Origin of the sequence: Staphylococcus sp. HMSC065D05 (genome assembly GCF_001813195.1) — a bacterium.
Taxonomy (GTDB): domain Bacteria; phylum Bacillota; class Bacilli; order Staphylococcales; family Staphylococcaceae; genus Staphylococcus; species Staphylococcus epidermidis.
Genome location: NZ_KV811730.1, coordinates 99,101 through 282,222 on the forward strand (window position 1 = coordinate 99,101; position 183,122 = coordinate 282,222).

The 183,122-nt window shown below is 32.7% G+C and carries 143 protein-coding genes, 1 tRNA gene, 7 pseudogenes and 1 riboswitch; of the genes and pseudogenes, 43 read left to right on the top strand and 108 right to left on the bottom strand.

All coding sequences use genetic code 11. The features are described 5' to 3' along the window. From HMPREF2897_RS02130 to esxA, 11 genes are all read right to left on the bottom strand, one after another. Nucleotides 1-1,129 (bottom strand): pre-toxin TG domain-containing protein (locus HMPREF2897_RS02130; RefSeq protein ID WP_256276762.1); only part of this gene is annotated, 1,129 nt, incomplete at its 3' end. 9 nt (nt 1,130-1,138) lie between these two features. Continuing rightward, the gene (locus tag HMPREF2897_RS02135; protein ID WP_002486929.1) at nt 1,139-1,447 is read right to left on the bottom strand and encodes a hypothetical protein; all 309 of its coding nucleotides are present in this window, start codon (nt 1,445-1,447) and stop codon (nt 1,139-1,141) included. Continuing rightward, nucleotides 1,448-2,128: a DUF5081 family protein gene (locus tag HMPREF2897_RS02140; RefSeq protein WP_002446976.1), complete on the bottom strand. Its 681-nt coding sequence runs from the start codon at nt 2,126-2,128 to the stop codon at nt 1,448-1,450. Further along, entirely contained in the window at nt 2,125-2,439 is a 315-nt protein-coding gene (locus HMPREF2897_RS02145) for a WXG100 family type VII secretion target (protein ID WP_002446975.1), read from the bottom strand. Before HMPREF2897_RS02145 ends, HMPREF2897_RS02140 begins: the two co-directional genes overlap by 4 nt. A 20-nt stretch (nt 2,440-2,459) precedes the next feature. Further along, a complete protein-coding gene (locus HMPREF2897_RS02150) occupies nt 2,460-2,852 on the bottom strand; it encodes a hypothetical protein (protein ID WP_002446974.1) in 393 nt (130 codons plus the stop codon). Between the two features lie 13 nt (nt 2,853-2,865). Continuing rightward, entirely contained in the window at nt 2,866-7,305 is a 4,440-nt protein-coding gene (gene essC, locus HMPREF2897_RS02155) for a type VII secretion protein EssC (RefSeq protein WP_070592567.1), read from the bottom strand. 21 nt (nt 7,306-7,326) lie between these two features. Further along, the gene (essB, locus tag HMPREF2897_RS02160) at nt 7,327-8,652 is read right to left on the bottom strand and encodes a type VII secretion protein EssB (RefSeq protein ID WP_038813114.1); all 1,326 of its coding nucleotides are present in this window, start codon (nt 8,650-8,652) and stop codon (nt 7,327-7,329) included. Between the two features lie 13 nt (nt 8,653-8,665). Next, nucleotides 8,666-8,908: an EsaB/YukD family protein gene (locus HMPREF2897_RS02165; protein WP_002446971.1), complete on the bottom strand. Its 243-nt coding sequence runs from the start codon at nt 8,906-8,908 to the stop codon at nt 8,666-8,668. After that, complete coding sequence (gene essA, locus HMPREF2897_RS02170) at nt 8,905-9,336, bottom strand: type VII secretion protein EssA (protein ID WP_038813116.1); 432 nt, start codon at nt 9,334-9,336, stop codon at nt 8,905-8,907. Before essA ends, HMPREF2897_RS02165 begins: the two co-directional genes overlap by 4 nt. Further along, complete coding sequence (gene esaA / locus HMPREF2897_RS02175) at nt 9,337-12,387, bottom strand: type VII secretion protein EsaA (protein WP_002458325.1); 3,051 nt, start codon at nt 12,385-12,387, stop codon at nt 9,337-9,339. Nucleotides 12,388-12,522: 135 nt separating this feature from the next. Next, nucleotides 12,523-12,816, bottom strand: coding sequence for a WXG100 family type VII secretion effector EsxA (gene esxA, locus HMPREF2897_RS02180; RefSeq protein WP_002458326.1), 294 nt, complete (start codon nt 12,814-12,816; stop codon nt 12,523-12,525). 242 nt (nt 12,817-13,058) lie between these two features. Here esxA and HMPREF2897_RS02185 point away from each other — a divergent pair, with 242 nt between their 5' ends. Further along, nucleotides 13,059-14,018, top strand: coding sequence for a CHAP domain-containing protein (locus HMPREF2897_RS02185; RefSeq protein ID WP_002447841.1), 960 nt, complete (start codon nt 13,059-13,061; stop codon nt 14,016-14,018). 357 nt (nt 14,019-14,375) lie between these two features. Beyond that, nucleotides 14,376-14,595: pseudogene (locus tag HMPREF2897_RS12740) on the top strand (hypothetical protein); the annotation flags it as partial. Between the two features lie 147 nt (nt 14,596-14,742). On the opposite strand, the gene HMPREF2897_RS02190 reads toward HMPREF2897_RS12740, so the two are convergent. Continuing rightward, on the bottom strand, nt 14,743-15,189 hold the full coding sequence (locus HMPREF2897_RS02190; RefSeq protein ID WP_070592568.1) for a MarR family winged helix-turn-helix transcriptional regulator: 447 nt from the start codon (nt 15,187-15,189) through the stop codon (nt 14,743-14,745). 170 nt (nt 15,190-15,359) lie between these two features. Here HMPREF2897_RS02190 and HMPREF2897_RS02195 point away from each other — a divergent pair, with 170 nt between their 5' ends. Next, nucleotides 15,360-17,009, top strand: coding sequence for an alpha-keto acid decarboxylase family protein (locus HMPREF2897_RS02195; RefSeq protein WP_070592570.1), 1,650 nt, complete (start codon nt 15,360-15,362; stop codon nt 17,007-17,009). A gap of 346 nt (nt 17,010-17,355) precedes the next feature. On the opposite strand, the gene HMPREF2897_RS02200 is transcribed toward HMPREF2897_RS02195, so the two are convergent. From HMPREF2897_RS02200 to HMPREF2897_RS02240, 9 genes are all read right to left on the bottom strand, one after another. Beyond that, nucleotides 17,356-18,522 (bottom strand): CapA family protein, encoded by a 1,167-nt coding sequence (locus tag HMPREF2897_RS02200; protein ID WP_070592572.1) that lies wholly within the window; start codon nt 18,520-18,522, stop codon nt 17,356-17,358. A gap of 252 nt (nt 18,523-18,774) precedes the next feature. Further along, on the bottom strand, nt 18,775-19,533 hold the full coding sequence (locus HMPREF2897_RS02205) for an alpha/beta hydrolase (RefSeq protein ID WP_070592574.1): 759 nt from the start codon (nt 19,531-19,533) through the stop codon (nt 18,775-18,777). 291 nt (nt 19,534-19,824) lie between these two features. Further along, nucleotides 19,825-20,511, bottom strand: coding sequence for a Crp/Fnr family transcriptional regulator (locus tag HMPREF2897_RS02210; protein ID WP_001831835.1), 687 nt, complete (start codon nt 20,509-20,511; stop codon nt 19,825-19,827). Between the two features lie 244 nt (nt 20,512-20,755). After that, nucleotides 20,756-22,159: an arginine-ornithine antiporter gene (arcD, locus tag HMPREF2897_RS02215; RefSeq protein WP_070592575.1), complete on the bottom strand. Its 1,404-nt coding sequence runs from the start codon at nt 22,157-22,159 to the stop codon at nt 20,756-20,758. Nucleotides 22,160-22,419: 260 nt separating this feature from the next. After that, complete coding sequence (gene argF, locus HMPREF2897_RS02220) at nt 22,420-23,427, bottom strand: ornithine carbamoyltransferase (RefSeq protein WP_002458332.1); 1,008 nt, start codon at nt 23,425-23,427, stop codon at nt 22,420-22,422. Nucleotides 23,428-23,531: 104 nt separating this feature from the next. Next, nucleotides 23,532-24,767, bottom strand: coding sequence for an arginine deiminase (gene arcA / locus HMPREF2897_RS02225; protein WP_070592579.1), 1,236 nt, complete (start codon nt 24,765-24,767; stop codon nt 23,532-23,534). 337 nt (nt 24,768-25,104) lie between these two features. Then, a complete protein-coding gene (locus HMPREF2897_RS02230; protein ID WP_002486840.1) occupies nt 25,105-25,566 on the bottom strand; it encodes an arginine repressor in 462 nt (153 codons plus the stop codon). Nucleotides 25,567-26,077: 511 nt separating this feature from the next. Continuing rightward, nucleotides 26,078-27,601, bottom strand: coding sequence for a M4 family metallopeptidase (locus HMPREF2897_RS02235; RefSeq protein ID WP_070592580.1), 1,524 nt, complete (start codon nt 27,599-27,601; stop codon nt 26,078-26,080). 432 nt (nt 27,602-28,033) lie between these two features. After that, on the bottom strand, nt 28,034-29,278 hold the full coding sequence (locus HMPREF2897_RS02240) for an ArgE/DapE family deacylase (protein ID WP_002486866.1): 1,245 nt from the start codon (nt 29,276-29,278) through the stop codon (nt 28,034-28,036). Between the two features lie 305 nt (nt 29,279-29,583). On the opposite strand from HMPREF2897_RS02240, the gene HMPREF2897_RS02245 reads away from it, so the two are divergent. From HMPREF2897_RS02245 to HMPREF2897_RS12100, 4 genes are all read left to right on the top strand, one after another. After that, nucleotides 29,584-30,087 (top strand): hypothetical protein, encoded by a 504-nt coding sequence (locus tag HMPREF2897_RS02245; RefSeq protein WP_002486837.1) that lies wholly within the window; start codon nt 29,584-29,586, stop codon nt 30,085-30,087. 204 nt (nt 30,088-30,291) lie between these two features. Beyond that, nucleotides 30,292-31,206, top strand: a complete 915-nt coding sequence (locus HMPREF2897_RS02250; RefSeq protein WP_080352552.1) for a DUF1672 domain-containing protein — start codon at nt 30,292-30,294, stop codon at nt 31,204-31,206. A 103-nt stretch (nt 31,207-31,309) separates the two neighbouring features. Further along, a complete protein-coding gene (locus HMPREF2897_RS02255; protein WP_083303124.1) occupies nt 31,310-32,212 on the top strand; it encodes a DUF1672 domain-containing protein in 903 nt (300 codons plus the stop codon). Continuing rightward, on the top strand, nt 32,193-32,363 hold the full coding sequence (locus HMPREF2897_RS12100; protein ID WP_002456749.1) for a hypothetical protein: 171 nt from the start codon (nt 32,193-32,195) through the stop codon (nt 32,361-32,363). Before HMPREF2897_RS02255 ends, HMPREF2897_RS12100 begins: the two co-directional genes overlap by 20 nt. Before the next feature lie 463 nt (nt 32,364-32,826). Here the strand turns inward: HMPREF2897_RS12100 and HMPREF2897_RS02260 are convergent, their stop codons facing one another. Then, nucleotides 32,827-33,606 carry a (S)-acetoin forming diacetyl reductase gene (locus HMPREF2897_RS02260; RefSeq protein WP_001831826.1) on the bottom strand — a complete coding sequence of 260 codons (780 nt, stop codon included), beginning with the start codon at nt 33,604-33,606 and terminating at the stop codon, nt 32,827-32,829. A 298-nt stretch (nt 33,607-33,904) separates the two neighbouring features. On the opposite strand from HMPREF2897_RS02260, the gene HMPREF2897_RS02265 reads away from it, so the two are divergent. From HMPREF2897_RS02265 to manA, 4 genes are all read left to right on the top strand, one after another. Beyond that, a complete protein-coding gene (locus tag HMPREF2897_RS02265) occupies nt 33,905-34,039 on the top strand; it encodes a beta-class phenol-soluble modulin (protein ID WP_001831873.1) in 135 nt (44 codons plus the stop codon). 568 nt (nt 34,040-34,607) lie between these two features. Further along, nucleotides 34,608-36,479 (top strand): BglG family transcription antiterminator, encoded by a 1,872-nt coding sequence (locus HMPREF2897_RS02270; protein ID WP_070592583.1) that lies wholly within the window; start codon nt 34,608-34,610, stop codon nt 36,477-36,479. An 84-nt stretch (nt 36,480-36,563) separates the two neighbouring features. Then, the gene (locus HMPREF2897_RS02275; protein ID WP_070592585.1) at nt 36,564-38,504 is read left to right on the top strand and encodes a fructose-specific PTS transporter subunit EIIC; all 1,941 of its coding nucleotides are present in this window, start codon (nt 36,564-36,566) and stop codon (nt 38,502-38,504) included. A gap of 15 nt (nt 38,505-38,519) precedes the next feature. Further along, complete coding sequence (manA, locus tag HMPREF2897_RS02280; protein ID WP_002476080.1) at nt 38,520-39,470, top strand: mannose-6-phosphate isomerase, class I; 951 nt, start codon at nt 38,520-38,522, stop codon at nt 39,468-39,470. Nucleotides 39,471-39,780: 310 nt separating this feature from the next. On the opposite strand, the gene HMPREF2897_RS02285 is transcribed toward manA, so the two are convergent. Beyond that, on the bottom strand, nt 39,781-42,639 hold the full coding sequence (locus tag HMPREF2897_RS02285) for a YhgE/Pip domain-containing protein (RefSeq protein WP_002456326.1): 2,859 nt from the start codon (nt 42,637-42,639) through the stop codon (nt 39,781-39,783). A 287-nt stretch (nt 42,640-42,926) separates the two neighbouring features. On the opposite strand from HMPREF2897_RS02285, the gene HMPREF2897_RS02290 reads away from it, so the two are divergent. Next, nucleotides 42,927-44,894, top strand: coding sequence for an amidase domain-containing protein (locus tag HMPREF2897_RS02290; protein WP_001831881.1), 1,968 nt, complete (start codon nt 42,927-42,929; stop codon nt 44,892-44,894). A 367-nt stretch (nt 44,895-45,261) separates the two neighbouring features. On the opposite strand, the gene HMPREF2897_RS02295 is transcribed toward HMPREF2897_RS02290, so the two are convergent. Continuing rightward, nucleotides 45,262-47,292, bottom strand: coding sequence for an LPXTG cell wall anchor domain-containing protein (locus tag HMPREF2897_RS02295; protein WP_001831890.1), 2,031 nt, complete (start codon nt 47,290-47,292; stop codon nt 45,262-45,264). A 249-nt stretch (nt 47,293-47,541) separates the two neighbouring features. Between HMPREF2897_RS02295 and HMPREF2897_RS02300 the strand changes: the two genes are divergently transcribed. Next, the gene (locus tag HMPREF2897_RS02300; protein WP_001831844.1) at nt 47,542-47,970 is read left to right on the top strand and encodes an organic hydroperoxide resistance protein; all 429 of its coding nucleotides are present in this window, start codon (nt 47,542-47,544) and stop codon (nt 47,968-47,970) included. 313 nt (nt 47,971-48,283) lie between these two features. After that, nucleotides 48,284-48,460 carry a hypothetical protein gene (locus HMPREF2897_RS02305; RefSeq protein WP_001831885.1) on the top strand — a complete coding sequence of 59 codons (177 nt, stop codon included), beginning with the start codon at nt 48,284-48,286 and terminating at the stop codon, nt 48,458-48,460. 231 nt (nt 48,461-48,691) lie between these two features. Here the strand turns inward: HMPREF2897_RS02305 and HMPREF2897_RS02310 are convergent, their stop codons facing one another. Then, complete coding sequence (locus tag HMPREF2897_RS02310; protein ID WP_002446943.1) at nt 48,692-49,381, bottom strand: flavin reductase family protein; 690 nt, start codon at nt 49,379-49,381, stop codon at nt 48,692-48,694. A 161-nt stretch (nt 49,382-49,542) separates the two neighbouring features. Then, complete coding sequence (locus HMPREF2897_RS02315) at nt 49,543-50,715, bottom strand: MFS transporter (RefSeq protein ID WP_002446942.1); 1,173 nt, start codon at nt 50,713-50,715, stop codon at nt 49,543-49,545. Nucleotides 50,716-51,055: 340 nt separating this feature from the next. Between HMPREF2897_RS02315 and HMPREF2897_RS02320 the strand changes: the two genes are divergently transcribed. Then, nucleotides 51,056-51,412 carry a hypothetical protein gene (locus tag HMPREF2897_RS02320; protein WP_002446941.1) on the top strand — a complete coding sequence of 119 codons (357 nt, stop codon included), beginning with the start codon at nt 51,056-51,058 and terminating at the stop codon, nt 51,410-51,412. 146 nt (nt 51,413-51,558) lie between these two features. On the opposite strand, the gene HMPREF2897_RS02325 is transcribed toward HMPREF2897_RS02320, so the two are convergent. The 12 genes and pseudogenes from HMPREF2897_RS02325 to HMPREF2897_RS02380 all read right to left on the bottom strand — a co-directional run bounded on the left by HMPREF2897_RS02325 (nt 51,559) and on the right by HMPREF2897_RS02380 (nt 64,858). After that, nucleotides 51,559-52,038, bottom strand: coding sequence for a peptide-methionine (S)-S-oxide reductase (locus tag HMPREF2897_RS02325; RefSeq protein WP_002446940.1), 480 nt, complete (start codon nt 52,036-52,038; stop codon nt 51,559-51,561). A 168-nt stretch (nt 52,039-52,206) separates the two neighbouring features. After that, on the bottom strand, nt 52,207-52,554 hold the full coding sequence (locus HMPREF2897_RS02330) for a magnetosome magnetite crystal formation protein family (RefSeq protein WP_002446939.1): 348 nt from the start codon (nt 52,552-52,554) through the stop codon (nt 52,207-52,209). Between the two features lie 105 nt (nt 52,555-52,659). Beyond that, complete coding sequence (gtfB, locus tag HMPREF2897_RS02335; protein ID WP_002446938.1) at nt 52,660-54,000, bottom strand: accessory Sec system glycosylation chaperone GtfB; 1,341 nt, start codon at nt 53,998-54,000, stop codon at nt 52,660-52,662. Continuing rightward, nucleotides 53,993-55,501, bottom strand: coding sequence for an accessory Sec system glycosyltransferase GtfA (gene gtfA / locus HMPREF2897_RS02340; RefSeq protein ID WP_070592587.1), 1,509 nt, complete (start codon nt 55,499-55,501; stop codon nt 53,993-53,995). The genes gtfB and gtfA overlap by 8 nt, the downstream gene beginning before the upstream one ends. Nucleotides 55,502-55,518: 17 nt before the next feature. Then, nucleotides 55,519-57,909 carry an accessory Sec system translocase SecA2 gene (gene secA2, locus HMPREF2897_RS02345; RefSeq protein ID WP_070592588.1) on the bottom strand — a complete coding sequence of 797 codons (2,391 nt, stop codon included), beginning with the start codon at nt 57,907-57,909 and terminating at the stop codon, nt 55,519-55,521. Then, a pseudogene (gene asp3, locus HMPREF2897_RS02350) lies at nt 57,902-58,474 on the bottom strand (accessory Sec system protein Asp3). The gene secA2 and the pseudogene asp3 overlap by 8 nt, the downstream one beginning before the upstream one ends. Then, a pseudogene (asp2, locus tag HMPREF2897_RS02355) lies at nt 58,461-59,750 on the bottom strand (accessory Sec system protein Asp2); the annotation flags it as partial. The pseudogenes asp3 and asp2, both read right to left, overlap by 14 nt. A gap of 73 nt (nt 59,751-59,823) precedes the next feature. Continuing rightward, a complete protein-coding gene (locus HMPREF2897_RS02360) occupies nt 59,824-61,125 on the bottom strand; it encodes a hypothetical protein (RefSeq protein ID WP_002490865.1) in 1,302 nt (433 codons plus the stop codon). Nucleotides 61,126-61,400: 275 nt separating this feature from the next. After that, on the bottom strand, nt 61,401-62,216 hold the full coding sequence (gene phnE, locus HMPREF2897_RS02365; RefSeq protein WP_002476085.1) for a phosphonate ABC transporter, permease protein PhnE: 816 nt from the start codon (nt 62,214-62,216) through the stop codon (nt 61,401-61,403). Continuing rightward, nucleotides 62,213-62,965 carry a phosphonate ABC transporter, permease protein PhnE gene (gene phnE / locus HMPREF2897_RS02370; protein ID WP_162832815.1) on the bottom strand — a complete coding sequence of 251 codons (753 nt, stop codon included), beginning with the start codon at nt 62,963-62,965 and terminating at the stop codon, nt 62,213-62,215. The genes phnE (HMPREF2897_RS02365) and phnE (HMPREF2897_RS02370) overlap by 4 nt, the downstream gene beginning before the upstream one ends. Nucleotides 62,966-63,014: 49 nt before the next feature. After that, a complete protein-coding gene (phnC, locus tag HMPREF2897_RS02375; protein ID WP_002446931.1) occupies nt 63,015-63,788 on the bottom strand; it encodes a phosphonate ABC transporter ATP-binding protein in 774 nt (257 codons plus the stop codon). Nucleotides 63,789-63,901: 113 nt separating this feature from the next. Continuing rightward, nucleotides 63,902-64,858 carry a phosphate/phosphite/phosphonate ABC transporter substrate-binding protein gene (locus HMPREF2897_RS02380; RefSeq protein WP_002458058.1) on the bottom strand — a complete coding sequence of 319 codons (957 nt, stop codon included), beginning with the start codon at nt 64,856-64,858 and terminating at the stop codon, nt 63,902-63,904. A gap of 234 nt (nt 64,859-65,092) precedes the next feature. Between HMPREF2897_RS02380 and HMPREF2897_RS02385 the strand changes: the two genes are divergently transcribed. Together HMPREF2897_RS02385 and HMPREF2897_RS02390 are read left to right on the top strand one after the other, a co-directional pair. Further along, nucleotides 65,093-66,643: a motility-associated ABC transporter substrate-binding family protein gene (locus HMPREF2897_RS02385; protein WP_070592590.1), complete on the top strand. Its 1,551-nt coding sequence runs from the start codon at nt 65,093-65,095 to the stop codon at nt 66,641-66,643. 96 nt (nt 66,644-66,739) lie between these two features. Continuing rightward, on the top strand, nt 66,740-68,275 hold the full coding sequence (locus HMPREF2897_RS02390) for a bifunctional metallophosphatase/5'-nucleotidase (protein WP_070592592.1): 1,536 nt from the start codon (nt 66,740-66,742) through the stop codon (nt 68,273-68,275). A gap of 99 nt (nt 68,276-68,374) precedes the next feature. On the opposite strand, the gene HMPREF2897_RS02395 is transcribed toward HMPREF2897_RS02390, so the two are convergent. Beyond that, a complete protein-coding gene (locus HMPREF2897_RS02395; protein WP_002446927.1) occupies nt 68,375-69,550 on the bottom strand; it encodes an MFS transporter in 1,176 nt (391 codons plus the stop codon). Nucleotides 69,551-70,140: 590 nt separating this feature from the next. Between HMPREF2897_RS02395 and HMPREF2897_RS02400 the strand changes: the two genes are divergently transcribed. Beyond that, nucleotides 70,141-70,230 (top strand) — tRNA-Thr (locus tag HMPREF2897_RS02400). Nucleotides 70,231-70,502: 272 nt separating this feature from the next. Here HMPREF2897_RS02400 and gehC read toward each other — a convergent pair. Further along, on the bottom strand, nt 70,503-72,569 hold the full coding sequence (gehC, locus tag HMPREF2897_RS02405; protein ID WP_002487506.1) for a YSIRK domain-containing triacylglycerol lipase GehC: 2,067 nt from the start codon (nt 72,567-72,569) through the stop codon (nt 70,503-70,505). A gap of 405 nt (nt 72,570-72,974) precedes the next feature. Between gehC and HMPREF2897_RS02410 the strand changes: the two genes are divergently transcribed. After that, complete coding sequence (locus HMPREF2897_RS02410; protein WP_070592593.1) at nt 72,975-73,760, top strand: arylamine N-acetyltransferase family protein; 786 nt, start codon at nt 72,975-72,977, stop codon at nt 73,758-73,760. A 108-nt stretch (nt 73,761-73,868) separates the two neighbouring features. Here HMPREF2897_RS02410 and hisIE read toward each other — a convergent pair whose 3' ends face one another. From hisIE to HMPREF2897_RS02455, 9 genes are all read right to left on the bottom strand, one after another. Beyond that, a complete protein-coding gene (gene hisIE, locus HMPREF2897_RS02415; protein WP_002446921.1) occupies nt 73,869-74,504 on the bottom strand; it encodes a bifunctional phosphoribosyl-AMP cyclohydrolase/phosphoribosyl-ATP diphosphatase HisIE in 636 nt (211 codons plus the stop codon). After that, entirely contained in the window at nt 74,501-75,259 is a 759-nt protein-coding gene (gene hisF, locus HMPREF2897_RS02420; protein WP_002490899.1) for an imidazole glycerol phosphate synthase subunit HisF, read from the bottom strand. Before hisF ends, hisIE begins: the two co-directional genes overlap by 4 nt. Beyond that, complete coding sequence (gene hisA, locus HMPREF2897_RS02425) at nt 75,256-75,960, bottom strand: 1-(5-phosphoribosyl)-5-((5-phosphoribosylamino)methylideneamino)imidazole-4-carboxamide isomerase (protein ID WP_070592594.1); 705 nt, start codon at nt 75,958-75,960, stop codon at nt 75,256-75,258. Before hisA ends, hisF begins: the two co-directional genes overlap by 4 nt. Further along, a complete protein-coding gene (gene hisH / locus HMPREF2897_RS02430; protein ID WP_070592596.1) occupies nt 75,953-76,531 on the bottom strand; it encodes an imidazole glycerol phosphate synthase subunit HisH in 579 nt (192 codons plus the stop codon). The genes hisA and hisH overlap by 8 nt, the downstream gene beginning before the upstream one ends. Beyond that, nucleotides 76,528-77,106, bottom strand: coding sequence for an imidazoleglycerol-phosphate dehydratase HisB (hisB, locus tag HMPREF2897_RS02435; protein WP_002446917.1), 579 nt, complete (start codon nt 77,104-77,106; stop codon nt 76,528-76,530). Before hisB ends, hisH begins: the two co-directional genes overlap by 4 nt. A gap of 116 nt (nt 77,107-77,222) precedes the next feature. Further along, the gene (gene hisD / locus HMPREF2897_RS02440) at nt 77,223-78,467 is read right to left on the bottom strand and encodes a histidinol dehydrogenase (protein ID WP_070592598.1); all 1,245 of its coding nucleotides are present in this window, start codon (nt 78,465-78,467) and stop codon (nt 77,223-77,225) included. Next, the gene (gene hisG / locus HMPREF2897_RS02445) at nt 78,460-79,074 is read right to left on the bottom strand and encodes an ATP phosphoribosyltransferase (protein ID WP_002458067.1); all 615 of its coding nucleotides are present in this window, start codon (nt 79,072-79,074) and stop codon (nt 78,460-78,462) included. Before hisG ends, hisD begins: the two co-directional genes overlap by 8 nt. A gap of 24 nt (nt 79,075-79,098) precedes the next feature. Then, nucleotides 79,099-79,911, bottom strand: a complete 813-nt coding sequence (locus HMPREF2897_RS02450) for an ATP phosphoribosyltransferase regulatory subunit (protein WP_002487479.1) — start codon at nt 79,909-79,911, stop codon at nt 79,099-79,101. 236 nt (nt 79,912-80,147) lie between these two features. Further along, entirely contained in the window at nt 80,148-80,564 is a 417-nt protein-coding gene (locus tag HMPREF2897_RS02455) for a carboxymuconolactone decarboxylase family protein (protein ID WP_002458069.1), read from the bottom strand. Between the two features lie 102 nt (nt 80,565-80,666). Here HMPREF2897_RS02455 and HMPREF2897_RS02460 point away from each other — a divergent pair, with 102 nt between their 5' ends. Beyond that, on the top strand, nt 80,667-81,077 hold the full coding sequence (locus HMPREF2897_RS02460; RefSeq protein ID WP_001829421.1) for an Lrp/AsnC family transcriptional regulator: 411 nt from the start codon (nt 80,667-80,669) through the stop codon (nt 81,075-81,077). Between the two features lie 162 nt (nt 81,078-81,239). Then, nucleotides 81,240-81,647 (top strand): YjdF family protein, encoded by a 408-nt coding sequence (locus HMPREF2897_RS02465; RefSeq protein WP_002446910.1) that lies wholly within the window; start codon nt 81,240-81,242, stop codon nt 81,645-81,647. A 150-nt stretch (nt 81,648-81,797) separates the two neighbouring features. Here HMPREF2897_RS02465 and HMPREF2897_RS02470 read toward each other — a convergent pair whose 3' ends face one another. Then, entirely contained in the window at nt 81,798-82,316 is a 519-nt protein-coding gene (locus HMPREF2897_RS02470; RefSeq protein ID WP_002475428.1) for a GNAT family N-acetyltransferase, read from the bottom strand. A gap of 320 nt (nt 82,317-82,636) precedes the next feature. On the opposite strand from HMPREF2897_RS02470, the gene lqo reads away from it, so the two are divergent. Further along, a complete protein-coding gene (gene lqo, locus HMPREF2897_RS02475; protein ID WP_255296948.1) occupies nt 82,637-84,163 on the top strand; it encodes an L-lactate dehydrogenase (quinone) in 1,527 nt (508 codons plus the stop codon). A 1,225-nt stretch (nt 84,164-85,388) separates the two neighbouring features. After that, nucleotides 85,389-85,904, top strand: coding sequence for a YceI family protein (locus HMPREF2897_RS02480; RefSeq protein WP_002446907.1), 516 nt, complete (start codon nt 85,389-85,391; stop codon nt 85,902-85,904). A 261-nt stretch (nt 85,905-86,165) separates the two neighbouring features. Here the strand turns inward: HMPREF2897_RS02480 and HMPREF2897_RS02485 are convergent, their stop codons facing one another. Continuing rightward, the gene (locus HMPREF2897_RS02485; protein ID WP_070592600.1) at nt 86,166-87,143 is read right to left on the bottom strand and encodes an SMP-30/gluconolactonase/LRE family protein; all 978 of its coding nucleotides are present in this window, start codon (nt 87,141-87,143) and stop codon (nt 86,166-86,168) included. Nucleotides 87,144-87,426: 283 nt separating this feature from the next. Between HMPREF2897_RS02485 and HMPREF2897_RS02490 the strand changes: the two genes are divergently transcribed. Further along, complete coding sequence (locus tag HMPREF2897_RS02490; protein ID WP_070592601.1) at nt 87,427-88,389, top strand: oxygen-dependent tRNA uridine(34) hydroxylase TrhO; 963 nt, start codon at nt 87,427-87,429, stop codon at nt 88,387-88,389. A 190-nt stretch (nt 88,390-88,579) separates the two neighbouring features. Then, nucleotides 88,580-89,218 carry a pyroglutamyl-peptidase I gene (gene pcp, locus HMPREF2897_RS02495; RefSeq protein WP_002446904.1) on the top strand — a complete coding sequence of 213 codons (639 nt, stop codon included), beginning with the start codon at nt 88,580-88,582 and terminating at the stop codon, nt 89,216-89,218. A 32-nt stretch (nt 89,219-89,250) separates the two neighbouring features. Here the strand turns inward: pcp and HMPREF2897_RS02500 are convergent, their stop codons facing one another. After that, nucleotides 89,251-89,811: a tubby C-terminal domain-like protein gene (locus HMPREF2897_RS02500; protein ID WP_002458076.1), complete on the bottom strand. Its 561-nt coding sequence runs from the start codon at nt 89,809-89,811 to the stop codon at nt 89,251-89,253. A 180-nt stretch (nt 89,812-89,991) separates the two neighbouring features. Between HMPREF2897_RS02500 and HMPREF2897_RS02505 the strand changes: the two genes are divergently transcribed. After that, nucleotides 89,992-91,584: a BCCT family transporter gene (locus HMPREF2897_RS02505; RefSeq protein WP_002458077.1), complete on the top strand. Its 1,593-nt coding sequence runs from the start codon at nt 89,992-89,994 to the stop codon at nt 91,582-91,584. 163 nt (nt 91,585-91,747) lie between these two features. Here the strand turns inward: HMPREF2897_RS02505 and HMPREF2897_RS02510 are convergent, their stop codons facing one another. The 5 genes from HMPREF2897_RS02510 to lpdA all read right to left on the bottom strand — a co-directional run bounded on the left by HMPREF2897_RS02510 (nt 91,748) and on the right by lpdA (nt 97,212). Beyond that, on the bottom strand, nt 91,748-92,260 hold the full coding sequence (locus HMPREF2897_RS02510; protein WP_002446901.1) for an immunodominant staphylococcal antigen IsaB family protein: 513 nt from the start codon (nt 92,258-92,260) through the stop codon (nt 91,748-91,750). Between the two features lie 202 nt (nt 92,261-92,462). Then, complete coding sequence (locus HMPREF2897_RS02515; protein WP_070592602.1) at nt 92,463-93,740, bottom strand: dihydrolipoamide acetyltransferase family protein; 1,278 nt, start codon at nt 93,738-93,740, stop codon at nt 92,463-92,465. A gap of 13 nt (nt 93,741-93,753) precedes the next feature. Beyond that, the gene (locus HMPREF2897_RS02520; protein WP_070592604.1) at nt 93,754-94,794 is read right to left on the bottom strand and encodes an alpha-ketoacid dehydrogenase subunit beta; all 1,041 of its coding nucleotides are present in this window, start codon (nt 94,792-94,794) and stop codon (nt 93,754-93,756) included. A 70-nt stretch (nt 94,795-94,864) separates the two neighbouring features. Next, the gene (locus HMPREF2897_RS02525) at nt 94,865-95,818 is read right to left on the bottom strand and encodes a thiamine pyrophosphate-dependent dehydrogenase E1 component subunit alpha (protein ID WP_070592605.1); all 954 of its coding nucleotides are present in this window, start codon (nt 95,816-95,818) and stop codon (nt 94,865-94,867) included. A gap of 41 nt (nt 95,819-95,859) precedes the next feature. Beyond that, nucleotides 95,860-97,212, bottom strand: coding sequence for a dihydrolipoyl dehydrogenase (gene lpdA, locus HMPREF2897_RS02530; RefSeq protein ID WP_070592606.1), 1,353 nt, complete (start codon nt 97,210-97,212; stop codon nt 95,860-95,862). Nucleotides 97,213-97,537: 325 nt separating this feature from the next. On the opposite strand from lpdA, the gene HMPREF2897_RS02535 reads away from it, so the two are divergent. Beyond that, nucleotides 97,538-98,956, top strand: a complete 1,419-nt coding sequence (locus tag HMPREF2897_RS02535; RefSeq protein ID WP_070592608.1) for an anion permease — start codon at nt 97,538-97,540, stop codon at nt 98,954-98,956. Nucleotides 98,957-99,115: 159 nt separating this feature from the next. Then, nucleotides 99,116-99,217: riboswitch (TPP riboswitch) on the top strand. Between the two features lie 55 nt (nt 99,218-99,272). Beyond that, the gene (locus tag HMPREF2897_RS02540; protein WP_002475433.1) at nt 99,273-100,184 is read left to right on the top strand and encodes an ABC transporter substrate-binding protein; all 912 of its coding nucleotides are present in this window, start codon (nt 99,273-99,275) and stop codon (nt 100,182-100,184) included. Between the two features lie 99 nt (nt 100,185-100,283). Here HMPREF2897_RS02540 and rarD read toward each other — a convergent pair whose 3' ends face one another. The 11 genes and pseudogenes from rarD to HMPREF2897_RS02590 all read right to left on the bottom strand — a co-directional run bounded on the left by rarD (nt 100,284) and on the right by HMPREF2897_RS02590 (nt 119,925). After that, nucleotides 100,284-101,186 (bottom strand): EamA family transporter RarD, encoded by a 903-nt coding sequence (rarD, locus tag HMPREF2897_RS02545; RefSeq protein WP_002458084.1) that lies wholly within the window; start codon nt 101,184-101,186, stop codon nt 100,284-100,286. Nucleotides 101,187-101,320: 134 nt separating this feature from the next. Continuing rightward, complete coding sequence (locus HMPREF2897_RS02550) at nt 101,321-101,818, bottom strand: MepB family protein (protein ID WP_002458085.1); 498 nt, start codon at nt 101,816-101,818, stop codon at nt 101,321-101,323. Nucleotides 101,819-101,912: 94 nt separating this feature from the next. Beyond that, nucleotides 101,913-103,616, bottom strand: a complete 1,704-nt coding sequence (locus HMPREF2897_RS02555; protein ID WP_070592609.1) for an ABC-ATPase domain-containing protein — start codon at nt 103,614-103,616, stop codon at nt 101,913-101,915. Between the two features lie 154 nt (nt 103,617-103,770). Then, a complete protein-coding gene (locus HMPREF2897_RS02560) occupies nt 103,771-105,111 on the bottom strand; it encodes a glucose transporter GlcP (protein WP_070592611.1) in 1,341 nt (446 codons plus the stop codon). Between the two features lie 284 nt (nt 105,112-105,395). Further along, a complete protein-coding gene (gene lip, locus HMPREF2897_RS02565) occupies nt 105,396-107,579 on the bottom strand; it encodes a YSIRK-targeted triacylglycerol lipase (RefSeq protein WP_002475412.1) in 2,184 nt (727 codons plus the stop codon). 370 nt (nt 107,580-107,949) lie between these two features. After that, nucleotides 107,950-108,573 carry an aureusimine biosynthesis 4'-phosphopantetheinyl transferase AusB gene (gene ausB / locus HMPREF2897_RS02570; protein WP_002475407.1) on the bottom strand — a complete coding sequence of 208 codons (624 nt, stop codon included), beginning with the start codon at nt 108,571-108,573 and terminating at the stop codon, nt 107,950-107,952. Between the two features lie 9 nt (nt 108,574-108,582). After that, nucleotides 108,583-115,746 (bottom strand): aureusimine non-ribosomal peptide synthetase AusA, encoded by a 7,164-nt coding sequence (gene ausA / locus HMPREF2897_RS02575; protein WP_070592613.1) that lies wholly within the window; start codon nt 115,744-115,746, stop codon nt 108,583-108,585. A gap of 197 nt (nt 115,747-115,943) precedes the next feature. After that, nucleotides 115,944-117,185, bottom strand: a complete 1,242-nt coding sequence (locus tag HMPREF2897_RS02580) for an MDR family MFS transporter (RefSeq protein ID WP_070592614.1) — start codon at nt 117,183-117,185, stop codon at nt 115,944-115,946. A gap of 265 nt (nt 117,186-117,450) precedes the next feature. Next, nucleotides 117,451-117,657, bottom strand: a pseudogene (locus tag HMPREF2897_RS13105) (single-stranded DNA-binding protein). Between the two features lie 38 nt (nt 117,658-117,695). Further along, nucleotides 117,696-119,114: an MDR family MFS transporter gene (locus tag HMPREF2897_RS02585; protein ID WP_002475429.1), complete on the bottom strand. Its 1,419-nt coding sequence runs from the start codon at nt 119,112-119,114 to the stop codon at nt 117,696-117,698. A 562-nt stretch (nt 119,115-119,676) separates the two neighbouring features. After that, a complete protein-coding gene (locus tag HMPREF2897_RS02590) occupies nt 119,677-119,925 on the bottom strand; it encodes a hypothetical protein (RefSeq protein ID WP_002458092.1) in 249 nt (82 codons plus the stop codon). Between the two features lie 331 nt (nt 119,926-120,256). Here HMPREF2897_RS02590 and HMPREF2897_RS02595 point away from each other — a divergent pair, with 331 nt between their 5' ends. Further along, the gene (locus HMPREF2897_RS02595) at nt 120,257-121,705 is read left to right on the top strand and encodes an MFS transporter (protein ID WP_002458093.1); all 1,449 of its coding nucleotides are present in this window, start codon (nt 120,257-120,259) and stop codon (nt 121,703-121,705) included. Between the two features lie 79 nt (nt 121,706-121,784). Here the strand turns inward: HMPREF2897_RS02595 and dhaM are convergent, their stop codons facing one another. The 8 genes from dhaM to HMPREF2897_RS02635 form a co-directional block, all read right to left on the bottom strand. Next, nucleotides 121,785-122,159: a dihydroxyacetone kinase phosphoryl donor subunit DhaM gene (dhaM, locus tag HMPREF2897_RS02600; protein ID WP_001830585.1), complete on the bottom strand. Its 375-nt coding sequence runs from the start codon at nt 122,157-122,159 to the stop codon at nt 121,785-121,787. Between the two features lie 3 nt (nt 122,160-122,162). Then, nucleotides 122,163-122,738, bottom strand: a complete 576-nt coding sequence (dhaL, locus tag HMPREF2897_RS02605; RefSeq protein ID WP_002446881.1) for a dihydroxyacetone kinase subunit DhaL — start codon at nt 122,736-122,738, stop codon at nt 122,163-122,165. 54 nt (nt 122,739-122,792) lie between these two features. Beyond that, on the bottom strand, nt 122,793-123,755 hold the full coding sequence (dhaK, locus tag HMPREF2897_RS02610; RefSeq protein WP_002446880.1) for a dihydroxyacetone kinase subunit DhaK: 963 nt from the start codon (nt 123,753-123,755) through the stop codon (nt 122,793-122,795). Between the two features lie 15 nt (nt 123,756-123,770). Further along, a complete protein-coding gene (locus HMPREF2897_RS02615) occupies nt 123,771-124,874 on the bottom strand; it encodes a glycerol dehydrogenase (protein WP_002446879.1) in 1,104 nt (367 codons plus the stop codon). Nucleotides 124,875-125,178: 304 nt separating this feature from the next. Next, nucleotides 125,179-126,144, bottom strand: coding sequence for a biotin synthase BioB (bioB, locus tag HMPREF2897_RS02620; RefSeq protein ID WP_002458096.1), 966 nt, complete (start codon nt 126,142-126,144; stop codon nt 125,179-125,181). Nucleotides 126,145-126,444: 300 nt separating this feature from the next. Further along, complete coding sequence (locus tag HMPREF2897_RS02625) at nt 126,445-127,320, bottom strand: 5'-nucleotidase, lipoprotein e(P4) family (protein ID WP_002458097.1); 876 nt, start codon at nt 127,318-127,320, stop codon at nt 126,445-126,447. Nucleotides 127,321-127,430: 110 nt separating this feature from the next. Further along, on the bottom strand, nt 127,431-127,859 hold the full coding sequence (locus tag HMPREF2897_RS02630; RefSeq protein ID WP_070592616.1) for a FosB family fosfomycin resistance bacillithiol transferase: 429 nt from the start codon (nt 127,857-127,859) through the stop codon (nt 127,431-127,433). A gap of 102 nt (nt 127,860-127,961) precedes the next feature. After that, entirely contained in the window at nt 127,962-128,186 is a 225-nt protein-coding gene (locus tag HMPREF2897_RS02635; RefSeq protein ID WP_002458099.1) for a hypothetical protein, read from the bottom strand. Nucleotides 128,187-128,669: 483 nt separating this feature from the next. On the opposite strand from HMPREF2897_RS02635, the gene argF (HMPREF2897_RS02640) reads away from it, so the two are divergent. From argF (HMPREF2897_RS02640) to HMPREF2897_RS02650, 3 genes are all read left to right on the top strand, one after another. Further along, the gene (gene argF / locus HMPREF2897_RS02640; protein ID WP_002458100.1) at nt 128,670-129,671 is read left to right on the top strand and encodes an ornithine carbamoyltransferase; all 1,002 of its coding nucleotides are present in this window, start codon (nt 128,670-128,672) and stop codon (nt 129,669-129,671) included. A 22-nt stretch (nt 129,672-129,693) separates the two neighbouring features. After that, the gene (gene arcC / locus HMPREF2897_RS02645; RefSeq protein WP_002458101.1) at nt 129,694-130,626 is read left to right on the top strand and encodes a carbamate kinase; all 933 of its coding nucleotides are present in this window, start codon (nt 129,694-129,696) and stop codon (nt 130,624-130,626) included. A gap of 164 nt (nt 130,627-130,790) precedes the next feature. After that, the gene (locus tag HMPREF2897_RS02650) at nt 130,791-132,356 is read left to right on the top strand and encodes a YfcC family protein (RefSeq protein ID WP_002437775.1); all 1,566 of its coding nucleotides are present in this window, start codon (nt 130,791-130,793) and stop codon (nt 132,354-132,356) included. Between the two features lie 270 nt (nt 132,357-132,626). On the opposite strand, the gene HMPREF2897_RS02655 is transcribed toward HMPREF2897_RS02650, so the two are convergent. The 10 genes from HMPREF2897_RS02655 to brnQ form a co-directional block, all read right to left on the bottom strand. Beyond that, nucleotides 132,627-133,394 (bottom strand): alpha/beta hydrolase, encoded by a 768-nt coding sequence (locus HMPREF2897_RS02655; protein WP_038813018.1) that lies wholly within the window; start codon nt 133,392-133,394, stop codon nt 132,627-132,629. Between the two features lie 40 nt (nt 133,395-133,434). After that, nucleotides 133,435-134,082 carry an ABC transporter permease gene (locus tag HMPREF2897_RS02660; RefSeq protein WP_001830555.1) on the bottom strand — a complete coding sequence of 216 codons (648 nt, stop codon included), beginning with the start codon at nt 134,080-134,082 and terminating at the stop codon, nt 133,435-133,437. A gap of 2 nt (nt 134,083-134,084) precedes the next feature. Next, entirely contained in the window at nt 134,085-135,044 is a 960-nt protein-coding gene (locus HMPREF2897_RS02665) for an osmoprotectant ABC transporter substrate-binding protein (protein ID WP_002446869.1), read from the bottom strand. Between the two features lie 18 nt (nt 135,045-135,062). Next, nucleotides 135,063-135,698, bottom strand: coding sequence for an ABC transporter permease (locus HMPREF2897_RS02670; protein WP_002456313.1), 636 nt, complete (start codon nt 135,696-135,698; stop codon nt 135,063-135,065). Further along, on the bottom strand, nt 135,695-136,882 hold the full coding sequence (locus HMPREF2897_RS02675) for a betaine/proline/choline family ABC transporter ATP-binding protein (RefSeq protein ID WP_002446867.1): 1,188 nt from the start codon (nt 136,880-136,882) through the stop codon (nt 135,695-135,697). Before HMPREF2897_RS02675 ends, HMPREF2897_RS02670 begins: the two co-directional genes overlap by 4 nt. Nucleotides 136,883-137,016: 134 nt before the next feature. Next, complete coding sequence (locus tag HMPREF2897_RS02680) at nt 137,017-137,505, bottom strand: thioesterase family protein (RefSeq protein ID WP_070592617.1); 489 nt, start codon at nt 137,503-137,505, stop codon at nt 137,017-137,019. Further along, nucleotides 137,505-138,467: a 3-hydroxyacyl-CoA dehydrogenase NAD-binding domain-containing protein gene (locus HMPREF2897_RS02685; protein ID WP_002446865.1), complete on the bottom strand. Its 963-nt coding sequence runs from the start codon at nt 138,465-138,467 to the stop codon at nt 137,505-137,507. The genes HMPREF2897_RS02680 and HMPREF2897_RS02685 overlap by 1 nt, the downstream gene beginning before the upstream one ends. Continuing rightward, nucleotides 138,467-139,360, bottom strand: coding sequence for a beta-keto acid cleavage family enzyme (locus tag HMPREF2897_RS02690; RefSeq protein ID WP_032602688.1), 894 nt, complete (start codon nt 139,358-139,360; stop codon nt 138,467-138,469). The genes HMPREF2897_RS02685 and HMPREF2897_RS02690 overlap by 1 nt, the downstream gene beginning before the upstream one ends. A gap of 137 nt (nt 139,361-139,497) precedes the next feature. Further along, a complete protein-coding gene (locus tag HMPREF2897_RS02695; RefSeq protein WP_002446863.1) occupies nt 139,498-140,037 on the bottom strand; it encodes a TetR/AcrR family transcriptional regulator in 540 nt (179 codons plus the stop codon). Nucleotides 140,038-140,503: 466 nt separating this feature from the next. Next, nucleotides 140,504-141,865, bottom strand: coding sequence for a branched-chain amino acid transport system II carrier protein (gene brnQ / locus HMPREF2897_RS02700; RefSeq protein WP_002446862.1), 1,362 nt, complete (start codon nt 141,863-141,865; stop codon nt 140,504-140,506). 347 nt (nt 141,866-142,212) lie between these two features. On the opposite strand from brnQ, the gene HMPREF2897_RS02705 reads away from it, so the two are divergent. Continuing rightward, a complete protein-coding gene (locus HMPREF2897_RS02705; protein WP_032602686.1) occupies nt 142,213-143,430 on the top strand; it encodes an ArgE/DapE family deacylase in 1,218 nt (405 codons plus the stop codon). A gap of 141 nt (nt 143,431-143,571) precedes the next feature. Here the strand turns inward: HMPREF2897_RS02705 and pflA are convergent, their stop codons facing one another. The 11 genes and pseudogenes from pflA to cntK all read right to left on the bottom strand — a co-directional run bounded on the left by pflA (nt 143,572) and on the right by cntK (nt 156,493). After that, complete coding sequence (gene pflA, locus HMPREF2897_RS02710; RefSeq protein WP_002446860.1) at nt 143,572-144,327, bottom strand: pyruvate formate-lyase-activating protein; 756 nt, start codon at nt 144,325-144,327, stop codon at nt 143,572-143,574. A 21-nt stretch (nt 144,328-144,348) separates the two neighbouring features. Continuing rightward, entirely contained in the window at nt 144,349-146,595 is a 2,247-nt protein-coding gene (gene pflB, locus HMPREF2897_RS02715; protein WP_002491252.1) for a formate C-acetyltransferase, read from the bottom strand. A gap of 744 nt (nt 146,596-147,339) precedes the next feature. Beyond that, entirely contained in the window at nt 147,340-148,530 is a 1,191-nt protein-coding gene (locus tag HMPREF2897_RS02720; protein ID WP_070592619.1) for a staphylopine family metallophore export MFS transporter CntE, read from the bottom strand. An 11-nt stretch (nt 148,531-148,541) separates the two neighbouring features. Continuing rightward, nucleotides 148,542-149,291, bottom strand: coding sequence for an ABC transporter ATP-binding protein (locus HMPREF2897_RS02725; protein ID WP_002446857.1), 750 nt, complete (start codon nt 149,289-149,291; stop codon nt 148,542-148,544). Beyond that, on the bottom strand, nt 149,284-150,099 hold the full coding sequence (locus HMPREF2897_RS02730) for a staphylopine uptake ABC transporter ATP-binding protein CntD (protein WP_070592621.1): 816 nt from the start codon (nt 150,097-150,099) through the stop codon (nt 149,284-149,286). Before HMPREF2897_RS02730 ends, HMPREF2897_RS02725 begins: the two co-directional genes overlap by 8 nt. Beyond that, a complete protein-coding gene (opp1C, locus tag HMPREF2897_RS02735) occupies nt 150,086-150,964 on the bottom strand; it encodes a staphylopine uptake ABC transporter permease subunit CntC (RefSeq protein WP_070592622.1) in 879 nt (292 codons plus the stop codon). Before opp1C ends, HMPREF2897_RS02730 begins: the two co-directional genes overlap by 14 nt. Continuing rightward, complete coding sequence (gene opp1B, locus HMPREF2897_RS02740) at nt 150,961-151,896, bottom strand: nickel/cobalt ABC transporter permease (RefSeq protein ID WP_002446854.1); 936 nt, start codon at nt 151,894-151,896, stop codon at nt 150,961-150,963. Before opp1B ends, opp1C begins: the two co-directional genes overlap by 4 nt. A 12-nt stretch (nt 151,897-151,908) precedes the next feature. After that, nucleotides 151,909-153,507: a staphylopine-dependent metal ABC transporter substrate-binding lipoprotein CntA gene (gene cntA / locus HMPREF2897_RS02745; RefSeq protein WP_002446853.1), complete on the bottom strand. Its 1,599-nt coding sequence runs from the start codon at nt 153,505-153,507 to the stop codon at nt 151,909-151,911. A gap of 50 nt (nt 153,508-153,557) precedes the next feature. Continuing rightward, on the bottom strand, nt 153,558-154,850 hold the full coding sequence (gene cntM / locus HMPREF2897_RS02750; protein ID WP_070592624.1) for a staphylopine biosynthesis dehydrogenase: 1,293 nt from the start codon (nt 154,848-154,850) through the stop codon (nt 153,558-153,560). Further along, nucleotides 154,843-155,658: a staphylopine biosynthesis enzyme CntL gene (gene cntL / locus HMPREF2897_RS02755; RefSeq protein WP_002446851.1), complete on the bottom strand. Its 816-nt coding sequence runs from the start codon at nt 155,656-155,658 to the stop codon at nt 154,843-154,845. Before cntL ends, cntM begins: the two co-directional genes overlap by 8 nt. After that, nucleotides 155,655-156,493: pseudogene (gene cntK, locus HMPREF2897_RS02760) on the bottom strand (histidine racemase CntK). The gene cntL and the pseudogene cntK overlap by 4 nt, the downstream one beginning before the upstream one ends. 576 nt (nt 156,494-157,069) lie before the next feature. Here cntK and HMPREF2897_RS02765 point away from each other — a divergent pair. The 5 genes from HMPREF2897_RS02765 to HMPREF2897_RS02785 all read left to right on the top strand — a co-directional run bounded on the left by HMPREF2897_RS02765 (nt 157,070) and on the right by HMPREF2897_RS02785 (nt 162,117). Further along, nucleotides 157,070-157,642: a DUF5067 domain-containing protein gene (locus tag HMPREF2897_RS02765; RefSeq protein WP_070592626.1), complete on the top strand. Its 573-nt coding sequence runs from the start codon at nt 157,070-157,072 to the stop codon at nt 157,640-157,642. Between the two features lie 44 nt (nt 157,643-157,686). Further along, a complete protein-coding gene (locus tag HMPREF2897_RS02770) occupies nt 157,687-159,171 on the top strand; it encodes a DUF6583 family protein (protein WP_002446846.1) in 1,485 nt (494 codons plus the stop codon). A 158-nt stretch (nt 159,172-159,329) separates the two neighbouring features. Then, entirely contained in the window at nt 159,330-160,496 is a 1,167-nt protein-coding gene (locus HMPREF2897_RS02775; RefSeq protein WP_002446845.1) for an ABC transporter permease, read from the top strand. Next, nucleotides 160,493-161,413, top strand: coding sequence for an ABC transporter permease (locus HMPREF2897_RS12745; RefSeq protein ID WP_002446844.1), 921 nt, complete (start codon nt 160,493-160,495; stop codon nt 161,411-161,413). Before HMPREF2897_RS02775 ends, HMPREF2897_RS12745 begins: the two co-directional genes overlap by 4 nt. Before the next feature lie 14 nt (nt 161,414-161,427). Then, the gene (locus HMPREF2897_RS02785; RefSeq protein WP_002487502.1) at nt 161,428-162,117 is read left to right on the top strand and encodes an ABC transporter ATP-binding protein; all 690 of its coding nucleotides are present in this window, start codon (nt 161,428-161,430) and stop codon (nt 162,115-162,117) included. Nucleotides 162,118-162,244: 127 nt separating this feature from the next. Here the strand turns inward: HMPREF2897_RS02785 and HMPREF2897_RS02790 are convergent, their stop codons facing one another. The 5 genes and pseudogenes from HMPREF2897_RS02790 to HMPREF2897_RS02810 form a co-directional block, all read right to left on the bottom strand. Beyond that, a complete protein-coding gene (locus HMPREF2897_RS02790; RefSeq protein WP_002446842.1) occupies nt 162,245-163,018 on the bottom strand; it encodes an acetoin reductase in 774 nt (257 codons plus the stop codon). A 168-nt stretch (nt 163,019-163,186) separates the two neighbouring features. Next, nucleotides 163,187-164,563 (bottom strand): annotated as a pseudogene (locus HMPREF2897_RS02795) (MFS transporter). A gap of 28 nt (nt 164,564-164,591) precedes the next feature. Further along, on the bottom strand, nt 164,592-167,609 hold the full coding sequence (locus tag HMPREF2897_RS02800) for an NADH-dependent flavin oxidoreductase (protein ID WP_002499750.1): 3,018 nt from the start codon (nt 167,607-167,609) through the stop codon (nt 164,592-164,594). Between the two features lie 82 nt (nt 167,610-167,691). Continuing rightward, nucleotides 167,692-168,597 (bottom strand): FAD:protein FMN transferase, encoded by a 906-nt coding sequence (locus tag HMPREF2897_RS02805; RefSeq protein WP_070592639.1) that lies wholly within the window; start codon nt 168,595-168,597, stop codon nt 167,692-167,694. A gap of 412 nt (nt 168,598-169,009) precedes the next feature. Next, a complete protein-coding gene (locus tag HMPREF2897_RS02810) occupies nt 169,010-170,005 on the bottom strand; it encodes a metal ABC transporter solute-binding protein, Zn/Mn family (RefSeq protein WP_070592628.1) in 996 nt (331 codons plus the stop codon). Between the two features lie 258 nt (nt 170,006-170,263). Here HMPREF2897_RS02810 and HMPREF2897_RS02815 point away from each other — a divergent pair, with 258 nt between their 5' ends. The 3 genes from HMPREF2897_RS02815 to HMPREF2897_RS02825 are packed head-to-tail and all read left to right on the top strand — an operon-like array spanning nt 170,264 to nt 173,597. Further along, on the top strand, nt 170,264-171,370 hold the full coding sequence (locus tag HMPREF2897_RS02815) for an NAD(P)/FAD-dependent oxidoreductase (protein WP_070592629.1): 1,107 nt from the start codon (nt 170,264-170,266) through the stop codon (nt 171,368-171,370). Then, nucleotides 171,364-172,746, top strand: coding sequence for a nucleoside recognition domain-containing protein (locus tag HMPREF2897_RS02820; RefSeq protein WP_070592630.1), 1,383 nt, complete (start codon nt 171,364-171,366; stop codon nt 172,744-172,746). Before HMPREF2897_RS02815 ends, HMPREF2897_RS02820 begins: the two co-directional genes overlap by 7 nt. After that, a complete protein-coding gene (locus HMPREF2897_RS02825) occupies nt 172,716-173,597 on the top strand; it encodes a CobW family GTP-binding protein (RefSeq protein ID WP_070592632.1) in 882 nt (293 codons plus the stop codon). The genes HMPREF2897_RS02820 and HMPREF2897_RS02825 overlap by 31 nt, the downstream gene beginning before the upstream one ends. 151 nt (nt 173,598-173,748) lie before the next feature. Here the strand turns inward: HMPREF2897_RS02825 and HMPREF2897_RS02830 are convergent. Further along, a pseudogene (locus HMPREF2897_RS02830) lies at nt 173,749-174,527 on the bottom strand (tandem-type lipoprotein). A 215-nt stretch (nt 174,528-174,742) separates the two neighbouring features. Next, a complete protein-coding gene (gene gehD / locus HMPREF2897_RS02835; protein WP_049383085.1) occupies nt 174,743-176,674 on the bottom strand; it encodes a YSIRK domain-containing triacylglycerol lipase GehD in 1,932 nt (643 codons plus the stop codon). Nucleotides 176,675-177,166: 492 nt separating this feature from the next. Between gehD and HMPREF2897_RS02840 the strand changes: the two genes are divergently transcribed. Beyond that, entirely contained in the window at nt 177,167-178,354 is a 1,188-nt protein-coding gene (locus HMPREF2897_RS02840) for a cysteine protease staphopain (RefSeq protein WP_002487517.1), read from the top strand. Nucleotides 178,355-178,371: 17 nt separating this feature from the next. Then, nucleotides 178,372-178,689 carry a staphostatin A gene (locus HMPREF2897_RS02845; protein WP_002475884.1) on the top strand — a complete coding sequence of 106 codons (318 nt, stop codon included), beginning with the start codon at nt 178,372-178,374 and terminating at the stop codon, nt 178,687-178,689. A gap of 109 nt (nt 178,690-178,798) precedes the next feature. Here the strand turns inward: HMPREF2897_RS02845 and HMPREF2897_RS02850 are convergent, their stop codons facing one another. The 4 genes from HMPREF2897_RS02850 to bioD are packed head-to-tail and all read right to left on the bottom strand — an operon-like array spanning nt 178,799 to nt 182,641. Continuing rightward, the gene (locus tag HMPREF2897_RS02850) at nt 178,799-179,485 is read right to left on the bottom strand and encodes a 6-carboxyhexanoate--CoA ligase (RefSeq protein WP_002475883.1); all 687 of its coding nucleotides are present in this window, start codon (nt 179,483-179,485) and stop codon (nt 178,799-178,801) included. Next, nucleotides 179,478-180,611, bottom strand: a complete 1,134-nt coding sequence (locus HMPREF2897_RS02855) for an aminotransferase class I/II-fold pyridoxal phosphate-dependent enzyme (protein WP_002490407.1) — start codon at nt 180,609-180,611, stop codon at nt 179,478-179,480. The genes HMPREF2897_RS02850 and HMPREF2897_RS02855 overlap by 8 nt, the downstream gene beginning before the upstream one ends. Nucleotides 180,612-180,621: 10 nt before the next feature. Further along, entirely contained in the window at nt 180,622-181,977 is a 1,356-nt protein-coding gene (gene bioA / locus HMPREF2897_RS02860) for an adenosylmethionine--8-amino-7-oxononanoate transaminase (RefSeq protein ID WP_020368005.1), read from the bottom strand. Next, nucleotides 181,970-182,641: a dethiobiotin synthase gene (gene bioD / locus HMPREF2897_RS02865; protein ID WP_002496554.1), complete on the bottom strand. Its 672-nt coding sequence runs from the start codon at nt 182,639-182,641 to the stop codon at nt 181,970-181,972. Before bioD ends, bioA begins: the two co-directional genes overlap by 8 nt. Nucleotides 182,642-183,122 lie beyond the last annotated feature (481 nt).

A 183,122-nucleotide genomic window follows, 5' to 3' on the forward strand; every position in this document is an offset into this window, starting at 1 on the left:
TTTCTAATATATGATTCGTCGCTTGTTTCACTTGTTGGGCTTGATGGCCTATCCATTGCTTACCTTGTTGTACTGTATTAGACGCTTGGCCTCTCATATTACTCAACATTTGGCCGACTCGATTGTTCTGTGTAAAGTTCTTAGACTGGTTGAGAACACTATCTTTCATTGCTGTCATTTTAGGCGTCATACGACTTGCCATATTTTGCATACCTTCATGCATGCCTGTTTTCACTGCGAGGTTTTTAGAACCAGTGAATGCTAATTTGGACATGCTTTTACCTGTACTTTTCAAGAAAGAAGCTCCTGGTAAAGGAATGGCTAACAAACCTTCCATTAAGCGTTCATTTTTCGACATTTTTCTGCCAGTGATTACATTTTTTCCAGTAGCAGCGTTAGCTACGGAATAAGCTGTATAAGCACCTGCTGCTACGGCACCTGCCACTGGATTAACAATAGTCAATGCTACAATACCCACTGTTGCGGCTATATCTACTGCAGTTTCTGTTTTTTGTTGTTCTTTTATTTTAGCTTTCTCTTTGTTTGTAACATAATCAAACGAACTACCTTTTGTAACATAAGTTTCAAAATCACTTTTCTTTAACTCTTTATTTTCTTTATGCATCCGCTCATAGTTTTGATCAATCACTTTTTGAAATGACTTGTCTGATTTTAATATTTCATCAATACTATAAACATCGCTATCTCCTTTTTTTGCACCTTCTTTTGCTATTTTACCAGAAGCACCATAGGTATCATTTCCCTTTCCTCCACCATTTTTGATAAGAATATTTTTTAATTTGACATTGGACACACCGTCAATAGCCTTTTCTAGATCGTCAACAAAGGGTGTATCTATAATTTCTTTCATTTTAGCATCAAGATTTTTGGCGTACTCATACAACTCATCTTGATAATACCCCATCAGTTTAGCTCCTTTATGGCCAACAGGCGCATGCGTGAGGGAAATGACACCATCTTCGTCTAAACTATTGATATCATCTTGAGCATCTTCCATTATTTTATCTACATCTTTGAAATCTTTACCTTTTAAAATATTATTGATGGATTGGATAGTGGATGATTCTTGATTATAATCATTGGTTTTATAATGTATATCTTTAGACAAAGCACTCACCTATCCTTCTATATTATAGTAAAGTTTTGCAAATTCTGAACCCCAATGATCATCTGCTTCAAAGAATTTTTGTGCAGAATTCATTATAGCACCACCTAGTGTACTTAATGGACCTTCTAATGATTTTATAACAGCTGAACAATCTTCATAAGCACTCATTGCATCAGCTGACTTATTACTTGAGTAATAATTTAAACTAGCTATTTTATCAAATGTCTTAGACATCTCCTCATATTTTTGATTTATATTTTCTATTTCTTTAACAACATGTGCTATTGTCTCAGCCTTAACACTTATTTTATCAGCCATTTAATTCACTCCCCCTACATTAGTTTGTAATGAATCTTTATCTAAACCAAATAACTCCAGAATAAATGTATTGATAACTCCTACATGTACATTAAATATTTGTTCCTTAAGTGGATATCTAATAAATAACATTTCATTTTGTTCATAAATGTTGTAAATATAATGTTTTTGTGTAGTTTCATGATTGTAAATTTCTATTTCTAATAGTCGATTAATAGTATCGATACTTTGATTATTTAAGTATGCTAATGTTTCATCATCGACGCTTCTAAAGTCCCAATCATCAGAAGATTCTTCTCTCATCAAAATTGGATATTGATCAATTATGGACCACCATGCAATATCGTTAGCTATAATCCTGATTTGGAATCCATTGTTTTTAAAACGGCTAATTAGAATAAATTCATTTTCCTCTAATGAAAAAGGTGCGAAATACATATCATTTATACGTATATTGACAATTGCACTTATATATTCCCTGACTAATGTAGCTATTTTAAAGCCTGTGTCAGTTAATTCTCCATCCTTAGTTATCAATAATTTCTCTTCAAGGCTATCTTTTGCTTCTTTAAAGTCTGAGGGCTGAAACATTTCAAAATTGATTAACGGTAAGTCAGTACCACCTAACAATGACAATTCTTCATAAGAAAAGTAATCTATTCTATTATATTCAGTCATCATATTTCCACCTTTTCCAAGGCCTCTTTAATTGCTAATGTGTCATATTTATCTAGATTTTCACTTAAATTCTCCAAAGCTGTTTGATGATCACTCAATGGTTTATTTAATTTGTTTTGAAATTCTGCAATAATTTGTAATACATCTTTTACTTTATTAGCAAATTCACCATCCCAATCACTGCCACCTATATATTCAGCTAAGGCCTGTGTTTTCTTTTGACAATCTTCTAAATCATCAACTACTTGTTTTGCTAATTTTTTTGCTTGTTCAACTTTATCAGCATCAGCTTTTATACCATTAATACTTCCCATTTAATACACCTCTCATCATATTAGTGAAAAGCTTTGTTGTAATATTCTTTAGCCTTCTCTTCAGCTTTTTCTTTAGCTTTTTTCAAATTATCTTTATTGTCTTTTGTACTATCCGTTAGTATTTCTAATTGTTTTTTCATCTGATCACGTTTTTCTATATATAATGTATTAGGAGCTTTATTTTTTATTGAGACTCTGTCTTTTGTAGAGCTTGATTTTGCTGAATTCATAGCATCTAAATTTGCATCAACAGCTTTGACACATGCTTCAAGATTATTTGCTAATTTATTGTATTTATTTGCTTTGCGTAAATATACAGTTCGCTCTGCAATCTCACTTGCTATTTCTTCGGCATGCTTTTTTATGTCTTTGAATTTTGATTTTACAATAGACTCAATATCACCAAATTCCATAAGTCACTCTCCTTTATTTAAACCAACGCATTCTTTGATATGTTTGATTTTTAACAATGTAAGATTCATTTTCTTTCATTACAGGCTCTCTGTGAATAAAACTAAATTTGAAAAATTGTTGATCTGTGATTCTTATACCCATTGAAAATTGGTTAATAATCTTTCTAGCGATATCTAATTGTTTATCATATGCGTCTATTAATTCTTTATGCATTCCAACAAAAATAATATTGAATCCAAGTGCTGGTCCTCTTGTCAGCAATTTTTTCATAGTCTCTTCATCTATGAACGTATAATTAATAAAAGATTTTGCATCATTTATAATGTATAAGGAATCTTTTTCAAACTTACCTTCATCTTCCCTTTGTGATAAATCCTCTTTCATTAATTGGTATACTGCTTTAATATCCTCTTTCTCTGAAGCGTAGTTATCTGCCAAATGACTATAATTTGAGAACTCTCCACTAGGGTCTGAAATACATACAGCATAATTTTGTTTAATTGTCTCTATTTCTTTTAGCATTATTTTAGCTATATTTTCTATTTCTCTTGGATTTTCAGAAGACAACATTGCAGGCTCAGTTAAATCAATAGTTTGCACTTCAACTTTTTCATAATCTAGGCCAATAGGTAATACTTTATTGTTAATCATCGTTTCAAAGTCTAAGGAGTCTCTGTAATCTTCATATATAATAGTGTCTGGCATCATCGGAATGTGTGCAGGATATTCGCCTACGTAATGTTCGTTCATTTGTGCGATTTCATCTTTGATGCAGCTATTGTAGGTTTGCCCTTCTTTTACTTCAAATGGTTGTGCAATTTGGAATTGTGTGAAGTTGTCATCGTTGATGGCTGCACGTCCTTTAATATCTTTAACACCTTTTTTATATGAGCCAATAATGTTTGTTAGTTCATTATTTTCAAATAAGTATAGTGCAATACGCGTCTTAATATTAGTAAATATAGATGATTTAACGGCGCTTGATCTAGAACCAGTCAAGATAATGTAAACACCTAATGCTAGACCTTCTCTTGTCACTTTAGCCATCATTTCTTCATAGTCTTCGACGAAAGGTGATTCTTTCACTGTGTCATAGTTATCAATGATGATAAAGACGTTGGGCACTGTTTTTCCTGTTTCTTTATTATATTGATCAATGTTAATCACACGTTCTTGACTTAATAATTTTTTACGTTCTGCGATAATCTGATGGATTTGTTTAATGGCTTTAGCAATTTTATCCTCTTGATCCACTGTGAAATAATCTGCGACGTGTGGAACATCACTGACAGGCATTAAACCGTTTGTACCAAAATCGAATAAATACATATGTGCTTGATCTGGTCGATAGTGACGTGCCACATCAAAGATAACATTGTGCAGGAAGTTCGTCCGTCCATATCCAGGGCTACCAATCAATGCAATATGACCTGCTTGTTTTAACTTCAATGTCATCGGTCCTTGATATTGATCTTCTGGCACATCTTTCAACCCTAAAGTTAATTCGACTTCTTTAGGTTGATCTGTCCATAATTTGTTGAAATCTGTTTCAATTAATTCTGATTGATATACTATCTCAGGTAATGGTGGTAACCAAGGTCGTTTAATATCCGGTATATTTAAACGCTCTGTAATATCCTCAATATGATCAATCACTGCTTCGAGTTCTGTTTGAGTTTCAGTTGGTTCTTCATCGTCTAATCCACTTAAGTCTTTGTTGATAGGTTGTAATTGACCATAATCATTAATCATATAGATTGTTTTATCTTCTTTATCTAAAGATTCACCTTCGATATCGTACGTCGCACCACTCCAAGCAGACTGGAATAATTCATAAATTTCATTATTACCGACTTGTAAGTACGCACGTCCTGGTAATGTGATATCAGCTGCATCAGGTGTTTTTAAAATTTCGTTACTGTCCTGTCTATCTTGTACTTTCAAAGCAAGTTTGAATTTAGAGTTAGACCATATTTGGTCATCAACCACACCAGATGGTTTTTGTGTCGCTAAGATTAAATGAATACCTAAAGAACGACCAATACGTGCTGTTGAAACGAGTTCTTTCATAAAATCAGGTTGTTCTGATTTCAATTCAGCAAACTCATCGGAAATAATATATAAATGTGGCATAGGTTCAGTTGCTATACCTTCTTTAAATAACTTGTGATACTGATTGATGTGGTTGACATCATGTTCTCCAAATAATCTTTGACGCTTACGCAATTCTGCTTTTATAGATGTTAAAGCTCGCATGGCTTCATCACCGTCTAAGTTCGTAATAGTTCCTACTAGATGTTTTAGGTCTTTGAACAGATTCGCCATACCCCCACCTTTATAGTCAATTAATAGGAATGCGACTTCATGTGGATGGAAGTTCACTGCAAGAGACAAGATATAAGATTGTATAATTTCTGATTTACCAGAACCTGTTGTACCTGCAATTAAACCATGTGGGCCATGCGCTTTTTCATGTAAGTTAAGTGATAATACATCGTCTTTACCTCTTACACCTAAAGGTACTGCCATTGTTTTATATGTTTCATTCTGCTGCCAACGATTAACAACATCTAATTCATGAACTTCATTAACATCATACATTTGTAAAAATGTAATACTATCAGGAATTGCGTTCTTCATATGTTCAATATGATTAAGATTAGCAATTCGACGTGCAATATATTCTTTATCAATACCATCAATATTTTCCGGCGTGAATTTCAATTGCACTAATTCTTCTTCTTTCATAATAAGTTCGCCTTCAGTTCTAGATTTAATATCTATTATTGTTTCCACGTGTTCTGGCAAACTTTCAATAACGTCTTCCACAAATACTAATGAAATACCATATTCTGATAAATCTTGATTCACATATTCTAAAATAACGTGATCGATAATGAGTGACATATCAGTAATCACAAATACTAAATGTGGTGTGAATACGATTTTTTCATTACTTTTACTTTTTTCTCTTACCGTTTGAATACGCTCTTTAATCATACTGTATACAGAGGTCAAAATTTGATCACGTGTACGCTGATTATAGACGAACCCTCTTATGTTTAAAGCACTCAATGTCATATGAGGTAACCAACGCGCCCAGTTAAAGGTGTCACGTTCATCTTCTCTAATCACATATAGCATTTCCACATCATGATAACTGTGGAAAGTGGCAAGTTGAAGCGTCATCTTCTCTAACTCTTCAATAATCAAATGTCTGGCACCAATATAAGCAATTGGACCATGTGTTAAATCATTAATTAATGGCGCTTTTTCAACTTCTTGATAAAATTCATAAAGTTCTTTCGCATCGTCAAATAATTCATCTCTTCTTTGAACAAATTCATCTTCTTGATAATCGACTTTAAAAGATTTTTCAATATTAGCGATACCTAATTTATAATGTAGAAAGTCATGATGGTGTGATGTTTTCTCATAAATTCTAGGTGCCTTATTTTCAACAATATCTTTAATTTCAGATAATGTTGGATAATGGAAGTTCAAACTAAATCGTTGGTCTTTTATCGCGTTATTGATATCCGATGACTTATCACTAAGATACTTTTTATAATCCTTCTCCCGCTTTTCGACCTCTTCTTTATATTTCTTTTTCTCAGAGAAGTAAGTTGTAATACCAAAGATAACCGTTACGATGCTCATACCAATCATCATAATAATATAAACACCAATTGGTCTGACTAAAAAGATGACTACTGTCAATGCAATCATTACGAGTGGCGGAACGATGGAACGCCATATCGCAGTATTATTCTTTTGAATTGGTTGTGGCGGTTTTTCAATTTTAATTGTCTCAGTAGGTTCACGATGAATGATTCTTGGTGAACGATGGTAGTCGTTATAATCATCTGATTGTGCATCTGGTGTATCTTGATTGAGTCTGATTAAATCTGAAATCATCGTTTCGTGACTCATCATTTTCAAACCGTCGGACTGCACTTCAAACCAAATCCCATTGATAAAGACATGATCCCCGATGTACGCTCTGCTCCATTTGTCATTACTAAGTTCATAATTGATGTATAATTTTGAATCATCATTATGTACAAACTGAACATATCCAGTCTGTCCAATTTCAGCATAATTTTTAATCATAATGACATTCGAAAGTTCAGCAATTTTAATATCATCATAATCATTAGGACCTATGGTTATCACGTCTCGTGTATTTGGGTAAGCAAAGGATGCTATGTTTGAAGTATCAAATAGGTATAACGACACATTACCATCATTCGTCTTTCTTTCTTGTCCTTTAAATATAGAAGAGTGATTAGCTTGCCATGTACCTTGTTCATTCTGTTCTAAATGAATCACATCATTAAAATTGTCTAATGTAATGTCTGCTGACTTATCTCCACTAATGGTATATGTCTTTTGATTTCTTAAATTTAACATTTTCAATTGATTCTGGTATTCAATAATTAATCTATGCATAGTTAGTTACTCAGTCCTATACTATTTTTTACGTTCTGCTTCTTGACGTTTCTTTTTATCTTTTGCTGCCTGTTCTTTTTGTTTCTTCTCATTCTCTTCTTGCTGTTTTACTTTTTTGTCTTTTTCTTCAGCTTTTTCTTCTTTTTCTTTAGCTTCTTCATCTTTAACTTCTTTTTCTTTATCTAAGATGTCTTGTAATTTGTCGTTATATTTTTTCGTTTGTTCAGAACGTTTATCATTAGATAAATCTGAATTATTTTTAATTTCATTTAATTTATTTATTAAAGCTAATTTTGTAATATCGTTATCATCTAGGTAAGTAGCAATATTTAAAGCTTCATCTAAATGTCCTTGCCCCAATTGCATCCAATATAATAAGTAATCTTTATTGGCATCTGGTGTAACGCTATTAAGCAAGTTCTCTTTTTTATCTTTTTCTAATCCCTGCTTGTTTGTTTCAATATAACTTTTCGCATAGATATAGAGTGCCTCTTTATCAAGATTTTTACCATCTAAATCTTTGTAGTCATTAAGTACTTGTGTATAATCTGCTTTGACATAAGATTGATATCCTTTTTCAACTTGTTCTTCATTCTTCATAACAAAGAAATACAGATAAGCTAAACAAGCAATTAATAACACGCCAATAATACTCATTGCTATTCCTAACCATTTAAAAGTATTGTATTTTCGTTTTCGGACATATGAAAAGTTCTGTGTATAATCTGACTGTTGCTTATTATATTGTTCTGTTAAAAATTGCTTAAGTTCAGACAAGTTCTTAGATTGTATAATTTTATTTTCAAAAGGTGTTCCTTTATGTAGTTCTAAATTTCCTTCAACAAGCGCATCGAAATTCACTTTTTGATTAAAAGCTGTAATGATTAATGACTTGTATCGTAAAAGAAAATCATCATCAGACAACGGTAATGGTTCTACAATATTCTTTAATCCTCTTGTCTTCATAAGTGGAAGTCCATCTTTTGTAAAGTAAAGTTCGTCTGGAGATAAATTAAAGGTATAACGTGTTGCTCTAAGTTCTTCTAATTTTCCAATATTTAATAAATATCTCAGCTTTTCATTTTTTGAAAAACTTTTAATTTTTTCAAAAGGAATATTATGTTCTGTAATATGGTAATGCACTTGATAGTTATCACGTAGTTCTGTTAACTCTGCATCAAGGAAGTACGATGTATGTTGCTCTAATAAATACATTAGATGACTTTGTTCTTTCTTAATGGATGTCTTAGGTATTTCTCTCATGTCTCTTCTTTCATGCTTTTCATCATTAGTTTGACGATCTAGTGGTTCTAAATCCTTTAACTCACTTGTCTTTTTATTAGCCATTTATTTATCCACCCTATAGTAATTTTAATATGTCTCCATCGGTAATTTGATAATCTATCAGCCTATCATTTTCAACTAAAAGTTGATTTTTAGTTATTACTTTAATTTGGTTGCTTATGTCGCTCAAATGAATATCTAAACTTTCCAATACTAATGGTAACAATGCTTTCATTGACATGTGTATTGGTACTGCCAAATCATAAGTTCCGTAGTTATAATTCGTAAAATCGAATGTCACTTTTTTATGTTGTTTCATTTTTGCCTTCTCCCTCTTCTAATAGAAAATATGACAAACCCAACTGTTAAAAAAGCCCCTATACTCAATAAAATATAAGGAACTACATTTTTCTCCTGTTTATTTTGAATATAGGGACTTTTATCACTCTCCACAGCTTTTTCAGCATTCGTTGGGGAAAACAATACTTTTTTAGTTTCATCCAAGCGAGTATTTTTACTCGCTTGGTTCTGAAACATACCATTTTTTATTTTATTGTCTTTTTTCTCTCGTTGCTTTTTCAGTGCATCATTTACCTTTTTACTGTCTTTATCAAATAAAGTTGTATCATATCGATTTAAATCTTTGTTTACGTTTTCCTTTTCCTCTTGATCAACTTGAATATCGAGACTTCCTCTGGGACTATCTGCTGTTAATAATGTCATAGTTATTAAACCTTCTATTAACATTTAGATGAGCCTCTCTTTCTTAAAGTGCTTGATAAACATATTAAGTACAAATCCAATAATTACAATCACTGACATTATGAATAATGCCATTCCAACTGGATGTTCTGCATTCAGGAAGTTATATATCATAGTATCTACATAGGATAATGGTGAGAATTTGTTTAACGTATGATTTGTATTGAAGTAATTCATCGCAACAAAATAAATACCTAATGTAGTCATCATGATAAACATACCAATTGATTTAAGTTGTCTGAATAAGTATGTGTTGATTAATACAAATAGCATCATTGTCATGATAATCATAAACATAAACTTAACTTTATAACCTGGCATAATGTGATACTGATTCATAGCAATTAGACCAATGACAACACCCTCTATTAAACCAGTCAATGTGATGATTGAGGAAATAATCACGTTATTCCACATTCTATTATTTTTACTAAATTCATCTTTAATTAAGTTAAGGCTTCCTTTTGCTCTTTCGTAACTGTAAAATACATAAGCTGTCATCATTGCGATTAAATACATCAACAGTACTAAAATCGTAGGAGACATAGTATCTTTATCACCATTATTTGCTAATACATTTTCCAAATTTTTCTTTTGAATTGGATTACTCATAAAGTCTTTTAATGCGACATTTTGACGATCCCCATCTTTAGAATTTTTAAGTACTTTTTCAAAATCTTTAGCAAATAGTTGGTTCTTTTTGTCATTATTAGACATTTGTTCATTTAAATCATTTGCCCTTGTACCTAGCGCTCTACCGCTTGCATGTAAATTATTAACATTATCATCTAATTGGTTTAACTCTCCACTAATTTGATCTGCATTAGATTTAGAATTTTGTACATCAGATAGTAAGCTTGTACTTCTCTCTGATAATTTACTTACTTGATCGTCTAGATTCGTAGATAATGTTGTAAATTCTTCACCTTTATCTTTATCAATTTTTGGCGTCTTAGGTTCTTCATTAAGTGTCTTTTCAGCTTGACTCAGGTCACTAATAAGATTTGAAATATCTTTTTTGTTTTTCTTAATATCATCTTGATTGTTCATTACATCTTCAATCATTTTGTCTGAAGAATTATCTAATCCATCGATTTGTTTTAATAATTGTGACTTATCATTTTTAAAGTTTTTCATATCATCAATGACTTGATTTACCATCATATCTACAATGGCTTTATTATCAATCGTTGGTTTATCTGAATTTAAATTAAAATCTTTAAAGATATCGTAATGAGACTTGAACTTATCTAATGAACGTAACTGTTGATCTAAGTCTCCACTAATCAATTCACCTTCTAAGTTATGATTAATAGATAAGTCTACAACATTCACTCTATCTGGTTCTTCATTCGTATCGTTATTAGCGTTATCTTTCTTATCTGCTTGACCAAATAACACTTGTAATTTCATTGTTTTATCTTTTAAAAATTCAGATTGATATTTACTATCATTTTTTAATTTAGCTGTACCTTTGATTTCCACATCGTATGATTTCTTCGTTGTATCTAATTTAATATCCTGATTTTTAATGTCATATTTCTTGTCATTTACATATACATATCCGTCAAAGTCAAAATTAGGATCGGTCGCAATAGTTAATTGGTTGATATCGCGACTTTTAATCGTTTCATGACGTTCAAATTCCACACCTTCGTTAATCAACTTAGATGTATCGTCTGCCGTGATTTCACCGTTATAATCTTGTTGCTTAATAAGGTCTTGTGGATGAGCCTTATTATATTCATCTTTGAACTGTTGAACATCATTAAGTATAGATTTATATTCCCTCGTAGCTTTTAAGGATAGTCCTGCATTATCCAAGTCTTGTTCGGACATATTTAAGATATAGTTTTGATCTTGACCTATTTTGTCTTTTTCAATGTCATTTCTTAAATGATTAATCATCGTATCTTGCATTTTCTGTTTGTCGTCTTTAATTTGTTGTAAAGCATCTTTAAGATCTTGATTATCGTCTAGTTGTGCCCTCATTGATTTAGTCAATTCTTTTCTATAATCTTCAATCATCTCGTCAGTAAAAGGCGATTCTTGCTTTTTAACATCATCCTTGACTTTGCTTAAGCGATCTTTAAATGTTTTCTTGTATTCTTCTTTAGATTGATCTTTAGCATCTGCTTGTTTATCGAGTTGATTATCAACTTGTTTCAAATGATTGATATAGTCTTCTATATCGACATTGTCTCGTTGAGATTGATAATCTTCTAAAATTTGTTCCATTGCTGATAAGTTTCCTTCAAACCACTCATCTTGGTCTTGAACTATAGATGAAGCACTTAAATCATTACTAATATTAAATATATTTGAATTACTGCTTAATAGTGAATGATTATATTGTTGTATCCACGTTGTAATACCTTTATTTGCAGTTATAGAATTCACTAATGTATCTGTGAATAATTCTGGAAAATCATTTAATGGATTTAATAAATAATTTGCGAAGTTGTTATTAACACCTTGTTCACGCTTCATAATATCGCCTACATTTTCTTGGGCATTATGCAAATTATCTATAATACTTGTTAAGTAGATTTCAATTAAATGTTTATTAAAGTCATTAAGTACATTACTTACAACTTTTTCAGTTTCTTTAGCGATACTCTCTTTTTGACCAACTGCAGTTTTATATTGAATAGACATTTTTGACGGTGTCTTTTTGTCTAATTGCATAGCTAATTTTGTGAAATCTTTAGGAATCACAATCATGACTTGATATTTGCCATTTTTCAATCCTGAATCCGCAATGCTACGTGTTACAGTTTCAAATTTATAATTACTTTCTTTTGATAATTTTTTTATAAATGGTTCACCTAATTCAATCTTTTTTCCATTATACTTAGTTGGTTGGTCTTCGTTGACAATTGCAATATGTATATTTTCACTATTTTTAACTTCTTTTTGTGTATTATCTTCAGTCTGATTCCCATATTTAAAATGGACAAAGGCAATCATTCCTACTATAGCAACAATAATGATTAAGATTACGCTGGAAAGATAAATCCAATTTTTCTTTGTCATGTTTCTTTTCCCTTTCTAACCCAATACTAATAAAACGAAGAGGCGAGACCCCTTCTATATCAATGTATAAACTGATAATCCTTAACAAACACTGTTTGTTAATCCACTGTTAGGTTTTCCCGCCTCAACAAAATATTACTGTAAACCGAAGTTATTAGATAATTGTTGGTCTTGTTCTTGAACAGCATCTGCTGTGCTGTTTAATTGTTGTTTGATTTCTTCTAATAACTGAGCAAATTTTTCAACTTTAGGACTAAGTTGTTGGAATTGTTCTTCAAAACGGCTGAAAGCTTGTCCTTCCCAGTTTGCTGCGATTTCGCCTTGTGCACGAGTTAAATCAGCTAAAATTTGGTGTATTTGTTCAGAACCTTGTCCATAAGATTGTGATTTAGCTCTGATTTCCTCTGGACTCATCTTAATCATTGCCATAATTAGAAACCTCCTGAAAATTTGATTGTATTTTCTACAAGATACAGTAAAATTTAAATTTAAAGTATCTTATGTAAATAATATACAAATTACTAGTATATGTATATACTTTTTACCAAATTTAAGTGATTTGTTTTATTCAACACATTAATTTTATTTGATTTTTAACTTTTTATTCATTTTTTTACTATTGAAGTTTATACTAATAATAAATCATTTAAAGTAAAGGATTATTGATTAACATGAAAAAAATATTATTAACCAGTATATCGTCTATAACATTATTAAGCGGCCTTACTTTAACTACTAATACTTATGCTGCTAACTACAGTAATATTGATGAAGCTAGAAAAGAACATCCCAATGCAGATTTTAAAGTAAATAAAAAGGATGGTACGTTTTCCTATACATATGACAATAGAAACACACAATCATCATTAAATAAGAAGAAACAAGAATATCAGCCATCAAATAACCAAATAAATCATTACCCATCCCAAAATAATTCAGTTCAGTTATCACCTTATAACAATCAAGTATCTAACTTATCTCAAAATCATCAAAGTAATAATCAATTATCTGAAACACCTGATCCTCAAAATAACAGAAATGACCAAGGTGACATATTAAATGAAACTGATACACCACAACCTGTAATACCACCAACGTCTGATGATATGAAAGATAACTATCAATCTGATACTAAAAAAAATGCTTATCAAAAAGATAAGCATGGAATGATTACTACCATTGATATGGATGAGTTATATGATGAGTTGCAAATTGCTGAATTCAATGATAAAGCTAAGACAAATGATGGAAAACCATTAGCTATTGGTAATGGAAAAATCGTTGATCAACCCATATTCACAGACAAGAATAATTTATATACTGCAGGTCAATGTACTTGGTACGTCTTTGATAAACGTGCACAAGATGGACATACAATAAGTACTTTCTGGGGTGACGCAAGAAACTGGGCAGGACAAGCATCAAGTGCTGGTTTTAAAGTCGATCATTCACCAAAAGAAGGTTCAATCATGCAAACGACCAATGGACCATACGGTCACGTTGCATATGTTGAACGTGTTAATAAGGATGGAAGCATATTTATTTCTGAAATGAACTGGATAGCACCATATATCGTTTCAACACGTACAATATCTGCTTCCGAGGTTGATTCTTATACTTTCATACATTAAAAATTGAAAGACCTTGTAATGACTTAGCTTAATATAATTTGTCCTTTTGAAATAAACTAAAATACTATCAAATAGATTCATCCTAATACTTTATGTATTGTTCAATTTGAGAGGTATTCTAATCAAAGCTAAATGAGTTTTTAAGAATCATATAAAGAAATGAAAGTAAGCATAAGAGGTTTGAGTTGCAAAAGAAAAAGAGATTCTGTTGCAAAGTTAATTTTATAGAGTAATTTAAACAAAAAAGAAAAGATTTCTGTGAATTTTTTAGATATAAACAATTTATAAGGCCGTAATTATTGTAGCTGTTGGCTAATATCTAAGATACGCACTTGGTTATTGTAATATATCTAAAATATTAATATCCTCATTGAGCAAGATTACCGCCATATTAAAGTGAGAGAGACAAGGCATCCAAACATCAATACATCAAACTTTAAAAAGTATTGAATATATTTACGGTCTTTTAAAAAATATCAGGTCTCTTCAGATCTATGGATTTCCCACAGTGCTACGACATTCGTTACATGTTGGTCAATTAAGAGAATACCACCATTTAAAAGTGATAATTAGTTAGATTTTTTGCTTGTGCAATAGAACCCAAGAGATAGTAACTCAACGAACTAAATTTAGTTTGAGTAATTATAAAAAAGACAATTTCTATTGAATAAATATAGAAATTGTCTTTTTCTTCGTCTAAGACCTTTATGTTCCAACATCCTTGTCAATCTTCTTTCAAATGTTTAATTGTTTTGAAGCCTTCACGATAATTAGCTAGTTCTTCCATCATCGCGTACCAATCATGGCCTACTTTTTGTAGTGTCTGTTGAATTAATTCATCTTGTGCTTGGTTTAACTTACCTATTAAATCATCACCCGCTTCAGTGGTAAAAAGTTTTTTTACTCGTCTATCCTGCTTAGATGTTTGTTCAATAATTAAACCTTCTTCTTTTAATTTACGTAACGTTGCATGCGATCCTTGCTTAGATATTTCAAGCGTAATCAAAAGTTCTTTAATTGTTATACCGGGTAATTTATTAATGAAAAATAAGAATCGATGATGTTGGCGACTCATGCCATATTGCTCAATAATTTCATCCGCTGTAGTAATAAAAGTCTTATACGCGAAGTAAAACAGCATATGTTCGTAATCATTTTTATTTTTAGACATTTAACACTATCCTTTTTTATTCAATATCGTTATTATAATAAACTTTTGACTGATAGTCATATATTTCAGAAACTGTTCAAACTTTTAATAGGTCAACTTAGTTGACTTTATTTCAGATTGACGTTACTATGATACTTGTAAGATAAAAGAAATCAAAGGTGGAATTATATATGAAACAACGCGTAGGACAATATTTAATGGACGCGGTTTATTCAGCAGGTGCTGACAAAGTTTTTGGTGTCCCAGGAGATTTTAATCTTGCCTTTTTAGATGATATTATTGCACATAATCATATTAAATGGATTGGTAATACAAATGAACTTAATGCAAGTTATGCCGCTGACGGATATGCACGTATTAATGGCATCGGTGCAATGGTAACAACATTTGGAGTGGGTGAATTAAGTGCTGTCAACGGAATCGCTGGATCTTATGCTGAGCGTGTGCCAGTTATTGCCATCACTGGGGCACCTACTCGAGCTGTAGAACAAGAAGGCAAATACGTTCACCATTCCCTTGGCGAAGGAACTTTTGATGATTATAGAAAAATGTTTGAGCCTATTACAACAGCGCAAGCTTATATTACACCTGATAATGCTACCACAGAAATTCCAAGAGTAATCAACGCGGCGATTCAACAACGTCGTCCAGTTCACATTCATTTACCTATTGATGTCGCACTCACAGAGATTGAAGTTTCAACGCCATTCAAAGCAGAAGTCGAACCACAAAAAGACGTTCAAACTTATATCGATATGGTTCAAGACAAACTTGAATCGGCAACACAACCTGTCATTATTACAGGCCATGAAATAAATAGTTTCCATCTGCATAAAGAACTCGAACAATTCGTTAATCAAACTCAAATTCCAGTTGTTCAGTTATCTTTAGGTAAAGGTGCATTTAATGAAGAAAATCCTTATTATATGGGTATCTTTGATGGTTCAATAGCAGAACAAGAAATTCAAGATTATGTCAATCAAAGTGATGCTATTTTGAATATTGGTGCTAAATTAACAGATTCTGCAACAGCTGGGTTCTCATATCAATTTGATATTAATGATGTGATTATGCTAAATCATAATGAATTTAAAATTAATGACACATGCATCGAAGCATTTTCATTACCAAATATATTAAATGGTTTAAATAAGTATATTCACTACAAAAATACTAATGATTTCCCACAATATGAGAGACCACAAGCACATAATTATGAACTTAGTGATCAGCCATTAACTCAAGAGACTTATTTCAATATGATGCAAGATTTTTTACAACAAGATGATATTTTAATCGCTGAACAAGGTACATCATTCTTTGGTGCTTATGACTTAGCCTTGTACAAAGATAATACTTTTATCGGGCAACCATTATGGGGTTCTATCGGCTATACACTACCAGCAACGTTAGGAACACAAATTGCAAATCCATATCGTCGAAACATTCTATTAATTGGTGATGGCTCACTACAATTAACTGTTCAATCATTATCTACAATGATTCGTCAACATTTAAACCCTGTGATATTTGTAATTAATAACGATGGTTATACAGTTGAGAGAATGATTCATGGTATGAAAGAACCTTACAATGACATTCGCATGTGGGATTACAAATCATTACCTTCTGTATTTGGTGGTGACAATGTTTTAGTTCATGATGTAAATACTTCAGAAGAACTCATGCTCACCTTCGAAAACATTAAATCTAATAGTGATCGCATGCACTTTGTAGAAGTGAAAATGGCTGTTGAAGATGCACCAGCTAAATTAAGTAATATAGCTAAAGCATTCGCATCACAAAACAAATCATCTTAATATCTTTTTAAAATTCTATAATATAAGCAATTCAAACACCCGTATGATTCTCTAGTTATACGGGTGTTAAATATATCTTTATAGAAGTTGAAACTTAAAAAATGACGTTTCCCGTGAAACAACATTCATTTAACGTTATATTTTATATCAATTAAAAGTAAAATGTATAAATAATCACAAACATTGATGACTCTAATAAATCATTCTTAAGACGCCTTTTTTAATGAACTCAATCATATCTTTAGCCATTGCTATAGTTTTAGAATTTGTTTTAACTTCCGAGTTAAAAATTCCAAATATACAAATAAGCCTGCACATTCTTTAATGTGAGGCTTACTTGAATTCTCTATAAACTCCGATTATCTAAATATTGTTTATCAATAACTGAACGTGTGATATCTCGTAAGTGTGCTGGGCTCATCGAAGAACTATCCATTTGATTGCGACCATGATGAGAGGCATCTTTGTCATTATAGTCATCTAGCATCATCACTTTAAAGTTCGACTTAAGGAACCGGTTTTGGTGTTGAGTTAATTCGTAATAATTCACCATACTTCTCCACTTCACATCTTGAACTTGAAACTGTTTATCTTTCTTACTAATTTTAAAATCTATTCGTCCTAATAAATCATTACTTTCACTACCTGTTGACTGACCGTTCAAGAAATTCCCTAGAGAATATGCTACGAGTGTACGATTCCCTTCTCTACCGTCAACCCATTTTACTGGTTGAATCACATGAGAATGTGTACCTAAAACTACATCAACACCTGCATCAGCAAAAATTTGTGCATATTTTTTTTGAGTGGCGTTAGGCTGATGCTTACCTTCATTACCCCAATGTGCTGAAACAAGTACTACATCACTTTGTTGTTTGGCTTTCTTAACATCTTGCTTAATTTTATTTTCATCAAACGTATCTACCGTATAATCATGAGTTGGTTGATGATCGTTTGTACCAAATGTGTAACTTAATAAAGCAACTTTCACACCTTTAATTGTTTTAATAGGAATTTGACGGTGTGCTTGTTCTGATTCATATACACCCGTGAACAAAACTTGATCTTTAAATTTGTTCCAAGTATGAATATGATTTCTTACACCTTGCTCTCCTTGATCTAAGGCATGATTGTTTGCACCGTTTATAAAATTAAAGCCAGTATCTACTAAATCCTGAGCAATACTACTCGGTGTATTAAAGTTTTTAAATCCTGAATAAGGCCTATCATCCCCACCTAATGGTGATTCTTGATTAACAAAAGAAATATCTGCGTTTTGAATGTCTTTTCTTACTGGCTGATACATGGGTTTAAAATCAAAACTATTCCCCGTAATTTGTGCATCTTTATATACAACTGGGTGAATTAAATTATCACCTACAGCAACCACACGTATTGTTTTATTTGTATTTTGTTTATCGCTAAAAGATTGATTAATCGAACACCCACTAACAACTATGAAAAACGTAAATAATATCATGGTATACACTAAATATTTATATACTGTTTTCATTTTTTAATACTTTATCCCCTTTTATAAACTTTTGTATTTATTTTCATCATATCTCTATTAACTTTAATAAACAATATATGATATGTGAACATAATGATTTTAATAAATAACTATAGTTGTCTTACCTGTCATCTGGATTAACTGTAACACCGAACAAAATCAATAAGAGAAGAATACTAAGGCGAGTAACAATTTTTTATATTCGTTTAATAAGATGTCAGCCTAAATATCCAAATTCAACCCTTTGTATCATTACTGGACAAACCACTCAATCGCACGTTTAATAGCTCTATCCCAATAAGCATAATCATGATCTCCTGGACCATCTTCAAACTTATAAGAAACCCCTTTTTTATTTAATGTCTCAATAAATTGAAGGTTATCATGATATAAAAAGTCTTCTTTACCACACATGATAAACAATTCAGGAATATCTACATTAGCATCGATGGCTTGATCAAGTAAGTAGTACGTATCGAGTTCTGTACCTTTAATTTGAGTATCTCTTCCGGTGATAGCTTGTGGAGAGAAATCAATCCAATCCAAATCAATGAGTCGCTGTGCTTCAAAAACTGCTGAAAGTGGTGCAACTTTAGCAAATTTATCACTTTGAGTTAGCGCAAATTTAATCGTTCCATAACCGCCCATTGAATGTCCTGCAATAAAATTATCTTCTCTTTTTCTAGAAAGTGGTAAAATTTGATGTACGTATTCGTAAATTTCTAATATGTAATCATAGTAACTATGTCCATATACCATATTTGCATAGCCACTATGATCGACGTTAGGCATTATAATTGCAAGTTGATGTTCATTTGCATAACGCTCGATACTTGTATATCTTATGTAAGTTGTTTCATCGCTAGACAATCCATGTAATAACAACATTGATTTCAAATGTTTCGCTGTTCTTGAACTATCAAAGAATGTTACATCCTCTGGTAAAATAATCGTTAAATTTTGATGCATTCCTATCGTTGGTGAATTGTAATTCATTGTTATTAAAGCCATATGTGTCACTCCTCTACTGTATTATCTATTATTTTACTTATTCTTTTTATCAATTTATAGAAAAAACGCAACTTTGACTATAGATTATATAAATTTCTATACTTCTCAATGCAGAACTAAAATTTTATTCTCTATATTAAACAAGTTGATTTACTATAGATTGTCTAACCTTTAAATATGATATATTTCTAAAGCAATAAATGATGAAATAAAAAAACGATAGTGAATGATTTCATAGAAACCTATTCGACCATCGTTTGTCTTCAATTATGTATGAGTGATACGCACTCATTATAAGTCTTTACTAACCAACCAATTTTTACTGTTTTTAAAGAGTATTTTTTCTTCTCTAAGTTCATTTATGATATGACTCGTCGTTTCTCTAGATATTCCTGCCATATCACTCAATAACTGTATTGTCATAAAATGCTTAATTTCATAAAACTCATCATGATCATAACCTACTGTTTGACATAGGTAACGTAAAATCTTAGTCACGCGTTCTTTAGCTAATTTACTCGTTAAAGCCATATTGTATTCAATATGTTGACATTGTGTTTCGCTTAATAAGGAGAATAATTTCACAAAAATCTCTTCGTGATTTTTACATAAATATTCTATTAAATCTCTTGGAATTCCAATCATTTCGCAATCTGTTAGGGCTGTACACATTTCATTAGGAACTTTATCTTGAAATAAGTTATTTAAAGGAAAGAGCACTTTTTCTCTATTCAAATATCGATATACATCACCATTCAAATTAAAATTTTCTCTCATAATATTACCTTTTAAGAGTAAGTAGATATGCGTGGTTTCATCAGACGAATAGTAGACAATTTGTCCTTTGTTGTAATGTCTCACAAAACATTGACTTTTAAATGGCAGTAATACGCCTACAGGAATATTGATATAAGATGCTAATTGTTTAAAACTTTCATCAAGTTCATTTTCTCTACAAAACATTTGATTTCCAGTCATAAAAATAACTCCTTATTGCCTTAGACTATGGTCAAAGGGGACGCTATAATTTCTCCGATTTAAAATTTATTAGAATTCTGTATATACTACAGACAATATTTACTATGGACCACTGTTCTTATTATACCAATAGTTTAAATATCAAATATTTTATATACTTTTCTTTGTTTGATTTTTATCGATTAAACTCCCTTTATAACTCATGATTGATCAATATCTATAACATTTAAAAATATAAATTACATCATCGTAATAACCCTATCAATGCTAAAATAACGATAAGACTGAAGAAAATATAGTCAAATTGTGTAAGTCGCTTTTGATTATTTTTTTGAACAACTACATAGATGATAATCCCCGGAATATAGAGCAACATGGTAAGTAACAAATAATCTATACCTGACGCGTAAACCAGCCAAATTGCATAAATAGATGCTAGAATTCCTATAATCCATTGTTTAGGCGTTGCAGTTAACTTGTGTTCTATTGTATATTTCACCTGATAAAACGCACTGAACATGTATGGATAAAGTATAGCACTTGCCGCGAGAGAAAATGCAAAATGATAAGCACTTTTGGTAAACAGCATGCTAATAAGGAATATTTGAACTAATACATTAGTAATGAATAAGGCGTTCATAGGTGCCCCATTTTTATTTTCTTTTGCAAACCACTTAGGAAACAAACCATCTTTAGCTACAATAAAAGGCAACTCTCCGGCAAGCAATGTCCAACCTAGCCATGCACCTAATACTGAAATAATAAGACCAATATTGACAAATGTTGCTCCCCAATCACCAACAATATAAGCTAAAATTTGTGCCATTGATGGTGCCTCAAGTTTAGAAATATGATTTTGAATTACAATACCTTGTGCTAATACAGTCAGCAAAAAGTAAATGAGCAATACTGAAATAAGTCCGATAACAGTGGCAATTCCAACATCTTTTTTATTTTTAGCTCTTCCGGAAAATACAACAGCACCTTCAATACCAATAAATACCCAAACTGTCACTAACATCGTACTTTTAACTTGTGACATCGTATTAGCGAAATGAAATGATAATGAGCCATATCCATCCATTCCAAAGAAACCTATCCTGAATGTATTAAAATTAAAGGCTACAATCATACATATAATCACTAATAAGATAGGAATTAATTTTGTAATAGTAACAATACTATTGATTAAAGCAGCCGTCTCAACTCCTTTTAATATTAAAAAGTGCACACTCCACAATAATATTGATGCCACTATGATACTAGGAAATGTGTTGCCCCCTTTAAATATTGGAAAGAAGTTCCCTATAGAAGACATTAATAACGTTGCATATGCGACATTACCTAAAAAAGCTGAGAACCAATATCCCCAAGCACTTGCAAACCCTATAAAATCACCAAAACCCGCTTGAGCATAACTATAAATACCACCATCTAAATCAGATCGTTCATTAGTTAAGTTTTGAAAGACAAGTGCTAAAGAAATCATTCCAATAGCAGTAATCAACCATCCAATTATAATTGCTAATCCTCCAGCGTGGCCTCCCATATCAGATTGAATATTGAAAGCACCGCCACCAATCATCGAACCTATAACAAGACCGATTAATGATGTTCGACTTAATCTTTTATCTCCTGTGTCATTCATATTCATTTCTCCTTTAGAAGGAGGGATTGAAAACGTATATGCTTTTTAAAATACACATGCATATATATAGATGTATAGCGGAAAGATATAGATGAGTAACGACACATCTTTGATAGTCATTGACCGAAGTTCTATATCATCCTCTCAACATGATTTTGAAAAAAATTATTTTTTTATGTGACACAATTTGAAAAAAATATTCGTTTATTTAATAAAGCATACACGTGATCTTATCCCTATTTATTTTTCTTGTAGTAAATCTAGCCTAAAGTTGCTGCCATCACGGCTTTAATCGTATGCATTCGATTTTCAGCTTGGTCAAACACTCTAGAATGCTCACTTCTAAATATTTCGTCTGTCACTTCCATTTCAGTTAAGCCATATTTTTCAAAAATATCCTGACCATATTCTGTTTGTGTATCGTGAAAAGCTGGTAAGCAATGTAAAAATATCGTATTTACTTTCCCGGTTAAATTAAACATTTTTCTATTAACTTGATAGTCTTTCAATAAATGAATACGTGTTTCGAATTCACTTTCTTCACCCATTGATACCCAAACATCAGTATAAATAACATCTGCATCTTTGACGGCAGTATGAATGTTATCAGTCATCTTAACTGAACCTCCATAATTAGACGCTTGATCTTTAGCAATATTAAAATATACATCTCTTGGTGTTAATGATGAGGGTGTACAAATACGTACATTTACGCCAAGCATCGCACCCGCCACCATAAGCGAATGTGCAACATTATTACGTCCGTTTCCTACATAAGTTAGGTTGATGCCTTTTAAATATCCAAAATTTTCTTTAATTGTCATATAATCAGCTAACATTTGTGTAGGATGCCAATCATCAGTTAACCCATTCCATACCGGTACTCCAGAGAATTCGGCCAATTGTTCAACAGTTTTTTGGGAAAAACCTCTAAATTCAATTCCATCAAACATTCTTCCTAAAACTTTGGCAGTATCCTCAACAGATTCTTTTTTACCTAATTGAATATCATTTTTCCCTAAGAATTCAGGGTGTGCACCTAGATCAATAGATGCGACTGTAAATGCGGCACGCGTGCGAGTAGACGTCTTTTCAAAGAGTAAAGCAATGTTCTTACCCTCTAAATATCGATGTGGTGTGCCTTGTTGTTTATATTTTTTTAACGTCATAGCAAAATCGATTAGACCTTCAAATTCTTCACCTGTGAGATCATACTCTTTTAGCAGTGACTTACCTTTTAAATCGAAGGGTTTCTTGATGTTTTTCATGGGATGTGCCCCTTTCATTTTATAAGTCGCTATCAAATTTAATAGCATAAGTGAATGTATTTCGTGATGCTCAAGCTATATCTATTCAACACCCTATCTTATATCTATAGATCTTCTCTTATTAAAGGTTGACTCATACAACGAGGGCCTCCTCGACCACGTACAAGTTCACTTCCAGGAATTTCAATAACTTTGATACCATGCTCACGTAACAATTGATTAGAAACATAATTACGATCATAAGTTACAACCACACCGGGACGGATGCATAAAGTATTCGAACCATCATTCCATTGTTCACGAGCTCCGTCGATGATATCACCATTTCCAGTTGGTATTAATGTAATTTCATCAACATTGAGCACTTCTTCTAATGTTTGTTTAAGATGACTAGAATGTTGGATTTTGATATCTTCAGCTTTATCATCGTATTCGATGATAAAGATATTCATGTTTCCTTCTGATTTAAGAATTGCTGAATGTGTAGTGAATTTGTCGTAATCAATCATTGTACAAACAGTATCTAGATGCATAAATGTTCGACTAGTTGGAATCTCAATCGCCACCACCTTTTTAAAAGTAGATAACGGATCTTTAAAAATACGTCGTGCTAAACGTTCAATTGCTTGTGCAGAAGTACGTTCAGATATCCCTATTGCAAGTACATCTTTAGATAACACCAGTTCGTCTCCGCCTTCGATATTGAATGGGCAGTCACGATCCAACCATAAAGGAACATTCTCATCTTTAAATCTAGGATGATGTTTTAAAATATATGAAATGAAAATCGATTCTCTGCGTCTTGCTCTCCAAAACATGCGATTTACTGTCATACCTTTACCAATTGAAGCTTGAGGATCACGTGTGAAATATAGATTAGGCATTGGGTCAAGATAAAACGGATATTTATCATCCATGCACTCTACAAGGTGTGTCGATTCAAGTTGTATTTCTTCTTTGCGTACGCCAGCCATAATCTTATTAATTAATGCTTGATTTGACAAAGTTGAAAAGAGTTTTTTTATTTCTGTTTCATGCCCTAGGATAGTTTTTCTAGATTCTGCTAAAACGTCATCTATAAATTGCTCTCTGACATTTGAATCTTCTATACTTTGTGCTGCTAATTTTTCTAAATAAAGCACTTCTATTCCTTCATCTTGAAGAACTTGAGCAAAACGATCGTGCTCTTGTTGAGCTACCTTTAAAAATGGAATATCATCAAACAATAATCCATCTAAGTAATCAGGCACTAAGTTTTCTAATTCTTTCCCTGGTCTTTTAAGTAATACCGTCTTTAGTTTCCCGATTTCACTGTTAACTTGAATAGGTCCATTTGTCATACTCATTTCCTCCTTTTCTTCGCTACATTATCAGTATAAAACTGATTAATAACTAAGTTCGTGATGATTATCACATACTAAATGTAAAAAGTTTCGCAACATTTGGTTATTCAATACATAATTATGTTTGAATATACATTACTATTGCATACTTTCGTTAAAAAAATGAATATTTGAGTAATATGAACATTTACATCTTTATGGATAAAAGTTTTTTATTCATAAATTTGAATACTTAATCAAATAACAACACTCATATTTATTGAAATAAAAAACACCTGATAAACGATGTATGCGCTTACCAGGTTATATTTATAATAAACAACTTTATAAATTTTTATGAATAATTATGATTAAATATTTTGTAATAGACATATTCAGCTATAGACTGGGAATGTGTAAGAATCATAATCGTATCATTACCACTTATAGTTCCTATAATCTCTTTCAATTGTAACTGATCAATATAATAATTTATGCTTTGTGCAAATCCTGGTGTCGTCTTTATTAGTATATACGATTCTTTAATCATAGTGTTAATAATTTCTGTTTTTATGTAATCATTAAGTTTTACTCTTGAGTCTAATTGAGACTGCTGCGTAAGTAATTTATATTCATATTGATTTGCCTTCACAGGCAGGCGATAAATATGGAGTTCTCTTAAATCTCTTGCAATAGTAGTCATGCTATAACGTACACCAAAGTGATCATCAATGTAATCAATAATATCTGCTTTTTTATAAATGTGATTTTGCTTAACAATCATAGTTACTAAATCTTGTCGTTTACTCTTTTTCATTGAATGATCAACTCCTATAGATAACTAATTTATTTTAATTTATAAATTAAAATTTCTTTTTATTTAATTATACTTTATCATTTTATTGTTGATAATAATAAGAATTTTTATGTCGTTTGTGACAAAGTACGTAAACATACATTCAAATTTAAAATTAATTTGTTTATTTAACTATCATTTTATCTATATTTCCCCTTTTATTCTTATTAGGTTTTTTATACTCATTACTATGCAGTCACACTTACGCTAGACAAACCGTAGTCTTACCTCAAGGTAAAGTAAGCGGCTTTGTATTAGTTTAAAAATTCCTGAAGATTTTAGTTCACTCTTATGATGAAATAAAAAACCTGAGACAGTTAAGTTTGTCTCAGGCTGAGTCGAAATTAAGTCAACACTCATTTCGATTAAGGCTTTAAAGATTGTAAATATTTAACATTACTTCTTCTTTGTTAAGGTTCTTTAAAATTCATTTTTAGATACTTGTTAACATATTTTTTTTAAAACGGTTCGCCTACACGCCAACACTGTCCCATGCTTGACCTACTTGTTGAGCAATACCGTCGCCATATAAATCAAATGCTGCTTGTTGTAATGATGCTTTGGCATCTTGGAAATTAGAATTTGAAGTTAAATAAACAGTTAACGCTCTATAGTAAATTTGTTCAGAACGTTGTTTACCAATACTACGAATTGTGTTGTAAGCTGCTTTGTTCGGAATACCTGAATTCGTATGTACGCCTCCATTGTCAGAATTTGTATAAACAAAATCATTCATATGAGATGGTTGTCCAAAACGCTCTGGATTAGATAAACTTCTTAAGGCATCTCCGCCTACGCCAGGTGTATAAACATCTTCACCCATTAAGAAATCTTCATCATCAACGAAGTAACCAAATACATCTGAAAAACTTTCATTTAATGCACCTGATTGAGAACGGTAAACAAGATTAGCAGTTTGCTGTGTTACACCATGTGTAATTTCATGTGCAACAACATCATTTGCACCAGACAGCGCTGTAAATGTACGTCCATCTCCGTCACCATAAATCATTTTATCACCAATCCAAGCCGCATTGTTTCTGTTATCTTGACCTTGGAAGTTATTTACATGTGCGAGTGAAATAATTGGGCTACCTTGATTATCATATGATTCTCGGCCGAAAGTATCTTTATAATAGTCATACGTTTCTTTAGCGTAATAATTTGCATCTACACCTGCACGTTGTTCATCATCAACAAAATTTCTGTCTTTATCTTGCATTAAGTAAGCTTGGCCAGTATTCGCATCGTAATTGTAAGCTGAAAGTGTACCTTGTTGAGTTAAATCTTGTAGTGCATAGCCACCGCTGACACTATTAATATTAATTTGTTTCATGTCACCTAGTACACCTTTACCTGTACCTGTAGTAGCTGCTTCTTTGATCATATTTAATTTATCAACCACTTGACCCGTTTCAGCGTCAATTTTCACATTCCAATGAGAAATTTTTGGTGAAGTTGTAATAATTTCTATGTTATAAACATATTTATTTTTTTCTCCATCAATCTCAACTTTATTGGTTTTGATGACATCACTTTTTAAGTTTTTAGCTTTTTGACGGTCAATTTTTATTGCTTCGAAAGCTTTATCTGTGGCATTTTCTTTACTTATCGATACTTTATTCGTAGGTTGAACTTTCTTAGCATCAGTATCACCATTGACAAGAACTACCTTACCCTCTTTATTCGTATGAACTTTTACTTCTTTGTCGGGTGCATACGTGTTGCCCACTTTCGGTTGCAATGTGTAATGCGTAAATCCTTTGTTATCTTTTTCAGTATCAGTGACCTTATAATCTTTGTAATGATTTTTTATATTTTCAGATTTTGGTAACTCTTTCAATGCGTTAGTTGCTTGAGATTCTTGGGTTACTTTCGCATCGATGTTTTGAGTTGCTGATACTTTATCCTTAGCGTCAACCTCCGTATTGACTAAAGGACTTGCCACAGTTAATGCGGCAATACTTGTAAGTGCGAATTTAGAAAAATTCTTCATTTTATTACCTCCTATAAATTAATGAAAAACAACTTACTATATAATAGTAATTAAAATTTTCTGAAAAGTAAATGAAAATTTCATTTAATTCACATAATCATCACTTATAATTTTTTTGTATAAATAATTTGTACAATACTTAAAAAACTTATGTTAAAATTTTAATTTAGAATTAATGTTATAATACACATCAGTTAATTAAAATGAAATAAAATTAATTATTATAACAAATAGTTAAAACGTTTCACTTCAAATGCTATATTTTGAGAAATAGATCTAAAAAGTCGTCACTTTCTGAAGAATCAACAATTCTAGAACAATATGGTACGGCGTATTTTTTAAATACTGTTTAGTTTTACGATGTTATATTAAAAACACCCTCCAAGTTGAATATTTTAAATTCTACTTGGAGAGTGTAACGTCACATCTTTATTACTCATTCTCTTCATTTAAATATGAAGTGATAAACTCTATATAGTATTCCACAAATTCTAAATAATTGGCTTTTTCTACGCACTCATTTATTTGATGAGGTCCATTTCCCGGACCAAACATTAAAAATGGAAAGTTTTCATCTTTTCCTTTTAATAAGTTGGAAGCATCAGTAACTGCTACAGTAGGAGTAACGATTAAATCTCTTTCGTTAGAAAAATGGCTTTTTGCAATATCAAACCCTAGCTCTACCAAGCGATTTTGACCTGTTGTTACTACAGGTTCTAAATCAAGATAAAGTTCTTGAGTCAAACTAGCACCATTTTGATTTGCTTGCTCTATATATTCATTAAATAGCGCTTTAACTTTGTTATTATTATATTCTGGTATTGTGCGTACATTAAATTCAGCTGTAGCAAAATCAGGTACTGAATTAACTTGTGTTCCCCCTTGAACAATACTATTAGTCATAACAAGTCCTTGAATAAGTTCTTGTGCCTTTTCCTTTGTTATATGGTTAGGTAGTTGACTTCCTAAATTATTTATCATGTTTGAAAAATCTAAGGATTCACCTTTTACTGATTGTGTTATTTTTTCATATTCTTGATTTATATTTTGAATAAATTCTAATAATGGCTTAATAGCATTTTGACCTAAAAATGGTAATGAACTATGTGAAGCACGTCCTTTAGATTTTATTCTAAAGTCCATTGAACCTTTATGTGCATACACCAAACTAGGAAATGATGGTTCCGCAATAAGTAATGCATCTAAATCATCAGCATATCCTTTTTCAAACAACTGTTGCGAACCAGATTGTTCCATTTCTTCACCCACTGTTGCCATGAATTTAATAGTTCCCTGAGTTAACTTACCACTTTCTTTAATTTCAATAAGAGCAATGGCTAAAGCTGCTAATCCAGATTTCATATCTGCAGCTCCCCTACCGTATAAATAGCCTTGATCCTCTGTGAGTGTGAAAGGATCATACGTCCAATGATCATGATTTCCCTCAGATACTACATCCATATGACCAGATATTCCTATAACTGGTTGACTTGAACCAACGGTTGCAATTAAATTTGCTCGACCATCTGTAACTGTATCAATATGTGAACGAATTCCATACCGATTAAATAGTTTTTCTAAGTACTGTGCAACCTCTAATTCATTACTATTTACAGTTTTTATTGACACTATATCGGATAAGATTTTAATTCTTTCCTCATCAGATAATACCCGCATCGTTATTCCACCTTTCTTAATTTGTAAAACTTTTAATTTAACAATGTAAGTATAACTTTTATTCTATAATGTATCTCATTTATCTATATTGTTTACCTTACAATACTTATATTAATTGATTATAACAAGCATAATGGTTCAGTCATGACATCATGCTTAGACGTTAAACGATAATTCTAGTTTGTAATATATTACTAGAAAATTAAATCTGGAATTTTTAATGTACTTTATAGAATAATTCTACTTACAATAAAAAAAGGATTATAATAAAATATAGTTGATAAAAAGGATGGAGGATATACGCTTTGAAAAAATTTTTAGCTACAATAGTGGTAATCATTCTTATATGTGCATTGGGCTTTTCATTATATGCAGCTATTAACCACCATACGACTTCTAATAAGAACGATCAAAAAATAGAACACAATCGCAAAAACAAACAAAATAATACTTCAAATCAGAATCGTGATACTCATCAACAACAAGATCAAACGCAACCAACAAATAGTGACTATAACAACGATAATCAATCAGGTACTGAACAACCAGCGCAACAACCTAATTACCATCAATACCCAAATAATAATCAACAGTCTGGTTCAAATAAAAATAACTCTTCAGAAAATAACAAACAGAAACCGAATCAGAACAAAACTAATCAATCAGATCATCAACCATCACAATCAACACCACAACAGTCGTCACAACCTAATCATAATCAATCTGATTCACAACAAAATGGCAACTCAAATAATAATTCCAACAATCAAAATCATGGAACAAATGATAATCAGAATAAAAATCGTTAATCATATGACAAAGCTTATGCATGTATCAAATTATATTGTATAAGCTTTTTATTTTTTTATTCGAATATGTTTGAAATTGCTATAAAATCAATATAACTAATATGTGAAAAATGTTATATTTGTTCAATACTTTTATAAATTCTTTTTATATAATTTATAAATTAAGTTAAAATTAAAGTAACTAATCTTATATTGAGGTGTATCATGAGAAAACTGATATCTACCATTATCGTTTCAACATTATTAATTGGAGGATGTTCCACAGTGCATAAAGAAGCAAAACATTCATCACAATCAATTCCTGAAGAAGTTCCTGCAAGTCAATACAAAGGTCAAGGTTTCCAACCAGTAGCTGAAAAAAGTGCTATCGCACATGCGAAAAAATATCGTGAAGAATACGAAAAACTTGGCGAACAATTTTTTAAAGATAATTTTAGCCTTAATGTTAAAGCCACAAATGTTGTAGGAAGTGGTGATGGCGCCGAAGTTTACGTTCATTGCGATGATCATGACATTGTGTTTAATGCAAGCATCCCTTTTGATAAGGAAGCAATACATGAAGAAGGCTCCATGCGAAGCAATGATAACGGAGATACCATGAGTAATATGGTTGGAACGGTGTTAAGTGGTTTTGAATATAAAGCACAAAAAGAAAAATATGATAACTTAACAAAGTTCTTTAAAGACAATGAAGAAAAATATCAATATACCGGTTTTACTAAAGAAGCAATACATAAGACACAGAATGTTGGATATCAAAATGAGTATTATTATTTAGCAGGTAACGTTACTAATATTAATAATTATAGAAAATATTATGAACCTTTAATAAAAAAAGATTCTAAGAATTTCAAAGAAGGCATGAAAAAAGCAAATGAAGCAACAAATTTCAAAGCCAAAATTGAAGTTGTTTCAACATTATTCAGTACTAAATCTGATTTCACTAAAAATAACTCTAAGAAAGATTTATTATTCTTAAGTGATGATTTATATCATTACAAAGAAAAACCTGAAAACACAAACATAACTTTACAATTAAGTGAGCCAAAAATTAATTCTACACGCGCATTTTATGATGCTAACAACCCATTAGAATATGGAGTGCATAAACATGAGTAAAATCAATGATAGAGATATTGCTGAATTAAATAGCTTTTGGGCTTGATTTAAATAATGTATTTCATATTAATTAAGATGTAATATTAGTAAAGAAAGGTGTATCATGATAAAATTAATCGCCACAATTATCGTTTCAACACTAATATTAGGAAGTTGTTCGACAATGAAAGACGAAATAGAAAAAGTTCCTGCAAGTCAATACAAAGGTCAAGATTTCCAACCATTAGCTGAAAAAAGTGCTATCGCACATGCGAAAAAATATCGTGAAGAATACGAAAAACTTGGCGAACAATTTTTTAAAGATAATTTTAGCCTTAATGTTAAAGCCACAAATGTTGTAGGAAGTGGTGATGGCGCCGAAGTTTACGTTCATTGCGATGATCATGACATTGTGTTTAATGCAAGCATCCCTTTTGATAAGGAAGCAATACATGAAGAAGGCTCCATGCGAAGCAATGATAACGGAGATACTATGAGTATGATGGTAGGAACTGTGTTAAGCGGTTTTGAGTATAGAGCAAATAAGGAAAAAATGGATAACTTAGAAAAATACCTCAAAGATAAAGAAGATAAATATCACTATACTGGATTCACCGATGAAGCAATAACTAAAACTCAAAATATAGGTTATCAAAATAATTACTTTTACATTACTACTAGTTCCACGAAATTACGAGATTATAGAAAACATTTTGAACCTTTAATTAAAGAAAGTGACGATGATTTTAAAAAGCATATGAAACAATTAAAGTCTAAAAAAGATACGTATATTAATACAGAAATAACGACTACACTTTTCAGTACTCTGGACGAATATGACGAAAAAATCATTAGAAAAAATACTTTATCCATGGCTAAAGAAATGAGAAAAGAGCCATCTATTCCACATAATTTCACATTCCACTTATTATTTAGCAATAACAAATTAAAAATCAACGATCCAAACATAAGTAACAATCAAATTAATGAGTATAGGGTGTTCGACCATGACGGATTTAAAAATTAATGATAGGGATATAGCTGAAATAAATGGCTTTTGGGTATATCACAATACTAAAAACAAACAATTTACAGTTAACGGTAAAAAATTCAAAGTAATTGATTCTTACGATGATGCATCCACATCAAATTCTATAGTAGCAGTTGGTGCTAACTAAGATGTATATTAATAAAAAGATGTATGTGAGCACACTTTTCACATACATCTTTTTTATCTTCATTCTTTTATATGATAAAAATTAAAATCACTATGTTTGTTTAAATGATAAAGCAATGAACAAATCAAAGTATCAATCATTGTTTACCTAAAGATTATCCAATATTTGCAATTGCTAGATTTCATGTCATTTCTGGATTTGAGAGTGAATATTTTTCTAAGCGCATACCTTTTGTAAAAGATATGCCACAATATATCACGCCATCAATTTTAAATTTAATTGATAATTATAAATATTGACCATTTACTAAGCAGTTAACATACCTTAATACCTTAAATAGCTTAAGTTATTTTTACAGAATAGAAGAATGTTAATGTTTGATAATTAAAAAGTTAATTCTAGAAATTTTAAAATCTCTAGAATTAACTTTACTCAACTTTTTTATATCTCATTGATATTTATCTTAGTGGAATCTCATACCACCGTCAACGATGATTGTTTGGCCAGTAATATAATCTGAATCGCTACCTGCTAAGAAGCTTACTACATTAGCTACATCTTCAGGTTTAGATAAGCGTTTTAAGGCAATTTGATCTGTAAATTGTTTCCAACCCCATTCCATTGGTTGGTTATTTTCCTCAGCAAGCTTTTCAGCGATACCTTTCATCATTGGTGTTTCAACAATACCAGGTGCGAATGCGTTGACTGTAATATTTTTCTCAGCTAAATCACGTGCTGCTACTTGAGTCAATCCTCTAACAGCAAACTTAGTACTACTGTATAGAGATAAGCCTGCATTACCTTCAACACCTGCTTGAGATGTGGCATTGATAATTTTACCGCCATGTCCTAATTTATCAAATTGTTCAATTGCAGCTTGGATGCCCCAGAATACACCACCTACGTTAACACCTACAACTTGATTAAATTGTTCAGGTGTTACTGATTCAATTGGTGTCATTGGACCAAGACCAGCATTATTAACTAGGACATTTAAATCGCCAAAGTGTTCAACGACTTGATTTAATACACTAAATACTTGATCACGATTTGAAACGTCTGCTTTAAAAGCAACTGCTTCTTGCCCTTCTTTTGATAATTTTTCAGCTGACTCTTTAGCTACCGCTTCATTAAAGTCTACAAGCGCGATGCTATATCCATCTTCAAATAGACGCTCAGCAATTTTCAAGCCAATACCTTGTGCTGCACCTGTGACAACGGCTACTTTTTTTGAGTTACTCAACAAAACCACTCCTCAATATTTCTTAAGATTATATATTTAAATTATCATAATTTGTGCAATTTGATGTGAAGATATTGTGAATAAATGCACAATTTTATTAACATTTAATTTTCAATGTTCATCTATTGCAATTAATTAAATTACAAGAAGTCACAATATTCCAAATTCCTAGTTCTCAATTTTATTTTGTTTTTAAAGAATTTGTTAAAATTTCTCAACCCCCTTTACATGTATCTATATGTATGTTAGAAATAGTTATGTAAGCGTATCACAAACAACAAGGGAGGATTATATTATTATGTCAGGTATCGTTGAATCATTACATAACGCTGTAAACGCTGGTTTACACGTAAAACAAGATTGGGTAGACATGGGATTCGGTATTGCAGATACAGTTGCAAAAATCGTTGACCAAGTTTTAAAATTTGTTTAATTCAAAATAGCATATGAAACCTCATTGTTTCTAAATACCATAAAACAAGGCTAGGATACATATCGTGTCCTAGCCTTGTTAACATATTAGTAGTTGTAGATGCTAATTAAGTTGAACAAGTGACTATACTGTACTATTCATCTTAAAATATTAATTCTATAACCTTTTTAGAATTTATCATTTTAGCCCTCTATTTCTCTGACAAAATGATTTATTCTAATGCTCCACCATCATACTGGACCATTAACTTTCACTCTTAAGCGAACTGATTTCCACATGTTTTAAAGTGAAGCAATTTTTATTAGAGATATTAATTTCATCTCTTTACCACTTAATATATATCGAACTCAAATCTAATTTAATTCAAATTTTACTTTTTTAATAATTGATGTCTACTATTCTAAAAATATAACTTAATTATAAATAACGACTTCTTATAATTGTAATTAAGATGATGGTAATATTTTTCACGTTTTCCCCATATTGATTGTGTTCAATTTTAATAATAGAATTAAAGTAAATCATTGAAGCGTTTTCTCAAAGTTTATATAGAGAAGAGTGATTAATCGTGATTGATAGACAAATCAAACTCATCAAATTGTTATTAAATTATACAGATACGTATATAAGTGGCCATGATATTGCCAAACAGTTAAATGTATCTAATAGAACTATTCGTAATGATATTAAAACTATACATACTACATTTCTAAATGAATTAATTTTAAGTGTACAATCTAAAGGTTATCTGCTAAATACATGGCTTTATACACCTGATGAGATACAATCTGCTTTAGAGTCAGTTATTGTAAAAGAAAATAAATTACTTATCACAATTGCTTATAGGTTATTTATGGAAAAGCATACATTCACTATCAAAGAGCTATCTTCAACTTACCATTTAACAAAATCAAAAGTGATTGATTATATAACACGTATACAAACGTGGGCTATAAAATTTGATATTTATTTATCAATTAAAAAGAAGCAAGGTATCATGATCGATGCGAGTACAACGAGTATCAGTAATGCTGTACTTCATATCAACCAACTTACAGACGATGACTTTAAAGTTGAAAACCTTATTTTACAAGAGTTACCTCAAGCCCATACTAGAAAAATAAAACAAATTATCTCAAAGCATATAGATAATCATCAATTATCAACTTCTGAAAATAAAATACAACAATTACTTGTGCATCTAATTTTAATTATCAAACATTCTCAACCAGAGGAAGAAGATTGGAGCACTGATTCAGAATCTTTAACTATTGCGAAAAAGTGTATAAAAGATATCAACGAAACGCTTGGATATCAACTTAACAATAAAACAAGCGAATGCTTTTCCTTTTTTATTAGCTACCATTACAATAAGTTTGATTTAGGGGTCCAACAACTATTTATCCAAAGTTATATCGATTGCCTCATTGAATTAATGGAGCAACATATTGGTTTTCCCTTTTCACAAGATACAATTTTAAAAGATAATATGAACGTCCACTTTAGTCGTACATATTTGCGATTAATGCGTCATGTGTATCTAAATAATCCATTAACAAGTCAAATTAAACGACTATATCCCTTTGTCTTTAATACACTATATGATAGTATTCGACAATTATCACAAGATACAAATATCCAATTAAGTGAAGACGAGATTGCCTTTTTAACTATACATTTTCAGTCTTCTATCGAACGTCATAAGTCATCACATATTCATGTTGTAATTGCTTGTTATTATGGTTTAGGCATCTCAACGTTACTCGCTGAGAAAATCAAACAACTTAATCATGCAATACAAATCGTAGATACATTAAAACTTGAAGATATTAACGACTATCATTTTGAAGGGATTGACTTATTAATTACTACTCAAGACTTTGATACAAGTCAACTTTTACAAACACCTAAAGTCATACAAGTATCACCTTTATTTTCAGATGACGATGCTAAAAAAATCAAATTCTTTATAAAAGCCATGCAAAACCCATTATCAAAAGATGATATATTATCAAAAATTCAGTTGAGTGTTGAGTCCAATTTCAAACTGAATCATTCAACTCACATTCTTCCAATTTTTGAGAAATCCAAAGAAATTTTAGATTATCATCATGCAACTCTAGATGGCTATATAGAAAGTGCAATAGATCGCGAAAAACAATCCTCAACATATATAGGTAAAGGGATAGCACTCCCGCACGGCAACCCTGAAAAAGTACTAAAATCACACATGATTATATTTAAACCTTCTCAACCTATAACATGGAAACAACATAAAGTTAAACTTGTTTTCTTTTTAGCAATGAGTAAAAAAGATTTAAATATTAACCGTAAAATTATACAAACAATTGCTCAATTAGAAGAAGATGACATCCATCAATTATGTCTTTTAGATGATTTACAACTAAAAAACACTTTGTATGCACGTTTTAAAGAATAATTGCCACTATTGACGGCAATTATTCTTTTTTACACTTAAATGTATGCGTTTACAATTATTGTTAGGAAAAGGAGCGTGCATACTATGAAAATACTTGCAATTACATCATGTCCAAATGGAATTGCTCATACATATATGGCTCAAGAAAAATTAGAACAAGCAGCAAAAGATATGGGCGTTGATATTAAGGTTGAAACTCAAGGAGGCGTCGGAGCAGAAAATGTGCTCACTTCTAAAGAAATCAAAGAAGCTGATGGAATCATCATTGCTGCCGATAGACAGGTAGATTTATCAAGATTTAATGGTAAACCTCTCATCAATGAAAGTGTACGTGAAGGTATTCATAGACCCAAGGAATTAATACAGCGTGTGATTGACCAAGATGCACAAATTTACCATGATCAAAATATTTCTACAAATATGTCTAGAGATCAGGAAGAATCTCATAAAAGTAATATTCAAATGGTGTATCAGCATTTAATGAATGGTGTATCCTTCATGGTGCCATTTATCGTCGTTGGCGGTTTACTCATAGCTATTGCCTTAACTCTTGGAGGACACACCACTCCAAAAGGATTAGTTATCCCCGAAGATTCATTTTGGAAATCTATTGAAAATATTGGTAGTTTATCGTTTAAATTTATGGTTCCCATCCTTGCAGGTTATATCGCGGTGAGTATTGCTGATAAACCTGGTCTTGTTCCAGGTATGATTGGTGGTGCCATTGCTGCAGATGGTAGTTTATATGGAAGTGAAGCAGGAGCCGGTTTCCTTGGTGGTATCGTCGCAGGTTTCTTAGCGGGCTATATTGCAAAATGGATTAAACAGATTAAAGTTCCTAAAGCTATGGCCCCTATTATGCCTATCATCATTATACCTATTCTATCTTCATTAATAGTTGGTCTCATTTTTATATTTGTAATAGGCGCACCAATTTCGAATATTTTTGGTGCATTAACATCATGGTTAAAAGGAATGCAAGGGGCTAACATCATTATTCTTGCTCTTATTATTGGCGCGATGATTGCTTTTGATATGGGAGGTCCAGTTAACAAAGTAGCATTCTTATTCGGTTCTGCATTAATTGCTGAAGGCAACTACACTGTGATGGGAATGGTTGCTGTTGCAGTATGTACACCACCGATTGGTTTAGGTTTAGCAACGTTTGTTCGTAAACACCAATTTAATAAAGCAGAACAAGAAATGGGTAAGGCATCATTTACGATGGGATTATTTGGTATCACTGAGGGAGCAATCCCTTTTGCTGCACAAGATCCTCTAAGAATCATTCCAGCTAATATGATTGGCGCGATGTTCGCTTCAGTGATAGCGGCCATTGGTGGTGTCGGTGATAAAGTTGCTCACGGAGGTCCTATTGTCGCTGTACTAGGTGGAATCAGTAATATTTTATGGTTCTTTGTAGCTGTTATTGTCGGAAGTCTAGCAACCATGTTGACAGTCTTGTTATTTAAACGTCACACCCCTGCTACAGCAAAAAGCAGTAGTGGAAATGATACTTCTGTTGGAACTGACAATGTATTTTCTGATGATCAATCTACTAATCACACTACACAATCCTCACATCATATGGTGTTCGATAAATCACTCATTGAAATTACCAAGGAACCAATGACAAGAGATCAAGCGATTGATAGATTACTTACAAAGTTATGCCATCGTCATTACATTACGAATATAGAAGAGGTAAGAACCGCAATCCTTAAACGAGAGGCTGAGTCAACAACTGCTATCGGAATGAACGTTGCAATACCACATGCTAAATCTTATGCAGTTAAACGTCCTATCGTCGCTGTATTAAATCATAAAGCAGGTGTAGAGTGGGAAAGTCTAGATGAATCAAATCCTCAGCTCATTTTCCTTATAGCAGTTCCCAATGACAATAACGATACACATTTAAAACTGCTACAACGTTTATCACGAACACTCATGAAAGATAATACGCGTGATGAGTTAATTCATGCTCAAAGTCGTGATGAAATATTTAATATTTTAAAAGAGATATAAAGGAGCGTATGACAAATGGTACTTTTTCTTCAACCCGTATTTCAAGAACGTTTATGGGGTGGCACCAATCTCACTCAATTTGGTTACGATATTCCGAATAATTCTACGGGTGAATGCTGGGCAATTTCCGCACATAAAAACGGTCCCAACACAATTCTTAACGGAAAACATAAGGGGAAATCTTTAAAACAAGTTTGGGACGAGGATAAAGCACTTTTCGGAAATGACTCACGTAAAGATTTTCCACTCCTCACTAAAATTCTAGATGCACATGATCGTTTGTCAGTACAAGTACATCCTGATGATGAATATGCACTTAAACATGAAGGCGAATACGGTAAAACTGAATGTTGGTATATTTTAGACGCTCAACCTGGTGCTGAAATTATCTATGGTGTTAATGCTACAAGTAAAAATGAACTTGAACATATGATTGATCATCATGAATTCGACTATTTATTTAAACATGTACCTGTTAAGCCGGGTGACTTCTTTTATGTACCAGCCGGTACAGTTCATGCTATTGGTTCCGGAATACTCATTTTGGAAACCCAACAATCCTCAGATACAACATATCGTATATACGATTATGACCGAAAAGATAAAAATGGTCATACGCGTGAATTACATTTAAACCAAAGTAAAGATGTTATTGATATCACTACAACTGAACCTAATACAACACCTAAGACTGAAATGATAAATGGCAATCAATACACTCAATTTGTTGCTAATCATTTCTTTACGGTTGAAGAATGGTCTATCAAAGACATATTAGATTTTCAAAAACCACACACTTATTGCTTAGTGTCAATGATTAACGGCCACGGGCAAGTTTCAATCAATAACGAAGTATATAAAATCGATAAGGGTGATCATTTTATTTTAACTTCTGAAGATCAATATATTAACTTTGTTGGTAATATGGATATAATAGTCAGTTTTAGTAAAGATGAGGCATCTTAAATAAACGTGTTGCATCAATTTTTAATTTAAATCAATTGAATAAAACATCATGTTACTTGAACTGACTTAATCATAGATTTTTCTTTCATATAAGAGAAGCATCGATAATTACAACTGTGCCTGTTTCTATAGCAATAAAATCTGTCACTGTTAAACTTAGGATAAACAAAAACGGTTATCCACCTTCTGTTAAGGTGAATAACCGTTTTTTAACTTATCTTTCTAAGATAAGAACAATACAACATGTTTTCCTGTAAGTATCATTTTAAATCATACTGTTCTAACATTAATTAAGTAAAATCGTTGATCTTTATTCAGTTACTTTACTTTCGTCAGCTTTTTCAGCAATTTTACGGATAATAGGGTCAGTCACAGGTTTCAAGCAATAACCTACAACCATGAATCCGATTCCGAATAAACCTAAAATGATCACTTTCGTAATCAGTATCTCTGGAACTATACCTCCAACTGTTTCACGTAATGCGTCGATAGAATACGTGAATGGTAAATATGGAGATATCGCTTGGAAGAATTCTGGCGTTGTTTGAATTGGGAATGTACCTCCTCCACCAGCAATTTGTAACACAAGTAAGATAATAGCAACAGCCTTACCAGGGTTACCTAACAATGATACAGATGTGTAAATAATCGAATTAAATACGAGAGAACTAAACACGGCAATAGAGACAAATAATATCGGTGATTCTATCGATGCTTTAAGGATAACTAAATCACCGATAGATACTATTAATGCCTGTATGATACCTAATAAGAAAAAGAAACCAGATTTACCAAGATACACTTGTCTCTTCGTCATAATAGGTTGTAAGTGTTCATGTTTGTTATCTACAGATAATAAGCTGACCATTAATAATCCTCCAACCCAAATAGACAATGCAGTATAGAACGGCGTCATACCAGAACCATAGTCTTTTACTGGGAACACATCTGTCGTTTTTTTATTAATAGGGTTAGCAACAATATCTGCCTGTTTCTTCAAATCATTTTTCAATGTATCTATTAGCTTATCTACAGCATCATCTTTATCTAACTTTTTGAAGATTTTATTTGCTTTTTTCAAGTCTTTCTCAACATCTGGCAATTTATTTTCTGAGAAATCGGCAAGCGAAGCAAGTGCTTCTTTTGCTTGAGGCTGTTTCTCGTTTAATAAATCTACAGCATTATCATAACGACTAAATAAAGATGGTATTTTTTGGTTTACAGACTGTGTTACATTAGCTAATTCTCTCTCTAATCCAGGCAAGTCATTACGTACAAAGTCTGCAGCTTTCGCGACATCTTTTTTAGCTGTTGGGAAGTAAGCTTGTGCAGTTCGCATTGCATTTATATATGCGTTTTCGATTGCTGGCAATGCAGTTTGAATCGTATCAATTCTCTTTTTACCGCTATTTAAAATATCTTGACCAGCGTTAATCACTCGGTTAATAGTATTTAATTTAGATTGGATTGTCGATAATGTATTTTGACCTTTATTAAGTTGATCAGTAATCTCATTAGAAACAGCTAGTAAATTACGATTAAGTTCTTTTTTAATGTAATTTCGTAATGTATCTAACCTTTTATTTAAGTTAGGTAAGTCACGTAATACATTGACTGCTTCTAATTGTCCGGAGCTACCATTTGACAATGCATCTATTAATTGATTAGTACTTTTTAAATTATCATTAATGCTATTGTTTGCTTCTTTCACTTGCTTAATTTCATTAGATAGATCAACATGTTCACTTTTTTCCAACTCTGACAAGATATCTATAAATTGTTGATTATACTTAGATGCGTTTTCTAAGCGTGATTTTATATTTTTTAATGGTTCTTTAAACTCTGATGGTTTATCTGAAGCGATAACACCATATGCTATATTTTTTAATGACTTAATGTCTTGTTGGGTAGCTTGTGCTTGTTGATCTGTTTGATTAGATAATGATAATAAAGCTTCTGTTAAAGCTGTATTCATTGATTTTACATCACTGTTAGATAAAATGTTATCACCATAAACGGGTTGATTCTCACCTGATTGACTCACAGGTACTGTTTTAATGCTTGAATGACTCTTCCCTTCCGAATGCGATGATTTTATAGCGCTTTGGGGTGTAGTTGATGTTTGATTTCTTAGATTTTGATTTGCTTGGTTGTTCACATCTTGAGCGCGGCCAGCTGCTTCTTGATAGTCTCCCACTCTCGCTTTAGCTTGAGTCAAATAACCTTTTGCATCATTTAACTGACCACTCGCTGCATCAATACCTTCACTTGCAATATCGACACCCCTATTAATTCTAGGAAATTGTGCTGGAACATCATTAGCAGCAACATTTAAAATTCTTTCAATATTAGGCATGTAGCTATCAAGTGCAAGTATCAATTTAGCCCTTTCATTAAGCGCCGGAATAGACGAATTAACAGCATTAAGTTTTTCTTGAGCGTCTAATACATTCCCTTTATACTTTCCTAAACTTCTAAATTGATTAGCATAAGCATCCAAATCGTCTTGATGTTTATTTAGTTCAATAATCTTGTCTGCAAATTGATTAATTTTAGGCAATGAATTATTAGCTTGATATACAGCACTCTTAATTTTATTGATTGTAGGTACATTATCTTCAATTGATAGTCCGACTTTATTAGCTTCAGAAAGTAAAGCGGTTGCTACGGTTTTGTTAAATTGTTTATTTGCTTTATCAATCACAAACGACGATCCCGTATCGGTTAACTTAGCTGCTACAGCATTAATCTTCTGATTTACTTTAAAATCTATATCCGCCTTTTGAGGATGTTTTCTTAAAGTACCAGTGATTTCATGTGTGAATTTCTTCGGTATATAAATACCTGCATAATATTTTCCCATCTTAATTTCATGGTCGGCTTTTTCTCTACTCACAAATTGCCAGTCAAAACTATCATTCTTTTTTAAAGTTTTGACCATTTTATTTCCTACATTAATATTCTTACCACGAACTTTTTCACCTTGGTCTTCATTCACTACGGCAACTTTGATATGTCCTGTATGACCATACGGATCCCACATAGCCCAGAGGTTAAACCATGCATAGAATGAAGGAAGAATTGCTAAACCAGCTAAGATGACCCATACACCTGGTGTTTTAGCAACTCTTTTTAAATCCGTGATAAAAAGTTTTAGTGCGTTTTTCATTTTCACACTCCTAATTATCATTATTCTTTTTTATTGTAATACATTTCCGTACAGATGATTACTTAAATGTGCATATTTTTTTGCTTACGTAAAGATGATACACATATTATATTAAAATTTGATTAAATGGATTTATTTTTCTAATGTTGATTAGTATAATATTTGTATTAAGGCGTAATTCATTTTTGTTGATGCTTGTCAACTTTATAAACCATAAGATAAATTATATCAAATTCTCATTTGTTATGACAATAACTAAAAATAATTTTTAAGGGAGCACACATAAGATGAAGAAAAATAAATTTTTAGTATATTTACTATCGACGGCGCTTATCACGCCAACCTTCGCTACACAAACAGCTTTTGCTGAAGATTCATCTAATAAAAATACAAATTCAGATAAAATGGAACAACATCAATCACAAAAAGAAACATCAAAACAATCTGAAAAAGATGAATTTAACAACGATGATTCTAAACACGATTCTGATGATAAAAAAAGCACTTCTGACAGCAAGGACAAAGACTCTAATAAACCATTATCAGCTGACTCAACACATCGTAACTATAAAATGAAAGATGATAATTTAGTTGATCAACTTTATGATAATTTTAAGTCTCAGTCAGTAGATTTTTCTAAATACTGGGAACCGAATAAATACGAAGACAGTTTTAGTTTAACGTCACTCATACAAAATTTATTTGATTTTGATTCTGATATAACAGATTACGAACAGCCACAAAAGACAAGCCATTCTTCTAATGACGAAAAAGATCAAGTAGACCAAGCAGATCAGGCAAAACAACCATCACAACATCAAGAACAATCACAGTCGTCTGCTAAACAAGATCAAGAATCATCAAACGATGAAAAAGAAAAGACAACTAACCATCAAGCCGATTCTGACGTCAGTGATTTACTTGGAGAAATGGATAAAGAAGATCAAGAAGGCGAAAACGTAGATACAAACAAAAATCAATCTTCTTCTGAGCAACAACAAACTCAAGCGAATGATGATAGCTCAGAACGTAACAAGAAATATTCTAGTATTACAGATTCAGCATTAGACTCTATATTAGATGAATATAGTCAGGACGCTAAGAAAACAGAAAAAGATTACAATAAGAGCAAGAATACAAGTCACACTAAAACATCTCAAAGTGATAATGCCGACAAGAATCCACAATTACCAACAGATGATGAATTAAAACATCAATCAAAACCTGCACAATCATTTGAGGATGACATTAAACGCTCAAATACACGTTCAACAAGTCTTTTCCAACAACTACCTGAATTAGACAATGGTGACTTATCTTCTGATTCATTTAATGTTGTTGACAGTCAAGACACACGTGATTTCATTCAATCAATTGCTAAAGATGCGCATCAGATTGGAAAAGACCAAGATATATATGCATCAGTTATGATTGCTCAAGCTATTTTAGAATCTGACTCTGGAAAAAGTTCACTTGCACAATCACCAAATCATAACTTGTTTGGAATCAAAGGTGACTACAAAGGACAATCTGTAACTTTTAATACTTTAGAAGCTGATAGCAGTAATCATATGTTCAGTATCCAAGCAGGTTTCCGTAAATACCCAAGTACTAAACAATCTCTTGAAGATTATGCAGATTTAATCAAACATGGTATCGATGGTAATCCGTCAATTTATAAACCAACTTGGAAGAGTGAAGCTCTATCATATAAAGATGCTACTTCACATCTGTCACGCTCATACGCCACAGATCCTAATTATTCTAAAAAATTAAATAGTATTATTAAACATTATCATTTAACATCTTTTGACAAAGAAAAAATGCCTAACATGAAGAAATACAACAAATCAATAGGTACGGATGTCTCTGGTAATGACTTCAAACCATTTACTGAAACTTCCGGTACATCACCTTACCCACATGGCCAATGTACTTGGTATGTGTACCACCGTATGAATCAATTTGATGCATCCATTTCTGGTGACTTAGGTGATGCTCATAATTGGAATAATCGTGCTGAAAGTGAAGGCTATACGGTAACGCACACACCTAAAAATCATACTGCAGTTGTGTTTGAAGCTGGACAATTAGGTGCTGATACACAGTATGGTCATGTTGCTTTCGTTGAAAAAGTTAATGACGACGGTTCAATTGTTATTTCTGAATCAAATGTTAAAGGATTAGGTGTCATTTCATTCAGAACTATTGATGCAGAAGATGCTCAAGATTTAGATTACATTAAAGGTAAATAGTAAAAATTTAAAATTATTTGAGGTACCATCCACAAAATAATAGCACAAAGATGTATTCAAATTTATAATACATCTTTGTGCTTATTTATATTCAATAACTATATTAGAGTAACTTTACATTGAAAAGTCCATTTTTATAATTTACTCAAGTGATTTCTAAAAGTATATTATTCATTATATATAACAATCATTATTGCATGTCAAAAAAGAGTAGGACAGAATTGATTTTAAATTCTTAGTCCTACTCTTTTATACTGACTCTTGTTATAAACTTTGAGTAAGCGTTGCACCACCTCAATCACTAACTGTGAAATAGTTTAACTACACATAAGATTGATGATGCCTATTACTATATATAATTTTTAAATTAATTTTGGTGTTTTTTTCTACGCGCCATAAAGATGAGCGCTCCACCTAATGACATGAGTACAACAGCCACTGGTATCCAATGTTGTTTGATGACTTCACCTGTCGCTGGTAATGAGATATTACCATCGTCGTCAAATAGATCACTTAAAAGGCCACCTTTATTATCTAAAGATAATCCATTCTCCGGTGCCGAATGATCTAATTTATCAAGAATAGATCCTCTTGAGTGAAGTTTATCAAGTAAACTTGGTCTATCAAATATTGAATTAGAATCACCGACACCTTTGTTAATACGATCTAACAAGGATGGTCTATTCTTTATAGGATCTAAAATATATTCTAAATCTTTCTTAGCTTGTTTTGCTCGTTTTTCTATATCTAATAAATCATTTGCCTTGCCTTCAATCGCAGAGTGAATGAGATCCATGATATCTGATTTGTCCTTTTGTACACGCGCAATAACATCAGCGATAATTTTAGCTTTGTCTTTATTGATACGGGTTTGTAATATTGTTTCAATCGCTTGTCTTTTGTCTTTAGCATCATTAATCACACCATTCAATATATCATCAGCTGTAGCTGTTCCTTGACTATTGAAATGACGTTTTAATTGTTCTACGATTTGAGAATTCGACAAGTTTTGGCTTAACAATTTTTTAGCAATACGATCTGCTTCATCATTACCAAGTCGTGTCGTCAACAATTGTTTAATTAAACTTTCTTTATCTTTAGATTGATCTAACATTGATTTTAAAATATCATCACTAGAAGTTAATGCAAGACCATCAATTTGCTTGGCAATTTGATTAGCAATATCTTCATTACTTCGGCCATTTGTTTTAATACGTTTCATTATGTCTTCTACTTCATTTTTGCTGAAAACACTATTTAAGATATCTTCGGTTGCTTGTTTTTTATTACTAGCACCATTGAGTTGATCTATAATAATATTTCTTTGTCGGTCAATACTTTGCTTAGTCTTATCAATTTCTTGTTTAAGCGCTTGTTTCTTATCATCAGATAAAGTGTTATTATCCTCTACTTTTGTATCTAGTGATCTTAAATTCATTAATTTATTATTTATATAATTAGAATCTAGTGATTGATTGTCAGATTGTACCTTAGCAAGTGCTTTTTCAATCTTATCACTACCTTGTAGTGAACGTGTAATTGCTTGTATATCTTGTTTTTCATCTGTGACATGTTGATCTTTTGAATCCCTAATTTGATCAGTATCTGATGCTATACGTTCTAATGTTGAGCGACGACCATCATTACTTTTATCGTCTTTACTATCACTATCGGATTGATTTGTTGTCGTACTAGATTCTTCTTTGTTATTTTCGTTTTTATTAGATGGTGATGCTTGCTGATCGCTTTGTTCAGAAAGCTTATTATTAGAGTCAGACTTAAAATCTTGTTGGATTTTATCTAATTTATCAATAACCGACTCTTCAGAATCATCAGTAGTTGCATTGCGTGTACTAGCATTTGTATCGTGTACTTTATTATTTGAATCATCTTTTTCATCGGTTGTTGAGTCACTAGGTTTAGAAGCACTATTTTCACCTTGTTGACGGTTATCAACATTTTTAGCAATTGAATCTAAATCCGACAGTATTTTATCTAAGTCTTTAGTCATATCATCATTATCTTTTTCAGATGTATCGTCATCTTCAGTTTTTGATGATGTGGCACTAGAGTCTGTCGATTTTAAATGATTATTTTTATCTTTTGCATCATTTATAATACGGTCAATACTTGATTGATTATCGACTTTATCTAAACGTTCTTCAAAACTTTTGATATCTGCGTCAGAAAGTTCTTTCAAATCTTTAATATCATCTTTAGCTTGTTGGATTTTGTCAGCGATGGAGTTACTATTAGAAGTATTTTCAACATTTGATGATGTACTTTCTGAATCTGCAAAAGCATCTTTTGTGAAGCCATAACCAACCAGCGAACCACTAAGTAACAACGCAGAACATGACAGCTTGAGGTAGACACCAATTTTATCTGTTCTCTTCATTTACACATACTCCTTTAATAAAGTTACCTGTATTATTCTTTAAATAGATTTATATGATTTAATCAAAAATATACATATCACATTATAATACATAATTTCATAGATTTGTAGATAATGAACCTAAAATAACAAATTTAAAAAACAAATTTCTTGTAATTATTAGTAATTTGGTATTACACTTCTTTACACACTTAATTATTTAATTAATATATTAAGTTAAGTGTAATTCAAAAACAAGGAGTTTTTATAATGGCAAATTCTATTTACTCAACTACAATGATTTCAAATGGTGGACGTGATGGTCGCGTTTTTAGTCCAGATAATACATTTGTTCAAAACCTTGCAACACCTAAGGAAATGGGTGGTCAAGGAGGCAACGATACTAATCCTGAACAATTATTTGCTGCTGGATATAGTGCATGCTTTAATAGCGCGCTATCATTAATCTTATCTCAAAATAAAATAAGTGATGCCAACCCAGAAGTTGAAATCACTATTGAATTACTTAAAGATGATACTGACAATGGTTTTAAACTTGGCGCAGATATTAAAGTCACACTTGAAAATATGTCCCAACAAGATGCTGAGAAATTTGTGGAGCAAGCACATCAATTCTGTCCATACTCAAAAGCGACACGTGGTAACATTGACGTTCAGTTAGATGTTACAGCGCAATAAAACTTGTAATCGTACAACTAATTCTTAGCAAATGTTTCTATACAAGATTAAAGAGTAGAATAATGAATTCAAATTGAATTCTGTTCTACTCTTTTTATATACTTTCATACTTCCACAGTCTCTGTTTTTCATTTCCAATCTCTCATTCAATTTACTTTTCATAAACAAAATATCTTTTTTTAAATAAATTTCATACTTTTTAAAAAATTTCACTTTAAAATAACTATAAAAAGGTTAAAATGGGAATAGTATAAGTAAGTAGATTTTTTCTTCATAAAATGTAAAGTTGCTCATCACCGAAGGAGGACTATTTATGTTTACCATATCAATCATCGCTATGATTATTGGTGTTGTGCTTATTGTTTTAAGTCAAATTATCTATCATTCAAAACCGATAGATGCTAAGGAAAAAATGTTTATACCCGGTGTATGCCTTTTTTTAGTAGGACTCTTAAGTTTAATCGGTCACTTTGTTAATGGCTACGTATGATCTTTTTTCAAAGCTGTAAAACATACCAACATCTCTATAACAAAACATAGTATTTAAAAATTTTGTAATTATTAAAAGAGCCTAGGACATCAATGTCCTAGGCATATTTAGCTATTGGCTTTTGTCAGTTAAATTTAAAATACTCTTTTTCAAGTTTTTAAATTTCTAGTTCTCATTAATGAATCTGAACGACGAATTTAATATGAATATGATTTCATTCTTTTTGATGTATCATGATTCTTTATTAGTGTTGTCAAAATTTCGACCTTCAAGTCCAGCCAATTCTTCTTTCGACGCTGCAGGTGCTTTCATTTCAAATATTTCATCGACAACCGTGTAATCATAATAACCGAGACGTGCTATAGGTCTGATTGACTTAATGTCTAATTTTCCGTTGTCCATAATTACTTTATCGTCAATATGCACTTGTGCTACACGACCGATGACTATATCCACAGTTGAAACAGGGTCTCCAGTGGGAATTCTTACTGTTTGAACGTATTCACATTCAAAATGAACAGGTGATTCCTTTACTCTACTTCCAGGAGCTTCGATACACGATTCTTTCGTCACACCAGCAAAATCAAATTCATCATCTTCTGGAGGTAATGCTTTGGATGATAAATTCACTGCTTCACGCAAATCATATGTTGCCATATTCCATACAAACCAACCAGTTTCTTCCGCATTTTTAACTGTATCTTTTCTTTCATGATCGCCAAGCACTGACTGATTAGCCGCAAACATTACCATTGGGGGATCCCATGTAAGATTTTGATATTGACTGTACGGCGCCAAGTTATCTTTACCTTTTTTAGATACTGTAGAAATCCAACCTATAGGTCTAGGTACGGTGCTACTTTTGAACGGATCATGTGGCAATCCATGACTTTTAACACCTTGTTTTGGTGAATAATTCATTTTATATCCACTCCTATCGTTAATCGTTCTATCAACTTAAGGTTACATAACTTGACTTAGCATTGTCTAATATTTATCAATCATTTCAATATAGTTAAAAGTTAAAAATAATATTTATAACTTTTAACAACCAATATTGCTTTTATCATTTGAAGCTATTTTCAAGAACGTTGGTCACCTGGCATAAATATTGATACAACTAAAGCAATCAGTCCGACAATAGCAATCATTAAAAACTGTAAGAAAAAGTTAGACAGTTCGCCTACAAATAACATTAAAATAGGTGCAATCGCTGTTCCTAAGAATAATACAAATGTATTAACAGATAAAAAGAAACCTTGATTGTTTTTAACAACTACACCTACTTTTGAAATAACAGTAGGAATCGCAAATGCGATGCCTGCAACAAACAACACACTAAATGTTGTAATAAGTATAATATTCGTAGTCACACCCATGAGTATGATCGACACAATACATGTTGTTAATGCGATAGTTATCAAGCGCTTCATACCTATACGACTGCTTAAACGCCCTGCAAATAGAGATAATAGCATGCCTATCACACCGAACAATTTCATCATTGAGGACACAGACATGTCTCCCCCAACTTGGTGTGATGTGACATATTCATTTAAAATATCATACATACTTATAAACATAATCAATAATGTTAGTGAAATAAATAAACAATAGAAAACTTTAAGATTGTCTTTGAAATCTTTAAAGTTATTGAAAAACTTAAAGAGTTGTATATCAGGATTTTTATGTGGACTCTCAGGTACATTTTTATAAATAACTAATACGAGAATTAAATATAGGATTGTTAAAATAAAATATACCCACTGCCAATTCAAATAACTTACCACTAATTCACTCATATTTTGCCCTAACACACCTGATAACATAAAACTTGTACTGATAAAACTAATTGCTGTTACACGTTTCACACGTGGATAAGTTTCAGTTGTATAAGTCATGACTACAGGAGAAAATGATGCAGCAAATACGCCTTGTAGTGCTCTTAATATTAATAACACTGTAAATGAATGAACAATACCTATCATCAGACAGATGATAACTAATGCACTCATACCTACTAAAATAGTTTTAATTCTGCCATACTTTTCAGAAATCGTTCCATAAAATAGACAACTGATTGAATATGTTAATGAGAATAAAACACCGTTTAAAGTTGCTATAGATTCAGGAACATGAAAGTCTTCTGCGAAAGTTGCTGTAAGAGGTAGAGCCGTATATAAACTTGCCATTACAATGATACCTGAAATAAACATGATTGTCGTAATGAGATTATAGTTTTTACTTTCTTCCATCGATTTCCATACTCCTTTCTAAATTTTAATCAATACGATTATTATGACAGGTTGTTTCAAATACCTAAAGAGATATTTAAATTGACGAAAAATTAAAACATTATAAATACACTTGTATACATTTAATTTCTTTATAGACACATGAGAGCTGAAAAATTGACATACAGATTACTTCAATTTAAGATTACCATTACCTTTTATTATCTATATTTCACAAACCTATGATTAAATCGTTAGTATATTACAACATTTCTGTTAAATTGTGCATTTAATTTTTATTTTAGGGAAAAGAGATGTCTAGAAGGAATTCATATTTACAGATAAATAGGAGGAATCTTTAATGATTTTACGTTATGCTACAAATTTAAAACTAGCTAAAGAATTATATGATGCAAGTAAACCTAAATTAAAAGGCGATCAAGGTATGATTGATACGTTCACTAATACATTTGGTTTACCGGAAAACTCAGTTAAATTAGCAGGTGGCGTTGAAGCTGCAGCTGCTGGTTTATTTGCTGCAAGTTTTTTAAATAAAAATATTTCACGCTTAGGCTCACTTGCAGCAATTTCAGTACTTGGTGTTGCAGCTTACAAACATTTTGAAGCAGGGCATGGTAAAAAAGGTGCACAACATGCTTTAGACTTATTAGGTTTATCAACACTTAGCTTATTAGATACTTTTTCTTGTAAAAAATAAGTACTTCAACATATAAATATATATTAAATAAAATAACAGCGGTAATTTCCTTATTAATCTTATCAAGGAATTACCGCTTCTTTTATGTTATCTATCAACGAAAAAAAATGCATTCAATTCATCAGTCTAGATGAATACGACAATGATTATTTCTTGTATTTATTAAGCAATGCTGGAGGAACATGACATAAATAATAATCCTCCGGAAATTTCTCAAGATGATTCTGATGTTCTTCTGCACTCTTCACATAATTACTTAGAGGTTGTACTTCGACCATTACTTGTTTCGCGTCTTCCCTGCGCTTAATGTAGTCTTTTGCTTCATTTAAATGCTTCGAACTTTCACTATACACGCCTGTTCGATATTTTTGACCCTTGTCTTGACCTTGTTGATTTAAACTATAAGGATTTATCATTTCAAACAAATAATCCAGCAGCATATGTATTGAAGTTTTTGCAGGATCAAAGTGTATCTTCACACATTCGGCATAGCCATCATAAGGAGCATCTAAACATTTCGACGTTCCATTTGCCCTTCCAGCTTCTGTTTGAATAACTCCTGGAATCGTATTAAAAAAAGCTTGAGTTCCCCAGAGACATCCACCAGCAAAATATACCGTTTCCATATCCTCACTCCCTAAAACAAATGTGTTAACTCCCTTTTCAATAATAAAGAATTCAAAATAAGTCTCTCAGTTCATTCAATTACAATCAAATAAGAAAAGAACCTGTACATATGATTGATGTATCAGGTTCCATATTATTAACTTGATTACTCTGTTCATTCTGTCTTACTAAGGCATCAATAATTTGATACCCTTCACAATATTAATAATAAATAATACAAGCGAAGCGATAAGTAGAATACCTCCAATAATTACTCCTATCACTAGTACAGCAACTCCATTTGTCGAATCAATCAAGGATAGTCCAGCAGCAAATGATATAAGTCCTAATGCCAAACACACCCAACTCAATATATGGTTAAATAATGCATTTCTTGAATACGTAGATGCTGGTGGTTGTCCAACAATCCATACGATTAATGGAAACAATACAGGTGCAAAAAATACACTTAGATAACTTAAAGCCCCTAACATATCATCCGTTTTATCATGATAGCTTTTATCAAAATTTTCCATACAATCAATCACCTCAATTTAAATATAAACACATTCTGAGAATTCATTTAAGTGATATGGAATACAATTACAATATTGTAAGTTTCGATACAAAAATACTAATGATTAACCACTTAATGCTTGTACTAATGCATATTTAAATGTTGATACCGGCACAGCATTAGCATGACGTTGTTGTAGTGCTAAACGTGTTTCAAATTGACCACGATGATTTCCTATCTCTTTCAAAGCGTTACTCAACTGACTTATATCATTTACAAGAAACTGATTTTCTATTGCAACGAAATCTTGGTTATGAACAACCTCTTTATATCCCATAATTAACAATTGATGATTATATGCGCTTCTTACAGCATTCCCTATTTCGTTCCCCTCATTAATGTCTAAATAGATATCACATTGTTGATATAAGGTTTGAACTGTTTGATCTTTAATTATTGGATATAATTTAACATTTTCATATTGCGATAAACTTAATAATTTTGAAGACATCTCAGTTTTAGCGCCTATGTGAAATTGATAATCTTTATGCAAACGTATCAACGTTTCAACATGTGGTATTTGATCTGAATTTGTTAATGTTAATACATTCTTAGAATATTGATTCCGTTTATACATGTCATATAAGTAACCAGATGCATATACTTTCTGTTGTTCCTCTCTAGATAGTTGTTCTTTGATCAATTTATATTCATTTTGATTAGGAACAATAACGGCAAAGCGACTTTGAAGGTTTTGTGATAACATGACTTTCATATTTCCTGGGATATAACCATGAGATTGCTCTTGCCAAAATAAAATACCTTTTTTCAATGTCGGTAAATGATAAATTGCTAAAAATGGTGTTGATAAAGTATTAAATATAACTTCTTTTATCTCAACGCCCATTTCACTCAAGTAAAATTTAATCCACTCTGTATATGACTCAAAAAAATAAGATTTCCCTTCATATTCTACAACTACATCGTTAGTTACATAATTCTCATAAATCACTTCTTTACCTTCACGTGTCATATACTTTTTTAATATTGCATTACCTAACAAATCATAAACTGTTTCAGCAAATTTAAATCCTTCTTTTGTATAATAATCAACCGAACGCAAACGCTGTTTTGAATCAAGCCACTCTACATGGCTAACTACCCGTGTCTTATAATGTTCCTTATAAAAGATTTTACCTCTAAGCTCACCCATATCTGTAATGGTAGCCATTGTCGCATCTCCTTTAATTTCCCAAAAAGGAGGCGTATCAATATCATTAAAAAAAGCAGGGGTATCATCTTCATAAATTTGATATGCTGCGAAAAAACGATACGGCGATGTCACATCATCAGGTAAAAAACCATCATCATTAATTACAATCGTAAAATGATTGTAACCAGCATGCTTAAGAGAGTGATGTAATTCCTGTGTTTCTTGATTATAATTTTCGAATAAATTAATCATATAGCACCTCTTCAATGAGTTGTCTCCATAGATCAACAATATGCGATGTTTTAAATGATTCTGCAATGTTATACGATACCTCATGTGCCCTTATGGGACCATCTTTAAAATATCGAATAATCATATGAGCGATTTGCGTTGTGATATCATCAGTAGACGCTTGTTCAAAATCTATCGATATCAAATAGCCATTTTGATGATGTCGAATAAATGTCGGACTGCCATAATTCACATCAAATCCAATCATACCTAAACCTGAGCCAACCGCTTCCATTAATGTCATGCCGAATCCTTCACTTTGTGAGGCAGCTATGAATAATTCATATTGCTGATATATTGTACGAAGATTTCTATGTCCTTTAATTTGTATGTAATCCTCAGCACGATGTTTGATAATAATATTTTTAATTTTTTCTTGTTCTTCTCCTTGTCCGTAGATATCAAAACTCAATTGAGGTAACTGATGTTTAGCTTTAATCACAGCTTCCACTATCCAATCAACATGTTTTTCGGTAGCAAGACGTGATGCGGTTATGATGGAATATGGTTTTCTTTCTTTTTCAGGATATTGTAACGATTCTATACTACCTACTGGAATTGTACGTATACGTGGGCAATCATTCTTATATTGTTTAAATTGTTCACTTAGTGTATGCCTTTGCAAATCTGTCGCTGTGATAAAGAAATCAATATACTGTGCATTTTCGAATTGATACTCATAATAATTATTCCATAAAATGTGAGTCCCATCAGTCGCCCCTTCACTGAAATGTTCAGCGTGAACGACTACGCCAACTTTACTGGATCCCTTGTTTTCTAATATGGCTTGTCCCACATCAGTTGCTCGATCAATAATAATGATATCATCTGAATCCAATCGCAATTGGCGTATAAAGTATGCGACGAGTGCTTGTTTACTGTATAAACGTGCATCATCAAACACAAAAACATGTTCATCTTCATCTATATATTCGCGGTATGCAATTGATCCATCTTCATTATAAAATTGACGCATATATATTTTAGCTTTATTGTCAAAAGGAGCATAATACTCCGAGAATGTTCTTACATAGCTATAAAAATCTTTCCTAATTAACATTCCATTCACTACAAACTCCGCACGATCAACGTAATGTTCGTTAGCATTTTTTAAATAGCAGGTTACGAATGTTTGCTGATTATTTAAATAGAGTCGTAATACTTTACCGTTTTGTTCTTTTCGAGTAACCTCATTACCTAACTCTGAAATTAAATCATCAACTGTGTACGTTGTAGGAGCGATTTTTACGTCTGTGAAGTATTGATATAGCCAAATAACTTCATCATCTTTAAAACCTATGTTGCTTGTTAGTGTTTGAATATTTTCTGATTGAATAAAATCTAAAAATATAAATTTTGTTGGATAAGGTAATTGCCTTAATAGTTTTGCTCGATACACTTGTGCATATTCAACACCACTACTGGCCCAACCGATTCCAAAATTGATATTATAAATCGTCATGTCTAACACCTCTTTGTTTATGGGAAATGAATGACCATATCTCCGTCCTTATCAAAGGTTAGAATACTTAAACATAAATTTCTAACCATCTTCCTTTTTATATCTTCAGACATATATTCATACGTTTCAAGAGCAACTTTGTGATATTCAAAAATGACATTACGCTGTCCATTTTGTCGATTGTTTACACTGGCTTTAAGTTGTTGTAAGTTATCTACTTGCTCAATCCATTCGCTATCTATCGCTTTCAAGATTGATTTTTGAATGAAACGAAGTTTTAAATATGAATCCGTCGCAATTTCTAAACGATTGTTAAATTGTTGAGTAAATTGTTGTATTAAGAATTGTATGATTTCTTCATCATTTTGCATATTAATATTTGATACATCTTCATCAAAGATAAAACTTAAGTTTTCGTATATATAATTCACAAGTGCACGTTCACTACTTAAGCCAAGATTTTTAACGTCTTTTGTAAACACATCTCGTGCAAGCTGTTCAAAATTAAAATCATCAAAATCGCTTGCTTCAAGTATGTGATTACGTTCAGCATAAATTTTATCTCGTTGAACACTAATACTTTTTTCGAATTCATTTGCCATTTCTCTATTTTTCATAACAGTCTCTTCAGATACACGTTGCGCTTTATTAACAATTGACTTTACACGTTTTTTAAAGAGTGCACTACTTTCTAGTTTAGATGCATCCATCGTTTGGAGATTTTTATTTTCTGCCAAGTTAGAGTTACTCCAACGTTTTACTAAATCATCATCAAGTGATACAAAAATCTGTGAATATCCAGGATCTCCTTGGCGACCTGAGCGTCCTCTTAATTGACGGTCAACACGACTGTTATCCATATATTCATTAATTATCACTGCTAAGCCACCGATATCATGAACCTCTTTTGATAACTTTATATCAGTTCCACGCCCTGCCATACTTGTAGCAACAGTAACTGCAGATAATTGTCCCGCCTCAGCAATCATTTGTGCCTCTTTAGCTACATTTTGAGCGATTAATAAATTGTTAGGTATATCACGTTTAAATAACTCAGCTGAAAAATATTCTGCCGCTTCTGCAGTACGTGTAATTAGTAACACAGGTTGTTGAGATTCATGTATATCAATCACTGTCTTTAAAATTGCATCGTTCTTTTTGTCACCATTAGCAAATACTCTATCAGGTCTATCATCCCGTTCAATCGGACTGTGCGTCGGAATCTCTATAACAACTTTTGAATATAAATCAAAGAATTCTTTTTCCCCTAATTTACCTGTTCCAGTCATACCTGAAAATTCATCAAATTGTTTAAATAAATTTTGGAATGTTATGGTTGCCATCACACTCATATCTTGAGAAATTTCAACATTTTCCAGAGCCTCTATAGCTTGATGTAAACCAGACTGAAGCTTCGTTCCAGGTAGCATACGACCAGTGATTCTATCTATAAGCACAATCTCACCATCAAAAATAAAATAGTCTAAATTATATTTGAATAAATACTTAGCTCTAAGCGATAAATGAATCATCCTCACTAAATCAAAATATTGCTGTTGGTATATATTATTCACTTTGAAATAATGGTTTGCTTTTTCCGAGCCCTCATCAGTGAGCCACACTTCTTTTTTATTAAAATTAACTATGAAGTCTTTATCTTTCTCAAGTGTTTCAACAAACGTTTTAACGATGTGAAATAAATTAGATTGTTCACGTGGCGCACCAGAAATAACTAAAGGCGTTTGGGCAGCATCTAATATAATAGAATCGACTTCATCAATAATAGCAAAGTTTAATTTCGGTAAAAATTTGGCACGAATATCATCAGCTAAATTATCAATTAAATAATCAAACCCTAGTCGCCCATTAGTCGTGTAAACAATGTCATGGTGGTACAGTTCATATTTTTCATTTTCAGCGTATTCGTATTCTGGAATGTCCACAAATCCTAATGATACAGACAAGCCTAGCCATTCATATAGTGGTTTCATTTCTAAAAAATCGCGTTTTGCTAAGTAATCATTTGTTGTGATTAGATAAGCACCTTTACCTGTAAGTGCATTTAAGTACAGAGGCATGGTAGCTGTAAGCGTCTTACCTTCTCCTGTTTGCATTTCTGCAATATTCCCCTGATGCATAGCGATTGCTCCTAAAATCTGCACATCTTTTGGATACATACCTAAAACTCGCTTAGAAGCCTCTCTAACTGTGGCATAAACTTGTGGCAGAATGTGATTGAGTGAAGATTTATTATCATTTAAATAAACTTTAAATTCTTTTGTCTTCGCTTGAAGTGTTTCATCACTAAAATTTGAGAATTCCTCACTCAACGCATTAATTTGATTTAATATTTTGCGCAATTTTCTTAACCTAATATTATTAATAATTTGGTTGACACCTTTAGCCATTCATATCACTCCTGTGATAGTTTGATGAGTCTAGATGATGTGTCCTTATATTGGTTATGATTTGATTAATTACTTTAAGTTTTTTCTTAGGATCTATATATTGCGTTGCCTCGTAAGCTTGATTACTATCTTCTCTTAATTCTTGCACAATTATATTGCGAAAAGATAAATGATTCATGCCAGCATTAATAAGTTCTAAATCATATGAATATGCTTCTCTAGGATAGACAATATTTTCTTTTTTATTTTTTAAAATTTGGTGACTAAGAATTTCTTTATTCTTACGATAAAATTTCATTTTAAAATAAGCCGCACCCTCAGGTTCAACTTCAAAATTAAATTGAAATTGATATTGGTGCCCTTTTTTTTAAATGGGTAGCTTAGGGCTTACACGGTCTTCTGCAAAATCAGTTAACATATACCAACTGTGAATGATTGTACCGGATGGCATCAAAGGGTTCTCAAAATAGATATTATCTTGATTAAAACGTAATTTTGTACCATACATAAACGTTGATGAATTAACTAGTCGCCATTTGACTTCAAATTTCCTATTTTCTTGCATGTGTCACCCTCCCAAATCGCTCTTCCATGATTAAATGATAAAAATTAATAAACCAATGAGTAACAGTAGCAGAATCATCGTTATGTCTACCAGGAATTCTTTTACTTATCACACGTGCATGTTGTTTTGTAAGAACAGGCAATAAATCTTGAAATGCATATTTGTCATAATCATCATGCTCCATGTAAGCAATCGCAAATGTTGTCATTGACAAATCACTATGCTGAATTTGCTTCCAAAAATGATTATCTAACTGAACAACATCTTTGTTAGTTATGTCATTTTGATTCAATCGCAAAATATCAAGTGACGTTCCAAAATCGTCTGGACGAACGAGTTTCATATTATTAGCAATAGTACCGAGATTTATCAAAGGTTTTCCTACAATAACAGCCGCTGGATTTAATTTTGTAGCGTAATAAAGTGCGCCAAATGATCCCATTGATAACCCTGAAAGAATTAATTGGTTGTTCGCAAATCCCAAATAATCCAAAGCATTTTGGATGACCTTACGGATTGCCTGTTCATAATTCTCTGACCCTAGGTAAAAGGCACCACCTTCGATTCTAGGATCCACTATTAAAATAAATGGAGCATTCATGCGTTTCATCATAAAGTACCCTTCAAAGCCCTCAGCAGTACGATACCCACTAAAATATACATTGAGTGGTGGTTTTAAATCTCCAGGATGAAAGTAATGTATAAATTCTTGCTTATTTTCATCACTATATCGTTTTCCGCCTAATATGAACTGCCCTAATTCCAAGCGTGACCAACGTTTATGAATAGCACCTATAAATAATGTTCCTTTACCTTTAGCTTTGATTGATACACTCACATATGTTTGATAAGGACGAGCAGGTAGTTCTATGGGAGCGTCTAAATCGTCTTGTTCATATATTAGCTTTTCTACTGGTTGATCAGTTGAATAAACAGGCGTCAATCTCAATGTATATTGGATTTTAGCATCACCTTCAACTTTAAATTCTGGCCATATTTGATTCACCTTATTGGCATCAGCGATGATATTTTGACTCCATGTAATGAGGGGTTGGTATGATTCCCCAAATCGTCCTGATACTTCAATAGATTCATTTCCATTAAATTGATAAGAACCATCAAAATGAATACTAACGCGACAATGAATAGGTTTTACTTTATCTCCATATTGCCCAGGAAATGTAACTGCTTCTAATTTTTGTTGTAATTGTTCTTCATTTTCATAAATGAGTGGTTTTATAAAATTACGTTGTATTGTCTTATCTTGTTGGTAACGAATAAAAAACTAACTTTAAATAAAGTTAGTTTTAAAATTATTGATTAATGAATTTCTTTAGACAAAATATTATTTACCATTGTCCGTTGTTGTATTGATACATCCCTTCTTTTAAATATATTCCCCAAAATATATAACACAATATGCCTAGCCCCATGGAATCAAATAAAATAATATGATTCATATTAACAAAGATAGTGATTAAAAATAATAAAATAGTTATACTCATTGGAAAAGTAACTAAAAGTACCATATGAAGCATGTATATCGTACATAAAGTAAGTCCTATTATTCCAGTAAAGATAATCATACCGAAAATGATATTACTCGTTTCTACATTAAAGTATTGTATTTCTGAACTCGCTTTTATCATCGGTATACCAAAACCGCTTCCTAAAAAAGGATGCTCAGTTAGCGCATAATCAATAGCTTTAATATTCATATCACTCGGCATAAAGACTTCCTGGCTATTCTTCCCTTTTAAGATTAGTTTAATAAAAAGGTGATAAATGTATGGTTGATTTATTATAGCAATTGTCATTAGTATCATAGCACCAATTATGGGATGTTTAATTCTCTTTTTCATGTGAGATAACGGTAATAGAAGCATTAGACATAAAATAACAGATATAAAAATATGACGAGAATTTGATAAATAGAGCTCTATCATTCCAATATTTAACAATAATAAATTGAATACATCATAATCTTGTTGTTTGATTTTTGTTACCATATATAAAACTAGTCCCATAGCAAGAATAATTGCGAATGAATGTTCATCTTTGAAAACACTTCGAAGTGATTCCCCATCAATTAAATATGATTTTGGCGCTATAACTATAAGTAAAAAAGTAAAGGCAATCATTAGCGTGATAAATTGATTAATCCAGTTAATAAGATTTTTTATCTTTTTTATTAAACTAACATACATAACAATCAAAATTAGCGGTATAAAGAAGTTAAGCAATTTAAGAATAGATTCTATCGGATCGTTAGATACAACTAAACTCATTATGATATAAAGTAGCATAATAATCATAGTAGATTTGATAAACCTTAATATCATTTCATTTCTTATCCAATTTTTTACATATTTAAATAGAAAAAATACCCCAATGACATAAGTCAAGATATATTTCATACTTACTATGTAATACGTCATCTCTAGTGTGTCAAAGGGAGTATATATCTGCGATCTGAGCATATAGAGTATGATTAATTGAACGACACCTAGTGCCCCTCTTTTAAGAAGTAATAAAGATAAAGCGATAGATATCATTAATGTCCATTTATTAGGAATGCTAACCATAAAAATGGATAAGATAATCAACCATTCGATAAATTTACGTTGAGTGATGTTTAAAAATTGTTTCATGATATAAGCCTCAAGTTGTCTAATTCGTGATGTAAGTGTTTAATCAATTTTTAATTATGAACATGTTATTATATTTCTATTATAAATAATTAAACGCTATCAACAAAATATTTTTCTAAATATTTTTATTATATTTTAGAATTATAACATGAATACATTCCTACCGAAAATTAAAATGATGAATATGCCGTATGTCTTAAATTAAAATTTTTATTCCAATAAATGAAAACAATTAATGCTTTAGACAATGAACATATCCTTTCACCATAAATGCACTAAACGATACGTTTACGAACCGCGCCAGATATTAAATCAACTAAAGCGACCATCGCAATCAAACCAATTAGAATCATGCCCACTCGGTCCCAAGATCGTGTTTGTAAAGCAAAAATTAATGGTGTACCTATGCCACCTGCGCCGATTAATCCTAAAATGGAGGCTGAACGTAAATTCAATTCAAATCGATATAAAATAAGTGAAATAAACGATGGTAAAATTTGTGGTATTACAGCAAACATTAACGTCTTCATTTTATTTGCTCCACTCGCTTTTAAAGATTCTACAGCGCTAAAATCTAAACTTTCAATATCTTCAACAAAAAGTTTCCCTAACATACCGACTGAATGAATCCCCAGTGCAAGTACACCTGAAAACGAACCCGGTCCAACAGCTTTAATAAATATTAACGCCATTACAATTTCAGGAAACACACGTATAATGCTTAATATGAATTTACTTATACCCGTAACTGGTCGTAATTTCATCATATTTTTAGCGCCTAAAAATGCAAAAGGAATACATATAATTGATGCAATGAACGTGCCAATTACTGCAATAGCAAAAGTTTCCAGCAAACCTCTAAGTAAATCTTCACCATCAGGTATATATATGTAACTTAAATCTGGATGAAATAATCCGTAAAAGATAGACTTTAATATTTCAATAGACTTACTTTTAAGTTCAAGGCCTGGAATCCCTGCAAACGCCCATATAATTATAGCTGCAACAACAATGACTATAATCCAATTTTTAATTATTCGTTGACGATGTTTTTTTGATTTTAATTCATATTTACTATCCAACGTATTCATGCTAATCTTTCCCTCACTTTCGAACTCACATAGTCAATAATCACTACAATGATTAGAGTGAACAGGATAATCATTGCTGTCTTCTTATATTGAAATAATCCTAACGTTTGATCGTAGAACAACCCAATACCACCTGCGCCAACAAGACCTAAAACTGCTGATGCCCGAATGTTAATTTCAAAAGCAAATAGCACATATGACATAAATGATGAAAGTGCTTGAGGAACAACGCCAAATGCAATCCATTTCACTTTATTAGCCCCTACAGCTGTCATAGCTTCCATAGGTCCTGGATCAATTGTTTCTAATGATTCATATAATAATTTACCAATGATACATATTGTTAGAACAAAAAGTGCTAATACACCCGGAATTTGTCCAATACCAAATATGGCTACAAATACGGCAGCTAATAATAAATCAGGTATTGTGCGTACAATATTAAGAACAAAACGTGATGGTATCGCAATCCATTTAGTTTGAACAATATTACTCGCACATAGTAGCGCTATTGGAATGGAGACAATACTTCCTAGAAAAGTACCGACAATTGCCATACGAATCGTGTCTAGCATTGGTTGTGTAATATGATCTAGATAACCCCAATCTGGTGGTATCATTTGTTTGAAGAATACGCCAATTTGTGGAAGACCTATCATTAAATCTCCAATGCTAAAACCAGTATAAATAAAACTCCAAATAATCAAACCCGTGATTAAAATAATTGAAAAGCTAGTTTTAAGAGACATCCGTTTATTTAAATAGCGATTATATTTATGCGTTGTTGGTGTCGTCACTTTATTCCACCCCTAATTTTTCATCGTCCTTAATAGAGCGACCGTATATATGATTAAATACTTCATCATTTGCCTCAGACGCGGGACCATCATAAACGAGCTCTCCCGCTCTTAAACCAATTATTCTCGAGCCGTATTCCTTTGCCAAATCTACAAAGTGTAAATTAATCAAAATAGTAATACCTAGTTCTTCATTGATTTTCTTTAAGTCATCCATCACTTGTTTTGTAGTTAATGGATCTAATGAAGCAACTGGTTCGTCTGCTAATATAATGGTTGGTTCCTGACATAACGCTCTAGCTATTGATATACGTTGTTGTTGACCACCTGACAACTGGTCAGAGCGTTGGTCATATTTATCTAAAATGTTGACACGTTCTAAAGCATTCATTGCCTTGACTTTATCTTCCTTAGGAAAAAGACCAAGTATCATTTTCCAAGTAGGGTGGTATCCTACCCTACCACTCAAAACATTTCTAAGCACTGTTGAACGCTTAACTAAGTTAAAATGTTGAAAAATCATCCCTATACTTCGACGCATTTCTAATAATTTTTTACCGCGTGCTTTAGTTATTGATTGACCTTCGATAGTAATTTCACCTTTGGAAATATCATGTAGCCGATTAACCGATCGTAGTAATGTTGATTTACCTGCTCCAGACAATCCAACAATAACTGCAAAATCACCTTTTTCTATATTTAAGTTAATATCTTTTAATCCCACATGGCCATTTGGATACACTTTACTAACATCCTTAAATTCGATTTGACTCATCAACAAACACCCTTCTTTTATAAAGAAAAGCTATGAGACTCAAACCGCAAGAGGTCTACAAACCTTCACGTTTAATCCCTTAGCTTTTCTTTTTATAATTCATTCAATTTATTTTATTTCATATCATGAACAGCTTTTTCATATTGTCTAACGATATCAAAGTCTGAATCTTTAGTATCAACATAACCTTCATGAGAGTATACCTCGCTAATGATTTTATGACCTTTTTTAGTTTTAGAAATTTCTTTAAAAGCTTTTTTCAATTTATCTTGGAATTTTTTATCCATATCAGGACGTACTGAAATCGTATCATTAGGAATAGGTTTAGTGAGTTTTAATATTTTAGTATCTTTAAATACATTTGGTTGATCTTTTTTTACAACTGTACGTGCATCATTAAATACAGCTGCTGCATCCACATCTCCATTTAACAATGAAATAACTGCTTGGTCGTGTCCTTTAACATTGACTATCTTCATATCTTTTGTTGCATCAATACCAGCTTCTTTTTTTAATGTTACTAGAGGGAATGTATATCCTGCTGTAGAAGTTACATCTTGTAATGCTATTTTTTTACCTTTTAAATCTTTGAGACTATTAATACCAGAGTCCTTTTTAACAAGGATTTCTGATTTATAATCATCAACTAACTTTTTACTTGGAGATCCATCTTCATTAACGTCGTAACGTTCTGCCTTTAATAATAAATCCGCTGCCTTTTGATCGTGTGCTAAAGTATATGCAGTTGGTGGCAAGAAACCAACATCCACTTTCTTAGATTTCATCGCTTCAACTATCGTGTTGTAGTTTGTTGAAACTGATACTTTAACCGGAATCCCTAATTTATCTGACAACAATTTTTCTAACGGTTTTGCCTTAGCTTCAAGTGTATCAGCATTTTGAGATGGTACAAATTGTACTGTTAATTCTTTAGGTGTATAACTACCTGATTTTGAATCTGATCCGCTATCAGAACTTTTATTATTATTCAAAGAACTTGAATTCCCACAGGCTGCTGCAAAAATAACCACCGATAAAACAAGCACCACTAAAAACTTAAGATTTTTCATTCTACTTACTGTCCCCTTCATATCAATATTGGTGTAATATGTATATTTTTGAAACTATATTTATAGATTAGCATATCTTATAAGTGATGGGTATTTAATTTTAATTAAAATTATAAATTTTTTATAATAAATCGTAAGAAATTGTAAAAAATCTGTTAAGCAAGCACAATACGCTATACTTTTATACTATACTTTTTAAAAATTCCATCTTTTATATAAGGAGTAATCATAGAGATGAAAATATTTAAAACTTTAAGTTCTATACTAGTTACATCTGTTCTTTCTGTGACTGTGATTCCATCAACATTTGCATCAACAGAATCTACTGCTACAAATCAGACACAACAAACAGTACTTTTTGATAATTCTCACGCTCAAACTGCGGGCGCTGCCGATTGGGTGATTGATGGCGCTTTCTCAGATTATGCAGATTCAATGAGAAAGCAAGGTTACCAAGTTAAAGAACTAGAAGGAGAATCAAACATTTCTGATCAATCTTTACAGCAGGCGCATGTATTAGTTATTCCCGAAGCTAACAATCCATTTAAAGAAAATGAGCAGAAAGCAATCATTAATTTTGTTAAAAATGGTGGTAGCGTCATTTTCATCTCAGACCACTATAATGCCGATCGTAATTTAAACCGTATTGATTCTTCAGAATCAATGAATGGTTATCGACGTGGCGCATACCAAAATATGACTAAAGATATGAATAATGAAGAAAAAAATTCTAACGTTATGCATAACGTTAAGAGTTCTGATTGGCTCTCACAAAACTTCGGTGTTCGTTTTAGATATAATGCACTTGGAGATATCAATACTCAAAATATCGTTTCAAGCAAAGATAGTTTTGGTATTACTAAAGGTGTACACTCAGTTTCAATGCACTCAGGTTCAACATTAGCAATAACTAATCCTAATAAAGCTAAAGGCATTATTTATATGCCCGAACATTTAACACATAGTCAAAAATGGTCTCACGCAGTTGATCAAGGTATTTACAATGGTGGTGGCATCAACGAAGGACCTTATGTAGCCATTTCAAAAATTGGTAAAGGAAAAGCTGCATTTATTGGTGATAGCTCTCTCGTAGAAGATCGTTCACCTAAATATCTTCGTGAAGATAATGGGAAACCTAAAAAAACGTACGATGGTTTTAAAGAACAAGATAATGGAAAGTTATTAAATAATTTAACAACATGGCTAGGCAAAAAAGAATCTCAATCTTCTATGAAAGACATGCGTATTAAACTTGATCATAAAACACCGTTACTTAACTTTGAGCAACCTGAGAATTCAATTGAACCTCAAAAAGAACCGTGGACTAACCCAATAGAAGGTTACAAATGGTATGATCGTTCAACATTTAAAAAAGGGAGTTATGGAAGTGATCAACAGGGGGGAGACGATGGAGTAGATGACAATAGCTCTTCTCATCAAAAACAAAATGGCAAAGTTGAATTAACTTTACCTCAAAATATCCAACCGCATCATCCATTTCAATTTACAATCAAACTCACGGGATATGAGCCTAATAGCACAATTAACGATGTAAGAGTTGGACTTTATAAAGATGGAGGTAAGCAAATCGGTAGCTTTTCTTCTAACCGTAACCAATTCAATACTCCCGGCTATAGTCCTAGCCAATCAATTAAAACAACTGGAGCGGGTGAAGCCTCAATCACACTCACAGCTAGAGTGACAGATGAAATTAAAGATGCTAATATTCGTGTTAAACAAGGGAAAAAAATTCTATTAACTCAAAAAATGAATGAAAATTTTTAACACCGATAATAACTTAGTGTTGAAAAGTGAGACATTGTTTTTAATTTATATATCACATAACTATGTCTCTTCCCCGTACTTGAGGAGGTTAATTCAATGTCTCAAATTGCTTTCTATATCCTTAGTGATGTCCACGGTTTTATATTCCCAACAGATTTTTCATCAAGAGGAAAAGATTTACCCATGGGGTTGTTAAAAGCCAATCATCTTATCGAGCAAGACTGCGTGCACTATGACGACAGTGTAAAGATTGATAATGGAGACTTCTTACAAGGTTCTCCATTATGTAACTACTTAGTATCTAAATTAAAGAGTAGTCTCCCATTAACATCAATATATAATCGTTTAGGGTTTGATTTTGGAACTGTTGGCAATCATGAATTTAATTATGATTTACCTTATCTAAAACAGGCCATCAATCAACTTCATTACCCAGTTTTGTGTGCAAATATAATTGAAAATACACAGCCATTCACTGGCCAAGGTATTCATTATTTTAAAGTAAATGGTTTAACTATAGGAACTATTGGTTTAACCACTCAGTATATCCCTCATTGGGAACAACCTGAATACATTAAGACACTCACTTTTAACAGTGCTGTCCAAACATTAAAATCTGAGTTACCTACACTTAGGGAAAAGAGTGATATTGTAGTAGTAAGTTATCATGGTGGCTTTGAACGTGATTTAGATAGTGGCATCCCGACTGAGGCGCTTACTGGGGAAAACGAAGGATATGATATTCTAAGTCAGTTTAGCGATAATATCGATGTGTTGATAACCGGCCATCAACATCGTGATATTGCGACAATCAAGAACCAAACAGCCATCATTCAACCAGGTTCAAAAGGTACAAAAGTTGGAAAAATAGTTATTGAATATACGCATGATAAAAAAGTATTAATTAAAGAATGTAACTTAATGAATGTTCATAACAATACCTCCTTTAAGCCGAATGACGAAGATATCGTTTTACGTAATCAATTAGAAGATTGGCTTGATACTCAAATCGCAGAACTCCCCTACGCTATGAGAATAAACAATTCATTTGAGGCAAGAAAATCACCGCATGCATTTGTTAACATTCTTAATTATATTTTACTAGAAAAAAGTGGTGCAGATATTGCATGTACAGCACTATTTGATTCCGCAAATGGCTTTGATGAGAAAGTAACCATGCGTGATATCATCAATAATTATCCTTTTCCTAATACTTTTAAAGTGATAGAACTTAGTGGAAAAGATATTAAACTTGCAATTGAACGAAGCGCAAGTTATTTTGACATTGTTAACCATAAAATCACAGTTAATAAAGAGTTTCTAGAACCTAAACCTCAGCATTTCAACTATGACATATTTGCAGGTATCCAATATACAATTCATGTTGGTCATCCTTACGGTGAACGTGTTAGTGATTTGCAAATTAATGATGCACCACTACAAAGTGATCAAATATATACAATATGCGTAAATAATTATAGAGCTGTTGGTGGTGGGAATTATGATATGTATGTTAACAAACCTGTGATAAAAGATATTCAAATCGAAGGTGCTCAATTGTTAATAGATTACTTATCTCACAATGATTTATCTCAAATCCCACAAGTGATCGATTTCAATGTTGTTAAGTAATCCCTCTTTCTATTAAAGTATCATTGCTGAAAAGTTTGATTGTATAAAGAAAAATCCTTATAGAGGTGTCGCCACACTTCTATGAGGATTTTTTAATAATCATGAATATTCATTAAAAGTGACATGTTTCTTTTCATAAAGTTGATTAACAAGATTAAGAAGCATACCCAACACTATAATCCCACCAGATATCATAGTAATTTGAATGTAAGGTAATCCTACTGATAATAATATAGATCCAATAATTGCACCAAGAAAATTAGCAACATTGAAAATAGAAGCTGCTAACGTGCTTGCAAGAAGTGGTGCTTCTTTTGCACTTAAGATAATTTTGCTATTAAGTAACGGTGTTGTACCAAATGTACCAAAACCGAATAAGAAGCAAATGATTAATGCTAATATTGAATTTTGAATAACAGTAACAAATAGTACGATTGTTAAAAATAGTAAAAGAAATGTAAGGTATAAATTTTTTGTTAATTTATTTTCCGGTACATTACCAGTAATTAAATTCCCTATTACACCGCCTAAACCAAACATAAATAAACAAACAGTTAAACCTACAATTTTAAATGGAGAAAAATCTCGTATCATTGGCTCCATAAATGTATAAGTAGTAAACACACCAGAGTAACCAAACACAATAATGGCAATCACAATTAAAATGTGTGGATTCTTAAACACTGTTAATTCTTTGCTAATATTTGCTTCTGCACTTAAAGAAACGTTGGGAACAAATTTAATCATTCCTAACATAGTAATGATTGCCAACACAATCATGAATCCAAAAACAACTCTCCAATTTGCAAAGCCACCTAAAAATGATCCGAATGGTACACCTAACATTACAGCAATAGTTAAACCTGCCTGAACAAGTGCAATGGCCTGTGTTTTTTTAGCAGGAGGTGCGACTGTCGCAGCAACACTCATACACACACCGAAGAATGGCGCATGCATTGCCGCAGACATGAGTCTTGATAATAACAATACATTAAAATTCGGTGCAAGCATCCCCACTATATTACTTATTATAAAAATCGCAACTAATATTGGTAACAGACGATGGGCGTGAACTTTCAATGTAATGATTCGCATTAAAGGACCTATCAATGCAACACTAATAGCATAAACACTAATTAATAAGCCAGCACTCGAAACAGAAACCTTCATATCGTCAGCGATTTGTGTAAGTAAGCCTGTCACTACATATTCAGCCATTCCTACTGTAAATGTTCCTATCATAAATATAATGAACAACATTTTATTATCTTTCATGAGCGTTTCCTCCCTTTTCTTAATATCAAAAAATCAATATGAGTGGTATATTATAAAAAATTCGTCTCAATGTGAAGAGTATGTTTTCAAATTTTCATCTTCCTCAAATATTAATCTCATAAGTTTTCATATTGTTTTCATGTAATAATATTAAGACAATTTATGATGACTTGATATAAAGCATACGTTTAAATATGTCTGATTGAATTGATTTAATTTTGATAAATAAAATTGAATATTCATGAAATAATGTCGATTTTTTGACGAACCCTCTTATAATACGTTTTCTTTTCCCTGTTTGATTATAATTAAATGATTTTTTAAATAACTCGACAGTAAATATCTTTAAATTCATTTTAATATTTGAAGGTGATTGGGTGATCTGAAATTAAAACAGTTACCTAAAAATTAATTGTAGTATGGACAATGTAGTAGTATGTGATTAATGTCGATTGAATGATAATCACAGTCCGAATTGTATATATATTTTAAGTAGCTTAATGAAGTCGATTTACATGTTTATAATGAAAAACTAATTGCTACTTTACAAAACCTTCTATATATTATATGATATTAATTGTTGAAATTTTGGAGGGATACTCAAGTCTGGTTTAAGAGGCTAATCATTCGTGATTAGTAGGAGCTTTTTGCTCGCGTTGGTTCAAATCCTTCTCCCTCCGCTATATATAAAAGAGCCTGAGGCATTTATTTGTCTCAGGCTCTTTTGCATATTGGCTATGATGATTAAATTGAACATCATAAATATCCCTTATTCAAGCTACGATATATGTAAACACTTGAATAAGGGATTTTTATCTTACTATAGTTTTACATTATGAAAATAAATTTTTTAATACTCTGTATAAAGAGCCTAATAATTGAAAGAAATCACCTGTCATTTATTTCACTCCTATCTATATAAGATTACGTTAGGTTTATACCCTATATCATTTTATTTATTTGTTGATGTTAATTGTTCACTTTGTACTAAATCATCAGCAAGACCGTGCCAGAACTGTTGTAACTCATCTCTAGTACGTTTAGTATCTGTACTGTCTTGTCCTACAAAGTCCACATGATCCCAGTCATGTTTTGTTGGAGTTACTTGCCATACACCTTTTTGATTTTTATCTGTAGCTTCAACATATTTTTGATTAAATGGATGTTGTGAAGAAATGACTGAAACAAGTCCATCATTTTCTCTCCATTCTTTCTCTTTAGCTTTTCCAATTAAGTTACCAGTAATTGTAAATGGTAAGAACATGTTAAGATCAGCTTTTTGTTTTCCTGCCAATGTTTTATGTGTTGATTCGCCCGTATAAGTTTTATATACAATATTAGGATTTAATGATGTTTTTCGGTTTAAATCTGTTGCGCCATCGCGTGTTAAATCGTGTAAACCACTATCTTCTGATTTCCACAGTTTTGAATTTTGAACACGTTTAACATATTGAATATAAGATTCATTTGGTTTTTGTTTTAATCCCCAATGTTCTAATCCAAAGTCTACACGTGAATCTTTATTACCATACATTTTACCTACGTCATATACAAGTTGGCGTACAATCGCTTCGTTACCTAATAAGTCTGACGCATGTGTACCATTATGTGGTGTACCGAGTGTTGTAATAGATGACACCATATTGTCGTGGCCACCTTGGAATAATGGAGAAATTTCCCCACCATGTTGTTTTTGATATTCAACTTCTTCTGGATTACCATGTCTCAATAACTCTTCTAATTGACGAATTGTTTGACCACCCATACTATGACCAACTAAATGTATTTTTTGACCTGGTTTCCAATCTTTATACACACCTTCATAAGTTTTACCGTAACGTTCATGACCATATTTAGCTGCGTGTGCTGCACCATAGTCAACACGTCCACCTTTGATGTAGTAGTATAACTCAACAGCACGGTCATAGTTACTACCAAATGCACTTATACTTGCTTCATAAGCCTCATATCCATTTTCTTCTAAGTCTTGGCGAATATTCATTTTATCGCCACCCCAATAATGCGTTAGCACTGATGGGTTGATATCGTCTGTAAATCCATTGAAACCATGTACTAAAATAATTGGATCATTGTTTTTATATTGTTTTTGTTTTGCTGATTTATTTGTTTGATCCTCGTTTTTTTCACTCACTTGTTGCTTAGACTGTTTATTAGTTGTAGCAACAGCATTACTTTCTAAATTAGCGAGGCCATCTTGAGACCCTTTATCATTTTTAGAAGATTTATCTTTATCTGTAGTTGGATTCGCTTGCTTGTCAACTTTAAGAGGTTCCTCTTTACTATTTAAATTAAATGTTTCAACTTTGTCGTCATCTTTCTTAGCAGTCACTTGTTGAGTGTCGTTATTTACTTCTTTGTTTACCTCTTCTGTTGATTGACTATCTTTTGATTGATTTTGACCTGTTGTTCGTAGTAAATCAGTATTTTTAGATGATTGTGTATCTTGTTTACTCAAATTCTCTTTTTGAGAGTCTTCTTGTTGGGCAGTTGTATTATCGAGTTGTGAAGGTTTAGTTTTCACATCTTCATTGGACTGTGCTGCATTTGAGTGTAAAGTTTGATTGTTTTCACTAGCATGCTTTTCCAGTTCAACTTGTTCTTGTTGTGGTTTCTCTTCAGAATGATTTTGAACAAATGCTTCATTCTTTTTATTTTGTTCAACTACAGATTCAGATTTATTGTCATTTTGAGAATCTTTTTGTTGCTGAATCAAATCCTCATTTTTTGGTGTTTCGTTATGTAAGTTTTCATTTTCAGTAATAGAATTAACATTACTTTTCTCATTAACATTCTTATTTTGCGTTGATTGTTGTTCACTTAACTTTTCATTTTTATCCCCAATAGATTGTGTTGTGCTATTTTCAACAGTTCCTTTATCCTGTTGTTGCTCAGCTGCCTGAGCCGATCCTCCACCCATAAATAATAATGCTGCAATCAGAATGGATGATGCACCTACGCTAAATTTACGAATACTGTATTTATTTTGTCTTGTCTTCACAATTAGCACCTCTATCTATTTGTTTATTTTAAAATGAAATTTTTGTCGGTAATTTGTTAGATGAAAATATTAATAATCATACGTGGTATAAATCCGAAAATTTTACTAAAAATGGGTTTGATTGCTTCCATAACTATCTCCTTCCCACCAAAGGTAAGCGCTTCCATTTTTGTTCAAAAAAATAAAAATTATAAAAATAATTTTAATAGGCCATAAAAGAATAATTCACTTATCTACTTTGGTTTGATTTGATTAATATATTACATCGATGTTCACAATTTGTCAACAATTACATGCAATTTAATTATTTATCATACTAATATTAAATCTAAAGAAATGATGGTAATCTATATATACTATAAAATAAAAAATATCGATTTATATAAAAATAAAGGATGATTAGTAATGGATATACAAAAGTTTGAATCTTATCTAAAAATTAAGAATTCATATTATTCAAACCCTTCTCTTGAAGCATTGAATTACTATGTAAGACGCTTTATGATAACTGTGCCGTTTGAAAATATTAATGTTCAAAACAAAATCCCTATCTCAGTTGATATCAACGATTTATACAATAAAATTGTTATTCAACGGCGTGGCGGATTTTGCTATGAATTAAATCATTTGTTTGCTACGTATTTAGAACATAAAGGCTTCCACGTCACTCGTGCTGCGGCAACAGTTTACACACCAAATGGTGGACGCAGTCCTGAAGGTTCGCATATGTCACTTTACGTTAATATCGAAGGAACACTTTATATTACTGATGTTGGATTTGGTGATTTACCTACAAGTATTATCGAGATAGGTTCTAAAACACAATTCATTCCAACATATGATAAAAATGGAGTTTACCGTGCTGTTTGGATTAATGACAATCAATATGCCTTACAGAAGCTTAGACAAAATAAATGGATGACACTCTATGAAGCACATTTAAAATCTCAAAGCATTAAAGACTTTGAAGATAAAATAAGCTACAATGAGCATCATCCTCATTCTATTTTTGTACGACATTTGCTTATTACACAACCACAATCGTTTGGACGTGCAACAATGACTTATCATTCTTTAACTTTAAGCAATGATAGTACTAAACATAAATATGACGTTACTACCAATAACTACAAATATTTTTTAAAAAAATATTTTAATTTAAACGTATCAATTATCCCATTTGAACCATAAATAGGATGAATCGTCATTCACTTTCATCCTATTTTTAATCATTGATTTATAAGATTCATGGAATAAATCCCCCATATTAAATTAATTAAAATTCTAAATTATACTACCTTACCATTCTCGAACCTCTTTGCGCTCGCCTTTAAAATTATTTCTTTTTTGATGGCGATGTGCTAGTACCTGTTCTACTTCTGAAAATGGAATATCTAAACTATGTAGTAACACAAAAAGGTGATACATGACATCTGCTGTTTCATTAATAACTTCTTCACGATTATGTTTTATCGCACCTATCACAACTTCAAATGCCTCTTCACCAAATTTCTTGGATATTTTCTCGATGCCTTCCTTTAACAAATATTGAGTGTAAGAGTTAGATTGATTGGCTTTAGCACTTTGATGAATCGTTTGTGCTAAAGCTTGAATTTTAAAGCGTGATGCAATTTCAGTATTAAAACAACTCAGACTTCCAGTGTGACATGTAGGACCTTGTGGCATCACTTTGATTAATATTGTATCTTGATCACAATCTATATGAATACTCTCAACGTGTTGGAAATGACCAGAAGTTTCACCTTTAGTCCACAAACGTTGTTTAGATCTAGAGAAGAAAGTTACTTTCTTTTCTTTCAGAGTTTTTTGATAAGCTTCTTCATTCATATATCCCAACATTAATACGCTATCCGTTTGTGCATGTTGCAAAATTACTGGTACTAATCCTTTAGAAAAGTCTATAGGTTTATTCATCTCACAAGGATACCTCCTTCACGCATTTTATCTTTAATTTCTGCTACTGTAGTTTCTTGATCATGTAAAATACTTGCCGCTAAACCTGCAGAAACATCTGTGTGTTGAAACAGTTCAACAAAATGTTGTGCATTTCCTCCACCCCCAGAGGCGATAATCGGAATATTAACTAATTGTTTAATTTTTGCTAAATGTTCAATATCAAAACCTTGTTTCATTCCATCATGATGCATGCTAGTTATAAGTAATTCCCCGGCACCTAAATGCTCTACTTCTTGTACCCAATCATATACTCTGACATCAGTTAATTTTTTACCACCGTGCGTAGTACAGAAATAATCCTTTCTGTCTTTATCATAAAAGCTATCAATAGCAATACAAATACATTGACGACCAAATTTCTCACTTGCTTGTCGAATTAATTCTGGATGTTTTAAAGCGCTTGAATTGAGTGATACTTTATCTGCTCCGTGATTTAATAGTTGTGTAATATCATCTAAATTTTGAATACCTCCTCCTACTGTTAAAGGGATAAATAATTGTTTTGCCGTTGCTTCTATCACTTCTATCATAAGATCATGTCCTGCTTCCGTCTTCGAAATATCAAGAAAGACTAGTTCATCTGCACCGGCTTCATTATAAAAAAGAGCCAAATCAACTGGATTACCGATATCTCTTAATGACTGGAACTGGATACCCTTTACGACGCGTCCATCTTTAACATCTAAACATGGAATTACTCTTTTTTTAATCAAGATAATCCCTCCCAGAATTCATCCCGATGTGATGCTTTTCCTACAATAGCAGCATGAACATTTAACGATTCTAATCGAAACAAGTCCTCTTGATGTCTAATACCTCCTGAAGCAATCACAGGCAACGATGTATAAAGTGCGAGACGACCTGTCAAATCAAAATTAGGCCCAGAAAGTTTACCATCTTTCGAAATATCGGTATAAATTACACCACCCAAAGGTAAATGCTCAATTTGGGCAACATAATCAAATAAATTGAGTTTGGCATCCTCTTTCCATCCATTAATCTTTATTTTCTCTCCAAAAGCATCTACGGATAAGTAGAGTTTATTGGGAAATTGATGTGTCATATGTGTTAACCACTCTATGTCTTGGATACCTTTTGTACCTACGATACAATAGTCTATTCCTGAATGAATATAATTTTCAATTGTTTGTTTTGAACGAATGCCGCCACCCACTTCTATAGGCTTAGTGGTCAACTTTCGTAAGGAACGAATGTAGTCGAATTCTTTTACTTCTTTTGCTTTAGCCCCAATTAAATCTACAATATGTATACGTTTCACACATTTAAATTGACTATAAAATCGGATACTGTCTTCTACAGATTTTTCCATTTTTTCTTTTGAATCATATTTGCCTTCTGTTAATCGAACACTTGTTGAATTAATCAAATCAATAGCAGGCCATAAATCAATCATTAATAAACCCTCCTTTAAGCGCTTGATTTAGAATCTCTAATCCATACGTTCCACTTTTTTCTGGATGAAACTGGATACCGATATAATTTCGGTATTGAATGACTCCCGGAATCTTCGTACCATAGTCAGCATAAGCCACTACATATTCTGACATTTCTGCTTGATATGAATGAACAAAATACACATCACTTTGCAGTAAAGGATGTGTACTCTTTAATTCATTCCATCCCAAATGAGGAATAGGATGAGATGATTGGATTGGCACTATATTTCCTGGGACAAGTTCCAATCCACTAATGTCACCTTCTGCGCTATGTTGAAAGAGTAATTGCATACCTAAACATATTCCAATTATCGGTTTATCATGTATATTTTTAAGCATATCTTTGATGCTTTTTTCTTCTATAGAATGCATCGCATCTCGAAAATGTCCAACACCTGGAAGTACGATAGCTTCAGCTTTTTGTACATCTTTATCATCACATGTCAAAATCACATCATATCCTAAATGTTGAATCGCTCGAGTGATGTTACTTATGTTTCCCAATCCATAATCAATAATCGCAATCATTCAATTACTCCTTTAGACGATGGAATACGTCCATCTTCATTTTGTGCAAGAGAAATCTTTAATGCTCTTGCAAAAGATTTAAATATTGCTTCAATCTCATGATGTGTATTTCCACCTCTTAATAAGTCAATGTGAACGGTTAATCGCGCATTAATTACTAGTGCTCTAAAAAATTCTTCAACTAGTTCAGTGTCAAAAGTTCCTACCTTTTGAGCGCTCAACTTGCTATTAAATGAGAAATATGGACGACCACTAATGTCCACTACTGTTCGAGCAAGCGCTTCATCCATGGGTACATATGAGCAACCATATCTTGTAAAACTTTGTTGAGTCTTAACTAATTCAAGAAGTAATTGTCCAATAACTATTCCTATATCTTCAGTTATATGATGATCATCAACATACGTATCACCAGTGGCCTCAATAGATAAAGTTAATCCACTATGAAAAGTAAATAGCGTTAACATATGATCCAAAAATCCTACACCAGTATTAATATGAGATTGTGTTCCGTTATTAGCCAGCGAAATATTAAGCTGAGTTTCTTCAGTGTTTCTTTTGATTTGATAGTTCATAACATACGCTCCATTTCTTCACTATTTTTTCCAGTAGAAGAAGCTGTTCTTCTGTAGCAATAGAGTAACGAACATACGCATTCATTTTTATTAACAGATATCGTAATAACCTATCCTTATCGGCGTACGTGAATCGATTTTTCATGATTAAATAAAGATTCTATATGTGCAATATGCTCAGCTGATTCTGCCACTTCGTTAAATGTTTTTTGTGATAAATGAATGACTGAATGTCGTGTCATAAAGTCATTCACAGAAAGCCCATTTGTAAATCTAGCTGTTTGATTAGTAGGAAGTACATGACTTGGACCTGCCACATAGTCCCCAATAACTTCAGGAGAAAAGTGTCCTAAAAAAAGTGCGCCAACATATTTAACTTTATTTATATACATTTCAGGTGCCCGAGTTTGAATAGATGCATGTTCAGGTGCAATCGTGTTCATAATTAAACATGCTTCTTCAGTATCTTGAGCTAATATTAGATAATGATGATTAGTAATACTTTGTGATATGATATCTTGCCGTTCAACATATTGAAGCTTCTCTTGTATTATAGTGTTCAATTGATTAAGTACCTTTTCATTTTCACTAATCACATAAGTACAAGCCATTTCATCATGCTCTGCTTGTGCAAATACGTCATAAGCGATTGCGTCTAAGTCAGCACTTTCGTCTATAATCAAGGCTATTTCTGTCGGTCCTGCGATTTGGTCTATGCCTACTTGACCGAATACAAACTTTTTGGCATAAGCAACATATTGATTTCCTGGACCTACAATTTTGTCAACTTTTTTTATAGTTTCCGTGCCATAAGTTAGTGCTGCAATACTTTGTGCTCCACCGACTTGATAAACATGATGAACGCCTGTAATGTAACAAGCGGCTAACACCTCTTGACATATACCGTTATTTTGAGGTGGGGTAACAACAGTAATCTCATTAACACCTGCTACTTGAGCAAGTGTTGCAGTCATTAATACCGTAGACGGATAGCTAGCCTTACCTCCCGGCACGTAAATACCTACTCGTTCGATAGGATGGTATCGTTCATAACATTCAGTTTGTTGAGATGGTTCCTGTTTCACCTTAATATTTTCTTGATACACTTTAATTCTCTGATAGCTTTGCTCTAATGCATCTCGTGTTTTATTATCTAGCATGTCATATGCATTTTTTAGTTGGCTTTGCTCTAATTCAAGATTCTCAGTTTCCACTTGATCAAATTGTAAATTATAATTTTTTAAAGCTTTATCTCCCTGTAATTTAACTTCTTCACAAATCTGACTCACTATCTCGTACAAAGATTCATCTAGAGATTCAACATTATTAAATTCTTTTAAAAATTGTTGTGCGCTAAGCATAGCTAATAGACACTCCCAACTGCTTGATTAGTCTCTCTATTTCAGATGATTGCTTAAAATATGATTCTTTATTTGTAATTAACTTAGCGTTAATTTCACTGATATACTTTTTCTCAACGAGCCCGTTAGCTGTAAGCGTAGAACCAGTTTGTACAATATCTACAATAGCATCAACCATATCCACTACACATGACAATTCAACTGAACCGTTAAGGTGAATCACTTCTACATCCATACCTTCTTTATTGAAGAATTGAGTAGCTGTATGTACATAGCTCGTTGCTACTTTTTTATAGCAAGATGTTTCTGGTTTTGCCGCCAACGCAAAATGACATTTACCAAATGGCAAATCGAGTAATTTATTAATATTATATTTTTGACCATTCAGAATATCACTTCCCACAATTCCTACATCAGCAATACCTTGTTCTACATAAGTGGGAACATCGCTTCCTTTAACTAAAATCATTTCAATGTTGTCGACTGTAAGCAATAACTGTCGTTGTCTATTTAAAAGTACAGTTGCAATATCTATCTGATTAACTTGTTGTAAATATTCGATAAAACTCTCTAATAAACGACCCTTTGCTAATGCAACTCGTAACATGGCGTTCCACCTCACCTTTTATAATTAAAGTGTTAATCCTAAACCAAAACCTTCTAGTGAACCGTGATAATAACCACCTGTCAAAACGCTATGAGTAGTATTTTTAAGATGACATTTTATAAAAATACCTTTGTAATAAGATCTAGGCGCTTGTGCAGTTACGTCAAGGTGGATTTCAGTAATCCCATGATCAGTAAACCATTGTGCCCAAGATTGAATTGCCCCCATTGCAGGATGTTGCTCAGGTAAATAATGAGATAATATTTTAAGTTGGTTTAATGTGTTCTCTTTAAGAATTTGAATGATGGGATGATTGAAAGTTAGTGTTTGAATAAGCCCTGATAAATTGCGTTCTTCTATCATCTCCATAACTTCTCTAGTTTGATGATTTTTCTCTAAAAGTGCATCAATCAATTGATAGTGACCTAAAATGACAAATTGAATATCATCATGAAGTACGTTTTGAATAAAATATTGGAAATCTAAGAAATTTTGAGTGATTTTATCAAATTGTGGCTCGTAGTTCTCGATGCCGACTTGCTTTATAACTCTGTTATCTCTGATAATATCCCCTGCATAAGCTACTTTTTTAAAATGTGTTGGATAGTTCGAATAATATCTGAATAATTGATCAGTAAAATCATTTCTTAATGCATAGATAGATTTATTTTGTTGCCAAAAGCTTCTTTCATCCATTTGTTGCAAATCCTCGTGAGTCAATCGTCGCCAATCCAATTCTTCAATTAAGTTAAAATCTACAACATTATACTTTTGTTGATGAAAAAACTTTAAAAAACGTAATTCCTTTTCTTTCATTGAAATAATGGTATTGTTCATACTTACGCCACCCCTCCCTCACGCTGCATTCTTTAGTTCGATAATACACTAAAGTAAAAATGTAGTAATACACTAACATGTTACAAGTTATCTGACAAGTATTTTTCTGAAAATTCTTTCTTTTCTAATGAAATATATCTAAGTCTTTAATTATCAATTTTTAATTAAAATAAAAACCTCTTGTGAAGTAAATAATACTTTACAAGAGGCATATATTATTGATCAGTATTAAATTTTTAATTATTGCTAGGTTGTAAATTCATCATGGCACCAAATTCTTGTTGACAGTGGGTAAATGATACGAATGCTAACAATTCTACAATCTCTAAATCAGTCAGTGTCTTTGTTAAAACCTGTATTGTAGATTGTGGAACCTGTCCCTTTTGTGACACATAAACATCAACAAAACCTATGCAAACTAAAGATTTTTCATCGGTAAATTTCTTATTGGGTTTTCCTTTAGATTTGCAGTATAGACAACCACTGTTTTGAGCTAATATTTTCCTGATTTCTTCTTTTAAATCAACAGATAATTGACCCTCATTTTTTAATATATCTTCCAAAGCATTCCATTTTTCTTGAACACTAGGGAGATGTCCGAGAAGTTTGTCAAAAGAAGTATCACCACGATGAGATAAGTTAATTATAGCCATCTAATCACCTCTTATTTATTTTAATTAATCAAACATCAATGATGAATGTTATAATTAAAGTAAATTTATAGTTTACTTATTAATAATAAGGAGATTTTCCCATTGGACCTAACAAATCAAAAAATTCTACACTTACTTGAGCAAAATAGTAAGCTATCGCTTTCTGAAATTGGAAAGGAAGTAAATTTATCTACACCTTCTGTTCGAGAACGAATCTATAAACTTATTGATTCGAAAATCATTGAGCGATATACAATCGATATTAATTACGATGCATTAGGTTTCGATATTAATGTTTTAATAGAAGTAACTATAAAAAATAACCTATATAAAGATTTCAAAGCATTTATTTCAGTTCAAAACAATGTTGATTTTTGCTATAGAATTTCTGGAGATAGTTGTTTTATATTTAAAGCGCATTTTAAAAAGATGAGCGAAGTCGAAACACTCATCAACGAAATCCAGTATTATGGTCATACAAAAACACATTTTATATTTTCAGAAACAAAATAGTATTTTATGATTTATCAATATTGTCGTTTATGTAATACTATATAAAGAAATGTAAAAACACAATTGGGTTGGTAGTCCCAATGCAAATCACTTATATTTGTCAGTAACCTTCCTCCTCAGGTCGTCCATCATTTCAATTTTAAATTGAGGAGGGACTTATCTATGAAATTATCTATTTTTCATGATGGTCAATTTTTTGTAGGTGTCGTTGAATACCAAGAAGGCTGCATTCATAAATATCTAAAAGTTACATTTGGTAATGAACCTAGCGATGAAACAGTGTTACGATTGATAACTTTTAAACTTATTCCTTTATTAAATCAAACACAGGGCAAGAAGAAACCTATTCAAAAGCATAAAAAAATTAATCCAAAACGTTTACAACGTAAAATCGCTAAAGAACAAAAAGAGACCAATTTAACTACATTTGCCCAACAAGCGATTAAAGAAGAACAAGAATTGAATAAGCTAAAAAGTAAAAAGCTTCAGCGATTAGAAAAAGAACGACACAGACAATACAAAAGAATGTTAAAAAGAAAAAAGGCGCATGAAAAGCACAAAGGTCACTAATTTAATTGAGTCTGCCACATATATTAAATGTGCTGCAGACTCTAAACTTTTTCAAATTAATATAGATAACTTAAATCTACCAATTTGAAGTTAATCATTGCTTCATTTTTAATTACTCATAAAAACTACGAATTCATCATGCTTATAGTTTTAGTTATTATCCAACGCTTGTACGTTAAAAAAACAACGATCTCCTTTATTAATTACATCGTCCCAGTTAGCATCATAATTATATCCGAGTCTTTGTGCTAATTTAATAGAATTTGTATTATATTGATTTGTTCGAATTATTTTTGGTGTTATAGTATCATGCTTTTTTAAATGACGAGCAATCTCCTCCATCGACTCAAAAGCTAAACCAACACCAGTATACGATGGAAAGATTCTATAATATGCATTAAGAAACTGTTGTTGATGAATTGTACGATACTCAAATCCTGCTATTCCCATTACTTCTTGATTATCTCTCATAATTAAAATGAAGTAACCAAATTGATATTCATCCCAATGCCTCATCCATCCTTTAATAAAATCTCGGGTTGCTACTTTATTCTGATGAATACCTTTAGGTGTATACTTTGTAGCTACCTTATTTGTATGCAATTGATAAAGTTCATCTGTATAACTCAAATTGGGCTTCACTAGCTTTAATCTATGTGTTTTTAACATCTACATCACCTTTTCCAATAAATTATTCAATTGTAGATAACTTAATATTGTTTACGCACTCTTTTCACTATTGAGAAGAGTATATATTATATTTAGACTTACGTCAGTCTCACCTAAAAATTTCACATAACATCCAATTTTGACAATATAGTTCACCTTATATTTATACTTGTTCACTAGTAAATGTGTCTAATCAATGATCATATTGTGTCCAAAATATTACAAAATGGAATAGGTAGTATTATAAATATGTATTTTTGTTATATGGACTATCGTCTTATAATAGGAATCAGCGCAATAATTTAATTATTTTTGCACGAATTCTTAAACCAAAGAAAGGTGAGCAAAAAATGGCTAATAAAGAGTCAAAAAATGTTGTTATTATTGGCGCTGGTGTCTTAAGTACGACATTTGGTTCTATGATTAAAGAATTAGAACCTAATTGGAACATCAAACTCTATGAACGCTTAGATCGTCCAGGTATTGAAAGTTCTAACGAAAGAAACAATGCCGGTACAGGACATGCGGCGTTATGTGAATTGAACTATACAGTACAACAACCTGATGGTTCAATTGATATAGAAAAAGCCAAAGAAATCAACGAACAATTCGAGATTTCAAAACAATTCTGGGGTCACTTAGTAAAAAGTGGTAACATCAGTAACCCTAGAGATTTCATTAATCCACTTCCTCACATTAGTTTCGTAAGAGGTAAAAATAACGTTAAATTCTTAAAAAACCGTTACGAAGCAATGCGTAACTTCCCTATGTTCGATAACATCGAATATACAGAAGATATCGAAGAAATGAGAAAATGGATGCCATTAATGATGACAGGTCGTACTGGTAACGAAATCATGGCGGCTAGTAAAATCGACGAAGGTACAGATGTTAACTACGGTGAATTGACTCGTAAAATGGCAAAAAGTATTGAAAAACATCCAAATGCTGATGTTCAATACAACCACGAAGTAATTAATTTCAATCGTCGTAAAGACGGTATTTGGGAAGTTAAAGTTAAAAACCGTAATTCTGGAGACGTTGAAACTGTTCTAGCTGATTATGTATTTATCGGTGCAGGCGGTGGCGCTATTCCACTATTACAAAAAACTGGTATCCCAGAAAGTAAACATCTTGGTGGATTCCCTATCAGTGGTCAGTTCTTAATTTGTACAAACCCTGATGTCATTAATGAACATGACGTCAAAGTATATGGTAAAGAACCACCAGGCACACCTCCAATGACTGTACCACACTTAGATACACGTTATATCGATGGTGAAAGAACATTATTATTTGGACCATTTGCAAATATTGGCCCTAAATTCTTAAGAAACGGTTCTAACTTAGACTTATTCAAATCAGTTAAACCTTATAACATCACAACATTACTTGCATCTGCAGTTAAAAACTTACCTTTAATCAAATACTCTATCGACCAAGTATTAATGACTAAAGAAGGTTGTATGAACCATCTACGCACGTTCTACCCTGAAGCTCGTGACGAAGATTGGCAATTATACACTGCAGGCAAACGTGTTCAAGTTATCAAAGATACTAAAGAACACGGTAAAGGATTCATTCAATTTGGTACAGAAGTTGTTAACTCTAAAGACCACTCTGTTATCGCATTATTAGGTGAATCACCTGGAGCATCAACTTCAGTATCAGTAGCCCTAGAAGTTTTAGAGAAAAACTTTGCTGAGTATGAAAAAGATTGGACTCCAAAATTACAAAAAATGATCCCATCATATGGTAAATCTCTTATCGATGATGTTAAGTTAATGAGAGCAACTCGTAAACAAACATCTAAAGATTTAGAATTAAATTATTACGAATCTAAATAAAATACTTTCCCTGTAAAATATAAAAATGATGAAGAGAAAATAAATAAATATAAAATATTTCTCCCCTATCCTCAAAACCTTAATTAATATTAAATTAGAGTAAATAAATTTAGAAACAAAATTAACCCCTACCCCTGATACCTCCAACGAAGTCGAGCCAACTTCGTTGGAGGATTTTTTATTTTTTTCTTAGCGACTTAAGTATCTACCACAGTAGATATCTAACAAATCAGCGATACAACAAAATTTATGAATTGTCCATGTTTTAAAACTCAATGAGTTAAAATAACTATTCACACGATTTCTTCTCAATTCACTTTTTATAAACACTGTTTCTATATAAAAAATAAGCTTGTCTCTCTTTTTATAAAAACAAACTCAAATATCATCTCATTATACATTTTTAAAGACGTCGTTTAACCCATGCACTCTTTATATAAATATATCCATTGTACTAAAGGTTATTTAAAATTCCATGTTGCAAGTCATCATAGATACGAGAAAGCCTGTGAGTTGATTTAATTTCAGAATATAATTGAATAGAATCTTCAACAATTTCATCACTCTACTATAAAAAAACACCCGTCCTAAGACGAGTGAAAATAAAAAGAGTTAGAAATAAAAGGAAACTAAACATAAAAAGAACAATATAATAGATGATGGTCAATTGATGTGTTATATGAGGTATTGAAGAATTTTCACTTTGTTTGCACTTCAAATAAAATAGACAGGGACGGATGTGTCCATCTTATATTCATCCAACCATCATCTCTATATCATTCTTAAATCGTAAAAATTACGATTTAATGTCATGTTACTTTCTTCTAATAGCAATGTCAAATGAAAATATATGTGTTTAATTATTTTTTGAGATATACGTTGTCTTACTTCAGTATTAAATGAAATATTCTTAATTTATACTTCAATAATTCTCTCTATGAGCAACCTCAAATTAACAATCACATGTTCTTTTTTATTTTAAAATAAAATTTTACAACATTTTTTCTGGAGGATAAATTTACTGTTGATTGCAAAATATCATCATTTTTTTATGTATACTTCATTTCTTTTTAACGAATCTAGTATTATAAACACACTAAAAAAAGGGGTTAAAAATCCGTAAATTTAATGAGAGCAAAAAAAATTGATAAGTCATCTTACTATATCTAGAATAACAAATATAAGAAACATAACTATTGTAATAAAGAGAGAAGGGGTTATAATAATGACAAAATTTAACTTTGATCAAGTTCACAGTGATATTCAGTTTAAAATTAAACATCTTATGGTGTCTCAAGTAAAAGGAACATTTAAACAATTTGATGTTCAATTAGATGGAGATATTAATGATTTAACTTCACTAAAAGCAACAGCTACTATTATTCCAAGTTCAATTGACACTCAAAATGAAGACAGAGACAATCATTTAAGATCAAACGATTTCTTCGGTACAGAAGACAACGATAAAATGACATTTGTAACTAAAGAAATCAACGAAGATCAAGTAGTTGGAGATTTGACAATTAAAGGTGAAACTCATGAAGAGACATTTGATGTTGAATTTAATGGTGTAAGTAAGAATCCAATGAATGGACAACAAGTCACTGGTTTTATCGTTAGTGGAACAATTAACCGCGAAAAATATGGTATTAATTTCAACCAAGCTTTAGAAACTGGTGGCGTGATGTTAGGTAAAAACGTGAAATTTGAAGCATCAGCAGAATTTAGTATCGAGAATTAAACGATTTGTTATAGAAAAATTTCTTAAACTTTTTATCTTTAACAGTAAATTACAACAACACATATAATAAATGCCTGGGACACATTCAATGTCTCAGGCATATTTATTTATGGACAATCGTTTTATTAATAGAAAATACAATGAGTTGTATCAAATTTTCAAATTGAGCTATGCGAGTGAAGAACATAAAGTTTTATTCGACCTTTGTGCTACTTCCTTTATTTATACAAAACAACTTATTCCATACGCTTTTTTAAGAATTTATTGAAATTGATAACTCTCATATCCTTTAGCAAAGCCATTAACTGTATAAAGCATAGCCCCACCTTCTGAATGGTTTTCAATATCATTAGTACAAATTATAAGTTGATTTGTACCAGGTATGAATTGTGGATGTGTTGTACGTAACATCTTCCCATCATCACGTCCCGGCATTAAAATTTGACCTATAGGATAACCTCTCTTATTGAAAACTAATACACATCCTTGTCCATACATAGCCACATATAAATTATCATCACTATCAATACAACAAGAATCCGGTCCTTCATGACCTGTAAAATAATATGGTACTGTTGCTCCAAATGGTGCAATAGTCACACCATCATCCTCTAATGTGATTCGGTGAAGTCGATTAGTTGTAGTTTCGGTTACCCATAGTACTTTTTCATCCGTACTTAAAGCAATACCATTAGCCACAGAAATATTTTGAATAATTGGCGTAACCTTCTTAAAGTCTGGATCTACATAGTAAACACCGCCCAAAGGTTGTGTAGAATACCCTCTAAAATCAGTGAAATAAAACCCGCCTTTACTGTCAAAAACCATGTCATCAATACAATATTCTGTATTTAAATCAGAAATAATTTCTTCTATTTGTTCACCATTTTCTGTTGTCGCAAATATGCCTCCAGTTGTCTTAAAATCACCTAGATAACAGATAAATAAACGGCCATCTTTATGTACTTTAATCGCTGCCGGATTATCTTTAACAGACTGAAATTCTGTTGTAACCTCCTTGGTCGCGGGATTAACTTTAAAAATATTCCCTTCAAACACGTCTAATAAGAATAACTGACCTTCGCGATTAAAATTAAGTCCTTCTAGTTGTAACCCTTTATCTGAAATTTTCACCCACGGCTCTGCTGTTACCGTTTGTAATTCACTTTCTGACACAATTGGCACTGCACTTTCTGATTTACCAGTATATTTTAATGTTGGTAATTTTTGATTTGCCATCAATTGGATCCCTCTCTTTATTCAGTGACTTTATTCTCATTTTACAAAAAATTTATATTAAATGTCATTATAACTACACAACTACACTTTTATTCATATATGAAAACAATCACATCTTATATCGGTCAAATGACGGATTTATAAGCTACCTTATTGAAAGTAATTCTCATTTTGATACAATATTAAAATGTCTAATTTTTAAACTTCAATCACTATCAATTTTTTTATATAACTTCAAATACTTTTAAATTAACTAAAATTGACTAAAGAGGAGCACAGATTTATGGATTATAGAGTACTACTTTATTATAAATATGTAAATATAGATGACCCTGAAACTTTTGCAGCCGAACATTTGAAATTTTGTAAGGAACATCATTTAAAAGGAAGAATACTAGTTTCAACGGAAGGCATTAATGGAACATTATCTGGAACTAAAGAAGATACTGATAAATATATAGACCATATGCATGCAGATAGTCGTTTTGCTGATTTAACTTTTAAAATTGATGAAGCTGAAAGTCATGCGTTTAAAAAGATGCACGTGCGTCCAAGACGTGAAATTGTTGCACTCGACTTAGAAGAAGATATTAATCCACGTGAAATTACCGGTAAATACTATTCTCCTAAAGAATTTAAAGCTGCACTAGAAGATGAAAATACTGTTATATTAGACGCTCGAAATGATTATGAATACGATTTAGGACATTTCCGTGGAGCTATTCGTCCTGATATAACACGATTCCGTGACTTACCTGAATGGGTGCGTAATAATAAAAAACAACTCGACGGAAAAAATATTGTCACATATTGTACAGGTGGCATTCGTTGTGAAAAATTTTCTGGTTGGTTAGTAAAAGAAGGATTTGAAAACGTAGGTCAGTTGCATGGTGGTATTGCTACATACGGTAAAGACCCTGAAACTAAAGGGCAATATTGGGATGGTAAGATGTATGTATTTGATGAACGTATAAGTGTCGATGTGAATCAAATTGATAAAACAGTCATCGGCAAAGAGCATTTTGATGGAACACCTTGTGAACGTTACATTAATTGTGCAAACCCTGAATGTAATAAACAAATTCTTGTTTCTGAAGAAAATGAAGAAAAATATTTAGGTGCATGTTCGTATGATTGTGCAAAACATGAGCGCAATCGCTACGTTGCCCGTCATCATATTAGCAATGAAGAATGGCAACGTCGTTTAAACAATTTCAAAGATGTGCCAGAACACACACATGCATAATTCAAACACGCCTTTATTGTGAGTTTAACATTTCACATATAAAGGCGTATTTTTATATGCTTTAAATATCTACAATAACTTTTAACCCTGTTTTTTGACATAAAGAATACGTAAAATGGCAAATATTGATATCATTTATGTCACTGATAGTTTTAAAATAATATAATAAGTCTACTTAAGGAGTGTTTGCATGGAAATATTAGTCACAGCATTTGAACCATTTGGAGATGAAAAAATTAATTCTGCACTTGAGGCTGTTAGCCATCTGGAAACTAAAATTGGCTGTCATAAAATTGATCGATTGATACTTCCTACAGTATTTCATGACTCTGCGAATGTGATTGCTAAAGTGTTAAAATCTAAAAATTATGATGTTGCTCTAGCTATCGGACAAGCAGGTGGTCGTAGTGAAATCACTCCTGAGCGTGTAGGTATAAATATAGATGACGCACGTATTAAAGATAATCAAGGACACCAACCTATTGATCAAGTTATACGTCACGATGGCGCACCCGCTTATTTTTCTAATTTACCTATCAAAAGAATGACAATGGCAATTCAAAAGGCTGGTCTCCCTAGCAGACTATCTAATTCCGCTGGAACATTTGTATGTAATCATATCTTATATCAACTTGGATATATGGCAGACCATTTTTACCCTGACTTATTATTTGGATTTATACACGTGCCTTTGATTCCTGAGCAAACAATTAATCATTCTCAACAACCTTCATTGTCCGTTGAAGATATCGTAAAAGGATTAACTGAAGCAATCAAAGCTATCGACTTCGTTGAAGATAACAAGATTGCATTAGGAGAAATCCAATAGTCTCTTAGTTCACTAATCATTCTGTATGTACTTTAAACAGGTGGCCCTGGGAACATCAAGCTCGTTTGACGTTTGCTCACATATGTATTAGCAAAAGCGTGCATGATAAGAATATAGAGTAATTGATGTTCTTTAAATAGCCTATCATTCCCTTCTGCATAAGCATAATCACCAATTTGTTTCCAACTCGCAATTTGTGTATCTCGCTTTATATCTTTGATAGTAGTATGATGTTTCTCATTAGCATGAATATTTAATATTATACCGTCAATTTTTAATATTCCATACGTCTCCTCATAACCATTACTTTGCTTATCAAATAACGCTTCACACTGCCTACCTTTTGAATCACGATATTCTACTTTAAAATGTTTTTTCTCCATATATCGCGATACCTTAATATAAGCTACACTATTATTATTCACATCACATATCTCATATTGATTTAATTTTAAACCTAAGGTCAAATAACCAATACATTTTTGAATAAAATTTTTATACACTTTCGATATCATACCAACAGGTTGCTGAGCATCATTTTTTATAATTGAAGTCTGCGTTGAGAATCGATTTCTTTTTAAATATTTATACATTTTGTCACCCATCTCTCTAATATCATACTTTTATCATATACAACAGACTTCTCTAAATCAAAATCTCTTTTTTATCAAATCATTTTAAATACAAAAAGTATTTTTGAAAATATTTCCAATTATCTGTATACTTTAAACAAATACTTTGCAAGTTAAAAAGGGATGAATAAAAATATTAAAATGAAAAACAAACGAAAAATAAACAATACGCTTGTTTATACTATCTCTGTTTTAATTATTGTTGTTATTACACTTATTGCGGGTATCTTTCCTAAAGCATTTGGGATGTATGCGCAAAGCATTTATGATTGGATTACAAATTGGTTTGGTTGGCTATTCCTTATCATTGTCTTTGTTTTGGATGTATTTTTAATATTCTTAGCTTTTTCTAGATATGGTCGATTTAAACTTGGATCGGATGAAGAAGAACCAGAATTTTCCATGCTATCTTGGATTGGCATGTTATTTTCAGCAGGCCTTGGCGTTGGTATAGTCTTTTGGGGTGTTGCCGAACCTTTAACGCATTATCTCCATTCACCCTTCCCAGGAAAAATTGCAGATCACTCTGAAGAATCAGCACGTGTCGCGATGGGATATACATTCTTCCATTGGGGTATTTCACAATGGTCAATTTTTGCTATTTCAGGATTAATCGTTGCATACTTTCAATTTAGAAAACAACGTAACGGACTTATTTCAACAGCTATGGAACCCGTTTTTGGTGAAGCTTATAAGCGTCCGTTCAGGAATATTATTGATATATTAGCAATTATTGCAACCGTCATGGGAATTGCTACGTCGATTGGTTTGGGAATTATGCAAATTGGTGGTGGATTAAACCATCTCTTTGATGTTCCTAATAATAATTTCACTAAAATCTTAATTACTATTTTAATGGTAGCCATATTTTTAGGCTCTTCATTAACTGGCTTAAATCACGGTGTAAAATGGTTAAGTAATTTAAATATTTTATTAGGTGCTATTTTACTTATATTTATTTTGATTTTTGGAGATTTAAAATTTATTTTAGAATCATACACACTAGCAATTTCTGATTATTTGCAGCATTTTATAGAATATAGTTTACGCGTAAATCCATACTCAGGAGATGATAGTTGGATTCAACAGTGGACTGTTTTCTATTGGGCTTGGGTAATTTCGTGGTCACCTTTTATTGGTGGCTTTGTAGCAAGAGTATCTCGAGGACGTACAATTAGAGAATTTGTCGTAGGTGTACTCATTATCCCTCCTCTAATTTCGTTTACATGGATTGCAGGTTTTGGCGGTACAGCTATTAAGCTTGCTTTAAATCATAACGACAAGCTTGTTCATATTGTCGATAAAGATTATTCTGTTGCCTTGTTTGAATTATTATCACATTTTCCATTGTCGGAAGTCACTAGTTCCTTAGCCATTGTACTTATTTTCATCTTTATTGTAACAAGTGCTGATTCAACTACGCATATTGTTGCAGGGATGGCTACAGGTGGTGCTATCAATCCATCTTTAAAACATAAAGTCTTATGGGGTCTGCTTATTGGGGCGATTTCAGTTGCTATGACAATTGCAGGTGGTCTTAAAAGTTTACAAACTGCATCAGTCATTACAGGTCTACCATTCTCTATCATTTTATTACTAATGATATTCTCACTCATGAGGGCTTTAAAAAGAGAACCCATCCATCATTTTAAAATGACATCAATTGATGATGAAAAAGATTACTCTATTTCATTAGAAGAGCGTGAAAAACAGGATGAACAAGAAAATCAGTAAAGCAGCTTTAATTGAGTAGCGCTATTATTCATTTTCTTGATTATTCTTTTGAACTATGACACAACGGGAGCGGGACAGAATTCATATTGAATTCGTTGTCCCACTCCCGTTTATCTATGTTTTAAAATAATATTCTCTTTTTTAATTTGCTATATATAATCATTTATGACAATGTAGCACTTGTAACATACCCATCTTTAACGTGAAAAACGATGTTTCCTTTTCCAACTTGATAACCGTACAAGCCATCTGTCTTACTTGTTTTGTTTTTAGATAATGGCGGCTGATAATTATAATTTTTTCCATACTTTTGTTTAATTTGATCTAAAGTAACAGTTCTGGAAGCAATTTTAAATTGTACGTTGTTTGCTTTATTTCCGTTAATTTGTTGAAATGTCTGATCGTATATTTTTTTAGTAGCAGTCTTAGATTCATATTTTTGATTTACCTTAATACCATTAAATGTAACGTTTCCAGCTTTTAAACCTTGATAAAATGAATTGCTAAGTACAAAGTCGCCACCCGATGCAGTATAACCATTATATTTATACCAGTAACTGTGTGCTGTTTGTGCCTTTGCTTCATTAGATACACCATTATGCTCTGTTACATTTAAACCTAAAATTGCACCTAAAGTAATACCACTTACGACAAATGCTTTTGCAAACCCTTTCATAATGTATCACACTCCTAATATAAAATAATAATGTGTTGCTACACTCAACATATAATATTTCATTAAATATTACAACTATCTATTAATAGGTAAAAAATCTCTTAATGATTTTTATCAGTGCTCTATCAATCTTTATTTTGAAATTAAATGAAAGCGGGCTAACAAAATTGTTCAATGTTGTTAGCCCATTCATTGTCACTACCTATAACATCAATAAATAAGGGTTTTCGATATATTTAGCTAGTACTTTAAGAAAATCGGCCGCACCTGCACCATCTAAAATTTGATGATCAAATGTCAGACTTAAAGGAATTTTTGAAACTTGTTTAATGTTATCCGCTTCTAGCACGACTTCTTTAGTTAAAGCACCAACGCCTAGAATACCTGTTTCACCTAAATTTATAATTGGTGTAAAGTATTCTATACCACTAGCACCCATATTAGTGATTGTAAATGTTGCTCCCTCTAATTGCACTGCTCCTGTGTTTCCTTCACGAATAGCTTCAGCCGATGATTTAATTTCATGGGCTAAAGTACCAATACTTTTTGTATCTGCATGATTAATCACTGGCACCATAAGGCCTTCGTCTAGAGACGTTGCGATTCCTAAATGGACATCTTCATACTCAGTTAATTCGCCTTGTTCATAACGTGCATTCATTGCTCCATATTCTTTAAGTGCAAGGACTACTGCTTTAGCTAATAATGCAGTAACAGTTAATTTAACATCTTGATCTGCTTGTTTAAGTTCCGTAGCTAATCTGTCTTTGAAATCTAGCAAGCGATCCGCATCAACCTTACGATGTAATGTTAATTGAGCAGTATTATTAAGACTTTGTCTCATATTTTGAGCAATACGTTGACGCATAGGATTTAATCCTTCACCAATCGCACTTGTATCCACAGTCTGTGTTGGAACATGACTTGTATCTTCATTAGATGTCGTATCACTAGCATAGTCGTATCCATTTGCTTCAACACGTTGAATATCTAGTTTTGTAATACGATGATTACCGCCTGTGCCTTTTATCTTGTTAATGTCTAATCCTTTATCCTCAGCCATATTACGTGCGAGCGGTGAGATAAAAATTCTTTCTCGTGATGCGCTTTTAGGCGAATTATCTTTATTATCGGAAGATTGTTGTGATGTATCTTTAACTTCTTGCGTTTCTTTTTCATGCTCGTTGTCTTCTTTTACTTTTTCTGATGCTAAATCATCTTCATCTTTATCAATAGCTTCCCCTTCTTCTCCAATTACACCTAATACCGCTTTAACCTCTGCATCTTCTCCGGCTTGCACTTTAATTTCTAACAATGTCCCACTCGCCGGCGCTTCAACATCGTTGGTTAATTTTTCAGAGCTTATTGTAACAATACTCTCTCCTTGTTTTACGGTGTCACCCTCTGATTTAAACCACTCTTCAACTGTTCCCTCTTTCATTGTCATTCCAAGCTTTGGCATAATAATATTTTCACTCATTGTGATACACCTCCTATGCGTTAGCCTTTTTTAAATCATCAATTAATTCAGATGCAATGTCTAATATCTTATCAGCATTCGGCATATATGCCGCCTCTAAGTTCGCTGCAAATGGTACAGGAGTATCTGGTGCAGTCACTTTCTTAATTGGACCATCTAAGTAATCAAATCCTACATCTCCAATCACTGAAGCAACATCTCCAGCAATGTTACACTGTGGATTAGATTCGTCAATAACAATTAGGCGACCCGTTTTCTTTACAGAATCTAAAACGGTTTCTTGATCCCATGGTGACACTGAGCGTAAATCGATGACCTCAACTGATACTTGATCTTCTGCAAGTTTTTCAGCAGTTTCTTCCGCTACAGCTACCATTTTGCCAATAGCCACAATTGTTAAATCGTCACCTTCACGCGTCACATTGGCTTTACCAATTTCTATAGTATACGGTTCTTCAGGAACATTACCTTTTTGTCCTAATAATGTTTTATCTTCTGAAAAGACAACAAGATTGTCCTCTTGAATAGCTGACATCAGTAGACCCTTCGCATCATATGGATTAGATGGAACAACAACTTTAACTCCTGGAATTGCTGCAAACATATTATATAAAGACTGAGAGTGCTGTGCAGCAGCGCTTGCCCCTGCTCCATGAACAGTACGTACAACTAGTGGAATTTTGGCTTTTCCACCAAACATATATCTCATTTTTGCACCTTGATTTAAAATGGGATCTAAACCAAATCCGATAAAGTCGTTGAACATGAGTTCAGCAATTGGACGTAGCCCCGTCGCAGCAGCTCCTACTGCCGTGCTCAATGTAATGTGCTCAGCAATCGGTGTATCGATTACACGTTTACGACTATATTTTTTTGCGAGTCCTTTTGTTACACCAAATACACCACCGAATGTATCGTCATCTTTGATGTGGTCTACCTTTGCACCACCTGAGACATCAGTACCAATTAAAATGACATCCTCATCTTTTTCCATAGATTGGTCAATGGCTTCATTAATAGCACCCATAAATGTTAACTTGCGTTCTTCACTCATCGTAAAAACCTCCTTATGTGGTTAGGTCATTTGTTCTTATATCTTTTAATAAATATTCCAACCTTCTGATTTAAGCAAAAACATCTTTGTATAAAGAATCCTCATCTGGTAATTCGCTTTCTTCAGCAAATTTCACAGCATCTTCTACCGCTTGCTCAGCTGCTTTTTCTATTTCATCTGCTTCTTTTTCAGTGAGCCAATTTTCTTCAATTGCTCTTTTTCTAAATTCAACTGTCGCATTTTTATCTGCATTACGATCATCTGGTGATTTTACTTTTTGCTCATCACCTTCAAAATGTCCATATTTACGATACGTATCACATTCAATTAACGTTGGTCCTTCACCTTTTTTAGCGCGTTCTACAGCCTCTTGTGTTGCTTTATATACTTCCACAACATCCATGCCATCAACACGTACACCCGGCATATTATAAGCCGCAGCACGCTCTGCAATTGTTTCAGAAGCACTTGCGTAGTCATGTGTTGTTCCTTCAGCAAATTGGTTATTTTCACATATAAAAAGAACAGGTAAATCTAAAATTGAAGCAAAATTAAGACCTTCATGGAAATTACCTTCATTTGCAGCACCATCACCAAAGAAACATACCGCAACATTATCTTTACCTTGATTGATGATAGAAATACTTGCGCCAATTGCTAACCCAAAACCACCACTGACAATACCATTCGCACCGAGCATTCCTTTGTCAATTTCTGCAACATGCATTGAGCCACCTTTACCGTGACCTAATCCGTCACGTTTGCCCATAATTTCTGCCATCATACCATTTAAATCGCATCCTTTTGCAATCGCATGACCATGACCACGGTGTGTACTTGTAATATAGTCATCATCACTTAATTGAGACATAACACCTGTTGCAACGGCTTCTTCACCTACATATAAGTGTACGAATCCTGGGATTCTACCATCACTAAAAATTTTGTGTACCTTTTCTTCAAAAGATCGAATTTCGTTCATCGTTTTATAAATCCAACGTGCTTGTTCTTTTTCCATTTTCATTGTCAATTCCTCCTATCTTTCATAGGTCATAAAGTTTAAAACTACATATGAATTGCAGAATCAAAAAATGCATCTGCACTCTCACCTATTGCTTCTAATAAAGCCGGGTGTGGTTGAATAATTTGAGAAAGTTCATGAATCGTACCCTCTGATGCTTTGACACTTAAAAGTTCTCCAATGATATCTGTAGCATGTGGTCCTACAATAAAAGCACCAAGAACCTCTCCATACTTTTTATCAACGACAAGTTTAATAAATCCTTCATTTTCTCCTTTGATTAACGCCTTTGCATTCCCTTGAAATGCTGATTGAGTCACTTTCACATCATAACCAGCCTCTTTAGCTTGCGCTTCTGATAACCCAACTGATGCTGCTTCAAGTCTTGTGTATATACAACGCGTAATATCTTCTTGACGCACAAGTGACGGCTGTTTGTTCATTATTGTTTCGACAACATGAATGCCATGCGCACTTGCTGCATGTGCAAGTTGATATCCTTTAATTAAATCTCCTATAGCATAGACATGTTTTTGACTCGTTTCATAATGTTCATTGACTTTAAAGAATTTACCATCCATTTCCAAATTTAAATCCTTTGCAACTTGCGTATTCGGTTGTCTACCTGTTGCAACAAGAAGGGTATCAAAGCTAACATCATCTTGCCCATCTAATATTATTTTCGATTCCTTAACTTGTTTTATCTTTGCTTTCGTCAGTATCTTAATACCTTGATTATCTAAATGTGCTTTTAACATTTCTCTAGTTTCGTTGATTTCAGTTAATAAAATGTCATCTGCAACTTCTATTATCGTAACTCTAACTCCAAGATCAGCCATTGAGGATGCGAGTTCTGTTGCAATCACACCCCCACCGATAACCGCTAACTGTTTTGGTAGCTTCTCTAAATCGAAAAATGTATCGGTTGTTTCATAATTGACTTGATCTAACCCATCAATTGGTGGAATGAACGGCTGACTGCCAGTTGCTAAAATGATATCTTTCGCTTGATACGTTTCATTGTTAACGTCCACTTTTAAGTTTTTAGAAATTCGTGCTTCCCCTTCAATATAAGCAACTTTATTTTTCTTTAACAACTGCTTCACGCCACCCGTAAGTGTTTGTACAACTTTCTTTTTTCGTTGAACAAATTGAGTAAAATCAATTTTAAAGTCTTTCGTTGTGATTCCCCAATCGTTTGCAACTCGTATGTTGTGTGCTTTCTCGCCGTGTTCTAACAACGTTTTAGAGGGGATGCAACCTACATTTAAGCACGTGCCTCCAGCATTATTTTTTTCAATGACTGCAACATTTTTACCAAGTTGCGCACCACGTATTGCAGCTACATAGCCACCAGGTCCAGCTCCTATTACGATTAAGTCATATGATTTACTCATATAATAAATGCCTCCTTTCACCAATAGTACGTTGTGCCATCCCAATTTCATTTGCATGAGGAATAAGAAATTTTACATTTGTAAGCGCTTTCTTATTCCTTCAATTCCATTCTACTTCAAGTATTTTGAGTTTTCAAACAATTGTATGTTATTAATTATTAATACTTTATAAACTTTATAAATTACTGTTTATCTAACTCTTAAACTGATTTAAAAAAGTAATGATGTTTAAAGATTGTATAATTATAAAAAGACCTGTACATCAGCGTGTGATAAGACTATGATTAAAATGTAAAAAAAATTTTAGATAAAGGAAGATGGTGTCGTGGGAAGTACTGTTAAATATCGTAAGTTTATTCTACCTATTGTCGTTGGTTTAATTATCTGGGCATTGACACCTATTAAACCAGATGCCTTAAATGATCAAGCCTGGTATATGTTTGCTATTTTTGTGTCAACCATCATTGCTTGTATTACTCAACCTATGACTATAGGTGCCGTATCAATCATTGGGTTTACAATCATGATTTTGGTTGGAATTGTTGATACAAAAACTGCCGTTCAAGGCTTCGGTAATAGTAGTATTTGGCTTATTGCAATGGCCTTTTTCATTTCAAGAGGATTTGTAAAAACAGGGCTAGGTCGACGTATTGCTCTACAATTCGTTAAATTATTTGGAAAGAAAACGCTTGGTTTGGCTTATTCACTTGTTGGTGTTGATCTTATCTTAGCTCCTGCTACTCCAAGTAATACAGCACGTGCTGGTGGTATTATGTTTCCAATCATTAAGTCTTTGTCAGAGTCTTTTGGTTCATCGCCGAAAGATGGCTCTGAGAGAAAAATGGGTGCGTTTTTAATCTTTACTGAGTTCCAAGGTAATTTAATTACTTCGGCTATGTTTTTAACAGCTATGGCCGGTAACCCAATAGCGCAAAGTTTGGCTGAAAAAACGGCACACGTTCAAATTACATGGATGAATTGGTTTGTTGCTGCTATTATACCCGGATTAATTTCTCTCATCGTTGTCCCTTTCATTATTTATAAATTATACCCACCAACTGTTAAAGAAACGCCTAACGCTAAAAAATGGGCTACTGAACAACTAGAAGAAATGGGACATATGTCTATAGCCGAAAAAGTGATGGTTGGTATCTTTATCATTGCATTGGCTTTGTGGGTATTAGGAAGCTTCATTAATGTTGATGCCACGCTCACCGCATTTATTGCTTTAGCATTGTTATTATTAACAGGTGTATTAGCATGGTCAGATATTTTAAATGAAACAGGCGCATGGAATACACTCGTTTGGTTCTCAGTTCTTGTATTAATGGCAGAACAATTAAACAAGTTAGGCTTTATCCCTTGGTTAAGCAAACTCATTGCTCAAGGTTTGAATGGCTTTAGTTGGCCTATCGTTTTAGTTTTACTCATCTTGTTTTATTTCTACTCACATTATTTATTCGCAAGTGCAACAGCACATGTCAGCGCCATGTACGCCGCGTTACTTGGTGTTGCAGTCGCTTCGGGTGCACCGCCATTATTCAGTGCATTAATGTTAGGGTTCTTTGGTAACTTACTGGCATCAACAACACACTATAGTAGTGGACCAGCGCCTATATTATACGCAGCTGGCTATGTTACACAAAAGCGCTGGTGGACTATGAATATTGTACTTGGTATAGTCTATTTTATTATTTGGATTGGTGTAGGTTCACTATGGATGAAACTCATTGGTATGATGTAAAGTTAGAATTTTAATTAAACTTTCGTTCATCAAACATATTGTAAGCTAACGTTTGAAACGTTAGCTTATTTTTTTGCATCATACTCCCATGATTAATATTTGCTATATTCATTTTACTTTTTACTCAATTCAACTATGTTATTCTGTACATAGATTAACCAGTATCACTAGGGGTGCAATTCAATTTGCTGAGAGAAAGTCTACTTTCAACCCTTGAACCTGTTGGTTAGCACCAGCGTAGGAAAGTGAGCAATATTGATAACTGTTTCTTCATTCACTTTTTTACGCAATAATTAAATGGATGGAGGAATTTTTTATGGACAAATTAACAGTAGGTTTAGAATGGTTTTTAAATCCTGATCATATGCCATTAATCATAGGTATTGAAAAAGGATGGTTTAAAGAAGAATCATTAGAAATTGAGATGATTGAACCAAAAGAGCACTTTGATGCATTAGACGAGATTGAAAATGGTTCAATGGATATCGCGATTACTGAACCTATTCATCTGGTTCAAGATAGAGCTAAAGAACAAAACGTCATCGGGTTTGCGAGATATCTTCACACTAACGGCGGTATTATGTATAACAAAGATAAAAATATCGCTCGCCCCAAAGATTTAATCGGTAAGCGACTTCAATATCCTGGCGCTCCCGGTCCAGGTGGTATTGCCATGGCTAAAACGATGATTGAAGCAGATGGCTGCACATATAAAGAGGGTGACATCACACCAGTTAATCATAGCTTTTATCATACTGATGCACTTTTAACTGATAAAGCTGATGCTGCTACACTTATTTTCGAAAATTTTGAAATTCTTGAAGCTAAAAATCAAGGACTAAATGTAGATTATTTTCCACTAAAAAATTATAATGTACCTGATTTTTGTCAACTCATTTTCATTACTACGCCTGAAGTATTAAATACGAGTGAGATCAAACTTAGAAAGTTTCTGAAAGTCATTCAAAAGGCCATTCATTACATCAATCATCATTTAGCAAGTGCAATTGAAATTTACTCAATGTATACTCGAACTGATATCTCTAACCAATTAAACAAAGATACAATTGAAGCAACAGCTAAATGTTTTACAAACGATTTGTCTATGAGTTCCGACTACTACAATGATTTACAGTTGTGGCTTAAAGAAGTCAATGATATTAAAGACACGATTAACCCAACTTTATATTTTACAAATCAACTACTATTCAGTCGATATACAAAATAAAAAATACACCTTCACTCTATTTAAACGTTGATGTACACATCAATAGTTAGAATCAATATCTAATTTAGAGAATGCACATTAAATAAAGTGAAGGTATATTTATTTTACAACTGGGTTTTTCTTAATTTGAACATATTGAGAAATACTATATAACACAATACCTATCCATATAAAAATAAAGGTAATCAATTGATCAGTGTTAAATGGCTCTTTAAAGACAAAGATACCTAAGATAAACATGATTGTCGGCCCTACATATTGAATGAAGCCAGTTAACGATAATGGAATTCGCTTAGCACCTGCTGAGAACAGAATCAATGGTATTGCTGTAATTGCACCTGAAAATAGTAGCCAAAATGATGATATATTTAATCCAAATGTTATGTGTTGTTGCTGCCATAGGTAAATAACATAGATTAAACCTGCTGGTGCAGTAACAATACATTCAATAGTGATGCTACTTATCGCATCGATATGCACAATCTTTTTTAGTAAACCATAAATACCAAAAGAAAATGCTAACAGAAGTGAAATAAATGGAAATTCACCGATTTTTATTGTCATATAAAGTACGCCTACTAATGCAAAGATGATGGCTAACCATTCGAATTTATTAAATCTCTCTTTTAAAAATATAAGCGCCAATACGATACTCACTAGTGGGTTAATGTAGTAACCTAGGCTAGATTGTAGCACGTGACCATTAGATACTGCCCAAATAAATGTCCCCCAATTCACTGTAATAACATACCCTGCAACTATGATGGCAATAAGTTGTACGGGATGCGATACCAACTGATTAACATCTCTAAAAAAAGCGTTCCGTTGATTTTTTCCTATAATGAGCACAAAAATCATAAATATCACTGAAAAAATAATGCGGAATGCCAAAATTTCAAAAGCGCCTATTTCATCAATTAAACGCCAATAAATGGGTAAAATCCCCCATAAAATATAAGCACCTAAAGCTAAAAATATTCCTTTTTTATACTCCGAAGACACCATTAACCCTCCCTCAATATAAGTGATTAGAAAATGAGACTCATTCCAACTCATTGACAGTTATGTAATCAAGTTTACTAATAAAACAGTAATATTTACACATATCTGTTTGCGCACAGCTTTTGATTTTATAATCAATCTTCATTAAAATAAGCACGTTTAATACTTGGTACATCAATTGTTTGAGACATATCTATAAAGTATTGTTTTTGCCACGCTTGTGTCTTTTGAGCGACACGATTTAAATCTTTCTCCCAAGTAGGATACACTCGAAAAGCCATTTTCCCTTTAGATTCATGATGTCTTAAAATACCTTTATGGAAAAGTACATGTTTTGGAAAAATAAACTGACCTACTTGAGAATCATCTATCACATGTACAATTAATTTCCCAGGAAATGACTCGTAGTCAAATGCACGATTTTTCTTTGTTTTATCTTTTTCCCAAAGCGATAAAAAATATCCTTTTTTCTTTGTTGTTTTTTTAGCTAACCTACTTTTAAATACGTAGTCGTTAATATTAAAATTGTATGCCTCATAAGACTGATTCCATTGTTCATCTCTTATAATTAATGATTGTTGTAAATTCATTATCTTTATGATGTGATTTAACAATCGAACTGAAGACTTCATCTTCATACTCCCCTTTATTTTCAGTCTCAAAGTTCAACACATCGACGCAAACTCTGAGATACTTTTATAATAAATATTTAAAATGGGCATATATTTATTCCCTTTGCTTTATTTTTAATCTACGATATCGATTAAGTGTCGCAATAAACTCCTGCTTTCTAGGTAGCGCTAAATGACCAGGATGACCATGATGATTTGATATAACATCTAATCCGTGTTTCTCAATCCGTTGATACAAACAATTGGTCAATTCTACAATCGTACTTTTGTCATCTAGCAATTCATTTTTTACATAACTTAACATCATCGCTAAACCTTGTGTTTGACTGTCATCGACAAGTTGTTCTAAGCCAGAAATATGAATAGTTTCCTTACCATACGTTACTACATTCAATCCTTTAGCTTTAAAGCGATCACGTTTCCCTTTTTGATTAAAACTCGCTCTCAACGGAATTCTTGATGGAATGTGACCGAACTGATTGTGAGAAGAAACCTTTCTTTGATAACCGTCTGACTGCGCAATGTCTTTAGCTTGTTGCGTAACATCTTTCAATACATATTCATCCATCATCAATACTTGATCTGCCACGTCAAAATAATCTCCCGAACCTCCAACGATTAGAATAGTCGACACGTTATGGTCGTCATATAATGCTTTTACCTTATTAGAAAAGGGTGTAATCGGCTCTTTTTCGGGAGCAATTAAACGTTGCATACGACCATCACGAATCATGAAATTCGTTGCAGATGTATCTTCATCAATGAGTAACAATGACGCTTGTGATTCTAAAGCTTCCATGACATTTGCAGCTTGAGACGTACTACCACTCGCATTTTCAGTTGAAAAATGTATAGTATCTTTTTCACCTGGCAAATGATCAATAAATGGCTGGATATTAACATTTTGAATACTTCTTCCGTCTTCAGCACGAATTTTCATTGCATCTTGATTTGTAATCACATATTCTCTACCATCACCAGCAATATGATTATATACACCTCGTTCTAACGCTTCAAGTAATGTTGATTTACCATGATAACCGCCTCCAACTATTAGTGTAATGCCTTTGGGAATACCCATACCCTTAATAACTTTGCCACTCGATAGTTTCATTACAATCTCATATTGTTTGGGACTTTTAAATTCAATAGCGTTATTCATAGGTAGATCTGAAACACCACTTTTTCTTGGTAAAATAGCACCATTTGCTACAAATGCAACAAGGTCACGTTTTACTAACTGTTGTCTAATCTCCTCTTGATCCATCACTAATTCAACTTGTTGTTGCAATTGTGAACCATTAATGTTGCGATAACATAAGGCATGTTCTACTATTTGAGGCAATACATTAATAAGTGTATGTCTTGCTATTCTACCTAATATGGTACGTCCTCGTGCTGGTAATCCAACTTCAATACGTGCCTCAATTTGATGATTCTTAATTACTACTGCGGTACGCTCTAAGATTTCTTGGCCACAACTATCAATTTGAATTTTACTTACTTTTTTATCTTGGGCTACTATTGATTGAATCTGCTTATGAAACACGCGCGTTAAGTAATCACTCACAGCTCGTTGTTTCAGTTCAGAATTTAATAAAGAATCAGGAAATTTTGCTTGTTGGCGATCTATAACGACACTCATCTTAGATGGTGGCGCAAATGAATCAGCTTGAATATGATCAATACGTAGTTTAAATAAATTAAATTTGTATAGGTCTTTTATTTGCTTATACGCACCGTACTTTTGACCGTCTAACGATGTTAAAATCTGTTCAAGTGCTTGGGCACTTTTCATATTTTCAACCTCCAACGTTCATATATTATTACTTTTATTCTTGTACTTATTATCAAGTGTACTAAACGTTGACATTCCTACAAAAATATTTGAACTAAAAAATACTCCAAATTTTCAACTATACATTGAAAATTTGAAGTACTTCTCATTGTAATTATTCAGTTCTTGCGCCTGTACGCTCACGTAATTCATATTCTATTTCTTCTAAACTACGTCCGCGTGTTTCTGGTAAGAATTTAATTACGAACATCATCGCTAACACGCCTATGAACGCAAAAATTAAGAATACCCATTCTGTACTTAATGCATCACTTAATATTGGGAAGAATAATGACACGATAAGCGTTCCGATATTTAGCACAAGCGCTGAAATACCAGTAGCAGCGCCACGTGCGCGCATCGGGAATAATTCAGGTAGCATAACCCATAGAACAGGTCCCCAAGAAATCCCGAAGAATACGATAAATAATGATAAACAAACAATAATAATCCACGCTGATGAAGCGATTCCAATTGTCCAAATTAAGATTGCCATAATTAATAATGAGGCAATCATACCAATATTACCACCAACAAGTAATTTTTTACGATCAATCTTATCTACTACAAAAATGGCAACTATTGTTACAAGAACATTAATAGTTCCTATACCAACTGAACCTAATATAGACGCCGCTTCACCCAGTCCAGCCTTAGCAAAGATTGAAGATGAATAGAAAATGACCGCATTGATACCAATAAATTGTTGGAAAATAGCAAATATACAACCTACAATTAATATTCTACCTAACCATGGTGATTTAATGACTGTCCATGTTGATTCAGAGATAGCGTTAATTTCTTTCATTTCTTTAAGTTCTTTATCAATTTCGCTATCGTCATAGGTAATTTTCATCACTTGACGAGCAGCTTCTTCGTTTCTATTTTCAAGTAACCATCTTGGACTCTCAGGCATAAAATAAATACCCACGAGTAAAATAACCGATGGAACAACTGCTAATCCAAGCATCCAACGCCAACCCTCAATATCCGCAAATGCATAGTTGACTAAATATGCTGCTAAAATACCAATTGTAATCATTAGTTGATTAAGTGAACCTAGTGAACCACGATATTCTGTCGGCGCCATTTCACTTAAATAAACAGGTACTGTAGACATCGAACCACCCACTGCTAAACCAATAATTAAACGTCCAATAATTAATAATGCTAAATTGGTTGATGCAGCAAGAATCAGTGCCCCAATAATAAATACAATAGCGATGAGCATTACTAGACGTCGACGACCTAATTTATCGGCAAGTGGGCCACTGCTTCCTGCACCGACTATTGCGCCAATTAACATTGAAGACACAACGATACCCTCAGTTGTACTATTGAGAGGTATGTCTTTATGTATAAATAATAAAGCACCGGAAATCACACCATTATCATAACCATATAATAAGCCACCAAGTGCTCCCAAAATAAAGATTAAATACTTATTTGCTTTCATTCGTATCATTCCTTTTTCTATAGCTAGACTAATTATAATGCCTATATGAAAGCGTTTCAACATAATTTTATTAACATTTACTTATGAATGGTTATGATTTGATATTCAAGTCAAGTATAAATAAATATCATCATATTGCTTAAATTATCTATATCAATAACTTCACTAATCATAGCAATTTAAATATAATCATTGATTCTAGAAATACATATATAAATAAAACACCCTATCCGCTCACAATTTCTATCGACCGGATAAGGTGCCTTTGATTTTTCTTTATTTAATTATTGTTTATCTGTCACTTTTTCATTACGTACCATATCTTCAAACATGTTGTCCCAGAAATCTTCTAATTCTTCTTTAGAGATACGAACTTCTGATGTATCTGTACCAACAAAGTCACCATGGTCCCAATTATGTTTAACTGGTGTCACTTGCCATACTCCTTTTTGAACTTGATCTGTCGCAGACGTATGCGCTTGGTTCAATGGATATTGCCCAGAGATGACAGACACAAGTCCATCGTTTTCTCTCCACGCTTTGTCTTTTACTTTACCAATCGTATTTGCAGTTAATGTATAGCCTATGTTCATATTGACATCTGCTTTTTGAGTACCATTTGGACCTGGTCTTGTAGATTCACCCTGATATGTTTTGTAAACAATATTGGGGTTTAAAGATGTTTTTTGATTTAAGATATCTGTACCCTCAGTAGTTAAATCATAGAATCCATTATCTTTTGTTGTCCATAATTTACTTTGTTTCACACGTTGAATATATTGAACTAATGTTTCGTCTTCTCTTTGTTTAAGTCCCCATTGACTTAAACCAACATCAACATGAGATAATTTATTACCTTTTGACCTTGCATAGTCATATGCTACTTGTCTAATGATTTCTTCATTACCTAATAAATCTGCAGCATGAGTGCCATTATGTGGTGTGGCAATAGTAGTAATAGACGATATCATATTATCTTGCCCACCTTTATATAACGGAGAAATGTCACCACCATGTTGTTTTTGGTATTCTACCTCTTCTGGACTACCATGACGTAATAACTCTTCAAGATAACGAATTGTTTGACCACCCATACTATGGCCAATGAGATGAATTTTTTGACCAGGCTTCCAATCCTTATAAGCACCGGCGTATGTTTTTCCGTAACGCTCGTGTCCATATTTTGCAGCATGTGCCGCACCATAGTCTACACGTCCACCTTTAATGTAATAGTACAATTCTACAGCTCTATCATAATTACTGCCAAATGCACTTACACTTGCTTCCATCACATTATAACCTTTAGCTCTATAATCTTGAATAATTTTGAGACGGTCACCACCCCAATAGTTACCTTTTCCTGTAATGGGACCAGTTCCTGATGCATAACCATTAAATCCATGTACAAGAATAATAGGATCGTGATTTTTATATTCTTTTTGTGATGCTACTTTATTTGTTTGATCCTTCAATTCTTTGGATGCCTCTGTTGTCGCAGTATTTCTTGTTGTTGCCTGAGAATTTTTAGTGAGTGCCTTGATCCCTTTTCTAGAATCATCTTTTTCATTTTCAGGAGATTCTTTTGTGGAAAGATCTTTGTCTATGTCATCCACTTTAAGTTCTTTATCTGATGTTGTTGACTTTTCTTGATTTAAACGTTCATCTCCACGATTATTTCGAGTAACACCTTCATCTTTTGCTGTTATATGTTGCTCTGAAACATTCTCAGATGCAGTATCCTCATTCGATTGCGTTGCATCTTTATTGTATTGATGATCTAATTTTCCATCTATTCTTGAAGATTTTTGAACCTTTTCGATGCTCGATTGTTGGAGGTTAATTTTTTCTTGAGATTTTTCTTGTTCTATATTTTGATTTTCCTGTTGAGCATTTTTTACATCTTTACTTTGTAACTGCTTTTGCTTGTTTGTAATCTCCTGTTCACGTGATTCTTTCATTTTTGTTTGTTCAGATGTTGTTTTATCATCTTGTTGGGGTTTTACTAGGCTTTTTGCATTTTCATTCTTTCTAGTTTCTTCTTTTTTTGCATTTATGCCATTCGTTGCATGTTCCCCAATCTTTTTAGGATTTTGTTGGTCATTCTTTGTCATGGATGTCTGAGGTTGATTGGATTGACTATCAATTTGTTTGCCTTCATTAGATTTAACGTCAGTACTAGGTGTCTCATGATATGAGTAGTCATTGTTATGTATTGTTGGATTTTTATCAATTGTTTCTGAATGGTAATTTTTATTATCTTTATTCTCAGGTTGTTGAATTTCTTGATCTTTGTGTTGCAGCTCAATAGAATGTGATGCACTTACTTCTGATTGTTCTTGATTTTCAAGATGATTGGATTCAGCAGCATGTACTGAGCCTCCGCCAATAAATAACATCGATGCAACAATGATTGAAGACGCACCAACACTTAACTTTCGAATGCTATATGAATTCTTTTTATTTTTCATGTTTAAAGCACCTCTATCTTTTTTATATCATTTATAACCGTGACTTAAATGAAAAGATTAATAATTTCGCGCGGGATAATTTCTAAAATTCTTTGAATCCAGGCCTTCATCAATAAACTCCTCTCTCTTAGCTGAATGATTTAACAATTTATGAGAACAACACCAATTTTACACAATGAATATTAATCTATTATTAATTTCTTTTTACAACTATATAAACAACAATAAAATATGTACTTAAATTTAAACTTTTAAATACACACATATGCATTATCTGGATAGCAATTAGTCAATCGAACAACCTTTAAAGTTTAAAAAGACACTCAAACGATTTTCATATCGCTTAAGCGCCTTTTGTAAATTTACACCATTATAATAATTGTGTGAGCGGCACCACTTCAAAGTTTAAACTATGTTTACTCATATGACATATTTGAATGAGCCTTTTAAAATAATCCACTGAGGTAAATTGGACATGTTTTTTTAAAAATCTTAAATTTTGTGTCACATCATAGCGGTCTAAACCATTCACTAATCCCTCACCAATGAGTTTTGTATAACTTTCTTTCTTAGTCCAAATTTCATAAAAATCTTTAAGTGTAGTCACTTGGTTAAATTCATTTGTTGTAAAATTCTTCGCCAAATATTTATAATCTAAGTCTTTCATTTCTTCGATATCAATGCCAATAGGCTGATTATCTATTATACAAACGAGATAAGGATAACTATACGAAAGACTCACGTATATATGACAAGAACTTCGTATCTCAACTTTACCCATAGTTGTGATGTGATACCTCCATTCTTTAGGAGTTAATCCAGCACATTGTTCAATAGCATACTGAATCAATACATCACCTAATTGGTGCATAAGTCGATCCTTTAAAAATTTATAGTGCATTCGTTCTGGCTTTTTCAACTGACGAGAACTTCTATTCAAAAGCAATTCTACTTCCTCTAAAGTTTCTGTCATCTTAGTCACATACAAATACATGATTCACCTCTAGTTGGCATCAAATTTTTCAAACAATAAGTGGTACCATTGTTGCAACCATTGGCAAGAAAGATGTGGCCATTCACCTTGTAATTCTTTCATTACTGTTTGAGTCATATTTGAATCTGTCACACCTGAAATTTGATTATCTCCATTACTATTAAGACCAATCAATTCATGCATACCTAATTCATGTAATTTCTGTTCAAACTCACTATCACTTACTACAGTCATTTCTGACCCTTTGGCATTGTCACTTACTTGTTTCATAGTTATTGAACGTGGTGCGTATACATGATAAATAATAGGTATTGCATTGGATCTTGCCAATTTAATAATATGGCGCGCTGTGACATCTATAAATGAAAATTCAACTTTAGCTTTCGATATACTTTCTCCTATAAACGGCATTTTTAATAAATCATGCATGACAATACTAAAACGATTAGTTGTTAAATTTTTCATATTTAATGGTCCGGTAGAAGCACTTGTCAGATTTCCTAATCTTATAATCTGAGCTGCTAGACCTTCATTAACCGCTTCTAACACTTTCATCTCGCTATAAAACTTACTTTTAGTGTATGGTGATGTAAATAACTGGCCTTTATATAAATCTTTTTCAGAAAATGAAATATCGTCTTGATGTGCTTTAAACACCGTACCTACACTTATCGTTGATATATAGATTAATTTCGCTTTTTTATCCTTAGCTAAATCAATTAATGCTTGTGTACTTCTTACATTGACATCAAAAAATGTTTCATCATCACCAAAGTGATCTGTACGTGCTCCGGCATGAATAATTGTATCAATGGCTGAATCGATAATGAGATGATCAAGTTCTGATAAATCAGCTAAAACAATATCAATATGCTTCATTAATTTATCCACATGAGCCATATCAAAATAACAATTTAAATTATTTTCCAAGTTAGTCTTAGCTTGATTGATATCATGACCTCTGACAATACATGTAATTTGATCAGCATTATCTTGCATTTCATCAATTAAATATGCGCCTAGGAACCCCGTTGCACCAGTTAGCAATACATGACCTAAAGAAGATTGCGCTAGGTGTTGTGGTTTTAGTTGATATCGTCGTTCAACTAATGATTGTAATTGTGGTAGATGATCTGGTAATACTACTTCTGGTAGTGCTTGGCGTGTTTTTGTGTGATTAGCTATATAACGAACAGTTTTAAATTGATATACATCTTGCATTGTAATGTGTATGCCATTTGATTTTAGTTTTGATACTACCACCATTGCATCTAGTGATGTACCACCCATTTCAAAGAAGTCATCATCTATACTCATAGATGATACGTCCAACACTCCGCTAACGATTTGTGCTATTTCTCGTTCGATATTATTACGTGGTGCAACAAATTTATTTTTGTGTACATTAGGTACAGGTAATTTTGACTCATCCACCTTATCATTTCCTGTTAATGGTATTTCGCTAATAGCTGTTAATGTATTAGGAATCATGTATTTAGGCAAATATTGATTTAAATGTTGTGAAATATGATTTTCGTCTTCTTGACTTCCAACATAATAAGCATGCAGCACTTCATGCTCACTTTGTTTAGCTAAAATAACAACGCTATCTGTCACAGTATCCACTGAATTAATGATATTTTCAATTTCACCTAGTTCAATGCGATAGCCATGTACTTTAACTTGCTTGTCTATTCTACCAAGAAATTCAATTTGCCCATCTGGCATCAATCGTGCTAAATCACCACTTCGATAAAGTTGTCCTGGACCAAACGGGTTTTCAATAAATTTTTCCGCCGATAGTTCGGGTCTGTTTAAATATCCTGAAGTTAAACTTTCTCCTGCAATACATAATTCACCTGGAATACCAACGCCACATAGTTTACCGCCTGACATAATAAAAATATCAACATTAGCTAACGGTTTCCCAATCGGAATAGTCGATGGTATGGCGTCACCTTTTTTGTATATCCAACAAGATGCGATAACCGTATTTTCAGAAGGACCATAGGCATTAACATACATATCACAATGCTTAGAGATATGCTGCACAAATGCTGGCGTACTTGTCGCACCTCCTGTAATTACTTTAGGAATGTAAAAATGATGCATCACATTATATACCTGTAGTGGAATAGATGCGATGGTGATATTTTCTTGTGAAATTAACTTTTCTAATAAATCTGTATTGGTCCGCTCAACTGATGTTGCAATGACAAGTGGATATCCATTTAATAAACTACAGTAGAAATCAGTTGCCGAAGCATCGAACACATAATTAGCGTACTGCAGATAGACTTCATCATCGGATAAATTGAGTCTTTTTGTCCAAGCACACACTAAATTTAATATATTACGTTGTTTCACTGATACTGCTTTAGGCTTTCCTGTTGTTCCAGATGTATAAATATGATACAAATCATCTTCCAAATTCCCTGCATATTCTATATTTAAACTTTTATTATTTTCAGTGTTATCAATATCTTCGATTTTAATTACTGGTATATGTGAGGATATTGTTTTTCCATATGTGAGAACTGCTGCGACTTCAGCGTCTTTAATAATAAATTCAATGCGCTTATCGGGATAAGTGACGTCAATAGGTACATAAGAACCTCCAACTTTTAATACAGCAATCATACTAGCAACCATTTCAAAACTTCGTTCAGTTAAAAGGGCTACACGTTCCCCTTTTTGAATGCCATTATGTATCAATGTTTGAGCTATACTATTAGAATAATCATCAAGTTCTTGATACGTCATCGATTGTCCATTCATTTTAAGTGCTACATCATCTGCTTTCGCTTTCATGACATCATGTAAAAGTTGCTGTATTGACTTATTTTTTGGCAAGTCTAAAGAACAATCATTCACATACTTGTCCAACCAAATTAATAAGTCATCATTTTCATCAATATCTTGAATTTTTAGGTTTTCGGTAGATATTACATGTTTAATAATCATTTGAAGTTGTTCAGCAATATGATGAATGGTTTCTTGTTTATATAAATCTGTATTATATTCAATATTAACGACATAGCCATCTTGATCTTCTTCAATAATAAATGACATATCAAATTTAGCTGTTGTTGACTGAGGTGGGATATGTGTCAGTTGACTATGTCCAAAATTCGCATGATTTGTTTCATTATTTTGAAGTACGAGCATCACATCAAATAACGGATTATGTGAAGCATCTCTTTCATCAACAAGATCATTGACTAAGCTTTCAAAAGGATATTCTTGATGTTCATATGCCCCTAGACACATCTCTTTCATCTCAGCCATCAATTGATCCCATGTCTTTTGATCATGTGGTCGACCACGATATACAAGTGTATTAGCAAACATACCTAACATATTTTCAGTATCGCGATGCGTACGCGCACTGATTACACTACCAATAGCGATATCGTCCTGACGTGTATATTTGTGCAATAATACCATGATTGCACTAGCAAAGAACATAAAGTCTGTCACTTGATGTTGTTCTACATAAGATTTCAATTGCTGTTTGATTTGATGATTGTAATGAAACGACAACATATTACCGTTGGTTGTTTTAATACTTGGTCTAGGATAATCCGTAGGCATGTTTAATATTGGAACCTGATTTTCAAATTGTTGTAACCAAAAGTGACGTTGTTTAGATAAATCTCTATGCACCATCCACTCACTATAATCTTTATACTGAAGCTTAAGTTCAGGTAATGATTTATCTTGATATAAAGCGTTCATATCAGATAGTAAAATCGTGTTACTCATACCATCATTAATACTATGATGAGTATCCATAAATAAATAATCTTGTTGTGGTCCATGTATATATTTAACTCGCATCTGACTTGGTTGTTCTAAATCAAACGGTTCCATAAATGATTGAATAATATCTTGCTCGTTCGTTAGAGATGTCGTTACCTCTTCAAAATCAGGTAAAACGTGTGTTGCAATACGTTGTTTAACTTCATTGTCATCAATTACATATTGTGTTCGTAATATTTCATGACGTTCAATTAACTTAGATAATGCACGTTGCAATTGCATAACATTGAGTTCAGAAGATAATCTCCATAAGAATGGAATGTTATACACTGTGTCTTTAGGATTGACCTTCCATAATAGATACATACTTTTTTGAGACGCACTTAAATCATATTGATACGATTCATTTGCTTTGGGAATCACATCATAGACATCATTTTGCAGTTCTTCAATTTGTTGTCCTAGTTGCTCTACAGTAGGAGATTTCATTAAATCACCTACTTTAAGACGTTTTTTCAACCTTTCTTCAATACGGTTTACAACTAATGTTGCTCTAAGAGAGTGTCCACCTAGTTCAAAGAAATTATCTTTAATACCTACCTGATCAATATGTAAAATCTCTTCGAAAATACGGCAAACAGTGCGTTCAATATCGTTACGAGGTTCTACATAATTTCTATTATTCTTTAGATTAATTTCAGGTAATGCACGCACATCTAATTTCCCATTCATCGTGATGGGTATACGATCCACCTTCATAAAATGCACAGGTATCATATATTCAGGTAATGTTCCACTTAAAATATCTTTTAATTGACCTGTTGATTTTAATTGCGATGCTTCATAATATGCCACTATTTGTTTATCTTGGTCTTGTTCCCGAACGATGACTACAGCTTTATTAATATCACGTATAGCTTCTAATGCTTTTTCAATTTCTGATAATTCTATTCTAAATCCACGTATTTTAACTTGCTTATCGATACGACTAATATAATCAATATTGCCATCTTCTTGAAGACGAACTAAATCACCGCTACGATAAAGCATTTCATTATTAAAAGGTGACTGAATAAAACGTTCAGCAGTAAGTTTAGGTTGATTTAAATAACCTTTTGCTAAACCTGCACCACCAATGCACAATTCACCTGGAACACCTACACCACAAATACGTTCACCTTGCATGACATAAACTGTCGTTCCACTAATAGGTAAACCAATAGGTATACGTGAAGGCATCTCTTGTGGAATCGCAAAAGTTGTAGTAAATGTTGTATTCTCTGTCGGTCCATAACCATTGATTATTTGAGGATGACACTCACGTGAATTTAATAAGTGAACCCACTTAGCATTTAACACTTCCCCACCGATAAACAAATAAGTTAAAGATTCTAATGCTTCGATACGTTCGCTGGCAATTTGATTAAATAAAGATGACGTTAACCACATCGTGTTGACTTTATTTTCAGTAATAGCTTGATCTAACAATTGAGGATTTAACAATGTATCTTTAGATGTAATGACTAACCGTCCACCATTCAATAATGGACCATATATTTCAAAGGTTGCTGCATCAAAAGCTACTGTTCCTGATAATAAGACGGCTGTATTTTCATTCAATTCGACATAATTTGGATTGTGTACTAAGCGATTAATACCTCTATGTGGCACCAGTGTCCCTTTAGGTTTACCAGTCGTTCCTGATGTATAGATGACATAAGCGATATCTTCTGAACAATTAATGCCTCTAGGGTTATCAATCTCTTGTTCTCTTGAACCAACTATAAATTCTATATCCATTTGAGGTAAATCTGATTGAAATGATGTACGATATGTTAAAACCGCTTTAGGTTTTGCGTCCTCAATAATATAATTTATTCTTTCTTCAGGATAATCTGGATCAATTGGTATATAACCTGCACCAGCTTTCAAGATGCCTAACATTCCAATAATCATCTCTAAGCTGCGTTCTGCTATTAACGCCACCATATCATTAGGTTCAATCTGATTATTTAAACGCAATTTATATGCTAAAAGATTCGCACATTGATTTAATTGATGATATGTCATCGATTGTTGTTCATATTGCAACGCAATACTATCTGGATGTTGGTGCACTTGACGTTCGAATCTTTCAACCACGCTTTTATAAGTGACCTCACTATAATTGATGTCATTGTTTTGAAAATTGATGTTGTTATATTTAGCTAAATCTGATCGATCACTGAGTTTTATATCTTTAATTAATAATGATGGATTTTGTGTAATTTGCATATAAATCCCATTAATTAATTTGACTAACGTATGTACAGTTAAATCATCATAAACATTGTCATTATAAACTATCTCAAAACCACCCTGTACGTGAGGATAAAACTCTAAATCCGCTAATGATGATGCTTCATTGTATAGACGATGTATATGATGACATATATGATTAAGCTCAAATTGTTCTTGTACTTTTTCAATATGAATCATCGTTTCTACATCTGTTTGTACTGCTTTAGGTTGAACAACAAAAGACGTACCACACATTTGAAGCTCTTCAAGTAGTGCGGAACACTCATCCACCATATCTTTTACGGCGTCACTTTGACTAACACTTAAATTAAGTGGGGCAATGTCTGTGTTTAAAACCATCATATTCTCAGTATTTTTATTATCTATCGAAAAATGGATGCCTAACGTCACATCAGAAGACTGACTTATAAAATGATGCGCTAAGTAAATACTTACAATCCACACATCAATGTCTAAAGATGGTAGTTCTGTATGCAAAGAACACATTTTTTTCTTTTCACATGTATTCTTAACAGGTATGTAAGCGTAATTATCACCGTCTGCATTCAATACGTTGAAGTGCTTTAATGGACATTCAGCTTGATTTTGATCCATCTTTTGGTTCATTTCTTTGATCCAATTATAAAAATCCGAGATACTATATTCACTTTTTAAAGAGTGGGTATAAGCGATATTTAATTGTTGCAAAAATGGAGTTAATTGACTTTCATTAAAAATAGTAGCGTGGAAATCTAAAAGTAGATAGGCTTCATCTAGAAATTGATAAATCTTAAAATTAAACAGAGGTAATTGATTGAAATGGTAGGAATTTAAATTACGTGTAAAGAATGCTTCTAAATCTATGCTTTGCGACATTTCATTAACTTCTTGAATTTCAATAAATGGAAAAAAATCTCTTAAATTTATCTTGAGTTGATTAAAATCATCTGTCACAAACTGTGTGCGCAACACAGGTTGATTTTGAACGACATCTAATAATGCATACATTAATCTATGTAACTCAATGTCGCGACTTAACTTTACCCAATATGTCACCCTGTGTTCTGAACTTGATTGATTTAAATGTTTAAAATAAAAATACTTTTGAAAATATAGTGCTTCAATATTCATTAGAGTCCTTCTTTCATATTCATTCCCAAAATAACTCATAAACAACATACATCATATTTTCTAGCCATGATTTATATTAGTATACTCTCACTATAGAAAACAATTAGGAATATGAAAATTAACAAAATCTTAATAAATATAGTTTTTTTAAAATTACGAGCAATTTGGTACGAATTATACATTTCTAATTTAAAAAATTATTGTGAATTTGCATTATTAAAACGACTCACTGCAATGTAAAGTGACATGCCACCTAGCAGTAATAAAACAAACATATAAATCCCCATCTCCATTGAAGTTAAAAACACACCTAATATAATTCCAAATCTTGCAAGTAATTCAGCTAGGTTAAATCCTAAAGCATGCACTGCTGAATATGTCCCTCTCTTATGAGAAGGAACCATTTTAAAACGATTTTCTTCAAGAATTGGAGAATATACCATTTCACCTATCGTCGCTATAATCATAAATATGATAAGTAACGTAAAATCATTAAGATAAGTGAGGTTCGAATATCCAATGACATAAAAAATAATTCCAATCAATAATGCTGTTTTAACATCCATTTTCATAACAATTTTTGAAATAAAATAGGTAAAAATGATAACAATGATTGTATTCGTCATTAATAGAAGTGAATACATTTTAACGCCATCGATATGTAACGAAAACAATATCATCGGATCAAACTCTTGTTTTAAACGCACTGAAATGTATGATGATACAGATAACTCACCCATCGTTAAAATACTAAATCCTATAATTAGAAGTAGATATGTTGTATCTTTAAATACTGGTTTATAACTTTTTAATATTTGACCCACGGAGAATTGTTGCTCATTAGCATGATGTGTGTACGACTGATTCACTTGATTTAAATCTTTAGGCAACCATATGAAAAGTGCTATAAAAACCATAATGTAAATAGCAAATGCGATTAAAAACAACATAGATTTATGTGCCCCATACATCAATCCACCTATGAGCGCACCAAAGGCTACAGCAATATTCGTCAGCCAATAACTTACCTTATAAATATATTGCTCAACTTCAGGCGTAATCGCATCCATAATAATCGTGTCCATAATAGGTTGCTGCATGCCTATTGTGATACTAAATATTGCGTAAGCGATACAAAATAAAATGATCATATATACTTGTTCCGAGATTGTAATCGCCATAATTACGAGCATTAAACTTAATATCAATTGATAACTTAGTGTCAATGTCTTTTTAGGTAATCGTTCAATAATATGACCTGATATTATTGATATGGGAAAATTTATCATGACTAGCGCGAATAAAAAGAGTCCTGAAAAATGTTGATTGACCATATCTGTTAAATACAATGCCATAAATGGTAAAAATGCTGTAACGATCATATTTTGGAAGAAATCACATATCAGTCGTATCTTTAAAGTCAAACTCAATTGTTTCAAATTCATCCTTCTCTCTATGTTAGAATATAAACTTTTAAATCAAATGGATTGTTCTGAAAAAGAATTAAGAACAATTTAATTTTACATCATATATACTATATATAGTCTTTCTTATATTTAAATGCAAGTTTCATATTAAGTAAATTGATTAAAAAATTGTTTCAATTTCTCATTAATCGATTTCATTTTAAATAAAAATATTTCATCGGTATATTTAAGTGGTGGATGGGGGCTTGAATTTAGAAATTATGATGGAATTCATTTTTTATTTAACAACCGTTAGTCCGTTTGAATTTCCACTAAAAAGCTGAATAATAAGACATATATTCATAATGTCTTCATTGTCTCACTCTCTAAGCGTCGATACCCAAATTGCTTTGTCTATTGAAATACACTCTGTTAATGCCCAGAAGTTCACCGCTGTCTTTACATTATAAAAAACCTGGAACATCAATTTGTGTCCCAGGTTCATCCCATAATTCAGTCTCTCTTATACAGTTTTTTGAATAATTAATGATTTTTTTCTTCTTTTATGAATAACGCTAAGATAAATCCAACAATAATTAATACTGTAGTAAAAATAAATGCAACATCTATACCATGTACGGTTGCTTCTTGTGTTAATTTCATTTTTGACATTGTCGCGTGTGAAGCTGTATACTGTTTTGCCACTATTGATAAAATTGTCACACTAATCGCTGTACCCATAGCACCTGCAATGATGCGTAAAGAATTCATAATTGCTGTACCATGTGAGACATCATCTGATTCAAGTGCATTCAGTCCAACTGTATTAAGAGGCATCACTAATAATCCTAATGCGATCATCCGTATAGTATAAACGAGAATCACAAACCAGTATGGCGTTCCTGTAGTAAGGAACGAATATAAAAATGTCATACTAATGAGTAAGATAAAACCAGGTATCACAAGCACTTTAATACCATGTTTATCAAAAATTTTTCCTGTATAAACCATCGTTAAGCCATTAATGACCGCGCCTGGAAGTACGACAACCCCCGATAATAATGCGGATTGACCTAAACCTGTTTGAATATAAATAGGTATGAGTAACGCAGGACTTACCATTGTAATATATACTAGCATTGAAGAAACAGCTGAAAGTGTGAACACTTTATTTTTAAACACACGCATATTTAACAATGGATGTTTTAATTTAAGCTGACGCGTTGTAAAAATTATGATAATGGCTATACCAAGTACAAATGTCACAATGACAGGTAGAGAGGTGATACCAAATGTACTCACGCTACTAAATGCGAATAATATTAAACCAAAGCCGAAAGTAGAATAAACTACAGAAATTTTATCAAGAACAATGTCTTTTGTTTTTGTATTATTTTCAACAAAGAAAAATCCTAAAATAAAAGCCACAGCAGCAATTGCTGAAACAAGATAAAAAGGCATTCTCCAACTAAATAAATCTACGAATAATCCAGTTAACGTTGGACCAATTGCAGGCGCACTTTGTACAACCACACCTGCCAATCCCATCGCAAACCCACGTTGTTCAGCAGGAAACAGTGTAAATACTGTAAACTGCATCAAAGGCAAAAGAATGCCGGCACCAATCGCTTGGATAATACGAGATATCATTAAAATTGTAAACGTAGGTGAAAATGCCGCTACAATAGATCCTATAAGAAAAATAGCCATTGAGAAAATATATAAATGACGTGTCGAATATTTATCCATTAAAAAGGCAGTAAGAGGAATCATAATACCGTTAACAAGCATAAATCCAGTAATTAACCATTGCGCTGTTGTTTCTGTGATGTTCAGTCCTTTAATAATTGCTGGAAGTGCTGTGTTTAAAATAGTTTGGTTGAGCATTGACACAAAAGCACTAATAAGCATTACCGTAACGATAGCGTTACGTTTTGAGGTAGTCATTGAAATATTAGACATCGAATGGTACTCCTTTCAAAAATGAAGTTGCAGACACCAAACTTAAGATTGTGTAGAAGACTATTAAAGAAACAAGTTGGTGGGTATAACATGAATGGTAGTCTTACTTGCACATTAACAAGAATTATTACTACATTGTGAAATATATCCTAGAAGTCTTATATAAGTACTTAACTGTATAAAATGATTAAAAATTAACAGAAGTAAAATAAAATTCGTATCGAATACGATGAACTACGCTTTTCAATAGATTGAGTTAAACCTTGTTATAATCACATTTTAGTTCTATCCTCATATGTGAATACATAAAAATACCCGAGACGTTTGATGATGTCTCGGATATTAATCATATATTACTATTTTATATATCTACATTCCTTTTCAATTCCCAACTTACTAGCGTCATCATTTACACAACACTACTTAATAACAAAACGCTTTTCGTTAAACTTAATCCTCTCGTTGTTGTTCATGATATTCAACTTTATTTATATGATATAAAACCTGAAAATTTCTCAACAACTGCTATGTCATAATCATCTTGAGGGATGACTAACTTCCTTTATTTATCCTTTTGTGCTCTCTGCCATTCCTCTGCCAAGAATAATAGAGCCACAATACCTATAATCATAACGCCAATCAGTTTCATATGTATAATATCGGCTTGATACATATATATAAGACTTGCAATCACACCAACAGGCACAATAAGGCCTAATATTTTATTTCCCGTACGCGATAAAAAGTAATGAATAGCAAGCAAAACAGCGTATATAATGACTGGCGGTATGTAATGTAAAAAATCCATCATAACGTATTATCCTCCATTCGAATTCATTAATAACCTTCTATGTAAGGATAACGTACTTATGGTTATTGGTCATTGATTCCAAAGTTTAGTTATTATATTTTTAATGAAATACCATGCCATTTTCATATCTTTAACAGTATAAATAATTACATTATCTTTTTAAAAATAAAATATATTAAGATTTTCTTTTTCATTTTTAATAACATCATATCAGTTTATTTACCCACCTTACCATTAGCGTTATAATGATTAAGTTGCTTTTTTTATCAACAAAAATTTAAAGATGTGAGATGAATAAATGATGGAATTTTGGTCTTCAAAACGAGACAAGATGTTAGAAATCACTGTCCTCGTGTTTATTACAATTTTTGGTGTAGGCTCTCAATTTTTTTCAAATTTAGCCTATAGTTTAAATCAAGGTATCCTTCAAACATCCTTTGGTATTGGCTCTCAATATCTGATTATCCCCTCTGTATTAGCTAATTTCACTTTTGCTTTAGGTATACCGTTGGGGCATACACTCACACATAAATATGGATTCAAGCGTAATTACTTATGCTTTGTGTTTATATTTCTCATTGGTTCAATCTTAGGACTTTTATCTTTTAACTTAATCATTTTGTCTATTGCTAAAATGATTCAAAGTTTCAGTTCAGGTGTATTATTCTTTACCTTGTTACCTAAACTTTTCTTGAACTTTCCAAAACAATATAGAAATGTATTTTTATTGATGGTTATTGTAGGTTTATTTGGTTCAAATGCGCTTGGAGGATTATCTGGTAGTTTATCATTAGAATTAGATCGTTGGCATTGGATTTTTGTAGTAAATATCATCTCCGCGATATTATGCTTAATTCTAGGCAACGTCATATTAAGAAAAGATGAATATCATCAAACGTCAGATATTCATATTAGTCGATCAATGATGATTACTTTAGTATTAAGTACCATTTCTTTAATGATTCCTATGTCACTTCTTACTCAAAAAGGCTACCATTCATTATGGGTGTGGCCGATACTCTTAATTGCAATATTTTTTATTGTAAATTTTATCATTACAAATCGGCAAGCTACACATCCTATTGTTCACTTTCATACACTATTCAGTAAAAAGCCTTTCGTCGGTGCAACAATGGCAATTTCATCACATTTAACTTTATTAACAGGCATTGCTGGTATCAATGTCTATATCGTAAGAATATTAAAGTTGCCTTTTGATATTTCATTACATTTCTATTTCTTTTTCTTTGTTGGAGTCATTATAACGGGTATCTTAAAAATGTTCTTTTATAGCTCTGTCGGTGCAGGTTTTTTAGGTACATTGGGATCGTCAGCCTTGCTATATGTAAGCATCCATTGGATTATTCTGGGAAATACGATTAACATTCCATTACTTTATATTCAAGGTCTTCTGCTCGGCTTCGGTGCAAGCATGACCTTAGTTAGTGGCTCGATGGCTACATTATTGGACGGAGATTTAAAAGAAGCAGCACAACGTTCTCAAACCATGCATACAATGAGAAATTTCTCTGCTGCTATGTTGATACCGATTATTGCTTATACGATTAAGAATCATATCCAAAAAGGAACACAGTCTATATATGCCGAAAACATTACTGATAAAATGATTTACCTTAAAAAGTTGCAAGATGTTGCGATTGATGCTGATCATCAAATATTCTTATTAATGATTATTTTCAATATGGTCATGTTCGTTTCTTCAATTATACAAATGATTTTAGGTAAAGGTAGACGTATTACACCACCTCGGGAATCATAAAAAGATGTTAAATCAAAAGCTAGGCACATTACAATGTATCACTTGTAATGTGCCTAGCTCTATATATAAAGATTTAGTATTATTCTTCAGGATATTTAGCTCTTACTTCAGAGATAACACTATCCATACTCATATTTGATTTAATTCCTACACTTGCAATAAAACTTCCTTCAACGATTGGCGCTTCCATTTTAACAATTTTGTGGTCACCTTCGTACATTTCTAAAGCTGTGTCTAAATTCATGCCTGCTGAACCGATGTCATAGAAACAAAGCGCATCATTTTCAAGTCCATTAATTACAGAGACGATTTGATCAAATGATGTACCGATTTCATCGTCACTTAAACCACCAACGGCAATAAGGTCAACACCACCGTCAGTCATTTGATTGATTAATTGTTTAACACCTTCTGCGATTTTATGACTATGACTTACTACTACTATAGATGTCATGACTTACTCTCCTCCTATAATTGCATTAAGAATATAAACACTACTTTGTGCACCAGGATCAATATAACCTTTTGAAGCTTCGTTAAAATATGATGCACGGCCTTTAGTAGCTACCATATCTTTGGTTTCATTAGCAAATGATTGTAGTTTATCAAGATCTACTGTTTCATCATTTTCAACAGCTTTTCTCGCACGTTCGATAACATCATACATCGTTTTTTCATTTAATTCGACTTTACCACGTTGTTGAATGCCATCAGCAAACGCTTTAAGTACGTCTTTAAGATTATCATGATCAATTTCATCATTCACTGCACTCGCCATTTTGATAAAACCAAACCCGTATAATGGTCCAGAAGCACCACCTACGTTAGACATTAACGTCATACCTGTTGATTTAAATAGCGCTTGCATACTTTGATCATCTATTTTTTCTTTTAAGTGTTCGAAACCTCTGACCATATTTACGCCATGATCTCCATCACCAATAGCTCTGTCTAAATCAGTCAGTTCACTTTCTTTTTCTTTAAAAGTATTTTCTAAATCTAATAAGCGTGCTTTGATATCTGCTACATTCATTCTCTAAGTCACCTCAAAATTTAATATATATTTATTACTTATTGAATTTTAAAATTAAAAATATTTACTTGCTGTAGGTGCAGCTAAAGCTTCACTCACTTCTTCACTGAAGGGGAGTACAGTAATAGAGAAGCCTTGCATGTCTAACGCTGTCATATAGTCACCTACGAACCATTGTTTAACATCAATATCATTCTGATTGAATTGTTCATCTAGATATTTAGTAACTATATTTAATTCTGATAGTGGTGTACCACCCATACCGTTAACCATTACGATTAAAGGTTTTTTCTCAATTTCTTTGTACAACTGATCGAGTAAACGTTCAACAATCACGTTGATGGGTTGTACGTCTTCACGATGTAAACCTTTTTCACCGTGAATACCGATACCAATTTCCATTTGATTGTCTTCAATATCGAAACCATTTTTACCAGTTGTGGGCACCATTGGAGGCGTTAATGCCATACCAATACTTTTAATATCTGGTAAAAGTGCCTCAACTTTAGATTTGATTTCATCAAGTGCAACACCTTTTTCAGCTAGGTATCCAGCATATTTATGCACAAACACTGTACCTGCTACTCCACGGCGTTTTTCCGGGTCAGAAATTGCAATATCATCTCTAACAATGACACTTTCAACTTTAATATCTTCCATTTGAGCCATTTCTTGAGCCATTTCAAAGTTCATAACGTCTCCTGCATAGTTTTTAATGACAAGTAGAACGCCGTCACCATTGTCCACAGCTTTAATGGCATCTAATATTTTATCAGGTGTAGGTGAAGTGAAGATTTCTCCACATACAGCTGCATCGAGCATGCCTTCTGCTACAAATCCTGCATGTGCAGGTTCATGACCACTACCGCCACCAGAAACGAGTGCAACACCTGATTGTTTTTTATGCTTTCTAACAACAATAGTGTCAGATACAACTTCAACATCGTTGTTTGAAACTGTAATTCCATCAAGCATATCTTTTAAAATTGTGTTTTTATCTTGAATTAACTTTTTCATTCAAAGCGACTCCTTTTAGTTGAACTGACTTTTAGATAAATCGTTAACAGTTAAAATTGCGTCTGCGATTTCATCAGCAGTGATTTTATCACTTAAGTTAGCAAACGTATCATTTGGTGTTAATGCACGTTCACCTACTTGAACTAATTCTTCATAACTTGTGTTTTCAATGTGAAGACCTTCTAATGTTGTTGGCATATTGATATTATCGAAGAATGTTTTGTATTTCATGAATTTTTCAGTTGGCGCATTTTCAAGTACTAATTGTACTAAAATACCGTATGCCACTTTTTCACCATGAGTTAAGTGGTGGATGTCTCCTTCTAAAGCTGTGAATCCATTATGAATTGCGTGCGCACCTGCTAATCCGCCGTTTTCAAATCCTAAACCTGAAAGTAATGTATTGGCTTCAATCACAGCATCTACTTGTGGTGTCACGATATGTTTTTCTACAGAAGTATAAGCACTATAACCATATTCAAAAATAACTTCTTCACATTTTTGAGCGATTGCTAAACTTGCTAATGTAGGTTTGCCATGGAACATGTTTTGTCCTTGTCTACGAAGTGTAGATTCAACTTCGATTAATGTTGCTAAACCATCACTCATACCTGATGCAAATAAACGTACAGGTGCTTGTGCAACAATTTCAGAATCTACGATAACTGTATCAGGGTTTTTAGGGTAGAATTCATAACCACTAAATGATCCATCTTCGTTATAAATAACAGATACTGCTGCTGTTGGTGCATCCATTGATGCTGTAGACGCAAAATCGATGACGCTTGCTTTAAGTTCAAATGCCACAGCTTTACCTGTATCTAACGCTTTACCTCCACCTAAACCAATAACAACGTCAATATTTTTTTCTTTATATTGTTTAGCTATACGTTGAATTTCTTCTTCAGAAGATTCTCCTTTAAATACTTCATATTCAAAATCAACGTTGTTATTTGCTGAGAAACTTTCTTTTATTTTTTCTTCAGTAATATTCCAAACTACTTCGTCTGCAATAATCAACGCATGACTACCAAGACGTTCTGTTTCTTCAGCGATAGAGCTAACAATACCTTTCCCTTGTACATATCTTCCAGGTGATTGATAAATAAATTTAGACATAAGTATTCCTCCAAAACATCTTTTATATTTATATTAAAAAATAAGATTTAAAATGAAATAATGTAATCTCATTCCCCTAATCTTAATTTTTAATAAGCATGGATCATACTGTCTCTCATCTCTCAATTCCTAGTATACGCTTTCAAAAAATTTTTTAAAGGATTATCCATCGAAAATTTAATAGTATTTGATTAAATTGTTGTTAATTCTTTTAAAAATTCATTAAAACAGCGCATGGTTAGTGCATTATGACAATTTATTTAAAACTATATTTACATTGAATGAAAATATTTTTAATTATAATTTAACTGTCAATTTCAAACCCTAAATCTTCAATCATACGATAATCTTCCTCATTCGGTTGACCACCAGTAATTAAGTAATCTCCTACAAAAATTGAATTGGCCGCTTTCAATGCGAGTGGTTGTAATGAACGTAGATTTACCTCCCGTCCACCTGCAATTCTAATTTCTTTTGTTGGATTGATTAACCTAAACATCGCTATAATTCTTAAACATTTCATTGGTGACAATAAATCTAATCCACCGAATTTAGTTCCTTTAATAGGATGTAAAAAATTAATAGGAATGCTATCAGCATCTATGGCTCTTAAAGCAAATGCCATATCAATAATGTCCTCATTTGACTCTCCCATACCACATATCACGCCTGAACAAGGAGAAATATGATTATCTTTCATCATTTCAACCGTATTCACTCTATCCTCATATGTATGTGTAGTTACTACTTCATCGTGATAACGCTCACTCGTATTTAAATTATGATTATAGCGATCGACACCAGCAGTCTTTAATTTTTTAGCTTGTTCTTCTTTCGTTAATCCTAAGCATGCACAAATCTTTAGTTGTGGGTGTACCTTTTTAATATCTTCTACTGTTTCACAAATATGATCGACTTCTCTGTTACTAGGTCCTCTACCACTCATAACGATACAATATGTACCGATTTGATTTTCAGTTGCTACTTGAGCACCTTTTTTAATTTGGTCCTGTTCAACAAGTGCATAACGTTGCTTTTCTTTCATTTTTACAGATTGCCCACAGTACCCACAATCTTCTGCACAGATACCACTTTTAGCATTTAATATCATATTAAGCTTAACTTTTTTACCGTAGTAATGTTTTCTCACTGTATAGGCTTCATTTAATAAATCAAATGTATCAATTTCAGCATTTTCGAAAATAGATATTGCTTCATCTTTTGTTAATGACTCTTGATTTAACACACGTTGGGCTAGGTTTAATGTCATAATCTTTAACTCCTTTTTCTTAAAAATTAGCATTTCAAATCATCCGATTGCACATTGTAAACTTTTTCCTATTATAAGTTTACATTAATCTAGATATGATTGAAAATATTTATAAAAAAGGTTTATAAAAAAAGGATGGAACAACGCGTACATTGTTTCATCCTCGCAATGGTATAACACGGAATTAAAGTACTCCATGTAAATATAACTTTATTAATTATTAAAGTGTCTGCACACAATACGATCATTATGCGCAAAACTTTCTTTTACTAATAGAAATTTAGTATTTAATGTCAGGAATTATTTTACTTCACCCGTTTTAGGATTAAATTGTTTAATTGATGCCTTTCGTAATGTATCTTTTTCATTCTTACTTATTTGGTAATTGTTATGATAAAGTGTAGATTCCCAACTTCCATACATTGGATTAGGGAAAATAATATACTTTGTGCCAAAATCTTTTTCATGTTTCTGCACGAGTTTCTCACGTTCTTTAGCAGTAGACTTTTTAGGATCTGTAAAATCTAACAAATTGTCACCAAATAACATCACTAACTTATGATTTTTTTCGACTTGTTGGCGTCGTGATGCTTTACTTTTATCGTTTTTCCCTTTTAGTAAAATATGATTATCTTTCGCTTGCGGTAGTCCAATATTTTTTAAATTTTCCTTTGTAGCTTTAAAATCTTTTTCTTTATCACGGTCAGAAATATAGTAAATATCGATACCTTTTTTGTCAGCATATTTTAAGAATGATTTGGCACCATACACAGGTTTTGCCTTCGCTGCTGCAACCCATTCATGCCATCCTTCTGGAAAAGATGTATCGTGCATAGAAGCATATCCTTGATATGGTGAATTATCAAGCACTGTTTCATCTAAGTCTAAAGCTATAGCAAGTTTTTTCTTACCTTTATGCTTTTTGATATTTTCATCTAACTGATATTTCGCAGTATTGTATCCCTGTAGATAAAGTGCCTTCGCTTCGGCAGAATTTTGATACCATGAGACAGCCATTACATTTTGTTCACCAAGGTTGGGATCATTTTGATGTTGTGTCGTATGATTATGGTTATCTTTAGTATGAGATTCACATGCATATGTATGAATTGGTGCCGAAATTGTCACTGTCGATGCTAATGTAGCTATTGCAATGTACTTTGATAATTTATTCATTGATTCACCTCATTAAAATAATTGAAAATTACAAATTTTAGTATATAGTAATTTTATTCCAAAATGAATCATAAAATTTTTTTACAAAAAATTACATATCAATTAAAATATCAAAACTCACCGTAAAATTGCATATGCGTCTTCTCACTTTTATAATATTCCATTCTATCTTTTAATGTCCCAGTATGTAATTCAATTTTATGCCCATCCGGATCTGTAAAATATATCGACTTTTTGTCTTTAATATCTCTTGGTCGCCCTTTTAAAATATTTACTTGATTCTCTTTAAGCCATTGAATCCATTTTTGAAAATCTTCTTCATCTATGGAGAAAGCAACGTGTGTATAGGAATGGTTTATTTCATTCCTTGGTATATTTTTTTCTTGATTCAGTGCAATCCAAGTATGACCAATAGTTAAATATGCTGTCGTTCTCCCTGATACTAATAAGTCACCTTGTAAAATATCTTTATAAAATTGTATAGAGGTATTTAAATCACTTACTGAAAAACAAATATGATTAACACTTGTTATTTCCATTTATACACTCCTTGTATTAGTGAAGCTAAAATTTAATATCATGCGTAAAAAAACTGTAACCAAACGAATGATTACAGGATGTACTGATATATGATTGAATAATTAATTTAAATAGTGATCCACGTGTTCAAGTCTATAGTGTGAATCTTTCGCTTTCTCTTCTTCAAATTCCTTTTTAGTTAATGGAGATAAATGTTCAATCTTGTAATGTAATTTTTTCGCAAACGCTTCAACTTCATCTTGATTGTCAGCTGTTACAAACATCGTTAATACATTATCATCAACAATATCTTTATGGTGTTGATAATTCAACTTATACACTTTCATCTTACTGTTCCTCCTATAATACTAATATGCCCTTTTTACTTTGAATAACCTTCAATTTAACTAAAATAATCCACTGATAACTTAAATTTCATGTAAGTTGTGGTTTATTGTAAGAGATGTTTTTAAATATAATAAAGAACAAGTGATTAATCAATATAATTTTACAATTATTTTGAGAATTCACTAATAATATAAAGAAGTTACTACGCTTTATTCAACTAACATACCTCTTACATTTCGAGTCTGACCTACCGTCATTATTTAAAATGTGTTAAATTCATTTTAATTGAATTTTCTAAATTCTTTAAAGTTGGTTTTAACTTAAACATAAACCTTTTTGACAAATTTCACACTATTCAAATCCAATGTTAATAAAAAGTTCATTGATTTATTAATAAAAAATTACAATTTTTGAGATAAGTTGAAAACTTCAAGGAAACGCTTACAATAAAATTGTAATTCATTCACAAGGAGTTGTTATTGATGAAAAATTTACGTAACAGAAGCTTTTTAACTTTATTAGACTTTTCACGACAAGAGGTAGAATTTTTATTAACACTCTCCGAAGATTTGAAGCGTGCCAAATATATCGGCACTGAAAAGCCTATGCTAAAAAATAAAAATATCGCACTTCTTTTTGAAAAAGATTCCACTAGAACACGTTGCGCATTCGAAGTTGCCGCACATGATCAAGGTGCACACGTCACTTATCTTGGACCTACAGGTTCTCAAATGGGTAAAAAAGAGACTGCTAAAGATACAGCACGTGTGCTTGGTGGTATGTATGATGGTATTGAGTACAGAGGGTTCTCTCAACGTACTGTAGAAACATTAGCACAATATTCAGGTGTTCCGGTATGGAATGGATTAACCGATGAAGATCACCCTACACAAGTGCTTGCTGATTTTTTAACTGCTAAAGAAGTATTGAAAAAAGAGTATGCAGATATCAACTTCACTTATGTTGGCGATGGACGTAACAATGTTGCTAACGCATTAATGCAAGGTGCTGCCATTATGGGTATGAATTTCCATCTTGTTTGTCCTAAAGAACTCAATCCGACAGAGGAATTATTAAATCGTTGCGAACGTATTGCGGCGGAAAATGGTGGTAACATTTTAATAACAGATGATATTGATAAAGGCGTGAAAGATTCTGATGTTATTTATACAGATGTTTGGGTATCAATGGGCGAACCTGATGAAGTATGGCAAGAACGCCTTAAACTTTTAAAACCATATCAAGTTAACCAAACACTATTAGAAAAAACAGGCAATCCAAATGTTATTTTTGAACATTGTTTACCTTCTTTCCACAATGCAGAAACTAAAATTGGTCAACAAATTTATGAAAAATATGGCATTAGTGAAATGGAAGTCACTGATGATGTCTTCGAAAGCAAAGCTTCTGTAGTATTCCAAGAAGCTGAGAATAGAATGCATACAATTAAAGCAGTCATGGTAGCAACTTTAGGAGAATTCTAAATTATAGAAGGAAGTGAGTGAAATGGCTAAAATTGTAGTAGCTTTAGGTGGAAACGCTTTAGGAAAATCACCACAAGAACAACTTGAATTAGTAAAAAATACAGCTAAATCCCTAGTAGGATTAATTACTAAAGGTCACGAAATTGTGATTAGTCACGGTAATGGACCACAAGTAGGAAGTATTAACCTTGGTCTGAATTATGCAGCTGAACACGATCAAGGTCCTGCTTTTCCATTTGCTGAATGTGGCGCTATGAGTCAAGCCTACATCGGCTATCAACTTCAAGAAAGTTTACAAAATGAACTTCATTCAATGGGCATAGATAAGCAAGTTGTCACACTAGTTACCCAAGTAGAAGTTGATGAAGGCGACCCAGCTTTTAATAGTCCTAGTAAACCCATCGGTCTGTTCTACACTAAAGAAGAAGCACATCGTATTCAACAGGAAAAAGGTTATCAATTTGTAGAAGATGCTGGTCGAGGTTACCGTCGCGTCGTACCATCACCACAACCAATATCTATTATCGAACTGAAAAGTATTAAAACTCTAATAGAAAATGACACACTTGTCATCGCTGCAGGTGGAGGTGGTATACCAGTCATTCGTGAGCAGCACGATAGCTTTAAAGGTATAGATGCCGTCATTGATAAAGACAAAACAAGTGCATTATTAGGTGCTGATATTCATTGTGATCAACTCATTATTTTAACAGCGATTGATTATGTTTATATCAACTATCATACTGACCAACAGCAAGCACTTAAAACAACAAATATAGATACGCTTAAAACATATATTGAAGAAGAACAATTCGCCAAAGGCAGCATGCTACCTAAAATTGAATCTGCCATCTCCTTTATTGAAAATAATCCTAACGGTAGCGTGCTCATCACATCATTAAGCCAATTAGATGCAGCACTAGAAGGTAAAATTGGCACACTCATTACAAAATAGCATTTTAACGCATAAGTAGAAATTAATTTAAACATATTCATACAGTGCATCCTGTTATTCCACTCCTCTCCATTTCAAGCAGGGTGCACTTCCTTAATCAATCATGTAAAATACTAATCAAATTCAATTGATAGGCTTTTATTTTAGGTTAACTGTCGAAGGAGATGAAACCGTTGGAACAAGCGATCAATGATAATAAAAAGAAAAAACGTTTTAACTTTAGAATGCCAGGTGCATTTATGATTCTCTTTATCCTAACAGTTGTCGCAGTTATAGCAACTTGGATAATCCCCGCGGGTGCATACTCAAAACTTTCATATGAACCTTCATCCCAAGAATTAAAAATTGTCAATCCTCATCATCAGGTAAAAAAAGTTCCTGGAACACAAAAAGAGCTTGATCGATTAGGCGTTAAAATCAAAATAGAACAATTTAAATCTGGTGCAATTAATAAACCCGTTTCAATTCCTAATACTTACGAACGTTTAAAACAACATCCAGCTGGTCTTGATCAAATTACCAGTAGCATGGTTAAAGGAACCATCGAAGCCGTCGATATTATGGTCTTTATACTTGTTCTAGGTGGATTGATTGGCGTTGTTCAAGCGAGTGGGTCCTTTGAATCAGGATTGTTAGCACTTACTCAAAAGACGAAAGGCCACGAATTTATGCTTATCGCCTTTGTCTCTATACTTATGATTATAGGCGGAACGCTATGTGGTATTGAAGAGGAAGCTGTAGCGTTCTATCCTGTACTCGTTCCAATATTTATTGCGCTCGGATATGATTCTATTGTCTCAGTCGGTGCAATTTTCTTAGCAAGCTCTGTGGGTAGTACATTCTCAACAATCAACCCATTCTCAGTCGTCATTGCTTCTAATGCAGCAGGAACAACTTTTACTGATGGTCTTTATTGGAGAATAGGCGCTTGTATCATCGGTGCCATATTTGTTATTAGTTATTTATTCTGGTATTGTAAAAAAATTAAAAAAGATCCTAAATCCTCTTATTCTTATGAAGACAAAGCAGCATTTGAAAAACAGTGGTCTGTGCTTCATGATGACGGTTCTTCTGAATTTACATTACGTAAAAAGATTATTCTTACGCTTTTCGTCCTACCATTCCCTATTATGGTTTGGGGCGTCATGACACAAGGATGGTGGTTCCCAGTCATGGCATCTGCATTCTTGATCTTTACCATTGTCATCATGTTTATTGCTGGAACAGGACAATATGGTTTAGGCGAAAAAGGCACTGTAGATGCATTCGTTAATGGTGCTTCAAGTTTAGTAGGTGTATCTTTAATCATTGGTTTAGCTCGAGGAATCAACTTAGTATTGAATAAAGGAATGATTTCTGACACAATCTTGCACTTTTCATCATCTATCGTGCAACATATGAGTGGGCCTTTATTTATCATTGTTCTGCTCTTTATCTTTTTCTGTTTAGGATTTATCGTGCCGTCCTCATCAGGATTAGCAGTACTATCTATGCCTATCTTTGCGCCATTAGCTGATACAGTAGGTATACCAAGATTTGTTATTGTTACAACATATCAATTCGGTCAGTATGCAATGTTGTTCTTAGCGCCTACTGGACTTGTAATGGCAACACTTCAAATGTTAAACATGCGCTACTCACACTGGTTACGTTTCGTATGGCCTGTTGTTGCGTTTGTTTTAATATTTGGTGGAGGCTTACTTATTACACAAGTTTTAATATACTCATAATCTTTTAACAGTGGAAAAAGATTTACCTATTCATAGTTATATCTTTTAGAAATGACGAAAAAAAGAACGCCTAGGACATTAATAGTCGTCCTAGGCGTTCTTAGCATATGAGCAGTCGATGCTTAAATAAAAAAGTTCTATATTCAAATTTCACATGCATGGGACGCTTCATTGTTGAAATAATCTAACTCATTCAATAAGTACGCTCTCCCACTTCTTTATTAACCTTAACAAAAACCGTACGGGTTGAACTATATTCTAACATTCATTTTAAATATGTGATGATGTAAAACGGTCAATGACATCTTCTATTGCTTTATCCCAAAATGCATAATCGTGATGACCTGTCGCTTTTTTAAATTGATATGGAATACCTTTTTCATCTAAATAGTTCACAAAATCAATATTACATTGATATAGTTCATCTTCAGTTCCACAAGTAATATATAATTGTGGTAACGTTTGTCCATTGTCTATTGCTTGTTCAACTAAATAGTATGGATCAAAAGATGTCCCCGCGATATGTTGCGTATTACCTACAATTGCTTCTGGAGTAAAATCATACCATTGATATTGACCAATCATAGAAACATCATATGGCGCTGAAAGCATGGCGGCTTTTGAGAAACGATAACTTTGCGTTAATGCAAATTTGATTGCACCATAACCTCCCATAGAGTGACCTGCTATAAAATTATCTTCTCTCTTTTTAGACAATGGAAATATTTGATGAACATAATCATAAACTTCTAGTATATAGTCATAATAACTATGTCCATAAGCCATATTTGAATAGAAACTATGATCAGCATTAGGCATCACCACTGCTAGTTGGTGGGTATTCGCATAGCGTTCTATACTCGTATATCTCATATAAGAGGAAGTATCACTTGATAAACCATGTAGCAATAACATAGTTTTTAATGGTTTCGCATTTTCATTTGTATCAAAGTAACTTTTATCTTCTGGAAGAATGACATTAATCGTTTGATGCATTCCTAAAGTTTTAGATAAATAATTTAATGTAATATGAGCCATAATGTTGGATCACTCCTCCCTGTGTAAAAAATTAAATTACTTACGTAGCTGGATCTAGCTTTTTCTCTAATAAACGTAATAAAACATCTATAAGTATGACAATGATAACGATAGGTATGGCACCTGCTAGAATAAATAGTGTTCCATCAGTTGCATTTGTACCTCTAATCACAATATCACCTAATGTTGGTGCACCAATAAATGAACCTACAGCTACGACACCAATAGCTACAACAAGGGCAATCCGAATACCACCTATAATAACTGAAAGTGACAGAGGTAACTCAATCATAGTTAATACTTGGTTACGCGTCATACCCATCCCTTTTCCAGCATCTTTAATATTTGGGTCAACTTCATTAATTCCTGTATACGTATTTTTAATAATAGGAAGCAAGGCATATAAGAACACAGTAAAAATGACTGTATTCATACCGAGTCCCATGCTAAGCATTAATATCGCTAACATAGCAATAACCGGAACAGTTTGAATAATATTCGCAATAGTGATAATGACACCTGATAATTTACCAAATCGTGCAATGATGATACCAAGAGGTATGCCCACTAAACATGCTAGTAAAACACCGTAAACAGACATTAACAAATGATTAACAAACAATTCCCATAGGTAGCCAAAGTTCATTTGGTAGTAGTGAACGAGTTGTTGTATTAAATTCCCTTCCATGTTTATTGACCACCTTTCTGTTTACCTTTTTTATTGTCATCGTCTTCAAAATAATGATGTTTTTTCAAGAAGTCCTCTGCAACTGTTGCAGGCTCTTTCCCTTTACCATCAGCTTGATAATTTAATTCTTGCATTTGTTCTGTTGATATCTTACCTTCTAATTTTTTAACAATCGGTTTGAGCTCTGGCTTCTCTTTTAACAATTGATCTGATGCAAGTGGACTGGCATCGTATGGTGGGAAGAATCGACGATCATCTTTCAACACTTTTAAATCATATGCTGAAATACGTCCATCTGTAGAATAACCTACGGCAACGTCTAATTTGCCAGAACTAAGTGCATCGTAAACCAGACCAATTTGCATAGGTCTTACCGTACCGAAACTATAGCCATATTCTTTTTTAAATGCTGGATAACCGTCACCTTTACGGTCCATCCATGAACTATCCATACCTACTCTTAAATCTTTAGCATGCTTTTCCAAGTCTGAAACAGTTTCTAAATGATATTTCTTAGCTGTCTCTTTTGTTACTATCAATGCATATGTGTTTTCAAAACCATATGAATTGAAGAAGGTTTGATTGTATTTCTTTTTAAACCCTTCTTGAGTCGCTTTCATGGCCTTTTTAGGATCTTTAATCGGATCTTCTTTCAACGCCCCTGTTAAGTCAGTGCCTGTATAACGCGTACCTGACATATTAGCTTGGCCACTTGTGACAGCATTATGTTGAATCGTACTTGAACCTAAATTATTAATTAAGGTAGGTTTAATTTCACCTTTTGTATCATGTTCAATAAGTAATCTCAGCATGTGCGATATAATTTGTGATTCACTTGTTCCTAAACTTGTGATTCTAACATCGTCATCTGAATGACTATTTTTTAAACCGGGTAAGTTACATCCAGATAACACTGTTAGACATAATACTAAAACAATTAGATATTTTTTATAATTCTTCATATTATCCTCCTTCAATGATTATCTGGAAACTTTTAATCCTTTAGGTACAACCCATTTTTCAATCAGTGATAAAACATAATCTACAATAAGTGCAATAGCAGTGACAAGAATAGTTGCAGTAATAATCATACTCGGTTCAAATAGTGCTAATCCGTTAAAGATAAAATCACCTAAACCACCAGCACCAACATAACTTGCCAATGTTGCCCAACTAATAACGTAGACAGAAGACAGTCTAATTCCACTAAGTATTAATGGTAATGCGAGTGGCAACTCCACATCTTTCATCAATTGAAAATTAGTCATTCCCATACTACGTCCTGCTTCTCTAAGGTTGGAATCTATATTTTGAATGCCTATAATCGTATTATTTAAAATTGGTAATAATACATATAAAAATAACGCTATAATTGCAGGTGTTTTTCCTACACCAAATAATGGAATCATTAAAGCTAATACCGCTAATGTAGGTATCGTTTGTAAAACGCCAGCTATCGTCAATGACACTTTCGAAAGCTTTTCCTTTTTAGATAATAAAATGCCTAAAGGAACCGCTACGATTATTGCAATAACCAATGCCACTATCGATATGTACAAATGTTCGAATGTCTTTGCAAATAACATACCACTATGTTCCGAAATAAACTTTATCATGGTGTCTCAACTCCTGTGGATTCGGGTTCAACAATCCCAGAATGATTATCATTGTTATCCGATTCTAACTCTCCCCAAATACTGTCATAAACAATGTCTACAAGGTTAGCTCGAGTGACAAGGCCTAATAATGTTTTATTATCACTGTCAACAACGGGTACATTACGTACATTACGTTTAAGAATTGTACGAACAGAATCTTGTAACTTACTATCAATACGTACTCTATAAATATCTCGTTGCATCGTATCTATAAGTTCTTTATGATGTCTTAATCCTTCGTTAATATCTTCAATATCTAAATAACCCAATAAATGCTCATCATTGCCGACAACAAATATCGTATCGACTCTTTTCTCTCTCATAATATTCACCGCATCATTAAGAGAACGGTCAACATGTACTGTCACGGGTTTAATCATCGCATCTTTAACTGTACGGATATTAGGTCTATCTTGAATTAAGCGATTCTGACCAATAAAGTCTCTAACGAAATCATTCGCTGGACTACGTAAAATATTATCTGGCGTGTCATATTGAACCACCTGTCCATTTGTCATAATACATATTTTATCTGCAAGTTTGATCGCTTCATCCATATCATGTGTAACAAAAATGAATGTCTTTCCTAATTGTTGTTGTAATTTTTTGACTAAGTCTTGTAATGTATCTCTTGTGATTGGATCGAGTGCACCAAACGGTTCATCCATTAAAATAATATCTTGTTCAGCTGCGAGTGCTCTTACAACACCAATACGTTGTTGTTGACCACCTGATAATTCTGAAGGATATCGATCTAAATATTCTTCTGGTAAATCTACTAAGCGTATAAGTTCTTTCGCTTTCTCATCCTTTTTCTCTTGTGACCATTTTAATAACTTTGGTACGAGAACAATATTCTCTTTCACTGTCATATGTGGCATTAAGCCGATTTGTTGTATGACATAACCGATACTGCGACGAAGCTCAACCGGATTAAGCTCTTTGATATTTTTACCGTCAATGGTAATTTCTCCCTCTGTAGATTCAATCATACGATTAATCATTCTAAGGGCAGTTGTTTTACCGCTACCGCTTGTCCCAATAAATGCAATAAAGTCTCCTGATTCAATGTCTATGGTCATATTATCTACAGCTTTTTTACCACCTGCATAGACCTTTGATAAGTTTTTAATACTTAACATATGTCCATTCCTTTCTATAGGTAATTCAATTTGTTAAAAAATAAGGACTCATTGTGATGTTATACAAAGTAAACTAAGTAAGAACAAGGCACAAAAGAGTCCTTAAATCATATTCATCTAAATTCTAAGTTGTATTACTCTTTGCTTTTTGGCTTTTTCTTGATGCCGATACGATGACCTATATATTGAGATGTCGTCTCCACATTTTCTATATTATAATAGCGTTCGATGTTATTCAAAATGTCGTTCGGAAATACTGAAGGTCTTCCTGAAGTCGTATCAATGCCCATCAGCATCACTTCATATGTTGCACATAAATCATCATCTGCATTAAACATTTCCATTAGGACATGTAATCGTTTGCTATCATAATCGTGAAGATGTACTTTAACAATGACATCTTCATTTTCTTTCATTTCATTAAGAAACATGACATGATTTTCTAAGGTGAATACGGTATATTGATAAGATTGAATGGCATCAATAGTTAATCCTAAATGACCTAACCAATCATCTGTTGTATCACTGAAAATTCGGTTATACATTGCATCATTTAGGTGCCCGTTATGGTCTACCCAATCACGATGCACTTTTGTGTGAAACACATACTGTTGATTCATCATTATAACTCCGCTCCGTTAGACTTTTTCATCGCTTTACTATCACTTGGCCAATATTGTTCGGCTAATTCTTTCACTTTAATTAGAAATTCGTTTCTTTTTTGATCAAGTTCAGACATTGTATATCCTTGAGAAGATGCTTCACTACCATTTACTACTTTATGATATAAGTCATCTGTCAGTTCAGGCGCGATGAGTTTTGTCCAAGGTTTTTTTAAAGCTGGCCCAAATTGTTTTAACATATGACGCATACCACCTTCACCACCTGCCAAGTGGAACGTCATAAATGGACCATATTGTGCATAACGTAAACCTGCTGCATGAGTAAACGCCTTATCAACTTCCTCTGTTGTTGCAATACCATCATTAACTATGTGCAATGATTCACGCCATAATGCTTCCATAAGACGATCTGCAATATGTCCTTCTATTTCATGACGCACATGTAAAACATCCATACCAATACTTTCATAAATCTGTTCGGCTTTAACTGTGGTTTCTTCAGATGTTTGTTTACCTGGCACAATTTCGACTAATGGCAAAATATATACCGGGTGAAATGGATGGGCAACAACTAATCGTTCAGGATGTGATAAGTTAGCTTGTAATTCTGAAGGCATAATTCCTGATGTACTTGAACCAATTGTTGCTTCGGGTTTCGCATAAAAATCAATCTCTTTTAATACAGCATCTTTAATTTCTTCTACTTCTGGTACATTTTCTTGAATATGATCCGCATCTTTGACCGCTTCTTCTAAATGTGGTGTAAATGTTAAGTTTTGAATTGATGCATTTTCAGCAAGGCCCATTTGCTCTGCGTAAGGCCAATTTTGTTTAACTTGTGTCAACATGCGTTCATATGCACCTTCACTTGGATCAGTAGCAATCACTTCATGACCATGCGCAAGCATTCTAGTAATCCATCCACTACCAATTACACCTGTTCCAACAACTGCGAATTTCATTATTTGTCTCCTTTACCATGAGGATTTCTAAGATTAAATTTTTCTCTTGCTTCAGCAGGTGTAAGTGGCTCAATGTCGAGCCCTGCTAAAATTCTTTTTGCCTCTTCTACCAATGCTTCATTCGTTGCTTTTACACCTTTTCTTAAATAAATATTATCTTCTAATCCAACACGAACATTTCCTCCACGTTGCGCAACTTCTCTTACAGTTGGGAGTTGCATCTTACCAATGCCAAATGCTGACCAATGTGCATTTTCTGGTATACGTGATTTAAGATATTCTATTGTTTCAGGATCATTTTCTGCACCCCAAGGAATACCTAAACAAAATTGGAACATAGGGTCTCCATCAATTAATCCTTCTTCTATCATTTGTTTGGCAAAACTCACATGACCTGTATCAAAACATTCAAGCTCAGGCTTGACTCCCGCATCTTTAACCATTTGTGCTTGTTTACGTAACCACGATGCAGGGCTTAAGTATATTGCATCTCCCATATTGACACTGCCACAATCTAATGTACACATTTCTGGTAATAAGTCACCAATAGGTTTAAAACGTTCTTCTGGTGTTTGAATCCAAGTTCCTTCTCCACCTGTCTCTGGATGTTCTAGACTTGGAATGAAGTCTCCACCGCCACCAGATGTCACATTAATGACGATATCTTCATCAGCTTCTCTGATTAATCTAACTGTTTCAGCATACAGTTCTGGATCATGACTTACTCCTCCAGTTTCAGGATCTCTTACATGAATATGTGCGACAGTTGCTCCTGCTCGTGCACATTTAATTGCTGAATCTGCAAGTTCTTGTGGTGTAACTGGTACGTTCTCATTTTTTTGTATTGTATCTCCAGCGCCAGTAATAGCTGCTGTTAAAACAACTTTTTGCATCATTAACACCTCTAAAAGTTTTATTTTTTATGACATTGATTACTATACCAACTAGTCGGTTTAGTTTCAACTGACTTTACACAAAAAAGAACAGCGCGATGTACGAGACATCACCCTGCTCTATGGATATAGCTTATTTAATTTTTTTCTATTTGCATCTTTAAACGTTCAATAACTTTCTCTCTCATTTCTTCATCTATAGCACTAATTCCGAATATTTCCGACAACCATAAACCATCGACAGCTAAGCGAATAATGGTAGCATCTACCTCATCTAACCCGTCGTGTGTAATTTGATATTGCCATTCTTGATATGAGGTCTTTAATGGTGATAATAAACTTCTATTAGTCCCTTGCGCCGCTAACATTCCAGAAGTAATAGGCGCATTATCCGTACGATGTGCTCTTGTCGCTTCTATAAATGCGTTGAGCCATTGCCCTTTTTTGTTCTTTTCATTATCGATATGTTGGTTCACGTTATCTCTGTACAAATTATTGGCATAGTTAACCAGCTCTTTGATGAGTTCATCTTTACTTTTAAAATGATAAAATAAACCACCTTTACTTATTCCAGCCCTTTGAGCTACAGCATCCAACGTGAGATAATCAGCACCTTTTTCATTAATAATAGCTGCGGCCGATTCTAATATTAATTGTCTTTTGGAAGTTCTAGGCATTTCGTCACCTTCTTTATCGAATTCTAAATAATATATAATTGTAATTATTTAACACTTTTTCAACACCCATACTTATCGAGTGTATTTATTTTATAAACAACTTTTCTTAAATTCAACTTTATTAACATGAATTGTATTTATTAATAACGATTTACTTATTACTATATGTCACAAACATATAAAAAGTAAACTTATCATATAATATATGTTCCTCTGTCAACGTCGGTTAATTATGAAAAAATATTAAGTAGCTCCATTCCGTTGCTTAATACTTTTTTATTCACTTATAAAAATCCAAGAAAAGAGAGAGCGATTTCGCCCTCTCTTTTTTGTGTAGTAGTACTATTAAATTTTATCTCACTAACAATTAATATACTTATTAATAAAATGATGTATTTAAAAATTATAATAATCTTGAAATATAATTATTAAGAAATTCGCAGTTATATCATTTATTAACTCAGCCTTATTGTACGTGGGACGATTTTTTAGCAGTCATAAAGTATACAATAATACCAATAATGAAACCAATAAGTGCTGGAACAATCCATCCCATACCAATGTTAAAGAATGGGAGATAATTTTCACCAAATCCAATGATTGTTTGTGCAAATTTTGTATTAACAAAGAACTCTGGACTTGCTTTCACACCATCTACAAATGCCGCCACCATTGTAAATAATGTTGTAAATCGATAGACAATTTTAGAATGTTTAAATAATGGACTAAGTAATGCTAATAAAATTAAAGTAATCGCTAAAGGATAAATGAACATCAACACTGGTGTTGAATACATAATAATTTTTGTTAAACCTACATTAGCAAATATACAAGCTAATATACTCACCCCAGTAGCTAACCAAAGATAGTTAGATTTAGGGAATAACTCTGTAAATGTTTCCGAAAAGGCTGTGATCAATCCTATTGCTGTTTTCAGACATGCCACAATGATGATTAGTGACAAAATAATAATTCCGTAATCCCCTAAATAATGTTGTGCAATCTGAGCAAGCGCAATACCACCATTTTCACTTACTTTAAAACGACCTAAACTCATCGTACCCATTAAAGCTAATAAAGTATAAATAACGCCCATAGCTATAATACTAATCGTACCTGATTTTAAAGTTTCTTTAGCGATTGTATTCGGATTAGTAATCCCCAACTTTTTAATTGTAGTAACAATGATAATACCAAATGCTAATGATGCCAAAGCGTCTAATGTATTATATCCATCGATAAACCCTTTGAGTAACACGCTATTGCTATAATCAGCACTTACTGGCGCATGACTAATTCCACCCATAGGACGGATAAATGCAAGCACAACAACAATTCCAAGCAAGATGAGAAAGACCGGATTTAAGAATTTTCCAATATAGTCTAATATTTTAGAAGGTTTACGCGAAAATAACCACGCTACTCCGAAGAATAAAATACTAAAAATAGGCAACAACGCTTGGGCCGTACCAGATGAAATAAATGGTGAAAATGCTATTTCAAATGACGTCGTCGCAAGTCTTGGCAACGCAAAAAACGGACCTATAACAAGATACAAGCCAATTGTGAACAAATAACCATATATTTTACTTATCCTTGAGGAAATTTCAAAGACCCCGTTTGTTTTAGATACACCTATCGCTATAATTCCTAAAAAAGGTAGTCCGATAGCCGTGATAAGAAATCCTAAATTGGCGGTCCATACATTTGCCCCCGCAGTTTGACCTAAGTGAATTGGAAAAATGAGATTTCCAGCACCAAAAAATAGACCAAACAGCATTGAGCCGATAAATAGATTCTCTTTTAATGTTAATTTATTTTTCATCATTAATTATGTATCTCCTAATATGTATTATTAGCTATTATACATGATTTTAACCGTCTGCGTGGCACGAAGTTATATTTATATATGTGTGTATTATTACACCTTAATCTCATCGCTTTTCATTTTATAACACGATTCAAACTATAAATAATGAAAAATTTTTAATATTTCTATACATTGTTGTTTTTTTATAAGAAATATTAAGTCAATATTTATTTTTTATTAAAAATCCATTTATTTTAGCATATAAATTTTAATTAATAAAAGTTTTTGATAATATTAAGTGTACAAGGATTTTTATTTTTTATTAAAAAGTGAAAATCATTACTAAAAATGAGGAGGACTGTGAAATGACTGTATTGAGTGAGCAAGACAAAATAAGATTATTAGCTGATATCGTCAAGATTCAAACTGAGAATGATCATGAAATTAAAGTATGTGAGTACTTAAAAGACCTGTTAAGTCAATATGATATTGATTCTAAGATTGTTAAAGTTAATGATTCACGCGCTAATTTAGTTGCTGAAATTGGTAGTGGCGCTCCAGTCTTAGCAATCAGTGGACACATGGATGTTGTAGATGCTGGTGACCATGATGATTGGACTTTTCCTCCATTTGAACTCACAGATAAAGATGGCAAGTTATTCGGCAGAGGTACCACTGACATGAAAGGTGGTCTTATGGCGATGGTCATCGCGATGATTGAATTAAAACAATCAAACGCATTAAAGCAAGGTACGATACGTTTATTAGCTACTACAGGAGAAGAGACGGAACAATATGGTGCACAATTACTAGCTGATGAAGGTTACTTAGATGATGTGAGTGGTTTAATTATTGGCGAACCAACTAGTAATATCGCTTACTATGCTCATAAAGGTTCTATGAGTTGTGTAGTCACAGCGAAAGGTAAGGCTGCACATAGTTCTATGCCACACCTAGGTACAAATGCTGTTGATATTTTAGTTGATTTTGTAAATGAAATGAAACAAGAATATAAAAATATTAAAGAACATGATAAAGTACACGAGTTAGACGCTGTTCCAATGATTGAGAAACATCTCCACAGAAAAATTGGTGAAGAAGAATCACATATCTACTCTGGATTTGTAATGTTAAACTCTGTATTCAATGGTGGTAAACAAGTTAATTCTGTTCCTCATAAAGCGACAGCTAAATATAATGTAAGAACTGTTCCAGAATATGACAGCACTTTCGTGAAGGATTTATTTGAAAAAGTCATTCGTCATGTGGGTGAAGATTATTTAACTGTAGATATACCTAGCAGTCACGATCCAGTGGCAAGTGATCGTGATAGTCCTCTTATTCAAAATATTACACGTATTGCACCGAATTATGTACATGAAGACATTGTTGTGAGTGCATTGATTGGTACAACTGATGCATCTAGTTTCCTAGGAACAAATGAAAATAACGTGGATTTTGCTGTCTTTGGACCTGGAGAATCTATTATGGCGCATCAAGTTGATGAATTTATTAGAAAAGATATGTATTTAAGTTACATTGATGTTTATAAAGATGTATTTAAAGCATATCTAGAAAAGTAAACTATTTAAACTTATGATCATATTTTTATTAAATAAAGTTAATTGAGATATATTTTAAACTCAGTTTATCGACTGATTAAACGTAAAGAAGCCTGAGACAACGATTGATGTCTCAGGCTATTACTATATATATTTATCTTTCTATAATGTTACAGGTATTTTGCCATTAAAGTTAACATAACGATAAGCTTCTTTAACCGCTTCATCGTCAGGCGGTTCAACATTTTCGAGTTGATAAGGAATGCCTAAATTTTTCCACTTATGCACACCGAGTTGATGATATGGTAAGATTTCAAACTTTTCAACGTTATCTAAAGAATTAATAAATTCTCCTAGTTTTATCAAATCTTCTTTATCATCCGAAATACCAGGTACTAAAACATGTCTAATCCAAACAGGTTGTTTCATATCAGATAATTTACGTGCAAACTTTAAAATATGTGTGTTAGGTTTGCCTGTTAATTTGATGTGCTTATCATTATCAATATGTTTAATATCTAATAAGATTAAATCTGTATGCTTTTGCAATTCATCAAAATGACGATTAAATGCTGGTGTATCATTCACACATCCCGCAGAAGTATCAATGCATGTGTGAACACCATTCGCTTTTAATTCCTTGAATAATTGCTCCAAGAAAGGCATTTGTAGTAATGGTTCGCCACCACTGACTGTTACCCCACCACCTGAAGCTTCAAAGTAAGGTTTGTACGGTAAGATTTCATTTACCATTTCATCAACCGTCACTTCTCTTGATGGTTCGTTAATCTTCCAAGTGTCTGGATTATGACAATATAAACATCTTAACAAACAACCTTGAGTAAATAATATATATCTAAGTCCTGGCCCGTCGACAGTGCCCATACTTTCAACGGAGTGTAAGTGTCCTTTAAGCATTTTGCTCCCACCTTAAATTTATTACATAGATTCGTGGAATGTACGTGAAATAACATCTAATTGTTGTTCACGTGTTAATTTAATGAAGTTTACAGCGTATCCAGATACACGAATCGTTAATTGTGGATACTCTTCTGGGTGTTCCATTGCATCAATTAATGTTTCTCTATTAAATACGTTAATGTTGAGGTGATGACCATGTTGCATTGCATAACCATCTAACATACTAGTTAAGTTTTTATTTTGATCTGCTTCTTCTTTACCTAGTGATTTCGGTACGATACTAAATGTATTTGAGATACCATCTTTACAGCAATCGTAAGGTATTTTAGCTACTGAACTTAGTGAAGATAATGCACCTTTTTGGTCACGACCATGCATTGGGTTTGCGCCAGGTGCAAATGGTTCGCCAGCTTTACGTCCATCTGGTGTGTTACCAGTTTTCTTACCATAAACAACGTTTGAAGTAATTGTTAATACACTCATTGTGTGTTCAGAATTACGGTATGTTTTATGGCTACGTAATTTAGTCATGAAACGTTCAACTAAATCTACTGCAATTTCATCAACACGACTGTCATTATTACCATATTTAGGGAAGTCGCCTTCGATTTTAAAGTCAGTTACAAGACCTTCTTCGTTACGGATAGGTTTAACTTGTGCATATTTAATCGCTGATAAAGAGTCAGCTGCTACAGACAATCCGGCAATACCAGTTGCCATTGTGCGAATAATTTCTGTATCATGTAAAGCCATTTCAAGACGTTCATAGCTATATTTATCATGCATATAGTGAATGATATTTAATGAGTTGATATATACGCCAGCTAACCAGTCCATCATTTTTTCATATCTTTCGAAGACTTCATCATAATCTAGTACGTCTGATTTAATACCTTCATAACTTGGCCCAACTTGTTTACCAGATTTTTCATCTTTACCACCATTGATAGCGTAAAGTAATGCTTTAGCTAAGTTAGCACGTGCACCGAAGAATTGCATTTGTTTACCAATCTTCATGGCAGATACACAGCAAGCGATACCATAATCATCGCCATAGCTTTCACGCATTAAGTCATCATTTTCATATTGGATTGAGCTCGTTTTAATACTCATTTTAGCACAATAGATTTTGAAGTTTTCAGGTAAGCGAGTAGACCATAACACTGTTAAGTTTGGTTCTGGTGCTGGACCTAAATTATCTAATGAGTGTAAGAAACGGAATGAGTTTTTAGTTACCATTGGACGTCCGTCAATACCTACACCACCGATAGATTCAGTTACCCAAGTTGGATCTCCAGAGAATAATTCATTATATTCAGGCGTACGCGCGAATTTAACGATACGCAATTTCATAATGAAGTGGTCAATGATTTCTTGAACTTCTTGTTCAGTGATGTCACCATTTTGTAAATCACGTTCAGCATAAATATCTAAGAATGTTGAAGTACGTCCTAAACTCATTGCTGCACCATTTTGTTCTTTGATAGCAGCTAAATATGCTAAGTATAACCATTGCACAGCTTCTTTGAAGTTAGTAGCAGGACGGCTAATATCAAATCCATATTTTTGACCTAATTCTTTTAAATCTTGAAGTGAACGATATTGCTCTGATAATTCTTCACGTAAACGAATTACATCTTCAGACATTTCAGTAGACATTGTGTTAAAGTCTTTAAGTTTTTGTTCCATTAAGAAATCTACACCGTATAAAGCAACACGACGATAGTCTCCGATAATACGTCCACGTCCGTAAGCATCTGGCAAACCAGTAATAATACCAGCTTTACGACAGTTTAACATTTCTCTTGAATATGCATCGAATACACCTTGGTTGTGTGTTTTACGATATTCAGTGAAGATTTTTTCTGTTTCTGGATCTAATTCGTAACCATACGCTTCACATGCTGCTTTTGCCATACGAATACCACCGAATGGTTGCATAGAACGTTTGAATGGTTTTTCAGTTTGAACACCAACAACTTTTTCTAAATCTTTGTCTAAGTAACCAGCGTCATGAGAAGTGATTGTCGATGCCACTTTAGTATCCATGTCCCACATGCCACCGCGCTCACGTTCTTCTTTTGATAATTGCATTACTTGATCCCATAAAGTTTCAGTTGCTTTTGTAGGACCTTCTAAAAATTCATCGTCACCTTCATATAATGAATAGTTCAATTGTATGAATTCTCTCACGTCTATATTTTTATTCCAACGACCTGTTTTAAATCCTTGCCAAGCATTAGTATGATTATTTGTTTCTAACATACTCTCCGCCTCCATTTCGTATTGTTAACGTTTTCAACGGCAGTATACCATGAACCATGTGATTAATTTCACATAATTTGTGGCATATTTTCTACTAAAGTTTGTATAAATTACGAACCTGTGACAGAAGTTATAACAGTTTGTGAATAAATTATCCTGTTACATAACAGTTTTCTGAAAAATTCCTTCTATAATGAAACCTCATAGCAAGAAAAATTCACTATCTTATAACGAAAAGTAAAACAAAACCTGAGACAATTGTTGTCTCAGGTTTTGTTTATCTATCATTAAATTAGAAACTGGCTTAGTCTTTTTATCTCTGTTACTAATAAGGCTAAATTGAAAAACATATCATAGATATTACAGATGTGCGTTTGAGTGTCCTAACACATAAATTTTATAGACAGTTCAACTTAGAGCTCATAAGCTATATGGGGATTGTACTCAAAATAAATTCTACTCTACCTCATTTTTCACACTCTTAATTTACCTCTTTATTATTATTGATTTAGCTTCTTTCTTTTTAAAAATCCATAAAACTAGAATTAAAAAGATATGAATGTAAAAATTTCTTCTATTGTAATCAAAAAGCGTGAATATTCTAATGCAATAAAATTTTGATACAATTTCATTTCTTTCGTTTTAACAAAGTAAATAAATCGATTATTTTTACATGTACGGGAGTGTAACCTCAGACAAACTGGAGGCTCCCTTAAAATTTTTCGTTATTTTTATGTAGTTCTGCTATGAAGCTTTAGAAACACTTTGTCCTTGTCTAATTTTACTTAGTATCATTGCAATAGTAACCAATAAAGCGCATAAAATATACATCCATTTAAATCCTACCGTATCTGATATTGGCCCCATTAGCACACCTCCTAGTGAAATCCCTAAATCTGCACATGCTATAAACAATCCTAATAACATATTACGTCCTATCTTTGGTAAGACAAAACTTAAATACGTTGTCAATGTAGGATAAACGAGCGCTTGTGTTATTCCAATAAAGATTGCACTTATATATACAAATATACTCAATATTTGTGGTCCAAAAGCTACAATGATTGAAGCAATCATCAGTAACGTTAAGACAATCATCATAAACCGGTGATGCCATAAACCATCAGATGGTACATACTTACGTAAATAAAATCTAGCTATCACTACTGTAATGGCTTGAATTGTAAGGAAAATACCTGCATTCGCGAAACCTTCCCTAACTGTATATAATGGTATAAAAGTACTCATCGCACCAAACACGATAGATGACAAAATCATAATCATACCACTGCAGAAGAGTGCTTTATTTTTAAAAAATTGAACATATACAGTCATTGCATTAAAAGGTAAGACTTCTTCTTTTGGTGATACCTCTTTTTGTGTATTTGCAAAAGTAGTTCTATAACCAAATAAGGTTGTTGTTACTGCAATAAAAATCATAACAATAGCAAATATGGTCATATTTTCCACGTGCCAAATCCCAACTGCAATTAATGGTCCTAATAAATTGGGAATTGTTGAAAACAATGAATAGAGAGATACACCTTCTGAACGATATTTTTCAGGTAAAGCATCTATAATACCCAATTGTAAAGACATTGAGAAGAATGCCGTACATACACCTTGCATGATACGTGCAACCAAATAACCTTCAAGTCCTGTAAACCCATATAATACCAGTGCCATAGCATTAATCAATAATATAATACGCAATACTTTAATCGGTCCTACACGTGCAATAATTTGACCAGCCCAAGGGCGAAATAGCATTGCCGTTAGCATGTAAGCTCCCATTACAATTCCAATTACGGTATTCGTCGCCTCCAAGTCATGTCCTCTTAGAGGTATGAAAACATTGAGTATGGCATTCGCACTAAAAAACATCAATGTTAAAATATATAATCTTAAAAATGGCCAAGACATGGCACCTTTCATATTGTCACTCCTTAGATTGATAGTTGTTTATCAATCAGTTCTCTTGTATAACCATTTTGTTGCCTATGCAATTCATTTATAGATGTCCTAGCTTCGATACAGCCATTTTTAAAAATAAGCAAGTCATCACATATATACGTGGCAGCTTGTATATCATGAGTAATAAAAATATAACTCAGCTGATGTGAGTGACGTAACCTTTTCAATAAATCTAATATTTGTGTTTGCATAGACATATCTAATGAACTAATCGCCTCATCAAATAATATATAATCTGGTTGCATACATATCGCACGTGCAATAGCTACACGCTGTGCTTCTCCACCTGAAAGCATATGTGGATAACAATACAAACAATCAGATTTTAACCCTACTTCACGTAGTAACGCTGTTACATACTCTTCCATATTCTCCTTCGAAGTACATCGACACTGATTCATTACTTCAAACAAAATATCTTTGACAGTATGAAAAGGATGCAAAGAAGAAGTATAGTCTTGAAAAACCGCAGCAATTCGATGACGTCTCACTTTTTTAAAATGAACAGGCTGACCGTCCAACGTCACTTGTCCTTGATCTGGTTTTTCTAGTCCTAAAATCATACGACTCAACGTAGACTTTCCACTTCCACTTTCTCCAATAATTGCTATTGATGCACCAGTGGGGCAATCAAATGACACGCCTTTAACTACAGGAATACGTTTATCACGAAATATTGATTTTTTTCCATAAAATTTAATAACATTTTGAACCTTAAGCATTGAAATCACCCCTCAGCACTAACTGAAAATAATCATGAATTGTCTTTTTAGTAGATAATAAATAAGCTGTATAGTGATGACGAGGTTGTTGTAATACCATATTTGTTCGACCTTCTTCTATCACGCGACCTTCTTTCATAACTACAACACGATCTGCAATTTTATTAATCACTGTGAGGTCATGAGATATAAAAATCATGGCGCAATCAAAATGTTGTTTTATATCTTTAAAAGAATTGATAACTTCATATTGTGTAATGGTATCTAATGCTGTGGTCGGCTCATCAGCAATAATCAATTTAGGTTTCAATGCCAATGCTAGTGCAATCATCATACGTTGAAGCATCCCACCTGACAACATGTAGGGATATGCTTTTAATAACGAACGGGGATCTTTCAACTTCATATACGTCATATAATGAATGAGTTCTTGTTTTATTTGTTGCTTTGATAATGTCGTATGTGCACGCAAAGTTTCAATCATTTGCTTCCCCACTTTAGTTGAAGGATCAAATGCTCGTGTTCCTTGTTGCATAATCATAGCAATATCTTTACCACGAATTTTGCGTAGTTGCTTTTCAGTTATTGTATTTAAATTTTGATGTTTAAAAAAGATATCTCCGCTTACAGATAAACGTTGAGCATTTAAACCTATTAATGCTTTACAAGTAATCGATTTTCCGCTTCCACTTTCTCCAATAATACCTAATGTTTCACCACATTGAACTGTGAAATTCACGTTATCAACGAGTGTCTCATCTGACCATGTGTCCTTAATTCTTAAATGCGCTACTTTAAGCAATGTCATGTGCTTTCACACCTTTCTTCAATGCCAGTCGTTTCTCTTTAGAGGACATACGAGGATCAATCGCCATTTGTAAAGCATCTGATAAAAAGTTAAACGCCATTACAATTATGACGATAGCCACACCTGTTGTCATCATCATTCCAGGATGTGTGAACATTACTTTTCGTGCTTCATTAAGCATCATCCCCCATTCGGCTGTAGGTGCCTTAACACCTAATCCAAGGAACGAGAATCCTGACATTTGTAATATCATTGAGCACATCGAACTACTAGCAATAATCGCTATGTCAGTAAAGGTTAGTGGCAAAATATGTTTGCGAATGATTGTTAAATCATTCATACCAATTACTTTGGCAAATTTTACATGATCAGCTTCAATATATTGCATTACACTGGTTCGAATCACGCGACAAAACCACGCCCATCGAGTCAATATAAACGCAATAATAATATTTTCTACACCCATGCCAAACAACGTAATCAATGCCAATGTCACCACATAGCTTGGAAAAGCTAACATCACATCGTATATACGCATAATTATTGCATCGATATAACCTGGGAAATAACCTGAAATAAACCCAAGTATCGCTCCTATCACAACGGAAATAATCAATGCGACAAATACATATAACAAACTAGGTCTTATGGCGTATATTATCCGTGTTAATACGTCCCGGCCTAAATGGTCTGTCCCCAACCAGTGAGACCAACTTATACCAGCAAATTTATTTGCTGTATCAATGTGATTCGGTTCATAAAATGTAATTAAAGGAGCTAAAACTCCAAGCACTACGTAGATTGTAATAATAGCTATAGCAACTATGGCACCTCTATCTTGAAATAGACGACGTAACACAATCATTTCATTGCCTCCCTTAAACGCGGATTTAATATTGCATTAATGATATCTGCAAGTGTATTAAAAAGAATAAACAACACCGCGACAATGAGCACGTATGCTTGAATTACTGGAAAATCATGTTCAGTAATCGCTTTAACACTTAATGGTCCTAAACCTGGCCACGCAAATACATTTTCAATAACGACTAAACCTCCCATGATCATTGGTATCGACATACAAAAAATAGATACGGCTACCTGTAATGCATTACGTAATACATGCAGCAACATTGTCAGACGAGGTACACCACTAGCTTTTAAATACAAAACATAATCTTCATTTAATTGTTCAAGCATAGATCGTCGGACATTTCTAAAATAAATTCCTGCATAGGTAATCGTAATAACAAAGACTGGAAGAATATAACTTTCTGGACCTGTGAGTCCTGAGGTTGGTAATAAATTGAGTTTTACAGATACATAAATAACTAATATTGAAGCTACCCAATATGAAGGCAGAGCTGTTAGTAGAAAAGCTATTGAACGTATAGCACGATCTGTAAATCGACCACTAGTCAAAGCACTCACTATGCCTAGAACAACAGATGTTATCATCACCACCACACTGGAAATCAAAGTGAGTTTTAATGTATTCATAAACGCTGGACCCATACGCTCAGATACTGGATCCCCTGTGATATAACTCGTTCCAAATTTAAACTGCAAGGCATCAACAAGCCAATTTTTATATTGCGTGAATATCGGTTGATTTAATCCATATTTTTCTTTAGTTTCAGCTATTAAATCTTCTGTTATATTAGGTGTTCCTTGGGCATGTAAAATTGTTACGGCTGGATCTTCGTTCGTGAGATAGGTCATCATGAAAGTCATAAAAGTCACTACAATTAATAATGGAATCATGAGCGTAAGACGTTTCATAATAAATTTAACCATGACGACGCTCCTTTATTTATATTGCATTTCATTAAATGGAAGCTCATATTGTGATTGTGTAAAGGATAATTTTTGTAAATCTTTAGGTGCAACAACAGTCATTCTGCCGTGAGTAATTGGAATAAAGACACCTTCATCGTCTACTTGTTTTAAAATTTGCTGATACGCTTTTGAACGTGCCTTTGCATCTTGAATTTTGAAAGCATCATCAATATCTTTGTACAGTTGTGTCTTATTCTTAATACCTAATGTTGCACTTTCATATCCCGTTTTCGTCTTAAATGCTGCTAATGTACTCTGAGGATCATATAATAGCCCCCATGTTTGATTAAACATTAAATCGTAATCACCAGAACTACGACGTTCAGCTACTTTATCTGACGTTTCTCCGTTTATATCTAGTTGTACACCTAACTTCTTAAATTCTGCTTCTAAGAATTCAGCTTGTTCTTTTTGACTGGAAGACCCTTTGTCATAATACAATTTAAGATTCAAATCTTTGCCCTCTTTTTGACGAACTTGTCGATCTTTTGAAAGCACCCATCCAGCCTTGTCTAATAACGCTTGTGCTTTTTTCTTATCATATGTTCTTGTTGGTAAATTAAAGTTTATATCTGTCACATTTTTAGCAAATAATTGTGTGGCTGGTTTTTCTTGTTTGTCTAAAATATCTTGAGCTATTTTATCTCTATTTACCATGTGACCTAATGCTTGTCTGACGGCTTTATCACTGACTGCACTATCTTTCTTACCAGAATTAACAACAAGCATTTTTGTATTCATAGCTTGACTACGTTTTACTTGGTAGCTTCCGGTTTCTTTTAATTGTTTTAAACTATCTTTATCTAAGCTGTCTGTACCTCTATCATCTGTATAAGCAAAGTTGGTTTCTCCTTTTTTCATTGATAAAAATGCTGTTTCTCCTGCAGGTTTAACTTTTGCTTCTACTTTATTTAATTTTGCCTTTTCTCCCCAATATTGATTATTTTTATTAAATTCTGCAGATATATCTTTTTTGTGTTCACCCATTTTAAATGGTCCTGTACCGTCAAATGATTTCACACCATCTTTGGTTGTGCCGTGTTTAAAATCTTTAGGCGATACAAAAACGTATGGTCGTGGCATAGCTAGTTCTGCTAACGCAGGTTGATAAGCTTCCTTCAAATGTAGTTGTATCGTATACTTATCCTTAACTTTGACATCATCAATCAGTGTTGAAAGTCTTAACCATGAATGTAGTTTCTTATTTTGTTGTACTGCATCGATGTTTTTCTTCACTGCATCTGCATCAAATTTCGTACCATCATGAAAAGATACATCATCCCTTAAATGAAACGTATATGTCTTACCATCAGGTGAAATGTCCCATTTTTTTGCTAATAATGGCTTAATACCATCCTTGGTATTGCGAACTAACGGCTCATAAATCATACTTTCTGCTGACATTGAACCTCCATAAACATGGGGATTCATATCTCCAATATCTTTGACAGTTGTATATGATAATACTTTATTCTCTTTTTTCTCTGTTAGTTCTTTGTTACTTCCACAACCGGCTAAAATAATTCCAGATACAAAAATGACTGTACTTAGTTTTGTGAGTTTATTCATTGCTTTCCTCTTTCTTTTCGAAAATATGTAAACTTATATCATTACGTTTTTTATTTATAAAAAGTTAAGTAGTTCGTCACTAACGCTAAATCCTGTTTAAAATGATGTAATTCGAATTGCCTTGATAGTTGTTGATGTAAATGTGTGTCACAGTATTGTTTAACAGTATTTTCATAACGTAATAACAATGTGTCAATCATCGGTGTTGCAACGTTTAATGCTCTTCCAATCGCTTGAATTATCAAAGTACGATAATAATCTTCACTCGGCATGCGTGGTATATGTATGACTCCTTGTTCATCAGTATCAACATGTTTGTATGGTACGGCAGAAAAATCAAAATATGCACCTTGATCGTCCGGATTAGAAAACGGATCGATTAAAATTGCTGTATATCGCACATAAAGTAGATACTCTTGATGAATAGCTGGTAAATTTTCAAAGTTTTCAATATCTACTTCACGCATGGTCTCATAACGTATAGGGTAGTTTTCTTTCACCATAAACTTTAGAAGATTGACCGAAGGTACCTTTAATTGTTTTAATATCATCATCATTTCTTGCCACATTAATCGCATTTCGTGTATTAAGGTCATTGTGATTGGCCCCTCTGGAAATAGCTTATATACATATACTGGTAATTTCGTCCCTTCAAATACCGCCTTTAATGAAAATTGATTCATAAACAATGGTGGGTGTACATAAAGTGAACTATTATGTATCTCCGCATGTAGTGGTGTGTCCATCGTTGTTAATTCTATATTCAAATAGTCAAATAAAGACTTAAGCTTACACAACGTCATAGACTGAGATTGAGTCGAACCTACGAATAATTTTGATTTAACTCGTGTGGTTAGGACACAATGTGGTTGCGCTTTATCAAAGACTCGGGTATCGCCTAGATAAGTGGAAAATGAAATCACTTCACCTTCACAATGAACATCTGATAGTAATTGTTTAACAAGCATATGTGATCCTAATGTTGGTGAGACCAAAATGATTTGTTTAATACGCTTTAGTGTAGACTTAGATAATTGCTGTAATATCGGTCGATACGCATCGGCAGTACATGCTAAAATCACCACGTCATAATATTCCGTAATATCTTTAACATCTTTAAAAAAATGTCTAACCGTAAACTTACCTGAAAAACACTGATGTGCATCATTTTGAGTCATTACTGAAAAAAAGCCATCACGTTGATACACATCAAAGACTCTCTTAGATTTGGTTGATGCATGAACGCGACTCACCATATCAACTATATGTTCTCCATGTAAATAACATAGTCGAGCAAGTTGAATAGCGACCGGTCCACTACCAACCATTAATATTTTAGACATGTTCAACACCAACTTTTGATGCCACTTTACGATAAAGTGCAATATCAAAAATCTGCTTCGGTCGTGTTTGTAGTTCTTCACATCGCCACTGTGTTTCGTCAGTTGCTTGAGATGGATAATTAAACAATGCTTTTATATCATCACCGTATCGCATAACTACAACAACTTCATCATTCGTCAATGTGTAAAGTTCATTCAAAATGTCATATTTGATAGGTATCGTCGAACTGAATATAATATGTGTCACAGATTGGATGTCTTCTAATTGATCAACTGTTTGATTACTAATAATGATATCTTCATTTGGCGCTAGTACATTGACGACACGTTGCCCTAAATCAACTGCTTCCGAATCTATATCTATACCAATAACCGCAGCGCCAGTTTCTTTAGCAACTTGAATCAATGTCATAGGATATGCTCCTGAACCAATCAGTAATAATTTGTCATTTTTTCCAATTTGCCATCTTCCGAATTCTGCATTAATACAATGCTCTATATTTTCGAAATAACCTGACGTGGTCGCCCTACCATTCAACAAACGTTGTGCGCGAATAACTTCTACCTGTTTCACACATTTTGCTGATACCTCTTGAAGCTTCTTGGTTAAGCTCATTTTTGTTTCTAAATCGTTCCATGTTAAATAGTGATGCTCTGCCAAAGGTTGAAGTATCCATTGACTGTATTCATCAATCAAATTTTCTAAATCAACAATGTGCTGACTATCTTCCAAAACGAGTTGATGTAAGTACGTAAATTGTTCTAAATAATATTGTAATTGGTTCTCTATTTTTGTATGATCATTCATATTTGCGTCATTGTCTCCTGTTCTATATATGCTTGTCCTGTTGCGACAGTTGAAACTTGACCCTTAATCGTTGTTTGGTATTCATTTTGTTCAGACTTTCTGGATGAGACAATAATACTGCCTCCGGGTTGATTAACTAGGTAATCTTGAATATCATGATCTGTTAGATAATTAACCAACACACCGATAGAAGCCGCTCCTGAACCACAGCTATTTTCCCAGATTAAGCTCCCTATTTTAGGTATATGTATCAGTGGATATATGAATTGTTTATCTTGTTGAAAAAGCATGACGCCAATCGTTTTAAATTGTTGATGCCATGTTTGCGCACTGACAAAATCTTCCACGCGCTGTTTCATTGCTAAATCTACACCATCACACATCAACACGTAATGAATGTATGTATCGTAGCTAATTTCAAATGCTTTAAACTGTTGGTCCCCTAATTTCACAAATCTTTCCTTAACTTGATGTACTTTTGGCATAGTCACTTCATAATGTTGCGAATGAACTTTGCACTCTACAGGATGAGAACATCCCGAAACTCTTAATTGAAATTGTTGATGCTGTATTAATAAACGTTCTTTTAAATAGTGAATGTAAGACATAGTCGCATTACCACAAAATTCATTTCCACTCATTACCAAGTGATAGTTATCCCCATTTTCATAGTTTACTGATTCAATAAACCCTACTTGTTCACAACACACATGTGTTGTCGCCATCAACTGATGTGCAATCGCGGCGTATTCGCTCGGTTGATGCTTTGAATGAAAAGAATTGTCATATTCCCAGATGGATTATATTTTGAAAATTCGACCACTTGACGTTGCATAAAACACTCCTTTTTATTGTAAATTTTCAAATTAAATTGTTAATAAAAATGATTAATCTCATTAAAATCAATAACTTAAAACAATTGCATAAAACAAATCGTAATTGTTACGATTTGAGAATTATATTAAACGAGGCACATACAGTTGTCAATATAAATGATAATTATTTTCAATTAATAGAATAAAGTGAAATGAATATTCTTATAAATATCTACGATAAAAAGTACAAATGTCTATATTTAAAAACTTGGTTGATACGCTTTAAATGAATTTAAATTCAATTATCATCTGAAGTGTTTTTATTAGAGAATATAAACAGAAAAGTTTAACTAAATTAAATGACACAAAATTATAAAAACAAATATATAAATACTAACAATATTTTAATTATCTTCTTTGTTGGTAATGCTATAGATTTCATAGAATATTTAAATAAAAGTATTACTATTAAGCAATACAAATGATATACTTAATAGCGAAAATATCCATTATATTAATATATTGAAATTATTATTATTAGGATATTTTACGTTTACATATTTATTTTATTTTTTATTTACGGGAGGATATTAATAATGAAAAAAGTATTAGCACTATTATTTGCGTCAACACTCGTTTTAGGGGCATGTGGTGACAAAAATGACGAATCTAAAAATGATTCTTCATCTAATTCTACAGATAGCGTTTCTGTAGACGAAAATGACAATGAAGATAAAACAACAGCGAAATTCAAAAATGATAAATTAACAACAGACAATTTTGATATTGAAATTTTAGAAGCCAAAACTGTCAAAGCATCTAAGTACGATGATGACAAAAAACCAAGTATCGCTATCATCTATGGTGTTAAAAATAAAAAAGACAAAGACCTAACAGCATCTTCAGCATTTATCGAATCATTTGATATTTATCAAAATTCTAAAGATGTTAAGAGAAGTTTAGAAATTGGCGGTGGACATGATACTGATTTAAAGGAAAAATATGAAGAAAATATGGGTAACAAAATTAACAAAGATGGAAAAGTAAAAGGTGTTATGTTCTTTAAATTGAAAGACACTAAAACACCAGTAACACTTGAAGCTAAAGACCCAAATCATAGCTATAACGGAAAAGTGGGTACTAAAGAATTTAAAATTAAAGAAAATTAAAAACATAGATATGGAGATATAGACACATTTTGGGAGGATATTTAATGTCTAAAAAAATTAAAATTATAGTGCCTATCGTACTTGGATTAATCATTCTTTTGGGGATTGCTTGGGGTGTATATGCCTTTGTAACAAATACACCTAAAAACGCATATTTACTGAGCGAAAAAAAGACCGCTAAAAATGTGAAATCTTATGTTGATCATCGTTTTAGTAACGAAAAGAAATTCCAAAAAAAATTAAAAGATAATTCTTATGTTAATACGTATGATTTACATGCTAATGCATCTAAGGAATATCTAAAAGATCTTGGTTTACCTAAAACTATTTTAGATAGTTCTAAAATAACTGGAACTATCGGTCATGATCCAAAATCAAATAAAGGAATCATGAGCGTATCACCTAAAATATTAGATAAAGATATTGGTAAGTTCCAATGGACAGCAAATGATTCAACGCAATTCTTCGAATCACCCTTATTCAAGAAAAAGTACAGCGTCAAAAACTCAGAACTATTAGAAACAGCTGCTCAAATCTTTGATGAAGATCCTTCTGACTATAAAGATGAGGGACTTTCAAATGCAAACTTTGACCTGAATAATAAATTGGGTATTGTTCATTCTCAACAAGAAGATGTTGAAAAACTGTTTAAGCGATATACAGATTTAGTCATCGATCAATTAGAAGATGATGACTTTGAAAAAGGTAAAAAAGAAAAAGTTAAAATTGACGGTGAAACAAAAAATTTAAAACCTATCACTTTAAATATAAGTCGTGATAAAGCTAAAAAAATCACTGTCGCAGCATTAAAAAAAGCTAAAAACGATAAAGAATTACAACGTTTATCAAGCATTAATGAAAAAGAGTATAAAAAAGAAATCGAAGAGCAACTTGAAGATGCTCAAGATAAACAAACTAAAGAATTTCCAAAAATTAAATCAACTATCTACCAACAAAAGCATCAAATACTAAAACGTAACATCACAGTTACTGATAGCGACGGTGAAAAAACGACTATCAAAGGCACGAATGTGATAGATGACAATATCGAAGTCGATTATAAAGTAACTAGTGATGGAAACACACATAACATTAAAGGATCTTCTAAGAAAGACGGAAAGCATTATAAAGATGACTATAAATATAGTGGTGACGTAGACTATGAACGTCTAAATGTTCATTTAAATAATAAAGAGAGCGTAAAAGATTCAAAACGTAAAGATACTGGAACTATTACTATCGATAATGCTATCGATCATTATAAAGTAAATTATGAAGACAATTTAGAAACAGACGCTAAAAATAATCTTCAAAAACAAACATTAAATATTGGATTTAAACTAGACGAAGAGCCTATTAATATTGTTATCAATGCTAATTCAAAACTTAAAGAGCGCATTGATTTTAATACCGATAATGCAACGGACTTTAATTCATTATCTAAGAAAGATAAAGATAAATTATCAGATGAAATTAAGGATAAACAAAAAGACATTGTCAAATCAGTCTTTAAAAAGCTAGATGATTAATTCATAGAATGCTAAGCGATTGAACGACAATGACTTTCACCACCTATAAAAGGTAGGTCATATACTGGTTAATCTCACGGGGTGGGACTCACATTCAATTGAAACTTTACGAATGATAGTCTCACCCCTTTTATCTTGAATTCGCTAGGAGTGGTCACTTGAAATCTTTCAAATTGTTTCATATATACCACTCATTTTTACTTAAAAAGTGGTATCTATTTTTATATTTAATATTGATATTATTGACGCTCATCGTAACTTTAACAACTATCCAGCACATTAATCAAAATGATTCAAAATTTAATATTGGTATCGTTGATAAAGATCATTCTAAAGAAACAAAACTAATTTTAAACACTGTGGGTAAAGGCAACAATCTTGGCAAAAATGCTGCTCTCAAAACTTATAATGAGAATCAAGCGCAACATCTGCTTAAACAGAATCAATTACAAGGATACTTTGTCTTCGACCGTGGTATGACCGATACTTTTTATAAAGATGGTAGCCTTCCTATAACTGTTTATACATATGATGAACAATCAAGTAACAGTGTCGTGGTTAATCAATTAACACGCTCAGTTTATGACCGTTTAATGTTATCAATGGGCGGTGTGCTAAGCTTTAACCAATTAGCTAAAGATCCTTCAAATGAAGACGTAGCAATGACATTGATTGATATGTTATTTACCGGTTTAAATCGTTCAGGTTCATTTAATTTTGAACCCATACATATTTATGACACCAGTAGTTATTATGTAGTCACTGGATTTCTTTTGTCTATCTTTATATTGTGTTTATCACTTTATACAGTACTAAAAATGAATCAAGAAACTGCACTCAAAGAACGCTTGCAAATGTTTCATTTTTCCTTTGAAAAGCTCACGATAGTTCGAGGTATCATTGCATGGTTTTATTCACTCATATGGGCATTTATTGGCTTTATCTGGATTACTCATGCTCTCAATGCCCCATTTGAAAAATACAATTGGCCAACGGTAGCTTTACAACTCACTTATTACGTTACGTTACTCGTCTTATGCTTATTACTTATAGACTTAATTACTCGTTCATGGGTAAACTTTCTACTCAAATTATTACTTAGCTTTGTTATCGTTATTTTTTCTGGGATAATTATCCCTACTATCTTCTTTAAACACATGCTTAATGATGTAATCATTACACAACCATTTAGTTTGGTTACTAATCAAATGTTAGAAATAACACTCAATAACTATATTTTAGACACACATCCAGCATTTTATTTAAGTTTTATTACACTATTGATACTATTCATCATTGTTTTAGTATGGAGGTATCGCCGATGAAACCATACATTCAACTCGTCATTAAGAAACAATGGTTACAATATGTGTTTCTTATTAGCACGATACTAATCGCTTTAGGAACTCTATGGTTAGGACAAAAATTGGCTCAGCAAAATTTTAAAATACCTATCGCCATTCAAGATATGGACCATAGTTCCGCTTCGAAAAAATTAATTAAAGATATAGAGCAAAATCAGTATGTAACAGTAAAACATTTATCTCATGATGATTTTTATATCGATGATTTGGTAAAAAAGAAAGAAGTCATTGCAAGCCTTGAAATACCTAAGGATTTCTCTAAACACCTTAAAGCTAATGATTTAAATAAGACTCTTCCATTATATAGCAGAGATGATTTTATAGGACATATTGCTATGGAAATAATCAGTCGATCATTATACGAACAACAAATCCCTAATATTATTCATGAACATCTTGATGATATGAAACAACCACAATCCTTAGATAAAGTGAAACAATCTTATTATTCTCATACACCTCAATCTAAAATAAAAAGTGTAGCTATCAATAAACATGCTCATCAATCCATTTCAATTGGCATTGTATTTGTTGTCGTCATCTTTGTAAGTGTTATCCAAATCCTATTACATCAACGTCTTAAACAGAACGCACCTCTCGGAAGATTATATTTGGTACCTTATAGTCAACTTAAACTATACTTGACTTATATCAGTGTACATGTGGTCATACTGATGCTCATGCTATTGATGATCAGTCTTTTTATGCATCAACCATTAAGCATTCTTTTCTACTTAAAAACACTAATTATAGTTTTATTTTATGAGGCAGGTATTGCTTTATTACTTTTTAAAATTAATGTCCTTAGTCATCGTATATTTATGGCTATTATTTATACAGTAGCGATAGGTATCATATATTTATGGATTCAATTGTAAAGGAGTTATATTCAATGATAGATATTCAAAATGTTTCAAAAAGCTATAAAAAGAAGCATATTTTCGATTCCCTAGATATGCAATTTCAACCTCATAAAATTACTATTTTATTAGGTGAAAATGGTGCTGGAAAATCTACATTATTGCGTTTAATTGCAGGTATTGAGAATGCAGATGAAGGACGTATTCAATACTTCAATCAATATATATCAAGACGTCGAATACGTCATATTGTAGGCTATGTCCCTCAAGACATCGCATTATTCGAGCATATGACTGTCATGGAAAACATTGAGTTTTTCAAGTCACTTTGTGAAAATCCTATTTCAGATGAAACACTTCATTCTTATTTATCACAATTAAACTTTACTGATACAAAAGTGAAAGTATCTAACCTTTCTGGTGGAAATAAACGTAAAGTCAATATTATGATAGGTCTACTTAGTCGGCCTAAAATACTTATTCTAGATGAGCCAACAGAAGGCATCGATCTAGAATCAAGATATGATATTCACAACTTATTACAACAAATGACCGATCAATGTTTAATCATCATGACGACACATCATTTAGACGAAGTTGAAGCACTAGCAGATGATATTAAAGTTATAGGTCAAAATCCTTTTTATCCTGATATTTTAGAAAATAAAGGTTGGTCTTTTAAAAAATATGCAAATGCCTTAGCTGATAATACGAAATCTTAAGTTGTACTTTTACTCTATCATTTCATCAATATTTAACATCAAAAAGGCTTGCCCTTTCGTCGTATATTTCTCGATTGAAAAGGCAAGCCTTAATAAATTTTATACACATTTATTTACCATGTCTAACTTATCTATACACTAATCCACCATCAGTTAAAATGGATTGACCTGTAATATAATCAGAATCATTTGAAGCTAAGAATGATACTAAGTTCGCAACATCTGATGGCTCTTGATATCTTCCAAGTTTGATTTCTGAAGAAAATGCTTCAAATGCGTCTCCTATTTCTAGACTATCATCAAGTTTCACCATTTCTTCATCAATACGATCCCACATTTCAGTTTTGGCAACTCCTGGGCAATAAGCGTTTACGGTAATGCCTTTGTCTGCTAATTCTTTAGCAGCTGTTTGAGTAAAGGAACGTACTGAGTGTTTTGTTGCTGAGTAAGTGCCGAGTACTTCATAAGATTCATGTCCTGCAATACTACATGCGTTGATGATTTTACCTTTACTTTTTTGTTTAATAAATTGGTTAGCAGCTGCTTGAATTCCAAACAATGTACCAAATACGTTAATATTAAATAACTTAGATAATTCATCTTCATCAATTTCTAAAATTGGCGTCACAGCATCAACACCTGCGTTATTTACCATAACATCTAATTGACCAAATTCTGTAACTGCAAACTGAACTAATTCTTCCTGTTCTTTCTTTTTAGATACATCACTCTTGAATGCGACAGCTTGATAACCTTTTTCTTTGAATTCTTTCTCAGTTTCTAATAGAAGTGCTTCATTAATATCTTGTAGTACTACATTAAACCCATCGTTAGCAAGACGTTCTGCAATACCTTTACCTAATCCACCTGCTGAACCTGTTATAATTGCTGTTTTACTCATATCTATCTTCCTCCTTATTTATCATCTACCCTTTAAACATGGTCGTAGTAATAAGATTGGGAAATGTCAAATGTTGTTAATATATTTGTCGAAAAGTTGTTGTTTTTATTCATTATTAAATGCAACTTCAAATTACTAACACTGCTTTTAACTCCAACAATATACCTTTTAAATATCTACATTCTTTTTAGGAATTAAACAATACGCCGCAATAAATGCGATAAATACTAAACCTGCACCCACGATAAATGCGATAGTAGCTGCTAAATATGCCGGGTGATTTACAGATAATGCCGTATATATTGTTGTCACAACAGCGATTCCAAATGCTGCACCTAGTGTAGAAGTCATTTTTATAATTCCTGATGCAGTACCTGCTTTTTCAGCTGGAACATTAGATACAGCAGTAGATAGCGCGGGAGTAGCAAAAAATCCTAATCCTAGACCTATAAAGATAAAGCCAATACATGCCACAATATAATAAATCATATTAGGCAAAGAAGTGAATGCTAAAAGTATAATACCAGCAGTAATTGATATCGGACCTAACATCAATGGCAATTGCGGTCCCCTTTTTTGCATAAAACGTTCACCAACACGAATCATTAACAAACTACACAGCATATATGGAATCGTAATTAAACCAGCTTGTGCAGCTGTTAGATGCTTATCGTCTTGAACATAAATATTAAATAATGCTAATGAACCAATATCCATGTTCACCATCAAGTTGGCTAATGTTGTTCCGATATAAACATTATTTGAAAATAAACTTAAATCTATAAAAGGTTCATCTTGACGTTTTTCAAATATATAAAATGCAATTAATGTCACAATGAATATAGCAATTAATATCAATATAAGAGGATTTAACCATCCAATTCTATCTCCTTGCGTAATCACTACGTTAATACTTAACATCATGACAACAAAAATAATGATTCCAACGATATCAAATTTTTTATTATATGCAGACTCATCTTTAGATTCTGGTATACCTCTAAGCAATATTAAGGCAATAATTGAGAAGATGATTGACAACACGAAAATCCATCGCCATCCAATAAATGTAGCTATAATTCCAGCAAATAGTGATGCTAACCCTGTTCCACCATAGGATCCGAATGACTAATAACTAAGTACCTTTTGTCTTTCTTCACCTTGGAAGAAAGAATTAATTAACGCGATAGTTGCTGGAAGTAAGCATGCCGCAGATAAACCCTGTAAAACACGCCCTAATAATAATAAAATTGGTGCATGCGAGATGATCAATGCAATAGAGCCAAGTATACTTAATATTAGACCTGCATTTGTGATTTTAACTCGACCTATTTTATCAGATAATCCCCCTGCTACGACTATAAATACACCTGTTAAGAGTGATGTGAGACTGACCGCAATATTAACAATACTCATATCTACATGATAAAAACGTTGAACATGTGGTGCGATATTCAAAAAAGACTGTGCAAATAACCAGTATGTGAGAATCCCTAAGATAATCGCTACAATTAGTTGTTTCCCTTTATTAAACTGTTCGCTCATCGTAAGTGGCCTCCTACTCTTCCATCATTTATTTCGTTACAGCACTTTGACCGGCAATGCGACCAAAAGTAAAAATATCTGCCAGTGCATTTCCGCCTAAACGGTTACCAGCATGAATACCACCGGCAACTTCACCAGCCGCATATAAACCTTCAATGATATGACCTTCAACATCTATAACTTGTGCTTGCGTGTTTATTTTTAAACCACCCATAGTATGATGTATTGCAGGTTTACGTGGTGTCGCGTAGAATGGTGCTTTTTCAATTTTTAAATCAAATGCATTTTTATTGAAATCCTCATCTTGTCCTTGTTCTACGAAGGTATTATATCTTTCAATCGTGTTCACAAAAGTAGTTGTATCAATGTTTAATTTTTGGGCTAATGCTTCTAAGGTATCTGCTTTTACTAAAGTGCCGTCTTCTAATTCTTGATTAATTTTGTCCTCAGTTGTATTCATAGCTAGTGCTTTAATATTTGCATCTGCAATAATATAGAAGATACCGTCTTTTTGTTCTAATGCTGCCTTAGATAATACATCTCTACTTTCAAATTCGTTAACAAAACGTTGTCCTTCCTTATTAACGAAGACAAAGTTTGAAGGTGTTACGATTAATCCAGTAAACAATGCACCTGTCTTCGGATCAGAAATCGGCATCATTTGAGAGAATCCCATACCTACGATGTCAGCACCTGCCTGCACACCTAAACGTATACCATCACCTGTAATTGCAGGAGAATTCGTTGTCTTAATGTCATCAGGAATATTATCCCAATACGTATTATATTGTTGTAGCATTTTTGTATTCGCTCCAAAGCCACCTGTAGCCAACACTACACCATGACGTGTATGAATCTTAACTTTAGCACCATTTGCTTTACGTGCTTCAATACCAACGACTTGATTACCTTCTTTGATTAACTTTTCTGCAGTAGTTTCTGTAAAAATACGACCATGATTACGTTTAACGTAGTCTCCTAAATTTTCAATGTACTCTAAACCTTGTGCTTTCATTGGTTTATGACCACGACGCCATAAAGCACCCACAGGCATATCCACAAACGAACGATCAAAATGAACACCTTTGTCTTTCAACCAATATACTGATTCCAAAACGTTATCTGTGAGTGTTTTAACTAAATCATAATCACCTGAAATTTCGACATTATTACGATCTTTACGTTTACCACCTAAATATGTTTGAATACGATGCAATTCGACAGAATCAAAAAGATATTCATTTTCATTACTGCTATTTTCAAGATAGTCTTTAATTTGACGTTTTAAAGTATTGAAATCTTCAATGTAAGCTTCATCTATATCATTTTCATCATGATTTAATAACTGTAAGAGTGTCTCTTTTTCACCAGCAAGTGCCGGGAATGCATTTTGCCATTTAGGTTCAGCAGCGTTGACTTGACCACCTGTACGGATAGTATTGCCACCTATAGCCGCAAATTTCTCAAGCATGATGACTTCTTTTCCTTCATCTAATACCGTAGCAGCTGCACTGAGTCCAGCACCTCCTGTACCAATCACAACGACGTCAGTCGTCTCTTCAACGACCTCATCAGACCACTGAACGACCGGTTTAGGACGCGCCCGTAAAATATCTGGATCTTCTCCTGCTTGTTCAATTGCATCTGCAATACCTTGCACGATGCCCTCACTTGTTACTGTCGCACCTGAAATGACATCTACATTCAGTGTTTGCCCATTGATAATATCTTGCGGTAAACGTTCAAACACTGGGTTCGCTATACCTTCAGATTCTCCGCTATCATCTACCTCGATACTTACAATCTTATCTTCTGATAATTGAACTTTCATAGGTAGGTTGCCATTATGACCTTTTGCATAGACATGATACGTACCTTTGTTAAATTTAACTTTTTTATTTTGAAGTGCTTTTAATCTTTCATATTTACGATGCTCTTCTTCTTTATCTAAAATCATGAAGTCCATTACTTTCCATAAAGGGGATGGTATGTGAAGTACTTTCTGATCATGTATATCGACAAATTGTTCTACTTCTTCGTTTTGTGAAATTTTATCTGTCCATTGTGGTTCCACTAAATAGGCTTTCCCAACACTTAAAAGATCATATCCTAGTTCAAGGGCATGTTCTGCATCTTGTCGTTGGGCAATACTACCTACACCAATTAATGGAATTTTTGCCAACTGTGCACTTTGCATTTTGATGTACTTATTAATTAAAGGTTCTGTATCTTCTTGATTCACAATAGATGTACGTTGATAACTGTTTGCAGATATATGGAAATAATCAGGTTCATATTCTGCTAATGTATTTAGTAAAAACATAGTATCTTCAAAACGTATGCCTGGTTCTTCAATTTCTTCAGGTGAGAATCGATATCCTATAATAAAATGAGAAGCCTCTTTTTCAGCAACGACATGTTGAACCTTTGTTAAAACTTCGATTGGAAATCGTGTACGTTTTTCACGACTGCCTCCCCATGAATCTTTTCTCCGATTAGAATGTGGAGAGAAAAACTGTTGTAATAAGTATGTGTTGGCACCATGAATTTCGACACCATCAAACCCCGCTTCTATAGCGCGACGTGTAGCCTCTCCAAAGTCATTAATCATCTCATTGATTTGAGCATGTGTCATTTCTCTAGGTGGTACTGCATCGGGTCTTAATGCTGCAATGGGGCTTGCAGATATCGGCTGCTCTCCTTCATTAAATTTAGGATTTGCCATTCTTCCGGCATGATAAAGTTGCAAAATCGCTTTTGATCCCTTAGCTTGAATCGCTTCTGCTAAACGTTTGAGTCCAGGTATTTTATCATCATTATCAATACCTATAGCTCCCGGAAATCCTCGTCCGTGATTTTCAACAAAACAACTTTCAACAATGATTGCTGAAGCATCACCAGCTCTAAATTGATAATAATCAATCATTTCTGATGTAACACTTCCATCAAAATACCCAGCTTGGATAGTCATGGGCGCCATTAATACTCTATTTTTTAATTCGGCACCACTTTTAAATTTAAAAGTATCGAATATTTCCTTACTCATATCAAATCCTCCTAGTTATTTGTGAATATTTTCACATTATTGTTTAAAAATAAAATACTCTTCATGAGTATTCTTTAAATTTTTATAAATACTTTTGCATTTTCGAAGTCATTAAAACGCTTCCATCTCTTGTCACAATAATGCCTTCAATACCGTCAATGATATTTAATAATTCAATATTTTTTTGTGATTGACCAAAACTACAAATTGTACTCCATACCTCGCCATCAATCCCATGATCAGATATGATTGTCACGCTAGCGATATCATTATCTACAGGATAACCTGTTGTTGAATCCAATATATGATGAAATAATTGATTTTCCTGTATGAAGTAACGTTCGTAGATACCTGATGTAACAACTGATTGATGCTCTACGTTTAATGTAACGAGTGGTAGTGCATCCTTATGAAATGGATTACGTACACCTACATGCCATTTTTCTAATGTTTCAGATTGTCTACCAATTGTTAAAACATTACCACCTAAATCGATAATGGCAGAAGATACACCATGAGCTAAAAAGTATTGCTGTAATTGATCAGCAAAATAGCCTTTAACTATGGCTCCTAAATCAATCTCCATTCCTGATTGTGTAAGAAATACTTCATGTGTTTTTGAATTTAGAACAAGATTTTCAGGATTCATACACAATAAAGCACGTTGTATATCCACTTCTTTAGGTTTCAATGCATCTTTAAAACCAATTTTCCATAATTTGACTAGTGGCCCTATCAAAATGTTCATCTTAAAATTAGAAGATAATGTAGTTTCATAACCATAACGTATCATGTTAAAGATTTCAGAACTAACCTTGACTGGTACGATACCTGCATGTTGATTCACATTCATCAAATCTGATTTCGGATCATTAGCACTAAATTGTGATTCCCAAGCACGAATTTTTATTTCAGCTTCTTGAAGTAATGTATCCGGATGTTGATGCTCAATCGATAAACGTATCACCGTCCCCATTGCTTTAATCATTAGCGTTTTCACCTTTTGACTCCCCCTTTCCACCTATTCCACAACGCTAATATGTATATAAAAATTAAAATCTACTTTTAAATAAAATGATTACTTTAATATCTACATTTACATTAACATAATTTCAAATATTTGGTTTTTGCTTATTTAAATGTTCACAATTATATCAAATGTTAATCAAAGAATAAATTTTACTCTTTTAAATTATGCTTCTTTGAATCTTTTTAATAAAAAAAGAGTGGAACAGAATCCATACAGAATTCTTTATTCCACTCTCACAAAACTAACTAGAGTTGACAGCCTTTAACATTCCCAAGTAATCAACTCAGTCAATCGAAAATACTTCCACATCCGAACATATCATTTCTGTCAATGTTTCTTTGATGTCGTCTTTTTTATATTTTAAATTGATTTATTCATTTTGTAGGGCTTTTTCAATAGCTTTAATATTTTCTTTCATAAATGATTGGTAAGTATTTTTGTCATCATCTTGTTGTTTTGTATGTGATCCCATATTGTAAAATTTAATTGTTTTAGCATTTGTCTCTTTTCTTACTGTATCTGCTACTTTATGAGATACATTTTCTTCTATTAAAATATTTTTCACTTTATCTTCTTTAATTTGTTTAACAATATTTGTTAAATCTTTTTGGCTTGGTTCTTCCGCATTCATATTTTCAATGCCTTCTTGTTCAAAATGATAGCGTTCAGCTAGATAACCTATAGAATCGTGTGAAATATAAACAGTTTTATCTTCATTACCTTTCACAGCATGTTTCATATCTTTATCTAAGTCTTTTAACTCTTTAACTAGTTGGTTGTAATTCTTTTCATAATAAGATTTATGTTTGCTATCTTTTTCTACCAATTCATCTTTAATTGCTTTAGCAAATTTTTGACTTACTACAGGATCCAACCAAATGTGTGGGTCGTATTTTCCATGGTGATGATGTTCATGTTCGTGTTCATCTTCATGTGCTTCGCCATGTTCGTGACCTTCTCCGTGCTCATGCTCATGTTCTTCGCCTTTTAATAAATCCTTATTTTTATCTAAAGCTGATTCTAGTGATAATGTCTTATCTTTATCATTTATAGCTTTAGCGATTTTCTTAGCTACGGGATCTAAGTTATCACCAGTATATAAGAATAAGTCAGATTTCCCAATATCTACCATTTGCTTTTGACTTGGATCATATGTATGTGGATCTACGCCTTTAGGATAAACCGATTCAACATTTACATATTTTCCACCGATTTGCTGTGCAAATGATTTAAGTGGATACACTGTCGTCTTTACATCTAACTTTCCTTTATGATCAGATGATTGCTGATGACCATCTTTACCACAAGCAGCTAGTGATAATGCTAAAACTGCTACAAAAAATATAATTAAACCTTTTTTATACATGTGTACATCTCCTAAATCGAAATTGTTACGCTTTAATATTTACATTATTTTTTATTATTGTCAACGGCAATATTTAATCTCAAAAAAGTCTGAAAAAAACAAATTTTTTCAATTTGATAGATTCATGCACAATATGTTCAAGAAAATCCATAAACCTACTGTTTCTTTTTCATTTGAAAAGTGACTTAATTATCGCTATACTTTCAAATCGTAATCATTACGTTTTATAGAAATAAAAATGAGAAAGGATGTGTTACCATGTCTCATCATCGCATCATCATCATCGGCGCAGGAGCCGCTGGCCTGGGTATGGCAATCACTTTACAAGAATTCAATATTAAAGATGTTCTAATTGTTGAAAAGGGAACCATCGGTCATTCATTTAAACATTGGCCTCTATCAACAAAGACCATCACACCATCATTTACAACTAATGGTTTTGGCATGCCAGATATGAATGCAATAGCTAAAGATACATCACCTGCCTTCACTTTCAATGAAGAACATTTATCTGGAAAACGTTATGCTGAATACCTCTCACTAGTAGCTACGCATTACAATCTAAATGTCAAAACAAACACCAATGTTTCACGTGTAACATACATAGATGGTGTATATCATGTATCAACGGACTATGGTGTATATACCGCAGATTATATATTTATAGCAACTGGAGACTATTCATTCCCATATCATCCTTTTTCATATGGACGTCATTACAGTGAAATTCAAACATTCACTCAATTAAAAGGTGATGCTTTTACAATCATTGGTGGTAATGAGAGTGCTTTTGATGCTGCCATAAACCTTAGTCAAACAGGCGCAAGAATATCAATATATACATCTAAAACTGGACTTAAAAAGGAAGATGCAGACCCAAGTATAAGATTATCACCATATACTCAACAGCGATTACAGAACGCTATACAAGAGGGTGCATTAATTGAAATGCATGTGGGCTACCGAGCACACAAAGTAACATATCAAGATCATTCCTATAAGATACACTTTGATAATGGGCATATTGTTCACTCTCATACTGAACCGATTATCGCAACTGGATTTGATGTCACCCAAAATCCTTTAATAGAGCAACTATTTCAAATACGACAATCAGAAATTCAGTTAACAGAATTGGACGAGTCTACAAAGTTTCCTAATGTATTTTTAATTGGTGCTACTGTACGTCATCAAAATGCTATCCTTTGTTACATATATAAATTCAGAGCACGTTTTGCAGTATTAGCTCATTTAGTAAGCCTACGCGAAGGCTTACCTGAAGATACGTCGTTAATTCAGTCGTATCGTCAAAAAAATATGTTTCTAGACGATTATCATTGTTGTGATGTGAATTGCACATGTTAACAGTAACCTTTAATTTACGTGATGGGACGTTTACTGACATTCCAGATGATGCACATGAGTTGATCATTGAAGGTTATGACAAATTAACCTCTAGCCAACAAGTTTTGTTAAAACGTTACATTATCAAACACCAATTAGATATTTCATTACAACACGGTGTCCCTTCATCGCCACTTCATAGTTTAAATATCATTAAAACATTGCGTACTTTTGTTAAGGAGAGCAAAGTATATCATCCTCGTTTTCACAATATTATTTATGGGTGGTGCTTTATCATACTCATGTTTGCTTTACCCATCTACTTGTCTTATCACATTTCAGACGGATTACAACAATATGTGGCACCCTGGTTATCAAAACTATCTCAAATATCATTATTTCAAGAGGATAAATTGCAACATATTTTATTCGGTCATTATGGTGTCATCTCCTTAGGCACATATTCGTTTATCTGGGCGTTACCAGTTGTTTTTATGATTAGTTTATCCACAGCGCTTGTTGATATCAGTCATTTAAAACATCATCTCGTTTGGTCTATTGAACCTACGATGTTACGACTAGGTCTTCATGGGGCAGATATCATCCCCTTATTAGAAGGCTTTGGTTGTAATGCTGCTGCTATTACTCAAGCTACTCATCAATGTCATCAATGTACCAAATTACAATGCATGAGCTTGGTAAGTTTTGGGACTGCCTGCAGTTACCAAATTGGGGCAACATTATCGATATTCAACGCAAGCCAACAATCTTGGTTATTTTTGCCATATTTATGCATGATATTCATAGGTGGAATCATACATAACAAACTATGGTATAGTCATCAAACACATATGACAACACAGTCTGTTTTTCAACGACAACCTGTACGTTGGCCCAAACCAAAGCTACTCTTAAAAGCAGCGTGGAAAAGTATTCAAATGTTTATTGTACAAGCCTTACCTATCTTTATAGTCATTTGCCTTATTGTAAGTTTTTTATCTCTTACGCCTATTTTGACTTTTATAGCAAATGCATTCATACCTTTATTATGGCTACTAGATGTACCTACACAGCTTGCACCAGGTATTCTGTTTTCAATGATACGTAAGGATGGGATGTTGTTGTTTAATACGAATGGCGGTACTTTAATTCAAAGACTTTCCGCATTCCAATTATTGTTGTTAGTCTTCTTTAGTTCAACATTTACAGCATGTTCAGTAACAATGACGATGCTCATACGACGGCTCGGTTCAATTCTAGGAATTAAAATGATAATGAAACAAATGATATCGTCCACCCTTTGCGTCATCGTACTAGTCATAACAATGTTAAGCATAGCTAAAATTTCAGACTTAGGAGTGATATTATGGAAATCATTATTGTCAGTGGCTTTTTAGGAAGTGGCAAGACCTCAACACTCAATCATTTAATCGCTGATGCACTTGAAAACAATTTAAATACCGCCGTTATCATGAATGAATTTGGAAAATTAAGTGTAGATGGCCAACTTATAAATCATCCTAAAGTACCTATGAGTGAAATCACTGAAGGATGCATTTGTTGTGCAATGAAATCAGACGTATCACAACAACTACATGAACTATACTTAAAATATCAACCTGATATCATCTTTATTGAATGTAGTGGTGTAGCTGAACCACTAGCTGTCGTCGATGCATGCTTCACACCCGTACTTGCACCTTTTATCACTTTAAGGAGTATGATCGGAATGATAGATGCAAGCATGTATGCACAAATTAAATCTTATCCACGTGACATTGTCGCTTTATTTTATGAACAACTGCGTCATTGTTCAACTTTATTTATTAATAAAATAGATAAAATAGAGGTAGAAGAAACCGCCCGCTTGCTACGTCATCTCGAACGCATTAATAGCGATGCCAATATTCAAGTTGGTCAATTTGGAGAATTAAGTTTAAAATCACTGCTAGAGCCAACACATATAAATTCAAATGCATGTGGCACTTTGCATAGTAATATAAATCATCAATTCATTGAAAATCCTAGGCTACAAACAAAAGAAGAAATGATTAGTGCGTTAGATAACTTGCCTCAAGATGTTTACCGTGTCAAAGGGTTTGTTCGTTTTTCAGATCAGCAACACGTTTATTTAGTACAGTATGCACAAGGAAATATTGAATTATCTCCCATTCAACTTAAAACCGATGTACCATTGTACCTCATTGTTATAGGAAAACATCTAAAACAAATACAACTTGGTTTATAAAAGCACATCTCTCTATCATCAGTTAAACTTTAAACATAAACAAACCTCTAAATGACTTTTGTTCATTTAGAGGTTTGTTGTACTTATTTCAATATTTCTATTGTTCATTTTTATTAACGTTTACGTTTTTGATCTGATTCCATGCTTACTTTTACTCATTATTTACCTCACTTGGATTCAATTCCACACTATCTGAAAAGTAGATGCTTTCTTCTTTGTTTCTGACAAAAGATAACTCAACATGTTTATGTCCTATAGATGAACCTTTAAGATCTCCATCACCTTTTAATATTAATTTTGGTGCCTTTTTTGTAGGGATATCATATTTCTTTCTTAACTGTTTCACATTGTCATCTTCATTACTTAATTGGTACTCTGCCGAATAACTTGGTACGTTTGGGTTATAAGACACATTTCCATTCTTGTAGTCTTTTAAATTTTTAAAATTCCCATATTGAGAGAAAAACTGAAAGTTTTTAATTTCTTTTTTTAATGTTTCATCGGCGATTGGTTTAGTCGGTTCAATTTTATTGTTCTTAAGTTGAACGGGGTATTTTTTATCTTTACTGTGCACTCTCCCCTTTTTATCTTCTGTAATTATACTTGTATAAAAATGGCCAGTCGTTTTTCTAGTATTTCTATTTATATACAAAACCATACCTCTAGATTTCATCGCTTGACCTTTTTTCTGAATATTCATTTCTGAATTAATAATTCATGTCCCTTTGTCTCTCTTTTCAAATTCTTCATCACGATAGCCTTCTTTATCGTATAAGTCTTCTAAATTTTTAATTGGATACATACTTAATGTTTTGTGGAAACTTTCTTTAATTTCCGCTTCTTTATTATTTTCTTAAATCCACATCCGCCAATAAAACACGTTAATATTAAAAAGCTAATGCCACAAAGGAACTTCCCATAATATTTCATCTTTTCACATCTCTCTATTATTTTATTCATTCATTAAAAATATGGTTTATTCATATAAATATATTTTTATAAAAAATTCCACTTTTATATTATCAAATCATTCATACACATTCAATTTAATTTATTTATATATTTTTTCGGCGAAACAATCAAAAAACCTCATTAAATGTACCGCAATCATACATCTAATGAGGATATTATCGTTCTTTTAATCGCTACTTACGTGTGATACCATCTAACTCTTCGACTTTCAACATATTATTTATCATACTCATATAGAATTGACCTAATTCTTCACCAGTTCGCTTATAATCAGTAGTATCTAAGCCGACTAAATCTAGATGATCCCAATCATATTGTACGGGTCTCACTTGCCAGATACCCTTGTCAGTTGCCAGGTTCATCATACCTACCTTCTTAAACGCTTCATCACTTGGATGTAGTGAAGAAGACACAGGTACTATGCCATCATTTACTCTAACATTTTTATTGTCATCTCCACCTATCACACGACTTGTTAAATCGAATAATGGGAATTGTCTAATATTCGGTACTTCATTGCCTAGTGGTCCAGTATGTGTTGCAGCACCTGTATATGATGTATAGACGATATTAGGATTCAATGTCGTCATTTGGTTTAACTTTTCTGCTCCAGCAGTTGTTAAATCATTTACAGCCTGATCTTCAGTTTCCCAAACTTTACTATTCGCTATACGTTTTGCATATTCAGCATATGATTCATTAGGTTGCTGTTTGAAGCCCCATTGAGAAAAACCTAGTTCTAAATCGAGCGCTTTAGTTCCACCAATTTTTCCAATTCTATTAATTGTATCTTTAATAAATTTAGTCGACCCTAGTTTATCTGCAGCAGGTGTGCCATTATGAGGTGTTCCTAATGTAGTAATCGTAGACACCATGTTATCTTGTCCACCTTTAAATAAATCAGATACCGTACCACCATATTGACGTTGGTAGTCTATTTCTTCTTGATTTCCATTTCTTAAAAAATGTTCCATCAAGCGTATCGTTTGGCCTCCCATACTATGCCCAACAAGATGTATCTTTTTACCTGGTTCCCAATCAGGCATAATGCCTTCATATGTTCTGCCATAACGTTTGTGACCATATTTTGCAGCATGTGCTGCACCATAATCTACTCGTCCACCTTTAATATAATAATAAAGTTCAACAGCACGGTCATAATTACTGCTAAATGCCCCTACATTGGCTTCGTGAACTCGGTAACCTAATTTTGTAAGTTCTTGTTTCACGTTATATTTAGTACCACCCCAATAATTTGGGTACATGCTAAACGCATCTTCACCGACTAAACCTACAAATCCATGTACAAACACGACTGGATATTGATTTTTATATTGAGCTTGCGCAGTAAGTTGATTGATATGTTTAGTTTGTTTTGATTTCACAACACGTGGTGAAGTTAATGATGTTTGCTTTTTTTGATTTGTTTTAACTGTTTTATCAGTTTTCGTATTACCTATTCTATGTACTTTAGAAGATGGTTGTTTTACTGTTTTATCTCTATCTTCTATAGACTGTGATTGTTTAGGTTGTGTTCCTTTTTTAGATGAGGCTTGAGTTTGGTCAGATGAGTGTTGATTTTTATCTGATGAATCTTGAGCATTATTTTGGTTTTGAGTATTAGGTTGATGTTCTGTTTGTGAGTGTTGATTATCTTTAAACTGTTGTTTGCCTTTATCATCTTGATTTGGGCCTTTCGGATATGTATCCTGACGTAAATTTGGGGTAGCATGATTGTCTTTTGATTGTTGTTCCATTGAAGTTTGTTTTTGGTCATTTAATGGTGACGTTTGTGTTGAATCTTGTTGTATTTGATTATCCTTTTTTTGTACATTGCCATCAGATTGATTCTCTTGATTAGTCTTTGATTGGCTCGCTGTCTCACCCTCTTGATTCAATTCGTAAGATAAATGAGTTGTATCTTCTTTTTGTTCAACTTGTTCTGTTTGTTGTGCCTGTTCGTTAGAATCTGATGATGATTGTGTCATTTCAGCAGCTTGAGCATGCTGACCACTGACAAATATTGTAATCCCAGTAATGATTGACACGACTCCCACCGTGTACTTCCTAATGCTAAATCTTCTTGTTTCATTATTATTTTTCAAAAAAATCACCTCTATAAGTTTTTTCCCCTATAAAATATGAAAATATAACTGTTATGTATAGATTAACATAAAAATATAAATTACTTTAGGTTATTTATTAAAACTTTGTAAACTTTAAATTTTAAATTATTAAAAATAATCAATACTTACATATAATTATTATGTGTATACACAACATTAAAATTGATTAATAACATATATTGAAAATGTCTTTCATTACACATGATGAAGAAACATGAACACTTGATAATAATTAGAAGTGATAATTATAAACATTTGCTTCATAGTCGTGTTAAAAGTATAGACATCATGTCACTAAATCCATCCATTATTTTATTATAATTTATATCAATTTGATTTTGTTCAATTTATATATTTAACGTATAAGTATTATAACTTAACGTTTAGGAAATAAATGAATTATATTTTAAAATAAATGTTATATTCAGTTTGAAAGAGTTGCAAAAAACTTTAGTAAAGGAGTACTTTTTTATGAAGAAAAAATTAAGTTATATGATTACCATTATGCTTGCTTTTACGCTAAGTTTAGCACTTGGCCTATTTTTCAATAGTGCTCACGCCGACTCGTTACCACAAAAGGATGGTGCAAACCAAAAAACAACTAAAGTCACTGTCAGTAATAAAGACGTTCCAAATGCAGTTCGCAAACTTGCTGAAGAACAATATTTATCTCGTGTAGCTTTATTAGATAAAGCTTCCAACCACAAAGCAACATCGTATACACTTGGTGAACCTTTTAAAATTTATAAATTTAATAAGGAAAGCGACGGCAATTATTATTATCCAGTGCTCAATAAAAAAGGAGATGTCGTTTATGTAGTAACAATTTCTCCTAATCCTTCAAATTCTAAAGCTTCAAAACAGCAAAACAATTATTCCATTAATGTTTCTCCATTTCTTTCTAAAATATTAAATCAATATAAAAATCAAAAGATAACAATTTTGACTAATACAAAAGGATATTTTGCACTTACTGAAGATGGAAAAGTGACACTTGTGCTTAAAACGCCACGTAATAATGAAAAAACATATGAAAATGCCACTAAATCCACTAAACCTAAAGATTTAAATGATTTTAAACAAACTGCATCAGTAACAAAACCAACTTTAGAATATCAAAGTACACGAAATGAAATTCACGCAGAATATGTAAATCAATTAAAGAATTTCAGAATACGCGAAACACAAGGGTATAATAGTTGGTGTGCCGGCTATACTATGTCAGCACTACTCAATGCCACATATAACACAAATCGATATAATGCAGAATCAGTAATGAGATATTTACATCCTAATTTAAGAGGTCACGACTTCCAATTTACAGGACTAACATCTAACGAGATGCTTCGTTTTGGTAGATCACAAGGCAGAAATACTCAATATCTTAATAGAATGACTTCATATAATGAAGTAGACCAATTAACAACTAATAATCAAGGTATAGCTGTATTAGGTAAGCGTGTTGAATCAAGCGATGGTATTCACGCTGGACATGCCATGGCTGTGGCTGGTAATGCTAAAGTTAACAACGGACAAGAAGTCATTTTAATTTGGAACCCATGGGACAATGGTTTCATGACTCAAGATGCACATAGTAATATCATTCCAGTATCAAATGGCGATCACTATGAATGGTATGCATCAATTTATGGTTATTAATATAGAAAGGTGTGCTTATGCATAATTACAATAACATTAACATCGTAAGTGATGATTTAAAATATCAAGAAATTTGTTGGTTCCATACATTAGAAGGTATTTGGCACCCTGTAGAAGTAGAAACTTCACCATTAAATATTACATTTAATAAAGAGATAACACCTAATTACGTTTGTACGTTAATAAATGAAGATTCCAGAAAAATAATTTTAAGTAATGTAGACAATCCGAATATCATTATTGAAATGATTCTTATTAATTCAAAAAAATTGGTTTTTAATGCTATAAGTAAAGAAGGCTTAGGTACTTCGCCTAAAATCACGTTTACAAAATAATTTATACCCTGTAACTCTTTCATTAAAAAACAATATGATATAACCAAAAAGCTCCCAGTAAAGGTCACATTTTAAATGCTTTCTTTACTGGGAGTGTTTATATTATTCCTTATTTTTCTATGATTTCTTTAGGTACTGTTTCTAAAAAGGAAACATATGCATTTAAATTTATCCCTTCGTCTACGAAGATAATTCTTCCTCCGTGACGCGTACCTTTTTCTTTAATATTAAAGATTCTACGATATCCTAACTTAGGCGACGCATAATATCCAGTCGTGTAATGCAAATCGTCTGATACACATAGTTCTGCCTTTACACCTTCAAATGCATTGATACAAGTTGCAAGTGCACGTGCATCTTTTACTCTTTCTGATATTTCTCCATTACGTTTGCATGTTTTAAATGCTAAATGAGTTACCCTGATACCTCGTTGTTCAGTGCTATCAAGTCGTTGTCCGGTTTGTGCAGATAGAATAATGGCTCCAGTATAAGTAATATCATTCTTTATATATTCTAACCCTTTGTTTAGCGCATATTCAGAAACATCTGTTTGTTTCGCTAATTGTGTTAATGTATCGTTTAAATTTTCAACCACTGGTAATGCTGGTATTGTTTGAATGGGTGCCTTAACCTTTTCAATTTTCAAATTTAAGAAATCTATATTTCCATTTTCATGATTAAAGGCTTTATTAAAATATTTTTTCAAATAATTTTCTAAATCTTTAAATTCACACATTGTTTCAGCACCGCTAATATGAATATCTTCGTGGCTTGCACGCATTTTTATACTATACATAGCTATCACCTTCATCGTATTGTTTCATTACATTGAAAAGTCGATCAATATCATCTGTGTCATGAAAATAGGATAATGAAATTCTTAATGTTGGCTGTGACACTGTTGGATACCTTAAATAACTGACAAATATACCATGTTCAAATAACATGTCGTATTGTGCTTGTGCTGAAACCAAACTATCACAAACGATATTTTTGATGGGTGTATTAGATAATGGTTGATTGGGAAATAATTCCATAAATTGGTGATTAAAATATTCACTAAGTGCATTCAACTTCTCTCGTCTGTATGTATCTTCAATCACATGTTGTAAGCTCACTTGAATAAAATACAAATGATAGCTAGGTAAACTACTCGAGTAGATAAGCGAACGACCTTTATTAATAATTAAATCTTTTACATCTTTTGAACTTAGTATTAAGCCACCATGGGCTCCCCACGCTTTAGATAAACTTGAGGTAACTATGTCAATGTCTGCATGACACTCAAAGAGATTTAATCCTAAACTATGAGATGCGTCAATAATTAAAATCGCATTGTAACGTTGCTTGAGATTAACTAGCCTATTAATATCTGCTTTAGCGCCGTTAGTAGAAAACACACTATCAGAGACAATCACTTTTTGAACATCTGGATGCGAGTCCCGCGCTAAATGACTTTCCAAGTCATCATAGTTTAAATGTTGATAAATCACTTTTGATAGACCACTTAGTTTAATACCGTCTATTATACTGGCGTGATTCTGTTGATCCGAAAAGATAACAACATTATTATTTTTAAAAATATTAAATACCGCTAAATTCGCATCGTAACCACTATTAAAAATTAAGGCGTCTTCAAAATTAAAATACTCGCTGATTGCCTGTTCTAATTGCTGATAAACAACTGAATTGCCACTCACTAATCTAGAACTTGATAGATGGATACTATATGTCTTTATAAAATCTAAGAAATTTTGAGGTTGATATTCAAGTTGTCCTATACCGAGATAATCGTTCGAAGTAAAATTAATATAAGATTGGTCATTGATATAAATATATTGTTTTTCTACGGACTGAATCGGTTGAAGCGCTCTATATAAACCTTTATCTTGTATCTGTTTTAACTGTGCTTTAATGTCCATAAATACCCTCTTACTTCTTACTTAATGTTTGATGTAAGGCTTTGTCGAAAATTTTAACCATTTTTTTAATTTCTTTATTAGACATACTTAAAATAGGTACAAAAGTGATGACATTTTCCAAATTCCGAATCATCAATCCATTCTCTTTACATCGACGTATAATCAGTTCTACAGTAGGAATATCGAGTGGTGTCTGCGTTGATTTGTTTTCAACTAATTCCACACCATACATTAATCCCCGCCCTCTAATATCTCCAATATTTTTATGAGGTTGAAGTGCCTCTAGGCGTTGCTTTAATGTTTGAGATGTCTTTTGAATGTGCCCAATCAGATGCTTCTTTTTAAAAAGATTAATATTCTCAAGTGCTACGGAACAAACTAACTGATTACCTGTATATGTATGACCGTGGAAAAACGTATTCTTACCGTGACTCTGACTTAAAAAAGCATCATATATCTTTTGAGATGTTAAAGTTGCCGCTAACGGTAAATAACCGCCTGTAATTGCCTTACCCAGACACATAATATCTGGTTGTACATCTTCATGGTTACAGGCAAACATTTCTCCCGTACGCCCGAAACCAACAGCTACTTCATCACAAATCAGTAACACATCGTATTTTCTACATAACTGTTCTACAGCTTTCAAAAATCCATGTGGATGAACAAATAAACCTGTTGCACCTTGTATAAGTGGCTCTAAAATAAATCCTACTATTTCATCATTTTTCTCAGATAATATATCTTCAATTTGATTCAGTATTGAATTAAGCATTTCCGCTTCATTGCGGTACTTACTTTTATATAAACACGGTGTTTCTATCTGTATATTTTCAAAAATAAGGTCTTTAAAAATGTTGTGGAAACTATCGATACCACCAACGCTAACAGAACCTATAGTATCTCCATGATATCCATGATGTAATGTAAGAAATTTATTCTTCTTCGCATATCGTTTAGCATCGATATTCTTCCAATATTGATAAGCCATCTTAATAGCAATCTCTACCGACGCACTCCCCGTATCGGAATAAAACACTTTTTGTAATCTATCTGGTGTTAATTTGACTAACTGTTCGGCAAGTTCAATCGATGGAATATTAGACGAACCTAATAGCGTAGAATGGGCAATCTTATCAAGTTGTTTATGAATGGCTTGATTTAACTTTTTATGTTGATGCCCGTGCACATTGACCCACAATGACGCATAACCATCTAAATATTTATTGCCTTCAGTATCGTATAAATAACTTCCGCGACCTTTTTCAATAATAATATTGTCATTTTTAGCATAGACTCCCATCTGTGTGAATGGGTGCCATACATACTGTGCATCTTTATGATTTAACTCTCGTGTATTAGCCATTGGATCCTCCTATCATTCGTTGTATAAATGCTTCGGAAAAGCTTTCTTGAGTCGCTTGATGACCTAACGTATAAACAGGCTTATGTGTTAATTTTTCAATGGTATGTAAATTATCCTGTTCAATAGCGCTATCAGTATAGTTATTCATGATTAACACATTCGGGGGGAGTTCATGATGATCAATATATTTCTGATGAACGATGGCATCATTAATCGCACCTAATTTTGAAGGTAAGACACTCACAATGAAATCCGATGTGTCTTTAATTAAATCTGTTGTCATATAAAAATGGTCACTGTATTCATAGATAGGCACTGCAATACCACCCGCACCTTCAATGAGAATTATATCGAATTGTGCTTCTAGTGATTCGAGTTTGTCCATCATTGTTTGATGGTTCAATTGCTGATGCCTTTCAATTTTGAATGCTAAATGTGGTGAAACTGGGTCTTTGAATGTGTAAAGTGACGTGATGTCATAGTCTAAACCGCATTCGTTTTTATAAATCTCTAAATCCGGGTATCTACCTCCACCGATTTCTTCAGTTTGAAAAGGTTTGAAAATACATACACTATATCCCCGCGTTCTTAACGCCTTGTAGAGATATTTAGTGACATACGTTTTACCAATGTCTGTATTCGTTCCAGTTATAAATATGTTCATGTTTATCATGTCACCTATCTTTAATGTAAACTAATTACATTTTAAAGTTTACATTTAGAGTATGCAGGTTGCAAGTGATAACAATAAATGGGTGAAGTGCATGATTAAATGAGGAAAGAAAAAGAATTTCGAGAAATGGTATGTGCTGTAAATTTTAGATGGAAAATCCTGCTGATTTCATTTCAACTGGTTTATACTTTGTTTCTACTGAATAAGAAACTCTTTTCATAGAAAAAACACCTCCGCATGATTCATTTTATTATGAATTCAACGAAAGTGTTTTTATATAATTCCCACTAATTGGGGTCAGTCTATTTTCTTGTCATTGTATTCTGGACTTTTATATAGAAGCATGTAATATATAAACAAAGTTGCTGTAAACATTCCGAATATTAAAGCTAAGATTCCAAAATGAATCTCCATAAAAATAGTTTGAATAAAAAATACGAGAATGAAATTATTAAAAATAATAAGATTTCAT

What these genes read in the sequence shown, in the direction of transcription:
- HMPREF2897_RS02360 (WP_002490865.1), bottom strand. Translation starts at nt 61,125, where the DNA reads ATGAAACAATTTTTAAACATCACTCAACGTAAATTTATCGAATGGTTG.
- HMPREF2897_RS02315 (WP_002446942.1), bottom strand. Translation starts at nt 50,715, where the DNA reads ATGGAAGAAAGTAAAAACTATAATCTCATTACGACAATCATGTTTATT.
- HMPREF2897_RS02135 (WP_002486929.1), bottom strand. Translation starts at nt 1,447, where the DNA reads ATGGCTGATAAAATAAGTGTTAAGGCTGAGACAATAGCACATGTTGTT.
- HMPREF2897_RS02480 (WP_002446907.1), top strand. Translation starts at nt 85,389, where the DNA reads ATGACAAAATTTAACTTTGATCAAGTTCACAGTGATATTCAGTTTAAA.
- HMPREF2897_RS02850 (WP_002475883.1), bottom strand. Translation starts at nt 179,485, where the DNA reads ATGTATAGTATAAAAATGCGTGCAAGCCACGAAGATATTCATATTAGC.
- HMPREF2897_RS02410 (WP_070592593.1), top strand. Translation starts at nt 72,975, where the DNA reads ATGGATATACAAAAGTTTGAATCTTATCTAAAAATTAAGAATTCATAT.
- HMPREF2897_RS02810 (WP_070592628.1), bottom strand. Translation starts at nt 170,005, where the DNA reads ATGTATAAAAAAGGTTTAATTATATTTTTTGTAGCAGTTTTAGCATTA.
- HMPREF2897_RS02840 (WP_002487517.1), top strand. Translation starts at nt 177,167, where the DNA reads ATGAAGAAAAAATTAAGTTATATGATTACCATTATGCTTGCTTTTACG.
- HMPREF2897_RS02855 (WP_002490407.1), bottom strand. Translation starts at nt 180,611, where the DNA reads ATGGACATTAAAGCACAGTTAAAACAGATACAAGATAAAGGTTTATAT.
- HMPREF2897_RS02665 (WP_002446869.1), bottom strand. Translation starts at nt 135,044, where the DNA reads ATGAAGAATTATAAAAAATATCTAATTGTTTTAGTATTATGTCTAACA.
- HMPREF2897_RS02615 (WP_002446879.1), bottom strand. Translation starts at nt 124,874, where the DNA reads ATGTCTAAATTTATTTATCAATCACCTGGAAGATATGTACAAGGGAAA.
- HMPREF2897_RS02300 (WP_001831844.1), top strand. Translation starts at nt 47,542, where the DNA reads ATGGCAAATTCTATTTACTCAACTACAATGATTTCAAATGGTGGACGT.
- HMPREF2897_RS02455 (WP_002458069.1), bottom strand. Translation starts at nt 80,564, where the DNA reads ATGGCTATAATTAACTTATCTCATCGTGGTGATACTTCTTTTGACAAA.
- HMPREF2897_RS02470 (WP_002475428.1), bottom strand. Translation starts at nt 82,316, where the DNA reads ATGTTAAAAACACATAGATTAAAGCTAGTGAAGCCCAATTTGAGTTAT.
- dhaK (WP_002446880.1), bottom strand. Translation starts at nt 123,755, where the DNA reads ATGAAAAAGTTAATTCAAGATAAAAACACAATTTTAAAAGATATGCTT.
- arcC (WP_002458101.1), top strand. Translation starts at nt 129,694, where the DNA reads ATGGCTAAAATTGTAGTAGCTTTAGGTGGAAACGCTTTAGGAAAATCA.
- HMPREF2897_RS02670 (WP_002456313.1), bottom strand. Translation starts at nt 135,698, where the DNA reads ATGATAAAGTTTATTTCGGAACATAGTGGTATGTTATTTGCAAAGACA.
- HMPREF2897_RS02485 (WP_070592600.1), bottom strand. Translation starts at nt 87,143, where the DNA reads ATGGCAAATCAAAAATTACCAACATTAAAATATACTGGTAAATCAGAA.
- dhaM (WP_001830585.1), bottom strand. Translation starts at nt 122,159, where the DNA reads ATGACATCTATAGTAGTAGTAAGTCATAGTCATAAAATCGCAGAAGGT.
- pflA (WP_002446860.1), bottom strand. Translation starts at nt 144,327, where the DNA reads ATGCTTAAAGGACACTTACACTCCGTTGAAAGTATGGGCACTGTCGAC.
- HMPREF2897_RS02325 (WP_002446940.1), bottom strand. Translation starts at nt 52,038, where the DNA reads ATGGAAACGGTATATTTTGCTGGTGGATGTCTCTGGGGAACTCAAGCT.
- HMPREF2897_RS02205 (WP_070592574.1), bottom strand. Translation starts at nt 19,533, where the DNA reads ATGGCTTTAATAACAATGAATTACAATTCACCAACGATAGGAATGCAT.
- phnE (WP_162832815.1), bottom strand. Translation starts at nt 62,965, where the DNA reads ATGTCTCTTAAAACTAGCTTTTCAATTATTTTAATCACGGGTTTGATT.
- HMPREF2897_RS02235 (WP_070592580.1), bottom strand. Translation starts at nt 27,601, where the DNA reads ATGAAGAATTTTTCTAAATTCGCACTTACAAGTATTGCCGCATTAACT.
- brnQ (WP_002446862.1), bottom strand. Translation starts at nt 141,865, where the DNA reads ATGATGAAAAATAAATTAACATTAAAAGAGAATCTATTTATCGGCTCA.
- HMPREF2897_RS02720 (WP_070592619.1), bottom strand. Translation starts at nt 148,530, where the DNA reads ATGAAAGGTGCCATGTCTTGGCCATTTTTAAGATTATATATTTTAACA.
- HMPREF2897_RS02590 (WP_002458092.1), bottom strand. Translation starts at nt 119,925, where the DNA reads ATGATGGATTTTTTACATTACATACCGCCAGTCATTATATACGCTGTT.
- HMPREF2897_RS02320 (WP_002446941.1), top strand. Translation starts at nt 51,056, where the DNA reads ATGATTTTACGTTATGCTACAAATTTAAAACTAGCTAAAGAATTATAT.
- HMPREF2897_RS02540 (WP_002475433.1), top strand. Translation starts at nt 99,273, where the DNA reads ATGGACAAATTAACAGTAGGTTTAGAATGGTTTTTAAATCCTGATCAT.
- HMPREF2897_RS02230 (WP_002486840.1), bottom strand. Translation starts at nt 25,566, where the DNA reads ATGAAAAAGAGTAAACGACAAGATTTAGTAACTATGATTGTTAAGCAA.
- HMPREF2897_RS02770 (WP_002446846.1), top strand. Translation starts at nt 157,687, where the DNA reads ATGTCTAAAAAAATTAAAATTATAGTGCCTATCGTACTTGGATTAATC.
- HMPREF2897_RS02560 (WP_070592611.1), bottom strand. Translation starts at nt 105,111, where the DNA reads ATGAAAGCAAATAAGTATTTAATCTTTATTTTGGGAGCACTTGGTGGC.
- HMPREF2897_RS02295 (WP_001831890.1), bottom strand. Translation starts at nt 47,292, where the DNA reads ATGAAGAGAACAGATAAAATTGGTGTCTACCTCAAGCTGTCATGTTCT.
- HMPREF2897_RS02490 (WP_070592601.1), top strand. Translation starts at nt 87,427, where the DNA reads ATGGATTATAGAGTACTACTTTATTATAAATATGTAAATATAGATGAC.
- opp1B (WP_002446854.1), bottom strand. Translation starts at nt 151,896, where the DNA reads ATGGTTAAATTTATTATGAAACGTCTTACGCTCATGATTCCATTATTA.
- phnE (WP_002476085.1), bottom strand. Translation starts at nt 62,216, where the DNA reads ATGAATACGTTGGATAGTAAATATGAATTAAAATCAAAAAAACATCGT.
- HMPREF2897_RS02680 (WP_070592617.1), bottom strand. Translation starts at nt 137,505, where the DNA reads ATGATGAATCAACAGTATGTGTTTCACACAAAAGTGCATCGTGATTGG.
- HMPREF2897_RS02805 (WP_070592639.1), bottom strand. Translation starts at nt 168,597, where the DNA reads ATGATTAAAGCAATGGGGACGGTGATACGTTTATCGATTGAGCATCAA.
- HMPREF2897_RS02510 (WP_002446901.1), bottom strand. Translation starts at nt 92,260, where the DNA reads ATGAAAGGGTTTGCAAAAGCATTTGTCGTAAGTGGTATTACTTTAGGT.
- essA (WP_038813116.1), bottom strand. Translation starts at nt 9,336, where the DNA reads ATGTTAATAGAAGGTTTAATAACTATGACATTATTAACAGCAGATAGT.
- gtfB (WP_002446938.1), bottom strand. Translation starts at nt 54,000, where the DNA reads ATGATTAATTTATTCGAAAATTATAATCAAGAAACACAGGAATTACAT.
- argF (WP_002458100.1), top strand. Translation starts at nt 128,670, where the DNA reads ATGAAAAATTTACGTAACAGAAGCTTTTTAACTTTATTAGACTTTTCA.
- HMPREF2897_RS02250 (WP_080352552.1), top strand. Translation starts at nt 30,292, where the DNA reads ATGAGAAAACTGATATCTACCATTATCGTTTCAACATTATTAATTGGA.
- HMPREF2897_RS02385 (WP_070592590.1), top strand. Translation starts at nt 65,093, where the DNA reads ATGAAAATATTTAAAACTTTAAGTTCTATACTAGTTACATCTGTTCTT.
- HMPREF2897_RS02305 (WP_001831885.1), top strand. Translation starts at nt 48,284, where the DNA reads ATGTTTACCATATCAATCATCGCTATGATTATTGGTGTTGTGCTTATT.
- HMPREF2897_RS02505 (WP_002458077.1), top strand. Translation starts at nt 89,992, where the DNA reads ATGAAAAACAAACGAAAAATAAACAATACGCTTGTTTATACTATCTCT.
- HMPREF2897_RS02290 (WP_001831881.1), top strand. Translation starts at nt 42,927, where the DNA reads ATGAAGAAAAATAAATTTTTAGTATATTTACTATCGACGGCGCTTATC.
- HMPREF2897_RS02285 (WP_002456326.1), bottom strand. Translation starts at nt 42,639, where the DNA reads ATGAAAAACGCACTAAAACTTTTTATCACGGATTTAAAAAGAGTTGCT.
- lip (WP_002475412.1), bottom strand. Translation starts at nt 107,579, where the DNA reads ATGAAAAATAAAAAGAATTCATATAGCATTCGAAAGTTAAGTGTTGGT.
- hisH (WP_070592596.1), bottom strand. Translation starts at nt 76,531, where the DNA reads ATGATTGCGATTATTGATTATGGATTGGGAAACATAAGTAACATCACT.
- HMPREF2897_RS02255 (WP_083303124.1), top strand. Translation starts at nt 31,310, where the DNA reads ATGATAAAATTAATCGCCACAATTATCGTTTCAACACTAATATTAGGA.
- cntL (WP_002446851.1), bottom strand. Translation starts at nt 155,658, where the DNA reads ATGAATGATCATACAAAAATAGAGAACCAATTACAATATTATTTAGAA.
- HMPREF2897_RS02185 (WP_002447841.1), top strand. Translation starts at nt 13,059, where the DNA reads ATGAAAAAAATATTATTAACCAGTATATCGTCTATAACATTATTAAGC.
- arcD (WP_070592575.1), bottom strand. Translation starts at nt 22,159, where the DNA reads ATGAATGACACAGGAGATAAAAGATTAAGTCGAACATCATTAATCGGT.
- HMPREF2897_RS02785 (WP_002487502.1), top strand. Translation starts at nt 161,428, where the DNA reads ATGATAGATATTCAAAATGTTTCAAAAAGCTATAAAAAGAAGCATATT.
- phnC (WP_002446931.1), bottom strand. Translation starts at nt 63,788, where the DNA reads ATGAGTCAAATCGAATTTAAGGATGTTAGTAAAGTGTATCCAAATGGC.
- secA2 (WP_070592588.1), bottom strand. Translation starts at nt 57,909, where the DNA reads ATGGCTAAAGGTGTCAACCAAATTATTAATAATATTAGGTTAAGAAAA.
- HMPREF2897_RS02150 (WP_002446974.1), bottom strand. Translation starts at nt 2,852, where the DNA reads ATGGAATTTGGTGATATTGAGTCTATTGTAAAATCAAAATTCAAAGAC.
- bioA (WP_020368005.1), bottom strand. Translation starts at nt 181,977, where the DNA reads ATGGCTAATACACGAGAGTTAAATCATAAAGATGCACAGTATGTATGG.
- HMPREF2897_RS02380 (WP_002458058.1), bottom strand. Translation starts at nt 64,858, where the DNA reads ATGAAAAATCTTAAGTTTTTAGTGGTGCTTGTTTTATCGGTGGTTATT.
- HMPREF2897_RS02595 (WP_002458093.1), top strand. Translation starts at nt 120,257, where the DNA reads ATGTTAGAAATCACTGTCCTCGTGTTTATTACAATTTTTGGTGTAGGC.
- opp1C (WP_070592622.1), bottom strand. Translation starts at nt 150,964, where the DNA reads ATGATTGTGTTACGTCGTCTATTTCAAGATAGAGGTGCCATAGTTGCT.
- ausA (WP_070592613.1), bottom strand. Translation starts at nt 115,746, where the DNA reads ATGAATATTGAAGCACTATATTTTCAAAAGTATTTTTATTTTAAACAT.
- HMPREF2897_RS02690 (WP_032602688.1), bottom strand. Translation starts at nt 139,360, where the DNA reads ATGCAAAAAGTTGTTTTAACAGCAGCTATTACTGGCGCTGGAGATACA.
- essC (WP_070592567.1), bottom strand. Translation starts at nt 7,305, where the DNA reads ATGCATAGATTAATTATTGAATACCAGAATCAATTGAAAATGTTAAAT.
- HMPREF2897_RS02390 (WP_070592592.1), top strand. Translation starts at nt 66,740, where the DNA reads ATGTCTCAAATTGCTTTCTATATCCTTAGTGATGTCCACGGTTTTATA.
- bioB (WP_002458096.1), bottom strand. Translation starts at nt 126,144, where the DNA reads ATGACATTAAACCTAGCCCAACGTGTGTTAAATCAAGAGTCATTAACA.
- hisA (WP_070592594.1), bottom strand. Translation starts at nt 75,960, where the DNA reads ATGATTGATTTATGGCCTGCTATTGATTTGATTAATTCAACAAGTGTT.
- HMPREF2897_RS02765 (WP_070592626.1), top strand. Translation starts at nt 157,070, where the DNA reads ATGAAAAAAGTATTAGCACTATTATTTGCGTCAACACTCGTTTTAGGG.
- HMPREF2897_RS02395 (WP_002446927.1), bottom strand. Translation starts at nt 69,550, where the DNA reads ATGAAAGATAATAAAATGTTGTTCATTATATTTATGATAGGAACATTT.
- HMPREF2897_RS02330 (WP_002446939.1), bottom strand. Translation starts at nt 52,554, where the DNA reads ATGGAAAATTTTGATAAAAGCTATCATGATAAAACGGATGATATGTTA.
- HMPREF2897_RS02240 (WP_002486866.1), bottom strand. Translation starts at nt 29,278, where the DNA reads ATGCGGGTATTATCTGATGAGGAAAGAATTAAAATCTTATCCGATATA.
- dhaL (WP_002446881.1), bottom strand. Translation starts at nt 122,738, where the DNA reads ATGAATGTAGCAGATATCAAAGCACGCTTATTAGATTTAGAAAATACT.
- HMPREF2897_RS02725 (WP_002446857.1), bottom strand. Translation starts at nt 149,291, where the DNA reads ATGCTTAAGGTTCAAAATGTTATTAAATTTTATGGAAAAAAATCAATA.
- esaA (WP_002458325.1), bottom strand. Translation starts at nt 12,387, where the DNA reads ATGACAAAGAAAAATTGGATTTATCTTTCCAGCGTAATCTTAATCATT.
- HMPREF2897_RS02800 (WP_002499750.1), bottom strand. Translation starts at nt 167,609, where the DNA reads ATGAGTAAGGAAATATTCGATACTTTTAAATTTAAAAGTGGTGCCGAA.
- HMPREF2897_RS02275 (WP_070592585.1), top strand. Translation starts at nt 36,564, where the DNA reads ATGAAAATACTTGCAATTACATCATGTCCAAATGGAATTGCTCATACA.
- hisG (WP_002458067.1), bottom strand. Translation starts at nt 79,074, where the DNA reads ATGTTACGAGTTGCATTAGCAAAGGGTCGTTTATTAGAGAGTTTTATC.
- manA (WP_002476080.1), top strand. Translation starts at nt 38,520, where the DNA reads ATGGTACTTTTTCTTCAACCCGTATTTCAAGAACGTTTATGGGGTGGC.
- cntA (WP_002446853.1), bottom strand. Translation starts at nt 153,507, where the DNA reads ATGAATAAACTCACAAAACTAAGTACAGTCATTTTTGTATCTGGAATT.
- HMPREF2897_RS12100 (WP_002456749.1), top strand. Translation starts at nt 32,193, where the DNA reads ATGACGGATTTAAAAATTAATGATAGGGATATAGCTGAAATAAATGGC.
- HMPREF2897_RS02190 (WP_070592568.1), bottom strand. Translation starts at nt 15,189, where the DNA reads ATGTCTAAAAATAAAAATGATTACGAACATATGCTGTTTTACTTCGCG.
- HMPREF2897_RS02630 (WP_070592616.1), bottom strand. Translation starts at nt 127,859, where the DNA reads ATGGAAATAACAAGTGTTAATCATATTTGTTTTTCAGTAAGTGATTTA.
- pflB (WP_002491252.1), bottom strand. Translation starts at nt 146,595, where the DNA reads ATGTTAGAAACAAATAATCATACTAATGCTTGGCAAGGATTTAAAACA.
- hisD (WP_070592598.1), bottom strand. Translation starts at nt 78,467, where the DNA reads ATGCTTAGCGCACAACAATTTTTAAAAGAATTTAATAATGTTGAATCT.
- HMPREF2897_RS02200 (WP_070592572.1), bottom strand. Translation starts at nt 18,522, where the DNA reads ATGAAAACAGTATATAAATATTTAGTGTATACCATGATATTATTTACG.
- HMPREF2897_RS02660 (WP_001830555.1), bottom strand. Translation starts at nt 134,082, where the DNA reads ATGGAAGGGAATTTAATACAACAACTCGTTCACTACTACCAAATGAAC.
- HMPREF2897_RS02210 (WP_001831835.1), bottom strand. Translation starts at nt 20,511, where the DNA reads ATGACTGGAAATCAAATGTTTTGTAGAGAAAATGAACTTGATGAAAGT.
- HMPREF2897_RS02695 (WP_002446863.1), bottom strand. Translation starts at nt 140,037, where the DNA reads ATGCCTAGAACTTCCAAAAGACAATTAATATTAGAATCGGCCGCAGCT.
- HMPREF2897_RS02650 (WP_002437775.1), top strand. Translation starts at nt 130,791, where the DNA reads ATGAAACCGTTGGAACAAGCGATCAATGATAATAAAAAGAAAAAACGT.
- lpdA (WP_070592606.1), bottom strand. Translation starts at nt 97,212, where the DNA reads ATGAGTAAATCATATGACTTAATCGTAATAGGAGCTGGACCTGGTGGC.
- HMPREF2897_RS02140 (WP_002446976.1), bottom strand. Translation starts at nt 2,128, where the DNA reads ATGATGACTGAATATAATAGAATAGATTACTTTTCTTATGAAGAATTG.
- HMPREF2897_RS02500 (WP_002458076.1), bottom strand. Translation starts at nt 89,811, where the DNA reads ATGTATAAATATTTAAAAAGAAATCGATTCTCAACGCAGACTTCAATT.
- HMPREF2897_RS02825 (WP_070592632.1), top strand. Translation starts at nt 172,716, where the DNA reads ATGGAAATCATTATTGTCAGTGGCTTTTTAGGAAGTGGCAAGACCTCA.
- HMPREF2897_RS02585 (WP_002475429.1), bottom strand. Translation starts at nt 119,114, where the DNA reads ATGTCTAATATTTCAATGACTACCTCAAAACGTAACGCTATCGTTACG.
- HMPREF2897_RS02705 (WP_032602686.1), top strand. Translation starts at nt 142,213, where the DNA reads ATGACTGTATTGAGTGAGCAAGACAAAATAAGATTATTAGCTGATATC.
- HMPREF2897_RS02265 (WP_001831873.1), top strand. Translation starts at nt 33,905, where the DNA reads ATGTCAGGTATCGTTGAATCATTACATAACGCTGTAAACGCTGGTTTA.
- HMPREF2897_RS02145 (WP_002446975.1), bottom strand. Translation starts at nt 2,439, where the DNA reads ATGGGAAGTATTAATGGTATAAAAGCTGATGCTGATAAAGTTGAACAA.
- esxA (WP_002458326.1), bottom strand. Translation starts at nt 12,816, where the DNA reads ATGGCAATGATTAAGATGAGTCCAGAGGAAATCAGAGCTAAATCACAA.
- argF (WP_002458332.1), bottom strand. Translation starts at nt 23,427, where the DNA reads ATGAAAAACATCAAGAAACCCTTCGATTTAAAAGGTAAGTCACTGCTA.
- cntM (WP_070592624.1), bottom strand. Translation starts at nt 154,850, where the DNA reads ATGTCTAAAATATTAATGGTTGGTAGTGGACCGGTCGCTATTCAACTT.
- HMPREF2897_RS02515 (WP_070592602.1), bottom strand. Translation starts at nt 93,740, where the DNA reads ATGAGTGAAAATATTATTATGCCAAAGCTTGGAATGACAATGAAAGAG.
- HMPREF2897_RS02165 (WP_002446971.1), bottom strand. Translation starts at nt 8,908, where the DNA reads ATGAAACAACATAAAAAAGTGACATTCGATTTTACGAATTATAACTAC.
- HMPREF2897_RS02730 (WP_070592621.1), bottom strand. Translation starts at nt 150,099, where the DNA reads ATGACATTGCTTAAAGTAGCGCATTTAAGAATTAAGGACACATGGTCA.
- HMPREF2897_RS12745 (WP_002446844.1), top strand. Translation starts at nt 160,493, where the DNA reads ATGAAACCATACATTCAACTCGTCATTAAGAAACAATGGTTACAATAT.
- HMPREF2897_RS02625 (WP_002458097.1), bottom strand. Translation starts at nt 127,320, where the DNA reads ATGAATAAATTATCAAAGTACATTGCAATAGCTACATTAGCATCGACA.
- gtfA (WP_070592587.1), bottom strand. Translation starts at nt 55,501, where the DNA reads ATGACGATTTATAATATCAATTTTGGAATCGGTTGGGCCAGTAGTGGT.
- HMPREF2897_RS02635 (WP_002458099.1), bottom strand. Translation starts at nt 128,186, where the DNA reads ATGAAAGTGTATAAGTTGAATTATCAACACCATAAAGATATTGTTGAT.
- HMPREF2897_RS02550 (WP_002458085.1), bottom strand. Translation starts at nt 101,818, where the DNA reads ATGAAGTCTTCAGTTCGATTGTTAAATCACATCATAAAGATAATGAAT.
- HMPREF2897_RS02815 (WP_070592629.1), top strand. Translation starts at nt 170,264, where the DNA reads ATGTCTCATCATCGCATCATCATCATCGGCGCAGGAGCCGCTGGCCTG.
- ausB (WP_002475407.1), bottom strand. Translation starts at nt 108,573, where the DNA reads ATGTATTTGTATGTGACTAAGATGACAGAAACTTTAGAGGAAGTAGAA.
- hisIE (WP_002446921.1), bottom strand. Translation starts at nt 74,504, where the DNA reads ATGAATAAACCTATAGACTTTTCTAAAGGATTAGTACCAGTAATTTTG.
- HMPREF2897_RS02525 (WP_070592605.1), bottom strand. Translation starts at nt 95,818, where the DNA reads ATGAAAATGGAAAAAGAACAAGCACGTTGGATTTATAAAACGATGAAC.
- HMPREF2897_RS02675 (WP_002446867.1), bottom strand. Translation starts at nt 136,882, where the DNA reads ATGTTAAGTATTAAAAACTTATCAAAGGTCTATGCAGGTGGTAAAAAA.
- HMPREF2897_RS02450 (WP_002487479.1), bottom strand. Translation starts at nt 79,911, where the DNA reads ATGAACAATACCATTATTTCAATGAAAGAAAAGGAATTACGTTTTTTA.
- HMPREF2897_RS02685 (WP_002446865.1), bottom strand. Translation starts at nt 138,467, where the DNA reads ATGAAATTCGCAGTTGTTGGAACAGGTGTAATTGGTAGTGGATGGATT.
- HMPREF2897_RS02845 (WP_002475884.1), top strand. Translation starts at nt 178,372, where the DNA reads ATGCATAATTACAATAACATTAACATCGTAAGTGATGATTTAAAATAT.
- HMPREF2897_RS02520 (WP_070592604.1), bottom strand. Translation starts at nt 94,794, where the DNA reads ATGAGTGAAGAACGCAAGTTAACATTTATGGGTGCTATTAATGAAGCC.
- HMPREF2897_RS02820 (WP_070592630.1), top strand. Translation starts at nt 171,364, where the DNA reads ATGTTAACAGTAACCTTTAATTTACGTGATGGGACGTTTACTGACATT.
- HMPREF2897_RS02465 (WP_002446910.1), top strand. Translation starts at nt 81,240, where the DNA reads ATGAAATTATCTATTTTTCATGATGGTCAATTTTTTGTAGGTGTCGTT.
- HMPREF2897_RS02310 (WP_002446943.1), bottom strand. Translation starts at nt 49,381, where the DNA reads ATGAATTATTCACCAAAACAAGGTGTTAAAAGTCATGGATTGCCACAT.
- HMPREF2897_RS02555 (WP_070592609.1), bottom strand. Translation starts at nt 103,616, where the DNA reads ATGAAAAGTGCCCAAGCACTTGAACAGATTTTAACATCGTTAGACGGT.
- pcp (WP_002446904.1), top strand. Translation starts at nt 88,580, where the DNA reads ATGGAAATATTAGTCACAGCATTTGAACCATTTGGAGATGAAAAAATT.
- HMPREF2897_RS02195 (WP_070592570.1), top strand. Translation starts at nt 15,360, where the DNA reads ATGAAACAACGCGTAGGACAATATTTAATGGACGCGGTTTATTCAGCA.
- arcA (WP_070592579.1), bottom strand. Translation starts at nt 24,767, where the DNA reads ATGACAAATGGACCTATTCAAGTTAACAGTGAAATCGGGAAACTAAAG.
- HMPREF2897_RS02790 (WP_002446842.1), bottom strand. Translation starts at nt 163,018, where the DNA reads ATGAGTAAAACAGCAATTATAACAGGTTCAGCAGGTGGATTAGGTAAA.
- HMPREF2897_RS02655 (WP_038813018.1), bottom strand. Translation starts at nt 133,394, where the DNA reads ATGGCTCATATTACATTAAATTATTTATCTAAAACTTTAGGAATGCAT.
- hisB (WP_002446917.1), bottom strand. Translation starts at nt 77,106, where the DNA reads ATGAACTATCAAATCAAAAGAAACACTGAAGAAACTCAGCTTAATATT.
- bioD (WP_002496554.1), bottom strand. Translation starts at nt 182,641, where the DNA reads ATGAACATATTTATAACTGGAACGAATACAGACATTGGTAAAACGTAT.
- essB (WP_038813114.1), bottom strand. Translation starts at nt 8,652, where the DNA reads ATGGCTAATAAAAAGACAAGTGAGTTAAAGGATTTAGAACCACTAGAT.